This window comes from Bacteroides ovatus (assembly GCF_001314995.1).
In the GTDB taxonomy this organism is placed as follows: domain Bacteria; phylum Bacteroidota; class Bacteroidia; order Bacteroidales; family Bacteroidaceae; genus Bacteroides; species Bacteroides ovatus.
The window spans coordinates 4,148,771-4,379,456 of record NZ_CP012938.1 but is presented as its reverse complement, the minus strand read 5'-3'; the positions used below and the strand labels follow the sequence as shown (position 1 = coordinate 4,379,456).

171 protein-coding genes, 1 tRNA gene and 3 pseudogenes (2 of these 175 cut by a window edge) are annotated in these 230,686 nt (G+C 42.5%); 73 read left to right on the top strand and 102 right to left on the bottom strand.

Annotation, left to right across the window (positions count from 1 at the left end):
* Positions 1-30 carry the 5' end (the start) of a carbohydrate-binding family 9-like protein gene (locus Bovatus_RS16820; RefSeq protein WP_004298355.1) on the bottom strand. Its footprint begins 612 nt before the window's first position, so only the first 30 of its 642 coding nucleotides appear in the window; it begins with the start codon at positions 28-30; the stop codon falls past the left edge of the window.
* Between the two features lie 112 nt (positions 31-142).
* Here Bovatus_RS16820 and Bovatus_RS16815 point away from each other — a divergent pair, with 112 nt between their 5' ends.
* The 9 genes from Bovatus_RS16815 to Bovatus_RS16775 all read left to right on the top strand — a co-directional run bounded on the left by Bovatus_RS16815 (position 143) and on the right by Bovatus_RS16775 (position 16,307).
* Positions 143-4,201, top strand: coding sequence for a hybrid sensor histidine kinase/response regulator transcription factor (locus Bovatus_RS16815; protein WP_004298357.1), 4,059 nt, complete (start codon positions 143-145; stop codon positions 4,199-4,201).
* A 292-nt stretch (positions 4,202-4,493) separates the two neighbouring features.
* Complete coding sequence (locus Bovatus_RS16810; RefSeq protein WP_004298359.1) at positions 4,494-6,029, top strand: sulfatase-like hydrolase/transferase; 1,536 nt, start codon at positions 4,494-4,496, stop codon at positions 6,027-6,029.
* 159 nt (positions 6,030-6,188) lie between these two features.
* Positions 6,189-9,347 carry a SusC/RagA family TonB-linked outer membrane protein gene (locus Bovatus_RS16805; protein WP_004298361.1) on the top strand — a complete coding sequence of 1,053 codons (3,159 nt, stop codon included), beginning with the start codon at positions 6,189-6,191 and terminating at the stop codon, positions 9,345-9,347.
* 27 nt (positions 9,348-9,374) lie between these two features.
* Positions 9,375-11,147: a RagB/SusD family nutrient uptake outer membrane protein gene (locus Bovatus_RS16800; protein ID WP_004298362.1), complete on the top strand. Its 1,773-nt coding sequence runs from the start codon at positions 9,375-9,377 to the stop codon at positions 11,145-11,147.
* Positions 11,148-11,177: 30 nt separating this feature from the next.
* Entirely contained in the window at positions 11,178-12,278 is a 1,101-nt protein-coding gene (locus Bovatus_RS16795) for a DUF5017 domain-containing protein (RefSeq protein WP_004298363.1), read from the top strand.
* Between the two features lie 144 nt (positions 12,279-12,422).
* The gene (locus Bovatus_RS16790; protein ID WP_004298364.1) at positions 12,423-13,367 is read left to right on the top strand and encodes a tRNA-dihydrouridine synthase family protein; all 945 of its coding nucleotides are present in this window, start codon (positions 12,423-12,425) and stop codon (positions 13,365-13,367) included.
* Positions 13,368-13,421: 54 nt separating this feature from the next.
* A complete protein-coding gene (locus Bovatus_RS16785; protein WP_032844415.1) occupies positions 13,422-14,657 on the top strand; it encodes a DcaP family trimeric outer membrane transporter in 1,236 nt (411 codons plus the stop codon).
* Between the two features lie 313 nt (positions 14,658-14,970).
* The gene (locus Bovatus_RS16780) at positions 14,971-15,351 is read left to right on the top strand and encodes a transposase (RefSeq protein WP_004322509.1); all 381 of its coding nucleotides are present in this window, start codon (positions 14,971-14,973) and stop codon (positions 15,349-15,351) included.
* 35 nt (positions 15,352-15,386) lie between these two features.
* On the top strand, positions 15,387-16,307 hold the full coding sequence (locus Bovatus_RS16775) for an IS3 family transposase (protein WP_004322510.1): 921 nt from the start codon (positions 15,387-15,389) through the stop codon (positions 16,305-16,307).
* Here Bovatus_RS16775 and Bovatus_RS16770 read toward each other — a convergent pair.
* The 4 genes from Bovatus_RS16770 to Bovatus_RS16755 form a co-directional block, all read right to left on the bottom strand.
* Positions 16,289-17,296, bottom strand: coding sequence for an IS110 family RNA-guided transposase (locus Bovatus_RS16770; protein WP_004307071.1), 1,008 nt, complete (start codon positions 17,294-17,296; stop codon positions 16,289-16,291). The two genes, Bovatus_RS16775 and Bovatus_RS16770, sit on opposite strands and share 19 nt — an antisense overlap.
* Positions 17,297-17,899: 603 nt before the next feature.
* Positions 17,900-20,971, bottom strand: coding sequence for a chondroitinase family polysaccharide lyase (locus Bovatus_RS16765; RefSeq protein ID WP_004298144.1), 3,072 nt, complete (start codon positions 20,969-20,971; stop codon positions 17,900-17,902).
* Between the two features lie 35 nt (positions 20,972-21,006).
* A complete protein-coding gene (locus tag Bovatus_RS16760) occupies positions 21,007-21,699 on the bottom strand; it encodes a DUF6250 domain-containing protein (protein ID WP_004298143.1) in 693 nt (230 codons plus the stop codon).
* 115 nt (positions 21,700-21,814) lie between these two features.
* Positions 21,815-23,185 carry an LruC domain-containing protein gene (locus tag Bovatus_RS16755; RefSeq protein WP_004298142.1) on the bottom strand — a complete coding sequence of 457 codons (1,371 nt, stop codon included), beginning with the start codon at positions 23,183-23,185 and terminating at the stop codon, positions 21,815-21,817.
* A 325-nt stretch (positions 23,186-23,510) separates the two neighbouring features.
* On the opposite strand from Bovatus_RS16755, the gene Bovatus_RS16750 reads away from it, so the two are divergent.
* Genes Bovatus_RS16750 through Bovatus_RS16730 form a run of 5 tightly spaced genes read left to right on the top strand, consistent with a single transcriptional unit; the run spans position 23,511 to position 31,846 of the window.
* The gene (locus tag Bovatus_RS16750) at positions 23,511-24,683 is read left to right on the top strand and encodes a HEAT repeat domain-containing protein (RefSeq protein ID WP_004298140.1); all 1,173 of its coding nucleotides are present in this window, start codon (positions 23,511-23,513) and stop codon (positions 24,681-24,683) included.
* A 5-nt stretch (positions 24,684-24,688) separates the two neighbouring features.
* Positions 24,689-26,164, top strand: coding sequence for a glycosyltransferase family 2 protein (locus Bovatus_RS16745; RefSeq protein ID WP_004298138.1), 1,476 nt, complete (start codon positions 24,689-24,691; stop codon positions 26,162-26,164).
* Positions 26,165-26,194: 30 nt separating this feature from the next.
* Positions 26,195-29,164 carry a hypothetical protein gene (locus Bovatus_RS16740; RefSeq protein WP_004298137.1) on the top strand — a complete coding sequence of 990 codons (2,970 nt, stop codon included), beginning with the start codon at positions 26,195-26,197 and terminating at the stop codon, positions 29,162-29,164.
* The gene (locus Bovatus_RS16735) at positions 29,139-31,292 is read left to right on the top strand and encodes a DUF4838 domain-containing protein (RefSeq protein WP_004313845.1); all 2,154 of its coding nucleotides are present in this window, start codon (positions 29,139-29,141) and stop codon (positions 31,290-31,292) included. The genes Bovatus_RS16740 and Bovatus_RS16735 overlap by 26 nt, the downstream gene beginning before the upstream one ends.
* 38 nt (positions 31,293-31,330) lie before the next feature.
* Positions 31,331-31,846: a DUF1573 domain-containing protein gene (locus Bovatus_RS16730; RefSeq protein ID WP_004322513.1), complete on the top strand. Its 516-nt coding sequence runs from the start codon at positions 31,331-31,333 to the stop codon at positions 31,844-31,846.
* An 82-nt stretch (positions 31,847-31,928) separates the two neighbouring features.
* Here Bovatus_RS16730 and Bovatus_RS16725 read toward each other — a convergent pair whose 3' ends face one another.
* Together Bovatus_RS16725 and Bovatus_RS16720 are read right to left on the bottom strand one after the other, a co-directional pair.
* Positions 31,929-32,489: a hypothetical protein gene (locus Bovatus_RS16725; protein ID WP_004298133.1), complete on the bottom strand. Its 561-nt coding sequence runs from the start codon at positions 32,487-32,489 to the stop codon at positions 31,929-31,931.
* A 111-nt stretch (positions 32,490-32,600) separates the two neighbouring features.
* Positions 32,601-33,884 carry a DUF2851 family protein gene (locus Bovatus_RS16720; RefSeq protein WP_004298132.1) on the bottom strand — a complete coding sequence of 428 codons (1,284 nt, stop codon included), beginning with the start codon at positions 33,882-33,884 and terminating at the stop codon, positions 32,601-32,603.
* Positions 33,885-33,967: 83 nt separating this feature from the next.
* On the opposite strand from Bovatus_RS16720, the gene dapB reads away from it, so the two are divergent.
* The 4 genes from dapB to Bovatus_RS16700 all read left to right on the top strand — a co-directional run bounded on the left by dapB (position 33,968) and on the right by Bovatus_RS16700 (position 37,955).
* Complete coding sequence (dapB, locus tag Bovatus_RS16715; protein WP_004298130.1) at positions 33,968-34,732, top strand: 4-hydroxy-tetrahydrodipicolinate reductase; 765 nt, start codon at positions 33,968-33,970, stop codon at positions 34,730-34,732.
* A 35-nt stretch (positions 34,733-34,767) separates the two neighbouring features.
* Positions 34,768-36,252 carry a signal peptidase I gene (lepB, locus tag Bovatus_RS16710; protein WP_004298128.1) on the top strand — a complete coding sequence of 495 codons (1,485 nt, stop codon included), beginning with the start codon at positions 34,768-34,770 and terminating at the stop codon, positions 36,250-36,252.
* A gap of 42 nt (positions 36,253-36,294) precedes the next feature.
* Complete coding sequence (lepB, locus tag Bovatus_RS16705; protein WP_004298127.1) at positions 36,295-37,236, top strand: signal peptidase I; 942 nt, start codon at positions 36,295-36,297, stop codon at positions 37,234-37,236.
* An 80-nt stretch (positions 37,237-37,316) separates the two neighbouring features.
* The gene (locus Bovatus_RS16700; protein ID WP_004298125.1) at positions 37,317-37,955 is read left to right on the top strand and encodes a WbqC family protein; all 639 of its coding nucleotides are present in this window, start codon (positions 37,317-37,319) and stop codon (positions 37,953-37,955) included.
* Between the two features lie 92 nt (positions 37,956-38,047).
* On the opposite strand, the gene Bovatus_RS16695 is transcribed toward Bovatus_RS16700, so the two are convergent.
* The 20 genes from Bovatus_RS16695 to Bovatus_RS16595 all read right to left on the bottom strand — a co-directional run bounded on the left by Bovatus_RS16695 (position 38,048) and on the right by Bovatus_RS16595 (position 72,425).
* The gene (locus Bovatus_RS16695) at positions 38,048-39,496 is read right to left on the bottom strand and encodes an ATP-binding protein (protein WP_004298122.1); all 1,449 of its coding nucleotides are present in this window, start codon (positions 39,494-39,496) and stop codon (positions 38,048-38,050) included.
* A 233-nt stretch (positions 39,497-39,729) separates the two neighbouring features.
* A complete protein-coding gene (locus tag Bovatus_RS16690; RefSeq protein WP_004298120.1) occupies positions 39,730-40,218 on the bottom strand; it encodes a hypothetical protein in 489 nt (162 codons plus the stop codon).
* A 969-nt stretch (positions 40,219-41,187) separates the two neighbouring features.
* Positions 41,188-42,753 carry an IS66 family transposase gene (gene tnpC / locus Bovatus_RS16680; RefSeq protein ID WP_052587919.1) on the bottom strand — a complete coding sequence of 522 codons (1,566 nt, stop codon included), beginning with the start codon at positions 42,751-42,753 and terminating at the stop codon, positions 41,188-41,190.
* Between the two features lie 86 nt (positions 42,754-42,839).
* The gene (gene tnpB / locus Bovatus_RS16675) at positions 42,840-43,190 is read right to left on the bottom strand and encodes an IS66 family insertion sequence element accessory protein TnpB (protein WP_004296723.1); all 351 of its coding nucleotides are present in this window, start codon (positions 43,188-43,190) and stop codon (positions 42,840-42,842) included.
* On the bottom strand, positions 43,178-43,582 hold the full coding sequence (locus Bovatus_RS16670; protein WP_004298116.1) for a hypothetical protein: 405 nt from the start codon (positions 43,580-43,582) through the stop codon (positions 43,178-43,180). Before Bovatus_RS16670 ends, tnpB (Bovatus_RS16675) begins: the two co-directional genes overlap by 13 nt.
* A 419-nt stretch (positions 43,583-44,001) precedes the next feature.
* On the bottom strand, positions 44,002-46,254 hold the full coding sequence (locus tag Bovatus_RS16665) for a glycoside hydrolase family 3 C-terminal domain-containing protein (protein ID WP_004298111.1): 2,253 nt from the start codon (positions 46,252-46,254) through the stop codon (positions 44,002-44,004).
* Positions 46,255-46,434: 180 nt separating this feature from the next.
* A complete protein-coding gene (locus Bovatus_RS16660) occupies positions 46,435-48,432 on the bottom strand; it encodes a DUF5125 domain-containing protein (protein WP_004322519.1) in 1,998 nt (665 codons plus the stop codon).
* Between the two features lie 22 nt (positions 48,433-48,454).
* Complete coding sequence (locus tag Bovatus_RS16655; RefSeq protein ID WP_044919071.1) at positions 48,455-49,945, bottom strand: glycoside hydrolase family 30 protein; 1,491 nt, start codon at positions 49,943-49,945, stop codon at positions 48,455-48,457.
* A gap of 31 nt (positions 49,946-49,976) precedes the next feature.
* The gene (locus Bovatus_RS16650) at positions 49,977-51,512 is read right to left on the bottom strand and encodes a RagB/SusD family nutrient uptake outer membrane protein (RefSeq protein WP_004298108.1); all 1,536 of its coding nucleotides are present in this window, start codon (positions 51,510-51,512) and stop codon (positions 49,977-49,979) included.
* Positions 51,512-54,517 (bottom strand): SusC/RagA family TonB-linked outer membrane protein, encoded by a 3,006-nt coding sequence (locus Bovatus_RS16645; protein WP_004298107.1) that lies wholly within the window; start codon positions 54,515-54,517, stop codon positions 51,512-51,514. Before Bovatus_RS16645 ends, Bovatus_RS16650 begins: the two co-directional genes overlap by 1 nt.
* A 209-nt stretch (positions 54,518-54,726) precedes the next feature.
* Positions 54,727-56,370, bottom strand: coding sequence for a DUF6377 domain-containing protein (locus Bovatus_RS16640; protein ID WP_004298106.1), 1,644 nt, complete (start codon positions 56,368-56,370; stop codon positions 54,727-54,729).
* Positions 56,371-56,493: 123 nt separating this feature from the next.
* On the bottom strand, positions 56,494-59,001 hold the full coding sequence (locus tag Bovatus_RS16635) for a family 20 glycosylhydrolase (protein WP_004298104.1): 2,508 nt from the start codon (positions 58,999-59,001) through the stop codon (positions 56,494-56,496).
* Positions 59,002-59,018: 17 nt separating this feature from the next.
* Entirely contained in the window at positions 59,019-59,921 is a 903-nt protein-coding gene (locus Bovatus_RS16630) for a glycerophosphodiester phosphodiesterase family protein (RefSeq protein ID WP_004322521.1), read from the bottom strand.
* A 57-nt stretch (positions 59,922-59,978) separates the two neighbouring features.
* Positions 59,979-62,129 carry a fimbrillin family protein gene (locus tag Bovatus_RS16625; protein WP_004298101.1) on the bottom strand — a complete coding sequence of 717 codons (2,151 nt, stop codon included), beginning with the start codon at positions 62,127-62,129 and terminating at the stop codon, positions 59,979-59,981.
* 18 nt (positions 62,130-62,147) lie between these two features.
* Complete coding sequence (locus tag Bovatus_RS16620) at positions 62,148-63,041, bottom strand: fimbrillin family protein (RefSeq protein ID WP_004298099.1); 894 nt, start codon at positions 63,039-63,041, stop codon at positions 62,148-62,150.
* A gap of 19 nt (positions 63,042-63,060) precedes the next feature.
* The gene (locus Bovatus_RS16615; protein ID WP_004322524.1) at positions 63,061-64,512 is read right to left on the bottom strand and encodes a right-handed parallel beta-helix repeat-containing protein; all 1,452 of its coding nucleotides are present in this window, start codon (positions 64,510-64,512) and stop codon (positions 63,061-63,063) included.
* Between the two features lie 55 nt (positions 64,513-64,567).
* Positions 64,568-66,343, bottom strand: coding sequence for a RagB/SusD family nutrient uptake outer membrane protein (locus tag Bovatus_RS16610; RefSeq protein WP_004298096.1), 1,776 nt, complete (start codon positions 66,341-66,343; stop codon positions 64,568-64,570).
* 13 nt (positions 66,344-66,356) lie between these two features.
* On the bottom strand, positions 66,357-69,353 hold the full coding sequence (locus tag Bovatus_RS16605; RefSeq protein WP_004322525.1) for a SusC/RagA family TonB-linked outer membrane protein: 2,997 nt from the start codon (positions 69,351-69,353) through the stop codon (positions 66,357-66,359).
* A gap of 31 nt (positions 69,354-69,384) precedes the next feature.
* The gene (locus tag Bovatus_RS16600) at positions 69,385-70,557 is read right to left on the bottom strand and encodes a glycerophosphodiester phosphodiesterase family protein (RefSeq protein ID WP_004322526.1); all 1,173 of its coding nucleotides are present in this window, start codon (positions 70,555-70,557) and stop codon (positions 69,385-69,387) included.
* 218 nt (positions 70,558-70,775) lie between these two features.
* Positions 70,776-72,425 (bottom strand): DUF6377 domain-containing protein, encoded by a 1,650-nt coding sequence (locus Bovatus_RS16595; protein ID WP_004322527.1) that lies wholly within the window; start codon positions 72,423-72,425, stop codon positions 70,776-70,778.
* Positions 72,426-72,703: 278 nt separating this feature from the next.
* On the opposite strand from Bovatus_RS16595, the gene Bovatus_RS16590 reads away from it, so the two are divergent.
* Positions 72,704-73,492, top strand: coding sequence for an aspartate dehydrogenase domain-containing protein (locus tag Bovatus_RS16590; RefSeq protein WP_004298089.1), 789 nt, complete (start codon positions 72,704-72,706; stop codon positions 73,490-73,492).
* Here the strand turns inward: Bovatus_RS16590 and Bovatus_RS16585 are convergent.
* The 4 genes from Bovatus_RS16585 to Bovatus_RS16570 all read right to left on the bottom strand — a co-directional run bounded on the left by Bovatus_RS16585 (position 73,475) and on the right by Bovatus_RS16570 (position 78,726).
* Positions 73,475-74,359: a D-isomer specific 2-hydroxyacid dehydrogenase family protein gene (locus Bovatus_RS16585; RefSeq protein ID WP_004298088.1), complete on the bottom strand. Its 885-nt coding sequence runs from the start codon at positions 74,357-74,359 to the stop codon at positions 73,475-73,477. The genes Bovatus_RS16590 and Bovatus_RS16585 overlap by 18 nt on opposite strands.
* Positions 74,360-74,866: 507 nt before the next feature.
* Positions 74,867-76,540, bottom strand: coding sequence for a leucine-rich repeat domain-containing protein (locus Bovatus_RS16580; protein WP_004298086.1), 1,674 nt, complete (start codon positions 76,538-76,540; stop codon positions 74,867-74,869).
* Between the two features lie 208 nt (positions 76,541-76,748).
* A complete protein-coding gene (locus Bovatus_RS16575) occupies positions 76,749-77,846 on the bottom strand; it encodes an AraC family transcriptional regulator (protein WP_004298084.1) in 1,098 nt (365 codons plus the stop codon).
* Between the two features lie 256 nt (positions 77,847-78,102).
* Entirely contained in the window at positions 78,103-78,726 is a 624-nt protein-coding gene (locus tag Bovatus_RS16570) for an HU family DNA-binding protein (RefSeq protein WP_004298082.1), read from the bottom strand.
* 394 nt (positions 78,727-79,120) lie between these two features.
* On the opposite strand from Bovatus_RS16570, the gene Bovatus_RS16565 reads away from it, so the two are divergent.
* The 8 genes from Bovatus_RS16565 to Bovatus_RS16535 all read left to right on the top strand — a co-directional run bounded on the left by Bovatus_RS16565 (position 79,121) and on the right by Bovatus_RS16535 (position 89,425).
* On the top strand, positions 79,121-79,687 hold the full coding sequence (locus Bovatus_RS16565; protein ID WP_004298079.1) for an RNA polymerase sigma factor: 567 nt from the start codon (positions 79,121-79,123) through the stop codon (positions 79,685-79,687).
* A gap of 149 nt (positions 79,688-79,836) precedes the next feature.
* Entirely contained in the window at positions 79,837-80,037 is a 201-nt protein-coding gene (locus Bovatus_RS25715; protein WP_004298077.1) for a hypothetical protein, read from the top strand.
* 30 nt (positions 80,038-80,067) lie between these two features.
* Positions 80,068-80,778 carry a FecR family protein gene (locus Bovatus_RS16560; protein ID WP_004298075.1) on the top strand — a complete coding sequence of 237 codons (711 nt, stop codon included), beginning with the start codon at positions 80,068-80,070 and terminating at the stop codon, positions 80,776-80,778.
* Between the two features lie 294 nt (positions 80,779-81,072).
* On the top strand, positions 81,073-84,318 hold the full coding sequence (locus Bovatus_RS16555; RefSeq protein WP_004298072.1) for a TonB-dependent receptor: 3,246 nt from the start codon (positions 81,073-81,075) through the stop codon (positions 84,316-84,318).
* 10 nt (positions 84,319-84,328) lie between these two features.
* Positions 84,329-85,723 (top strand): RagB/SusD family nutrient uptake outer membrane protein, encoded by a 1,395-nt coding sequence (locus Bovatus_RS16550; protein WP_022199965.1) that lies wholly within the window; start codon positions 84,329-84,331, stop codon positions 85,721-85,723.
* A 29-nt stretch (positions 85,724-85,752) separates the two neighbouring features.
* Positions 85,753-87,423, top strand: coding sequence for a PKD domain-containing protein (locus tag Bovatus_RS16545; protein ID WP_224440830.1), 1,671 nt, complete (start codon positions 85,753-85,755; stop codon positions 87,421-87,423).
* Positions 87,424-87,493: 70 nt separating this feature from the next.
* Positions 87,494-88,459, top strand: coding sequence for a glycerophosphodiester phosphodiesterase family protein (locus tag Bovatus_RS16540; protein ID WP_004298068.1), 966 nt, complete (start codon positions 87,494-87,496; stop codon positions 88,457-88,459).
* A gap of 66 nt (positions 88,460-88,525) precedes the next feature.
* Positions 88,526-89,425, top strand: a complete 900-nt coding sequence (locus tag Bovatus_RS16535) for a glycerophosphodiester phosphodiesterase family protein (protein ID WP_004298066.1) — start codon at positions 88,526-88,528, stop codon at positions 89,423-89,425.
* A gap of 106 nt (positions 89,426-89,531) precedes the next feature.
* Here Bovatus_RS16535 and Bovatus_RS16530 read toward each other — a convergent pair whose 3' ends face one another.
* The 3 genes from Bovatus_RS16530 to Bovatus_RS16520 all read right to left on the bottom strand — a co-directional run bounded on the left by Bovatus_RS16530 (position 89,532) and on the right by Bovatus_RS16520 (position 93,517).
* Complete coding sequence (locus tag Bovatus_RS16530; protein ID WP_004298064.1) at positions 89,532-90,629, bottom strand: SGNH/GDSL hydrolase family protein; 1,098 nt, start codon at positions 90,627-90,629, stop codon at positions 89,532-89,534.
* A 13-nt stretch (positions 90,630-90,642) separates the two neighbouring features.
* Complete coding sequence (locus tag Bovatus_RS16525; protein ID WP_004298063.1) at positions 90,643-92,211, bottom strand: ATP-binding protein; 1,569 nt, start codon at positions 92,209-92,211, stop codon at positions 90,643-90,645.
* An 85-nt stretch (positions 92,212-92,296) separates the two neighbouring features.
* Positions 92,297-93,517 carry a M16 family metallopeptidase gene (locus Bovatus_RS16520; RefSeq protein ID WP_004298062.1) on the bottom strand — a complete coding sequence of 407 codons (1,221 nt, stop codon included), beginning with the start codon at positions 93,515-93,517 and terminating at the stop codon, positions 92,297-92,299.
* Between the two features lie 105 nt (positions 93,518-93,622).
* Here Bovatus_RS16520 and Bovatus_RS16515 point away from each other — a divergent pair, with 105 nt between their 5' ends.
* The 9 genes and pseudogenes from Bovatus_RS16515 to Bovatus_RS16475 form a co-directional block, all read left to right on the top strand.
* Complete coding sequence (locus tag Bovatus_RS16515; protein ID WP_004298061.1) at positions 93,623-94,156, top strand: LOG family protein; 534 nt, start codon at positions 93,623-93,625, stop codon at positions 94,154-94,156.
* A gap of 6 nt (positions 94,157-94,162) precedes the next feature.
* Positions 94,163-94,768 carry an SIS domain-containing protein gene (locus Bovatus_RS16510; protein ID WP_004298060.1) on the top strand — a complete coding sequence of 202 codons (606 nt, stop codon included), beginning with the start codon at positions 94,163-94,165 and terminating at the stop codon, positions 94,766-94,768.
* A complete protein-coding gene (locus Bovatus_RS16505) occupies positions 94,756-95,676 on the top strand; it encodes a carbohydrate kinase family protein (protein WP_004298059.1) in 921 nt (306 codons plus the stop codon). Before Bovatus_RS16510 ends, Bovatus_RS16505 begins: the two co-directional genes overlap by 13 nt.
* A 152-nt stretch (positions 95,677-95,828) precedes the next feature.
* Positions 95,829-97,445, top strand: coding sequence for a DUF6377 domain-containing protein (locus Bovatus_RS16500; RefSeq protein WP_004298058.1), 1,617 nt, complete (start codon positions 95,829-95,831; stop codon positions 97,443-97,445).
* Between the two features lie 214 nt (positions 97,446-97,659).
* Entirely contained in the window at positions 97,660-98,823 is a 1,164-nt protein-coding gene (locus Bovatus_RS16495) for a glycoside hydrolase family 76 protein (protein WP_004298056.1), read from the top strand.
* Between the two features lie 35 nt (positions 98,824-98,858).
* Positions 98,859-100,325, top strand: a complete 1,467-nt coding sequence (locus tag Bovatus_RS16490; protein WP_004298055.1) for a glycoside hydrolase family 125 protein — start codon at positions 98,859-98,861, stop codon at positions 100,323-100,325.
* 165 nt (positions 100,326-100,490) lie between these two features.
* Positions 100,491-101,558 carry a tyrosine-protein phosphatase gene (locus Bovatus_RS16485; RefSeq protein ID WP_004322548.1) on the top strand — a complete coding sequence of 356 codons (1,068 nt, stop codon included), beginning with the start codon at positions 100,491-100,493 and terminating at the stop codon, positions 101,556-101,558.
* Between the two features lie 115 nt (positions 101,559-101,673).
* Positions 101,674-103,608 (top strand): DEAD/DEAH box helicase, encoded by a 1,935-nt coding sequence (locus Bovatus_RS16480; RefSeq protein ID WP_004298052.1) that lies wholly within the window; start codon positions 101,674-101,676, stop codon positions 103,606-103,608.
* 495 nt (positions 103,609-104,103) lie between these two features.
* Positions 104,104-104,364 (top strand): annotated as a pseudogene (locus Bovatus_RS16475) (sugar-binding domain-containing protein); the annotation flags it as partial.
* Between the two features lie 2 nt (positions 104,365-104,366).
* Here Bovatus_RS16475 and Bovatus_RS16470 read toward each other — a convergent pair.
* Positions 104,367-107,024: a glycoside hydrolase family 78 protein gene (locus tag Bovatus_RS16470; RefSeq protein WP_004298048.1), complete on the bottom strand. Its 2,658-nt coding sequence runs from the start codon at positions 107,022-107,024 to the stop codon at positions 104,367-104,369.
* 143 nt (positions 107,025-107,167) lie between these two features.
* On the opposite strand from Bovatus_RS16470, the gene Bovatus_RS16465 reads away from it, so the two are divergent.
* On the top strand, positions 107,168-108,034 hold the full coding sequence (locus tag Bovatus_RS16465; RefSeq protein ID WP_004298047.1) for a DMT family transporter: 867 nt from the start codon (positions 107,168-107,170) through the stop codon (positions 108,032-108,034).
* 28 nt (positions 108,035-108,062) lie between these two features.
* On the opposite strand, the gene Bovatus_RS16460 is transcribed toward Bovatus_RS16465, so the two are convergent.
* The 5 genes from Bovatus_RS16460 to ruvB form a co-directional block, all read right to left on the bottom strand.
* Positions 108,063-110,204, bottom strand: coding sequence for a S46 family peptidase (locus Bovatus_RS16460; RefSeq protein ID WP_004298045.1), 2,142 nt, complete (start codon positions 110,202-110,204; stop codon positions 108,063-108,065).
* Between the two features lie 19 nt (positions 110,205-110,223).
* Positions 110,224-111,579, bottom strand: a complete 1,356-nt coding sequence (locus Bovatus_RS16455) for a TIGR00341 family protein (RefSeq protein ID WP_004298044.1) — start codon at positions 111,577-111,579, stop codon at positions 110,224-110,226.
* Between the two features lie 2 nt (positions 111,580-111,581).
* A complete protein-coding gene (locus Bovatus_RS16450) occupies positions 111,582-113,078 on the bottom strand; it encodes an oligosaccharide flippase family protein (RefSeq protein WP_004298043.1) in 1,497 nt (498 codons plus the stop codon).
* Positions 113,079-113,108: 30 nt separating this feature from the next.
* Positions 113,109-113,885 (bottom strand): carboxylesterase family protein, encoded by a 777-nt coding sequence (locus Bovatus_RS16445; RefSeq protein ID WP_004298042.1) that lies wholly within the window; start codon positions 113,883-113,885, stop codon positions 113,109-113,111.
* Positions 113,886-113,947: 62 nt separating this feature from the next.
* Positions 113,948-114,979 (bottom strand): Holliday junction branch migration DNA helicase RuvB, encoded by a 1,032-nt coding sequence (gene ruvB / locus Bovatus_RS16440; RefSeq protein WP_004298040.1) that lies wholly within the window; start codon positions 114,977-114,979, stop codon positions 113,948-113,950.
* A 126-nt stretch (positions 114,980-115,105) separates the two neighbouring features.
* Between ruvB and Bovatus_RS16435 the strand changes: the two genes are divergently transcribed.
* Both Bovatus_RS16435 and ybeY read left to right on the top strand, forming a co-directional pair.
* On the top strand, positions 115,106-116,338 hold the full coding sequence (locus Bovatus_RS16435; RefSeq protein WP_004298038.1) for a nucleoside recognition domain-containing protein: 1,233 nt from the start codon (positions 115,106-115,108) through the stop codon (positions 116,336-116,338).
* A 16-nt stretch (positions 116,339-116,354) separates the two neighbouring features.
* A complete protein-coding gene (gene ybeY, locus Bovatus_RS16430; protein WP_004298035.1) occupies positions 116,355-116,771 on the top strand; it encodes an rRNA maturation RNase YbeY in 417 nt (138 codons plus the stop codon).
* A 157-nt stretch (positions 116,772-116,928) separates the two neighbouring features.
* Here ybeY and Bovatus_RS16425 read toward each other — a convergent pair whose 3' ends face one another.
* The 12 genes from Bovatus_RS16425 to Bovatus_RS16370 form a co-directional block, all read right to left on the bottom strand.
* Positions 116,929-117,333, bottom strand: coding sequence for a lipocalin family protein (locus Bovatus_RS16425; RefSeq protein ID WP_004298034.1), 405 nt, complete (start codon positions 117,331-117,333; stop codon positions 116,929-116,931).
* Between the two features lie 13 nt (positions 117,334-117,346).
* Positions 117,347-120,064 (bottom strand): S9 family peptidase, encoded by a 2,718-nt coding sequence (locus tag Bovatus_RS16420; RefSeq protein ID WP_004298032.1) that lies wholly within the window; start codon positions 120,062-120,064, stop codon positions 117,347-117,349.
* Positions 120,048-122,405 (bottom strand): S9 family peptidase, encoded by a 2,358-nt coding sequence (locus tag Bovatus_RS16415; protein ID WP_004298031.1) that lies wholly within the window; start codon positions 122,403-122,405, stop codon positions 120,048-120,050. Before Bovatus_RS16415 ends, Bovatus_RS16420 begins: the two co-directional genes overlap by 17 nt.
* Before the next feature lie 18 nt (positions 122,406-122,423).
* Complete coding sequence (locus Bovatus_RS16410; RefSeq protein ID WP_004298030.1) at positions 122,424-124,748, bottom strand: S9 family peptidase; 2,325 nt, start codon at positions 124,746-124,748, stop codon at positions 122,424-122,426.
* 82 nt (positions 124,749-124,830) lie between these two features.
* Complete coding sequence (locus Bovatus_RS16405) at positions 124,831-126,504, bottom strand: PKD-like family lipoprotein (RefSeq protein WP_004298029.1); 1,674 nt, start codon at positions 126,502-126,504, stop codon at positions 124,831-124,833.
* An 18-nt stretch (positions 126,505-126,522) separates the two neighbouring features.
* Entirely contained in the window at positions 126,523-127,269 is a 747-nt protein-coding gene (locus tag Bovatus_RS16400; protein ID WP_004298027.1) for a DUF4843 domain-containing protein, read from the bottom strand.
* 21 nt (positions 127,270-127,290) lie between these two features.
* The gene (locus tag Bovatus_RS16395; protein ID WP_004302963.1) at positions 127,291-128,814 is read right to left on the bottom strand and encodes a RagB/SusD family nutrient uptake outer membrane protein; all 1,524 of its coding nucleotides are present in this window, start codon (positions 128,812-128,814) and stop codon (positions 127,291-127,293) included.
* Positions 128,815-128,828: 14 nt separating this feature from the next.
* On the bottom strand, positions 128,829-132,185 hold the full coding sequence (locus tag Bovatus_RS16390) for a SusC/RagA family TonB-linked outer membrane protein (protein ID WP_004298023.1): 3,357 nt from the start codon (positions 132,183-132,185) through the stop codon (positions 128,829-128,831).
* A 51-nt stretch (positions 132,186-132,236) separates the two neighbouring features.
* The gene (locus Bovatus_RS16385) at positions 132,237-133,451 is read right to left on the bottom strand and encodes a FecR family protein (RefSeq protein WP_004298022.1); all 1,215 of its coding nucleotides are present in this window, start codon (positions 133,449-133,451) and stop codon (positions 132,237-132,239) included.
* Between the two features lie 244 nt (positions 133,452-133,695).
* Entirely contained in the window at positions 133,696-134,265 is a 570-nt protein-coding gene (locus Bovatus_RS16380) for an RNA polymerase sigma-70 factor (protein WP_004298021.1), read from the bottom strand.
* A gap of 368 nt (positions 134,266-134,633) precedes the next feature.
* Positions 134,634-135,944, bottom strand: a complete 1,311-nt coding sequence (locus Bovatus_RS16375; RefSeq protein WP_004298019.1) for a VapE domain-containing protein — start codon at positions 135,942-135,944, stop codon at positions 134,634-134,636.
* Between the two features lie 191 nt (positions 135,945-136,135).
* Complete coding sequence (locus Bovatus_RS16370; RefSeq protein ID WP_004296414.1) at positions 136,136-137,329, bottom strand: ISAs1-like element ISBaov2 family transposase; 1,194 nt, start codon at positions 137,327-137,329, stop codon at positions 136,136-136,138.
* A 286-nt stretch (positions 137,330-137,615) separates the two neighbouring features.
* Between Bovatus_RS16370 and Bovatus_RS16365 the strand changes: the two genes are divergently transcribed.
* The 11 genes from Bovatus_RS16365 (at position 137,616) to Bovatus_RS16310 (ending at position 148,965) form a co-directional block, all read left to right on the top strand.
* Positions 137,616-138,254 (top strand): HU family DNA-binding protein, encoded by a 639-nt coding sequence (locus tag Bovatus_RS16365; RefSeq protein ID WP_004298017.1) that lies wholly within the window; start codon positions 137,616-137,618, stop codon positions 138,252-138,254.
* A gap of 85 nt (positions 138,255-138,339) precedes the next feature.
* Positions 138,340-138,744, top strand: a complete 405-nt coding sequence (locus Bovatus_RS16360; protein ID WP_004296724.1) for a hypothetical protein — start codon at positions 138,340-138,342, stop codon at positions 138,742-138,744.
* Positions 138,732-139,082: an IS66 family insertion sequence element accessory protein TnpB gene (gene tnpB, locus Bovatus_RS16355; RefSeq protein WP_004296723.1), complete on the top strand. Its 351-nt coding sequence runs from the start codon at positions 138,732-138,734 to the stop codon at positions 139,080-139,082. The genes Bovatus_RS16360 and tnpB (Bovatus_RS16355) overlap by 13 nt, the downstream gene beginning before the upstream one ends.
* An 86-nt stretch (positions 139,083-139,168) precedes the next feature.
* Positions 139,169-140,734, top strand: a complete 1,566-nt coding sequence (gene tnpC / locus Bovatus_RS16350; RefSeq protein ID WP_004296722.1) for an IS66 family transposase — start codon at positions 139,169-139,171, stop codon at positions 140,732-140,734.
* A gap of 845 nt (positions 140,735-141,579) precedes the next feature.
* Positions 141,580-143,466 carry a tRNA uridine-5-carboxymethylaminomethyl(34) synthesis enzyme MnmG gene (mnmG, locus tag Bovatus_RS16345; protein ID WP_004296719.1) on the top strand — a complete coding sequence of 629 codons (1,887 nt, stop codon included), beginning with the start codon at positions 141,580-141,582 and terminating at the stop codon, positions 143,464-143,466.
* 50 nt (positions 143,467-143,516) lie between these two features.
* Positions 143,517-144,047 carry an adenine phosphoribosyltransferase gene (locus Bovatus_RS16340; protein WP_004296718.1) on the top strand — a complete coding sequence of 177 codons (531 nt, stop codon included), beginning with the start codon at positions 143,517-143,519 and terminating at the stop codon, positions 144,045-144,047.
* 69 nt (positions 144,048-144,116) lie between these two features.
* Positions 144,117-145,952: an excinuclease ABC subunit UvrC gene (gene uvrC, locus Bovatus_RS16335; protein ID WP_004296717.1), complete on the top strand. Its 1,836-nt coding sequence runs from the start codon at positions 144,117-144,119 to the stop codon at positions 145,950-145,952.
* A gap of 238 nt (positions 145,953-146,190) precedes the next feature.
* Complete coding sequence (dtd, locus tag Bovatus_RS16330) at positions 146,191-146,643, top strand: D-aminoacyl-tRNA deacylase (protein ID WP_004296715.1); 453 nt, start codon at positions 146,191-146,193, stop codon at positions 146,641-146,643.
* 19 nt (positions 146,644-146,662) lie between these two features.
* Entirely contained in the window at positions 146,663-147,001 is a 339-nt protein-coding gene (locus Bovatus_RS16325) for a nucleotide pyrophosphohydrolase (RefSeq protein ID WP_004296714.1), read from the top strand.
* Positions 146,988-147,890: a deoxyribose-phosphate aldolase gene (deoC, locus tag Bovatus_RS16320; protein ID WP_004296713.1), complete on the top strand. Its 903-nt coding sequence runs from the start codon at positions 146,988-146,990 to the stop codon at positions 147,888-147,890. The genes Bovatus_RS16325 and deoC overlap by 14 nt, the downstream gene beginning before the upstream one ends.
* 394 nt (positions 147,891-148,284) lie before the next feature.
* Positions 148,285-148,965 carry a DUF1266 domain-containing protein gene (locus Bovatus_RS16310; protein WP_004296711.1) on the top strand — a complete coding sequence of 227 codons (681 nt, stop codon included), beginning with the start codon at positions 148,285-148,287 and terminating at the stop codon, positions 148,963-148,965.
* Here Bovatus_RS16310 and Bovatus_RS16305 read toward each other — a convergent pair whose 3' ends face one another.
* A complete protein-coding gene (locus Bovatus_RS16305) occupies positions 148,966-149,940 on the bottom strand; it encodes a polyprenyl synthetase family protein (RefSeq protein WP_004296710.1) in 975 nt (324 codons plus the stop codon). It lies immediately after the preceding gene.
* A gap of 88 nt (positions 149,941-150,028) precedes the next feature.
* On the opposite strand from Bovatus_RS16305, the gene polA reads away from it, so the two are divergent.
* Positions 150,029-152,878, top strand: a complete 2,850-nt coding sequence (gene polA / locus Bovatus_RS16300; protein ID WP_004296709.1) for a DNA polymerase I — start codon at positions 150,029-150,031, stop codon at positions 152,876-152,878.
* A 390-nt stretch (positions 152,879-153,268) separates the two neighbouring features.
* Entirely contained in the window at positions 153,269-153,664 is a 396-nt protein-coding gene (locus tag Bovatus_RS16295) for a DUF3836 domain-containing protein (RefSeq protein WP_004296707.1), read from the top strand.
* 88 nt (positions 153,665-153,752) lie between these two features.
* On the opposite strand, the gene Bovatus_RS16290 is transcribed toward Bovatus_RS16295, so the two are convergent.
* Positions 153,753-154,532, bottom strand: coding sequence for a LytR/AlgR family response regulator transcription factor (locus Bovatus_RS16290; protein ID WP_004296706.1), 780 nt, complete (start codon positions 154,530-154,532; stop codon positions 153,753-153,755).
* Positions 154,529-156,580, bottom strand: coding sequence for a tetratricopeptide repeat-containing sensor histidine kinase (locus Bovatus_RS16285; protein ID WP_004296705.1), 2,052 nt, complete (start codon positions 156,578-156,580; stop codon positions 154,529-154,531). The genes Bovatus_RS16290 and Bovatus_RS16285 overlap by 4 nt, the downstream gene beginning before the upstream one ends.
* 122 nt (positions 156,581-156,702) lie before the next feature.
* Between Bovatus_RS16285 and Bovatus_RS16280 the strand changes: the two genes are divergently transcribed.
* The 10 genes from Bovatus_RS16280 (at position 156,703) to Bovatus_RS16235 (ending at position 167,625) form a co-directional block, all read left to right on the top strand.
* The gene (locus tag Bovatus_RS16280; RefSeq protein ID WP_004296704.1) at positions 156,703-157,608 is read left to right on the top strand and encodes a serine O-acetyltransferase; all 906 of its coding nucleotides are present in this window, start codon (positions 156,703-156,705) and stop codon (positions 157,606-157,608) included.
* Between the two features lie 16 nt (positions 157,609-157,624).
* Complete coding sequence (locus Bovatus_RS16275; protein WP_004296703.1) at positions 157,625-159,067, top strand: THUMP domain-containing class I SAM-dependent RNA methyltransferase; 1,443 nt, start codon at positions 157,625-157,627, stop codon at positions 159,065-159,067.
* Between the two features lie 143 nt (positions 159,068-159,210).
* Positions 159,211-159,771 carry an ORF6N domain-containing protein gene (locus Bovatus_RS16270; protein WP_004296702.1) on the top strand — a complete coding sequence of 187 codons (561 nt, stop codon included), beginning with the start codon at positions 159,211-159,213 and terminating at the stop codon, positions 159,769-159,771.
* 14 nt (positions 159,772-159,785) lie between these two features.
* Complete coding sequence (locus Bovatus_RS16265; protein ID WP_004296701.1) at positions 159,786-161,984, top strand: S9 family peptidase; 2,199 nt, start codon at positions 159,786-159,788, stop codon at positions 161,982-161,984.
* A 68-nt stretch (positions 161,985-162,052) separates the two neighbouring features.
* Entirely contained in the window at positions 162,053-163,327 is a 1,275-nt protein-coding gene (purD, locus tag Bovatus_RS16260) for a phosphoribosylamine--glycine ligase (protein ID WP_004296700.1), read from the top strand.
* A 236-nt stretch (positions 163,328-163,563) separates the two neighbouring features.
* On the top strand, positions 163,564-164,574 hold the full coding sequence (locus Bovatus_RS16255; protein WP_004296699.1) for a hypothetical protein: 1,011 nt from the start codon (positions 163,564-163,566) through the stop codon (positions 164,572-164,574).
* Entirely contained in the window at positions 164,559-165,038 is a 480-nt protein-coding gene (locus Bovatus_RS16250) for a YqaA family protein (protein WP_004296698.1), read from the top strand. The genes Bovatus_RS16255 and Bovatus_RS16250 overlap by 16 nt, the downstream gene beginning before the upstream one ends.
* 61 nt (positions 165,039-165,099) lie before the next feature.
* Positions 165,100-165,846 (top strand): tRNA (5-methylaminomethyl-2-thiouridine)(34)-methyltransferase MnmD, encoded by a 747-nt coding sequence (mnmD, locus tag Bovatus_RS16245; RefSeq protein WP_032851885.1) that lies wholly within the window; start codon positions 165,100-165,102, stop codon positions 165,844-165,846.
* 44 nt (positions 165,847-165,890) lie between these two features.
* Entirely contained in the window at positions 165,891-166,814 is a 924-nt protein-coding gene (locus Bovatus_RS16240; RefSeq protein WP_004296696.1) for a metal ABC transporter solute-binding protein, Zn/Mn family, read from the top strand.
* Between the two features lie 37 nt (positions 166,815-166,851).
* Positions 166,852-167,625 carry a metal ABC transporter ATP-binding protein gene (locus Bovatus_RS16235; RefSeq protein WP_004296695.1) on the top strand — a complete coding sequence of 258 codons (774 nt, stop codon included), beginning with the start codon at positions 166,852-166,854 and terminating at the stop codon, positions 167,623-167,625.
* Between the two features lie 73 nt (positions 167,626-167,698).
* Here the strand turns inward: Bovatus_RS16235 and Bovatus_RS16230 are convergent, their stop codons facing one another.
* The 13 genes and pseudogenes from Bovatus_RS16230 to Bovatus_RS16175 all read right to left on the bottom strand — a co-directional run bounded on the left by Bovatus_RS16230 (position 167,699) and on the right by Bovatus_RS16175 (position 182,696).
* The gene (locus Bovatus_RS16230) at positions 167,699-168,337 is read right to left on the bottom strand and encodes a nucleotidyl transferase AbiEii/AbiGii toxin family protein (protein WP_004296694.1); all 639 of its coding nucleotides are present in this window, start codon (positions 168,335-168,337) and stop codon (positions 167,699-167,701) included.
* A complete protein-coding gene (locus Bovatus_RS16225; RefSeq protein ID WP_004296693.1) occupies positions 168,334-168,666 on the bottom strand; it encodes a hypothetical protein in 333 nt (110 codons plus the stop codon). Before Bovatus_RS16225 ends, Bovatus_RS16230 begins: the two co-directional genes overlap by 4 nt.
* Positions 168,667-168,701: 35 nt before the next feature.
* Complete coding sequence (locus Bovatus_RS16220) at positions 168,702-169,019, bottom strand: helix-turn-helix domain-containing protein (protein ID WP_032848631.1); 318 nt, start codon at positions 169,017-169,019, stop codon at positions 168,702-168,704.
* A 514-nt stretch (positions 169,020-169,533) separates the two neighbouring features.
* Positions 169,534-170,799 carry a DUF1735 and LamG domain-containing protein gene (locus tag Bovatus_RS16215; protein WP_049942672.1) on the bottom strand — a complete coding sequence of 422 codons (1,266 nt, stop codon included), beginning with the start codon at positions 170,797-170,799 and terminating at the stop codon, positions 169,534-169,536.
* A gap of 125 nt (positions 170,800-170,924) precedes the next feature.
* Positions 170,925-171,005 (bottom strand): annotated as a pseudogene (locus Bovatus_RS25910) (ORF6N domain-containing protein); the annotation flags it as partial.
* 73 nt (positions 171,006-171,078) lie between these two features.
* Entirely contained in the window at positions 171,079-172,740 is a 1,662-nt protein-coding gene (locus Bovatus_RS16210; protein WP_004296258.1) for an IS1182-like element ISBf3 family transposase, read from the bottom strand.
* A 120-nt stretch (positions 172,741-172,860) separates the two neighbouring features.
* A pseudogene (locus tag Bovatus_RS16205) lies at positions 172,861-173,043 on the bottom strand (ORF6N domain-containing protein); the annotation flags it as partial.
* 204 nt (positions 173,044-173,247) lie between these two features.
* Positions 173,248-174,888, bottom strand: a complete 1,641-nt coding sequence (locus tag Bovatus_RS16200) for a BT_3987 domain-containing protein (protein WP_052587858.1) — start codon at positions 174,886-174,888, stop codon at positions 173,248-173,250.
* Between the two features lie 53 nt (positions 174,889-174,941).
* A complete protein-coding gene (locus Bovatus_RS16195; RefSeq protein ID WP_004296890.1) occupies positions 174,942-175,895 on the bottom strand; it encodes a glycoside hydrolase family 18 in 954 nt (317 codons plus the stop codon).
* A 64-nt stretch (positions 175,896-175,959) separates the two neighbouring features.
* Entirely contained in the window at positions 175,960-177,561 is a 1,602-nt protein-coding gene (locus Bovatus_RS16190) for a RagB/SusD family nutrient uptake outer membrane protein (RefSeq protein ID WP_004296889.1), read from the bottom strand.
* Positions 177,562-177,579: 18 nt separating this feature from the next.
* Positions 177,580-180,924, bottom strand: a complete 3,345-nt coding sequence (locus Bovatus_RS16185) for a TonB-dependent receptor (RefSeq protein WP_004296888.1) — start codon at positions 180,922-180,924, stop codon at positions 177,580-177,582.
* Positions 180,925-181,094: 170 nt separating this feature from the next.
* The gene (locus tag Bovatus_RS16180; protein WP_004296887.1) at positions 181,095-182,096 is read right to left on the bottom strand and encodes a FecR family protein; all 1,002 of its coding nucleotides are present in this window, start codon (positions 182,094-182,096) and stop codon (positions 181,095-181,097) included.
* 57 nt (positions 182,097-182,153) lie between these two features.
* Complete coding sequence (locus tag Bovatus_RS16175) at positions 182,154-182,696, bottom strand: RNA polymerase sigma-70 factor (protein WP_004296886.1); 543 nt, start codon at positions 182,694-182,696, stop codon at positions 182,154-182,156.
* Between the two features lie 251 nt (positions 182,697-182,947).
* On the opposite strand from Bovatus_RS16175, the gene Bovatus_RS16170 reads away from it, so the two are divergent.
* The 7 genes from Bovatus_RS16170 to Bovatus_RS16135 all read left to right on the top strand — a co-directional run bounded on the left by Bovatus_RS16170 (position 182,948) and on the right by Bovatus_RS16135 (position 190,604).
* Positions 182,948-186,361, top strand: a complete 3,414-nt coding sequence (locus tag Bovatus_RS16170) for a DUF2723 domain-containing protein (RefSeq protein WP_004296885.1) — start codon at positions 182,948-182,950, stop codon at positions 186,359-186,361.
* Between the two features lie 108 nt (positions 186,362-186,469).
* Complete coding sequence (locus tag Bovatus_RS16165) at positions 186,470-187,084, top strand: polysaccharide deacetylase family protein (RefSeq protein ID WP_004296883.1); 615 nt, start codon at positions 186,470-186,472, stop codon at positions 187,082-187,084.
* 697 nt (positions 187,085-187,781) lie between these two features.
* Positions 187,782-188,012 (top strand): hypothetical protein, encoded by a 231-nt coding sequence (locus Bovatus_RS24945; protein ID WP_004296881.1) that lies wholly within the window; start codon positions 187,782-187,784, stop codon positions 188,010-188,012.
* A gap of 99 nt (positions 188,013-188,111) precedes the next feature.
* On the top strand, positions 188,112-188,603 hold the full coding sequence (locus tag Bovatus_RS25535) for a hypothetical protein (protein ID WP_004296879.1): 492 nt from the start codon (positions 188,112-188,114) through the stop codon (positions 188,601-188,603).
* Positions 188,604-188,623: 20 nt separating this feature from the next.
* Positions 188,624-189,259, top strand: coding sequence for an outer membrane beta-barrel protein (locus tag Bovatus_RS16145; RefSeq protein ID WP_004296878.1), 636 nt, complete (start codon positions 188,624-188,626; stop codon positions 189,257-189,259).
* Positions 189,260-189,364: 105 nt separating this feature from the next.
* Positions 189,365-190,084 carry a hypothetical protein gene (locus Bovatus_RS16140; protein WP_004302923.1) on the top strand — a complete coding sequence of 240 codons (720 nt, stop codon included), beginning with the start codon at positions 189,365-189,367 and terminating at the stop codon, positions 190,082-190,084.
* A gap of 49 nt (positions 190,085-190,133) precedes the next feature.
* Positions 190,134-190,604, top strand: coding sequence for a lipocalin-like domain-containing protein (locus Bovatus_RS16135; RefSeq protein ID WP_004307810.1), 471 nt, complete (start codon positions 190,134-190,136; stop codon positions 190,602-190,604).
* Between the two features lie 241 nt (positions 190,605-190,845).
* Here the strand turns inward: Bovatus_RS16135 and Bovatus_RS16130 are convergent, their stop codons facing one another.
* The 3 genes from Bovatus_RS16130 to kduI all read right to left on the bottom strand — a co-directional run bounded on the left by Bovatus_RS16130 (position 190,846) and on the right by kduI (position 194,032).
* Positions 190,846-192,087, bottom strand: a complete 1,242-nt coding sequence (locus Bovatus_RS16130; protein WP_004296875.1) for a DUF4861 domain-containing protein — start codon at positions 192,085-192,087, stop codon at positions 190,846-190,848.
* 258 nt (positions 192,088-192,345) lie between these two features.
* Entirely contained in the window at positions 192,346-193,149 is an 804-nt protein-coding gene (locus tag Bovatus_RS16125) for a gluconate 5-dehydrogenase (protein ID WP_004296873.1), read from the bottom strand.
* A 40-nt stretch (positions 193,150-193,189) separates the two neighbouring features.
* Positions 193,190-194,032, bottom strand: coding sequence for a 5-dehydro-4-deoxy-D-glucuronate isomerase (gene kduI, locus Bovatus_RS16120; RefSeq protein ID WP_004296872.1), 843 nt, complete (start codon positions 194,030-194,032; stop codon positions 193,190-193,192).
* A gap of 429 nt (positions 194,033-194,461) precedes the next feature.
* On the opposite strand from kduI, the gene Bovatus_RS16115 reads away from it, so the two are divergent.
* Genes Bovatus_RS16115 through Bovatus_RS16105 form a run of 3 tightly spaced genes read left to right on the top strand, consistent with a single transcriptional unit; the run spans position 194,462 to position 201,551 of the window.
* Positions 194,462-197,824 carry a SusC/RagA family TonB-linked outer membrane protein gene (locus tag Bovatus_RS16115; protein ID WP_004296870.1) on the top strand — a complete coding sequence of 1,121 codons (3,363 nt, stop codon included), beginning with the start codon at positions 194,462-194,464 and terminating at the stop codon, positions 197,822-197,824.
* Between the two features lie 4 nt (positions 197,825-197,828).
* Positions 197,829-199,418: a RagB/SusD family nutrient uptake outer membrane protein gene (locus tag Bovatus_RS16110; protein WP_004296869.1), complete on the top strand. Its 1,590-nt coding sequence runs from the start codon at positions 197,829-197,831 to the stop codon at positions 199,416-199,418.
* A 27-nt stretch (positions 199,419-199,445) separates the two neighbouring features.
* Complete coding sequence (locus Bovatus_RS16105) at positions 199,446-201,551, top strand: sensor histidine kinase (RefSeq protein WP_004296868.1); 2,106 nt, start codon at positions 199,446-199,448, stop codon at positions 201,549-201,551.
* 204 nt (positions 201,552-201,755) lie between these two features.
* Here the strand turns inward: Bovatus_RS16105 and Bovatus_RS16100 are convergent, their stop codons facing one another.
* The 12 genes from Bovatus_RS16100 to metK form a co-directional block, all read right to left on the bottom strand.
* A complete protein-coding gene (locus Bovatus_RS16100) occupies positions 201,756-203,417 on the bottom strand; it encodes an IS1182-like element ISBf3 family transposase (RefSeq protein ID WP_004296258.1) in 1,662 nt (553 codons plus the stop codon).
* A gap of 523 nt (positions 203,418-203,940) precedes the next feature.
* A tRNA-Gln gene (locus tag Bovatus_RS16095) sits at positions 203,941-204,011 on the bottom strand.
* Between the two features lie 107 nt (positions 204,012-204,118).
* Positions 204,119-205,411 (bottom strand): tyrosine--tRNA ligase, encoded by a 1,293-nt coding sequence (gene tyrS / locus Bovatus_RS16090; protein WP_004298913.1) that lies wholly within the window; start codon positions 205,409-205,411, stop codon positions 204,119-204,121.
* A gap of 86 nt (positions 205,412-205,497) precedes the next feature.
* Positions 205,498-206,190 carry a TatD family hydrolase gene (locus Bovatus_RS16085; protein WP_004298911.1) on the bottom strand — a complete coding sequence of 231 codons (693 nt, stop codon included), beginning with the start codon at positions 206,188-206,190 and terminating at the stop codon, positions 205,498-205,500.
* Between the two features lie 24 nt (positions 206,191-206,214).
* Complete coding sequence (yidD, locus tag Bovatus_RS16080) at positions 206,215-206,490, bottom strand: membrane protein insertion efficiency factor YidD (RefSeq protein ID WP_004298909.1); 276 nt, start codon at positions 206,488-206,490, stop codon at positions 206,215-206,217.
* Positions 206,487-206,816: a ribonuclease P protein component gene (locus Bovatus_RS16075; RefSeq protein WP_004302915.1), complete on the bottom strand. Its 330-nt coding sequence runs from the start codon at positions 206,814-206,816 to the stop codon at positions 206,487-206,489. Before Bovatus_RS16075 ends, yidD begins: the two co-directional genes overlap by 4 nt.
* A 65-nt stretch (positions 206,817-206,881) precedes the next feature.
* Positions 206,882-207,628, bottom strand: a complete 747-nt coding sequence (locus tag Bovatus_RS16070) for a uroporphyrinogen-III synthase (RefSeq protein ID WP_004298905.1) — start codon at positions 207,626-207,628, stop codon at positions 206,882-206,884.
* A gap of 4 nt (positions 207,629-207,632) precedes the next feature.
* Positions 207,633-208,466 (bottom strand): DUF4271 domain-containing protein, encoded by an 834-nt coding sequence (locus Bovatus_RS16065; protein ID WP_004298903.1) that lies wholly within the window; start codon positions 208,464-208,466, stop codon positions 207,633-207,635.
* Positions 208,463-209,050 (bottom strand): LOG family protein, encoded by a 588-nt coding sequence (locus Bovatus_RS16060; protein ID WP_008646994.1) that lies wholly within the window; start codon positions 209,048-209,050, stop codon positions 208,463-208,465. The genes Bovatus_RS16065 and Bovatus_RS16060 overlap by 4 nt, the downstream gene beginning before the upstream one ends.
* 503 nt (positions 209,051-209,553) lie before the next feature.
* Complete coding sequence (locus Bovatus_RS16055; protein WP_004298899.1) at positions 209,554-209,925, bottom strand: DUF3244 domain-containing protein; 372 nt, start codon at positions 209,923-209,925, stop codon at positions 209,554-209,556.
* Between the two features lie 126 nt (positions 209,926-210,051).
* Positions 210,052-211,716 carry a tetratricopeptide repeat protein gene (locus Bovatus_RS16050; protein ID WP_052587936.1) on the bottom strand — a complete coding sequence of 555 codons (1,665 nt, stop codon included), beginning with the start codon at positions 211,714-211,716 and terminating at the stop codon, positions 210,052-210,054.
* Positions 211,717-211,896: 180 nt separating this feature from the next.
* Positions 211,897-213,189, bottom strand: coding sequence for a methionine adenosyltransferase (gene metK, locus Bovatus_RS16045; protein ID WP_004298895.1), 1,293 nt, complete (start codon positions 213,187-213,189; stop codon positions 211,897-211,899).
* 230 nt (positions 213,190-213,419) lie between these two features.
* Here metK and Bovatus_RS16040 point away from each other — a divergent pair, with 230 nt between their 5' ends.
* A complete protein-coding gene (locus Bovatus_RS16040; RefSeq protein ID WP_004302899.1) occupies positions 213,420-213,608 on the top strand; it encodes a hypothetical protein in 189 nt (62 codons plus the stop codon).
* Here the strand turns inward: Bovatus_RS16040 and folK are convergent.
* The 19 genes from folK to Bovatus_RS15950 form a co-directional block, all read right to left on the bottom strand.
* The gene (gene folK / locus Bovatus_RS16035) at positions 213,583-214,068 is read right to left on the bottom strand and encodes a 2-amino-4-hydroxy-6-hydroxymethyldihydropteridine diphosphokinase (RefSeq protein ID WP_004298891.1); all 486 of its coding nucleotides are present in this window, start codon (positions 214,066-214,068) and stop codon (positions 213,583-213,585) included. The genes Bovatus_RS16040 and folK overlap by 26 nt on opposite strands.
* Positions 214,068-215,126, bottom strand: a complete 1,059-nt coding sequence (queA, locus tag Bovatus_RS16030; RefSeq protein WP_004298889.1) for a tRNA preQ1(34) S-adenosylmethionine ribosyltransferase-isomerase QueA — start codon at positions 215,124-215,126, stop codon at positions 214,068-214,070. Before queA ends, folK begins: the two co-directional genes overlap by 1 nt.
* Before the next feature lie 17 nt (positions 215,127-215,143).
* Positions 215,144-215,866 (bottom strand): tRNA pseudouridine(55) synthase TruB, encoded by a 723-nt coding sequence (truB, locus tag Bovatus_RS16025; RefSeq protein ID WP_004298886.1) that lies wholly within the window; start codon positions 215,864-215,866, stop codon positions 215,144-215,146.
* Positions 215,866-216,720, bottom strand: coding sequence for an undecaprenyl-diphosphate phosphatase (locus Bovatus_RS16020; RefSeq protein ID WP_004298884.1), 855 nt, complete (start codon positions 216,718-216,720; stop codon positions 215,866-215,868). The genes truB and Bovatus_RS16020 overlap by 1 nt, the downstream gene beginning before the upstream one ends.
* A gap of 2 nt (positions 216,721-216,722) precedes the next feature.
* On the bottom strand, positions 216,723-216,965 hold the full coding sequence (locus Bovatus_RS16015) for a DUF3098 domain-containing protein (RefSeq protein WP_004298881.1): 243 nt from the start codon (positions 216,963-216,965) through the stop codon (positions 216,723-216,725).
* A 12-nt stretch (positions 216,966-216,977) separates the two neighbouring features.
* Entirely contained in the window at positions 216,978-217,859 is an 882-nt protein-coding gene (locus tag Bovatus_RS16010) for a cell division protein FtsX (RefSeq protein ID WP_004298879.1), read from the bottom strand.
* Positions 217,860-217,862: 3 nt separating this feature from the next.
* A complete protein-coding gene (locus Bovatus_RS16005) occupies positions 217,863-218,762 on the bottom strand; it encodes a methyltransferase domain-containing protein (RefSeq protein ID WP_004298876.1) in 900 nt (299 codons plus the stop codon).
* 216 nt (positions 218,763-218,978) lie between these two features.
* Positions 218,979-219,704, bottom strand: a complete 726-nt coding sequence (locus tag Bovatus_RS16000; protein ID WP_004298874.1) for a hypothetical protein — start codon at positions 219,702-219,704, stop codon at positions 218,979-218,981.
* Positions 219,705-220,031: 327 nt separating this feature from the next.
* Complete coding sequence (locus Bovatus_RS15995; protein ID WP_004298872.1) at positions 220,032-221,192, bottom strand: Imm65 family immunity protein; 1,161 nt, start codon at positions 221,190-221,192, stop codon at positions 220,032-220,034.
* Positions 221,192-221,791, bottom strand: coding sequence for a JAB-like toxin 1 domain-containing protein (locus tag Bovatus_RS15990; RefSeq protein ID WP_004298870.1), 600 nt, complete (start codon positions 221,789-221,791; stop codon positions 221,192-221,194). The genes Bovatus_RS15995 and Bovatus_RS15990 overlap by 1 nt, the downstream gene beginning before the upstream one ends.
* A 37-nt stretch (positions 221,792-221,828) precedes the next feature.
* Positions 221,829-222,389: a hypothetical protein gene (locus tag Bovatus_RS15985; protein WP_004298868.1), complete on the bottom strand. Its 561-nt coding sequence runs from the start codon at positions 222,387-222,389 to the stop codon at positions 221,829-221,831.
* A 15-nt stretch (positions 222,390-222,404) separates the two neighbouring features.
* Positions 222,405-222,683, bottom strand: coding sequence for a JAB-like toxin 1 domain-containing protein (locus Bovatus_RS15980; protein WP_004298867.1), 279 nt, complete (start codon positions 222,681-222,683; stop codon positions 222,405-222,407).
* Positions 222,680-225,319, bottom strand: a complete 2,640-nt coding sequence (locus Bovatus_RS25710) for an RHS repeat domain-containing protein (protein WP_105096231.1) — start codon at positions 225,317-225,319, stop codon at positions 222,680-222,682. Before Bovatus_RS25710 ends, Bovatus_RS15980 begins: the two co-directional genes overlap by 4 nt.
* A complete protein-coding gene (locus Bovatus_RS15970; protein WP_138274374.1) occupies positions 225,288-226,448 on the bottom strand; it encodes a hypothetical protein in 1,161 nt (386 codons plus the stop codon). Before Bovatus_RS15970 ends, Bovatus_RS25710 begins: the two co-directional genes overlap by 32 nt.
* A gap of 13 nt (positions 226,449-226,461) precedes the next feature.
* Positions 226,462-228,420, bottom strand: a complete 1,959-nt coding sequence (locus Bovatus_RS15965; protein WP_052587932.1) for a hypothetical protein — start codon at positions 228,418-228,420, stop codon at positions 226,462-226,464.
* A gap of 123 nt (positions 228,421-228,543) precedes the next feature.
* Positions 228,544-228,639 carry a smalltalk protein gene (locus tag Bovatus_RS25525; protein WP_005681936.1) on the bottom strand — a complete coding sequence of 32 codons (96 nt, stop codon included), beginning with the start codon at positions 228,637-228,639 and terminating at the stop codon, positions 228,544-228,546.
* A gap of 144 nt (positions 228,640-228,783) precedes the next feature.
* The gene (locus Bovatus_RS15960) at positions 228,784-229,251 is read right to left on the bottom strand and encodes an N-acetylmuramoyl-L-alanine amidase (protein WP_004298857.1); all 468 of its coding nucleotides are present in this window, start codon (positions 229,249-229,251) and stop codon (positions 228,784-228,786) included.
* Positions 229,252-229,341: 90 nt separating this feature from the next.
* Positions 229,342-229,860 carry an HU family DNA-binding protein gene (locus Bovatus_RS15955; protein ID WP_004298855.1) on the bottom strand — a complete coding sequence of 173 codons (519 nt, stop codon included), beginning with the start codon at positions 229,858-229,860 and terminating at the stop codon, positions 229,342-229,344.
* 122 nt (positions 229,861-229,982) lie between these two features.
* Positions 229,983-230,686: the 3' portion of a DUF4373 domain-containing protein gene (locus Bovatus_RS15950; protein ID WP_004298853.1), read on the bottom strand. The gene runs 187 nt beyond the window's last position; 704 of the gene's 891 nt are visible here — the last part of the coding sequence; its start codon lies beyond the right edge, outside the window — the gene reads right to left on this strand; its stop codon occupies positions 229,983-229,985.

Below are 230,686 nucleotides of genomic sequence, written 5' to 3'. Positions count from 1 at the left end.
GTTAGCCGCACTAATTTTCTTTACTTTCATATATCTTTCGTTTGAATGATACAAATATAGTTACTTTCTTCTAATAAGGTTCACTGAAATCGAATAAAAACAATATATTTGCATAGATGTAAACACCTTAAAAAATAAATTAGTGAGAAAAGTAATTCTTTTATTTCTGCTATTTTTAAGCGTAGCTGGAGTCCGCACACAAGGTCAAAACATCACTTTTAGCCACTTGACCACGGACGACGGACTCTCCCAATTTTCTGTCAATAGCCTTTATATTGATGAACGGGGGATTATATGGATTGGCACGCGTGAAGGACTGAACCGGTATAACGGTAACGATATCAAAAGTTTCAAACTTAATAAAAACGATCCGAACAGTTTGTTCAGCAATACAGTGCTGCGTATCACCGGAAACAAAAACGGGAAGGTATACCTGCTCTGTACGGACGGGGTAGCAGAGTTCGATCTGACCACACAAAGATTCAAAACGTTGCTGCAAGGCAATGTGGATGCTATTTATTTCAACGAGAAATTATATATCGGGAAAAGAGAAGAAGTGTTTGTATATAATGAAAGTACCGGAAACTTCGATCTCTACTATCATCTTGCCGGAAAAGATATCACCCTCTCCTGCCTCCACCTGGACGAAAAGAAAAATCTGTGGATGGGAACTACCAGTAACGGACTTTACTGTTTATCGGGAGACAAAAAGATTTCCCAACCTGTCACAAGAGGTAATATCGCGAGTATTTACGAAGATTCGTCTAAAGAATTATGGATCTGTACCTGGGAAGAAGGACTCTACCGGATAAAAACAGATAGTACCATTGAGAACTTCCGTCATGATCCTAAAAATCCAAACAGTATTTGTGCCGACTTCGTAAGGAGTTGCTGTGAAGATAATGCAGGAAATCTGTGGATAGGAACCTTTCACGGGTTAAATCGCTATGAAAAGAGCACAGGTAAATTCCAACTTTACACTGCCAACGCGAACAAACCCGACGGACTTACCCACTCCTCCATCTGGTGCATCGTCAAAGATGAACAAGGAACAATTTGGCTGGGTACTTATTTCGGAGGTGTCAACTATTTCAATCCAGAATATGAAATCTATACCCGTTACAAAACCGGAGATACAGAGAAAGAAGGTCTAAGTAGTCCGATCGTCGGTAGAATGACTGAAGATAAGGACGGAAACCTGTGGATTTGTACCGAAGGCGGCGGCGTGAATGTGTATAACCGGAAGGATAACACCTATCGGTGGTATCGCCACGAAGAGGGCAAAAATAGCATTTCCCATAACAATGTCAAAGCAATCTACTACGACCGGACTAATGAAATCATGTGGATAGGTACACACTTGGGAGGATTGAACAAACTCGACCTGCGTACTAACCGTTTCACAGTCTACCGAATGAAAGCCGGAGACCCAACCTCACTACCTTCGGATATCGTCCGAGACATTGTACCTTATAAGGACAAGCTGGTTGTCGCCACACAAAACGGTGTTTGTCTTTTCAATCCGGCAACAGGCGCTTGCCAACAGCTCTTCAAAGAGACTAAAGAAGGAAGAGGTATTGGCATGGTAGCCAGTCTTTGCATTGATAAAGACGGTACATTGTGGATTGCGGCTACCGGGGAGGGTGTTTATTCTTACCGGTTCGACAGCGGTAAACTTACTAATTATCCACACAATCCCGCTAATCCGAACAGTCTTAGCAACAATAATATCAACAGTATCATGCAGGACAGTAACGGTAATCTGTGGTTCTGCACCTCCGGAAGCGGTCTCGACCGTTACCGTAAGGCAAGTGATGACTTTGAAAACTTCGATGTACAGACAGATGGTTTATCCAGCGACTGTATCTACGAAGTATGCGAATCGTCCATACAGAAAGGAGACTTATTGCTGATTACCAATCAGGGATTCTCACAGTTCAACTATCCAAGCAAGAAATTCTATAATTACGGTACGGAGAATGGATTCCCGTTGACTGCCGTCAATGAAAACGCACTATTTGTGACACATGACGGAGAAGTATTCCTTGGCGGTATTCAGGGAATGATTTCTTTCTGGGAGAAAAAATTACATTTCACTCCCAAATCATATAATATCATTCTTTCCCGCCTGTTTGTCAACGGAAAAGAAGTAGTTCCGGGAGATGAAAGCGGCATCCTGGAACAGTCGATCTGTCATACTCCGGAAATCAGTCTGAAAGCGAATCAATCGATGTTTAGCATCGAATATGCCACTTCCAACTTCATCCCTGCCAACAGAGATGAAATTCTCTATCGCCTGGAGGGTTTCTCAGACGAATGGAACCATACTTACCGGAAGCAAACGCTGATTACTTATACAAACCTGAATCCGGGTAAATATACCCTTGTCATCAAATCACAGAGGGAAGGAATAAAAGAGGCCAGACTGCTGATTATCGTACTCCCTTCATGGTATGAGACATGGTGGGCTTACCTGATTTATACCATTGTCACTATCAGCCTGTTATGGTATCTTATTCAGAACTATAATTCGCGCATCAAACTCCGTGAGTCTTTGAAGTACGAAAAGAAGCATATTGAAGACCTCGAAGCATTGAACCAGTCGAAACTCCGTTTCTTCACTAACATCTCGCACGAATTCCGCACACCGTTAACGCTGATCGTGGGACAAGTGGAAACTTTGTTGCAGGTGCAGACATTTACGCCTAACATATATAATAAGGTATTGGGAATCTACAAGAACAGTCTCCAATTACGGGAACTGATTACGGAACTACTTGATTTCCGTAAACAGGAACAGGGTCACATGAAGATCAAAGTTAGCCAGCACAATCTGGTTAACTTCCTGTATGAGAATTATCTGCTCTTCCTCGAATATGCGAGCAGTAAACAAATCAACTTCAAGTTCAACAAACAGAAGGATGACATTGAAGTATGGTATGACCAAAAGCAGATGCAGAAAGTAATAAACAACCTGCTGTCTAATGCAGTGAAGCATACCAAGGCCGAAGATACAATTTCGATTAATGTATCGCAGGAGAAAGACCATGTCATCATTGAAATAAAAGATACCGGGACAGGTATCGCCGCTGCCGAAATTGATAAGATATTCGACCGTTTCTATCAGACCGAACATCTCAACTCGCTGAATACCGGAGCCGGTACAGGCATCGGACTGGCACTGACAAAAGGTATTGTGGAACTTCATCACGGCACAATCCGGGTAGAAAGCGAACCGGGCAAAGGAAGCAGTTTCATTATCACCCTCAAACTAGGCAAGGAACACTTCACAGAAGAGCAAATAGCGAAAGATGATACGGAAACCATCCAGCAAACAGAGACTATTGTTCCTTCAGTAGAAATAATCCCTGATTCGGAATGGAAAGAAGAAGATAACAAGCGCATCGAAGACGCCAAAATGCTGATAGTGGAAGACAATGAATCTATCAAACAGATGTTAGTCGGTATTTTCGAAACATTCTATCAAGTCAGTACGGCTTCCGACGGAGTAGAAGCATTAGAGATGATACAGAAGGATATGCCGAGCATCATTTTAAGTGATGTCGTAATGCCACGCATGTCGGGTACGGAACTTTGCAAACAGATCAAGACGGACTTTAACACTTGCCATATTCCGGTGGTATTATTAACCGCACGTACTGCTATAGAGCACAATATCGAAGGTTTGAAGATTGGTGCGGATGATTATATCACGAAACCGTTTAATACCAATCTTCTGATTTCCCGCTGCAATAACCTGGTTAATTCCCGCCGGCTATTGCAAGAGAAGTTCAGCAAACAACCACAGGCTTTTGCCCAAATGTTGGCTACCAACCCGATGGATAAGGAGATGCTCGACCGCGCGATGGCCATTATCGAACGTCATCTGGACAATACGGATTTCAACGTTAATATCTTCGCCCGCGAAATGGGTATGGCACGTACGAACCTATTCACTAAACTGAAAGCAGTTACAGGCCAGACCCCGAATGATTTCATCCTAAGCATACGTCTCAAAAAAGGCGCTGTCATGTTAAGGAATAACCCGGAGCTGAATATCACGGAGATCTCTGACCGGATTGGGTTCTCCTCCTCCCGCTATTTCAGTAAATGTTTCAAGGAGATTTATCACGTCAGTCCGCTGGCTTATCGTAAAGGAGAAGAGAGCGAAGAAGAAGGGGACGGAGAAGAAACAGATTAGCAGGCAACTATACAAGCACTCTTGCAAAATAATCTTATATTATTAGGCACGGATCACACGGATTTCACGGATTAAAAAACGATGAGTATGAAAACAACAGCGTTAATCCGTGTAATCCGTGCCTAAATTTATGATATAAACGGTTTTTTAGTCCGGACATCTTCGCCCGAATAAAGAAGGTAACTTCTTAAGTGTACTATTTTGTACTTCACTTGTACATTCCTACTCATTCTTTTTGTTCCATTCGCTTATCTTTGTGTTCATTACATTATTTCCTAAAACATTCAGCATTATGAAAAACGTTTCGCGTCTAATTCCCCTATTGTCCGGCATCGTCACGCTGTCAGGATGCAATCATGCACCCCAAAAGAACAATGGGCAGAATAGCCAAAAGCCTAACATTATTTATATATTTGCAGATGATCTCGGCATTGGTGATTTAAGTTGTTATGGAGCAACAAAAGTGAGCACTCCCAACATCGACCGGTTGGCAGGACAAGGAGTACAATTCACCAATGCTTATGCAACTTCTGCCACCAGCACCCCTTCCCGTTTCGGACTCCTGACAGGTATGTATCCTTGGAGACAGGAAAACACAGGAATCGCTCCCGGCAACTCTGAACTCATTATCGACACTACCTGCATCACCATGGCAGATATGCTGAAAGATGCAGGATACGCAACCGGTGCAGTAGGCAAATGGCATCTGGGACTCGGTCCGAAAGGTGGAACCGACTTTAACAACCGGATTACCCCTAACGCACAAAGCATTGGTTTTGACTACGAATTTATTATTCCGGCTACCGTAGACCGTGTACCTTGTGTATTTGTAGAAAACGGACATGTCGTAGGACTTGACCCCAATGATCCTATCACCGTAAGTTACGACCACAAAGTCGGCGACTGGCCTACGGGAGAAGAGAACCCAGAGCTCGTCACTTTAAAACCCAGCCAGGGACACAACAATACAATTATCAACGGCATTCCCCGCATCGGTTGGATGACCGGAGGAAAATCCGCCCTTTGGAAAGATGAAGACATAGCCGATATCATCACTCATAAGGCTAAGAATTTCATTGCATCCCATCAGGAAGAACCTTTCTTCTTATATATGGGTACGCAAGACGTACATGTACCACGCATCCCCCACCCACGTTTCGCAGGCAAAAGCGGGCTCGGCACTCGTGGCGACGTCATCCTGCAACTGGACTGGACCATCGGTGAAATCATGCACACACTGGACAGCCTCCACATCGCAGACAACACCATCCTGATCTTTACCAGCGATAACGGTCCTGTTATCGACGACGGCTATCAAGACCAAGCTTACGAACTTCTCAACGGGCATACTCCGATGGGGATCTACCGTGGTGGGAAATACAGTGCTTACGAAGCGGGGACACGCGTTCCATTTATCGTCCGCTGGCCTGCCCGAGTAAAGCCGAACAAGCAACAAGCTCTTTTCTCTCAAATAGATGTGTATGCATCGCTCGCCTCCCTTTTGGACCAACCTTTACGTAAAGGAGCTGCTCCCGATAGTCAAGAACATCTGAACGTACTCCTCGGCAAAAATAATACAAACCGTGAGTATGTCGTTCAACAGAATCTCAATAACACACTTGCCATCATAAAAGGTCAATGGAAATACATCGAACCGAGCGACGGCCCCGCTATCGAGTATTGGACGAAAATGGAGTTAGGCAACGACAAACAGCCTCAACTTTACGATTTATCCTCCGATCCATCGGAGAAAACGAATGTATCAAAACAATATCCCGACATAGTGAAAGAATTATCTGAATTACTAGAATCCGTAAAAGAAAAATAGTTTATGAGAACAGAAAAATTGTATGATTTTGCACCAATCTTGAATAATTCTATCCATATTAGAATATTCAATCCATCTATCTTTGCAAGCGTAGATTCAATAAAATCACTTAATTTTTAATATATGAAAAAACATTTATCCACTCAAACTAGAAAAAGGATGCTCTCCTCCATCGGACTGATCCTGTTTTCTGTTTCTTTTGTACTTGCACAGGTACTTGTTAAAGGTACAGTGAAGGATAACTTAGGAGAAGGAGTGCCGGGAGCCAGTGTCCAGGTAAAAGGTACTTCGCAAGGAACAATCACTGACCTTGACGGTAAATTTGCTTTTAACGTGCCCAATAAAAATTCGATATTGGTTATTTCTTTCATTGGTTATGTCACAGTAGAAATGAAGGTGGACACTCAAAAGCCAATGGTTATCACATTAAAGGAAGACACAAAGACATTGGACGAAGTGGTAGTAGTCGGCTATCAGGAGATACGCAAGAAGGATCTGACTGGCTCTGTTGCCAAAGCCAGTATGGCGGAACTACTTAGCACTCCGACTGCTTCTTTCGGCGAGACATTGGGCGGACGTATTGCCGGTGTCAACGTAAGTTCGGGCGAAGGTATGCCGGGCGGACAGATGAACATCGTCATCCGTGGTAACAACTCTTTGACACAGGACAACTCTCCTCTTTATGTCATTGACGGTTTCCCGGTGGAAGACCCCTCCATAGCCGCAGCCATTAATCAGAACGATATCGAGTCACTCGACTTCCTGAAGGATGCCTCTGCTACCGCTATCTACGGTGCTCGTGGTGCCAACGGTGTCGTGATGATTACAACCAAGAAAGGAACAATCGGCCAACCTAAAATTAAATACGACGGAAGTTTCGGTATTCAGCATATCACCAAAACGATCCCGATGATGGATGCCTATGAATTCGTCAAACTACAGGCAGAACGTAGTCCCAAAGATATGGAAACTACCTACTTCATGAATTATGACGGCAAGAAATGGGGACTGGAAGATTATAGGAATATTCCGCAATATAATTGGCAGGATGAAATCTTCCGCAGCGCATGGATGCAAAGCCACAATGTCAGCCTGACCGGTGGTTCGGAAGGAGTTCGTTACAACGCTTCTTTATCTTATTATGACCAGGACGGTATCTTGTTGGAATCAAACTACAAGCGCGTACAAGGCCGTATGGGTACTACCATCCAAAAGAAAAAACTGAAAATCTATCTGACGACCAACTATTCCAGTACTACAACTACCGGTGGTTCTCCTTCCCAGAACTCATACAGTGGTATGAATAACCTGTTCTATAGTGTATGGGGATATCGCCCTGTGACAGAACCGGACAGACCATTAAACTCGTTGATGGACAATATTATGGACGACGCGATAAACAATACCAACGACTATCGTTTCAACCCTATCATGTCTTTGAAAAACGAATATCGCAAGACGTATGCGAACTATATCCAGTTCAACGGATTCGCAGAATATGAATTTATCAAAGGATTGAAGTTGAAAGTTTCCGGCGGTTACACGTTCGATACCCGCAAAGGGGAAACATTCAACAACTCGAAAACTCGTTATGGTAATCCGAAATCATCCGATAAGGTGAATGCAGAAATCTACCATTCTCAACGTGCAACGTGGTTGAACGAAAATATTCTAACCTATCAGACCAATATCAAACGGAAGCATTTCTTTAATAGTATGGTAGGTGTAACTCTGCAAAATTCCGACTATGAATACTATTCATACAAGACAGTGCAAATTCCAAACGAAGCACTCGGGATGGCAGGAATGAGTGAAGGAACTCCCAGTACGACCAAATCATTAAAGAGTTCCTGGTCTATGCTTTCTTTCCTGGGACGTTTGAACTACAACTATAAATCATTGTATTATGCAACGGTTTCTTTCCGTTCCGACGGTTCTTCCAAGTTCCGTGGTGATAACCGTTTCGGCTATTTCCCTTCCGGTTCATTGGCTTGGGGATTCATGGAAGAAGATTTCATGAAACCATTGAAATCTGTTGTTTCTTCCGGTAAATTAAGAGTAAGCTGGGGATTGACCGGTAACAATCGCGTAGGCGAGTATGATACGTACGCTTTATATCAGATATTAAAAGATAAAGTTGGGGATTTTATTTCGATTGGTAGCCTACCGAGTGGTGTATATCCGTTCGAGAACAGTCTGACAAGTGTAGGTACAGTGCCTACTTCCTTAAGAAACAGAAAACTGAAATGGGAGACTACTGAACAGTGGAACCTGGGTCTGGACTTGGGCTTCCTGGACGAACGTATCGGATTAACCGTAGACTGGTATCGTAAAACAACTCGTGACCTGTTGCTGAATACTGCGCTTCCCACCTCTTCCGGTTATTTCAGTGCCATGAAGAATGTAGGAAAGGTACGCAACCAAGGTATCGAGTTCACATTGAACACGACCAATATCAAGAACCGTCATTTCTCATGGACTACTAACTTTAATATTGCATTCAACAAGAACAAAGTTTTAGAATTGGCCGAAAACCAATCTTCTCTGTTGAGTGCAGCCAAATTTGACCAAAACTATAACTCCCAATACAGCTACATTGCCAAAGTGGGTTATCCGATGGGAATGATGTACGGATTCATCTATGAAGGTACATACAAATACGAAGATTTCGACAAAGTGGGTGATACATATACACTGAAACGCAATGTTCCGTATTTCTCTTCCGAAAGTAACACACAACCGGGTATGCCGAAATACGCAGACCTGAATGGTGACGGTATCATTGACGATAACGACCGTACTATGATCGGTAACGGTATGCCGAAACATACAGGCGGATTTACCAACAATTTCGAATACAAAGGATTTGACTTGAGCATCTTCTTCCAATGGTCGTATGGAAACGATGTATTGAATGCCAACCGCCTGTTCTTCGAGAACAGCAATAAAACACGTGACTTGAACCAATACGCAAGTTACGCAGACCGCTGGACACCGGAAAATCCGGAAAGTAATATTCCGAGAGCTACCGACTCCGGTTCTAACAAAGTGTTCTCTACACGTATTATCGAAGATGGTTCGTTCCTTCGTCTGAAGACCGTGTCTTTAGGATATACACTGCCGAAACAACTGACCAAGAAATGGAAGATAGACAATGCACGCGTATTCGTTGCCGGTCAGAATCTATGGACATGTACAGGGTATTCCGGTTACGACCCGGAAGTATCTATCCGTGAAGGCGCACTGACTCCGGGACTGGACTTCTCCGCTTATCCGAGAGCCTACTCTATCAGTTTTGGTATAAACTTAGGTTTCTAATCAATCATCCTTCAAACAATTACGTATATGAAAACAATAAAAATAATCATCATATCACTTCTTGTCGGACTTAACCTGACTTCCTGCGATTTCTTGGAAAAAGACCCGACATACACCACTCCTGAAAACTTCTTCAAAAATGAAGCGGACGCTACCTCTTGGCTGACAGGAACCTATGCCATTCTGGGACAAAGTTCCTTCTACGGAAATGAGTTCTTATACCTTGTAGGAGGTGACGATCTGGGACACTATGGTGGTGCCAACCGCGGACCTAACAAAAGTGGGTTGATCTGTAACAATGCCAACACAAGTGATCCGGCCGTTGCAGCATTGTGGTACACATTATACTCCGGCATCAACAGAGCCAATATTTTCCTGGAAAATATTGATGCAGTGCCCGATATGAACGACGATACCCGCAAGCAGTACAAAGCCGAAGCCCGTTTCTTACGCGCATTCTATTATTTTACTTTGGTAGAATGTTGGGGAGATGTACCTTTCAAGACTACTTCTACAGAAGATGCCTATAACCTCTCCATTCCACGTACGGACAAACAGACGATTTATGATTTTATCATCAAAGAGATGTATGGTTCTGCCGAGGATCTCAAATCTGCTCAAGATTTGAACTATTTACCGGGACGTGTTTCCAAATCGGCTGCTTGGGGAATGTTGGCGCGTGTATATATGTTCCGGGCCGGTGAACCTAAACGTGACAAGGAAGTGGGTTTGGCTAACAACACGACTAGTGCCGAGATTACAGAATATTTCAAAAAAGCAAGTTACTATGCACAGTTAGTCAAGAATGAGGGTCATTCACTAACTGCCAAATATTGGGACTTCTTTATCGACATTTGTTCTGATAAGTATAACACTGCTCTCAATAAGGATGGTGCCAAGGCTAATGAAAGTATTTGGGAAGTAGAATTTGCAGGTAACCGTTCAACGGATGTACGTGCAGAAGGTAGAATCGGTAATATCATTGGTATTCAGGGTAAAGATCTTTCTTCCAAAGCATCCATCACCGGTAAAGGTGACCCGGGTTATGCATACGCTTTTATCTGGAATACTCCTAAACTGCTCGAATTGTATGAAGCAAACGGTGACATTGACCGTTGCAACTGGAACATCGCTCCATTCACTTACACCCAGTCAGCAGGAGAAGGTACTCCGGTAGACGGTCGTGAATTTGTGAAAGGAAAAAGAGATGAAGTGGAACAACAATATTGGAATCAATCCTTCAGCTATGGCAAAACAGAGCCCGGTTCTACTTACGGTGATCGCGAATCGAAGAATGATGCCAATAAGAACCGCAATAGAGCTGCTGCCAAATATCGTAGAGAATATGAGGCAGACAAGAAGAGCAAGAACGATACTTCCATCAACTTCCCTCTTCTCCGCTACTCTGACATTCTGCTGATGATTGCAGAAGCTGAAAATGAAGTCAACCATGGTCCTAATGATCTGGCTTATGAATGTATCAATGCGGTAAGAGAACGTGCAGGAATCAACAAGCTTGCAGCAAATCTGGATGAAACCGGCTTCCGTAAGGCTATCAAAGACGAACGTGCTATGGAACTCTGCTTCGAATATACACGCCGTTTCGACCTGATCCGCTGGGGAGACTATCACAAACTGATGCAGGAACAAGTGGACAAGGCACAGGCTGACGAATCCTGGAAATTCGGAATCAATGTATATACTTACTTCAATATTCCGAAGTCTTACAATTATTTCCCGATTCCTGCCAATGAAATAGGATCAAACGGTGCTATCAAGACGAATAATCCGGGTTGGTAATTCTCTTAATAACTTTAAAAAGAAAAGGACATGAAAATAATATATAAAAGTTTGATGACTATCGCTTTTGCCGGACTATCCCTGGCTTCATGCGACAAGGAATTAAAAGAAGAAACAGCAATGGAAGTGGGTGTGGTGACAGACAGCAATGTCAGCTTCGATGGCAAAACTGTGACTGTAAAGAAAGGAAACCCTGTAACGTTCAGCTTCGATGGTGACCCTGATTTTATCAGTTTCTTCAGCGGTGAGATAGGGCACGAATACAAACACCGGAACAGAATTGAAATGCAACCGGAAGACGTAGAAAAATGTGAAATCAACTTCTCCGTAGTATATGACTATGGTAGTGCGAAAACCATCGAAGGTTCTACTCACATATTAATATCCGATCAATTCGAAGGAATTAGTGGCAACAATGTGGAAAAAGACAAAGAAGCAGTTACTAATTGCGAATGGACAGAACTTGTCAGCCAAGATGAGCTTCCTAAAGCAACCAAAGATACTAAAGACTATTCTTGTCCTTTAATATCTTACTTGGGTAAAGAAATCAGCATTGCTTTCCGCCTCAACCCTCTTGATAATAGCAGCACAATGCCTGTAATACATATTAAAGGCTTACAGCTTAATCTGGAGTTCAACAATGGAAAATCAACCACAATTAATGCAAAGAACTTCGAATTCTCGGCTTTAAATGTAACCTACAATTTAGATGATCTTTCAAAAAACAACACTCATCTTACCAAATTGAAGGAAGCATTAGGAAATAAAAACCTCACACTTGAAGAGATGAAAAGCGCAGAATATGCAGATAAAATAGCATATGCTACTGTAGACGGTAATATTCCTTATTTCTGGAGAATTAGCCAGCCAAGCGATTTCGTAACCAGTGGCGGAGCAGCAGGGTATACAAAAGGAGATACTTGGCTTATCTCCAATTCCATCCTCCTTAACGGTTCCTGCGATCCTGACGCTGGTGTAGCTATCAAGAATATCTCGCAATCGTTGGAGATATACTCACATACCTATGAAGAGGCCGGTACATATACCGCTACTTTCGTAGCCAACAATGCAAACTACGTCCATCAAGGTGGTCAAGTAGTACGTGAACTGACTATAAACGTTGTAGAATAAAAATATATCCCCCAATTTTTCTAACCTTCAATCATAGAAAACGTTTATAAAAATCAGACTTTAATCAATTTAACATCAGAAAGAGAGGGACCGCGAGGTTCCTCTCTTTTACTTTTTCTGTATCTTTGCACAAAAATAAAAATAATGCCAAAGACTCTTCCTATTCATTTTGCCCCATTACAAGGTTACACCGAAGTGTTTTACCGTAATGCTCATGCTGCCTGCTTCGGAGGTATAGATACTTATTATACCCCATTTGTACGACTCGAAAAAGGCGGATTCCGCCATAGAGATGTCCGCGGAATCGACCCCGGGAATAATCAGGTAGCCCATCTGATTCCCCAACTGATAGCCCCTTCTTTTGAAAAAGCAGAAAAAATCTTATCCCTATTCATTGAAAAGGGATATAAGGAAGTCGACATCAATATGGGATGTCCTTTTCCCATGCTAGCTAAACGCCACAATGGTTCCGGCATTCTTCCTTATCCCGAAGAAGTTCAGACGTTACTTAGCCTGATTACAGAATATCCGCAAATAAGTTTCTCCATCAAAATGAGGTTGGGCTGGGAAGATCCGGAAGAATGTCTGAAACTGGCTCCGATTATCAATGAGCTACCCTTGCGACAAGTGGTTATGCACCCCCGCTTGGGAAAACAGCAATACAAAGGAGAAGTTGACCTTAAAGCGTTTGAGGCTTTTCAGAATGCCTGCAAGCATCCGCTCATCTATAATGGAGATATCAATAGTGTAGAAGATATTCACCGCATTCAGGAACAGTTTCCCGGACTAGCCGGAATTATGATAGGACGGGGATTACTTGCCAACCCGGCATTAGCTTTGGAGTATAGACAAAACCGTGCACTCGAGTTCGATGAAATGAGAGAAAAATTGCAATCTATGCACAAATGCGTATACAATCAATATGCAGAACAGTTGGAAGGAGGAGACGAACAACTTCTGAACAAAATGAAAACTTTCTGGGAATATTTAATGCCGCAAGCAGACAGAAAATTACTGAAAGCAATTCATAAAAGCACAAGTCTCAACAAATATAATCAGGCAATCCTTGCCTTTTTTAATCAACGATGAACTGATAACCAGTAATTTTACGTAATTTTGCGCCCGTTTACAAACATGCACATTATGAAAAAATACATTCTAATCTTTCTTTGTCTGATAACCGTATCAGGCAGTTTCGCACAAATGCAGGATTTCAAGTTCAAATTCTATGGACAGATTCGTACTGACTTCTATTATAATAGTCGTGCTAACGAAGAAACCGTAGACGGATTGTTTTATATGTATCCAAAAGACAAAGTGCGTGATCCGGAGGGGAACGATTTGAACTCAACACCCAACAGTAACTTCTATACTTTATATTCGCGCCTTGGAGTAGACGTTGCCGGTCCAAAACTGGGAACAGCCAAGACATCTGCCAAAGTAGAAGTCGACTTCCGCGGCACAGGCACTTCTTATTCGGTCATTCGCCTTCGTCATGCTTATTTGAATCTGGATTGGGGAAAATCAGCTTTATTACTCGGACAGAACTGGCATCCCTTATTCGGAGATGTGTCTCCGCAGATTCTTAATCTCTCCGTAGGAGCACCGTTTCAGCCCTTCAGCCGTGCGCCACAAATTCGTTATCGCTATACAAACAAGAATTTCCAACTTACCGGAGCCGCAGTGTGGCAATCACAATATACTTCACAAGGACCGGAAGGGAAAACACATAAGTATCTGAAGCAAAGCTGTATTCCCGAATTTTATGTCGGAGCTGATTATAAGAATGGCGGTTTGCTGGCCGGCGTAGGCATTGAGTTGTTATCATTGAAACCACGTACGGAGTCTATAGTAAATACAGATAAATACAAAGTAGACGAACGCATCACAACTCTTTCATACGAAGCTCATGTGAAATACACCAACAAAGACTGGTTCATCGCTGCGAAGAGTGTATTAGGATCCAATCTGACACAAGCTTCCGGTTTGGGTGGATTCGGGATCAAGTCTGTCAACGAACAAACGGGAGAACAAGAATATACTCCGATACGTTTCTCCAGCTCTTGGTTCAACGTTGTCTACGGACAGAAATGGAAGCCGGGAATCTTCGTAGGCTATGCCAAGAATCTGGGAACAAGTGATGCACTATATGCTCCCAAAGGAAATGATGCAAAACTTTATGGAACAGGAACAGACCTTAACCAATTAGTTACGGCAGGAGCAGAACTGACCTACAATGTCCCCCACTGGAAATTCGGGTTGGAATATACATTAAGCTCTGCATGGTATGGTTCGCTCAATACGTCCAATGGGAAAATTCAAGATACCCATGCCGTATGTAACAACCGTATTGTTGCCGTTGCCATGTTTATGTTCTAACCTCTCTATACAATTATTTTAATTATATATCTGTCACTTGTCACCGATTGCTGCTTAACGGTTTGATTATTAACAATTAACACCGTGACAGCAATAGGTGACAGCAGTGTGACAACAATAATGCTGTCACCAGAAACAGATAAACTACATTTCACAACGCGGAGGTATTCACTCTGGAAGCTCCAGGCAATCCTATTTATTTCATGAATGCATTACCTTTGTTTCTCGTGGGGAAACTTTTAGTTTCAAGGCTTGAAACCAAAGGTTTTGTAGTGTACTGAATAAGTTGACACTTCTCAAATTCGAAATTCACATGGAAGAATTAAAAAAGAAGTACACTCCTTACACAGAATCTGAACGAATGTCTTATATTCGTGAGTATTTATCGACTTCCGAAACGAAGTATCAGTTTGCTAAGCGTACCGGTATTTGCCGACGTCTGCTGATTCTTTGGCTCGAAAAGTATCATATAAATGATAAAGTTATGAATACAGAACAGCCCTCTTTAAGCAAAGCCTCTGATGAGTCTCTCAATGAACTGGAAAAAGAACTCGCTGCATTGCGTGCCGAAAACCGCAAACTTCAGCGTGCCCTTCAGGAGGAAAGTCTTCGTCATGAAGCTTGTGAGGAATTGATTAATCTTGCGGAGTCCACCTATCACATCAAGGTTCGAAAAAACTCCGATGCCAAGTAATCGACACCTTGTCACAGGGGAACTCTGCCCGTCATATGCGCGGCAGTCTGCAGTTCCTCTGTGATTACTTCGGCATAACCAGACAAGGTTATTATAAGCATGTCAACAGAAAAAAGGAAATAGACATCCTCACATCAAGCATTGTGCTGTATTGTAATGAGTTACGTAAACTTATGCCTAAGGCTGGTATGCGTGAACTCTATGCATGCTGCCTCCGCAAGTTTGGTGTCAGGATGGTCATTGGGCGTGATCAATGCTATAATATTTTTCGTGCTAATGGCCTGTGTCAACGTGTCAGGCATGTGAGACCAAAGACAACAAATTCCAATCATAATTATTACATTTATCCGGACTTGCTGAATGTCACTCCTAAATTTGTAGCTGACACATTCGGTTCAATGGTTGTAGCGGACATAACCTATGTTGCCACGTGCCAGGGATGGGCTTACCTGTCTCTTCTTACCGATGCGGGCAGTCGGGCCATAGTCGGATATGCACTGTGCAAAACACTTGAAGCGGAAGGTCCCTTAAAGGCACTTAGGATGGCTATGGACTTTTACAACAGATACAATGTTGATTTGAGTAGTCTCATACACCATTCTGACCGGGGAGTGCAATACTGCTCAAAACTGTATGTGGGCATGCTCAAGAAACATCATATCAATATTAGTATGACTCAGTGTGGAGATCCGCTACATAATGCCCTGGCTGAACGGATGAATAACACGATCAAGAATGGGTGGCTGTTTGACTGCGAAGATGATAGCTTTGAACAGTTGGATAAACGTATAGCCGATGCCATATATGCATACAATTATCTTCGACCCCATCAAGGCATACAAATGAAAACACCGATGGAATATATTCGTAACGGCAGGGGAAAGGTAGTTGAAGTCCCGCTCGTCGGGACGGGTGCTCCCGCCCCTATTCTTATGGATTACGCAAGCGAATTTTGATAATTTCTCGAAAAAAAAGCATCCGTCCTAATTACAGCGAACATAATCGTAACTAATTTCGCTCTAACTGCATTCAGAACCGACATCTTATTTTTTCCCTCTTCGACCTTTCTGTCATAATATTTCTTCAATGGACTATTTTTCACTTGTGAAACAGATAGTGCCGCCATATGTAGCAAATGCTTGATGCTCTTGTCAGCCCTATTAGATACTCTATTTTTAGAACGTTGGCTACTTCCTGACACATAGACGAACGGAACAACTCCTGCATGACAGCAAAACTTCCTGGGATCAGTAAAAGAAGTGAAAGCATCTGTTTCCATGATCATCTTCAGTGCAACACGTTCCCCAACTCCATCCACAGACATGAGTAAATCCATTTGATGAGCAATGACAGGTGCCTGATTTATAAGTTCTTTTATTTCAAGGTCTATTTGTGCTATGTAATCCGTAAATGTATTGATAATCCCTTCAACTCTATTGCATTTAGCAATATATATTGAGTGTTCCATATAGTCTACCTGATCTTTTAGCTGGGATTGATATTTAGCCCTATCTGCAACAAGCATACTGCGTTCTGTTGATAAGTTTTTGAGTTTTTGTATTATAAGCTCTGATGCGGTATACGGTTGTAGGCAATCATTATATCTTTCTGCATACATTGCTATTCGGCAGGCATCTATTTTATCATTTTTGCCACGAGGTATTCCATGACAATATTTTATTTTAGCTGCATCTTCCAAACATAAGTAGACTCCTATACTTTTTGTTGCACAGACCAAAGGATAGGTATATTGCCCTGTATGTTCCGCACAGACAACCAAACTGTCCTCAGAGAGGAAAAATTTCTCAAACGTTCTTGTTAACCAAGATTTAATAGAGGATAGATCATTAGGAATAACATCATAAAGGATGTCCTTACCGTTACTCCTTAAACATAAATCCAATTTTTTCTTACTCACATCAACTCCTAAATAAAAAACTTTCATACTTTTGTTTTTGAACATTAAACAAAAAAGAAAGGACCTGAACTTGACCTAATAACCTTAAACAGGTTTACTGAAATTCTTATATGGGTTTGAGTTCAAGGAAGGAGCAAAAGGACCGAATAGGGACTTAGACTTGACTTCTATTGCCGCTGATGGTTTTCCTTTTGCTTTCCTTTCAATATCAATTCAAAGATAAATATTTTGATGCTGCAAATCTAAGGTTGCCGCTAGGGCGATCCCCAAGCGAAGAGTTTTTGTTGTTTAATGAAAGTTTACAGCCCGAAGTCTTGCACTTATAAGAGAAGATACATAATTTTGCAAAATATCTTAAATGACAACTTATACAGGAATTACAAAGGGACAAGTAAACTTATTTAGGTTTTAAAAAATATTGAGTAAACTAACTTAGGTATAACAAGCGAAGTTGTCAACTAAATCCAGTACAGTACATTTTCGTACCGGGAAACTAAAGTTTCAGCATTGGGAAACTGTAGTTTCAGCACCGAGAAACAATAGTTTCAACGGCATGGAAACTATGGTTTCTCCAAGAGAAACTAGTGTTCCCCTATCAGGAAAAGCAAATGATCTCCTATTGTCTGACTTTTATCTCCTTAACTCCACTTCAAAGCTAGCACCATCTTTACAACTGAACTGCAAAACTGTTTGCTTCTTATCAGAAGAAATCACCTTGCAAAACGGAGTTTCTTCTACATTCCATTGCCCTTTTATCGTTACAGTCACAGGTATTTCACTACTGGCATTTTCAATCCATGGTCGTGAATAGATACTACGTTCGATGCGTTTCCCATCTTTATCAAACGCTTCATCGCTTGGACCGCGATACAAAGCTAAATCCGGTTGTGCCACCGTCAACTTAATCTTATCAGCAGATCCTTTATGAATCATAACCAGACAGGAAGTATCCACACGTTGTAATAAACCACCCGGCAATGTCGTTTCAGGAGTTTCAAACAACACATAAGAAATGATCTGTTCGGAAACGGACTCTACAATATGTGCATTCCGGTCTTGCTGTAATACCTTATAAGTGGGCTTCTTTGCAAATTTCTTCATCAGAGTTTCATTCATCTGAGGCAGAACAGCGTATTCATAACTTCCGTTTTTCGGTGCCTTTCCATGATCTACAACCAAAGAAACCCAATCACCCTTTGTTTCCTTTCCTGTATTTTGCATTCGCGAGTATTGAGGAAAGTTCTTCTCAAACCGGATGGGAGTTGGAACATAATAACCCGTTCTCAAATGGTCCACCCATACTTTCTTATCTCCTTGATAATTTTTCCAATAATCATGCCCTGCTTTATCAGTAACTGCCAATTGGAAGATAGTCGTTTCTGTCGGGAACTCCGTATTTGTATTTTCAATATCCGAACCAAGACAGACAATCATTCCATCGATGAAATGGTAAGATTTACGTGCCCGATGTGATCCGTTGTACTTATCATGCTCATGTAACTTCATTCCGAAATTACCATTCATCTTCTGTTGAGACAAACCACCGGCAAAAGCCTCGTCGGAGTAAAGCATCTCTTCTATTCCAGAGTAACTATCCACATTGAGCACCTTAGCCTGCAATTGCTCCAATGGCAAATGAATAGATGTCACTCCCGGAATACGGTTCCAGTCAAAACCTTCCTGCTGCCAGCCGCTAGTGGCGGGAGTTACTGTCTGTCCCGGTGCAGCAGTCAATATTTGCAAACTGCCGTGTGCCAGGTAACGACCGTATAGATTTGCTCCCAGATAATGCTCTGCCGCCCATAGATAACGGGAATGTCCGCGTGCCACAGCCGACCAGTTACTACGACGTTGGACAGAGACGCAACCATATCCCATCGCTATATTTCCCTGCGGATCCGGTTCCGGACGGAAACCTTTCTCCACAAGACGTTTTGCCACCTTACGTTCTTCAGCATTTGAAACCTTAGGCATATATTCGGGAGAGTCATTTTCAATACTTGGGTCTGAAATCAGACGGAGGTAAGAAGAAGCCATTTCACTATCATATTCCTCCTTTCCATCGGGAGAACCAGCTAGAGCCATCATAGCAAAATGCATAGGAACCAGTTTACCTTTTCCATCCGGATGACGACCGGACATGGAAAGAGGGAAGTTCAGCTTATTGCAATAGAAACGCATGGTCAACAGTACATTTTTCACTGTTTCATGAGCTAACTCGGAAACAGCAAATTCCGTCCGGCTGAAAAGATAAATCATATTGGTTGCTCCATCGAGTCCGCCCACAGCATAAGCCGGATAGTTATTTCGATGATGGAAAGCACCTCCGTCTACTTTAAACGAACCGGATAATCCCAATGCAGGACGGCAACCAAAATCAATCCAACGGGAGAAAGACCGGAGATATTGTAGTTTTTCCGGTGTATCTTCCATCATTAAAATGCTGGCAATGCGTCCTGTGGTCTGTGTATTGAAAGAGTCCATATCAATTCCATTAACTTCCGGTTTAGGGTATACTTCGTTAGTAATCGCATACCAACGTAACGTACGTTCGGCTTCCTGAAGTTTCCCGGTTTCCCTAAGCACATCTTTCATCAGAAAATATGCCAGGTACAGACCGCGAACACTATAGCCATAATGATGGATATTTCCCCAACAACTACCATAAGCTACCCCCTGATCGGTTATGTGATCGTACATTGCTAAGAACTTCTTCTTCATTTCTTCCCGAATCACCGGATTTGCCGCATTATTATATGCAACGGCAATTCTTTTCATCAGGTCGAAATAAGCACGCATTTCCACTCCCATTTTAGTCAGCATATCTTTATCCCAGTTTGGTATGATCCGTTCATAAGCTTCTGAAGCACGTACCATGTAAATAGGTACTCCCGATACTTGGCCGTTCTTGTAAGTTATCTGATAGAAATCATATTTCTTGCGGATGGTTTCTACTTCTTTATCAGTCGTTTTTCCTTTCGTGTAGATCATATCACGAAAACGCTTTTCCAACAGTTGCATTTCTGCTCTTTGCTTATCGTCTACAGGAGTCAATTCAATATCCGGTTTCAAAAGCGAGTGTTGATAGACAACCAGCCAATGGTTGGTGGTCCCGGCATTGACAAAAGGAACTTGCAGATCGGCCGTCTGTTGACGTGCATCAACTTTAGTAGCCGTAATCAAATGATCGATGAAAAGGCTTCCTTTTGAATTTGGAGCAATAATCCGGAGTTCATTCATGCCTTCTTCCGGTGTGCCTTGCATATCACGTTCATAGCAAACCCATGCGGCACGCCAACCACTGAAATTAATACCAAAAGGGAAAGATGTGCATCGTTTGCCGTCTTTCAGAAACTGAAACTCAATGGTCGCATCTTGGGGAACTTCATTATAAACCCACACAATAAAAGCCGAAAGATATAAATCCTTGCCGGTCGGATCTTTCTTCTCAAACTTCAGGTCTTTCTTGAGTTCCAATATTCCACCCGGTTCAAATGTCCATTCCAACGAATGTTTTCCATCTTTATAATGCAGATCAGATACCGACAGGCGGGAATGGGTAGCGGTGATACAATCCGGTATTTGCGGTTCTTCAAAAGAAAACATCCGCTCATCTGTTACAACTTGCGCATGAAGGAATGCTGAGCACAAAAGAGAAAACAGAGTTGTCACTCCAAATTTAGTAAAAGGTTGTTTCATCATGGAAATATAGTCTTATTAGGTTTTCAGTATATAAGTCAAAGTATAGTCGCTCTAAAATCTGTAAAGAGTACGTGATTCTGCAAAAGACGTAAACCGAAGTGTCCGTCACCTTCACTACCCGCAAGGGTATAGCGGAACAACTCTTCATCATTCACAGAATAAGTTGTGATTCCCTTTTCCACTCGAATCCGAATCTCATACCATTGATTGGGGACGAGTAAATGAGAGGCATCGGTATATTCTTTCAATAAAGGTTTCACCTTGTCATCTGCCACTCCATAATATTCTCCTTTGTATCGACGGAAACGGGTCGTTGAGTTATCATTTCCTCCGTATCCAACGTAGAAAAGGTTTAATGTGTTATAGTTTTTAAAGATGCCGTCACGCCACTGACTACGGGCAAAAAGATCATCAGGGTATTTAGGATCATTGGCAGCCCAGAAGCAGTTCAGATCACTCAAGCGGTCATACTTTCCACCTTGCATCACCATACAAATACGATAACTTATTTCATAATCGCCCGTCAATCGTTGCCGATACCACATAGTCAGTCCGTCCGGAACTATCAATTCTAATGTATCTGCACTTTCTATTATTTGCAAAGCATGGGATGCATCTTCTATTTTCCATTGCTGCACAAAAGAAGCTTTGTGCTGTGCCAAAAGCACCACACTATTTAAGAGAAAAAAAGTAATCAAACTGTAGCCTATAAAAAATCGCTTCGTCATTACGGTATTAGTTTAAAGATTATTCTTCCGAATACAAAGAAACCCCTCTTTTCGAAAAAAGAGGGGTTCAAATTGTACAAAATAACTCAAATAACGTATTGACTGATAATTTGCATTACCAATATCTTATAGTTTTTTCATCAACAAAGTTCTCATACCATTTCTGGTTTGAAACACCCTTACTATCTACCCATTTAGTAAAATCAGGATATGCTTCTCTAAATGGTACACGTTCATAAGCATGACGTGTGCCAACCGGAAGTTTAACTCCCCAAGTGGAACCTTTGGTATTTGAATAATAAACATTTGCATCCAGTGTAGTGTCACCCGCAACCAATGCTTCATATTCTGCTTTGTAAGCAGAAGTCGGTGCATAACCCCTCATGTGTATTTCTTTACCACCGTTCACCTTAATAAAGAAATTCTGTCTATTAGTATCTAAAATCAACTCTCTAAATGCTGCAAGCTGAGCATCTCTTTCAGCTCCAGTTAATCCTTCTTTACCAATCAGTCTAACTTCAGCACGCAACATAGGTAGTCCTTCTCTTACTTTTCCTTGTGTTACCTGAAACATATCCTGATTATTATCCATCAAAGAAGTTAAACCATCCAGTGTAATAACAGTTCCTTCCGCTTGTGCTTTATCCACTGTCAATATTGCGAAACGCGGTTCTTTGCGAGTATCATTACTCCAATTCCAATTTTTATTTTCAACTTTCACTATATTTTTTGTAGAAAGTTCCTCTTTAGCTAAGTCTGTCATTGTTCCCTGACCACCTTTTAGTATAAGGCTTGCAGTAATCCGATCAACATACTCGCTTTTCAAACCATCCAGTACAACACCTAACACAGTCGGGTATATACCACCTACAGCACGAACATCCAAAGTCAACAACAATTCTTCTTTACCTCCTACAGTCTCCATCATCTGTTGACTATGACATTCAGTCACCTTCAAGTCATACTCGAATACAACATCGTTGAAATCTTCATCATACCATGAATCCAGTTGAATAGGCCAACCATCTTCGAACATCACCACACCTGTGTTATGATAGAAAAGATAGCCTTGGTCCGTTTCATTTGTCGGCTGCACTGCATCTTCAGGAAGCGCAAGAGTTACCGATGCCAGACGGTTTGTTTCAAAATTGAAACCAGTACTCTGATCTACACCACGACTAACAGGAGACAAAGCAAATTCTTTTGTAGCCTCTGTTCCCGAAACTGTATTGTATTTCATATACACTTTCTCGCAAGCAGCAGGAACATTCAACGTAAGAGTACGGGAATCTTTCACTAATACATCTCCCACAAGCAGACTCGCTTCAGAACCACTTTTATCGGAATATACATTCACAAGTGTAGAAGCATTTACCGGGTCAACAGTTCCCGAACCATCGTTACCTTTTTCCAACTCATTATCAGAGCAGGAAGTAGTAACCAACATTGTCCCCATAAGGACATACATCAAACTTTTAATTTTCATCTTAATTTAATTTTTAAATTTATTGTTTGTTTTTGTTTCGCATGAGAACCTGGCTTATCACACTTATTTTCAGGCTCCATTTGTTAACTTATCAAAAATATATTTAACGCCTAATAGCTTTTTGCTTGCCTTTATTTGTAATTTCAATCCTTTCCATCGAGAATAATCACAAGAGCTAAAATAGGGCTCAAAAAGCCTGTTCATGAACAATGGATAATATATACAAGTTATTTCGTATATTTGCATTAGACAGAACATTCAATACAACAAATATAGAACTTTTATTCCGAATATACAAGTTCTATATATAAATATATCAAGGGAAATGGATCAAGTACTGTATGGTATAGATTACATAGAATATTATTTCTATTGGATATATTACAAGTTTATTGGCTATCCTTTAATCATAAGAATATGCTCAATTGCTGTAATGTTTTGTATTATTGCGTACTTATTTCTCCTATTCCATATTATATATGGTATATTTAAAAGGCGAAAAGAGAAGCGGAAATACAATAAAGCATTTGATAAGTATTATGAAGAAATGAAATCTATCTCACTAGATTCCAACACATTGAGTGAAGAAGAGATAGCTGACAGATTAGAATATGATACGAAAAAGCGCCCGAAACCTAACGAGTTACGCATTATCACTCAACTATTAACAGAAATCAAGAGTGTGCATGAAGATGAGATCAATGAACTAAACTATCAAACGATTCAAACCGTATTCCAAATCACACGTTTCCTTGAACGCGAACTTCAATTCGGTTCCAAAAGATCAAAGATACAAGCTCTGAAACTTATTCAGTCCATCAATGGCTATGCCTCTGAAGCGGTATTGGTGCGTTTCCTCTATCATCGTGAACTAGAACTAAGAAACTCGGCACGCTATACTTATATGTGGTTAAGCCAGGGTGACCCGTTCCGCTTCTTCGACGAAGACATCGGCATGAAGTTAAGGCAATGGGACATGATGGAGTTACACGCTATCTTGGAGCACCGTAAGAAAGTGGGATATAACACACCCACCTTTATTAAATGGGTGAATACTTCAGCTGAAGAAAACGTTAAGATATTCTTTATCAACGAAATCCGGCTATATAATGAAACCGAAAGTGCCCCAATTCTCGCGAAGCAACTCAATGCCCGTTCTGTGGAAATACGAGGTGAAGCGATCAAGACTTTAGGTAAACTAAAATACAAAGAGGTTGAACCTAAGCTGATTGAAATGTATAATGTACAACCGGAAGAAGTCAAACGACAAATCATTTCGGCTATTGCGGATCTAAAGACCGATAAGGCTTTAGGATTTCTTTACAATGCTTATGATGAAGCAGATAACTGGGGAACCAAGAGAGTCATACTCAAAGCCCTCTATGAGTATAGTGCAATGGGAAGGAAAACATTCGATCAATTGGAAAGAAAAGCAGATTCCCACACAGCTATATTGTTTGCCCACACCAAGCATCCGTTAATCAACCAGTTAAACTAGAGAACATGAGAGATATAATATTTACATTCTTCAATTATTTCGTATTCTTTTATACGAGCATGCTGGCGATATTCTTCGTCACATTCGCCTTCCTCTCTTTCATTTCTCTAAAACGGAGAAAGGATTACTATGTGGAAAGCTATATGCGGAAAACAATCAAGGAATCCCCCTATACACCGGGCATTTCGGTAATTGCTCCTGCCTTCAATGAAGAAAAGACAATCATTGATAATGTGAACTCCATGCTTGCATTGGAATATCCGCTTTTCGAGGTGGTTATTGTAAATGATGGAAGTACGGACAGTACATTGGAAAAGATGACCGAATATTATGAACTGGTAGAAGTGCCCTATGCTTATATCGAGCGAATCAAAACCAGACCGTTCCGAAGACTCCTCAAATCCTCCAACCCGAAATACAGCCGACTCATCGTTGTAGACAAAGAAAATGGAGGAACTAAAGCGGATGCATCCAATGCGGGTATCAACGTTGCTTCTCATCCTTATTTTATCTGCACGGATGTGGATTGCATTTTGGAAAAGTATGCTCTTTATCGTTGTATCTCGCCCATTATATCTTCAGAAAAACAAGTAATTGCAGTCAGCGGAACGATGTTGATGGCTAACGGATGCGTCGTGAAAGACGGACAAATCATAGACGTTAGAACTCCCCGTACACCGATTCCACTTTTCCAGAATCTGGAATACATGCGTTCCTATCTGATTGGTAAGATGGGATGGTCCGCAATCAATGGTATGCCGAATGTTTCCGGTGGATTCGGTCTTTTCGACCGTTCGGTAGCGATTGCAGCCGGAGGATACGATGCCCCCTCTTTTGCCGAAGACATGGACCTCATCACCCGCATGGTAGGATATATGTGCGACTTCTCCCGTCCTTATAAGATCGTACAGATTCCTGATACTTGTTGTTGGACGGAAGGACCTCCCAACCTGGCAATGCTTTACCGGCAACGTACCCGTTGGGCACGGGGATTGTTCCAGACACTTAATATCCATCGTAAGATGATTTTCAAAAAGACGTATAAACAGATGGGACTGTTAACTCTGCCTTATATGTTCGTTTTTGAGTTTCTGGCGCCGATCATCGAGCTCGTCGGTTTGATAGTATTTATCTATCTGGCCTTTACAGGAGCAGTCAACTGGAACACGGCATGGATGATTTACCTGACGATCTATACGTTCTGCCAGTTCCTTTCCATCGTTGTTATTACCTACGACTACTATGTCGGGATGCTATATAAAAGAGGATATGAATACCTGTGGATTATCATTGCGTCCATATTAGAGCCTATCTTCTATCATCCCATCATCACTTTCTGTTCATTGAGAGGATACCTCAGTTATCTGACCAATAGAGACTTCAAGTGGAAGAACATGGAACGTAAGGGATTCAAGCAGAAAGAAGAAAGTGCAGACGGTACTGATATAACGGCAATGAAGCCCGAACCTGCTACGATTTAAACAAGAAAGAAAGATTAAAGACAAGATAGAATGAACAGAGAATTTCTCCATAAGATCACCATATTAGGTTGTCTGTTTTTACTGATAACCTCTTCCTCCGGGACCGACAACGGATTCCAGACACCGGAGCAATATGCCCAGATTGTACAGGAGCATTTTGCGAACGAGGAATGGGAAGCAGGGAAAGAGCTGTTGGAGGAGGGCCTTCAGAAATACCCGAATGTTTCTGACCTTGAATGGCTCATGGGAAAATACTGGTTCCACGAAAAGAACTATGACCAGTCGCGTTATCATCTTGTCAAAGCGATAGATGACAATTACAACAACGTCAATGCCAAACATCTGCTGGTAGATGTAGAAGATATCACCGAGAATTATTCCAGTGCTATTTGTTACGTTAATGAGTTGCTGGAAGTGAATCCGTATTGGAGAGGTTTATGGCGAAGAAAGATTGAACTGTACCGCAAGCAGAACAACGATGTGGAAGCAGATCGTCTGTTGAAACGAATCAATCAGATTTACCCGAACGATACGATTCTAAGGAAGGATTATATCTACAGCATGGAGGTAGGCTACCAGCAAATGAAAAAAGGTGGTAACCGAAAAGAGGCTATCGAAAAGCTGACGGAGCTCATCAAAGTATCTCCTCAAAACGAAGAATATTATCTGGACATCATTAACCTGCATTTACAGGAAGGAAACCGGGAAGCTGCTCTAGGCTGGTCATCCAACGGTTTGGCTGCCATACCGGGAAGCGGTGCGCTTATCGTCAAAAGGGCGAGTATCCTTAGTGAATTGGCACGTTATCCGGAAGCTCTGGTGTTTATACGCGAGCAAATGCGAAGAAACAACAGCCCTGCCATACGGCGTATGTATAACGACCTGTTAATGGAGGCTGCCCGAGCAGAGAAGCAGCGGGATCCTTATGTATTATATGGCATGGCCTACGAAGGAGGTAATAAGAACAAGGAAGCATTAGACTACCTGCTGAACACTTCCGTCACCCGGGGATATACCGATGACGCACTCTTCTATATCAGAGAAGCTAAAAAACAATATGGCAACAATGATAAAGGAATTCTTTATAAAGAATATATGCTTTATCGCCAGATGAATGAGGATGATCTTGCCTATTCAACGCTGAAAAAGATGTATGAGATGTATCCTGATGATTATGATATTACGCTTGCCATGAGCGCACAACACATGAAGAAAGCTGAAAAACTGATGGAACTTGGTCTGTACGCAGAAGCATTGCCGCACGTATTGTTCGTTTCTCAAAAACATGTAGACGACAATGAAGTGAACGGTGCCGCATGGGAAAAAGCCTTGAGTTGCTATATCAATATGAAACGTTACAATGAAGCACTTGCAACATTGGACACCATCACTCTTCACTTCCCTGATTACGAAAACGGCACGTTGAAAAGGGCATTTATTCTCGATAAAATGGATAAAACCGAAGAGGCTTTGCAACTGTATCTATCTGCCATCGAGCAGAGTGATGAAGATATGCGCATTTTCTATGTTATCGGGTACGAGGAACTAGCAGTGCCGTACATCAAGAAATGTATGGAAGCCGGAGCTACGAAGAAAGCATACGAGGAATCTGTTAAGCTAATTAGCCTGAATCCATCAAGCGATCTCGGATTACGGTATGCCATCAATTCGTCCGGTTTACTCGGAAAATACGATGAATTCGAGAAATATACAGCACAAGGAATCAATTATTATCCTGAAGAACCATTCTATCAGGCTAAAAGAGCTACCGTGCTTGAACGTGACAAGAGATACGAAGCTTCTTTGGAATTCCTGAAGCCGATACTCAACAAATACCCGAGCAACAAAGAGATTATAGGCGCATTCTCACAGAGCAGTGAATACCGTGCCCTGCAACTGACAAAGGCCAAAGAACCGGAAAAGGCTCTCGCTGTTCTTGATACAGCTTTGCTTTATGACAGTCAGAACAAATCATTGAAGTACACTAAGGGAGTGGTATATGAAGCCAACCGTCAAGCGGATTCAGCCTATTATTACCAAAAGTACTACGAGCCATCCATCATGGAATATCGCTCTTTCCAACGACATTTATCGGGCCTTAGAAGCATGATGCTCAAGAATGAGATTGCTTTGACCTATCTCCGTGCACGCTACGGAGAAGAAGATATCATTACCTCTGTTGCAACAGCCGAATATACCCGAAAAGGCCAGAAGAACAGCTATACAGGACGTCTCAACTATGCAGGGCGAAGTGGCTCGGCAAGCGACAGCATGGAAGCGGAAGAGCAGACACCGGGAGGAGTCGGCATTCAGGTACAAGGTGAGTGGACGCATCACTTCTCACCGAAGTGGAGCCTCACGGCCAATGCAGCCTTTGCGACCAAATACTTCCCGGACATAACGGCTGATGTCGCTTTACGGCATTATCTCAAGAATGATTGGGAAATAGGTGCGCATGTGGGTTATAGACGGGTAGCCGCCTACACAAAGCGTTATGAATGGAACGATGAATTCTTTGCAGGTGGCACCGGAGACAATGGCTATCTGTTTACGGGTTGGAATGAGTCAAAGACTAACCTACTCACTGTAGGCGGAGAATTAGCCAAGACCATTGAAGTGGTTCGTCTCAACACGAAGATCGATATGCACTTCTTCAACTCTAACTTCTATTACAATGCGCAGATTGGCGCCAAATACTTCCCGGCGAGCGATACAAAGACAAATATCAACGCCATGGCAAGCATCGGATCGGCACCGGAAACGGCCGTACTGGACTATGCGCTGCCCGGCTCTTTCTCTCACACCAATACCATGGTGGGATTGGGAGGTCAGTATATGGTCAGTCCCAACATTACCATAGGCTTGATGGGCACTTGGAACACCTATTATAACCAAACCAATACGGTGCGAGGGACAAGTCCGTCCAACCAGATAGAATCCATATCGACACGCTATAAAAACTTATATAACATCTATGCACAAGTTTATATTTCATTCTGATACGCTTGGCCCTGTATTGGCAGGAATGATATGTATTTGCTGCCTTTTATCCGGCTGCCGTATGCAGGCACGCACGGAGATGTTCCCATCTAAAGAAGGGTATCTCGTCACCATTGGTGAGGATCCGACCGACAGAGACACCCGGTGGGCGAAATACCTGTACGAACATCTCAAGAAGCGTGCAAACGACGATGAAATAGTAGCTTTTGGCGTTTCCGAAATGGACATGTGGCGCATCATCATACAGATAGACCCAACATTGCAGAGAGGATTCAAAGTAGCCTGCAAAGGCTCTGATATCAGACTGACCGCAAGTGACGACAAACAAATGTTATGGCTGCAATACCAACTGATAAAGAAGATCAGCAAAGAAGACCCGCGTATAGACGGTTCGGATCTTCCTCCCGCCCTTATCAATCTCAACGATACTTGCGGAGCTTTTGCATTTGACTATCAAAGTATTTATTCTCCATACGGCCTGAACGCCGATCATACAGGCGTTATCGGCCTGAACAACTTTGATGACAGCTGGGGAATATGGGGACACAACCTGCGAAAAGTCTTGGGAAAAGATGCAGAGAAAGTATATGCCACCATTCACGGGAAGACAGATGACTCACAACTGTGTTTCTCTTCCGAGGATATGTATCGCCAGATAGAAAGTTACATCGTAGATAACTTCGGTGAAAAGGGGAATTTCCGTTTTGTAATCGCACCGGATGATACTCCGTACGCCTGTACGTGTGCCACCTGCACCGCATTGGGAAATACAGAGAAGAACGCAACTCCCGCCGTTACGGAACTGATCCTCCGCCTGTCGCAGCGTTTTCCCAAACACACGTTCTTTACGACTTCCTACCTGACTACGCAACAAGTCACAGACAAGCAGCTCCCGCCTAACGTCGGGGTAATTGTCAGCGCTATCGACTACCCGCTCCGCCGGACAGACGGCAAGGACGAGCAAGACAAGAAATTTGCGGAACAACTCGACAACTGGAAGAAAGTAACGAACAACATCTATATATGGGACTATATCAACAACTTCGACGACTACCTCACTCCTTTCCCCATATTAAAGATAGCCCAGCAAAGACTCCAACTTTTCAAACAACACGGAGCCAGCGGCATATTTTTCAACGGAAGCGGTTACAGCTATTCTTCCTTCGATGAAATGAGGACTTTTGTATTATCAGCCCTTCTTATCAACCCGGAGCTTCCGGTTGATGAGTTAATTAAAAGCTATTTCAATCAGGAATACCCGGTATCCAAAAAATGGCTGTACGATTACTACACAGAGCTAGAAAACAACGCCCAATCCGGAAAGCGGCTCGGACTTTACGCCGGTATCAGAGAATCGGAAAAAGGATTCCTCTATCCGGAGAAGTTTATCAAATTCTATGATGAAATGGGAGATTTTGTATCCGAAGCAAAAGGGAAAGAGCGCAAAAAGCTGCACGAGCTCCAGACCGCCTTGTCTTTCACGCGCATGGAATTAGCACGTGACCACAGTTTCGACGCTTACGGATATGCCAAGCGGAATGGAAAGGATATTCAACCGCTTCCCCAAGCTCGTAAATGGGTCACCCAGCTCAAAGAGCATCAAGCATTTGCCGGAATGGGATATTATAATGAGTCAGCTTATGAGATTGACTATTATATAAAGGAATGGGAACAATATATACTTGCTTCCGACATAAAGAAAAGTTTGTTTCTGGGAATGCATCCTTCCGCAACCCCTAAACTAAATAAAAATGATTCAAAGAAACTGACCGATGGCACTCACGGTTTACCCGGAGACTATCATTGCGGTTGGGTTATCATTCCGGGAGAAGAATGTACCATCAACCTGCCGGTTAAAGGACTCAATGCATCAGGAACATTCTATATCAGTTTTTTGAATCTTCCCCGCCATCGCATCTATGCTCCACAGCAAGTTCAACTGTTGAAAGACGGAGTAGCCTATAAAACAATAGACTTAAAACCGGAAGACTCCCCAGAAAAAGGAGAAATGATGAAAGCCACCGTTCCGGCAGACTTGAACGGAACAGAACAATTAAGCATAAAAATCAGTTGTTTAAAGAAGCCGGGAACGCAAATGGGTATCGATGAAATTGCATTCATCCCTTAAATGCTGAAAAAGTGATATAACAAAAATAAATGGCAACAATGAATAAATCTATATTCTATATTTTACTACTGACGGCACTTCCGCTCTACTTTACAGGGTGCAGAAAGGAAGTACGTCCCACCAGCATGACGATAAAAGATTCCGTCAGACACTATTACCCTATCAAGCAAGGTCAGCAACTCGATATCATGTTTACCATCACCAACACGGGAGACGCTCCGTTAATCATTTCAGAAATGCAACCTTCCTGTGGCTGTATCATTCTGGATAAAAGTTCGCATATCATCATTCCCGAAGACGGTATCAGGCAATTCAAAGCAACCTACAACAGCATCAAGAATGTAGGCGAAGTTGTTCACCGCATCCGGATTTTCGGCAATATGCTCCCAAATGGAAAAGCAGAACTAAAATTTGATGTTAACGTAGTCCCCGACGCAGATTATACACGTGATTATGAAGAACTCTATCAGGATTTCAACACTAAAAACGGCATTGTCAGGGAAATGGTAGACGGAAAAGAATCCGAACTAGGATATTATGTAGGAGAACCCTAATAATAAGTATTAAGTATCAAGTATTAAGTATTAAATGACTGGCTAATACTTGATACTTAATACTTGATATTGATACTTATCTCTACGGATGTATTTCTTTGAATGCGGCATTTTCTTCTTTCACATTCTGAATAGTCTGTTTTAACTCCCCAATCGGCAAGTCATATCCATACCAGCCTGTATAGCAATCCACCACATACCATTTCCCGTCAGCCTGCAATTCGAACTCGACACGCAAATCCACTTCGGACTCTTCATAGCCCGCTTCAAAGATTTTGTGTTTCGGTTCATTCAGCGTAAACTTGGAGACATAGATTCCCCCTTCTTCCTGGGTGATACGTTCTTCCTTCATGGTTTCGCTATCCAGCAACGGCCATTTTTCCTTAGTGAAAGGGAACGTCTTTTCGGTTTCGCCGTCATCTGCCAATAAAGTAATCGGGGTCTTTAATGGGAACTTGACACGAGTATACTGGAAGGCTGCACTGGAAGTAAATTTATCCAGAAATGATTTGAAATCTTCACCGTCTTGCGTAGTCAGTTCACTATCGGCTTTTGCCTTGGAACTATTACCGCAGGAGATAAACGAAACACCGGCGAACAGCAGCATAGCCAGCAAGCAGCATACAAACTTTTTAGCTCTCATAACACTATACAAATTAAGAGTTTAATTGACGGCGCAAAGATAATGACAAGTTTGGCATCTTGGTTATTTTAAGAACTAAATATTTGCGTCTATATAATCAATTTCCCGAATCTATGTATGTTTCAGATATTCATAACCGAAGCGACAGTACAGACACTTTCGCTTATCACAATACTCTTTTTGCAACTGTATCAATGCCTGACTATCCGCCGCACTGACAACCGGAAGCCCGGCATCGCTCCACGAGCGGATAATATGATTACTCTCCGCCTTCAATTCTTCCAGAAAACGTCCGGCACGTTCACACATTCGTTCATCTGTCTTATGCAGACCGTATGTATAAAGAAAAGGAACCACTGTATTAATGATAATCAAATCCTTGGAACGCTCTCCCATCGTCTTCTCCTTTTGTGAAGACGGTCGCCCGAATAAATAATGATTTTCCCAATAGGGAGACGTACGGGCATCCAGCAAGGTTCTCACATCCGCCAGAGTTTCCGCTTCCAACAAACGTGAAAACAACTTATCCCCTTTCTGATAGAGATAAGCTAATTGCGCCAAGCGAATATGCGGAAAGTTTTCCGGACGAAGCCGTAGAAAACGCCATAACGTAGCGTCCATCCCCTGCCCGATTTCAAACTTCCGCTGCAAATAACGGAACTCCTTGCAAAGACGGAGACTATACTCGTCTTCCTGTTCCTTTTTCAGAAACGTTTCTTCCAACAATCCCGCCAAACCATAGAAAAAAGCCTCTATCTGAAACAAATCATTCCGGTGCTTATCCAGCGCACGAAACGGCAGTAATCCCGCCCACGTTTCGAAAGCATCCCCATTCAAGCCAAAACCGAAATTACGGGCAAGGGTGATAAAGAATGCATCTTCCCAATTACGGTTACAAAGCGCGAGACGCTGTGTGATTAATCGGGCTTTCTGCTCCAAACGTTCTGTTTGCAAAGCGGTCAGCCAGGAATGAATGGTAAGTTTGGGAAGAGAGGCAAGGATGGGATGGCAAGCCGGATACTGATCGGCTACACAAAGTTCATGGTAATGCAATCGCACATTTTCCGGGCAAGTCAGTAACAGTTGCGGTATCTGTTCACCGTTGGTACGGGTTATTTCCGTATCTGCTTCACTCACTACATGGAGAATCACAGAGTCGTATGCTTTGTCAGAATGATGTCCGTGGCGAAACCAGTCGGAAGAATGTGTATGTATTTCGATGTTTCCCACCCATAAGGCGCCGTCAATCTTTAGTTTCGCGTTGAAAAAGTCGGGACCGGCGTTGGGGTTTTGCAGACCGGGGTCAATCACTTCTACCGGTAAGCCGTTGGTGGTTTGCAGTACTTTCAGGGGAAATAATTTATGTTTCCACACGTAGTGGAGAAGATGTTCCATGTTAACAAGACGTTAATGTGCGCTGCAAATGTAATAAAAATCTTATCTTTGCGACTATTATTTTGAATATAAGTCAGAAAACAATGAAAATAGCACTGATCGGTTACGGAAAGATGGGCAAAGAGATAGAAAAGGTTGCCCGTAGTCGCGGACATGAAATCGTCTGCATCATTGACATCAATAATCAGGATGACTTCGAATCGGAAGCATTCAAATCGGCCGATGTGGCCATTGAGTTTACCAATCCGATGGTAGCTTACAGCAATTATATGAAAGCGTTCAAAGCCGGTGTGAAACTGGTATCGGGCAGTACCGGATGGATGACCGAGCACGGCGAAGAAATCAAGAAGCTCTGCACGGAAGAGGGCAAAACACTCTTCTGGTCGTCCAACTTCAGCCTGGGAGTCAGCATCTTCTCCGCTCTCAACAAGTATCTGGCTAAAATCATGAATCAGTTCCCTGCTTATGATGTCACCATGAGCGAGACACATCATATCCACAAGCTGGATGCCCCCAGCGGAACAGCCATTACACTGGCGGAAGGTATTCTGGAAAAGATAGACCGTAAAGACAAATGGGTGAAAGGAACTTTCCTTGCGCCGGACGGAACCATTAGCGGAACCAACGATTGTGCTCCTAACGAACTTCCTATCAGTTCCATCCGTGAGGGTGAAGTTTTCGGACTTCATACCATCCGTTATGAGTCCGATGTAGACACCATTTCTATCACCCACGATGCCAAGAGCCGCGGCGGGTTTGTATTGGGAGCCGTATTGGCAGCCGAATATACTGCCACACACGAAGGTTTTTTGGGTATGAGTGATTTATTCCCGTTCTTGAATGACTAAAATATCAGAAGCTAGTTCTAAACAAATATAACATTATGAGACAAGCCACACGCGCACAATGGATCAAATGTGCCACTGCTATTCTACTTTACCTCATCTTCCTTATCTGGGTACGGAGTTGGTGGGGATTGATTGTTGTTCCTTTCATTTTCGATATTTATATCACAAAGAAAATTCCCTGGTCTTTTTGGAAGAAGTCGAAGAATCCGGCTGTCCGCAGTATCATGAGCTGGGTAGACGCCATCGTGTTTGCGTTGGTTGCTGTCTACTTCGTCAATATCTACATCTTCCAGAATTATCAGATTCCTTCTTCTTCATTGGAAAAATCATTGCTGGTGGGCGACTTCCTGTATGTGAGCAAGATGAGTTACGGTCCCCGCGTACCGAACACTCCCCTTTCCATGCCGTTGGCGCAGCATACACTGCCTGTCTTCAATACTAAATCATATATCAAGTGGCCACAATGGAAGTACAAACGGGTACCAGGCTTCGGCAAAGTGAAACTGAATGACATTGTTGTCTTCAACTTCCCCGCAGGAGATACGGTAGCAGTGAACTACCAACAGACAACGGACTTCTATACGCTGGCTTACGGCGAAGGACAACGTATCTATTCCAAACAGATTGAAATGGATAGTCTGACACGCGCTCAGCAACGTGCCATCTATGATTTGTACTATGCTGCCGGACGTAAACAGATAATGAACAACCCGCGTACTTACGGAGAAGTCCTCTGGCGTCCGGTAGACCGTCGCGAGAATTATGTGAAGCGTTGTGTCGGCCTGCCCGGTGACACCCTTCAGATTGTAGACGGACAGGTGATGATTGACGGTAAAGCGATTGAGAACCCCGAAAACCTGCAATTCAACTATTTCGTACAAACCACTGGTCCGTACATTCCCGAAGATATGCTTCGTGAACTGGGTATCAGCAAGGACGACACCATGCTGATAGAAGACTCCGGCTGGGAAAGCGGACTGCTGGAAATGGGACTGGACAGCCGGAATGCACAGGGCAAACTGAATCCGGTATATCATTTCCCGCTAACCAAGAAGATGTATGAAACGCTTTTGGGCAACAAAAAGCTAATCAGCAAAATAGTAATGGAACCCGAAGATTATGCCGGACAGATGTATCCGCTCAATCTTTATACCAAATGGAACCGCAACAATTACGGTCCGATCTGGATTCCTGCCAAAGGAGCTACCATTACCCTCACAGAAGACAACCTGCCTATCTATGAGCGTTGCATCGTAGCCTACGAAGGCAATAAGCTGGAAGTGAAACCGGACGGTATCTACATCAATGGTGAAAAGACCAACGAGTATACCTTCAAAATGGATTATTACTGGATGATGGGTGACAACCGTCACAACTCCGCCGACTCCCGTTATTGGGGTTTTGTACCCGAAGATCACGTAGTGGGCAAACCGATTGTTGTATGGCTATCGCTTGACAAAGACCGTGGATGGTTCGACGGCAAGATTCGCTGGAACCGCCTCTTCAAGTGGGTAGACTGATAAGTGTACGGATAGAATAGAGTGATAAGGTGATAAAAGTTGATGAACATTCGTAAATTCAAATGGATACTAGCATTTGCCGGAGCAGTAGTCGTAGTGCTTCTGCTCCGGGGATTTGCTTTCACGTCCTGCCTTATCCCTTCCACCGGCATGGAGAATTCCATTTTTCAGGGTGAACGTATCCTCGTCAACAAATGGAGTTACGGGCTGCGGGTTCCTTTCATGTCGCTTTTCTCTTATCATCGCTGGTGTGAGAGTCCTGTACGTCGGCAAGAAATCGTAGTGTTCAATAATCCTGCCGGAATCCGGCAACCTGTCATCGACCGCCGGGAAATCTATATCAGCCGTTGTCTCGGAGTTCCGGGAGATACGTTGTTGGTCGATTCTCTTTTCTCCGTTATTTCTCCGGAGGCACAGTTTAATCCGGATAAGAAAAGACTTTATTCGTACCCCGCTTCAAAAGAAAATCTGATTACGTCACTCATGCATACTCTTTCCATCACCAACGACGGATTGATGGGAAGTAATGACAGCACCCATGTGCGCAGTTTCAGCCGTTACGAATATTATCTGTTGGAACAGGCCATGAATGGGAAAGAGAGCTTCGTTCAACCTTTGTCAAACAAAGAAGATGCCGAACCAAATCCGCTGATTGTCCCCGGAAAAGGGAAATTTATCCGGGTCTATCTCTGGAACATGACCTTGCTGCGGAATACCCTCGTGATGCACGAAGGCAAACAGGCAGAAATAAAGAACGACACTCTATACGTGGACGGAAAACCCACACAACACTGTTATTTCACCAAAGATTACTATTGGATGGGGTCTAACAATACCGTCAACTTCTCCGATTCACGGCTCTTCGGATTTGTCCCGCAAGACCATATCATCGGAAAAGCCTCCATTATTTGGTTCTCCAAAGAAAAAGAAACAGGGTTGTTTGACGGATATCGATGGAGGCGTTTCTTCAGAACAGTGAAATGATCTTCCGGATCATAAAAGAAACACCCCCTTCATAATATCTCATAATATCCTTAATAACAGAGCCTCCTAAACGAATTAAAATGAAAGAAATGAACATCGCTTATTTATCTTCAGCCTATCTCGCTCCCGTTGAATATTATACCAAACTACTGGCTTATGACAAGGTATTTGTAGAACAATACGACCACTATATAAAACAAACCTACCGCAACCGGTGCACCATTGCCGGCCCATCGGGTGAGTTAGCCCTTTCTATCCCAACCGTAAAACCCGACACATTGAAGTGTCCGATGAAAGATATCCGCATCTCCGACCACGGCAACTGGAGACATCTACATTGGAACGCCATCGAATCGGCCTACAACAATACTCCTTTCTTTGAGTACTACAAGGACGACTTCCGCCCCTTCTATGAAAAGAAATACGAGTTTTTAATCGATTTCAACGAAGAACTCTGCCGGATGGTCTGTGAGTTGATTGATATTCACCCCACCATTGAGCGCACTTCCGAATATAAGATGGAGTTTGCTCCCGGAGAATCCGATTTTCGGGAAGTAATTCATCCGAAAAAGGATTTCAGGGAAGTAGATACAGAATTTGTCCCACAACCTTACTATCAGGTTTTTGAGTCCAAACTGGGTTTCCTGCCTAATTTGAGTATCATAGACCTGTTGTTCAATATGGGACCGGAAAGTCTGTTGGTACTGGGCAAACAATGACCTCACTTTTCTATCGGAATGTAAAGTTACATAAGTCTTTATAATTACCGAATATCTCACAGTAATGCCATTACTGCATTTCTTGTCATTTGTTATCCTTTCTTTATTAAAGACTTTCCTTTTTCAGTCAGGCGATACTTCTGCTTTGGACTTCTCAGTTGCTCCGGGAAAATAGGTTCTAGCACTCCTATTTCAATAGCGGGTCTTAAGTATTCTTTTGAAAAGTAACTACGATTTTTCAAGCCTAAAAGTTCCATCATTTCCTTAACGGAATATGTGCTATACTCAATAACATTTAATAGAGTCTGAACTTGTATGGTACTTATGTGGTACTTATGTGGTACTTGTACGGTACTTATGCGGTTATCCTCCCCATATCGGAAAATAAGTTTCACAAAACCATTAGATAACTCAAATTCCGGTTCTGGCAAGTTTGCTTTTTGACATTCTTTCGTCATTAAACTTATACCACGCCCCCAACTCTCTAATAATTTACGTCTGTAAAGCACATTGGCAATTAAAGGATTCTGTGGTTCTGAACAATGTTCGGATTTCATCTTTTCCATATCCCAATCACGAGGGAATGTACCCGGATTTTCGATTTCCACACGATCATCATAGATAGCTATTCCTACAGAGCCGCCAGGAGTTCGAAGTTGTCTATGACAAAGCGAATTGACAACCCCTTCCCGTATAGCTTTATAAGGAATCGTCAAATGCTCTTCTCGTTCCAACCCTTCGGTTGTACCCGACAGAGAAAGATGCTTAAATATAAAGGCCATTGCTGCATCAAGCAATTTGAACAGATTACCTTGCACGCGCTGATTATCCATAAAGATCATTTTATCCGTTCCTTTGAAACGTGCCAATCTCAAGAGGCATTGTGGATATTCTATCAGTTCCCGATTAGCAAACAGTATGGCTGCGGCATTGTTTAATACACCATTTGCCAGCAACCCGAATCTCTCTAAAATAACGGCAACATTGTTCCCCGTGTTCTCTGGTAGACGACCACATTCTATTCCAAGCCTCACCGTTTTTAAAATCTCATTCTCATCCATATCCTGTATAGAGAGTTTGGTGTTTTCAAACAATTCCCAACGGTATTTCGCTTCGTCACGAAGCATCAGCAATCGGTTGTACACCGCTTGCGGCATAATTGACGTCACGCTTTCTACACGATAATAAGGACGACCTTTATAGCAAAACGGACGATTTAACCTTGAATCATCGACATAAAGGGCTATTATCTTTTTATTGCTATCTGAAACAGGTATATAAGAAACTTGCACTGTGGCTGTTGGTTCCAATCTGTTAATAGCTTCCGCAATACACCTTTTAGTTACATCAGCAACTTCTTGTCCGATTATTTTCCCTTTGTCAGTAACACCGAATAAAACCGTTCCACCTTCTCCATTAAGGAAAGCGCAAAGTGTTTCCATTCCTCGCTCCAACTGTCCGGTGGTTTCTTTAAATTCCAGTTGTTCATTTTCAGTCTGAACAATCAGGTTTTTTATATCTTCAAGATTATCTATTTTCATACCATATATTATTGATTCACAAAAGTACTCTTTTTTTTGTAAGATAGTAGCATAGAAACAAGTTACTTCCCTACCAAGACAGTTCACACAATAGGTATATTGAAAAATGAAACCACCTTTATCTTCTTAAAAGGTGATTAAGGTTTAGCGATAGCATCATACATCATAATACTATAATCCCGTATCATACTCTCAACTAAACCATAATCACTAAATGAGCTCTATAAAGCTGTTTATACCGCTACTTCTTCACGATTCTTCTCTTCATTAGATTCTGCCGCATCCAACCGATTCAATAAGTATCGTACATTCTGAAGATGTATATTGTTATTCCGATCCATTTTTTTAAATTGCCAACTGTTTTTAGTGGTATTCAGTATACAATTCATTAACGTTCCCACTGCATCAGCACTCTGGAAACGATTGGTATTGGAGATTTGCGTATTCATCATGTGCGCGCCGAATCCTCTAATCACCTCTTTCACACTTATCGACTTATAAGTACGGATGGCTTCAAAGGCCGCCACATTACTATAAAGCGTATTAGCTAAATCCTCCAGTCTCTTTCGGTCTGTTCGTTCCACCAGATAGCTTTCAGGATTCATAAAACGATTGAGAGTCAGATAAAAAGCCATCATTTCATCATCGGATGAAAAGATAACGTGCATGAGTTGCGTCGCGTCCCCCGGACGGGCCTGCTGATTGCTTAAAACTTCTTCCATAAGAATTTTAATTAAATGGTGAATAAATTAAGTTTAATGGGGCGATACAGAAAGGTAGTTTTAAGGAATAAAAGAAGCGGTTCCGCCTGTCCCATTGCTCTTCACCATCCACAACAGGCAGTAGGTGCATTAACATCCTACATGGGGGTGCGAAACCGCCATATAGGAAAATGGGACAAGCATAAAAAAAGCTTGCCACACTAGATACAGCAGTTTCCCTGCTGTGGATTTTGATAAAGAGCATTGCAAAGATAGAATATAAAATCAGAAAAGAGAAAAGAAAATCAGTATTAATTGAAGTTTACAGCAATAAGCTTAAGACAGAACTTTCTAAAGCCTACTTGCAACTATAAGATTCATTTTGAAGGTTCACCGGTTTCACCTTTAGCTGAATGACTATAAATCAAAATCTTATGGTGAAAGAGGATGTAAAATACAGAAAGAACCATCTTTCACCTCCTTCACAAAGATAAAAAGCCGAGGGATAAATGACAAGATAGCACTGTGGAGATGCTTACATCATATAAATGAGTGTATACATCCAATTTGTTGGGTATATATATCCAATGTATTGGGCATATATATCCTGCACGTTGGATATATATATCCTACGTCTTGGGTATATATATCCAACAACTCAAGTATTAATAACCTAGATACAAAGTATTAATAGCCTATAACTCAAATATTAATACTTAAAACAACGGCACAGTACCTTTCACATCTCTGGATGCACTACCGATGACTGCCTCAAACTCGTACACCATTGAGCAAGATTAATAAAGCTATTTCGCAATTAGTTTCAAGCCTTGAAACAAAGTGTTTCAAGCAGGGAAACGAAGTGTTTCACACCGAGAAACGGATTGTTTCAAGCCTTGAAACAATTCTTGAAACTAATCGCTACTGGTGAAGTAAGCGTCTCCGCGATTCTATATAGTGTATTAAAATAAAAAGGCTAATGATCCCTTTTTAGTCATTAGCCTTTTCCCATCTGTCAGGAAGCAGTTCCCTGTATTTTTCAATTGGTGTGTTCGGTTGCCATTCGGCTGTTCTGTTTATCACATCCGTGAGATACTCAAATAGATTCACTTTATGCATCCTACAAGTGAGTGCTATCGTATAGAGTATGGCGCCTCGTTCGGCCCCCTTATGGCTGCCGAAGAACAATGAGTTTTTTCTAGATAAGGATATGTACCGGTTCATCCGTTCAACCATATTGTTGTCCAGATAAGTGTCACCATAATTAAAGATGTCCACCACTGCATTCCACTCATTGCGAAGATAGGTAATGGCTTCCTGCAGTTCGCTCTTAGGTAATAAATCCCCCCGTTCTTCTATTTCATCAAGCACATCTTTTATTTCTCCGAGTATGTCCGGCGCATACTTTTTTCGATGCATAAGATTCTGTTCTACCGTCCATCCCTCAACCCCAACTTTATGCTTATGCTCGTTTTGATAAAGTGCGTTTATCAGCTCCACGATTCTTTTTGCATCCGGCTCCTTCTCACCGCAATCTATAAATTTCCGTTTTATATGTTGCAAGCACGGGATGCGTGTGATATTGGGATAAGCATCGCTTTCGAGCTTCCGGTAAGGTGAGTAACCATCGCTTTGTATGATACCTTTGCAACTGCCTAATTCGTTAAGAATAACTCTTTCAGACCGGGAGCCGTCATCATAGAGCAAGTATATCATCCTGGTGTTTATGCCGACAACCACCCAAAGGTATCCCTTCCTGACTCCTTTTCCCTTGCTGTTCTTTTCTGGGACGAGTATTTTGTAATAGGTTTCATCGGCTGCCTTATAAGGATCACTCAAAGCTGTCTGCCGGATGCACTTATAAAGATTTTCGAAGAGGTTTGAGGCTTTCTCTATCAACTTATGAGCCGTAGGTTTCTTCAGCGTAAAGCCATGACTCTCGAAGTAGTTGATGATTCTTTCAACAGGTAGCGATTGTATATAACGTAATTCCATCAATCCGGCAATAAATGAACCGTCATAGCTGGAATTCAAGAAGGCCGAAGCCGGTGTTTTTCCCTCAAACAGGCGACCTTCTTGCGTATAGGTGTGTATCTTGTAGACATGCTTGATGAAGCGCATGGGTACACATTCATAGCGGACGCATATTCTGGGAACAGTGGTAAACAACCGGGCCTTATTGATGTCAAAATCGGGATCATCGGGATAAACGACATGTTCTTCTTCCTCCATCTCATAATGCATGTCACGTTTGGCCCCATTGTTCTTTCTTGCTTTACGCTTATCTGCTTTTTCCGCTTCTATCTTCTGCCGCTCTTCTTCGAATATGGCAGATTGGGGAGCCTGTTGCTGTTCGGATGTGTTGGATACAAGTTTGGCGAGTCCCTTAGTAAGGCGCTGTTGCTTGCTAAGAGATTCGCCTTTTTGAAGGAGTGCCTCTTTAAGGGAAGAAACCTCCTTTATCAAAGCATCTATTTGGTCCAAGAGTCTGTTGTTGTCATCTCGTAATCCCTTGATTTGTTCCTTCAATAACTCTATGATCTCATCCTTTTTCATGGCATAAAGATATAAAAAATCAACGAATTGGCCAAATAAACCGGATGATATCTTTAGCACAAATAACTAATAATCAGAATGTTGAATTAGATCCTGAAACGTTTTCTCAACCGTACAGACTTTAATGACACTCCATTTAAGATAAAAGACAAAACCTGATAAGAGATCTCGTAATTGCCTGTATTGGGGTTAAATGTCGGTAACTCAAAACTTCCACCTTCGAGGCGCTTGTAGTACAGAAGAAAGCCATCGCCATCCCAACGCAGTATTTTTACACTTTGTCGGTTTTTACCAAAGAATAAAAAGATATCTCCGGAAACGGGAGACAAGTCCTTCATTTCCGATCGTATAATTTTGAATAAACCGTCAATGCCAAGGTTCATACGAACAAAGCCCTGGTACAGATAGTAGCGATTGGCTGATGTTAGAGAATACATGGATCTCCCTCCGTTCTTTCGTAATCGCGCAACATTTTAATAACACCACCGGGTGTGGCCCGTTTGACCGAAATGGTGGTTCCACTGTTAAAGGTGATTGTGATCCCGGCAAGACTAAACTCTTCTTCCGACAACATGGCGGGTGCTATTTGAGTGAATGAAGGAGAGGAAGTTGTCGGTTGGGAGGGTTCAACGCCGCCATAATAATCACGGACCACATCTGCCTTGGCTTGTTTAACGCTATAGCCCCGTCTGGACATCCAGGAACTCATACCACCAAAAGTGGTATGCTGATCGCGGCAAACATCGGCTAAAGAACAATTGTAGTCTACTTTCAATACTTCAAGGAAATGTTTCCAAGTTTTTCCAAATCGATTTTCTGCTAAATCCATAATGCTTCATTTTTATACATAGCAAAAATATAAGAATGAAAAAAGGGCGACAAGATAGAATCGCGGAGACGCTTACCTGGTGAAGAGATAGTGAAGTTGTTGCCCTTCACCCGTAAACTCCTTATTCATCGAGGAAACAGAGAAAAGGTGAAAGGGGAGTTGAAAAGGTGGGAAATAAATATCCAGTGGGAAAAATTATTCGATTCTGTACGGAACTGGCAAATCGTCCACAGTTTGTGGACAAATTGGATTTTATCCTTTTCTCATCAAACTTAAAGCTACTTTTTCCTATATGGGAAGATAATACAAATTAAGGGTGAATGGTAGTAAGTTCTATCCCGACTATAAACAAAGAAGGCGGCTCCTGTACCCGGAACCGCCTTCATCTCCTAAAAAAAGATCTCTAACCAAACATCTACCTATTTCAACTCAAATGGTACAATACCTTTAATATCTCTGGATGAACTACCGATGATTGCCTCAAATTTGCCCGGTTCGGCCACCCATTCGTGCTTGGCATCATCGAAGAAGCTCAATGCTTTCTTATCAATCGTCAGCGTTACCGCTTTCTCTTCGCCCGGAGCCAGTTTCACTTTTTGGAAACCTTTCAACTCTTTTACCGGACGAGGGAGAGAGGATTTCTTATCACTGATATAAAGCTGAACAACTTCCTGACCTTCACGAGTGCCTGTATTCTTCACATTGACCGTGAAAGAGATGGTATCATCTGCTGTCATTGTCTTCTTGTCGGCCGAGGGTTTTCCATAGGCGAAAGTAGTGTAGCTCAATCCGTGTCCGAACGGGAACAGCGGTTTGATTTTCTCTTTATCCGCCCAGCGATAACCTACGAAAATATCTTCCCGATAGATTTCATTAATGGTGTCCCCTCTATGTTTAGACTGTGCCAGCTCTTCTTTATTACCGGGATATTCGCCCAGTTTATGAGCACCTACATCTTCCAGTTTTGCAGGGAAGGTGAAAGGAAGTTTCCCTGAAGGGTTAGCGTCTCCCACCAATACAGAAGCAAGAGCTGTTCCGGCTTCCGAACCCAAGAACCAACCCTGAACAATAGCAGGCACTTCATTCACCCAAGGCATAGCCACTGCATTGCCGGAGATATTGACAACAATCAGGTTTTTATTCACCTTTGCCAGTTCGCTTATCACTCTATCCTGCGCGTAAGGCAAACCTAAAGAAGCACGGTCCGAATCTTCACAATCCTGATGATTACTCTTGTTCAAGCCACCGAAGAAGATAACATAGTCGGCATCTTTAGCCACTTGCAAAGCCTCAGCGAGCAGTTCATCTTCCGAACGGTTGTCTTTCAAGTCCTGACCGGTTTTCACACCGTTATACTCTCCTGTCGGATCGCCGACATATCCACGGGCATACACCACTTCCGCTTTTGAACCCACACGGCTTTTCAGTCCATCCAATGGAGAAATCTCATATTTCACTTTCAAAGAAGAACTACCACCGCCCACAGTCATCATCTTTATCGCATTTTCACCGACCACTGCGATTTTCTTCGCTTTATTCAAATCGATAGGCAATACGTTACCGTTGTTCTGCAACAGCACAATTCCTTCTTCAGCTATCTCACGTCCGGCCTGCCCGTGCTCGGGAGAACCTAAAGAGCCGAATGGTTTGTGCGGGTCCATTGAAGTACGGAAAATCAGACGAAGGACATTGCTAACCTTTTCGTCCAGTTCCTTTGTTCCTACTTTACCCTCTTTTATCAGTTTCAGGTAAGGAAAAGCAAGGTAATAATTATCATACGCATTTCTCGTTCCGGCAGACAGTCCGTTCGTCCAAGAACCAAACTCCAAGTCCATGCCGTTATGAATAGCCTGTTCGGTGTTGTGCACACCTCCCCAGTCGGACACTACGACGCCATCAAAGCCCCATTCATCGCGAAGAATATCTCGAAGCAGGCGCTTGTTGTGACAGGCGTGCTCTCCCTGATAGAGATTATAAGAGCCCATAATCGACCATGTTCCACCTTCCTGGACAGCCGCTTTAAAAGCAGGCAGGTATATTTCATAAAGAGCACGATCACTCAATTGCACATTGGTGGTATGACGGTTGAACTCCTGATTGTTCAAGGCATAATGCTTCACACAGGCAGCTACCCCGTTCTCTTGTACACCTTTGATGTAAGGCACCACCATAGTGGCGGACAGATACGGGTCTTCTCCCATATACTCGAAGTTACGTCCGTTCAAGGGAGTACGGTAGATATTCACACCGGGACCCAACAAGATGTCTTTCTTGCGGTAACGTGCCTCTTCACCGATACTTTTTCCATAAAGATGCGACATTTCGGGATTCCATGTAGCAGAAAGACACGTCAGTGCCGGATAGGCAATACAGGAATCGTTTGTCCATCCAGCCTGATCCCATTCATCCCACAACACTTCCGGACGGATACCGTGAGGACCGTCGGTAGCCCATACTTCGGGAATTCCGAGGCGGGGAACGCCTGCCGAACTAAATTTAGACTGTGCATGAATCATCTTCACCTTTTCTTCAAGGGTCATCCGGTTCAATGCATCTTTCACTCTCTCTTCAATAGGCTTACCAGTATCCAGATACACCGGCTTCTGCGCAAAGGCAGGCAGCGCAGTTATCACAGACAAGCCAAGTAACATTGCTTTGAATTTCATGTTCATTTATGATATAAGAAATAAGTTCATACTTTATTTATATAGACTCTCAAATGGGGAATATTTCCTAGTTGCGGATGAGTTTATTAATGTTTTTTACGTTATTCAGTCTAAGATGAATCCTGAAAGGGTACTATTACACCCTTTCAGGATAGTTTCAATAAAAATCCGATATCAATCTTCAGATCAATTTATTTTCTCAACCTTCAGAATAGCATTAGCATTACCATTCGTGACATCAATGGTAAATCGATAAACACCTCCTTCTTCAAATGCTTTATTATCCTGCATTTCCAAGTTTCCGGAGCCTGTAAGTTTAAGCTGTTCCACTAAAGTATTACTTGCATAATTACTGAATTCTCCTCCCCAATCATTTTGATAGAAGAACTTAAAACTAATCGCCTCCCAGTCACCACTAGTCTTCAGTGTTTCCCCGGCTTTCAAGGTTAGCTGATACTTTTTAGGAGCAACTTGTGCCAGACAGAGAGCCTTACCTGTCTCCCAGCCCACTTCGGAAGATGTAACAGAAGGTTTACCGATTCCTTTCCCGATAGCCCAAATTGCACCTGTTCCGTCATCTTGTAATTTGGCCGGTTTACCATCTTTCAAAGCTATTACAGAGAAATATTTCAAGATACCATTAGCTGTCACCCGATAATCTCCATTAATAGGAAGAAACTTCAATGTCCCATCACTTTGTTTCTCAAAGAAGTCAGGATCAATCCACCACTCATTCAAATTATCAATGCCAGTGACAGTTATCATTTGACCACGTGTAAACACCTGATCCGACTTATATATATCAGTATCTGTCACCTCCATCTTACTATTACCAAAGAAGATATCCGGTGCGGGTAAATCTACCTTCCCTACTTTCTCCACTGTCAACACAGCCTTGGTATTGCCTTTTGTTACATCAACTGTAAATCTGTAAATGCCTCCTCTTTCGAACTTCTGTCCTTCTTGCAGTCCCAGGTTACCGTCTGAAGAGATTTTAACCAATTCGCTCGTTGTAGAAATAGCATCTCCTTTAAACTCGCCATTGTCCCATTTATTGATATAGAAGAATTTAAAGTTGATATCATCCACTTTCATTGTTACTCCGGCTATGAATGTCAGTTGATACTTTTTCGCAGTAAGCTGCGGCATGCACAGACCGTTTTCCGGAGTCCATCCTACTTCAGAAAGTGCAACCGATGGCTTGCCGATTCCTGTTCCAATAGCCCAGATAGCACCTGTTCCATCTTCCTGCAACTTGGCAGCCTCACCATTCTTCAAAGCAATGACAGAGAAATATTTCAGTTTACCATTTGCCGTTATTTGGTAACTTCCATCAATCGGAAGGAATTTCAATGTTCCATCTTCCTGCTTCTCAAAATAATCCTGATCTATCCACCAATTATCATAATCAGGTACCCCTTCAAACGTTAGAATATCATTCTTCTTCAAAGCGAGTTTGATTGCATAAATATCATTCTCTACCAGCTCCATGTCTTCACCGTTCACCTTCAATTTAGCAAATGGCTCTGCTTCATAAGTCAACGTATTAAATTTAATAGCATAGCTCCCCGGTTCCGTATTAGAAAAAGAGATAGAGTTAGTTGAACCGGTTTCAATCGTCCCATTGTCCCAACCGAAAGTCAATTCGTTGCCATTCTCTCCCACTTTCGGAGTTTTGATATATGCCTTCATCTTTTGAGAAAAATCTCCTGTCACGCTATACTGGTACATGGATTGCCGTTCCATCCGGTACTCTTTTCCCTCTTCATCCACTAATGTCAGATAGGGAAAGTCCGGTCGTGCCAGAGCGAGCTCTTTCGTCATTTCTGTTGTAGTAAAGTGAATATTCTGAAGAATATATTTCAAGGTTGCCTTTCCATTAGGAATATTAGCATAATAAGGAATGAAGATTTTACCAGTATAATCGTTTCCGCTTGTCTTTGTACGGATGACCGTTTCGGACACTTGTTCTTCTCCATAAAAAAGCTGTGCTTTCAAGGTAGAAAGAGGTACATCCACGTCCGAAGCTTTAATCGTAAACGGAAGACTGTCACCAAAAAGAGCATCTGCATTCTCCGCTTTGATTTCCATACTCGGACTACCGGGCAAGAATTCGTCATCACTGCAGGAATTCATGGATAATATTCCTGCCATAGCTAATATGATATAAATATTTTTTTTCATTGTTTTGATCGTTTTAAGGTTCTTATTCCGACTTTGCCCAACGATAGGAAGTCACAGATTTGCCAGGAACATCATAAGCAAAATGGCGCTTGCCGTCACTAAAGGTTATTCTCTTGGTCTTTTCATTGTTATTCATCAGGACAAAAGCGTATGTTCCGTCCGGATTCTCGAAAGCAGAATACATGATATTGCTGTCGGCATAACCTGTGGCACCGATACGTAGGGCTCCTGGTTTCACTACACTTGAAAGATGAGCGATGATATAATAATGTGAGTTACGGATAATTGTCTTATAGTCGCTATTACTGATATCCACTGCTCCGTAGCAAGTCTGGCAACCGCCTTCACGGTTAGGAGCACGGTCATTATCAAGCATCAGGTTCCATACGATAACACCTTTACACCAGTTATTGATTGTACCCAATGCAACTTCCTTCATATCTTCCAGCAATCGTTTCGACAAGTCGCGTCCGCTGTTCCAGGTTCCGATAGAAGTCTCCGTGAAAAGAAGTTCTTTTTCAGGATAAGCTTTGTGCATATTCAAAAGTTCTTCGCGGTTGCCGCCATAGTTGTGATAAGCAGCTCCGGCCAGATATTGGGAAGCAGCCGGGTCTTCATACATCTTACCGGGGTAGTTCTTTTCTGTTTCAATATCGCTATAATCATAATTATGATCGTATGCATAAATCTTCGTAGCTAATCCGGCTGTTTTGAATTTAGGACCAAGTGCTGTTTTTACGAAGTCTCTCTGTTCTTCCCAACTCATATAAAGTGAAGCGGAATTACCACGATTCAACGGTTCGTTCTGTGGAGTTACGGCATAGATATCAATACCCTCAGCGTTGAAGGCTTGCACCCATTTTACAAAATAAGTGGCATAATCCTGATAATAGGCAGGATTGAGCTGACCGTTTGTCCATGACTCAAATGGAGTAAGGTCTGTGAGGCTTTTCACCTTCATCCATGTTGGACATGTCCAAGGTGCGGCAATAATTTTTATAGAAGGATTGATGTCCAGAATCTCTTTCAGAATAGGCAGAATATACTCTTTTTCTTCACTCTGTAGAGCAAAATTTTCAATACCTTTCTTATCACAACAAGTATATTCACTCAATGAGAAGTCCGAGCAACCAATAGAGATACGGATATAGCTAAATCCGAAGCCTTTGTCATCAGAGAACGTTTCCGTCAGGAAAGCATGGCGGTCTTCCGGTTTCATTTGCAGAAGATTAAAACAGGTAGCACCTGTGATAGCTACGCCAAAGCCGTCCATTGTCTGATATTGTTCAGTCGGGTTCAATGTAATGGAAGTAGGCGCCAAGTTATCTTTCAAACTGAAATTAACGGCATCACGAGTCAAATCGCGAGTCAGACTATTGGTGGTGGAATAAATAGTCACATCTCCGGTGGGAATGGGTGCCACAGGTTTTTCCGCATCGTCACTGTTGCTGCATGCAGCTAATATGGTGAAACATCCTAAAAAAGTCAATGCTATATTTCTCATGTCTATCATAATCTTAAGTTTTCTATGTTTTTTAGTTGAATTAATAACCCGGATTCTGATGAATCTTATCATTCGCGTCGATTACCGATTGTGGAATAGGCAAACGGTAGGAATTCTTATCATAAGTGTAAACTTGCGCTTTGCGTCCTGAATCTTTCGCATGCACAGCATTCATCACCTCTTCTACCTTGTCCAGACGGACTAAATCGAACCAGCGTTGTCCCTCAAAAGCCAGTTCCAACCGGCGTTCTTTAAGCAAAGCATTCAGCAATGCATCTTTATTTGAACGGGTAGAAGAAGAAAGTGCTCCCAATTTGGCACGATCGCGAACTTCATCTATAATATCGGCTGCTCCTTCCAAATCAGGTGTATCCTGCATGATCAGGGCTTCTGCTTTCAGCAACAGTACATCGGCATAGCGATATTTAATGATGCTGCTATTCGCCGAACGGCATTTATACATGAACGGATAATTATCAGACGGATAATAGTTGCTCCAACCACAATCATAATAAACAACAGATTCTTTGAAACGAACTTCATCCCCTTCCTGTTTGAAAGTACTAATCAAGTCACGTGATGGAGTCACCCATTTCGCCCATGTGAAATTGTTATTCCAATTTACCAAATCACGACCGAACATCCATGTGCACCAGTTACCTGCTCCGGGAGTAAATTGTGCTTCAAGAATCGATTCTTTCGTATTACGCATCTTCGCATCTGTTCCCGCAGCATTCATCCCAAACAAATCACTGAAATCATCCACCAGATCAAAACCGTCAGCTTTCACCTCATCACAATATTGGATAACTTTCGTATAATCACGTAAAGGTTTCTCGGCGTAAATCTTAGCCAATAAGGTACGGGCTACAGATTTGGTAAACAAAGTTTTATTCCCCGGTGTGTTATCCGGAGCATACTGCACAGCGTCCAATAAATCTCTTTCAATCTGCTGATAAGCTTCAAGTTCCGTATTCTGTTCTGGGAAATATTGCGGATATACATCCTCAATATTATCAGAGGTAATATCTTCTGCTACGGTGGTAATCACTGGAAAATCCCCCCACAGACGTACCATGTCGAACATTATCATGGCACGGAATATCTTTGCTTCTGCCTTGTATTGAGCACGTTCGGCAGTAGTCAACGAATTATCTGTCACTGCGTCAATATTACAAATCAAGATATTAGCGCGGGCAACGTCTTCCATATACCGGTTCCAGTCCCGTTCCAATACAGAGTTTGAACCTTCAATAGAGTTATTCTCAAACGGAACAACTTCTGCTCCTGTAGTTCCTGCATAGGCATTGTCGGCATGTGATTCTGCAATAAGAAGTAAATCCACATACCAGTGTTCCTGACGGTCACGCATTTGATTATAAAGCGTTGTCAAATGGCTTTCAACTGCCGCTTTATCCTTGAATACAATTTTCGTACCATCACTTGTCACTCCTTCCGTCACATCCGAATAGGTGTCTAATGGCTCATAATTCAGCGAACAGGAAGAAAGCCCCAATAGCAAACCAGAGGTTAATCCATAAAATATAGTTCTTAGTTTCATAATCTTTCCTTTCATTAGAATTCAACATTAATACCAAACACGTATGATCTGCAATGGGGGTAAGTACCCCAATCGATACCTTGTACCGTACCGCTGTTTCCCCATTGGTTTACTTCCGGGTCCATTCCCGAATAGCTGGTCCATGTCAGCAGGTTAGTAGCCGTGAAGTAAGGTTGTAGGCGGGTAATTCCCCATTTCTTCAACAGTTTACCTTTAAAGTTGTATGACAAGGAAACATCCTTTAATCTTAGATAACTACCATCTTCTACAAAATAGGTAGAATTGAGTAATTTGAAATTAGCCTTAGGCATGTCTGTAATTTGACCCGGAATCTTCCATCGGTTCAAGACACGGGTTGACTGATTTTTGCCATCATACATTCCTTCCGTTTCAATACGCGAAGCGTTATAAATATCGTTACCATAAGAACCTTGGATAAAGATACTTAAATTAAAGCCTTTCCATGAAAACGTATTAGTCATACCATAAGTGAAGTCTGGATTCGGATCACCGATATAAGTACGGTCAGAAGATGATATTTTGCCATCATTATTCAAATCACGATACATCAATTCACCAGTTTCAGGGTCTACCCCATCACTTATATAACCGTAGAAACCTCCTAAAGCACGTCCCGGTTCATTACGTACCACATAATCATTCACCACATCTGCTGTTTTAGCATCGTAATAAACTTTCTGTAATTCCAGTTTTGTCAATTTATTCCGGTTAAAAGAAATATTGAAGTCTGTATCCCATGTAAATGCTCCTCCACGAAGATTCTTCGAACTAATAGAAAGCTCAAAACCCTTATTTACCATTTCACCCTCGTTACGGGCAATAGACGTAGCTGCCGCGGCACCAGCAGGTAATGATACATTCATCAACATGTTTTTGGTCTTCTTATAATAATAGTCTGCATTAAACGTCAACCGTCCATTCAATATGGTCAGATCCAGACCTATATTGGTCTGTGTCGTGGTTTCCCATGTCAAATCAGATGTACGTAAATTTGCCTGACTAATGGTAGGAACAGCATTTGCGTAATCAGTCGAATCACCTTCACCGCCTTTCTTGAACCATTCGATACGACCAATATTGTAACGCTGCAAATATGCATAGTCACCAATACCCGACTGGTTACCTGTTTGTCCCCAGCCACCGCGCAACTTTAAATCGTCAATCCATGTCAGGTTCTCCATGAACTTCTCCGAAGAAATACGCCAGGCAGCAGAAAATGAGGGAAATACGCCCCAACGATGATCGGGATGTAATTTAGAAGAGCCATCGGCACGAAGATTAGCTGTTAGCAGATATTTACTATCGAAGTTATAAGCTACACGTCCGAAAAATGACATAATCCCCCATTGAGACGCACCCGTACCTGTATTATCCCAGGATATTTTATTGGCAGCATTCAATGTCTGAATCAGGTCGCTACGATAGTGAGAGCCATTGATCCAACTATTTGAATAGTCTGAATCCGTCCATGACGAACCAGCCATTACTTCCAAGCCATGTTTCTTGAAATTTTTATTATAAGTCAGCACATTATCAAATGTCAAAACTGTGTTCATATTCCGATTATCCGAGCCCTCACCATACTGATTGCGTCCCCAGGCAGTAGAAATCGGATCAAGAAAAGTGGTATTAACGGCATTGCGACGGTCAAGAGTAAGAGTAGACTTGAACTTCAGCTCCGGGAATGGAGTCAACAATATATTACCCGATGCCAGTAAGCGGTTTTCCTTATCCTTGTTATTTTTCGCACGTGCCATATTTTCCAATGGATTTGTAATATTACCGACTCCATAGAAATTATTGTAATACTGATTTGGGTTCAAAGCATCCCATACCGGTGCATAAGTTGGTGTATTGATAACAGCCAGAATAACACCACCACGATTCGCACCTGTTCCCATTGCTCCACCTCCATTACTTGTATAGTCTGAGTAAGAGATATTGGCACTAATCGTTAACCATTTACGGACCTGATTTTCAAGGTTTACACGGAAGTTGTAACGCTTGTAATAAGAGATGTCCAACACTCCCTGTTCTTTCAGATAGCCTGCAGAAAGATAGTATTTCATCTTCTCGTTACCATTGGATACAGCTACCTGATAATTCTGAGTCTTTCCGGTCGTATACGTTTCGTCAAACCAGTCGGTGCGGTCAGGCAATCCATCCGGCAAAGATACCAGTCCGATTTCATCCTGCAGTTCTTTATATTGTGCCGAATTCAAGGACTCCACTTTATCAGCCACTTTGTTCAATCCGAATTGGGCTGTCAGAGAAACTTTTGCATTTCCGGAAGCACCGGCTTTCGTAGTAATAAGAATGACTCCGTTGGCAGCACGCGAACCGTAAATAGATGCTGAAGAAGCATCTTTCAAAATCTGCATACTTTCAATATCGTTCGGAGAAAGGAATTTGATATTGTCTACAGGCACTCCGTCCACCACATACAGCGGATCATTACTACCATTCATAGAGGTAGTACCACGTACGCGGATAGACATTTCACCTCCCGGCGTACCGTTAGGCTGAATCACCGAAACACCGGCTGCCTTACCTTGAATGGCCTGTCCTGCCGACACAATAGGTCGCATATCCAAATCTTTGGTAGATACGGAAGAGATAGCGGTAGTCACATCTTTCCGCTTCACCGAACCATAACCGATCACCACTACTTCATCGAGCACTTCATTATCTTCTTGAAGTGTGATCTTCATCTGGCGGGCTGCCTTTATCTCCTGTGATTTGTAGCCCACGTAAGAGAATATCAAAATGGCATTTTGTTTAACGTTTAATGTGAAGTTACCATCCAAATCGGTAATTGCCCCGTTAGATGTACCTTTTTCTTGTACACTAACACCAATTAGTGGTTCTTTTTGAGCATCCAGGACCTGACCGGACGCGGTAAATTGCTGTGCAGATGCACTCAAAGATAAAAACATTGCCAAGATAGCAAAGAAAATCTTGCGACTCCCCGAAAGGATTTTTCGCTTGTTCTTTTTCATGCGTACTAAAATTTTAAAGTTAATAATAGATGCTCGTCCGTAATAGCTGTTCTCATTACCTTCGAAGCACAGATCAAAAGTATAAAGAAATTAAAGTGAGCTAACAGGGAGGGGTCAATAAGTGGATGACACAAAACATCATCAAAATGATTATCAACCATTTACACACATATAACATATCCAAAAAAGTGGTTAGTTTACAGTCTTAATCAGCGAATTTTTCGTACTAAAATCTCAAAATCGTCTCTCGATCCACGGGCCTTATTCCTTACTTTCGCCCGGTAATTATAGATTGTATTCACTGAATAACGAAGAAATTCCGCAATTTGCGAACTGTCTTCAATACCCAGACGTATTAAAGCGAAGATTCGTAGTTCAGTGTTCAATAACTCATCTTTTTTCGGCAGGATATGTTCATTGTCCTGCAATAAATCATTGAATTTCCCCACAAAATTAGGGAAGAGATGCAAAAAAGCTGTATCAAAGTTAGCATATAATTCTTCCAGTTCTTCATCAAGAGCATCCTGCGAACGCGTTATCTTTAATAATTCCGCAATCTGTCCGGCAGATACTTTCTTATTCACCATCCTCCGGTAAGCGTCCAAACGGTTGATATAAGTAGAACACAGCTTGATGAAACGGGCAATATACTCTTCCTTGATCTGATTGGACTCCGAAAGTTCAATATTGGTGGAAGACAGGCAACTATTCATTTGCCTCAACTCCTCATTCAATCCGTTTAACTGTCCATTGGCTACCTGAAGATGATTTCTTGCATCCGCCAGCTTTTTCATCTGACGGTAGATATATCCTAAGGCTACAATCAACAACACCAACAGTGCAGTGATAAGCAGCAGGTTCTGTTGAAGACGGTCGTTCTGCTTTTCAATCATTGCCTGATAGGTTTTATCAATCAATGAAAGCACGTCAGCACTCTGCCAGCTACGCAAACGGGCATTATAGAACTTTGTCGCATTCCAGGAAAAGCGCATATATTGGTACGCACGTTCCATATCACCATCTTCATAAAGTAGTTGGGCAAGCATCCACAACGAAGCATGATCTTTAATAGCAGAACGGATATCCGATATAGCAGAAAGACATAGATTTCGTTTCTCTCCCAGACTATCATTACTGTATTTGTAAATCAAAGAGCGATGGTAAGTGACCAATGCATACTGTGGAGTATTTACTTCTATTTCTGCCAGCCGGAGATCATTCACTTTTAAGGCTTCCTCATACTGGTGTTGATCGCGAAGTGATGCTTCACGCATCATCAGGTACTCTTCCGATTCTGGGGGCAATATAGCATATAAAGAATCTCTATATGCCTGCGAGATACTCCAGTAACGTCCCGAAAGGGTTTTATCCTGGGTATAAACGCTCAATTCACCATACACATGGTCAAAGCAAGTATAATAATCAGCAATTAAACGGGAGACAACTTTCTGTCGGTCTACTGATTCTAAAACATCAATAGACTCCGTGTACATTCCCGTTGAAGATAATAATAATGAAAGCTGCAACTGACTTTCTATCTTCCGGTCTGTATCATGCAAGCGCTCTGCAATCCGGATATTTTCATTCAAATAGTGGATTGCAGAGTCGCAGATAAAGGCTTTATATTCTTTGTATATCTGACTGTTCAGATTGTAATGCTCCGCAGAACTTGCTTCTATCTCGTGTGTCAACTCTTTAAGGTGTCTGATACGTGATTCACGTTGAGCTACATAAGTCTCATGTTCCTGAATTGTCAAATCAAGCACATTCAACAGTGAGTCCAGAGTCTTATCAGCCCAGGTATATAGTGGAAAAGAGAGAAGCAAAAGAAATATCAGGTACTTTTTTTTCATCGGAGTATTAAACTTTAATAGAAGATTACAAGACTAATAAAGACAAATGTAGAGAAAATCTTCGTATTTTAAAGAATAAAACGGCTAGAAATTAAAAGTAAATCTATTATACTATTCCACTAATTACTGCCAATAACAGCTAGTCACACTTTGCTTATCCCTATAAAACAGTTTTGCTTTTACAACCGCAGACTGACAGGCTACAGGAGTCTCCCATAATTCCGAATCAACCGTCGGTTCAGTCCCATCCGTCGTATAGCGTATCTGTGCTCCTTCGATAGAAGTATTCGCGTACAGAAGTCCATCCTGAATGGAGAGTCCGGGATGAGGCAAACGGAAGTTTATCCCCATCCGGCTCCAGCAAGGCATTTCCTTTACACTGATTTTTTCATAGAACAGTGCCAGATCGCGGTCAAAGGCTTGCTGCTCCATTGCACCGGAAAGGGTTTCCCATTCCGGATGCGCATTCCAGCCACGTTCTACCAATCCCATCACTTTAGGGAATGTATAATATTCTACCCATTGAAATCCTCGAATTGTTTCGGCAAACAATTGTGCCTGTACCCCTTTTATTTGTTTCCTGCCGGATGCGGTCAATGTCGTTTTTCCTTTTCCCACGGAACTGATTTCCACCGGATTGCCTGCCATATCCGTACGTGAGGAACGATAGACATCGAACGGAAGCATGGAGAATGCTTTGGATTCATCCACATATCCTCCCCAGAAATGTCCCGGTTCATCGGGATGAGCATCATAAGCCAAATCCAGATAGAAATTATTCACATTGCAGAGAATGACCGGATAACCGTTATTGGCTATCTGATAAGGAATCTCATCCTCTTTCCATTCCGGAACAGTCTTCCATGAATTGATACCGGCTGCCCGTTGGGATAAATAAGCATGAGTGTCTTTCTGATGCCCCAAAGCTACTTCCTGCCAGCCATTAAAAGACAAATGATGCTGTTGCAGGCAATCAACTACCCGGGTAATGAAATATTCGGCCAGGTCATGCGCCTTTTCCATGCCTTGCTCTTCCATTAACGCCCTGCATAAAGGAGATCCCATCCATGCACCCTTAGCCACTTCATCACCTCCCAAATGAATGGTAGTCAACGGTGCACCGGCTTCCTTATACATAGCCACTATTTCCTGAATCACCTTTTCCATAAAACGATAAGTGGAGGGCAAGGCTACATTCATAACGTTATCCGTATAGGCTTGTGCCGAAACATATCGGGAAGTATCCTGCAAGTCACTCAAAAGATATTCTTTCGCTTTCTCCGGATCGGTATCGATGTATTTCTTATAACGTACATTCATTGCCACAATCGCCGCACGTGCATGACCGGGGGATTCTATTTCCGGGATTACCTGCACATGTCTTTCCGCCGCATATCGTAATAAATCAATAAATTCCTCCCGGGTATAATAACCATTTCCTGATGTTGCGGCATACGGATCATATCCACCATCATAAGCCGGATACAGCCAGTCTTTTTCATCGGTTGTATGTCCCCGCCGCGATCCGATTGCAGTCAACTCCTCCAATCCCGGAATTTCCAACCGCCAGCCTTCATCATCTGAGAAATGGAACTGGAGCACATTCAGTTTGTAAGAAGAGAGCATATCAATCAGCTTCTTTAAGTTATCCACCGTTGTATAATTTCGGGCAATATCGAGCATCTGTCCCCGATATAATAAGTCCGGATAATCCTGTATAGACATTGCTTCCAACCGGAACGGGCTTTCCTGCCCTTTCAGCAATCCTAACAAAGTCTGTGTACCATTAAAAACTCCATGTGGAGTAGCGGCACTAATCCTGATCTGCTGACCGTCAATGCACAGTTCATAATATTCCTCATTGACTGCCTTTTTCCTGTCAGAGAGATAATCCATGACAATGGTAACCGGTGCTTCCGACACAACTTCCAATCCATACCATGCGGTGAGCTTCTCTTTCAACAGTTTTCCTTCATTGGCAAAATCTTCATGGAAAGTCAAAGATAGTTGTTTCTCCAACACCGTTTCTCCTCCGGTAGCAAGCACCTTCTTTACGGAAGGTATGATATCCGTCGTCCGGAACTCCGGAGTTTCCACATTCAGTAAACGAAGGTTGGTTTCGTACGTCTTCCGTGCGGCCGTCTTTTGCCATTCCGTAACAGGCAATGGAATGGTATGCAACGTCACAGGCAGCGGCTTACCTTTCAACGCCCCCGACTGACTGACCCAATAACTCCCTTCGGGTGCATGTGAATTCTTCGGCACTTCTCCGTCACACTGGAATATCACTTTCAATGAATCTCCCGGAGCCAGTGAAATAAATCCTTCTCCCGGATATATTTTAAAAAGGGTCGCATTTACTTCCTCTACCCTAACCGGTGACGAAGCATCCTGCCGGATCGAACGGGGAAACTGCGAATAATAAATCTCCCAATCCTTTCCTATAGGAGCATCCGAAACATTCTTCAATACAAAAGAATTCTCATAATATTTACCATTCCCATCGTAGCTTCCCATTTCCCAGGTTAAAGCAACCGGAGCTCTCGATTCATTTGCTGACTTACAACTGCCTGCAAGGAGCAGGATGAGCAACCATCCCGCTGCCCATAAAGAAAACTTTATATCGTTCATAAATTTAGTCTTAGTGATTAGTCATGCCATCCTTTACTTCTCAAATAATCGAGCATAAAAGCCGGACTATCTGTTTGGAGGATTCTTGCTCCCAACTTGTTTATCAGATACCCATAGCTTGCATCCGGGTCTTTCCTGGCAGCCTCATCATCATGCCCTCCTGCCAGAGAAGCCCACAAAGTGTTATACCAGATCAGGCTTTTCCCTGCCAGCCTGCGTTCCATCCGGGCAGGTACCGGACTTGATACATTCCGGTAACACAACTCAAAAGCAACCGGATGCAACTGTTCCATATAGTCCTCGACTACCTTCATCGATTTCTCCTCATCAATCGTTACGACGGGCATATAGATTACCTTATCCAGATAAGAGCCGAACTCCCGCTTCACGGTCTCCACCGGTTGAGCACCTTTCATTATCACTAAATCGGCAGTATCGGTTTTCTTCAATATAACATACACATCATCAAAAATACTGTAAGCCTTATCCAGGTTAACCATTATCTGGCCTTTGGCAGCCAGCAAAGCTTCTTCCAAAGTAGGAACCGTATGTTCCGTCAGACGGCCGTCTTTATCTTTCAACCGAAGTTGCTTTATTTCAGCCAATGTCTTATCTTTCACTTTTCCTGTACCATTGGTGGTGCGATCTACCGTATCATCATGCATCAGCACCAGCTGACCGTCTTTCGTCTTACGGATATCAATCTCTACAATGTCCACTTTCATCCGAATAGCACTATCAATAGCCGCCAGGGAGTTTTCGGGGGCAATACTCCAATTTCCACGGTGCGCCACCACCAATACTTTATCCAGGTGCGGATTCAATACATCCTTGCGGATGGCCTCCGCCCGTTGTGCAGCCAGGAAACCTGGCTGCAAACAGAAAAGTAACAAAAGCACTATAAACTTGCTTTTCTTCATATCTATCATTATTTAATCTTTCTACTCAATTTTGTTCAACGACCTATTACTTTATTGCTACAACCCGGCATCATAAGCACCAGCCTGCATCTTGTTGACATTACGGGCAACTCCTCGTTGGTCTACTCCAAAGCCGTTCTCGCCCACCCAATTGATAAATTGCTGTCCCACAGTTGCATCGAAAGATTTCACCGCATCAATCACAGCCTGCTTCGTCGCAAATTCATCAATAGTACCGGTTACCGTCCATTGGTAAACACCATCGGTCAAAGTTGCAGCGGGAAGAGTTTGGGATGAATAGTCTGTGTCTGTAGCAACAGCTCCCCAACCTGCATCCGCCGCCTGATAGACATTGTATCCTCCGGAAGTGATATTACCTGCATAAATCGTCCTGTTTCCGGCTCCTTTGGCAAATAAAGAGTTGACCACCAGGGAAGCATTCTTCCCTGCACGGAAGACACCGTTCGGATTACCTGAATTTCCAACAATGGTAGTATTGGCAAGCATAAAATAGGCATCTCCATTGACTGTGATACTATTTCCTCCGGTAGCGGTGGTACCAAGTACGGTTACATTATTCATACAGACATATCCATTTCCGGCATGAATGGCAGTTCCCCAAGCGGTCGGTGCATAATTCTCATGTAACAAGCAATTATTCATAAACAGGAAGCTGTTTGCTGCGGTGGTAGTGATGGCTCCTCCCCGCCCTGTCGCCTTGTTATTCACCATCTCTACATCATTTAGCAGGACTCTTCCCTTTGATACTTTAACGGCTGCTCCACCATCTGTTCCACCATCGCTTCCGCGATTGAAGTTCTTGATGACACAATTATTCAGTTGCAGGGTTGCATCACCTCCACCTGCCGCAACAAATACGGCACGGACACTTCCTGCATCGCTCAATCCATATTGTCCGTTGAAAGTACAACCGTCGAAAATAATATTTGTCTGATTACCCAGCACTAATAAAGAGTTGGATGTTGCTGACGCTCCACTGCCGCTATTTCTGACAAAAGCAGTCGTATATTTACGAACGTCACGCTTAGTCAAGTCCGTTCCCGTACTTGAAGGATCATATCCGCCTTCAATCGTTATTTCCACTTGCTTGCTATAACCGCTATATTCTATCTTCACGCCGGAATTTTCTTTCGCCATCTCATAAGAGCCTGCAGCTACATAAATCTTCTTGCCATCCAGTTTGACTGCATTAGCGTTGGAAATGTCGCTGTTACCATTCGTCTGTAATAAGTTGCGCAGCGCATCCACTCCCATTGCATTATCCCAATCCATACCGGTTGCGTTTCCGGCAGGCTGTTCTTTTACGTAGTAAGCCGCAAGCTGCAATTCTTCCGCATCTCCTCCCGGCAAAGTACCGCTATCCCACGGAGAAACAATGGGTTCACTAATGGTTATAATCGAACCTTCCACTTTCAGCGTGAATTCATAACACTTTGCGGGCTTCAATTCCGGGATACCGGGTAATACCAAATCTTCTCCCAAATAATTCAAGGAGACAAACGTATCGGTTGTCCCGGCTTTTCCGGGGGCTACGATGGCAGTATAAGTGCAACCGTTCTGTCCTGCCTTACCACCTTCGGGAACTGTAATGAACGGCGATATCAAAGAAGTACCCGATACCACTTCGCCATTCGTATATCCCTGATAAGAACCGATCTTTACCCCCTGCACCTTACCTTGTCCGCCTACATCTGCAAGCGTCATGATTACTTTTGCCATTTTCCGGTTCATGCCCAAACGAAGAATACGGGAACCATCGTCTGTTGCATTCTCCACAGTACACGTCATATAATCTGCTTTAGCCAGATTTTCGAGACGTTGCTGATTCGTGGGAAGCGTAAAATTAGTCGTACTGGCTCCACTTACCACTGGATAGAAAGCCGAATAAGTCACCGGCTCTGCACCCCATCTCAAATAATAGTTATCGGTCGGCACCCATTTTCCTCCGGCAAGTACATAATTCAGATACCCATCCTCACAACTTAACTGAATTTCATCACCCTCATTAAATTGTTTCTGCTGATCTCCCGCCGCACCGGGATTACTGCGGGTAAAGGCAGTATTAATAGCGGCTTCAATCTGAATAGCACCGGAATCTTCACCGTATACAGCTATATTTTTATCCGTATCACAAGCCGCCATACTCATTAGTAGATACGCAGCCAATATCAGTTTTGTAATCTTCATAGTTTATCTCCTCCTTCTTTAATTCCGGTCGATAAGTTGCCCGGTTGCCCAATTTCTGGCCACCTTAGCAGCCAGTCGGACTGTTGTGTTTACATTGAGAGTTAAGGTATGTTCCACGCCCTTCTCCAGTTCAATGGCCTCTTTTGCAGTCCAGATATACAGTTTCCCGTCATAGCTGAAATTGACAGAGAAACCCTCTGCTATTTTTTGCGGAGGCAGGATACATTCGCAGGATTCCGTCCCTTTATAGGGAGCCACAGTTGCCACTACCGCATCCGCAGCAGGAACAACTACCGGAGCCGCTGCCGACAAATCACAAGTGGCATTGACAACAGCCCCATTGATGGCCATATCTCCTAACTTACTCATGGAAGCATCCGTCGTACCATTGACCGTGATTTTTATAATCAGCTTGCTCATGGCATGATTCAAAGAGATTTTCAGTTTCCCATCCGCCGTCAAATCCTGCTCCGGGTCAACTGTTGCTTTCATCAACAGGAAATCGGAGGATTTCACATTTTCTTCGGTAGACTGGTTGGTTAACGCATTGACCGTCAACGAAGCATCCGGAGTAGCTTCACTCATAAATGGCGCATACGCTATCATCGTCACAGGTGTTCTTTCTGCATCCCAAAGCATCTGTTGACCGTCGGATGTACTCCAGGAACTGCCGGAACCAATCATTTGTTTATGATAGTTATAAGCAGCATTTTCGCTGTTACGGATCATTAATCCGAAACGTTCCAGATTCATGGCGTCATACCCTGCACGTGACAGAGGTTCATTCACTTCGGTAATGACGCGGATGACATGATCTTCGGGGAAACTGCCCATTGATAGTAACTCATCCTCGTTGTTTGAGCATCCGGCTAGTCCGATACCCAAAGCTATCATATAAAATATCTTCTTCATGTTACAGTCGTTTTAGAATTTAATTTGTCAGAACCGCATCATAAGCACCGGCTTGCATCTTGTTCGCATTACGAGTCACTTCGCGTTGGTCTATACCGAAAGCATCTTCACCGACCCATTCCACAAACACTTCTCCCAAATTAGCAATAGGCGAAGCCACCGGATTAAAACTTTTCGCAACTTCTATCACCGCCTGTTTGGTAGCATATCCTTTTACCGAACCAATCTGATTAAGATCCCACACATACACTCCCTTTTCATCCAGCGTACCATTCACCGGATTGGGATAAGCCGTATCGGACGCACTCATCGTTATTCCCGTCACGCGCTGATACACATTATATCCCTTCGAAAAGGCTTCAAAATTGCTGCCGTTCAGATTAAAGCTCGGAGCCGAAGGATTTTCAGAGAGCAATAGGTTATTAATAAACTTCGTATCACCGCCGACACCTGTCTCACAACGTACTGCTCCATGACTATCGCTCGTATTTCCAATGATTGTATTATTGGTCAGCAGGATACTTCCTCCTCCGTTCAAAGCGGCACCTGTCCCCATATTATCTATCAACGTGGTATTGTTAATACAGATATGTCCTTCCGACATCTGAATACCATTTCCCCACGAACCGTTATGAGAATTACCTTTCAGCAGACAACCATTCATAAACACCACCGCTGTCTTGCTATTACAACGAACAGCTCCTCCACGACCGACAGCCGTGTTATCCAGCAAGTTCACATTATTCAGCCGTACCTGTCCCGACAAGACAAAGACTGCCGGACCACCCTGCTTGGCAGAAGTCGTTACTCCTGATGTACAATCTCTAATCACGCAGTCGGTCAACTCGATGGAAGTATCACCGGCACCGCCGCTCACATAAATTCCACTACCACATTCGGTTGTACTGGCATCCGCTTCAGAAACATATCCATATTGGAAAGTAACTCCCTCAATGGTAATATGCCCTTTCTTCACCAATAACAAACCACAATCACCGGCATCCGCCTGTTTATTTCCGTTCACATCGCCGCTGATAACAGTCACATATGTATCTATATCACGTGCCGAAACATCGGTCCCTTCGCTAAACTGACTATATCCGCCCTTAATCGCCTTTACATTCTTACGAACGATTACACCAAGTCCACTTTCTTCGGACATGACATATTTCCCCTGACTCATGTAAATCGTACTCTTGGACAGATCGACAGAACCGCTCAACAGCTTACGGAAACCAGCCACATCCAACGCCTGTTCCCAGGAACTACCATCCATCTCACCTTCACCGAATTGAGTCACAAAGTAACTCTCCAGCCCTTTCTGCATAATCACTTCTTCGTCCAGATCATCGTCGTAGTCGGTCATCAGCGGCGGGTCTATCATCTCATAGTCTTCCTGGCATCCCTGTGCCAACAGGAGAATGAAAGCCAGCATACATAGCTTCGATATTATGAATAAACTATTTTTCATTTTCTTTCTTTTTTAACTTGTACATTAGATAAGAATAATCGCAAATTCACCGATTTCACCGGGCAATATCCGGATAACCGGGATTCTGTTTCAGGTATTCATTCTGTTCCAGTTGTGTCTGCGACAAGGGGAACAGCTCATAATGATTGTCCGCATCCCGTGGTTTGTCCCACCATGCTTCCTGATACCTGCCGAAACGAATCAAGTCTGTACGACGACGGCTTTCCGCCAGAAATTCCCGTCCCCACTCATCCAGCATTTCTTTCCGATCGAGTACCACGTTGCCTTCCGGCTGGTAAGCGATATTTGCTGTAAAGTTTTCGTAGTTACGCTTACGCACGCTGTTCAACAATTTACCAGCCTCACCCGCCTGTCCGAGACGGAGAAGAGCTTCAGCTTGAGAATAAATAATCTCTGCCAAACGAATCTCTGTATAGTCGGACTCAATATAATAACCTCCGGTAAACGGATAGAAAGGATACTTCACACAGTAAAGTCCGGAGTTGAAGTCACCATTACCCAATTTAGATTCCTTATAAGCCGGATTGGAGATATAGCCTGACTCTGCATTCCCTTCGAATCGTCCGACCTGGTCACGCAAATAAATCACATATTGATTGTCCGGATTCTTAGCATATCCTCCGCTGACAGCGGAGTTGGCAATCTTACCTTCGAGAAAGAACATACCTTCACGGGTATTGTTACCAGTGTTTACATATTGCTTATAACGTATGTCTCCCTGATACTTAGCAAACTTCCGGGTAACCATTCCCAATCCATAGTCGAACAGTTCTCGTGGCTGCTGATTGTCATAGCTCGGTGAAAGCGCGTATTTCGGATTCCGTTCGCCATTTCCCTCTATTTTCAGATAATACGCACTACCATAAGGCAAACCACGTCCGTAAACCGTTCTTCTGTCATTTTGCAGATGCCAGCTGGTCAGCCCGTAAGAACCGGGAAAACCGAAGATCACCTCATTGCACATTTCATTGTTCCAGTCGAAAGGTTCATACCAGTTATCCGCAATCGCATAATATCCGAACTCTCCTCCCGTGATACGTTTACACATATCGATACATTCCTGCCATTTCGCCTGACCGATCCATACCTCCGCATTCAGATAGAGACGCACCAATAAGGATGCCGCAGCAGCTTTCGTAAACTGTCCCTGTTGGCTACCGTTTCCGGATTGTCCACTCTTGGAGGGCAAAGCTGCCAGACAGTAGTCTTTCAATTCACTCTCGATGAAATCGAACATTACTTGCGGAGAGACTTGTTTCCGGTTTTCCGGCAATTCGTTCACAGCCTGGTCTGATGTAGTAGTCAGAATACAGTTGCGATGGGTATTCAACAGACGGAGATAGCCCCAGGCACGCATACAGCGCAACTGCGCTTTAAAACTTTCAAATTCACTGTCACTCAAACCAAAATTGGACGGATTCAATTGGTTCAAGTCATCCAATACCATATTGCATTGGCCGATACCTACATAAAAGTTTTCCCATTCGCTCAACCAGTCGCCTTGATTGATATCATCATATTGATGACGGTGATACATTTCCCACAAACCTCCATCGTACCACCAAGTGCCACGAGTGGGAGTAATCAACTGATCTGCCGGAAGTTCCTCGTTCTCATGGCGTATCCAGATACAGCAATACATGTGCTCAAAGGGACGGAAAACAGCGTTGATAACATCCTGTTTCGTGTTATAATAGTTTTTGGACATCACCTGGTCATACACCGTTTCCGACAGATCCGTACAAGACGGTAAGCCTAACACTGTGCCCGCCATCATACTCAATCCTATGATATATTTTGTTATTTTCATAATGGTTCTTTTTTTAAAAACTAACTTGTAAACCTAAAATAAACTGGAAGGCAGACGGATAATAGTTGTATCCTCCTCCGAAAGTACCCGGTGTCAGTCCATTCACTTCGTATGTAGAAGGATCTACACCTGTGAACTTCGTGAATGTATAAAGATTGTTGGCCGTACCGAACAAACGTATCTTCTCAATATACTTCTTATTCAGGTTCATGGTATATCCTAAAGTGATGTTGTCTATCTTCAGGTAATCACCCGATTCAATGAAATAGTCGGTAATCACATTCTTACCCGTCGTGATATGCGAATTCTTCGAATAGGCAGTCGTTAGCTGGTTGGTACTCATACTCTGCAAGCCGAAATAAAAGTCGTGCACATTGAATATATCAAACCCGGCAGCACCGCGGAGGGCAACAGTCAAGTCGAAGTTCTTGTAAGTGAAGTTATGCGTCATAGAACCGGTGAATTTCGGCAAACCGTTTCCGGTCACCGCCTTGTCTTCTTCCGTACCCTGCGCTACAGGAATCACATTTCCTTTCTTGTCATAAATCAGCCAGTCACCCTTTTTATCGACTCCTGCATAACGGTAGGTGAAGTAGTTACCGATACGTTCTCCCTCTTCAATCCGTTGCAAATATCCCGGATTGTTAGGATTCGCCATGTTACAGGTGGAGTAATATTTCTGCCCTTTGTATACATCATTAGAGAAGCTGACAAACTTATTGTTATTAGTGGCTCCCACTAAAGTAAAACTATAAGTGAAATCCTTTGTCCGGACAGCATTTACAGTTATATCAAGCTCGAAACCGGTATTGCGCAATGTACCCACATTGGCATAGATGGTAGAGAACAAATTGGGCGGAACCGATACGGAATAGCTACCGAGCAAATCGCTTTGTTTACGGTGGAAATAGTTAAATGAACCGGTCACTTTGTGTTTGAAGAGCGAGAAGTCCAAACCGATATTCTGATTGTGTCCCTTCTCCCAACGAAGTTCCGAATTGACATTCTTACTCGGTCCCCATACATGGAAGTTGTTGCCGCCATACTGATACCAGCCATAAGCTTTATAAGTAGCCAAAGACTGGTAATTACCTATTTCCTGATTACCTGTCACCCCATAGTCATAACGTATCTTCAAATCGTCAATCCATGAGAGTCCTTTCATAAACTTCTCATCCGAGATACGCCAGCCGACAGATACAGCCGGAAAATTACCCCATTTATGATTCTCACCGAAACGGGAGGAACCTTCGTGACGTAAAGAGAAAGTGAACAAATAGCGCTCTTTCCAATCATAATTGACACGTCCGAAGAAGCTGATTAATTTATGGTCATTTTTATAAGAACTCATCATGGTTTTTCCTTCTTTGGCTGCTTCCAGACCGGAACCCAGATTATTATACGTCAATCCGTCGGAAGAGAAGTCCCAGTTTTCGGCTCCCATACCCGAACTTACCCCATAATTATAGCTATACCCCACCATTGCACGGATTTGATGATCCTTGATGCGTGTAGAGAAGTTGGTCACCCATTCAAGATTGTTGTTGGTGTTTTTATCAAAGTCACGGCTCGCTTTTCCGGCAACCCCCGAATTGACATTAGGACCATAGGTAGACGGGATGAACCATCCATTGAACTTATCTACCTGATACTGTGAAACAGTAACCTGTGATTTCAAGACCATGTTCGGATTATTAGGATTGAACAACGGCAGCAAATTAACGGCAGCAGTAGCATTCCATTCCAGCAATTTAATCTCTGTGCCATTCTCTTCCTCATTCAATTGTTCGACAATATTCGAGCTGTCACCTCCGGACGGAAAACGATAGTATCCGTTAGCTGATTCAGGATCATAAACCGGCATTGTCGGATTATTCTTGATGACACTGCCATAGACACTGGCTGACTTGTTCCGGTCGATGACACGGGGAGTCATGTTAGCCGCAAAGGTAAACAGGCCGTCTTTCGTTGTGTGGCTGATGGTAGCACGCGCACCATATTCCCTACGGTCGGAACGCAAGTCAATTCCCTGCGCTTTACGATAATCGGCTGTTACACGATAATTGGTTCTCGCATTACCTCCGGAAAAGGTCAACGTGTGCATGTGTGTCACTCCCAAACGGGTAACGGCATCAAACCAGTCCGTACTTGCTCCCATATCGGAAAGTGGATTGGAAACCGTGCGGTAAGCACGATATTCTTCCGCATTCATAATGTCCAGCTCTTTCTTTGCTTTATTGAAGGTGACGGCAGCACTATAAGTAGTATGCACTTCCCCGTCACGGGTTCCTTTTTTCAGATTCACAAGGATTACACCATTGCTACCGCGTGTACCATAAATAGCGGAAGCGGCACCGTCTTTCAACACATCGATCGATTCAATATCGGCAGGATTGATATTTGTCATATCCCCTCCCGGCACTCCGTCTACAACAATCAACGGACCTAGCCCGGCATTACGCGAAGATATACCACGAATCTGGATACTTCCCGTACTGTTCGGATCGGCCAAAGCCGTATTGGAAACAGACACACTGGATACTTTTCCCTGCAACAGCATGGAAGCATCGAGACTGGAGATTTGATTCAGGTCTTTCGCACCGACATGCGAAATAGCCGAGGTCATTTCTTTCCGTTTCATCGTACCATAACCCACCACTACCACTTCATTCAAAGCAGTGGATTCTTCTTTCAACACGATTTTCAGTAATTGCCGGTCTTTGACAGCCACTTCTTGTGTTTCATAACCGATATAAGAGACTTTTAAATGTCCGTTCTGCGGGGTATTCACCTGGAATTTACCATCGATATTGGTAATGGTACCTTGTTTTGTCTCTATAACTACCACCGAAGCTCCGATGACAGGTTCACCCTTTTCATCGACCACCGTACCGGATATCTTGCGTTCCTGCTGCACTTCTAAAGAAGCTCCTCTTGCCTGGATGCCGGAAAACAGCATCAGCAATATACCTAACAGACAGGTACACGTTTTGAAATGAATATTTCTCATAAATAGATGATTTTTATATTAGATGATAAAGTTAACGAAGCCCTCTTGCCTGTAAGGCCGGAATCAACAAGTCCGGTAAATCGGTCTGTATCATACATACCATCGGATAGATTTGCAAGAGTTCATCCAGATAGCCCTCGTTCAGTGTCCATTCTGATACGTTACTGCCACTTGCCGGAAGCATATTTACCGTAGCCAACATTCCGTCATTGATTGAACTTCCCAAAGGAGTACTTTTCCCGTTTGTCAGGTAGCTGTATTGCACAAAGTAATTGCCCGGTAGCCCCATCATCGGTTTATGACTTCCTGTCCATGTATATACATGCGCTTTAGGAGTAATGCCCAATACTTCTTCCGCTTTCTGCGCACTGTTACAGTAGAAGAATACCGATTCCATCATATCCAGTTTCATTACAATATCCACCACTTGCTGCGAGGTCGCCGTGCGCGGAGAGTAGTCAAGATTGTAATAGATTCTACCTCGGCCTGCTTTCAGAAACTCTTCCAGAGTAGGCATTTTTTCATCAGTCACCCGGCCATTCCGGTCTTTCAGGTTGTACTTCTGTAATTCCGCATAGGTCATTTTCGTGATGTCGCCTGTGCCATTCGTAGTGGCATTGATGGTCTGGTCATGGCATACCACTACCACTCCGTCGCTTGTCACGTGAGTATCACACTCGATCACTTCAGCGCCCGAATCAATGGCATCTTCTACGGAAGAGACTGAATTTTCGGGAACAGTCCTGTCCGACGTGTGCGCACGGTGCGTCATGACCCACACTTTTTTGTTGTCCGGCTCTCTGAATTGCTTCATTGCCTCCGTCAACGCCAACAGATTATAGATGCGGATTCTCTTCTGCACCTCATACTGACCTGCCGTAACATGCAGTGTGTAGTCACCACTTTGGGTATAGGCATAAGTGATGGGATTAGCAGCCTTTCCCTCCTTGACCGTCCCGTCACCAAAATCGACAGTAATATCGGTATTTCCATCAATGTTGTTGAATTTGACCTCCACCACTTCTTTCAGCAGGGCACGGGTACTTACTTGCAGGTAAGGATTCTTTTTCACAGGATCATCGTCAGAGCAAGCGTTGCAAACTATTCCCAATAGAATAGCCCAACAGCATAACCAGCTTATCGGCTGGCGTTTTGTTCTTCTTCCTTTTTCCGGAACAAAAAAATGCAGTAATTCATTTTTCATTTGTATTTCTATAAAGGTTAATAAAAAAGGAACTCCCGAAGGCGGAACCTGTTCGTTCCGTTCGGTTATGACAAAAATAGAGGGAAATGCCCCGATAAAAAATAGCAAAGGGAATATAAGTGGAAATCTACAATTCTCTCAAAGAAATAACCACCTGATTATTAATATTTTATTTCTAAACAAGCTCACATTAAAAGGTAGATTGGGCACAGATTTTATTAACGGATTTTTGCCACCAAATCTTCAAAATCGTCTCGTGAAACACGTGCTTTTGTTTTTACTCTCGAACGATAATTATAGATTGTATTCACCGAATAATGCAGAAGTTCCGCAATCTGCGAACTGTCTTTTATTCCCAACCGTATCAAAGCAAAAATACGCAGTTCGGTATTCAGTAATTCATCCGGTTTCAAAACGATTTGTTCGTCAGGTAATAATAAGGCATTGAGAGATTCCACAAAATTAGGAAAGAGATGCAGGAAAGCGGAATCAAAGTTCGCATATAATTCTTGCACCTCAACGGTTACAATGTCATTGCTAAGGTGTGTCATTTTGAGCAATTCTGCCACTTGTCCGCGTTGCAGTTTCTTGTTTACCAGCTTTCTGTACGCTTGCAAACGGTCTACATATACAGAGCACAGTTTGAAGAAACGGGCAATATAGGCTTCTTTAATAAGATTGGACTCGGAAAGTTCCAGATTGGTGGAACGAAGATGACGGTTCACTTCTTCGAGTTCTTCATTTAACGAGAAGAGCCGTTCGTTTACTTCCTGCAATCCTTTTTTGGCGATGGAAAGGGCTTTCATCTGTCGGTAGATATAGATTAATGCAATCACCAACAGTAATGCCAACAAGGCTACGCACACAATATAGATCAGTAATTCCCGGTTTTGTTGCTTGATAATATCCTGATAATTCCCGTTTATCATAGAAAGCGGGGTGATATTCATCCAGCTCCGCAACCGCGTTTTATAGAATTGTGATATTTCCCATGAGAAATTGATATAGTCATAGGCACGTTTCAAATCTCCTTTACTATTCAGTTCCTGTGCCAATACCATCAAAGAAGATTGCTCCTTAATGGCGGAACGAACATCTGATATGGCTGAAAGTACCAGATAATACAAATGCTCGTCTTTCTTGCCCATGCTCTCAAAAAGACGGAAACGCTGATAGGCTACCAGTGCATATTGAGGTGTTCCGAAAGAAGATTCTGCGAGCCGGCGGTCACTGAATTCAAGAGCCTCATCGTATTTTCCGGCTTCTCTTAGTTGAGTCTCACGCAACCACAGGTATGTAGCCGAGGACGGATCTAAAGTGATCTGCATGGAATCACGGTATGCATGGCTCAATTTCACATAGCGGGAAGCAAACATCTTATATCGGGGTTGTGCCGCTCCTGCTTCGAAATATACATGCTCGTAACAAGTATAGTAATGTCCCAAAAGAGACGATGGCAATGTCTGACGATCAATCGAGTTAAGTATATCCGCTGCTTCCATATACATTCCGATGGAGGATAACAGATAGGATAGCTCCAATTGAATTTTAAGTTCCCGCTCTTTGTCATTCAACTGGCGTGCCAACAGCATATTTTCATTCAGATAGTGGAGTGCAGAATCGGAACTGTATGCTTTATATTCAAGATAAATATCGTTATTCAGATTATAGCGTTCGACAGAAAAGGGAGGTGTCTTTCGTGCTTCTTTTTTCAGTTCATGGAGTTTATTCTCTTTAATTTGCACATAAGTATCGGCTTCCTTAATCGTTTTATCAAGCACATTTAACAATGAGTCCAAGCTTTCACCAGCTAAAGCTGAATGGCAGGAAAAGAAGAGCAAAAAGCAGAGTAGACAGTTCTTTTTCATTGGGCGGATAGACTTTAGTGAGTATGAGATGATAGAGATTAACCGGACAAATGTATAGAAAATCTTCGTAACCTAACTATAAATGGCTCATAAATTAAAGGAACAAGTAATCTATTATAAAGAAAAAACAGGAGCCAAACAGAGTATATGTTACATTATCATTAATAAAAATGAGTCTTACTCTATCAGACAAATCCATTCCCGGATACATACCTGATGAAAATAAATACCATATTACCAACCGAAGCTCTTACCAATAAAAGTATTATCTTTGTTGCATGAAAAAGTTAGTCATTGTAGGATGTGGACGACTTGCAGAAATCGTTGCGGATGCAGTTGTCAAAGGCTCATTACCAGATTATGATCTGGTAGGTGTCTATTCGCGTACGGCATCAAAAGCAGCGCACATCGTAAATAAAATGCAGCAACATGGCAAACCTTGCATTGCTTGTGCCAAATTGGAAGAGTTATTGGCATTAAAACCAGATTATCTGGTAGAATCGGCCTCTCCTGCCGCTATGCGGGAATTGGCTTTGCCGGCATTGAAAAACGGAACGTCTGTCATTACCTTGTCTATCGGTGCTTTGGCAGATGAAGTTTTCTATCGAGAAGTGACAGAAACCGCCAGAGCAAATGGTACACGGGTCTATATCGCATCCGGAGCTACCGGTGGATTCGACGTTTTAAGAACTGCCTCTCTGATGGGAAATACGACGGCCCGCTTCTTCAATGAAAAAGGTCCTAATGGACTCAAAGGAACTCCCGTTTATGATGATTCTTTGCAAACGGAACAACGTACTGTTTTCTCCGGTAGTGCTGCGGAAGCTATTCGCCTCTTTCCAACCAAAGTGAATGTTACAGTTGCCGCCTCACGGGCTTCTGTCGGTCCGGAGAACATGCAGGTATCCATACAGTCTACTCCCGGATTTGTGGGAGATACGCAAAGAGTAGAAATCAAGAACGACCAGGTGCATGCCGTAGTAGACATTTATAGTGCCACATCGGATATTGCAGGGTGGTCAGTAGTGAGCACCCTGATTAATATCGCTTCACCCATTGTATTCTGACAGATTGGCCAGTACTTTTGCGCTCAGGCGGTCAAACGCCTGACGCGTGCGGCCAGTAGACACCTGCATACAACGTACATGCGGATGATTGAGAAGTTGCTCACCCCCCAATGCGCCTATCGTGTCACAAAAGCAAAGGTTATCACCTTCCAGCCATTCAGTAAAAGCAGCCTCATCCCATGCCGGCGACAAACCGGTATTGAATAAGATCTTCCGGTTACCCATCTGCTTAAATTCCTCTTCGTGCAACAGAATCGTATTTTTATTCAGGCAACAACAAATGACTTCACTCTCTGCCAGGAGTTCCCTCAATGGCAAAAAGCGATATCCTTTGGCAGTAGCCGCTTCTTTCTCACTGCGGGCATAATATGAAATTTCAGCACCAAAGAATTTCAAGGCATCCGCTATCATGCCGCCAGACTTACCCAGTCCGACTATTCCGACTTTCAATCCGGTAATCTCACGAGGCAACTGCTCCCACGATTCCTGTCCAAAGCCGTGCAAACAGCGCACCAACTCACTGACTACATATTCCACTACTCCCTCGTCACCATAATCCCGGATACCTGTCACCGTGATACCCCGTTCATTAGCATAGCGAATATCGACATTGGCACTTTCGGGAGAATAGAGTGAGCAACACATTCCAATGTATTTCACATTCGGACAACACTCGAGTACATACCGGTTGATACGGGAGGTATAACTCAAAAGCACCGCATCAGCATCTCCGATACGGGCAATGATTTCATCATCATTCGCGGGTATATCAGGATACATCACCACCTGACCGGCAAATGAATACAACGCTTTTTCGGCCGACGGAACCAGACTGACCGGCTCTATAGCTACAAGTTTCTGAAACATCGTTTTTTTATTTTAGATTATTCGCGGTTAAGATAACCAATTGAAGAATAAACACTTTGCATAATTTGGGGAATTGAGAGATAACAATTTGGTAACTGTGCGCATTTTAGCGATTTGCAGAGTTGTATCTTCAAGTAACTCTTTCGAATACAAAAGTAACAAAATTCTCTCAGGAAACAAACTCACGACCGGTTTTTATACAATTCGACAATAAAAAAACTCCGTTATTCGATGATCTTCCTTTTGACAGAGGACAGCTTTCCTAAGTCATGCGGAGTAAATTGTATAAAGCAAAAGGATCCCTGCAATTTGACAGTGGGGACCCTTTTTGTAAGTTGGGCGGAGATCTATTTTGTAATCTGCCGATGACAGAGCGTTTTTAATCGACTACTAATTAAGATATAATCTTTTTACGACAACATATGTCGTCAACCGCATCAGGCATAAAATTGGATTTCAAAAAATAAATCAGACCGCCTTGAAGTTCAACTTCAGGAAAGGCGCGGATTACGGTGGCGTGATACTCTTCCATCTCATGAGGCCGCCGTACTGCGCCACAGTCCATTCATTGTTGGCGGAGACTGTGGGGACGGCCCCGCCACCCTCTTGCTTGTCGGCGTTCAGCACGAGGTCGCACTTGGCGGGATTGAATACGTTATCTCCGGAATGAGCGGTTCTGTTGTGAAAAACGGCGGTGCGCTCTATGCTGCTACCATCACTTATGTGAACGAAATCTCCGGCTGCGATGGCTTCTATCCGGGTGAGAGCTTTGCAGCCCGTTACGATATAATTGCCGAACCGAGTACACTTCGGTATTTTGAGCGTTTCGAGGCCCGTGCATCCGTAGAAAGCATCCAGGCCTATCGCTGCCACATTATCCAAAGTGAGCGTCTTCAATGAAGTGCATCCCCGAAATGCGCTTTCATCAATCTGGGTGACCTGCGAAAGATTCACCGTAGTCAACGCGGCGCAACGGATAAAGGCATACTCTCCAATTACCTGCACGCCATCGGGCAGCGTCACCTCCTGCAAGGCGGTGCAATCCTTAAAGGCGAGTTCGGGCAAAGTTGGCGTTGCACCCCAGCCCGTCACTTCGGTGAGGTCGCATTTCGTGATTTGCGTATTATCGGCAAATACACCCCACTGCCCGCCCATTCCTATCTTGGAAAGTTCGCCCTTCAGCTCGATTTCGGTGTGGCCTGCTTCGAGGGCTGCACAGATGGTTGCCCGCGCCACGACGTCGGTCATGCCGGTCACGTCGATAGTGCCGGAGGTAGGGGGTGTGAAATTTTTCAGGCGCAGCTTGATTTGATAATCCGCCGCAGGGTCGAGGTGAAGTTCAAAGTTGCCGTCGTACTTCCCACCCCATCCCGCATAGACGCCGACCGTTGACTCCGGATTCACTATCAGGCGGTCGCAGTCCGCCTGCGTCAGTTGGTAATTGCCAATGCCTTGGGCGACGGGGGTTGTACCGATCATTTTGAGAAGGAGGTGCACATCACCCGTGAGGGCTTTCGGAACGGAGATAAGGGGATAGGAGACGGCCGGGTAAAAATTGCAGTCCAGGCCTATGTAAGCCCCGGCAGCGGTCTTTCCCCCGTTCAGCACGAGGGTGGCACCATACCAGACGCTTACACAGCACGGACTGCTGCCTGTCTCGTAAGACAATTCGCAGCCGTCACCCAGTTCCAATTCCGCTTTCTCGCCGTTAGCCAGAATCATGTTGTCATCTTGCCCACTCAATGCCACGTCTTTGCCCAGCGTAATCTTGCCGTTGTAAACACATACTGCGGCGTTCATATCTTGTCGGTCCAGATTGATATTGGTGAGTTCGATATAAACGGCACCGGCGTCGGGGCTGAAATTGCCGAGGAGGTGGCGGTTGCTGGCGGTGTTATCCCAAGTGAGGGTGTGGTGCCCGCCGTCTATCTTGAAGTGGCCGCTGCCGTTCATGGGAGGGGTGTCGTAGTCACCTCCCGCAGGTATCGTGATGTTGCCGCCCAGCGTAATGAGTGTCGGGGCATCGGCCGAGGTGCCGCCCGTCTGCAGGGCGTTGAGCAGGGCGTCGTAGGTGGTGACGACGATACCTTCCGGCACGGGATCCGTTACCGGATCGTCCTTGCTGCACGAAGCAAAGACTACTGTTGCACATAGCACTAACAAAGAAAAAATCTTTTTCATGTTGTTTTATATTTGATTAATATTCATGGGAAAACAAAAAAGCGCAGAGCGGTTTATGCCCTACGCAGCAAAAATATAATGAAAATTTTGGATGATTGGTGCACGTTTACGCATATCTGACGTCGAAACGTGCAACACAAGTGTTTTTTGTGGATTTATTGTATGTTGGAACAAGCTGTATCGCCAAATATACAACAGCTTGGAGGTATTATCTATTTTTGTACTCGGTAAAAGATCCCCCCGTTATCTCCCGGAAAATTTTACAGAAATGGCTTTTGTGGGCAAAACCCGAAAGCTCGGCAATTCTCTCCATTGTATAATCCGGATGTTTCGCCATTTGCTCTGTGGCGTATTCTACCCGTTTATTGTTCACCCAACGTTTGAAACTCACCCCGTAAGTCGAATTGATGAATACAGATAGTTTCCGTTCCGGAATATGCAGAGCCTCGGCATAGTCGCCCAGCACAACACCCTGCTGGAGATACAATAATAGTTTTGCCATTTCATCTTCCAGTTCCCTGTCTCCTTCACTCTCCTTTGTCGGCTGCGATTCTTCCTTCTCCTCTATCGCGGGCAAAGCCTCATAGTAAAGTTTGTATTGGTAGTTGATATACCTCACTCCAAAGTTAAAGTAGTACACTGTAACCACCACCGTAATTATTCCGTCGAATAACGGGGCAGGGAATATACTGAACACCAGAACGGCGCCGATACAGGCAGCCTCGTAGAACAGTCTCGAAGCCCACCGGAATTCATATTTGTCGGTGTCGGAGAAATAGTTCTCAATCTTGGCCATATAATTCCGTTGCTCACGCCGGAATAAACGGACGTAAATCACGATCTGCGTCAGATAAGTAGCCGCAAATACAGTTCTTAACAAAAGAACCGGATTCGTGATATTCGCTATATACTCATCCACCGAATAGATCCTCACATCAGGAAATAGAAGTATCGTTAATAGATAGAGTCCCACAAAAAACAATGTCGGGCAGAGGTGTCGCAAAATATTTCGCCGGCAAACGTATGGTGAATGAAAAAGTATCAGTACGATAAAAGTAAAAAGCGCCGCCTGCAACTGTGCCGCAACGAGCACAGGCATTGCAAATATTTCGGCAACGCTCTCCTGTACCCTGTTGTAAAGGATAAGCGCATTGCACAGAGCCACGATAATCGATGCAATACCCAGGAATCGTTTGGCATTGCGGTAGTGCGGGTTTATCAGCTGTGGGGCTGTTTGAATCAACAGCAGAGCCATCCCCATCGTCAGACAACCGAAGATATTGAAGTAGTATATGATATCCAACATATTATAGTCTGTGTTATCGGTCAAACAACATTCGGACGAGAAATCCACTGTAAGGCTGTTTCATAGACACCTCATCACCGTTTTACCTGTATTCACAGCCAAAGGTACTGTATTTTTTTAGCCATACATCATACTTATACCACATTTTGCACTGATTCAATCCATTCGGGTAGATACTACCTCTTCATTTCTCTGTTCTGTTCCCAATCTCCAATCTTGTACGACAAGGTTTCCATCGATATTCCGTTAGATTTCACTACTCGCCATCCGGTTCCTTTCGTGGCGGTGCAATGAAATGCATCTGATTACCCCGTCCCTCTCGCTTGATAATGCCTTCGGCTGCAAAAGATTTAAGATCGTCCAATGCAGTATTCTTCAGGCGTCCTGTAAGTTGCGTATAAGTGGCTCTTGTGATGAAGCCATGCTCTCCGATATATTGCAGGACGAGTTTCTCCAGATTGTTTCTGTCCCACTTACGCGAAGTGTTGAAATCGACACACTTTCTACGCTCCAAATCTCCGCGAATACCCACACGCATACTCTTGGAAGCACGGAAATTCACCCCGTTGAAAGCTACGGATTCAGAACGAATATCATTCTTATTTGCTACCAATCGGGAAGCTTTCACTTTGGCTGAAAAGAAGCCGAACTCTCCCAATTCGACGCGGTATCCTTCACCTAGATATTGCAATACATCGTCTTTCAGTTCCATCAGGATACCTTCTATCACTCCTTCCTTAAATCCGGTTCTCTTAGCAACACCACGGATCAATCGTTCTGCCGGAATCGTTCCACTGTAGACAATGTCGGCATACATTGTTTCCGTTTCTCCTTCCTTAGTAGTCAAGGCAGGCTTCTTCTTTAAATTGTAAAAGGCCATAATCTTATTGTTATATTTAAGATTTTTCAGTGCAGAGAATAAAGATTTTCAGTGCAGAGATTTATCATTGTTTATGCACTCGGATAGTTGTCCGATTGTAACGGGACAATAGTCACTTTGTAAACAGCCTAATGTCACCTTATAAGGTGATATTTATCACTGCATAAGGTGACCACCTGTCTTTACAAGGGTAAAAAACAGTAAAGATACAAAATTAATTAGCGGAAAGCAAGAGACGGCACAATAAAGCTCAATATATGATTGTAATATGATTGCAAAATAAAATTCATCTGCCAACTACCGGACATCGGTTTCTCTTTATTTATTCACATAGATTTGTTGATTTCTAAATTATTTCAGTACATTTGCCCGACCTACTTCTATTGCAGAAAGGATGAAAATAGACGAAATACAGTGCATAAAAGAACTACGCAACGGCTCCTACCAGGCTTTTACACAGATTTATGAAGCCTATGCCGACCGACTTTACAGCTTTGTTCTTAAACAACTAAAAAATCGTTCCCTGACACAGGATATTGTTCAGGATACCTTTTTACGCCTATGGGACAACCGTAACCAGTTGAATAGCTTCGGCAATCTGCAAGCCTTTATTTTCACTATTGCCAAACATCAGGTAATCGATTATTTCCGCAAACAAGTCAACGAACTGCAATTCGAAGACTTTATGGAGTATTGCGAGAACCAGGCAACTGACGTATCGCCGGAAGATATCTTATTGTACGACGAATTCCTGCAACAACTTCAACAATCGAAGAAAGTTCTGTCACAACGGGAACACGAGATTTATGAATTAAGCAGGGAGAAACATATCCCCATCAAGCAAATAGCCGAACAACTGGATCTCTCCGAACAAACGGTGAAAAACTATCTGACTTCCGCCCTGAAGATTCTTCGCAGCGAAATGATGAAATATAATATTCTCTTTATTTTCTTCCTGTAACAAGAATAACACTTTCAGTAGGAATAATTAAAACTCCACAAAACTCTACAAACACCTACTATTCCTAACTTTTTCTATGCTCTACAACATAAAAAAAGTCTAGTACTCCCTTTATGTATTTACGTATAACCTATAGAAACACCAATAATATGAGTCCACAATTTAAAAAGTTATATTGCCAGTACATCGAAAAAGGAATCACCTCTTCCGATATTGGAAAGTTCAGAAATGAACTCAACAACATACCTGACGAAGAGTTATGGAATACCATGATAGATATGGAAAACGACACAGTAGAGATAAAGATGCCTCCTATGATGAAAAAGCAAATTCGAAAGGAACTACAATAAATCATTTGGAGACGCCGTTGGCTGCAATATATGAAATATGCTGCCATTATCGCTATCATCCTATCATCCTCTTTTGGACTTTATACATGGATGAATAACCCGGAAAGTCAAATGGTTGCTGTAACAGTTAGAGCTGGCAGTAAAGCAGAAATGGCTCTCCCTGATGGTACATTTGTACATCTAAATGCGGCTACAAACCTGGAATATGATGTAAACAACTCCAAGCAACGCCTCGTCAAACTATCAGGAGAAGCCTTTTTCGATGTTGCCAAGAATCCCGATTGCCCATTCAAGGTAATAATCAACGATCTGCAAATTGAAGTAGTAGGAACTTCATTCAATGTAAAGACCTATAAAAAAGACATTGTAGAAACGTCTTTACTTAGCGGACGAATCAGAATATCAGGTGGTTCACTTCCCCATGAATATACGCTTTCACCTGGACAAAAGGCAACCTATTCCGCTATGGACAGAACACTACGAATAAGCAAAGCGGATGCCCATGTTGAAGCCGGATGGAGAGATAATTACCTCATCTTTGAATCCACACCATTAATTGATGTAATAGCCCAGATAGAACGATGGTATGGGGTGGAAATCAGATTGCATCATAAGCAAATCGCACAAGATTTACTATCGGGATCTTTCCGAAACGAAAGTATACAGAATGTCATAAGATCCTTAAGCATACAATACGGATTTAAGTACGAGATACATAAAGATATAATAACTATTTACTAATTTAAAAGAAAGGAGCTTATGGAAAACACATAGTAGTTAAAATCAAAAAAGAACAACCAAAGAATCGCCCAATCCTTTGGTTGTATGGAAGTCGATAAAATTTTATACATCAAAACATTATCAACTATGAATATCACAAAGTTAACATTTTTATTGAGAAGGAAACTGCGGAACAGCCTTATTTTTAGAAACTTTACCATTTTATCCGCTGCTATAATTTTATTCCCTTCGGGAGTGTTTGCCCAAGAAGGAAATGTGTCCATTCATATCAAAAATGGCACGGTAAAAACTTTCATGAAACAAGTAGAACAGCAAACGAGATATACTTTTGTATACCGGAATCATGTTCTTAACGATCAGACTAAAGTGACAATTAGCTGCACAAAGAAACCTATCAGCGAAGCGCTCTCACAGGTATTTACTCCTTTGAATATATCTTATTCATTTACCAACAACACCATCGTATTGGTAAAGCAGGAGACAGAACAAAGAAGTAATGAAAAGAGAGCGATTAAAGGAACCGTACTAGATGAAAGTGGAATTCCTATTATTGGCGCCAATGTCATGCAAGGAAAAGGAACCGGAGTCATTACAGATATTAACGGAAACTTTACCATTGTAGCAGATCCTAACCAACCACTAACAGTATCTTATATTGGATTTGACTCACAACAAGTGAAAGCCGGCAATAAAAACAATCTGAAAATATATTTGAAAGAAAGTAGCATTGCATTAAATGAGATAGTTGTAGTCGGCTATGGCTCCCAGTCCGAAAAACTAGTAACTACTTCTATCAGTAGCCTGAAAGTGGATGATCTGGACCAAGGCAGTGACTACAATGTAGCTAAAATGCTGCAAGGTCGTACTCCTGGTGTAAATGTAGCCTCTGCCAGCGGTACCCCCGGTGAACAACCGAGTGTACGGGTACGCGGTATTGCATCCATCACAGGTAACAGCACCCCATTGTATGTGGTCGATGGAGTTCCCAGTGAATCAATGCCTATGCTAAACCCCAACGACATCGAACGCATGGACGTATTGAAAGATGCTTCAGCTGCTGCCATCTATGGTTCGCGAGCTAACAACGGTGTTGTCATCATCACCACAAAATCGGGAAACACCAACAGTAAAACACGCGTAAATGCCAGTGTACGCCACAGCCTTGGATGGATTGCCAACGATATACCAATGGCAAATGTAGCAGAATATACTCGTACTATGCAAGCAGCCGTAGATAATTGGAATGTGCAGAAGAAGGACACAAAATCATTCTTTATCCCCGACCGGATTACCGAAACAGACTGGCTCGGACTCATTCAACGTGATATAGCACACTCTACTATGGCATCTATCAATCTCTCGGGAGGTAATGAGAAAACTACCTTTTTCACCTCTGTGGGATTTAACGACCAACAAGGTATCATCCGTACCAGCGGATTCCAGCAAACCAACCTAAGGGCAAAATTTACTCATCAGCTGAACAAATGGTTTAAACTGAATCTGAATCTCACAGGATCTTACAGCCGTTTCGATAAAGTGGAAGAGTCATCTACCAGTTTGAAAGTGATTCGTACTGCCCGTGAAGAACAACCATGGATTGGAGCTTATCGGGAAGATGGAGGCTATACAGTGATGTCAACAGAATTATGTCGTCATAATCCCGTTATGCTGATTAATGAAGAAGACTGGACTGTACATAAGAAACAAGGAGTAGCTGCCCTTAGTTTTGATATTACTCCTATCAAAGGACTCAAATACACTCCCTCATTCAGCATATACGGTATTCTTGATGAAGAAAAGAAAACAATTTCAGAGAAACATGACGCACGTTCCAAAAATGCAGGATGGGGTGCACTTAGCGAACAGAAAAATGTAAGTTACCGATATGTTATAGACAACGTAATTTCGTATGAAAATAGTTGGGATAAACTGACTTATTCAGCCATGCTTGGTCACTCATACGAAGAGTATAACTATGAAACTTTTGGAGCTTACAGTGATAATTACGCAAACGGTGCTTATCCTTCTTCCAGCTTCGGTCTGATAAATTCCGGTTCTAACATCTACGCAGGTAGTATCGGATATAATGCATATGCACTCGAATCTTATTTCGGACGTGCCGCCCTGAATTGGGATAATCGCTATATCTTAAATGTAACGATGCGTCGTGACGGTTCTTCACGTTTCTCAAAAGATAAACGTTATGGAACATTTCCTTCTGCTTCTTTCGCGTGGCGGATTATCAACGAACCTTTTTTCCCTAAAGGCACGCCACTGAATGACTTAAAGCTACGAGCCAGTTGGGGTAAGACTGGCAGTATGGATGGTATCAGTAACTGGGCAGCTATGTCATTAGTAACTTCGGGAGGAAATTCCTATAATGGTTCATCCGGTTTTAAAATCGGAGCAGATGCTGCGGATCTTATCTGGGAGAAAGCTAATCAGGTGAATGTCGGAATCAACGCAGAGCTATTCAACGGACGACTGGCGCTATCTGTAGACGGATACTATCAAAAGACAAGCGGATTACTTTATAATATCAGTACTCTTGCTACAACAGGATATACTACCCGGACAGCCAATATCGGCTCGCTGGAGAACAAAGGATTGGAAGTGATGGTGAGCGGTAAAATATTCGATGGTCCTTTTAAATGGGAGCTTGCTACTAACCTCTCCTATACAAAAAACAAACTGTTGTCATTGGATGGAGTACTTGATATGAAAATCAACGGTGGTGGTGCCAATACCGGTAAAGTAATGCATGCTTTAATGGTAGGTAAACCGGTTAGTGCTTTCTATATGTTGCGTCAGGATGGTATTTATCAAACCGACCAGGAAGTACCAAGCAAACTCTACGCAAAAGGAGTACGTGCTGGTGATTGTAAGTACTTTGACTACAACAATGACGGAGACATCACAGACGATGACCGCATGTATGTAGGAAAGGTTACACCTGACATTTATGGTGGTATCACTTCGACTATGAACTGGAAAAACTTCGACTTATCCATTTTCTGCCAATTTGCAGCCGGAGGTAAAATCCTGTCAGCATGGAAAGGCTGCGGGGGAACAGAAGGTACGGAACATCTCGGCTTGGCGTCCAGCAGTATCAAAGGTTACAAAAATGGCACACTGGTCGATTCGGAACAATTCTATAACATATCAAAATATGCCGCCAACCATTACTGGAGGGGAGAAGGAACTAGCAACACTGTTCCACGCCCTACTTTGGCAGGCACGTTCACCGGCGGTTTCGGAAACAATCTTGTTTCTACCCGTTATCTGGAAGATGCTTCTTATTTCAAATTCAAAACCATCACATTGGGATATAGCCTTCCTCATTCTCTGTTGTCAAAAATACATGTAACGGGAGCTCGCATCTTTGTTTCTCTCGACAACTTTTTTACACTGACCAAATATTCCGGATATGATCCGGAATTCTCATACGAAAGTAATCCGACAGGCAACAGCTACGGAGCAGATTTCGGAGAACAAGCCACATTAAAGAGTTTTATCATAGGTGCAAGCATTAACTTCTAAAACTAACGATATGAAAAATATAAAACTATTATTCACTCTGGTTTTAATGACCATAACTATACTCGGCACGAGCTGTTCTGACTGGCTGGACGACATCAGCCCCCGACATGCAATTCCTCAATCAGCCTTGACGGATGATGATCTCGAAAAGCTATTAAATGGAGTATACGCCACTATGGAAAATTATACATTCACTTTCTGGTGGTTGGATGATATACAAGGGGAAAATTTCAAAGCAGGTCCCGGAGGAGGTCAAATTACAGACCCATGCGAAATGTCTCCCTCGTATACCAATCAGGCAATTAACATTCTCTCCTTTTGGAGAAACTCATTTACAACATTGCATCAGGTCAATTTTCTCGTAGAAACTTATGAAGCTTCCGAAAATAAAGAAAGTGCTCTTATGAAAAAAGTAGGTGGTGTCTCTTACTATTTCCGTGCATTTATTTATTATCGTCTGGCCTCTCATTATGGAAATGTCCCCATCCTGCGTAAACGTTCAAAAGAGGTGGTTCCTATCTCTCCGGAAGCTGAAGTATGGACATTCATCGAAGAAGATTTGGGTAAAGCTATCCGCTTACTGTCAAAAGCAGATTCCAAATGGTACGTATCTTCTGACGCAGCAAATGCACTTGCTGCACGTGTAGCTCTTTTCCAGAACAAGATGACGGATGCTGCAAACTATGCAGAAGCAGTATTAGCTAATTCCAGTTTCTCGCTCGCATCCACCGCTATGGATTTCTCTAAAAATTGGGTTGCAGGAAGTTCAAGTCCGGAAATTATATTTGCCTATGTTAATAATTCAAGAGCATCCAGTCCTCTAAACTTCACATTATACGTTAATGACACGGACGGTTCATGGAATTATGCTCCATCTGATTGGTGTTATAGTAGTCTTTTTGCTGATGATAATACTCTTTCACGCAAAGGAGACGTACGGTTAAAAGCCACATTCACCAGCCAAGATGCCAACCGCGTAATCAAATATCCGAATGGGACTTATCAATTGGCGGAAACGTCAGATTATACCTGCACACCGGTAGTAATCTCCCGTATTTCAGAAATGTATCTGGTAAAAGCCGAAGCTCTCGGAAAAACGAACGGAGCCGCCGCATTAGTGGAATATATGAAAAAAAGATATACTACCGCTCCAAGTGAAGCAGCAATCAAAGCTCTATCGGACAAAGAATATCAGACATTGATCTTGGACGAACGCCGTCGTGAATTTTATGCTGAAGGTATGCGCTGGCAGGACATCAAACGTACAAATCGCTTAGAATTGCTAGAAACACTTGATGGTCGTACTTATCTGATGTATTATCCGATCCCTCAAGATGAGATTGACATGGCCGGTACGGTAGCCTACCCACAAAATCCCGGATATGCGGGATATACAGGAAATTAATAACAAAACCTTAAATGATTATTATGTGTATGACAACTATTAAAAATAAAGTACGGATATGTCCGTTCATATATATTGTTTGTCTTTTATTATTTGCCGCATGCAGCAACGAAGACAATGCCGGGAAAGATATTCCTTCCGCAACTTTCTCAATCGCTCCCGAAAGAGGGCAAATAGAAGGTGAAATACAATTCACTAACGCATCTTATGGAGGTAGTGGCAACTTTACTTATGTATGGGATTTCGGGGACGGAACGACTTCTACCGAAGAAAGCCCGAAGCACGTGTACAATGAGAAAGGTATATTTGTTGTTAGTTTGACCATAACCGACAGCAGTGGAAGATCGAACCTCTACCGGAAAACAATTGAAATTACCGATAAAGTAGTAGAAAAAGGAGACCTCACATTACTATGGACCTCCTCCACTCATTTAGCCAAGTTAGTTTCCAATTCCGCCGCTCTTTCTCCTGATGAAAAAACGGTTTACATCAATAGTAATGACCACATATTACATAGTTATGATGTAACTTCAGGTATTGAAAAATGGTCATTCGACATGACTGATCCATCTTGGGGAGCGCAGGCAACAGGAGGCTCAAACATGACACCGTCTGTAGATACGGATGGTACAATCTACATTGGCACAGGTGACGGAAGCAATGGTAAACTATTTGCTATCAATCCTGATGGAAATAAGAAATGGATTACTTTCAATGATCCGACTACCGGTTTTTGGAATAAAGGTAACGCCGCCAATGCCAAAATGCGTAGTGTGTCACCAGCATTTGATGATAAATATGTATACTGTGGTAATGGGGGAAGCACCGGTTCAATGATTGCGGTAGACAAAACAACAGGAAACCGTGTTAGCTATTTAACTAACGCAGATGGTACCAGCGGTCCTGCCGGAGGTGTTTATGCAGGTCCTGTTATCTCCAAACAAGGAATGATGTATATCATGTGTACCAACTACGGAATGTTTGGTGTAGCAAAAGCTACTATGGCTAAAGATGACAATACTTTCAGCCCATGGGCATGGAGAGCATTTGACAGTGGTTTGAACAGCGGCTGTCATGCATCAATGGCCATAGACAATGAAGGAAATGTATATGGCATGATTTATACATCTGATCTGACTACTACCATCTATTCCGTTGCCAGTGACGGTAGTGTACGTTGGACTACCCCTATTGAGAATACCGGCAAACAAGATCAGGGAGGAGTCGTTATCGGCACAGATGGCACTGTATATGCCTCATTGAAAAGTCAGGGAGATATGCCTGGCGGAATTGTTGCATTGTCAGCAGGTGGAACTATCAAATGGCAATATGAGATATCAGAAAGTGTTAGCAGTACTCCTGTTATTGATAAGGATGGACATATCTTGTTCGGTACGGAACGTGGTAATTTCTATATCCTTGACGCAAATGGTACTGACGCTATTGCCGTACTTGATGTGGCCGGAGCAATTGCTAACAGTGAAAGTGCTTATGCATCCGAATGGGCTGCAACACAAGGCAAATTCTGGAGTTCACCGGTAGTGGATGCAGACGGGACTATCTATGTGGCCATTACTAACACCCAAGATGAATCGAAAAGTTTATTAGTGGCCCTGTCATCCAAATATGTGAAAGGATTACCAACAACAGGCTGGCCGATGCGTGCAAAAGACGCTCAACACACTGCTACAGTAAAATAATTCAAATCAAACAGGATAGGTTATTTCGATAGCCTATCCTACATTATCTAATAAATAAAATAAAAAGACTATGAAGAAAGTATTTTTTCTTTTGGCAATCATCTTACTTGTATCCGGGCAAGTAATGTGTACCAGTTGCGGCTCTTCCAATGATGAATATGAAAACAAAAATCAGCCGACTCCTCCGGATGATAATGAAGACCCGGAGGACCCAGGTGAAGAACCTGACACTAAAAGTTTAACAACCGACTTAAAGAATCTTTCCAGCAACACAAGTCTGAAAATGTGGACTTGCGCTCATCGTAGCAACACCTATAAGGGAATACGTGACGGAATTCCTGAAAATTCTATTCCCGCTATCCAATATGCAATAGAAGTCGGTGCCGATATGATTGAAATAGACCCTAGAGCAACTTCTGACGGAGTAATCGTAAATATGCACAATACAACCATTAATGCTACAACAAACGGAACTGGTGCTGTAGCCAATATGACTTATCAAACTCTTTATCAATATTTTTTAAAAGGTTCTAAAGGTATCACTGAATACAAAGTGCCTACACTTGAGGAAGTATTGGATGCTGCGAAAGGCAAAATCTATGTTTGTGTCGATGTAAAAGAGAAGGGTCTTTTAGGTAAAATCATTAAAACGGTTGCAGAAAAAGGGATGATCGACCAGGTTTGCTATTATACTGGTTCCAGTACATCATATATTGAAGAAATGAATACTATTAACCCTGGAGCCATTCCTTTTCCATGGGTATCCACTGCGGCAGAAGTAAAAGTCCTCGCCAAATATTACAGTAAAGTACAAATGGTACAATTCGGAATAGACAATGCATCTCTCACTGAACTAATGGGAGCTATTAAAGATGCCAAGTTAGTAGGTTATGCCAATCATTTAGATTGGGATAGCGATCTACTGAATAGTAAATATTCGCACCTTCAAACTTTTATAGATAACAAAATAGAAGTTGTGCAAACTGATTACTCTGATCTTGTCAACTCTTATTTAAAAGAAAAAGGATTAAGATAACTTTATAGGATAGTTTTTCATAGGTACCCAATATAGATCAAAACATTTTATTTAAGAAAAGCACGTATGACAAGGAAAATTATATTTCTATTATCAGTTCTTCTGGTTTCATTATCTGCTGAAGCAGAATCCAGAATTGATAAACTATTGAGGAATCTTCACGACAAGAATTCTCAATATGTATTTGTTATAGCTCACCGTGGCGACTGGAGGAATGCTCCGGAGAACTCCATACAATGTATAGAGAATGCCATCGCTATGGGAGCAGACATGGTTGAACTTGACATTCAGCAAACCAAAGACAACAACTTTATTTGTATGCATGACGCAACGCTAGACCGCACTTCAACAGGAAAAGGCGCCATTAAAAACTATACGACAACAGAACTAAAACAATTTGTGCTGAAAAGTGGAAACGGTATAAAGACCCGCCGATCCATACCCACTTTAGAAGAAGCGTTAATGACATGTAAAGATCGTATTCTGGTCAATATAGATAAAGGCGGAACATATATAAAGGAGATTCTTCCCATCATTCGAAAATGTGGAATGGAAAAACAAGTGATTATAAAAGGAAGGTATCCTGTCGAGAAAGTTCAAGAGGAATATGGAACCAATACCAGTATGCTCTATATGCCTATCATTCATTTATGGAAAGAAGAAGATATAAAAGCGACCGAAAGTTTTATTAAAGACTTTACGCCAATAGCCTATGAACTCTGCTTCAAAGACGAACAGACTTCAAATTTAAAGGTTATTGATAAAATTGTACAATCTGGTAGCCGGGTATGGATGAATACTCTATGGGATAGTCTATGCGGTGGACATGATGACGAAAACGCCCTATTAGAAGGTAAAGATAAGCATTGGGGATGGATACTGGAACATAAGGCAACTATGATACAAACTGATCGTCCCCAAGAATTAATCAAATACTTAGAAGATAAAGGTTTAAGGAAACTATAAAATACCAACAGCAACTTAACACATTTGCAAAAGAAAAAGGCCAATTCACCCCCATGAATTGACCTTTATTTTTTCTATCTGTCTCTGTTATAATCTTTCATTCCTGTTATTCAGCCTTGAATTTGATCTTCAGAATCTTACTGATAGCCGGTTTATATTTCTTCAACATTCGGTCGAATCCCAAGTCATTCGGATGGGTCCCATCTACAGTCCCCTCATGGTCTGTTCCCAAGAATTGATCTTCTTTTATGAAATACAGGTTCTTGACATTCTTCTTTCGCAATACTTCTACCTGTTCAGCGATGGCCTCGTTCTGTCGTTTTACATTCTCACGAGCTTTCTGGTTGAAATTACCTGTTTCACGTATCAATGTCTGTATCACAATAATAGGCGTATCCGGATGCTTCTGGCGCAACGTCATTACAAAATCAACAGTCCGGTCGGTTATCTCTTTGGGAGAAGGATTAGGAATACAATCGAGAATGAAAGCATCCGCATCAATATCCGCCAACATCTCGGCAACTTCTTTCTCCATCTTGCCGTTTCCGCTCAATCCTAAATTGATAAAATTATATCCGCTGCTACGGGACAAACGAGCCGGATAAGCCATCCCGGGACGACTGGCAGATGCTCCCTGCAAAATACTGGACCCGTATACCACTATCTTTTCTTTGAACGGATTTTCTCCTTTACGTATGTGTGCATCAGAAGAAACACCTATTTCCAGACTTTTCAGTTCATCATATAAAGGCAGATATAACAAACATTCTTTCTCTTCCGTACCCATATTATCAACAAGCACTTTTTCCGTAGTCACACCACCCGGTATCCCTACTCCGGCAAATTGCCATTTTCCATCCCGTTTGATATATAAATCCAGACCTTTCTGAGCAACTCTGGTCAGATTGGGTAACTGGTAATTATCAGGAACCATCCATTTGGCTTTTATGACGGGGCTATTCGTTGTAAAAGAGATAGCCAGACCGGCAGAGTTTGTGAATAGTTTCTTCACTGTGGGAGGCATTGTACGATACTTGGCTGTATCTACCCGATGGAAGTATTCGCCTTCGGTAGTTGCTTTGCCTACCAGTAAAAGCTCTTGAGCCGGCACATAGGTAATGTTATCCTTTTGTTGTCCGGAGGCTGTGAAGGGAAGCACCATCAGCCCCAAGCAAACCCAGACATTTCGTATTAAGTTTTTCATAATCAATTTTATATTAAATTTCTTTCGCTACCATCCAGCGCTCTACATTTCGTTTCTCTGCGCTAAACTCTACACCAACTTTTATCACTTGTTGATCCTCTGCCGTATAAGGAAAAGCATAACCTTTTTCTTCAATCTGCTCCATGGCCTGCTCAACAGTCCCATTCAGCTTGAATTCGAAAATATAGATGAACTTCGGGGTTCGTACAACCGCATCTGCACGTCCCCGTGAGCTATGTACTTCTGCCTGCGTGAATTGTCCCATCAGTTTGAATATTAAATATATGATGACTTGATAATGACGTTCAGTCTGGTCATTCAACTCGTAAGGAAAATCTGCAAAGAAAGCTTCAAAGCGGTGCATGAAAGCGTCAACATTGCCTGTACGTAGTTCTTGAACAAACTTACCTATATAAAAGCTTCGTTCTTCATCCGTGACTGCCGTATAAAATGGGAGTAAAAAGTTAAGAAAGCCATAACGTACTTCGTCGTTAGGAAAGCCTAAACGATAAAGTCTAAACTCTCTGTCATAATCTTTAATAGTCAGATAACCACTCTGATAAATCAATGGAATAGGATTTTTCCTATCAGCACGATATTCAGTGAAAGCGGAAGCAGCTGTCTCTATACCATCCATCAGCAAGCGAAGATCATAATCGCTCTCTTTCAATAACTTCACAAGGAAAGTAGGAGTTCCGGTCTGAAACCAGTAATTGCCGAACTCTTTACTAAAAAACGCATTCAGCACACTGAACGGATTGAACACTCCTTCTCCATTAGGATGAAAATGATAGCCGTCATACTGTCGGGTCATTGTTTCTACAACTTCTTCCGTACTCATATCATTCGCTTGTGATAAAGCCGCAATCTCCGGTTCAAAATTAGCAAGAAGTTCTTCGCGGGTGATTCCACAAAGAGTAGAGAAGTCATAATTCAGACTGATGTCATTCAATTGGTTCAGATCACTAAACACACTTACTTGCGAGAATTTGGTGACACCTGTCAGAAAAGCAAAACGAAGATAGCGGTCTGCACTCTTCAACACACCGTAGAAAGCTTTCAAAGTAGAACGGTAAGAATCGAGAAGCGGTTCATTCTGAATAGCCTGTAGTAAGGGCTTATCATACTCATCCACCAGGACTACAACACCCCTGCCTGCTTGTTCGGAGGCACGACGAATGACACCCAAGAAGCGGGAAGACAAAGTGGTTTCATCTTCTCCCCTGCCATATATAGCTTCCCATTGAGTTAACTGGTTACTTAAAATAGCATCCAATCTGTCCGGTGAATCATATTTCTCGGCATTCAAATCCAGATGCAGTACGGGATATTCTTCCCACTTCTTTTCTAATTGTTCCACGGCAAGTCCCGTGAAAAGGTCACGCCGTCCCTTGAAATAGGCTTCAAACGTAGAAATTAACAAACTCTTTCCGAATCGGCGCGGACGGCTTAAAAAAAAAGGTTTACCGATGTTTGCTATAGTCCACATCAATGCGGTCTTATCTACATACAAGTATCCGTCATTGCGGATATCTTCGAAAGTCTGAATCCCGATAGGGAGTTTTCTGCCCGTCACCAACATACAATTTCTACTATTAGATTGTTATCACATACGTATCTGCTACAAAAATACGAATTCTGGCAATGAAAGCAAATCTGTCAATCAATTATTTGTAAATCAACGTAGATAAGTATTCCTCTGCAAACATCTCATTGGCAACTTCCAACAACATCTCTGCTGTTAGCTCTTCTATACGCTTAAAAACAAGCTCGGATGATTCATACTTATGATAATGAAGGAATGTTTTCGCCATCCCTAACGCATTATTCTCAAAGTTATCGGACGCTACTCCGATTTGCCCGATCAACTGCTTTTTCGCTGCCGCCAACTGGGAAGAAGTCATCTTTGTATCGCGCATCCGCTTCAATTCCTTATAGGTCAATTTCAGGCAAGTATCCATGTCATCCACATCCGTCCCGAAATAAATACAGAAAGCTCCCGTATCCGTATAGGAAGTCAGATTGGATTCGACATTATAGACCAGTCCTCTGCGTTCGCGAAGGGACACATTCAGTTTACTATTCATTCCGGGACCTCCAAGGACATTATTCAGCAGATAGAGTGCAGTACGCTTGTCATCATACGCATTATAGCCACGGCTACCGATCATGACATGTGCCTGGTGCGTATCTCTAGCCACCGTCAAATGTTCCGGCACATACAGAGGCGGAGGTGTACGCCGATTCTCTACCTTCACATCAGGAATATCCAACAGGTATTTTTCTACCAGGCGGATGATTCTCTTGAACTCGTACTGCCCCTGAACAAAAAACACCATATTTCCCGGTTGGTAAAAACGGCGGGTAAACGATAGAACATCTTCCGTGCGAAAACTTCGCAGAAGTTCCGGCTTACCAAGAATGTTTCTTCCCAATGGATGATTGCGGAAGATCATGTCTTCAAAATCGTCAAATATCAGTTCCGACGGAGTATCTTCATACGACTGGATTTCATCGATAATGACCTCTGTTTCTTTTTCTATCTCATGCTGCGGAAAGGTTGAATGAAATACAATATCCCCCAACAACTCAAGCGCACGTTCCAGATGTTCTTTCAGGAAAGCGGCATAGACGACAGTTTCTTCCTTATTTGTATAAGCATTCAGGTCACCACCTACATTCTCCATCCGGTTGAGGATATGCCAGGCTTTCCGCTTCTCCGTTCCCTTAAAAATCAGATGTTCTACAAAATGGGCCATTCCCTGCTCATTCTCTGCCTCATCACGGGTTCCGGCATCAATCGCAAAACCACAATAAGCTACTTTTGAGAGGGTTGGTTCATGGATAATACGCAGGCCATTTGGCAATGTATATTCGTTACCTTGCATCGTTTTATACTTCCTTATTGAATTAATGCCACAAAAATACAATAAAACTTATTGCTGTTTATAGAAAATTGCAGATATTTGTGGACTATAACAGCAACAACGTATATGGAAAAGATAGGAATATTCTGTTCCGCCTCCGATAACATTGACAAAATGTACTTCGAAAGCGCCAGCCAAATAGGCAAATGGATGGGGCAGACAGGCAAAACCTTGATATATGGAGGAGCCAGCCTCGGATTAATGGAATGCATAGCTCGTGCCGTGAAAGAAAATGGCGGTAAGGTCATTGGAGTAGTTCCTGCCAAACTGGAAGAGAATGGCAAGGTAAGCAGTCTGTTAGATGAAGAAATTCATACCCGTAACTTGAGTGACCGCAAAGATATCATAACGGAGAAGTCGGAGGTATTGGTTGCACTCCCCGGAGGCGTCGGTACTCTTGATGAGATTTTCCACGTAATAGCCGCTGCCTCTATCGGATATCACCGGAAGAAGGTCATTTTCTACAATGAATATGGTTTTTACGACGAGCTATTAAAAGCACTCCACACCCTGGAGAACAAAGGTTTTGCACGACAGCCTTTCTCAACCTATTACGAAGTAGCAAACACATTAAATGAATTAAAAGAAAAAATAAACTGATCCTATATGATAGACTCCATCAAACAACTTTTGCAACAGGAAGCACAAGCTGTGCTCAACATCCCCGTAACAGACGCTTATGAAAAAGCGGTGAAACTGATTGTAGAACAAATACATCAGAAAAAGGGAAAACTGGTAACTTCCGGTATGGGAAAAGCCGGGCAGATTGCTATGAACATTGCTACGACTTTCTGTTCCACCGGTATTCCATCCGTCTTTCTGCATCCCAGCGAGGCGCAACACGGGGATTTGGGTATCTTACAAAAAAACGATCTACTCCTGCTGATCTCTAACTCTGGCAAGACACGTGAGATTGTGGAATTAACCCGCTTAGCCCATAATCTGGACCCGGATCTGAAGTTTATCGTTATCACCGGAAATCCGGATAGTCCGCTGGCAAAAGAATCGGATGTCTGTCTAAGTACCGGCAAGCCTGCAGAAGTCTGTGTGTTAGGGATGACTCCTACTACATCCACTACTGCCATGACAGTGATCGGAGATATATTGGTAGTACAAACCATGAAGGAAACAGGATTTACTATCGCTGAATATTCAAAACGTCACCATGGCGGTTATCTGGGAGAAAAATCAAGATCACTATGCGAAAAGTAATCGGTATCGGAGAGACCATCCTCGATATCATCTTTCGAGGTGACCAGCCTTCCGCAGCCGTACCGGGAGGTTCTGTATTCAACGGTATTGTCTCATTGGGACGAATGGGAATAAACGTCGGCTTCATCAGTGAAACCGGAAATGATCGTGTAGGCAATATTATCCTGCAGTTCATGCGTGAGAATCATATTCCAACCGATCATGTAAATGTATTCCCGGATGGAAAATCACCCGTATCTTTAGCCTTCCTGAACGAGCAGAGTGATGCCGAATATATCTTCTACAAAGACTACCCGAAGCAACGTCTGGATGTTTTGTTTCCGAAACTAGAGGAAGACGACATTGTCATGGTGGGTTCTTATTACGCACTGAATCCGGTTCTGAGGGAGAAGATTCTCGAATTACTAGATCAGGCACGTGAAAAGAAAGCCATCATCTATTATGACCCGAATTTCCGTTCTTCACACAAGAATGAAGCCATGAAACTGGCTCCGACCATTATTGAAAATCTGGAATATGCGGATATTGTACGCGGTTCTTTAGAGGATTTTCTATATATGTATAACATGCAGGATATAGACAAGATTTACAAGGATAAAATCAAATTCTACTGTCCCCGGTTCATCTGTACTGCAGGTGCGGAAAAGGTAGCGTTACGCACTAATCTGGTCAATAAAGATTATCCGATAGAACCATTACAAGCAGTCAGTACTATTGGAGCTGGTGATAACTTCAATGCAGGGCTGATCTACGGATTACTCAAATACGATGTCCGATACCGCGATCTAAATAACTTGAATGAAGAGATCTGGGATAAAATAATCCAATGCGGGAAAGACTTCGCAGCTGAAGTTTGCCGAAGTTTCTGCAATTCGGTTTCGGTGGAGTTTGCACAAAAATACAAGTGATATTACAAATAAGGATTTGGATATAAGTAATTCATCCAGCGAAATCCCTATTTTCATAAAATCCATATTAAGTTAATCTGTCAACCTTAACTTAATATGGATTTCCTTATCTTTGCAAACAACCATATTCAATAAGCAATCTTACTTAATATATGAAAAGATTTATTTTACCTCTATTGATAATCTTTATCTTCATCAGTTTACCAGCAAAAGCAAACGATGAAGTAAAAACATTGTTAAAAGTATTAGATAAATCTCTACAAAACAAAGCTAGTTATACCCAACAAAAGCAAAGACAGATAGACAGCCTGAAAATAATATTAAGACAATCCAGGGATATTCGAAAGAAAGTTGGGACAGCACAGTCTCTTTGTTTTGAGTATTCATCTTTCCAAAAAGATTCCGCTTTAGCCTATGCCATCCACATGAACAGGTTCGCTCAAGAAAGTAATGACAAAGAACTTTTAATTGAAGCTAAACTGGATTATTCAAGAATATTATCTTCGATGGGCTTTTTCAAAGAAGCTTTGGCAATTACCAATTCGATGCAACAAAAGCAACTATCTCCTAAACTCAAAGCTGAATATTTTCTCGGACAAGTCACGATCTACAATCACCAGAAAGCTTTTGCTTCCAACGAGGACGATTCACAAGAAAATGATCTGATAGCACAAATATATCGCGATTCGCTGCTCCAATGCAAAGAAGTCCCATCAAACGTACGAGCTTTTATAACCGCACCAACTCTTCTTTTCCATAAAAAGTATGATGATGCTATTCATATACTGGACAGCACTTATCAAAGTTATACACCCTATTCAAGAAATGCCGGAATCATAGCATATTCTCTGGCATCTGCCTATCAAGGTAAAAATGATCATGAGAATACGATTAAGTATTTCGCAATATCCGCCATTTCTGATGTATTAAATGGAGCTAGAGAAAACCTCTCTTTAAAAATATTAGCCAAACTAATCTTTGAGAGTGGGGACATAGACCGGGCATCTAAATATATGAAAAATGCAATGGAGGACGCTATCCTATGTAATGCGAGAATTAACACCATCGAAGCCTCAGATATGTATCTTTTCATAGATAAGGCATTTCAAGAAAAGGAGAAACATAAATTTATCATCATAACGGCATTGCTCATTGCATTATGCATTGTCTGCATTCTGCTATTCATCCTGTCCGTACAACTGAAAAAACAAAAAGGTAAAGTGGAACAAGCTAATGAGAGTTTGTCTTATCATCTTTACGAAATACAACAAATGAACTCAATATTGGCAGATAACAATAAAATCAAAGAAGAATATGTAGGGCTGTATATGGAACAATATACCAGTTATATCAGTAAAATTGCCAATTTTAAGAAAAGAGCACTCAAAATAGCCAAAAGTGAAGATATAAAGAAAGTAACCTCTTTCCTCCACTCCTCTCTCAATACAGAAGAAGATCTGGCTGAATTTTATAATAACTTCGACAAAGCAATCCTGAATCTCTTTCCGAATTTCGTCGAAGATTTTAACGCATTGCTTTTACCGGAAAATGCAATCATTCCAGGACCCGGCAAACTCTTAACACCCGAATTACGGATCTTCGCACTTATCCGACTGGGAATTACAGACAGTGTGAAAATAGCTCATTTCTTACAGTACTCATTATCGACCATCTATAATTACCGCTCAAAAATGCGGATCAAAGCAAATGGAGACCGGAATGAATTTGAAGAAAAAGTAGCTCGAATCGGACAACAAATCCGGGAATAACAGTGCATTAATCATACAGCATCATTTACATTTATCAGAGATTCCCTGACCAAATATTCCCTGATTATCAACAACATACCCTAAACAATCATTTACAATCTGCTCACTCCCCTCTTAAAAAGTAACCGAAATAAGGTATTTTTGTAGGGTCACAATAAAACCTGCGAACTAATTCAAATTACTATTTATATAAACACCACTTAAATAAAAAATTATGAACGGCCTATTACTTAATGTTATTTGTGCTTTCACCATTGCAAACACAAATCCTAACATAGAAAAAGCACAGCAAACTTTGGATGCTCTTTACCAAAACTATGCAGCACCCAACACCTGTCTTTTACGTGAGAATTATCCTTTTGACCAAGACAGTAAGGCAACTTATCTAGCATCAGAAGAACAAGCAAAAAGACGCAATGAATATTCCTACCTTTGGCCGTATTCGGGTACATTCTCTGCAGTAAATGCATTACTGGAGAGCACTGGAAATAAGAAGTATAAAAAGCTTCTGGAAAACAAAGTACTACCAGGATTGGAAGAATACTTCGACACACGAAGAGAACCATTCGCTTACTCATCTTATATCAGCAGCCAACCTCTCTCCGATCGTTTTTATGATGATAACGTCTGGTTAGGTATCGATTTTACCGATTTTTATCGAATGACAGGAAAACAAGCTTATCTGGAGAAAGCTAAACTAATATGGAAGTTTATCCTTAGTGGTAAAGATGACGTACTCGGCGGAGGAGTCTACTGGTGCGAACAAAAGAAGGAATCTAAAAATACTTGTTCTAATGCACCGGGAGCCGTATTCGCTCTCAAACTATTTCAAGCTACTCAAGATGATGCCTATTTAAAAGAAGGAAAAGAGTTATACGAATGGACTAAAAAGAACCTGGAAGACTCAAAAGATCATCTATACTTTGACAACATCTCACTCAACAAGAAAACCGGTCGTGCCAAATTTGCCTATAACAGTGGACAAATGATGCAGGCAGCTGCCCTACTCTATCAAATTACCAAACAGAAAAGTTATCTGGAAGATGCACAAAATATAGCAGAAGCGTGTCACAAGCACTTCTTCACTCAGTTCACCTCTCCAGACGGACAAACATTCCAATTACTGAAAAAAGGAAATATTTGGTTCACAGCCGTTATGCTTAGAGGCTTTATTGAACTTTATCAGATAGACCATAACAAGACTTATCTAACCGATTTCCAGAGAAGTCTTGATTACGCATGGCATCATGCCAGAGATGAACGAGGCTTGTTCCAGACAGATTGGAGCGGCACAGATAAAAACGAGAAAAAATGGCTCTTGACACAAGCTGCTTTCATAGAAATGTATGGAAGACTAGGCGGAATCGATTTACAATAATCACTTTTAATAACCCTCTTAAAAACAATAGAGATATGAAGAAAAGAAATATCGGAATATGTATCATCACGACCACCCTATTAATGGGAGGTCCTGCCAAAGCTACAGAACTTATCCTGGCTAAGGATCATACCAATGTGGTCAATCAAGCAGCTGAAATTGCCGCTTATAAAAGTAATCGTCCACCCGTAAACAAGCGGCTTTTTAAATCAAAAGCCGTGGAAGCAGAAATCATCAGGGTGAAAAAGCTACTTACTAATCAAAAATTGGCATGGATGTTCGAGAATTGTTTTCCAAATACCCTTGAGACAACAGTTCATTACCGTACAACAGACGGTAAGCCTGATACTTTCGTCTACACAGGAGATATCCATGCCATGTGGTTACGTGACTCAGGAGCACAGGTTTGGCCTTATATACAATTAGCGAATAAAGACCCGGAATTGAAGAAAATGCTCGAAGGAGTGATACGCAGACAATTTAAATGTATAAATATCGATCCATACGCCAATGCTTTCAATGATGGGGCTGTGGGAGGAGATTGGATGTCCGACCTGACCGATATGAAACCGGAATTACATGAAAGAAAATGGGAAATAGATTCTCTATGTTACCCACTACGTCTGGCCTACCAATATTGGAAAGAGACCGGTGATGCCAGTATTTTTGATAGTGAATGGATACAAGCCATCACCAACATCCTGTCTACTTTTAAGGAGCAACAACGTAAGGAGGGAGTAGGACCTTATAAATTTCAACGCAAAACGGAACGTGCACTCGATACATTAAACAACAACGGTTTAGGTGCTCCTGTGAATCCTGTCGGACTAATTGTTTCAGCCTTCCGTCCATCTGACGATGCTACAACCTTGCAATTTCTCGTGCCGTCTAATTTCTTTGCTGTTTCTTCGTTAAAGAAAGCTGCTGAAATTCTGAATACTGTAAATCAAAATGCAGAAATGGCAAAACAATGTACAGATCTGGCAAAAGAAGTAGAGACTGCACTAAAAAAATATGCAACTTACAATCACCCTAAATATGGTACAATTTATACTTTTGAGGTAGATGGTTTCGGAAATCATTTTTTAATGGATGATGCTAATGTACCAAGTTTATTGGCAATGCCTTATCTTGGCGATGTAGATATTAACGATCCTATCTATCAGAATACACGCCGTTTTGTATGGAGCAAGGATAATCCTTATTTCTTCAAAGGAAAAGCAGGAGAAGGAATTGGTGGTCCTCACATCGGCTATGACATGGTATGGCCTATGAGTATCATGATGAAAGCATTTACCAGTCAGGACGACCAGGAGATCAAGGAGTGTGTAAAAATGCTAATCAACACAGACGCAGGGACAGGCTTTATGCATGAATCTTTTCACAAAGATGATCCCAATAACTTCACCCGTGCTTGGTTTGCATGGCAAAATACCTTGTTCGGCGAACTAATTTTAAAGTTAATAAATGAAGGAAAAACTGATTTATTGAACAGCATCTAATAAAGCTGATTTATACAATTTTTCATTCAGGGCACTCTTCCATCAGAAGATGTGCCCTTTTTTAACACGTAAATTACTATTAACTTTGGCTAATTATCGCAAAGGAATTACCACATCTTCGGGTAATTCTTATCTTTGCAGTATACGATTCAAGGCAAAGAAACTATGTATAAAAACCTGTTAAGCTGGCTTACTGTTTTATTAGTGCTCCCATCATGTTCCGGCACATCACCTGCTATATCTGTGGTATGTGAAGAAAACAACGTAGGAAACTGTATTATCAAATGGGAAACAGCACCAATATTAAAAGGGCAGGTAAAAGTATACACTTCCACTTCTCCTGAAACTATTCCGGAAAATTCTCCCATTGCAATAACCAACATTTCCAGTGGTAAAATGACCATCGTAACCAATGATCCGTCCCAACGCTATTACTACTTGATGGTATTTAATAACAAATACCGAATCAAAGTGGCTACCCGCAACATTAATATCCCCGGCATACAGAATTTCCGTGATTTAGGAGGATATGAATCTGCCGGTACTGGCAAATCTCTTCGCTGGGGAATGATATACCGTTCCGCACAAATAGACAGCATTCCTCCCTGCTCACGCCAGGAACTTAAGAATATGGGGATACGGACAATCATAGACTTACGTTCTGAAAATGAACGCCACAACTACCCGCAATTGCATGATGATGAATTTAATATCATACATATCCCTATTCTCACAGGGAACATGGAAGAAATTCTGCAAGGAATTCAGGAAGAGAAGATAAAAAGTGACACTATTTATCGTTTGGTAGAACAAATGAATCGGGAATTAGTTATAAACTACCAAAAGGAATTCAAAAAGCTGTTCACCGTCCTTCTCGACCGTACTCATTATCCGGTTGTGATTCATTGTACATCCGGGAAAGGGCGTACAGGGGTCGTTTCCGCCTTATTGCTTGCCGCTCTTGGAGTCAACGAAGACGTCATTATGGAAGACTATCGTTTGAGTAATGACTATTTTAATATTCCCAAAGCTTCTCAATATGCATATAAGTTATCGGTCAATTCGCAAGAAGCCATTACAACCATCTACTCTGCAAAAGAAGATTTCCTGAACGCTGCCAAAGAACAGATTGAGGCTGAATACGGGAGCGTACAGACCTATCTGAAAAAGGGAATCGGACTTTCTGCAGAAGAAATTGAACAGTTACGCAGCATCTTATTAACTGATAATTAATAGTTGATAAGTGATAAAATAGGGTGGCGTCTATAATAATTATCTACTATCAATCATTCATTATCAACTAAATTAACTATCTTTGCAGCCGAAATAAAAGATATACAGAGATTTAATGAAGACATTTGAAGAGCTTGGCGTTTCTCCGGAGATACGTAGAGCAATTGAAGAAATGGGATACGAGAATCCCATGCCGGTACAAGAAGAAGTGATTCCGTACCTTTTAGGAGAAAATAATGATGTAGTAGCTCTTGCACAGACAGGAACAGGTAAAACAGCCGCATTCGGTTTGCCCTTGCTCCAACAGATTGACGTAAAAAACAGAATTCCACAATCGCTTATCCTCTGCCCTACCCGCGAGCTTTGTCTCCAGATAGCAGGAGATTTGAATGACTATTCCAAATACATTGACGGACTAAAAGTATTACCTGTATATGGTGGTTCTTCCATTGACAGCCAGATACGCAGCCTCAAACGAGGGGTACACATCATTGTAGCTACCCCCGGACGCCTGCTGGACCTGATGGAGCGCAAAACCGTATCTCTATCTACCATCCACAATGTGGTAATGGATGAAGCCGACGAAATGCTTAATATGGGATTCACAGAAAGCATCAACGCCATTCTGGCTGATGTACCGCAGGAGCGCAACACCCTATTGTTTTCCGCAACAATGAGTCCGGAAATCGCACGCATTTCCAAAAATTACCTACGCAATGCGAAAGAAATCACTATTGGCCGCAAGAATGAAAGCACCAACAACGTTAAACACGTTGTTTATACCGTACAGGCTAAGGACAAATACGAAGCTTTAAAGCGTATCGTCGATTACTACCCACAAATATACGGTATTATTTTCTGCCGTACCCGTAAAGAAACTCAAGAAATTGCCGACAAATTAATGCAAGAAGGCTACAATGCCGATTCTTTGCATGGTGAACTTTCTCAAGCACAACGGGATGCTGTTATGCAGAAATTCCGCATCCGCAATTTGCAACTGCTCGTGGCAACTGACGTGGCTGCCCGCGGACTTGATGTAGACGATCTGACACATGTTATCAATTACGGATTACCAGACGATACAGAGAGTTATACACATCGCAGCGGACGTACAGGACGTGCCGGAAAGACAGGAACTTCCATAGCCATCATCAATCTTCGTGAAAAAGGAAAGATGAGAGATATCGAACGGATTATCAGCAAAAAATTCATTGTCGGAGAAATGCCAACAGCAGCAGGAATCTGTCAGAAGCAGCTGATTAAGGTTATTGATGATCTCGAAAAAGTAAAAGTAAACGAGGAAGAGATTGCTGACTTTATGCCGGAAATCTACCGTAAACTGGAATGGTTGAGCAAAGAGGACCTGATTAAACGAATGGTTTCTCACGAATTCAACCGTTTCGCCGAGTATTATCGCAACCGTGCAGAAATAGAAGTACCGACTGACATCAGAGGAGAACGTACCGGACGGGGTGACCGCAAAGAAGGTGGTTTCGAAAAAAGAAGCCGCCAAGCTGCACCGGGCTTTAACCGCCTGTTTATCAATTTGGGTAAAACAGACAGTTTCTTCCCCAGCGACCTTATCGGCTTATTGAACAGCAACACACGGGGACGTATCGAGTTGGGACGCATTGACCTAATGCAGAACTATTCTTTCTTTGAGGTACCGGAAAAGGAAGCGACAAATGTAATCAAGGCGCTGAATAGGGCTAAATGGAACGGACGCAAGGTAGTTGTTGAGATTGCCGGCGCCGGTGAAGAAAGCGGAAAAGGACGTGGAAACGGTTCAAATGAGCGCAAGGGAAATAAACGATTCGGCGGCAAAAGCGACGAACGTGCACCGCGCTATGAGAATAAGGATAGAAAACCGAAAGATGCTTCTGCAAAAGACTCAAAGTCAACAAAAAAAGATAAACCTAGTCGTGCTGATCGGGGATACTCTGATGCTCGCGGTCCGAAGAAGAAAGATGACTGGCAAGAGTTTTTTAAAGATAAAGAACCTGACTTCAGCGAAGAAGGATGGGCACGTAGAAAACCTAAGAAGAAATAAATATGAAGCAAGCATAATCCGTAGATTTGTACATTATTAGTCAGAGATCTTTATGTTACAACTAATTACCATCTTGACATTCTAATGAGAAGGAACAACATTATCCCTATTCTATCTTATTGAAAAAAGACAACTGTTCATACAGAATCTACTTTTGTGTTTCTAATAAACTTTCTTATCGTTTTTAATAAACGATATTCCTATTTATTAAAAACGATAAGAAGTCTATCTACTGCAAACAATTCAATTTTATACAACAAAAAAGGTTGCAAACTCATCAAAAGTCTGCAACCTTTAGTATATAATAAATTTCCTCTTCTTCTAAAGAGAGGTAAATCGTCGGCAACTCTGTTCTAATATTATACTATTCATACACATAATTTCCAATCAATAAGTTTCTTTTCTGATCACAAAGATACAAAATAAAAAGTCGTTTGTCAAGTTCTTATTTCAAAACACTCCATCTATTAGTTATAAAGCAGCTATACAAAAGCACGAAATTGGGACAAACCTCTCTATTGTAACGTGATCTATCCATTCTGAGATTATAGCAAAGGAGTGCAGTGGCCCAATGTCATCCAGCCTCGTCCGGCAGATTACACTTTCGCTTCCATGCCCAATCCGGTAGGTAGCTATCGGAGGGATTTCACTCTGCCCGATTCATGGAAGGGGAGAGATATATTCATCCGTTTCAATGGTGTAGAAGCTGTTTTTTACATCTGGATAAACAGCAACCGGGATTACCAATCGAAAGACATTCAATAAACAGCTCTCTTTATAGGTAATTCCAAGATATGTTTTCCTGCTTCCAATTTTACTGCACGCTCTCCTTTCACATTGTCGGGTGCATAAAAGGTAGCAGTGCTATTTGCCGGAACAGTTACATGATAGACAATACGGTTCTTTTTACGTTCCCATTTAGAGCAGATTTCCCCATAAGGTGATTGATATCTGGCTTCGAGCTCATTTAATCCACTGGGGAAATTAGGCCGAAGGAGAATATGTTTGAATCCGGGATTTTCGGGGTCAGGGAAGATTCCACCCAATCCTTTATAAAACCACCCTCCAATTTCTCCGAACATCATGTGATTGTCTGATATGTCACGTGTGGCATTCAAATCCCAGTTCTCCAGTAATGTGGTAGCACCATTGGCAATCCAGCAACCCCATGATGGATAAGTGTCTTGTGCAGCTAATTTATAAGCCGTTTCGGCTTCACCGTTCTCACTTAACGCATTCAATATAGCTTTTGCTCCCAACACACCTACATCCAAATGAAAGCCGGCTGCTTCCACCTGTTTTGCCAGATTCCGGGCTACTTTTCTCTTCAACTCTTCGGGAACAATGCCCCATTGCAAAGGAACGCTCTGTTCCGTCTGAACGCCGCTACCATAAATGCCCGTTTCTCTATTCAGAAACTTGTCATTAATCGCGTTCTTTATCTTATTGGCAAGAGCAGAATAATATTTATAGTCTTCCGTTTTATTAAACATCTTTGCGGCATTGGCAAGTATTTTGGTGTCCACATAGAAATAGACAGAAGAGGTCAGTTCCTTGGAAGAATGTGATTTAACAGGCACCCAGTCTCCTCTTCCCCATGAGGTCAATCCGGTCGGACTGGTGCGATCCACATAGTCTACATATCGCTTTATATTTTCATAACAGTCTGCCAACAGTTTATGATCGCCATAAAACATATAAATATTCCATGGAATAAGGGCAATAGTGCTTGTCCAATCCAGTCCATTATCCGTACCATATCCCCAGCCTCCTGTAGGAATAATATCGGGAAGTACACCATTAGGCTGTTGCTCATCTCTATGGTCGGCAAGCCATTTCTCATAAACAGTGATACCGTCATAATTGTATAATGCCGTTTCAATAGCAAAATGACCGTCGCCTGTCCATCCGTTCTTCTCACGCTGGGGACAGTCGGTGGGATACCCCATCAAGTTGGACAAATAGGCATTATTTGTAGCCCACCAAAGACGGTTGATAAGTGCGTTCGAAGTATGAATCATCCCTTTCTGCGGAACATCACTATGCACAAAGTAAGCTGTCAGATTATTCTCATTCAATACAAGGGGGTTAGTGCTTGTTACTTCCACGTATCTGAAACCTTTATAATTGAATCGTGCCATAAATTCATCCTCTCCCTTTCCACTCAAAACGAGGATGTCCGTTTGAAAAGGATCGGAGTTGTCTACCGGGCGGTGATACACATCAATATTTGACGTATTCACTCGTCCGTTGTCATACAACCGCTCACCATGTTTCAGTCTCACTACAGTTCCCTCTTCCCCGGACACTTTAATGCGGGTGACTCCTGCCATATTGCGGGCAAAATCGAATACATACGTTGTATCATTAAGTTTCTTCCAGATTTTTACGGGGATTGTTTCTACTGCACGAATCGGCTGCACTTGTTGTGACACCACATTCTGTGAAGGAACAGCCCTATATCCTACTCCATTCCATTTAGAATCGTCAAAGTTCACGGTATTCCAGCCTTTCTGTTCCAAACGAGCGTCGTAATGCTCGGCTGTATAAATGCTATTAAAGATCAATGCGCCGGATGAAGTTTTCCAGTCCCGCTCCGTAGAAACGACTTCAACGGAACCATCCTCATAAGTAATCCGCACATCCATACAAAAAGCAGGACGGTTACGCCAAGGTGCACGATGAAAGTCCCACACGGCCATTGACTGATGATTATACCATCCATTGCCCAGCAACACACCAATCGCATTTTTCCCTTTCTGTATTTGGGAAGTAATATCATAAGTGACGTAGAAATTACGCCTGTCAAACCGGGTATATAGCGGGTCCAGCCGGTGGTTTCCAATCTTCTCACCATTGATATACAGTTCATACAAACCTGCTACGGCAATATATGCCCTTGCCGACCGTATCTTCTTTCGTGCATCAAACACTTTCCGGAAATAGGGAGCAGGACGGTAATTAATATCTTTGTTATCGCTAATCCAAGCCCCTTGCCAGTGTTCCATCCCCATCATGCCCGTTTCGAAACTATTAATAGCCGAAGAAGATTTCACTCCATCCTTATCCCATACATTCACTCTCCAATAATACTTGGTAAAAGGACGAAGTTCCTGTCCGGAATAGGTAATCAGAATCTGTTCGGAGTCCTTTTTGCCCGAATCCCAGATAGTTCCTTTCCCTGCAATCAATTCAAGAGAGTCTTTGTCTACGATGACTTGACAGGCTGTTTGCCGTGCTCCTTTTCGAGCATCATTCAGCATCCATGATAACCGGGGAGCAGGATTATCTATTCCCAAGGGATTCACCAAATAATCACAAACCAGATTCACTGGTTTACAGCTGCCTGACTCTTGTGAAAATGCTGCTTGCAGCATTAAAAATAGTAATCCCGGTAATAGTGTCAATCGTTTCATTTTATCCAAAAATTAGTTTGTATTTTCTTTCAATCGGATGCCATATTTACATCGCGTGCTAATTTACGAAAAATATTGTATGGACGCTTTATCTACTTGCCTCAAAAAAGCTATATCTTTGCGGCCCGAATATATACTTGACTATGAATAAAGTTAATGGTTTACTATATGGGCTGCTTTCATCGGCTTCTTTTGGACTTATCCCTCTATTTACCATTCCTGCCATGCAAGCAGGGATGCAATTTGAATCTATACTTTTCTATCGTTTCCTGTTTGCCTGTCTGGCGTTAGGCGGAATCTTATTGGTGAATGGTCAATCATTTCGCATCAAGAGGCAGGACATTCCTTCCCTGTTTCTTCTTGCGCTTCTTTATTTAATGTCTGCCGTATTCCTGTTCTGGGGATATAAGTTTATGGCTAGCGGAGTTGCCACCACTATTCATTTCATGTATCCGGTGCTTACCACGTTAATCATGATGCTCTTCTTTAAAGAAAAGAAGTCCGGCTGGCGGATCGCTGCCATTGCATCCGCAGTGGCAGGAGTTTATTTCTTATCCGGCGGAGATACAAAAACGGGAAGCTTTTCTTTCCTGGGACTTTTCATTGTTCTTCTGTCGGCACTCGGATATGCGCTTTATCTCGTCACAATGAGCCAACTAAAAATTGGACAGATGAAGGGGCTACTGCTTACTTTCTACGTATTCCTTTTCGGAGGTATTCTCCTTTTTATCGGAACGGAAACCATCAGCCAGCTTCAACCCATCAGCAAATGGCATACTGCCGGCAACTTGATTCTATTAGCTTTAATCCCTACCGTAGTTTCTAATCTTGCTCTAGTAAGAGCCGTAAAAAGCATCGGCTCCACACTCACCTCTGTGTTGGGAGCTATGGAGCCGGTAACTGCTGTATGTGTAGGTATCTTTCTTTTCGGGGAAGCCTTCACCACAAGCATTGGTGTAGGTATTGCACTGATTATCGCTGCCGTAATCGTTATTATATTAAAACGATAAAAAATGCGGTTTCATCGGAATATTTACTTCATCGACCCATTTTTAATTCCTGAATAAGATGGGCTGCCTTACCGTATTTCTCTATGATAAAGAGCATATACCGCACATCTACCCCGATGCAACGCTGCAAATCTGGTTCGAATACGATATCACTGCTCATTGCTTCCCAGTTGCCATCAAAAGCCAAGCCTAGTAATTCTCCTTTGGCATTAAACATGGCACTGCCGGAATTACCGCCTGTAATGTCATTGTTGGAGATAAAACAAACATTCATATCTCCCTGCGCATTGGCATATCTTCCGAAATCACCGGAAGAAAGCAAACTCAACAACTCCGGCTGAACGGCAAAGTCAATATCACCCGCATGTTCCTTCACTTTCTCAAAAATGCCTTTCACGGTTGTGTAGTAATCATAAGTGGCTCCATCAAAAGGAGTATATCCTCCAACCGTTCCGAAACTAAGCCGCATGGTAGAGTTGGCATCCGGATAAAAATTACGATCAGCATACATCCGGCGCATGGCTGCATTGAACAAACGCTCCCCCTCCTCTATCTGCTCGGAAGCCTCGGAAATGCTTTGATTCATCTCATAATACTTCACAATCAAATCCAGACTTAAGGAAACAGCCGGATCCTCTATGAGATTATAAGTAGTATCTCGCTCCAGAAAGCGTTTTAAGCCTTTAGGAGACGTTATATTGGAAGTTGCATACAAAGAGTCTACATAGGTCTGAATATTCCCGTTGTAGAGCGTATCTATCTTCTCATACATAGCAGGCAGAAACTTTTTATCCACTTTCGACTGATACTCTTTGAGCATGGCAGCAAAAACCTCCTTATCAATGGAAAGATCGAGATTATCATACTTCTCCAGTAACTTTTTCATGCGGGTTATCACCAACTTCTCTTCCGCCTCAAAGTCGAAATTGAGAATTTCAAGAGCGAGCTGCACTAACTCGGGACCATTTATAAACGATTCACCGAAATAAGCCAACGCACGATTGGTTTCACGGCGATTACTATAACTCAACTCTAAAGAAGAAAATAAACGAATCAGTTTCTCTCTCTCTTCCGGATGAGACTGAATCCAGTTACGAAGCTCTGCTTCAGCCACCCGCTTCTTTTCCAACACTTTCAAATGCTTGATGGCTTTATTCGTTCCGATGCTATTCTTCCAATAATTGGAGCTTTCATCGTATTTTGAAGCATACTTAATGCGAATATCCGGACGACGGTCCATCTCCCGTTTCCAGATGGTTTGTTTCACTCCCCGTACATCAATCATTGCCTGATTGATTCCATTCATCATCTCTTCGATACCATACGAGGAAAGGTAACGTTCCGTACTGCCCGGATAGCCAAGCGTCATGCAGAAAGAACCTTCTTTGTATCCATCCAAAGAAATGGGTGCTACATATTCGGGATGATAAGGGACGTTTTCAGGAGAATAATCCGCCGGACCATTCTTGGTATTAGCATAGATACGAAATACGCTGAAATCGCCCGTATGACGCGGCCACATCCAATTATCCGTATCCCATCCGAACTTCCCGACAGAAGAAGGAGGTGCAAAAACCAGGCGGACATCATTATAATCACGATAAACAGATAGCCAGAATTCATTCCCTGCATAATAAGCATCTACAATACCAGTCAATGTAGAATCCTTTTCGGAGACTTCCATACTGATTACATTCATAATCGAATCAACAGCCACACGGCGTTCTGTTTCCGTTTTAGCATGCCGGGCGGCAGACAATACGCGTTTAGTAACATCTTCCGTACGAAGCAGGAAACGAACATACAATTCCGGATTCGGCAGTTCTTCCTCAAGACTACGTGCAAAGAAGCCATCTTTCAGATAATCATGTTCCACTGAAGAATGTTGCTGAATACTGCTAAAGCCACAATGATGATTAGTAAACACCAGACCGTCTTCAGAAACCACCACTCCTGAACAGAAGCCTCCAAAACTGACAACAGCATCTGCCAGACATGGTTTCTTCGGATCATATATTTTATTCACAGGCATCTGCAAACCAAGTTCTTTCATTACCCGGTCAGTCTGTTTATTCTTTCGGAGATTTCCCAACAACCACATTCCCTCATCGGCAAATACATTCGACAGACAGAGAGAAAAGACTATCAAGACGGTTAGTCTGAACTTCATATTATTATTTTTAGATTCATTATTCTGTAATCAGCCTCAACTTCTTCGTTCCTACGCGGGCTTTCAGCCATTCGCTGATTTTCTCTTTTTCAGCAACAGACGGATGTCTGGCGAATTTAAGGACAGCCAATGTTACCGTATCCGTCTTCATCGAATCGACCCGCACTTCGAGCGAGTGAGCGATGGAAAGAGTTGTGATGGAAGGATAAAGTACCTTCAATTCGGGTACTAATGTACGACTCATAGCATCGTACGTTCTGTATTGCTCCAGTGTTGTCTCCAGTTGGGAAATTTTCACCGCCTGTTGTTGAAGCCGTTGCTCACTGTTTTTATAGAAGTCTTCCATGACCATGGCACGGATAGAAGATACATCTACCGCCTCATTGTTCATCCCCTGTAATACAATCAGTTTCGTATCTTCCAGCTTATACTCTTTCAACTTGCTACGAGCAATAGATATCGAAGCGTCAGGCACTTCAGGACCAATCAAAACAACCCGTACTTCTTTATGGTCATAGCTAATTTTCTTATCAAGTACCTGCGTATTCTCAAAGCTCAACTGATCGTTTATAAAACGATTGGCTGCTGCTTCATAGAAAGTGCTCTTTATAATTCCAAATGTCAGATAAACTGCAGGGCACATGGTAAGCACTACAATCAGAACGATGTATTTACGTACGGTCTTCTCACGGGTTTTATCCACAAACTCTTTCCGTTGGAAATGCATCACACGAACACCGAGGAAAGTAGCCAGGCTGATAAAAACAGAGTTGATAAAGTAAAGATAAAAAGCACCCAGGAAATAAATGAGATTACCGGAAGCCAGCCCGTAACCTGCCGTACAAAGCGGCGGCATCAATGCAGTAGCAATGGCAACACCCGGAATCACATTCCCTTTTTCCTTGGTAGAGAGAGCCACGACACCTGCCAAACCACCAAAAAGCGCGATGAATACATCATAAATAGTGGGCGATGTACGTGCCAGCAACTCTGACTGTGAACCGGCAATAGGGGCAAGAAGGAAAAAGATTGTTGCCGTAGTCACACTGAAAGCAGTCGTTATGAGAAAGCTCTTCAAAGAGCGTTTCATTAATTCAAAGTCATTCAGTCCGACAGACAGTCCTACTCCCATAATAGGTCCCATCAATGGAGAAATCAACATGGCACCGATAATAACGGCAGTGGAGTTCACATTCAATCCGAGTGATGCCATGAATATGGCAAAGATCAGAATCCATAAATTGGCACCTTTGAACTCTACCCCCTTACGGATAGAATCCACTGTGGCCAGTTCGTTATCCTTATCTTTCCTCAAGTCCAGATATTCTCCCAGAAAGGACTTGATAGCAAACTTATTACGTTCATCTGTCTTCATAGTTATTTCTTCTTTATAAATCGATTAATAACAGGAATCTGACTCAATGGTAAATCCTTCTTGATAATATAAGCTATAAATAGCAATAAGAGTACGGTACGGAAAGCGAGACGGAGCACTATATTAGGGATAGGAACCTGCTCTCCAATAACGTAAAGTACCGCTGCCAGCAGAACATAAAGTCCCAGGCTCTTCAAGTCATAATGAATCGGGTATTCTTTCTGTCCTATCCAGTAGGATAGCAGCAAGATGACTGCATAGCCTGCAACAGAAGCCCATGCCGAAGCAAGATAACCGTAAACCGGCACAAACAGGATGTTCAATACGACAATAATAACACAACCAATCACCGAGAAGTAGGCTCCCCAATAGGTCTTATCCGTCAGTTTATACCAAAAGGAAAGGTTGAAATAGATCCCTTTACAGATCTCTGCAAGCATTACAATAGCTACTACCCCCAGGCCTTCCCAGTAACCCCTTGCCACCAGATAACGCAGCAAGTCGAGGTAGAACATGACAGCAAGGAAAGCCAGCAAGGAAAATATAAGAAAATACTTCATCGCAGCGGCATACATCTTCCGGTTGTCTCCTTCTCGGTCTTTGCCAAAAACAAACGGTTCGTAAGCATAACGGAAAGCTTGCGTAAACATTGCCATCACCATCGCAATCTTACTGGTTGCTGCATAGATACCCAATTGCACCAACCCTTCCTGCCGGTCTTCAAAAAGAAACGGATAGATCATCTTATCCACAGTCTGATTTAGAATACCTACCAAACCTAAGATTAATACCGGGAAAGAATATACGACCATTCGTTTCAGCAATACCCGGTCCAACTTATAAGCAAACCCCGTCAGTTCCGGGATAAAAAAGAACATCTGAACAACCGAGATAATCAGGTTGCTAATAAAAATATATCCCACTAAATAATCCGGATCATAAAACCAGGAGATAGTTGACGGACAATGTACATTCAGCCACGGGCACACCAGTAGGAAAAATAGATTCAAACCGATGCCACCAACGATAGAGAGCAGTTTGATAGCAGCAAACTTAATAGGCCGCTTTTTATACCGTAAATAGGCAAAAGGAATGCATTGGAAAGAGTCTAAAGCTACCACAACAGCCATCATCGCTATAAACTCCGGATGATCGCCATAATCCAGTAAATTGGAAATGGGTTGCAGGAATAACAGGCAAAGGAAAACAAAAATCAAAGATACCCCTCCTACCGATAACAAGGAGTTGGCATATACTTTCATCGGGTCTTCTCCCGATTTGTTGGCAAAACGGAAGAATCCCGTTTCCATACCGAACGTAAGCAGTACAAGCATCAGGGCTGTAAACGCATATACGTTTGAAACAACTCCATAACCTCCGGTGGAAGCTGGCAATACCGCTGTGTACAAAGGCACCAGCATGTAGTTAAGGAATCGTCCGACAATACTACTCAACCCATAAATTGCCGTATCTTTAGCTAATGATTTTAGTCCAGCCATGTTTTATTAGTGATTATCATTCAGATTGGTTCAACGTTTCTTCTTTTGTTTGAACAACCAATCCATAAATCCGGGATAATTGAAAGCCGGATTCCAGCTCCCATGATTACAACCGGGGAATTCAATATATTCCACATCTGCACCGGCAGCTTTCAGTGCTTTATACGCTTCGCGAGAACCTTTCACCGGAACTACATCGTCCGCATCTCCGTGAAAGATACGAAATTTCACATCCTTGGCAACCGATAGCCGACTTGGATTGACTGTACCGCAAATAGGAACTGCAGCTGCAAAAATCTCCGGATAACGCACGACTAAATCATACGTTCCCATCGCTCCCATTGAAAGACCGATAATATAAACCCGTTGTGTGTCCACTTCGGGCATTACCAGATAAGAGTCGAGCAACTGTTTAAGCGTTTGCAATATAGGACTGATCTCTTGTCCCACTGGCATTTCTGTAGGGATAAGCGACTTCGGACGTCCTGTATAAGCCCAGTAACCGTCTGTCGGACACTGTGGAATTAGAACGAAAGCGGGATACTTCTCTTGATTGACCGGATTAAGAAACATCTGTCCACCATGAGTCAACTGTTTCTCATTATCATTTCCCCGTTCGCCGGCTCCATGCAGAAACAGTACGAGCGGATACTTTTCACCTGGCTTCACCGATTCGGGATGAATCATCCGATAAGGTAAAGAGTCTCCTTTAGAAGAGACAAAAATATCCCTCCCATATTCCTGTTGAGCCGATAAAGACAAGCTCAAAAAGAGAAAAACAAGTAAAGTAGTCCATTGCTTCATCATCCAACTATGCTTTATAAAGTTCTTTTATACCGTTAATACCACTTGTCACATGACGCTTTATGTTAGTCATTAAACAGCGTTTTTTGACTGTTATAAAGACTTCTTCCCAAATGTTTATAGGCAAGTTCGGTCACCTCACGTCCACGGGGAGTACGCTTCATAAATCCTTCTTTTATCAGGAAAGGTTCGTAAACTTCCTCAATGGTTCCCGCATCTTCTCCCAAAGCCGTGGCAATGGTAGTGATACCTACCGGACCACCTTTAAATTTGTCTATAATGGTGCAAAGTATCTTGTTGTCTATCTCATCCAGGCCGTACTTATCAATATTCAGTGCTTCCAATGCAAACTGGGCGATCTCCGTATCGATAGAACCGGAGCCTTTCACCTGCGCAAAATCACGTACCCGACGGAGCAAGGCATTGGCAATACGGGGCGTTCCGCGGCTACGGGAAGCGATCTCCGATGCTGCACGTACCGAACAAGGCACATCCAGTATGGACGCAGAACGACGAATGATATTGCTCAAAATATCATCATCATAGTACTCCAAATGAAGATTAATACCGAAACGTGCACGAAGCGGGGCCGTCAGCAGACCGCTACGTGTGGTTGCACCAACCAGCGTGAAAGGATTCAAATCTATCTGGATGCTGCGTGCCGAAGGTCCCTTATCGATCATAATATCGATGCGGTAATCTTCCATCGCCGAATAAAGATATTCCTCCACCACAGGCGACAGCCGATGAATTTCATCAATAAAAAGCACGTCGTTCGGTTCGAGGCTGGTCAATACACCTGCCAGGTCACCCGGTTTATCAAGTACCGGACCGGAAGTTACTTTAAAGCCAACTCCTAATTCGTTAGCGATAATATTCGAAAGAGTTGTTTTTCCTAATCCGGGAGGGCCGTGCAACAGCACATGGTCGAGTGCTTCGCCACGCAGACGTGCCGCCTTCACAAAAATGCGAAGGTTTTCCACCACCTTGTCCTGCCCGCTAAAGTCTTCAAAGCTTAACGGACGGAGTGCATTCTCGAAATCCCGTTCTTTTGAAGTAAGCTGATGTTCGCGTATGTTAAAATCTTCCTGTTCCATTTATTTCTTGAAAGTAGGAGACAAAGATAGAGATTTACATTCATTTTCAGTATAAGAAAGACGAAGATTTAGTTTATTTGAAACGTAATAACTACTTTTGCACTATCTATATACACGTTATCAACTATGGTTCTAAATTACATTTGGATAGGATTTTTCGTCATAGCCTTTATCATCGCTCTTATAAAAGTGATTGTTTTGGGAGATACGGGGATATTTACGGCTATCATGAACTCTACATTCGACTCCTCCAAAACGGCATTCGAGATATCGCTAGGACTTACGGGTGTACTGGCCCTTTGGTTGGGCATCATGAAAATCGGCGAGAACAGCGGATTGATTAATGCGCTGGCCCACTTTCTTAGTCCGGTGCTTTGCCGCCTGTTTCCGGACATTCCTAAAGGGCATCCGGTGTTAGGCTCCATCTTTATGAATATGTCTGCCAACATGCTCGGTTTGGACAATGCCGCCACCCCGCTGGGACTGAAAGCGATGAAAGAACTGCAAGAACTGAATCCGAATAAGGATACGGCTTCCAATCCGATGATTATGTTTTTGGTGATTAATACATCCGGCCTTATCATCATTCCAATCAGTATCATGGTGTATCGTGCACAAATGGGGGCTGCACAGCCTACGGATGTATTTATCCCTATCCTGCTAAGTACTTTCATTTCAACTTTAGTAGGAGTCATAGCAGTCAGTATCGCTCAAAAGATAAACTTAATCAATAAGCCTATTCTCATTTTAATGGGTGTTATCTGTCTTTTCTTTTCGGGATTGATTTATCTGTTTCTAAGCGTTTCACGAGAGGATATGGGTACTTATTCTACATTGATAGCGAATATTCTGCTGTTCAGTGTCATTATCCTGTTTATTCTGACGGGAGTCAGGAAAAAAATCAATGTATACGATTCGTTTGTAGAGGGAGCTAAAGAAGGATTTACGACAGCTGTACGTATCATACCCTATCTGGTTGCTTTCCTTGTAGGAATCGCCGTGTTCCGCACTTCGGGAGCTATGGATTTTCTAGTGGGAGGCATTGGCTACATAGTAGGCTCATGCGGAGTTGATACAAGCTTTGTAGGGGCACTGCCTACTGCATTGATGAAATCGCTTAGCGGTAGCGGTGCCAACGGATTGATGATTGATACGATGAAAGAACTGGGACCGGATTCGTTTGTAGGGCGTATGAGTTGCGTAGTACGCGGAGCTTCAGATACCACATTCTACATTCTGGCCGTTTATTTCGGCAGTGTAGGAATTACCAAAACTCGTAATGCAGTGACTTGCGGTCTGATAGCTGACTTTTCGGGTATCATAGCCGCTATCTTAATCAGTTATTTATTTTTCTTTTAAATCATAACATTCAACTATGGCTGTAACTTATCAAACAGAAGGCGTAAAAATGCCTGATATCAAGAAACGTGAGACTACGGAATGGATAAAGACCGTAGCTGCTTCTTACGGAAAAAGACTCGGTGAAATCGCTTATATCTTCTGCTCGGACGAAAAAATTCTGGAGGTAAACCGTCAGTATCTGCAACATGACTACTACACGGACATTATTACTTTCGATTATTGTGAAGGCGATCGTCTATCAGGTGACTTATTCATCAGCCTGGATACGATACGCACCAATGCGGAACAGTTTGGTGCTTCATACGAAGACGAACTACATCGTGTGATTATCCACGGAATTCTTCATTTGTGCGGCATTAATGATAAAGGTCCCGGAGAACGGGAAGTTATGGAAGCAGCTGAGAATAAGGCATTGGGGATGTTGCGATAAGCGCTCATTGCTTTCAATTCGTACACTGCTTTTCAATTCGCCTTTCATAAAAAAGAAACCCCGGCGTAATCACTACGCCGAGGCACTCCATTAGCTTATGCTAATTAACACTAAATTATTAAGAGAGAGATTTAGTCAATTTATTAATAGTTTGGAGTTACTTCACTTCAGGAGTAACCAGTTCCTTAATTGATTTTGTATTTAGGTACAGGAAAGCCAAACGAGGAGTTCCTTCGTTCACTATCAACTGCAATGAATCCGATGTCAGGTAGCCGATACGCTCACGAGTTTTGTACACCTCAACCTTTCCATCATCTTCCTTGCTGAATCCTTCCACAATCAGATAACCATTATCCACTTTCCACGTTTTCAAATCTAAAGACGGAATATTGATAGCAGAACACTTACCACCTTTCTTGAACTCAAATCCTTTCAACTCACCCGTAGACTTGTATGTATAAGGATTGCACCATTTTCCGATAATCTGTTTTTCTACTTTCTTCTGTCCGTAGCTTAAAGCGAAACAAGACAGAGCCATAGCCGTAATCAATAATTTTTTCATCTTAAATCAATATTTATTTTTTTAGTAAATCGTATTTCTGATCAATTCCACGCTCTCGCAGATGAATACCTTCCTTCATCCAACGTGGTTCTTTTGTTCCTTTCAGGTAATAGTCAAAGAACTGCATCATCCGGATTGTCCAGTCTTTCTGTGCACCTCTTCCCAGTACGAAATGTCCTTCACCTTTGTAATTCAACAACCATGCAGGACGTTGTAAGCGACGCATAGCCAAATAAAGAGCACGTCCTTGTTCATATGCAACAGCCTCATCCTCATCATTATGTAATATCAACAAAGGTGTATGTATCTTATCAGCCTCCAAAATTGCTGAACTTGCCAGATACTTATCTTTTGCCTCCCATAAAGTCTTTCCCATACGACTTTGTGTTTCCTCGTACATAAAATATCGTGGCAGACCGCTTCCATTACGAATTCCCAAATATCCGGTCACCATATCCGTAATTGGAGCCGCTATATTGGCACAAGTGAAAAGATCTGTCTTTGTCACCAAATATGATGTTTGATAGCCAGACCAGCTATGTCCCTGTAAGCCTATTTTCCCGGGATGTGCTATCCCCTGCTCTATCAGATACTTCGTTCCACTCACAACAGCATCATAACAACTCTGACCGGGAGTCCCAACCGTGAAATGCACATCCGGCATAAACACAATATAACCATTGCTGGCAAAATACATAGGATCCCCTAACGCACTACTCAACAAAGGTGCATGATAAATATTCAACTCACCGGAATGAGTTTCATAAAACTGCACCAACGCCGGATATTCTTTTTGAGGATCATAATCTTCCGGAAGATAAAGCAACCCCTTATTTTCCTTATTCTCATAATTAGTCCACTTTATCAGTTTAACTGTACCCCATTTATAATCTGCTTGTTGAGGATTCGCATTCGTCACTTTAACGGGATTGGAGAAATCGGACTTACTCCACCACAAATCCCTAAATTCCGATACATTCTGACGATTCCAAACGCAATACTCATGATTGTCAGAAAAACGATGTATAGTATATACATAATTCCCCTCCATCAATTTTCTCAGACGGCCTTTCATATCAAGCTGATAGACACCCTCATCCATCGTGTCTTTATCCCAAAGGCTAACTATGACTTTTTCGTCTTTCTGAAAAACATCCTTATCTATATTACTCGTCATTTTACGAATAGATTTGCCATGCTTGCGACCATATCCTTTAGTCAGGCACTCCGGCTGACGTTCTCCTGTCAAATCAATCTTCCACCAGTCATATGCATCGTACAGAAACACATTATTCCCGTCAGCCGTCCACCCTGCTATTCCATAAGCGGGAGCAGGAGCCGGTTTATCATAACTTTCCATGAACATTGGATAACCGATAGCATCAGATATATTAACAACCTTACCGGTAGCACCATCAAACTTATTCCAGACTTGAGCAATCGGATCATACATTACTGCCCACTTGCCATTTACCGACCATTTGGGAGCTGTACGATAACTACGTCCGATCAACCGTTTTGCACCTGTATGCACATTCACTGAATATATATCGAACGGCAACCGATCCAACCACTCACGCTGCATCTTATAAGGAGATTCATCTGTGTAAAGCACATAGTTCAAATTCTCTGCTCCCGATGGTAAGAGTAAATCTACGGTAAATGGAGCAACTTCTGTGAGCTTCTTAGAAAAAATATCATAAATATACGTCACCGACTTATCCTGCCTATAACGTCCGCCCCTTTGTAAAGTCGGAACTTCCATTTCGTTCCACGTCCACAACTCTAATTCAAAACTCTTGTCCGGTTTCTTCTCCGATTCTTCCCTTCTACGGGAAATCTGCTGTGAGTCCCGAAGTTCAAGTATCAAAAAATTATGGCTTTTAGACAAGTCAATACGTCCGACAGACATACCATCAGGCAAAACAATTTCTTTCCGGTCAAAAAGCAAGTTACAACCCGGCTTCTTTAATGAAAAAGCATACCACAAAGAATCATTTACGCTAAACTCCCCGATCATCTCTTTTTCATTAAAACTATAAGAAGAGGGTTCACTCTTTACAGAACTCTGATAAAGAGTCTTATATGGACCAGCTAAAGGGCCATAGCATAGCTCGTTCCTGTCTGACTTTTTACGAATGAAAAGAATAGAACGTCCTCCGTCATATAATGTATGATAGCCGATACTGTCAATATGAAAAGCAACTTCTGTCTTCAGATGACGTACCACCAGCCTGTTAAAAGCCGGAACATGATTTACCGTATCTTTCGACACATTAGTTACAGAGATTGAGTAAGGGGTCCCTTCCACAGGACGAAAAGCCTCTTTATGTTTCCATTCGGTCTTTACTCCCGAAGGCAATGACAACAAAAATGTTTTCATTACTCCTGCCGAGTCTGCCAACCGATAAAAAGCTCCCTGGTCGTTATTATAAAACTCCAGACGCTCTATATCGCCATTCAGCAATATTTCCTTCCGCGTACGGGAATCGAATAAATGCAGTTTTTTTTCTTCCTTGCTAGCCGGATTATATTCCATCAACGATATACGGTAAGTCACCCATCTGCCTGTCGGTGAAATATCCGGTGCATCAATACGTTTCCAAGATGTACATGCTTCTATATCCAACGGTTTCTTTTGAGCCTCAACAGACAAGCTTCCCCCCAGCAACAATCCTGCTATAATCCCTATATATACAAATATCCGGTTCATCTTATCTTCTCCTGTCATCTTTAATCATATCCTTATTCAAATCGACATCAGAATCAGCCGAGTTGTCATGCAATAACAAGCGGGCAAAGTGACGCCACATCTTATGCTCGAAGAAATCCTCAGACTCACCGAAGAATCCATGTGTACATTTCGGCAATACAAACATTTCGAAATCCTTATCAGCCTTAATCAATGCATCCACCAGACGCAATGTGTTAGCAGGATTCACAGTTTTATCCATCGCACCGGTAAACAGCAACAAGCCGTGCTTGTAATTCTTTACCAACTCTTGATTCGGACGTACACGGACACTATAATCATACATCGTACTTTCTACTCCCAAACTATCTTTAGTCGTTTTCACCTTCTCATCTACACCGAAATGAATCTCAACAAAGCCTTTATTATAAATACGATTGTCATGATTACCTGCCGATGAAACAGCAGCCGAATAGAAATCAGGATAAGTACAAATGGCAGCCGCCGACATAAACCCTCCACCGGAATGGCCGTAAATACCGACTTTGGTGGCATCAATAAACGGATAACGGGCAGCCAGTTGCTCAATAGCATATTTATCATCCGCCAACGGATAATCACGCATATTGTTGTATCCATAGGTATGATAAGCCTTTCCGCGCATCGGAGTGCCACCTCTGTGCCCCACAGTGATTACAATGAACCCCAGTTGAGCCAAACGAGTATTATAAACATCATTAATCGTGAAACGTGTCGGCACATATTCGAAGAACGATCCCGGATAAACATTCGAAATGATAGGATAAACCTTTGTCGAGTCAAAGTCGGCAGGCTTCCACATCACGCCATACAAATCGGTCACTCCATCGGCAGCTTTTACCTTAAAGCGTTCCGGTGCTTTCCATCCCATCTCATAGACAGGCTGCAAATCGGGCTTTTCCAACGTCATAATCACCTTTCCATTCCGGTTACGAACCACATTCACCGGTTCCTGCGAAACAGTAGAATAAGAATCTACCATATATCGGTAAGACGGAGAGATACTGACATCATGTGACGCATTCTCCGGAGTTAACAGACGAACAGCATTCGGACGATCCAGTTGAGCTTCATAAAGAATGTAATAATAAGGGTCAATGCCTTTCTCACGACCATAACCATAGAAATACATCTTACGCCCGATAGTATCAATCTTGGTAACCGGACCAGCTACCCATATTCCATCGGTCAGTTGGTTCTTTAAGTTTCCCGTTGCTGTGTCATACAGGTAATAGTGTCCCCAACCATTACGTTCGGAACGGAAAAGGATTTCTTTCCCGTCATTCAGGAAAGAAACATTACGCATCTGATAATCGAGATATGGTTTGTTTTCTTCATGAATCACTACGCGCACTTTTCCGGTTTCTACGTCTACCTCGCAAATATCCGACTGGTTCCATGGACGGTTATAACGTTGGAAATACAAACGCTTCCCGTCCTTTGAAATATACAATATGTCAATATACTGATCAGGCCAGCGATTAATATCGATTTTCTTCACTTCACGGGTATCGACATCTCCAATCAACAATTCATATTGGGTGACATGTTTATCGCCTGCCAGTTCGGCTTTATAAGTTTTCAGTGTCGGATATGGAGTAGACAACGAATTGATTAACCATAAATCACGCACTTTCCTGTTATCCTCACGAACAGCATAAAAACGATGGCTACCTGGAATCCAATGAGTAGATTCGGCTCCGAAGCGTCCTTCCAGCTTACCCTCATCTTCACGGTTAAATGTATAATTCGGCTCACCGTCCGTTGTCAGTTGTACAGGAATGGTATCTTGCCCTTTCTTTTGATTCCCAACAAAATACAAATTATCCTTGCTGGCATAAAGAAAATAAAGACTATCTGGAGAATACTTCATCCAATACGGATCACTATTTCCATAAGATGGTTTCTCATTAAGCTGCTTCAGTGCTTTCGTATGAATATTGTACGTATAAAGTCCACGGTCAAAATCAATACGAATCGTTTCGTTATCCTTCATGAAAGTGAAAGACAAATATGGATCTGCCGAAGAATAGGCTTTCTTGGTATATACTGCAATTTTACTCAATAATTCAGCCGTATCAAACAGAAGACGTTTTTCCTTTTTCTTCGGATTTACATAATAATACTTCTTTCCTTCACGTGTAGTAAACGAATAATAAAAACAGTCCGTACCATTAATAAACGTTGGCTTGACTTCTGTTGAATACTTTATTATAGGATTCTGTTCTAACAGACGGAACTTTTCCGCTAACTTATAATTCGCTTTCTGCTGTGCATCGGCAAAGCTACATATCAACAATGCAACCACCAGGCACACATATCTAAAGAGAGAGTTTTTCATAAAATCTTATCTATTGTCTTATTTGTTACGGTTAATATCTCCCCAATAGTCTGCACGAGTATCACCCAGCAAATGCTTGGCAAAGAAACGGTACATCTTCTTCTCAAAATACTTATCAGCAGAACCATATCCATGGCCGGCACCCGGAATCACCAGCATATCAAAATCCTTGCCGGCTTCAATCAATGCCTGCGCCATGCGATAAGTATGAGCAGGGTTCACGTTCTTGTCCATATCACCGGTGACGAGCATTAAATGTCCTTTCAAATTCTTGGCAATCTCCGTATTCGGCTTCACATTGAACTTGTATCCATACTCTTTTGTCTCATTACCCAAACTATCTTTTACTACTTTTTCCACTTCCTTCACACCGTTATAGCATTCTCCCCACCCACGATTATAGATATTGTTATCATGATTTCCGGAACAGGAGACAGCAGCTTTATAAAAGTCCGGATAAGTACAGATGGCTGCAGCAGCCATAAATCCTCCACCGGAATGACCGTAGATACCGACTTTTTTACCATTAATAAATGAATACCTCCGAGCTAACTGCTCAATAGCATATTTGTCATCAGCTAATGGATAATCACGCATATTACCATAACCAAACCGATGGTATGCCTTTCCACGCATAGGAGTATCTCCTCTGTGAGACACAGCAATTACGATAAAACCTAACTGCGCCAAACGGGTACAACATCTGTCTTCTAAGGTAAATGAAGTAGGAACTTGACCAAAGTAAGGCCCCGGATATACCACAGAAATAATCGGATATACCTTAGTAGAATCAAAGTCTGCCGGTTTCCACATTACTCCATGTAAATCGGTTATATTATCAGCAGCCTTCACAACAAAACGTTCCGGTTTTTTCCATCCGGCTTTGTAGGCTAATTCAATATCCGGCTTTGCCAATTCAAGAATCCCTTGTCCCTTGTTATCTTTCAACATGATTTTAGGTTCCATATCCACTCTTGAATAAGTGTCAATATAGTATCTATTAGACTTCAGGAATTTAACCTGATGCTGACCGTCTTCCGTACTTAATGGAGTTACTCCTTCCCTATCAATATGCACTTTATAGAGCATGTAATAAGATGGGTCAATATCTTTTTCCCTGCCATATCCATATAGATATACTGTTCGCCCCAAAGTATCAATAGAAGCTATCTGACCTGCCACCCACTCACCGGAAGTCATCACATTCTTCAACTTTCCATTACCATCATAATGATAGTAATGCCCCCATCCCGTACGCTCCGAACGAAAAAGAATATCTTTACCATCATTCAAAATAGCGACACTACGAGCATGCGGATCACGATACGGTTTGTCAACTTCATGAATTATTTCTTTCACCTCCATTGTAGAGAGGTTGACAGAACACAAATCCACTTCGTCCCATGTACGTTTCGTACGTTCAAAAAAGAGGTATTTACTATCCTTTGTCACACACAAAGGATTTATGTATTGATCCGGCCACTTACTTATGTCTGTTTTTTTTACGGTACGCCCAATCACGTCAACTATAACCAGTTCATTTTGGGTTACATTCTTATCACCAGGGAATTCATAACGATAAGTAGTCAGGGAAGGCCTGTCATCCAACGAATTTATCACCCAAAAATCTCTAAGCAGACGTTCATCTTCGCGTACTAAATAAAGATGCCTTGAATCGGGGCACCAACAGATATCAGACATGACTTCTCCTTCTTCGTCCGTTCCTCCATCATGCGCATAAGAATAATACCGAACTCCATCAGTGGTCAACTGCACTTCCGTCGTATCCATTCCCATCTCCCCATTACCTTTCACATACAGATTGTGTTTCTTCACATACACAAGATATTTTCTGTCTGGCGAATATTTCATCCATGAGTAACGATCAAATAATGACCGACTCTTTTCTTTCTTTTTCTCTACAATCTGGTGTGTCAGGCGATTATATTCATAGTTCCTACCTTTATAAGAAAAAGAAAAAGAAGCCAGGTTTTCAGAAAATTTGATATCACTCAACTCCAGTTTATTCCTGTCCACTACACCCCTAGTAATCTGTGCAATTCCCGATGCCAGTTTCCCTTTATCAAACAATGGTTCTTTTAACCGACGTTCAGGATCTACAAAATAGTAATCCTTCCCGACAGTCGTATGAAATTCAAACCAAAACTTATCTGTTCCATTAATTTCATTCGGCCAGAGATTTAGACTATTAGCAGTAAAATTACCCCCTAAACCGAAAGCCTGAAATTCATTTGCCAATTCATAGTTGGCCTGCTGTTGGGAAAAAGCATGCAGAATGCCTGACCAAGCAAATAAAACTATAAATAATATTCTTTTTCTCATATTCAAATAAACAAAGGAGAATCACATAAAGTATTCAAGACTCAATGCGATTCCCCGCATAATCTATATAGATCAAGTTATTTTAAAGGTCATACTGAACAATCTGGTTAGCATTTCCTATTTTATATAGTACATCCACTATTTTTCCAAAATTATTATCTCCCTCCTTCTCACTTTCCTCATTCGGGTATAATTGTTTTATTTTTACATCATTAACCAATTCTGATTCTTGCTTGTCCTTCTCTTCCACCCCATATATAAAGAAACTTCCGTCTTCCAAGGCAACCCCTAACTGACCGTTGTAAACTCCATATTTTGGATACAAATATATATCATTAGATGAAAGAGCAATCACCTTCTTGTCAAATGTATGAATCAATTTTGGAGCAGATGCCATACCTTTCACATATTGGCAATACCACAATTCATTCCCCATTGCAATAACAACATACTGCTTTTGTTCAAATACAGCCATATCTGTATACTCTTTATTTTTCAATGACGTCAAGTCATTTTCATAATAATCATATATATCCCATTTTTTATTCTTCATTCTGAAATAGCGCAATTGATAAGACATATCGTTACCCTTCATCAAGGCAACCCATGCTTGCATCATGTCGCCATTCACATTAACTGACGCAGTTTTCATTGTTACAATACTTTCATCACGCATATTCTGAAAGTTCTTAGCATCCTCTCCTTCAAATTCAACTATTTCTCCGGTATCCTTCACCGTATTATCATAAAATGTCGGATCATTGGAACTATTCTTCACCCCACCTCCATTTCGAATAATTACCAATGAGTTATCCTCTTCACGGAGAGCCAGAACCGCATCCATATTTCTGTCCTTAAACTTCTGTACAGGATATAAAGCACTGAATCTAGTATAATTCCACAGTGGAATAGACATATAGGCTCCAGCATGAAAATCATTTGCAACCGGCTTCGTGTGCATATAAATATATCCATTTTCATCACGAATAAATTTTGCAGAGTAAGACATGGCAGCTTCTACAGGTTTGAAGCCCCCCACCGGCAAATCCCCATAGAACTCATCCTCTGTATATACTTCACGCTCCAAAGTATTACCGTTCAGCTCCACCCAACGATCTTGCATCACTACCAGTTCATCATATACAGTCTCTACCTGTCCGAAAGTACTAGGATAACCCAAATGTTCAAAAACACCTTTGGGGTTGGTTCCTAAATCTTTGACTAAATACTTTTCGACAGAATGATATGCGATAGAATCACGTACCACTTTCTCACCCCAGATATTCACAGTTTCTGACACACCATACAAGGTCTTAATCTTGATAAATGAAAGTGTTGACTTTCCATCTACGTCAGACAAAACCACCCATCCTCTCTGATAAGGAGAACGAACCAAAATGTCTGTTGAAGCAGAGTACTTAACCCCTGTTTTATTGTCGATGACGGAAAATGTGAGTTCAAACAATCCGATCTTATGAGAATTGAAAGTATACGAAGGTGCTTTTACATTCAACAATTCTCCGTCTAGTCTCCATTCGTAACTCACATCCGGATCTGTTTTATCAATTGTAAACTCAAACGTAGGTGTTATAACTAAGTCTTCATCTATCCCAACACTATAGTTTTTTTCAATATTACTAATAGTGCCTTTCAGTTCATTAATCGGTGTATAATCATAATTGTTTTTATCATCCAGGCAACTGCAAATGCTACTCAATAAAAGTAGTAATAAAATATAAACTGTTATCTTTTTCATACTTCTTCCGTTTTTTAATTATCCGGCAACAGGAATTTCCATTTTACCATACTCATCACTCATGGGTTCATCCGGATGTTGAGTATTATAATCTTTAATTCTATTTTTCAGACGCAGTGCATATTTACGCAATATAAACATATCTTTTCCGTCAAATACCACCCCGTCTTTTTTCAATTCTTCCAAAAACATTAAATATTTCTTTTCCGAATACCTCCCCAAATACCATTCTTCAACAATGTTGTAGGGATTATTCACATCACCGTCGTTTCTAGTCCACCACTCAGGTGCAAACAACAAATTAGATACGGAAATAATAGCACGTGAATAGACACTCGGACCTTGACGAACCTCACCACCGTCATTCACTTGCAACGTCAGCAGTTCAGCTTTCGTATCCAATTTTTCGTAATACTTCAGAACCACCAATATTTCTCCGGTTAGTTCTCCTGCTTTAATTACGCACTTCTCTGGCAATTCATATTGGGTAGCAGGCAAAGTCGTTCGTTCCGGATCTACACTGACCGTAAACTCCAAATCCTTATCCTGTACTTTTCCAGAAATGGTAACTCCTAATAATATCTTAGCATTTTCACCTTCATTGTAAAACTTAAAAGATACACCTGTTGTATCTGTTGTCATATTTTTCTCAAATGCAATATATGACACATCATTTGTATGGGTCAGTAATCCTTGCTCCTCACAAGAAGTAAAGAAGGAGACTCCCAACAATACAATGACTATATAAAAACTTATTCTTTTCATATATCTTCAATCTTTCAAAATTTAAATATTGCTTTCCGAATCAGGCAATGGCATCACCAAATTATCTTCAATCGCCGGATATTCTACGGACTGCTTTTCATCCGACCCTTCCAAGTTCCGTTTCAAACGCTTGTATAAAAAGAAAGTCTGTCCTTCGCCAATAAACTCGCGACGGGCGTCATCAACAATCAGATTAATAAAGTCTTGCTTCGTACCCGATTTGCTAAGGTCAGGAGAACTAATACCTCTCCCTTGTTTCACAGTTTTAAGATATGTCTTGGCCAATTCCTTATCTGTATCATAAATAGCCTCTGCAGCTATATAATATACTTCAGACATACGAATCATAGGCACCATTGTACTATTCACTTTACCAAAACCAGAACCTTCATCTTGTTTTTTATACTTCAATGAACGATAAAAAGAAGAAGTATTCGGTCCTAACTGATACTTAAGACGCCAGTCTTTATCGCTTTCGGTACCGAAGAATTTCGTTATCACAGCATCACTCAAAGCCAGATACTTTTCATCATCCGGTTTGGTAGCATTATCACTTGCATGATTAATCTCCAAATCCCAATCAGTCTGATCTGTAGAATATAATGCAAATATAATGTCTTCATACATCTTTATATTCCCATTCTCTATATTCATAGGTCCACTATAACTACTTGTTACTGCCTTATAATAACCTTTATCAGCATTAATATCTATTAGTAACTTCGCTGTTTCATAGGCCTTTTCCGATTGTCCTGCATATAAGTAAACACGAGCCAACTCCGCAGTTACGGCATGATAATTAAGATGGAATCCTCTGTACCACACAAAACGTTCTTCTCCGGAAGGAGACTTAGTAAAACGATTACCCGAAGTAAACTCTGATGACTTATCCACATCCTTCAAAATCTTTTGCGCTTCTACTAAATCAGCGATGATGCGTTCCAAACAGTAACCGACTGTTTGTCGATCGGATAAATAAGATGGATATTTGTCCACATAAGGAATAAAAAGCCTATCTCCCGGATTCATAGCCAAAGACGGCGCATATATACGTAACAAATCAAAATGCATATACGCCCGTAAGGCAATAGCTTCTCCTAAAATCATATTTTTCTCCTGCGTACGTTTGTAGAACAGCATTGTATCTTCCTCTGCCACCTGCTGTGCAAGGTTATTACAATTGGCTATGATATTCCACGCTGCGCTCCACATAGCATCTGTTGTAGGAGTAAGTTCAGAGTTCTTATACAAAAACTTCGATAATTTCTTCATAGCTTTACCACCACCGCTGTCGGGGGCTTTGTCCAAGTCATATACCTGTCCCCAGCCATCTATCAACCCCCAGCTCAGATTACTACCGTACAAATCGAAAGTCGCCAACTTCCGGTATATACCGTTCAGAGCTGTACGATAACCATTTCCTGTCTCAAACAAATATTCTTCCTTTATCTCATCCGCAGGTCTCACGTCCAGCCAGTCACTACAAGAACTGAACGAGATAGCTGCTAGACATGACACAAATATTATTGTATATATCTTTTTCATTTTTTCTTCTTTTTTTAGAACTGTGCTTTTAATGAGAATTCCACTTTCCAAGATCTCGGATAGCTCAATCCGCGTTCCTGTTTAATAGAGGACCAGTTTATCAAGTCACTCGTAGAAGCTTCCAGACGAAGCAGATTCATGCGGAGATGTTTTTTTATCCAGTCACGGTTAAAATCATAGCTGACATTCAATGAATTCAATCGAACCAATGCTTTATCCTGCACGAAACGTGATGTTGGCAAAGTAGTCATCCCCCGGTCTTTAATATCTTTAAACTGAGCTATGTCACCCGGTTTTTTCCATCTGTCCGTCAATACGCGTAAATCGACATTCTTGTTCACTAAGTCCGCATTTTCCACATTGTTGACCAATGTTTGATTGTATTCCTGTCCACCCCACTCATAAAGAAATGAAGCAAACAGAGTCCAATTCTTATACGACAGGTTCAACCCGAAAGCACCACTACATTTAGGTTCTGTATTTCCAACTACAACCTCCTGCGCAGCATTCCACTTATCAGCTATAGAGCCATCACGGTTCAAAAAGATCTCTTTACCCGTAGTAGGATCAATGCCCAATGAACGTACAGCCCAAATTGAAGTCAGAGAAGCTCCTTCCTCATACTGTGGCAGTGGTACCGAATATTCCGCACCATGAGACAGCCCTAATGTTTCTTGATAAAGTGCTTCATTTTTATAATAAGCGGCCACTCTCTCATTATATGCTTTCTGAGAGTCGGAAATCTTCAGAATCTCATTCTTATTGTGCGCCATATTTCCCCATAACGCCACATTCCAGTTTCTGTCACGATAAATATCCGCACGAAGTTTTAATTCTACGCCTTTGTTGGCAACTTGTCCCATATTATCTTTGTAAGTAGAGAAACCGGAAGTTTGGGAAAGAGTGACATCATTCACCAAGTCAATTGTCTTATTATAGTAATACTCGAAATCAACAGTCAGGCGATCATGGAACGTTTTTGTTTCGATACCAACACTCAGCTTATCCGTCTTTTCCCAAGTCAAATCTTTATTACCTAAAGCTTTCAATACAGCCCCATAACCTGTTATATACCATTCATCAAATAAAGTTTCATACATCGTCGTTGCAGCATAAGCCGGGAAATTAACTTTACCGGTACGCCCATAAGAAGCACGTAATTTTAACTTATTGATATATCCGTTACTTTTGAAGAAATCATAGTTATGAATATTAACACCCAAACCTCCAGAGAAGAAAGGAGCCCACTTCTGATTCGCCCCAAACTCTGACGAACCGTCGAAACGTACAGAAGCGTCTACCAAATAAATATCATTCCACGTATAATTGGCAGAAGCTAATACGCTAACCCTTCGTGTGGTATTCTCAGTACGAGTAGGTTTCTTATATACTTCCGCCGCATAATTCAGAGAGTGAAACTCACCCGACGGAAATCCACGATAATGAGCATTGGTACTCTCAGTGGTACCTGAAGCTGCTTCCCAACCTGCTGAAACATTCAAATTGTGCTGCTTGTTAAAGCTACGTGTATAGTATAAAAAAGCATTGGAATTCCAATCCAAACTTTCTCCATTCGTCGTATACAAATCACCGGCAAGATTATTATCTTTTGAACCTGTAACACTAGTCTTACTTGAAAGCGGATCAATAAACTTTTCTGATTTGGAATATTTCTTCGTTACACTGAACTGCCCTTTAACCGTCCAGTAATCATTCAGGTACCAGTTAAAGCTCAAATTATCAATAACCTCATCATAAGAGTTCCAATTATAATTACCCAAAGTTGCTTCATATAGCGGATTATTATTGTCACGTCCGCTAATTTTCGAATATGTGAGTTTCTCCCGGAGTGTTCCATCATCTTTATAAGGAGAGTCATAAGGCTGTAGTCCGCTAAAATCACTAAACGAACCATACGGAGATTCTTTCGATTTCGTATGCCCGAAAGATACATAGTTTCTTACTTGCAAATTCTTGATGCGATAATCCAAAGAGAAGCCTGCACTATAGCGATTACGTTCTGTACCCTTCATCACACCATCTGCTATATTAAATGAACCGTCCACACCATAACGCAAATTAGGTGTTCCTCCCTCTAAGTAAATACTGTGCTTATGATTGAAAGAATTTTGAAGTGGAATAGACATCCAATCCGTATCTACTCCTTTTTGAATTAAAGCGTATTTCTTATAATAGTTGTTCATCCCTACCGCAGTCGATGGAATGTTAGCTTGTCCTTTATCAAATAATCCTGCGAGACGCTCTATTTCCAGCTTCTCCGATGCATTTGCCAAATTATAATCCCGTAAATCGGGCATTTCCAACGTTCCTGTAAAGTTATAAGAGACACGAACCTCTCCTGCTTTCGGAGCAACAGTAGTAATTACCACCACTCCATTAGCAGCACGTGAACCATACATAGCAGTAGCAGCAGCATCTTTCAAAACCGTCAAACTCTCAATACGGGTAGGATCCAAGTCATATACCTTCTCAATGCTTACTTCAAAACCGTCCATGATAAAAGTTGGTAAATTAGGATTATTCTCCAAATTTGATTTTGAAAGCTGATCTTTATCCAGTTCTTTAACGCCAAAACCGGAACGTCCACGAATATACATTTCTGGTAAAGCATTCGGGTCAGAACCAAATTGTACGTTATCTACCAAACGGAAAGAGGGATCGAATGACTGGATCGCCCCAATTATATTTGTCTGTGACACCTTACGCAAGTCATCACCCGAAATCTGAGTCGAACTACCCGTAAAACTGGATTTACGTACATTGCTATATCCGGTCACAACCACATCTTCCAATGTTTTGACATCATCCACCAATGTAATTTCAACCGTTTTCCGACGAGTAGCATCCACTTGGACAGTTTGCTTCTTCATACCTATAAAAGAAACTTCCAACACCACCTTATCACTTTTTACGTCCAAAGTAAATTCACCTTCAATATTGGTAGAAGTACCTGTACGAGTACCTTTAACAATAATACTAGCTCCGGGAATCGGCTCTCCATGTGAGTCTGTCACCATACCACGGACACGGTTTTCACGCTTTTGTTTTCGAATGACAACAATACCGTCTTTCATCACATAGTCAAACCCTTGAGGATTCAACACTAATTTAAGAGTTGTATCCCATCTCTCGTTCTTCACATCAAGTGATACCGAAGGAACACCCTTGAACATTTGTGAATTATATAACATATTCACACCTGTCTGTTTTTTCACTGCATCCAGGACAGTCTCTATAGAGACATTGTGCAGTTTCAAAGTCACCGTCTTGTCTTGTGACGGTAATGCCCATGCACTAAACGTACAGCACATTGCCACTAGAAAACATAGCAGCCATCGTTTTTCTCTCATAAATTAATAATTAAACTTTTGTGTACCTAATATTCTAACTATTCTAATATTCTATCTTTTCCATTCCTGTTCTTCCACTTTGTCATATATCAATATATTCCTGCCACTGATTTTATAAGTAAGGTCTCCTGTCAGTTCCAGTGCATCCAGGAATGAATTTATTGTTCCGTAGCGTTTCAAGTTACCACTATAGGTAATGTCGCGCAGGTTAGGGGTTTCGTAATAAACCTGTATGTCGTACCAGCGTTCGAATGTCTTCATTATATCGCCCAAGGGACGGTCATTAAAGATGTACATACCATCTACCCAACCAACATATTCTTCCAAATCCACCTTGCGTTTCGTTGAACTATTGGCAAATACAACAGCTTGTTCACCCGGTGAGAGAGTAACCGTTTCCGCATTTAATGTAGAGAATTTCACTTTTCCATGTACTAGGGTTGTATAACAAACAGGGGTATCGGCATAAGCATTCACGTTGAATTCAGTACCAAGTACAGTTATTTCCCCGAGATGAGTTTGTACCACAAATGGATGATTCTCATCTCCTGCTACATCAAAATAAGCTTCACCCTCCAAACGCACAATTCGACGTTTACCGGCAAAACGTACCGGATAGGTCAATTTAGAACCGGCATTCAAATGTACTGTCGTTCCATCTGCAAGGATTACAGTATTTTCACCTCCACGCGGTATTACCAGTTCATTTGATTTGCCAGATTGTTCTTCAATGTTTTTCTCCTCATGTTGTGTCGTGACGGTAGGCTGATAAGACAGCACTCCTTTCTTATATTTTACTTGAACGCCATCTACTACTACGCTTACTTCTTTTCTATGCACATCAATCACGCTGCCATCGGACAAAGTCAATTGTGCCTGCTGCGTTCCCGGCTGAATCAAAGTTTTCCCTTCTTTTTCCGATGAGATATAATTCGACATATAGAAAGAAAGAGCAACGGCTAAAGTAACGACAGCCGCAGCAGCGTACCACCCCACCCGACGAGAACGACTCTTCCGGCCTTTCGATTCCATCTGCCCGATACTCTGAAGAAAAGACTGATAAGCTTTCTTTGACGAATATTTTTGATATTCTCCAAAGGCGACTTTCAAAGTCTCCCCGCTCTGTAACTGCTCGTATACATTTCGTAAGTCCGGACATTCTGCCAACCGTTTCTCAAGATCTTTTTGTTCCACTTCATCAGCCTCCCCCAAAAGAACCTTTCTCATTAAAGCAGCGTCTTGATATACATTTTCGAACTTCTTCATCTTATTGCGTTTTTTTAATTAAACAATTGTTTAATTCATCTTTATTATAGATATACACAACTCATAAAAACGGGTGACAAAAAGATGACATTTTTTTGAGATAAAAGAATAATGAATCAGAATTTAGAGGTAGAAATATATCATAATGTCATTATATAGAAGAAAAAGATTTGATTTTAACAAATAGAATAAATTTTAATCAATCAATAAAAAGACAAAGAAGTATCAGAATGTTTTTTTATTTTTAGAAAAATAAAAAAAGAATTATGGAATGAATGGAATCCCCCAACCTTTCACGGAGGAATTTATAGCTGCGAGTCTTTTGGGTTTTGACAGTATTGATACTTATCTCCAGACGTTCCGCTATCTCTTCCCATGTATGTCCCTCAATTCTCATTAAAATAATCCGACGTTGTTCGGCAGGAAGTTCTTCGATATAGCAATAGAGTTGCCGGATAATTTCTTCTTTTACTGTCAGTGCATAAATCGTATCTTCGTCCACCATACTTTCTTCTTCCGCCAAAGAACTTAAAATAGTATCATGAATTTGATTATTACGTATATATAATAAGGCATTATTATAGCAGGCACGATAAAGATAATTGGTAAGTTCTTTAATATCAGAAAAGGTACGCTTCCCCTCCCATACAGAAATAAAAACTTCCTGTACCAAATCTTCCACCGCATCGGGGACTGGCAATATCTTGGAAACATAAACACATAAAGCAGTATAAAAACGATCGTAGAAATCGCCCCACATCTTTTTATCCTTCCGGTTTACTCCCGCTACTATGATGTCAATTTTATCGTTCATACTGTCACTTTTCCTGCGAAAAAAGAGAACAAAATTTATAAAAATCACCGTAACTACTTACTTTTGCGATATTTATGAATGCAAATATATTGTTTTTTTCAGAAACGCAGACCTTGCCGACTTACAAAATAAAAAATAAAATGCAACAGGGCACAAAAGGCGCAAGCTTTAAAGAGGAATATAAAAATAAGAAATACTTCGATTAGTAATAACATTATTTGCAATAAAATCATTACCAATCAAAATATGTTCGGGACTTGATTGTTTACTACTTTCTGATTGCTATGATATATGCTGTCATTCACAGTCGTCACAGAGGCGTAACCATCTTATTCACAGATATCTTATGTGAACAGGTAGTATCATTCTCACTCTTCACAGCCCTTCACTTTCTTCACCAAATACACATTGCCCAATCTCGTATGCTGTCGACTGATACCCGTTGCAGTCAGAATCTGCGCCAATTGGATAGGAGTACAATTACGAAGTACAGCCGGAAACCTCTTTTTCAATTCTTGATGAATGATAGCGGCGGAGAGTGACAGACAATCCGGTTCATCCAACATGGCAGGCGCGTATATGTTGCACACAATGTCTTCTATGGGGTTGACATGATAGTATGCGCTATTATGACGTTGCAAAGCATGTTCTTCCTCCTTGTTGAACCAGTGACGGGCACCTGCAAGCAATTCCTCTTTCAGTTGGGCGTAGATTTGTGAATGTTCAATTCCGGTACAGTCAATATCATGCTCCGCTTCAATGCAGATGAATCTGCGGCTGCCTGTCGGATCGCACAGTAAGTCAGTCCGGTTACTTGTTCCGATGAAAGAGGCGATACGAGGCAGCGACCGGAAATTTTTCTGATAGGCTTTGCAGATGTTGAGGCTGGACATTTGCATCAGATTTTTAAGTAACGGCATCTTTTGTGCTCCGAATTTATCAAATTCATCCATGTTTAGTAACCCCATCTCGGCTAGGAGACGTTCGGGATTGCCTTGTGCGGTTAGTTTCAGATTATCCGAATAATAACGGGCTAGTTGTGGCGGCATCAGCATACGGCAGAAAGTGGATTTATGGCGTCCCTGTTCTTCGCTGATAAGTATCGGGGCTACGCTGTTTGCTTGTGTTTGATTCACTCCCAGCCATTGGGCGGCAAGTCCGAGCATCCAGGTGTGAAAGCTTTTTATCCATATAGGAGTGTCGGATACTCGCTTCGCCAAGGGCTTCAACCGATCCGTTCCGTCCCAGGCAGGTAGTTCGTTCATATAAAGCCGGAAAGGGTGGTAGCTTTCCACTAGGGTAGAGTAAATGTATCTTTGAAGGTCCTTGTCCCAGCAGTTGATTCCTTCTTTGTGGGCTTCCAGGCAGAAAGTATTCAGTTCTCGCTTGTCTATGCGGCAGAAAGGAATTTCTCGTTGCCCGGAGGGGCGAAATTCGGTTTCTTCGGTGAGTAAGTTGTAGCGGAAGTCATATCGTACTTTCAAAAAGTCAATCACTTGTCGTGTTAGAAGGACGGGGTGTTTATGTACTTCTTGTTTATATGCTTCCTGTTCATCTATTTCTTGCATTTTCGGTACGTTCTTTGAAGTGTTCGGTGAAACGATGACGTTTGACGATTCTTTCATCAATGCTTGTATTCTTTTTGCCAAACGTTTCGAGTTATATTCTAATGTCTTCATATTTTTCTTGTTTTTTAAATGAATAAATGTTGTTTTTTCGACCGGTTGATGCCGCTAAGGTATAACATGAAATATGGGGTTTGCAAGTATTTAACTAAGAAAATATTTATTTTCTTCTGAAACGAAAAACAAGCTTTTCTATGCTGATATATCGTTACTTTGTCGTATCTTTAGTGCTCAGGGAAAACGCATTATAAATCATGTAAAATAAGTTCCCATAAGAATTCATTATCCCACCCTGCTATTAATCTTTTTCTATTGATTGGTATCTCTCTTTTGTTGTTTCTTAATGTAGCCAATGCAATTTTCGCCAGTACGGAGAAGTTTAATGCTGATATATTTCTTCTTCTGGTATTATCTTCATGGAAATTGACATCTAGCTGCCAATGTAGATTATTCTCAATTTCCCAGTGTTCTCTACTATTTTTAAGTATCTTCTGCGCATCAGGTTCCAAGGAAGATATAAAACATCTTTTTTCCACTGTAGTGCCTTTGTTTGTATTTCTGGTATTCTCTATATATCCGAAAGACTGTATATTTTTCCACTTCTTTCTAATATCTGCTCCCAGAAAACCAGGATCGTTGCAGCAATAGCAGATTCTCGACTCATTCCTGCCATGTCCTTCTTCATGCGTCTCATATTTGTCAAATCGTACTGTTGTACCTTTTGATACAATACTTTCTGTTACTGACAGTACTATTTCCTTTAATTTCGGTTGATTATCTTTCACTATAAAAATGTAGTCACCTTCTCCCTTTATGACTTTCTCTGCAATTGTACGCTGGCATCCTAAAGCGTCAATTGTAATAATACAATCTTTTATACACAACATATCTAATAATTCAGGAATGACAACTATCTCATTTTCCTTTTCTTGTGTACATAACTGTCCAAGGGAGATTCCCAGTTCTGTTGCAAATGCACTGATGACATGCAATTTGTACTTTCCCGTATTCGAATCAGGAAGCACTCCTTGTTTACGATGACGCTTGTCCTGTTCGGATTCATAGGCTCCTCGTATGGTTTTACCATCAATGGCTATATGCCCCGAATAACATTTGAGAATGCTTTGGACCCATTGCCTATAAGATTCTTCAAATTTTAAAGGATCTAATGCCGAGAAAAAGCGATTAAATGTATCATGGGAAGGGATACCATTAAAATTGGAAAGCTTGGCTGCAAAAAAAGATTCTTTACTTTTACCAAAGTCTTCTATTGAATTCCAAGTATCAGCGCCACATATAACAGCAGAAATTGCAATAAGAACAATGGTACTGGCCTGATGTTTTTTACAACGGTCTATCCGGTTATCTATCAATATTAATGAATCAGCAAATTCATGTAGGTTGCTGATCTCAATCTTTCTTTTAGTTTCTTGCTTCATTTTAATTGTGATTTATAATCACGTAAATGTACTCAAATAATATTGTAAATGAAAGATAAATATCTTATTAATAAGATGAAAAGACAATATTGGTGTAAGATAAATGTATAAAAGATTAAGGAAAGAGTATAATGCGTTTTCCCTGCTTTAGTGCTTGTTTAGGAAAAGCCGACTGGAGTTGTCCGGTTGGCTGACAATAGTTGACTGAACAGCCGATTCCAATCGTCCGAATAGCCGATTAAAGTTGTCCTATGATGAAGTTACACATTTAAATTGATAAGAAGTAATGGCTATTGTGTTTGATTGGTATGAAAATCCTAATGCTTCTTCGGAAGAAGAAGCGGCGTTGCATCCGCGTATCTTTATGAATGGAAAAGTGGATACGGATACTCTTTGTTACAAGATTCATGACTACAGTTCGTTGACTGTGGGCGATGTAAAGAATGTGCTTGATAACTTATCGAAGATTCTCGGCGAGTCGTTGCGAGAGGGAAAAGAAGTACATATCGAGGGGATCGGCTATTTTTATCCCACTTTGGCTGCTACGGGGAAAGTGACTCGTAGCACTCCGCATAAGACTAATAAGGTGGCTTTCAAAACTGTCCGATTTCGCCCTGACAGTAATCTGAAAGGACATTTTGTGGGTGTCCGCGCCAATCAGTCCAAGTATGTCCGTCATTCGGAGAAGGTGTCAGAGGTGGAGATTGATATGCTGTTGAAAGAATATTTTGCCGAACATCAGATGATGACCCGCCGTGATTTTCAGGAAGTGTGTGGTTTGGCACGTACTACGGCCAAAACGCATTTGGTACGTTTGCGTGGAGAAGGAAAGCTGGTGAATATCGGTTTGCGCAATCAGCCGATGTATGTGCCTGCTCCCGGTTATTATGGCGTATCCAGAGATGCGGCACATCCTTCACGGTAGTGACTGTGAGTAAGCGTCTCCGCGATTCTATCTTGTCGCCCTTTTTTCATTCTTATATTTTTGCTATGTATAAAAATGAAGCATTATGGATTTAGCAGAAAATCGATTTGGAAAAACTTGGAAACATTTCCTTGAAGCATTGAAAGTAGACTACAATTGTTCTTTAGCCGATGTTTGCCGCGATCAGCATACCACTTTTGGTGGTATGAGTTCCTGGATGTCCAGACGGGGCTATAGCGTTAAACAAGCCAAGGCAGATGTGGTCCGTGATTATTATGGCGGCGTTGAACCCTCCCAACCGACAACTTCCTCTCCTTCATTCACTCAAATAGCACCCGCCATGTTGTCGGAAGAAGAGTTTAGTCTTGCCGGGATCACAATCACCTTTAACAGTGGAACCACCATTTCGGTCAAACGGGCCACACCCGGTGGTGTTATTAAAATGTTGCGCGATTACGAAAGAAAGGAGGGAGATCCATGTATTCTCTAACATCAGCCAATCGATACTATCTGTACCAGGGCTTTGTTCGTATGAACCTTGGCATTGACGGTTTATTCAAAATTATACGATCGGAAATGAAGGACTTGTCTCCCGTTTCCGGAGATATCTTTTTATTCTTTGGTAAAAACCGACAAAGTGTAAAAATACTGCGTTGGGATGGCGATGGCTTTCTTCTGTACTACAAGCGCCTCGAAGGTGGAAGTTTTGAGTTACCGACATTTAACCCCAATACAGGTAATTACGAGATTTCTTATCAGGTTTTGTCTTTTATCTTAAATGGAGTGTCATTAAAGTCTGTACGGTTGAGAAAGCGTTTTAGGATCTAATTCAACATTCTGATTATTAGATATTTGCGCTAAAGATATCATCCGGTTTATTTGGCCAATTCGTTGATTTTTTATATCTTTATGCCATGAAAAAGGATGAGATCATAGAGTTATTGAAGGAACAAATCAAGGGATTACGAGATGACAACAACAGACTCTTGGACCAAATAGATGCTTTGATAAAGGAGGTTTCTTCCCTTAAAGAGGCACTCCTTCAAAAAGGCGAATCTCTTAGCAAGCAACAGCGCCTTACTAAGGGACTCGCCAAACTTGTATCCAACACATCCGAACAGCAACAGGCTCCCCAATCTGCCATATCCGAAGAGGAGCGACAGAAGATAGAAGCGGAAAAAGCAGATAAGCGTAAAGCAAGAAAGAACAATGGGGCCAAACGTGACATGCATTATGAGATGGAGGAAGAAGAACATGTCGTTTATCCCGATGATCCCGATTTTGACATCAATAAGGCCCGGTTGTTTACCACTGTTCCCAGAATATGCGTCCGCTATGAATGTGTACCCATGCGCTTCATCAAGCATGTCTACAAGATACACACCTATACGCAAGAAGGTCGCCTGTTTGAGGGAAAAACACCGGCTTCGGCCTTCTTGAATTCCAGCTATGACGGTTCATTTATTGCCGGATTGATGGAATTACGTTATATACAATCGCTACCTGTTGAAAGAATCATCAACTACTTCGAGAGTCATGGCTTTACGCTGAAGAAACCTACGGCTCATAAGTTGATAGAGAAAGCCTCAAACCTCTTCGAAAATCTTTATAAGTGCATCCGGCAGACAGCTTTGAGTGATCCTTATAAGGCAGCCGATGAAACCTATTACAAAATACTCGTCCCAGAAAAGAACAGCAAGGGAAAAGGAGTCAGGAAGGGATACCTTTGGGTGGTTGTCGGCATAAACACCAGGATGATATACTTGCTCTATGATGACGGCTCCCGGTCTGAAAGAGTTATTCTTAACGAATTAGGCAGTTGCAAAGGTATCATACAAAGCGATGGTTACTCACCTTACCGGAAGCTCGAAAGCGATGCTTATCCCAATATCACACGCATCCCGTGCTTGCAACATATAAAACGGAAATTTATAGATTGCGGTGAGAAGGAGCCGGATGCAAAAAGAATCGTGGAGCTGATAAACGCACTTTATCAAAACGAGCATAAGCATAAAGTTGGGGTTGAGGGATGGACGGTAGAACAGAATCTTATGCATCGAAAAAAGTATGCGCCGGACATACTCGGAGAAATAAAAGATGTGCTTGATGAAATAGAAGAACGGGGGGATTTATTACCTAAGAGCGAACTGCAGGAAGCCATTACCTATCTTCGCAATGAGTGGAATGCAGTGGTGGACATCTTTAATTATGGTGACACTTATCTGGACAACAATATGGTTGAACGGATGAACCGGTACATATCCTTATCTAGAAAAAACTCATTGTTCTTCGGCAGCCATAAGGGGGCCGAACGAGGCGCCATACTCTATACGATAGCACTCACTTGTAGGATGCATAAAGTGAATCTATTTGAGTATCTCACGGATGTGATAAACAGAACAGCCGAATGGCAACCGAACACACCAATTGAAAAATACAGGGAACTGCTTCCTGACAGATGGGAAAAGGCTAATGACTAAAAAGGGATCATTAGCCTTTTTATTTTAATACACTATATAGAATCGCGGAGACGCTTACGACTGTGAAGGATGTGAAAGAGGTATTTTCACTCAACGAATCACGTAAAAAGACTGATAAATTGAGACTTATCTCAATGTGAAGAGAATGAACAAAGGGCACAAAAAAAGAGCGAATCATTCCGCCCCACCTTTAAAGAATCCCCATAAATGGGATTCTTCTTTTTCTTCATCTTTCATTTACTCTTTACCTGAAAACGTCTTTTTCCTAATACCTAATCAAAACAATCTTTTTCCTAAAAACTAATCTTAAAATCTAATACCTTAGTTTTATAAACTAATACCTTTTAATTATTACCTTTTTCTAATACCTAAAATATAAGTAGTTTCACAACTACACTGCAAAGGTATAGCTGTTTGCGAAAACAGCAAAAGCCATCATACAAAAAATTACATTCAGACTTATTTTTTTGACTTATGTCAAGACGTAGGGTAGATTTTGAGTGTAAACCTCACGTTTATTTTCACAACAATCCGCATTTTCAACAAATCTTTCCTTTTACTCTCTAGTTGCACTCATAATTGAGCAAGCACACAACTAACAAAAAGAAAGCAAAACAAGGGATTGAAAAGACAAACTATTGCCATTCCATCCCAAAATATACAATCACAAAAGCCAATAAGCGGTCTATTTTCGAACAATCTGCATATTTCTAACCCGAAATTACGACGTTTTTTTCAGTTAAGCCGGATTCCTCCTCGGATTTTCAGAAGCAAAAACAGCTTGAAGATACAAGTCTCACAACTTTTCTGTAACTTTGCAGCGTTTGATAATAAATAAGATAGGAATGGATTTTAAGTACGACGTAATTGTAATTGGTGCCGGACATGCTGGTTGTGAAGCAGCGGCAGCCGCTGCTAATTTAGGTTCCAAAACTTGTCTCATCACTATGGACATGAACAAGATTGGACAGATGAGTTGCAATCCGGCTGTAGGAGGAATCGCCAAAGGACAAATTGTACGTGAAATAGATGCATTGGGTGGACAGATGGGATTAGTGACAGATGAGACTGCCATTCAATTCCGGATTCTAAACCGCTCGAAAGGTCCAGCCATGTGGAGCCCCCGCGCCCAATGCGACCGGGCTAAGTTCATTTGGTCCTGGCGAGAGAAACTGGAAAATACACCCAACCTTCATATCTGGCAAGATACCGTATGTGAACTGCTCGTAGAAAACGGTGAGGTCACTGGATTGGTCACCGCATGGGGCGTCACCTTCAAAGCGAAATGCATTGTGCTCACCGCAGGAACTTTCCTCAACGGACTGATGCATGTAGGACGTCATAAATTACCGGGAGGAAGAATGGCCGAACCGGCTTCCTATCAGTTGACCGAATCCATCGCCCGCCACGGTATCACCTACGGAAGAATGAAAACCGGTACTCCGGTACGAATTGACGCACGTAGTGTTCATTTTGACCAGATGGAAACACAAGACGGCGAATCGGACTTCCACAAGTTCTCATTCATGAATACTAGCACGCGCCACTTAAAGCAACTTCAATGCTGGACATGCTACACTAATGAAGAAGTACACCGGATTCTGCGTGAAGGTTTGCCGGATTCTCCCCTGTTCAACGGACAGATTCAAAGTATCGGGCCACGCTATTGTCCGAGCATCGAAACCAAGATTGTCACTTTCCCGGATAAAGATCAGCACCAGTTATTTCTCGAACCGGAAGGAGAAACGACACAAGAGTTATATCTTAACGGATTCTCTTCTTCGCTTCCGATGGAAATACAAATTGCAGCATTAAAACAAATCCCGGCTTTCAAAGATCTGGTTATCTACCGCCCGGGATACGCTATCGAATATGACTATTTCGATCCGACTCAATTAAAACATACGTTGGAATCGAAGATTATCAAAAATTTGTTCTTTGCCGGACAAGTAAACGGAACCACCGGATACGAGGAAGCAGGAGGACAAGGATTGATAGCCGGTATCAATGCACACATTAACTGCCACGGCGGAGAAGCATTTACTTTGGCTCGCGATGAAGCATATATTGGCGTATTAATCGACGATTTGGTTACCAAAGGTGTGGATGAACCTTACCGTATGTTTACCTCGCGTGCGGAATACCGCATTCTGCTTCGCATGGATGATGCCGATATGCGCTTAACAGAGAAAGCATTTAAGCTTGGGTTGGCAAAAGAAGATCGATATCAGTTAGTAAGAGGCAAGAAAGAAGCCGTGGAACAAATCATTTCTTTCGCGCGCAACTATTCGATGAAACCGGCACTAATCAACGATGCTCTCGAAAGGATAGGGACAACGCCCCTACGTCAAGGTTGTAAGTTGATAGAGATTCTGAACCGCCCGCAAGTGACAATAGAAAATATAGCAGAATATGTTCCGGCGTTTCAACGCGAACTGGAAAAAGCGACGAGTTCGGATCAAGACCGGAAAGAAGAGATTCTCGAAGCTGCCGAAATCCTAATCAAGTATCAAGGATATATTGATAGAGAGAGAATGATAGCTGAAAAACTAGCACGATTGGAGAGTATCAAGATTAAAGGAAAATTTGACTATTCTACCATTCAGTCCCTTTCCACCGAAGCTCGGCAAAAGTTGGTAAAGATAGATCCGGAAACAATCGCGCAAGCGAGCAGAATCCCGGGAGTCTCTCCTAGCGACATCAACGTGCTGCTGGTGCTTTCGGGACGATAAGCGGCAACGTTTCACGTGAAACAAAGCATTTAAAGAAACGATATAATTCAATGATTATGAGCAAAGAAACACTAATCAAAAGCATTCGGGAAGTACCCGATTTTCCGATTCCCGGAATCCTGTTCTACGACGTCACTACTCTATTCAAAGATCCATGGTGCTTGCAGGAATTATCCAATATCATGTTCGATATGTATAAGGATAAAGGAATCACCAAAGTGGTGGGTATAGAATCAAGAGGCTTTATTATGGGACCGATTCTGGCAACCCGTCTGAACGCCGGTTTCATTCCTATCCGCAAGCCCGGCAAGCTCCCTGCAGAAACGATTGAAGAAAGCTACGATAAGGAGTATGGCAAAGACACGGTGCAAATTCACAAAGATGCACTGGACGAAAACGACGTAATTCTACTACATGATGATTTGCTGGCAACAGGAGGCACCATGAAAGCAGCTTGCGAATTGGTGAAAAGACTAAAGCCTAAAAAGGTATATGTAAACTTCATCATCGAATTGAAAGAACTGAATGGAAAATCTTTGTTCGGAGATGACGTAGAAGTAGAATCGGTATTGTCTTTATAAAGGACTTGCCTCTATTTGCAGAGAATGTGTCAAAAGTAAGCAGCTAGCGATCTTTCGTACCTAACAATTATGAATACAGAACCAGAAAGCAGAGCCAATGAATATTTGAAAGGGATTGTAGCCAACCTTCCCGAGAAACCGGGTATTTACCAATACTTGAACACGGAGGGCACAATTATATACGTTGGAAAGGCTAAAAATCTAAAGAAAAGAGTCTACTCCTACTTCAGCAAAGAGCATGAACCGGGAAAGACACGAGTGCTGGTCAGCAAAATCGCCGATATTCGTTATATTGTAGTCAACACGGAAGAAGATGCGTTATTGCTGGAGAATAATCTGATAAAGAAATATAAGCCGCGCTACAACGTTCTATTAAAGGATGACAAGACATACCCTTCTATTTGCGTACAAAACGAGTATTTTCCCAGAGTTTTCAGAACAAGGAAGATTATCAGGAACGGTTCTTCGTATTATGGACCGTATAGTCACATACCATCCATGTATGCGGTACTGGATCTGATAAAGCATTTATATCCTTTGCGAACTTGCAGTTTAAACCTAACTCCGGAGAATATACGGGCTGGTAAGTTTAACGTATGCCTGGAATATCATATAAAGAACTGCGCAGGACCATGCATCGGGCTACAATCACAGGAGGATTATCTCAAAAACATTGATGAAATCAAAGAGATCCTGAAAGGAAATACACAAGAAATCAGCCGTATGCTACTGGAAAGGATGCAGACATTAGCCGGTGAGATGAAGTTTGAAGAAGCACAGAAGGTGAAAGAGAAATATCTTCTGATAGAAAACTACCGTTCCAAATCGGAGGTAGTAAGCGCTGTATTGCACAACATAGATGTATTTTCTATTGAAGAGGACGAGTCCAATTCCGCTTTCATCAACTATCTGCATATTACAAACGGCGCCATTAACCAGGCGTTTACATTCGAATATAAAAAGAAGCTGAATGAATCAAAAGAAGAACTTTTGACACTGGGTATTATCGAAATGCGGGAACGCTATAAGAGTCAATCCAGAGAGATTATAGTGCCTTTTGAACTTGATTTGGAGCTAAACAACATCGTATTTACCGTTCCACAGCGGGGAGATAAAAAGAAATTGCTGGATCTTTCGATTCTAAACGTGAAGCAATACAAAGCCGACCGTCTAAAACAGGCGGAAAAGCTGAATCCGGAGCAAAGAAGTATGCGATTAATGAAAGAGATACAGCAAGAGTTGCATCTGGACAGACCGCCTTTGCAAATTGAATGCTTTGACAACTCAAACATACAGGGTTCTGATGCCGTGGCCGCTTGCGTTGTCTTTAAAAAGGCTAAACCCTCAAAGAAGGATTATCGGAAATACAATATAAAGACGGTTGTAGGACCTGACGACTATGCATCCATGAAAGAGGTCGTCAGAAGACGTTATCAGCGCGCTATTGAAGAGAACACCCCTCTGCCCGACCTGATTATCACCGATGGTGGAAAAGGCCAAATGGAGGTCGTTAGAGAGGTGATTGAAGATGAGCTGAACTTAACAATCCCGATTGCCGGACTGGCAAAGGACAATCGCCATCGCACATCGGAACTGCTTTTTGGATTTCCTCCGCAGACTATCGGTATCAAACAGCAAAGCCCGTTATTCCGTTTGCTGACACAGATTCAGGATGAGGTGCACCGCTTTGCCATCAGTTTCCATCGTGATAAACGCAGCAAACGGCAGGTAGCATCGGCATTAGACAATATCAAAGGGATTGGAGAAAAGACAAAAACAGCGCTTCTGAAAGAATTTAAGAGCGTAAAACGGATCAAAGAAGCCTCTTTTGAGGAGATTTCCGCTGTGATTGGAGAAGCGAAAGCCAAGACTGTAAAAGAAGGTTTAGGTAACGAACAACAATAAGGAAATACGTCAGCCAAGGCGGCACTGTTCGAAAGTTCGAGCAGTGCCGCTCTAAATTTCAAACCATAACAATCAATAAGTTGATTATCACTATCAAGATAGCGAATTGACAACAAACAATAACGAATGGTCCTATTGACTACGGAGCGAATTCACAATATTTTCCCACCAACACACCGTTTTCTCTTCTGAATTTTGTAAATTTGCCTTTCCTAATCATGAAATAGAATAAATAATAATGAGAATAGTCATACAACGGGTAAGCCATGCGTCAGTAACCATTGAAGGACACTGTAAGTCGTCCATTAGGAAAGGGATGCTGATATTAGTCGGTATTGAAGAAGCAGACGGGCAGGAAGATATCGACTGGCTCTGCAAGAAGATTGTAAATCTACGTATCTTTGATGATGAGAATGGTGTAATGAACAAATCTATCTTAGAAGATGGAGGTGAGATTCTGGTTATCAGCCAGTTCACGTTACACGCTTCTACCAAGAAAGGAAATCGCCCCTCCTATATCAAAGCTGCCAAGCCGGATGTCTCTATCCCACTCTACGAACAATTCTGCAAAGATTTAAGCGGTGCATTGGGAAAAGAAATAGGTACAGGCATCTTTGGAGCGGACATGAAAGTTGAACTTTTAAACGACGGTCCCGTTACTATATGCATGGATACAAAAAACAAAGAATAATAACTAACCATCAACAATTATGACTCTGGAAGAAGCACAGAAACAAGTGGACCAATGGGTGAAAACATACGGTGTCCGCTACTTCAGCGAGTTGACCAATATGGCAGTTCTCACGGAAGAGGTAGGAGAACTGGCGCGTGTCATGGCCCGCAAATATGGAGATCAATCCTTTAAAGAGGGAGAGAAAGATAATATAGATGAAGAGATAGCAGACGTTTTATGGGTGCTTCTCTGCATTGCCAACCAGACAGGTGTAGACATAACCACTGCTTTCCAGAAAAGCATGGATAAGAAAACGAAACGAGATAATAAAAGACATATCAACAACCCAAAACTGAAAGATCATGGAAGAGAATAACTCACAGCCCAACAAGTACAATGCCGCATTGGCAAAGTATAATACCAATCTGAGCGATGCAGATATTCAAGCTCGCGTAGCTGAATTGATTGAGAAAAAAGTGCCGGAAAACAACACGGAAGACGTTAAGAAGTTCCTGTTCAACTGTATTGATCTAACTACTTTGAATAGTACAGACAGTGACAAAAGTGTGATGCACTTTACCGAAAAAGTCAATCAGTTTGACGACGAATATCCTGATCTTAAAAATGTTGCAGCAATCTGTGTATACCCCAATTTTGCAGCCATCGTTAAGAATACGCTGGAGGTAGACGGAGTCAATATAGCCTGTGTATCAGGAGGTTTTCCCTCTTCACAGACATTCATTGAAGTAAAAGTGGCAGAAACAGCATTAGCAATCGCAGAAGGTGCAGATGAAATAGATATTGTCATTTCCATCGGCAAATTCCTAAGCGGAGACTACGAAGGAATGTGTGAAGAAATACAGGAATTAAAGGAAGTTTGCAAGGAACGCCACCTCAAAGTGATCCTCGAAACTGGTGCACTAAAGAGCGCTTCCAACATCAAGAAAGCCTCTATCCTATCCATGTATTCGGGCGCAGATTTCATCAAGACTTCCACTGGTAAGCAACAGCCTGCCGCTACTCCGGAAGCCGCTTACGTGATGTGTGAAGCCATCAAAGAATACCACCAGAAGACCGGAATCAAGATTGGATTCAAACCGGCAGGTGGCATCAATACCGTTAATGATGCGATTATTTACTACACAATTGTAAAAGAGCTATTGGGTGAAGAATGGCTGGATAATCAACTGTTCCGCCTGGGAACCAGCCGCTTAGCCAACCTCCTTCTTTCTGACATCAAAGGGGAAGAAATCAAGTTCTTCTAAGCTAAAGGCTACATTAGCAATCAAATACGCCTTACCGCGCGATTCCCGTACTCCGGGAACCGACGCGGTATTTTTTATTTAAGAAAATCTAAAGATAGTTACAGGAGAATTCAGAAAAATACTTATCTTTGTAAAAGGTTTAGCGATGAAAATATAGCTAATTAGTTATATTAGAGAACGTTTCATTTATTACCAATTCCTGGAATTCGGCAAAATTCAAAGTTATGAATGGTAATAAGCAAACGGGTCTCACGCACCTTCATGTATATACTTTTGTTATATATCGAATGGAGCGTGGGACTGTTGCTTGTATACTCATAACGGCTTGCCGAAGCCTCAGGAAAATACATGGCAACAGTTCTCACGCTTTTCATGAACCTTTGGAGGTATTAGGATGGACGCATATACAAGAACCTTAAGATTCAATCACAACCCTCTGAACCTCATCCTCGGAGCAGAGAAAAAGAAGGGGCTACGCATCGGTTATATGGAAGCCGGACTGCAAGGCTTCTATCTCAACTCCATAGAGACCGGAATCCATCCGCAAAAGCTATCCAAACTGTTAACAGAGGAGTTTCACTGCACCGATAATGAGTCCGCCACCGGACTATTCCAGTTCCTTATCAACGAAGGCGACAGAGTCTCCTACCAGATTATGCTCCCCTATTTACTCTCTACAGAGAACATCAACGAGTTCGAAAACATCATTCAAAAGCGTTTTTTCGGAGTGGAACGCTTTATCCGTCAAGGAAAGAATCTATACAAATTTGTGAAATATACAGAGGAAAGAAGGGACCCTATTATATGGATAAATGACTTGGAAAAAGGCATTATCGGATGGGATATGGGACTGCTTGTGAGCCTGGCGCGCGCCTCCCAAGCATGTGGTCACATCACCAAAGAGAAAGCCTGGGACTACATAGAGCAAGCCGCCAAATTATGCTCTTTAGATCTTCATACAGCGGAAGAAATAGACAAGAGTTTCCTTTTAGGAAAAGCGATGAAATCGGAAAAGATAGAAGATTGGGACCGGTTATTATTGTGCTATTCACTTCTGGCAAAATACCGGAAGTAACTATTTTTCGCGGTCTACTACGTAATCCAGATAAGCCCGGAGAGCTGCACAGATATCAGAATCCGGCAAAGAAGCCAATAGATTAAAAGCTTTTTGCTTATAGACATTCATAGTCTGAACCGCATATTCAATACCTCCGTTTTCTTTAATAAACGAAATCAAATGAGCTATTTCATCAAGAGTAGCCGTACCCTCCTTTACTTTGATTGCAATTTCTTGCGCTTCCTCGTTTTTCGTCGTATTCAGCACATACAAAGCAGGTAATGTCAGTTTACCTTCAAGCATATCATTACCCGTAGGTTTACCAATCTCCTTATTATCAAAGTAATCGAAAATATCATCCTTTATCTGGAAACAGATCCCAATATATTCGCCCAGCAAACGGGCAAGTTCAGCTTCCCCCTCACCCACACCTACCGAGAAAGCGGCAGCCTTTGTGCAGGCAGCAAAAAGAGCAGCAGTTTTCTTGCGGATTACATCAAAATAGACTTCCTCGGAAAAACTGTGATTACTTACATTTGAAAGCTGAAGCAACTCACCGTCAGCAAGATCCTGTCCAAGAGTGGACACCAGCTGAATAATACGATGACTGTTTGTCAGTTCGGCGTGTACGAGGCTGGTTGCCAATAAATAGTCACCCGTCAGCACCGCTACTTTATTATTAAAGATAGCATTTACCGAGAGCTGTCCACGACGTTCGGAACTTTCATCCACTACGTCATCATGTACCAGGCTGGCCGTATGAAGGAGTTCCAGTGAAACAGCCGCATGAAGAGTGGAAGGACATATAGCTCCATAAAGACGTGCCACGAGTAAAACAAGAATAGGCCGCATCATCTTACCATTCCTCTGCCGTATGTGAGATACGACGCTATCGAGCAATGCATTTGAACTGGAGAGAGAACTATCAAAAAGTTCTTTGAAGTCGCCCAGTTCCGCTTCAATCGGAGTTCTGATAAGTGAGATACTGTCCATTTATTACACAATTTGAGCACAAAAGTAATAATAAAACGCTTAATACCGTATTTTTTTGTACTTTTACCATGAAAAATTAATTAAATCTATGGATTCAGGTAATAAATTATTTCTTTTAGACGCTTATGCATTGATATATCGGGCGTATTACGCCTTTATTAAGAACCCAAGAATCAATTCCAAAGGATTCAACACTTCAGCCATACTGGGTTTTGTGAACACCCTCGAAGAAGTATTGAAAAAAGAGAATCCCACTCATATAGGAGTAGCCTTCGACCCCGCAGGTCCCACCTTCCGCCACGAGGCTTTTGAACAATATAAAGCACAACGCGAAGAAACTCCAGAAGCAATTCGTCTTTCCGTACCTATTATAAAGGATATTATACGCGCCTACCGCATCCCCATTCTGGAAGTGGCAGGCTACGAAGCCGATGATGTGATAGGTACGCTCGCTACCGAAGCCGGTCGCCAGGGTATCACTACCTATATGATGACTCCCGACAAAGATTACGGGCAGCTGGTAAGTGACAAAGTATTTATGTATCGCCCCAAACACACAGGAGGTTTCGAAGTGATGGGAGTGGAGGAAGTGAAAGCCAAGTTTGACATTCAGTCTCCAACACAGGTGATCGATATGCTCGGACTGATGGGCGACTCTTCAGATAACATTCCCGGATGTCCGGGAGTAGGAGAAAAGACTGCTCAAAAACTGGTCTCCGAATTCGGAAGCATCGAGAACCTATTGGAACATACCGACCAACTGAAAGGAGCATTGAAAACAAAAGTGGAAACCAATCGGGAAATGATTACGTTCTCGAAATTTCTCGCCACCATTAAAATCGATGTCCCTATCCAACTTGAGATGGATGCTCTTGTCCGCGAAGAAGCAGACGAGAATTCACTCCGCAGCATTTTCGAGGAATTGGAATTTAGAACACTCATCGACCGGGTGCTCAAAAAAGATATTTCCGGAAACGGAATAACCTCTGCCACCGGAAGCAAAGTTGCTACTGGAAAAAGTGCCCCCTCTCCTCTTCCACTTTTTCCCGAAGAAGGAGGCGGAATGCAAGGCGATTTATTTGCGAATTTCACGCCCGATGAACCGGGTGAAGCAAAAAAATCGAACCTAGAGACGTTAGAATCGCTCACTTACAACTATCAACTCATTGATACAGAAGAGAAAAGGCGGAAAATTATTCAAAAGTTACTTACATCGAAAATTCTCTCGTTAGATACGGAAACCACCGGAACCGAACCAATGGATGCCGAATTAGTCGGAATGAGCTTTTCGATTGCAGAGAATGAAGCTTTTTATGTTCCCGTACCATCGGACCAAGACAAAGCGTTAAAAATCGTAAATGAGTTCCGTCCGGTCTTCGAAAATGAGAATTCGTTAAAAGTCGGACAAAATATCAAGTACGACATGATTGTTCTTCAAAATTATGGCGCAACAGTAAAAGGTCCACTTTTCGATACGATGATCGCTCATTATGTTCTTCAACCGGAACTTCGTCATGGCATGGATTATCTTGCGGAAATTTACCTGCACTATCAGACTATCCACATTGACGAACTGATAGGTCCCAAAGGAAAGAATCAGAAGAACATGCGCGATCTCGACCCGAAAGATGTATATCTATATGCCTGCGAAGATGCAGACGTAACTCTGAAACTGAAAAATGTATTGGAGAAAGAACTGAAAGAAAATGACGCAGAACGTTTGTTCTATGATATAGAAATGCCGCTAGTTCCCGTATTGGTTAATATAGAACGGAACGGGGTATTGCTGGATACGGAAGCATTGAAGCAGTCGTCCGCCCATTTCACCGCCCAGATGGAGCAAATCGAAAAAGAGATTTACGAATTGGCCGGTGAGACTTTCAATATCGCTTCGCCCAAACAAGTCGGTGAGGTACTGTTTGACAAACTGAAAATCGTAGAGAAGGCAAAAAAGACTAAGACCGGCCAGTACGTCACCTCAGAAGAAGTGCTCGAAAGCCTCCGGCACAAACATCCGGTAGTAGAAAAGATTCTGGAACATCGCGGACTGAAAAAGCTATTGGGCACGTATATCGACGCACTCCCTCAGCTTATCAATCCACGTACAGGAAGGGTGCACACCTCTTTCAACCAGACTGTAACCGCTACGGGACGCCTTAGTTCAAGCAATCCGAACTTACAAAATATCCCTATCCGCGACGAGAATGGAAAAGAAATCCGCAAGGCTTTCATCCCCGATGAAGGCTGCCTCTTCTTCTCTGCCGACTATTCGCAAATTGAATTGCGCATCATGGCACACCTTAGCGAGGATAAGAATATGATTGATGCTTTCCTTAGCAATCACGATATTCATGCGGCCACTGCTGCCAAAGTTTATAAGATCGACCTGAAAGACGTAGGTTCCGACATGCGCCGTAAAGCCAAGACTGCCAATTTCGGTATCATCTATGGCATATCCGTATTTGGTCTTGCCGAACGAATGAATGTAGATCGTAAAGAAGCCAAAGAGTTAATCGACGGTTACTTTGAAACTTATCCGGGAGTGAAAGCATATATGGATAAAAGCATTCAGGTGGCCCAGGAAAAAGGCTATGTGGAAACAATCTTCCATCGGAAGCGCTTCTTACCGGACATCAATTCGCGGAATGCCGTTGTACGCGGATATGCGGAACGAAATGCCATCAACGCCCCTATCCAGGGAAGTGCGGCAGATATTATAAAAGTAGCAATGGCACGTATCTATCAACGGTTCCAGACCGAAGGAATACAAGCCAAAATGATCCTGCAAGTACATGACGAATTAAATTTCAGCGTTCCTGTCAATGAAAAAGAGCGTGTAGAAGAAATCGTCATCGAAGAAATGGAGAAAGCATACCGCATGCACGTCCCCTTGAAAGCAGATTGCGGATGGGGCAAAAACTGGCTTGAGGCACATTAAACCATCAAGTGAATAAAGGCCACCTCAATAAGGAATTGCTATCTTTTAGACACTAATTACACAAGGAGACTCCACCTTATCAGGGACCTCCGCTTACAAAATGGAGGCAAGTCTGGGTAATAACATTATTTAACTCTGTATCCAGAAAGCTAGAAAAAAGATTCCTTTTTCGACGAAGTGATTCATTCTATATCCGGCAGATTGACTGCCGGATATTTTTTTGTCACCAATATTGGCAAAAAGCTAGTTAGCACCCACCTCCACTCTTGACATTTTGACAATCTTTTATCTTCAAAAATACATAAATACCAAATTAATATGTAGATTTGCAGCATAAAACCAATGTATTTGGTAGACAAATGAAAGTATAACCCAAAAACTTAAATAGCCATGAAAGCAAAAGTATCTTTAAAAATGTTCGTTTTATCTGCAGCTCTTCTTGTTGTATCGCTTGCTACTTCTGCACGTAGCTACGATAATCAATTGATTTATAATCCAATCGAAGAGAATGGCATGACAGTGGGACAAACCGTTTACAAAATGGACGGAAATACACTTGCCAACTACATGAAGTACAACTACAAGTACGATGACAACAAACGTATGATTGAAAGCGAGGCCTTGAAATGGAACAATAGCAAAGACGCATGGGAAAAAGACCTACGCATCAATTACACTTATGAAGGCAAGACCGTTACTACGAATTATTATAAATGGAACGCTAAAAAACAAGCCTACGTACTGGTACCCGAAATGACCGTTACGATGGATAATACAAATATGTAACATAAACTCTCTCTCATTCTAATATTCTAACAAAAGGATACGCCGCTTCTGCTGAAGAAGTGGCGTATTTCATAATATGAGGTCTACATTACAAAACAAAGAAACGCTCTTGCAGTTCTTTTAGATAACTTCGGGAAATAATCAAATCGTTCTTATCGTGAAAAGGCGGATAAAGTTGACAGCATTTACCATCAATCATTGCCAGATAATTAACATTTACAATAGCAGATTGGCTAATCTGTACAAAAGCTTGTGAATAACTGATAATATCTTCTGCTTTTGTATTTCGCTTCAAATTCAGACAAGTTTGATTAAACAAGACCACCTGCCATTGACGTTTATCTTTCAGATATTCAAAAAAGCCGATTTCTTCCAGTCGCAAGAGTTTGAAGCCTGTCACTGTACTAATCATAAACATGCCTTGCTGGGGCATCAATGCACTAATAGAAGAAGCAAAAGAAGGCAAAAGAGGAAGCGAAGTAGAGGTCATAGCCTTCCGGTAACGGTCCATAATTACTTTCAGGTCTTCTGCTTCAAAAGGCTTCAGCAGGAAGTCGAAAGCCGACTCACGCAACGCCTGAAGCAAGTATTTGTCATAAGAGGTGTAAAACACAACCTTCATATCCCACAAAATATCCTCCCTGATTTCACTTAATAGATTGAGTCCCAACGTATCCGGAAGTTCCACATCAAGAAACAATAAGTCCGGATGCAACTCCATAATCATCTTTTTACCTTTTGCACCATTCCCTGCGATTCCTTTTACTTCAAATTCACGATAGGGCTCCAACTCTCGGCGCAAAGCATCAATCGCTGTACGTTCATCGTCAACGATGACTACCTTATACTTTTCTTCTGTCTCCATCATAAATCATAAGAAAAACGAAACGGGATATATACCGACACTTCCGTACCGGTTTGTCCATCGCTTCTGTTGGTTATATTAAAACGTATTTTATCACTCTTGTTCTTTGTATTCAGTAATTGAATGGTCTGATACAACACTTTCAATCCTGTACCAGTACCCCGTGTGGCGGAAACTACCTGCGGGAGATACCCGCGTCCGTTGTCGGTAACCGTTATGCGAATCCCATTTGTTTCACGGGAAACATATACCATTAGCTCCTTTTTTCCGTCCTTTCCCGCCAGTCCATGTTTAATAGCATTCTCCACCGGAATTTGCACAATCATAGATGGAATCATGATGCGGGTTGCATCTAAACCGTCCTCCACCGTGATTGTTGCGACAAAATTTTCTCCGACACGTCCACGTTCCAGTTCGATGTATGTACGGACGAAATCCAGTTCGTCTTGCAAAGATACGCTCAATTTCTCGGTAAGTTCGAGGCTACGACGGAGATATTTCACCAGTTCCATCAGATTATGTTTCACCTCTTCCGAGCCGTTAAACTGATTGATCTCACGTCCCAGTACATTAAAAGTAAAATGAGGAGAAATCCGGCTTCTCAAATTCTCCATGCGGACACGGTTGATTTGCTGGAAGAAACGCTGGCGAAGAAACTCCCTCTTTTTACGCATATACCAGACAACTACCACTACCCCTGCCACAAGCAACACGCAGACAAGTACCCAGATAGATACGCTCAACTTGAGCACTCTCATCTCTGCCGCCTGTCGCTGAATCTTCATTTCCTTACGAAGCACTATCGTATCCTGCCGGTAACGCATATCCAATTCGGCAACACGCATCTGTATCCGTTCGCTCCGGATGGAATCGTCCAGATGGCAATCACGTTTCAGGTATTCATAGGCACGGCGATAATCACCGGTATGCTCAAAATAATGTTGCAGATACTGATTGCGTATAGTCAACATATTGGCGTCAAGATGCCCCACAGGAGCAGTCCGGGCGATCATAGTCTTCGCTTGGGCTATATTACCTTTCTTCAATGCCAGTTCAATCATCTGGGTTTCAATGTAATGAACAGCCGAGTTATGCTGTATATCGGAGAAGAAACGATAACTTTCGTCCAGGCAGATCTGTGCGGAGTCCAGTTTGTCAGTCAGCAAGTACAATTCTCCCAGGTTTACTTTGATAAAGTTCTGTTCAAACACCATCTGCGGATAAGAAGATACGAGTGCATTGGCTCTGCGCATATATTTCAAAGCCTCCTGATAGTTTTTCCGGTAATAATAATGGTTGCCGCGATTGTTGAGATAGGTCCATTGCTCGCTCACGTTCATTTCATCGAAGAACTGCCCGGCCAATTCATAGTAATGATTGGATAAATCGAAATCGCGCAGTTCCATATAAGTCTGCCCCAATCCGTAGTAGACAGGAAATTTCGTGTGCTCGGACAAGTTCAAAGAATCACAGAGAAACAGGGCGCGCCGGTAATACGAAGCAGTGTGCGCCAAGTCACTGCGATGCAGGTAGGCATCAGCTATATTGATACAAATATCCGGAAGCAGGTGTAGTTTTTTTCCTTCCAGGCGATATCCATAGGCTTTCTTATAGTCGATAATTGCAGAATCAGGGCGGTTCAGTTGCATCCATACGTTGCCTTCGATATTATAGACATCGGACAATACATCATTCCATCGTGGAGACTGGAGAGATTCAGAAGATTGGGAAGCATTGCGGGAAAATTCTTTTACCCGGCGGTTGTAATAGAGTATAGAATCAAAATCGGAAGAGACAAAAAATGTTTTCCCGTAAAGGGCGAGCAGACGATAATAAACCAGGGAATCTTGCGTCTGCGTCAGTGCCTCAAGCAGTTGTGAGCGGGAATAATGCACATTGGAAAACAAAGAATCCTGTACACGAACTTCCAGAGAATCAACCAACGCCTGTTCGCATAAAGAGCTATTGCGGTGTCTATCAGCATATCCGCAACTCAACAACATCAACAACCCCAACAGTCCAAATAGTTTCATAGCAGTCTTCTGATTCATCAGTCCCCTTATTCATGTCATGTTTTGAATGTGACAAAAATACATTATTTATCCTGAATCCCAGCGAATTTTATTATTTTTTTAATACCTTTGTGCCCATATAAATATGAGCAACTGACCTAATGAGTCCACTGAACTTCACCCACATTTTGACACAGGCAGTCGATGAGCTATCGGAAAGCGAATCTTATAAAGGACTGTTTCATCAGCACAAAGATGGCGAGCCACTGCCCTCTGCAAAAGTCTTGTATGAAATTATTGAGCTTTCACGCTCCATTCTTTTCCCCGGATATTACGGAAATTCTACTATTAACAGCCGGACTATCAATTATCACATCGGTGTCAACATTGAAAAATTGTTTGATTTACTTTGTGAGCAAATCTTGGCCGGATTATGTTTTAGCACTTCCATAGAGGGGAAATGCAACGTCTGCTCCGACTCCAAACGAGAAGAAGCTGCACGTCTTGCTGCTAAATTCATCAGTAAGTTACCCGCCATGAGGAGGATACTGGCAACGGATGTGGAAGCCGCCTACAACGGTGACCCGGCTGCCGAAAGCTATGGAGAGGTCATATTCTGTTATCCGGCCATTAAAGCGATCAGCAATTACCGTATCGCGCATGAATTGCTGGAACTGGGTGTTCCTCTGATTCCCCGTATCATCACGGAGATGGCGCATAGCGAAACGGGAATTGATATCCATCCGGCCGCAAAGATTGGCACTCACTTCACCATCGACCATGGTACGGGTGTCGTAATCGGCGCCACGAGTATCATCGGAAACAACGTCAAACTATATCAGGGTGTCACGCTGGGAGCCAAGAGTTTCCCGCTGGATGCCGACGGAAAACCTATCAAGGGAATCCCCCGCCATCCGATCCTGGAAGACAATGTAATTGTTTATTCCAACGCCACTATTCTGGGAAGAATCACCATCGGGCGTGATGCAACCGTAGGCGGTAATATCTGGGTAACGGAAAACGTGCCCGCAGGAGCAAGAATCGTACAAACTAAAGCAAAAAAATAAAATCAAAAGAATCTATATGAGCGAACAATTCGAGATGATAGCCAAGACTTTCCAGGGACTGGAAGAGATACTTGCAGAAGAACTGACAGCATTAGGAGCCAACGACATTCAAATAGGACGTCGTATGGTTTCATTTACAGGAGATAAACGTATGATGTACAAGGCTAATTTCTGTCTACGTACCGCCATCCGTATCCTGAAACCCATCAAGAACTTTACGGCCAAAGATGCTGACGAGGTTTACAATCAAATACAGGCTATTCCATGGGAAGAATATCTCGATGTGAACAAGACATTTGCTATCGATGCAGTAGTATTCAGTGAGGAGTTCCGCCATTCGAAATTCGTTTCGTACAAGGTGAAAGATGCGATTGTGGACTACTTCCGCGAGAAAACGGGTAAACGTCCGTCGGTACGCATCAACAACCCGGATGTACTTCTGAACATTCATATTGCACAGACTACCTGTACCTTGTCGTTGGACTCGTCCGGAGAATCACTTCACCGTCGCGGTTATCGCCAGGAAGCGGTAGAAGCTCCGTTGAATGAGGTATTGGCTGCCGGCATGATTTTAATGACCGGATGGCGTGGAGAATGTGATCTGATCGATCCGATGTGTGGTTCGGGTACTATCCCTGTAGAAGCCGCACTGATTGCTAAGAATATCGCTCCAGGAGTATTCCGTAAAGGGTTTGCTTTTGAAAAATGGGTAGATTTCGATGCGGATATGTTCGATGAGATCTACAATGACGACAGTCAGGAGCGCGAATTTGCTCATAAGATTTACGGATACGACAACAATCCAAAAGCGAATGAGATTGCGACTCACAATATAAAAGCTGCCGGTGTATCGAAAGATATCGTGCTGAAATTGCAACCGTTCCAGCAGTTCGAACAGCCGAAAGAGAAATCAATCATCATCACCAATCCTCCTTATGGGGAACGTATCTCTACGAATGATTTGCTCGGTCTTTACCAGATGATCGGCGAACGTCTGAAACATGCATTTGTAGGAAACGAAGCATGGGTGCTTTCTTATCGGGAAGAGTGTTTCGACCAGATTGGCTTGAAGGCAAGCCAGAAGGTTCCTTTGTTCAATGGACCGTTGGAGTGTGAATTCCGCAAATATGAGATTTTTGACGGAAAATATAAAGAGTTCAAGAGCCAGGAAGAGGGCGAAGAGAAGAAAGAGGGTGAAGGAGAACAAGCTCCAAGATTCAGAGAAAGAAAAGAATTTAAGCCACGCCGCGAAGGTGAGTTCAAGCCGCGTCGGGACGGCGAATCCAGACCTCGCAGAGAGGGAGAATACAAGCCACGCAGAGAAGGTGGCGACTTCAAAGGTGGCGATGAAAAAGATAGAAAACCACGGGGAGAATTCCGCGGAGGAAGAGATTCAAGAGGGCCAAGAGAATTTAGGGGAAACCGGGAGCCGAGGATTCCGAAGAAGGAAGAGGAATAAACGGTTATAATCCCAACAACTTATTCACCCTGTAATTCACTAGTTAATAATTAATTAAAAACTTGAAGTTCCAAATTGGAACTTCAAGTTTACATCATAGTTCTAATGTTCAGTCACAAATTGGAACCTGTCTAAACAAAAAAATGGATGATATAGCTATTATAGAAAACAAAATATACGAAATCAGAGGGCAAAAAGTTATGCTTGACTTTGATTTGGCAGAAATGTATGGAGTTGAAACTAAACGCCTCAAGGAACAAGTACGTCGTAATATTGAACGCTTTCCTGCTGAATTCATGTTCGAGCTAACAAAAGAAGAAGTTGCAATTTCAAGGTCGCAAATTGCGACCTTGAAAACAGGACAAGGATATAACATCAAATATCTTCCGTTTGCATTTACTGAATATGGTATAGTTATGTTATCCAGCGTCCTCAAGTCCAAGACCGCTGTGGAAGTAAATATCAATATTATCCGTGCTTTTGTACGTATGCGCCAATATCTTCTATCCAATATACCTAAAAAGGAGTTGGAAGAATTAAAACAACGCATCGAATATCTCGAAGAAGATATTACTTCTGATAGGGAAAGTTACGAAAAACAATTTGACGACCTATTTAATGCCTTTGCTAAAATAAGTGCAATTATCCAATCAAGACAGACTCCTTTGGACAGAGTAAAAATAGAAGGATTTAAAAACAAATAATAAAGAAAAGAGCAATGAGTAAAATTGGAAAAAGAGCCATTCTGTTATTGTTGGCACTACCAATCGGATTCAATGTTATGGCACAAGAAACCAAAAAACCGACGCTGGAAGAACTGATTCCGGGCGGCGAGAGTTACCTCTATGCAGAAAACCTGTACGGGCTGCAATGGTGGGGCGACGAATGTATCAAGCCAGGAGTAGATACCCTTTATTCAATTCAACCCAAAACCGGGAAAGAAACAATGGTTATCACTCGCGAGCAAATCAACAAAGTGCTTGAAGAAAACAAGGCAGGAAAATTATCACACCTGTATTCCGTCCGTTTTCCATGGACAGACAAGGCACAAATGCTATTCACGATAGCAGGAAAGTTCATTGTATATAATTTCAAGAACAATCAGGTTGTCAGCACTTTCAAACCAAAGGACGGGGCAAATAATGAAGACTATTGCGCAGCCAGTGGAAATGTGGCTTACACGATAGATAACAATCTATATGTGAATGAGAAAGCAGTAACCAATGAACCCGAAGGCATCGTTTGCGGACAAACAGTGCACCGCAATGAATTCGGTATCAACAAAGGAACTTTCTGGAGTCCGAAAGGCAACCTGCTCGCTTTCTACCGTATGGATGAAAGCATGGTGACACAATACCCGCTTGTAGACATCACTGCACGTGTAGGCGAAGTAAATAACGTACGCTATCCGATGGCAGGAATGACGAGCCATCAGGTAAAAGTAGGCATTTACAACCCTGCTACCGGTAAAAGCATTTATCTGAATGCAGGCGATCCGACAGACCGTTATTTCACTAACATCAGCTGGGCACCGGATGAAAAGAGCCTCTACCTGATCGAAGTAAACCGCGACCAGAATCATGCCAAACTCTGCCAGTACAACGCAGAGACAGGAGAACCCATGGGAGTTCTCTATGAAGAAATGCACCCTAAATACGTTGAACCGCAAAACCCCATCGTATTTTTGCCGTGGGACCCTACCAAGTTCATCTATCAAAGTCAGCGTGACGGCTACAATCACCTTTATCTCTTTGAGACAAATGCAGCAAACATGAAAGGTGAAACCTATAATAGTGCCAACGGCGGTAGTTATTTCCAGGCCGGTAAAGTAAAACAGCTAACCAAAGGCAACTGGCTGGTCAGCGAAATCCTAGGATTCAACACAAAGCGTAAAGAGGTCATCTTCACTGCCGTAGAAGGCTTGAGAAGCGGCCATTTTGCAGTAAACGTAAGTAATGGAAAGATAAGCCAGCCGTTTGAGAACTGCAAGGAAAGCGAACATAGCGGAACACTTAGCGCCTCTGGCACATACCTTATCGACCGTTATTCCACCAAAGACCAACCCCGCGTCATCAACCTGGTAGACACCAAAAACTTCAAAGAAACAGCCAACTTGCTGACAGCCGAAAATCCTTACGACGGATACCAGATGCCAAGCATCGAAACCGGAACAATCAAAGCGGCAGACGGCACTACCGACCTGCATTACCGCCTGATGAAGCCGGCAAACTTCGATCCGGCTAAGAAATATCCCGTAATCGTATATGTCTACGGAGGCCCTCACGCGCAATGCGTCACCGGAGGATGGCAGAACGGCGCACGCGGATGGGACACATACATGGCAAGCAAAGGCTATATCATGTTCACCATCGACAATCGCGGTAGCAGCAACCGCGGACTAACATTTGAAAATGCCACCTTCCGCCGTCTCGGCATCGAAGAAGGCAAAGACCAGGTAAAAGGCGTTGAATTCCTGAAATCCCTCCCCTACGTAGACAGCGAGCGCATCGGCGTACACGGATGGAGTTTTGGAGGTCACATGACTACCGCCCTGATGCTCCGTTACCCGGAGATATTCAAAGTAGGCGTTGCCGGAGGTCCGGTAATCGACTGGGGTTACTATGAAATAATGTACGGCGAACGCTATATGGACACACCGGAAAGCAATCCGGAAGGCTACAAAGAATGTAATCTGAAAAACCTTGCCGACCAACTGAAAGGTCACCTATTGATTATTCACGACGACCACGACGACACCTGCGTGCCACAACACACCCTGTCGTTCATGAAAGCCTGTGTAGATGCCCGCACTTATCCCGACCTGTTTATCTACCCGTGCCACAAGCACAACGTAGCAGGACGCGACCGTGTACATCTGCATGAGAAAATCACCCGGTACTTTGAGCAGAACTTATAAAACTGACAAAGACACCACCGTATCCATACGAATCATAGATAACAGTATAAATCCATAACAATACAAAGATGAAGATATTATTACTTGGCTCGGGCGGCCGCGAACATGCACTGGCATGGAAAATTGCCCAAAGTCCGAAAGTTGAAAAACTGTACATTGCTCCGGGAAATGCCGGAACAACTGCCGTAGGCGAGAATGTCAACATCAAAGCAACCGATTTTGAAGCCATCAGCGCTTTCGCTCTGAAAGAGAACATTCAAATGGTAGTAGTAGGCCCCGAAGATCCGTTGGTAGAAGGAATCTACGACTACTTCCAGAACCGTCCGGAGCTAAAGCATATTGCCGTTATCGGTCCTTCGGCTCAAGGAGCAGAACTGGAAGGAAGCAAGGAGTTTGCCAAAGGCTTCATGATGCGCCACAACATCCCGACAGCCCGCTACAAAAGCATCACTTCGGCAAACCTCGAAGAAGGTCTCGCTTTCCTCGAAACGCTGGAAGCTCCATACGTATTGAAGGCTGATGGTCTTTGTGCCGGAAAAGGAGTACTTATCCTCCCTACACTGGACGAAGCTAAAGTAGAACTGAAAGAAATGCTGGGTGGCATGTTCGGCTCTGCATCGGCAACCGTTGTAATCGAAGAGTTCCTAAGCGGTATCGAGTGCTCTGTATTCGTACTGACAGACGGAGAACACTATAAAGTCCTCCCCGTAGCCAAAGACTACAAACGCATCGGTGAAGGCGATAAAGGACTAAATACAGGCGGTATGGGTAGCGTAACCCCCGTTCCGTTTGCCGATGAAGTATTTATGGAGAAAGTACGCACACGCATCATCGAACCGACCATCAACGGCCTGAAAGAAGAAAACATCACTTACAAAGGCTTCATCTTCCTCGGCCTTATCAAGGTGAAAGGTGAACCGATGGTGATCGAATACAACGTCCGCATGGGCGACCCGGAAACAGAAAGCGTGATGCTCCGTATCCAGAGCGACTTCGTAGAACTGCTTGAAGGTACTGCCGCAGGCAACCTGAACGAAAAAACACTGGTGATGGACCCACGTTCAGCCGGCTGTGTCATCCTTGTCAGCGGCGGTTATCCCGAAGCCTACGAAAAAGGATTCCCTATCAGCGGACTGGAACAGGCTGCCGCTACCGACAGTATCATTTTCCATGCCGGAACAGCCATGAAAGACGGACAAGTAGTGACGAACGGAGGACGTGTGATTGCCGTTTGCTCTTACGGTGCAACGAAAGAAGAGGCACTGGCACAGAGCTACAAAGTGGCAGACATGATCGACTTCGACAAGAAGTATTTCCGCCGCGATATCGGATTCGATTTGTAATTCAAGTTTCGCACGCAAGTAGCCCTATTCCGCATAGCGTTGAACATCATTGACTTGTCAAGCATTAATAGTTGAGTTATCAAGTATTAATAGTTTAGACGACAATTGTTAATACTTAAGGAATCAGGTATTAACAGCTGACAGGATGGTTGTTAACATCAAGCATGCAGGATATTAATATCCGGAATATCAACCGAATGTACCTATAGTATCAAGAGATAACAAGTAATAAACTCATGAGAAATAAAAGACTACAAAGTCAAGTGACGGCAGGACGGTGGACCCTGCCTGCCGTTATCTTTATCTGCGCCCTATGCTGGGTGTTGACTTACTTTTTATTTCCCGGTTCCATAGCCTCAACCGTACTCGAAGGCAGCCCTTCTGCCTGGCAACCCGCCCGCGATTTTCTGCTTCCGGGGTGGGCAGACCGGATTGTCAGCTTCCTGATTTATGCAACCATCGGTTACTTTCTGATAGAGCTGAACAATCAGTTCAGCATTATCCGTATGAGGGCTTCCATGCAGACGGCTATCTATTTCCTGCTGGTCACCGTCTGCCCGAAAATGCATTACCTATATACAGGAGATATTGTTGCCCTGGGCTTTCTCATTTCCATTTATTTTCTGTTTAAAAGCTATCAGCAAACACAAGCTGCGGGTTATTTATTCTACTCCTTCTTCTTTATCGGAGCGGGAAGTATTCTGTTCCCACAGTTCACCATCCTCTCGGTGCTTTGGTTGCTCGAAGCCTACCGTTTCCAGTCGCTCACTCCGCGTAGTTTCTGCGGTGCGCTGCTCGGATGGATGCTGCCATACTGGATGCTGTTCGGACACGCCTTCTTCTACAATGAGATGGAGTTGTTCTATCGCCCTTTCAATCAGCTACTGACTATCGGGGAATTCTTCAACCTGCAAATCCTCCAGCCTTGGGAACTGGCAATACTCGGCTATCTGTTGGTGATGTTCATCGTCAGTGCCGTCCATTGCATCGCCGCCGGATTTGAGGATAAGATACGCACACGCGCCTATCTCCAATTCCTGATAGACCTGACGATTTTCCTGTTCCTGCTGATTGCCCTGCAACCGATATATTGCAGTGCCCTATTGCCTTTGCTTATCATAAGCAACAGCATCCTGATCGGACATTTCTTTGTACTGACCAATAGTAAAAGTTCGAATGTGTTTTTCATCATTTCATTGGTCGGTCTCATCCTCTTATTCGCTTTTAATATATGGACGCTTTTATAGATTCAACGATACAACTCCTCATAGAATGGGGACTCCCGGGATTATTCATCTCGGCTTTACTGGCTGGGAGCATCGTGCCTTTCAGTTCCGAACTGGTACTGGTGGCACTGGTGAAACTCGGTCTGCCCCCGATAGCCTGTCTGATCTCCGCCACTCTGGGCAACACAGTAGGCGGAATGACTTGCTACTACATGGGACGTCTGGGCAAAATCAGTTGGATCGAGAAATATTTCAAGGTAAAGAAAGAGAAAGTAGACAAAATGGTGAAATTCCTGCAAGGGAAAGGAGCATTGATGGCCTTCTTCACCTTTCTTCCCGCCATTGGGGAAGTGATAGCCATTGCACTGGGATTTATGCGAAGCAACACATGGCTCACCATAGTTTCCATGTTTGTCGGCAAACTGATACGTTATATTCTTCTCCTGTATGCACTCGAAAGTGCCTGGGACGCTATAGCAGGATAAGGATTTTAAATATCAGGTAAAAAGTATTAGACGTTAGACAGTAAGCATTAGAGATTGTATGATGGAAAGGATTATTGAGAAAACCGACGACGGGAGCGCTACCCTGTTTGTTCCGGAATTGAATGAACATTATCATTCAACGAAAGGGGCACGCACGGAGTCTCAACATATTTTCATCGATATGGGACTTAAAGCCTCTTCCGCCACTACTCCACATATTCTTGAGATCGGCTTCGGGACAGGGCTAAACGCCTGGCTCACCCTTGAAGAAGCAGAAAGAAGCAGACGGAATATACACTATACAGGATTGGAACTCTATCCACTGGAATGGCAGACGATAGAGCAATTAGGATATATCTCCAATGATGAACAATTAACGACGACCGCCCGGCAGCAACCGGCTATCGAATTGTTTAAGCAACTTCATACATCACCTTGGGAGAAAGACGTGCAACTCACTCCACACTTCACCCTACGGAAAGTAGAGACAGACGTAAACAAATGGGTTGAGAACAGAGAACGAACAATGAGCAATATCAATGATAGCGTAACCAACGCCGAATCACCTGCCCTGAATCTTTCATTTAACCTCATTTACTTCGATGCCTTTGCACCGGAAAAGCAACCGGAAATGTGGTCGCAAGAACTATTCAACCGCCTCTACGTTTTATTAGATAGAGACGGCATCCTGACCACTTACTGCGCCAAAGGTGTCGTCCGCCGGATGTTACAGACAGCCGGATTCACAGTAGAACGTCTGCCCGGACCTCCGGGTGGTAAACGGGAAATATTACGGGCCCGAAAATAAGAATAGAAACAAGATAAAAAAGAACCCCCGAAATAGAAGAAGTCATGAAAAAACAACTAAAAGATATGAGAACCCTTTTCCTCCTTAGTGCCTGCCTCCTAATGGCAGCCTGCACAGGACGCTCTTCCCAAGCAAGCAACGATGACGAAGCAAAACCGGTGATTACCGTCACCCTGGAACCGCAACGTTATTTCACGGAAGCTATTGCCGGAGATAAATTTAAAGTAGTCAGCATGGTCCCCAAAGGTTCCAGCCCGGAAACCTATGATCCTGTCCCCCAACAACTTGTTTCTCTGGGAGACAGCAAAGCCTATTTCCGCATCGGATACATCGGATTCGAACAGACCTGGATGGATCGTTTGATGAACAATACCCCCCATATTCAAGTGTTCGACACCTCCAAAGGGATTGACCTCATACTCAACAATGATGACCACGACCACGGACATAACAGTAACGACGGGCATATCCACGCCGTAGAACCGCACGTATGGAATTCCACCGGTAATGCTTTAATCATTGCAGGAAACACCTACAAAGCCCTTAGCCAACTGGATAAGACAAATGAGGTATACTATAGAAACCGCTACGATTCGCTCTGCCAGCGTATCCAGCACACCGACAGCCTGATTCGCCGTCAACTCTCCGTTCCCGAAGCAGCCAAAGCCTTCATGATTTATCATCCGGCTCTCTCCTACTTCGCCCGCGACTACGGATTGCATCAGATTTCCATCGAAGAAGGAGGCAAAGAACCTTCTCCCGCCCATCTGAAAGCCTTGATAGACCTGTGTCAGGCAGAAGATGTACGTGTAATCTTTGTTCAACCGGAATTTGACAAACGCAATGCGGAAACCATCGCGCAGCAAACCGAAACGAAAGTGATCCCTATCAATCCGCTAAGTTACGACTGGGAAGAAGAAATGCTGAATGTAGCCAAAGCCCTCGCGCCACAGGCTGCAACAAAATAAATGTATAAAGAAAGAACCCATCAAGCCATTTCCAACGATGAAACCAATAATCGAAATAAAGAATCTTTCCGCCGGATATGACGGTCGCACTGTTCTCCACGATGTTAATCTAAGCATCTACGAACGGGATTTTCTAGGTATTATAGGTCCGAACGGAGGCGGCAAAACGACGCTTATAAAGTGCATCCTCGGTCTGTTGAAGCCAACCGGAGGGGAAATTATATTCCATACTCCTGAAAAAGCATCTACTAAAACCACTTCTACTTTCCTGGGTTATCTGCCTCAATACAACAGTATAGACCGGAAGTTCCCTATTTCCGTGGAAGAAGTGATCCTATCCGGATTAAGCATACAAAAATCGCTCACTTCACGATTTACTCCCGAACAGAAAGAGAAAGGTAAACAGATTATTTCCCGCATGGGGCTTGAAGGACTCGAACACCGTTCTATCGGGCAATTAAGCGGCGGGCAGCTGCAACGTGCCCTGTTGGGACGTGCCATCATCTCCGACCCTGCGGTATTGATTCTCGATGAACCCAGCACGTATATCGACAAGCGTTTCGAAGCACGCCTTTATGAGTTATTGGCTGAAATCAATAAAGAATGTGCCATTATCCTTGTCAGTCACGACATCGGCACTGTATTGCAACAGGTAAAATCTATCGCTTGCGTCAACGAAACGCTGGATTACCATCCGGATACAGGCGTTACTACCGAATGGCTGGAAAGGAACTTCAACTGCCCTATCGAGCTATTGGGACACGGTACATTGCCTCACCGGGTTTTAGGAGAGCATCATCACCATCATTAAAGATATCTGCAAAAGACGACCTACATGAATCTATTTGTGCAAAAAAGTTCATTGGTAGATTCGTGCAAACAAATTAGAGCAAACAATTCTTTATATAGCCCTCTATTTCTTGTGCAGTCACATCATAAACAGGTTCAAGCTGCTCAAAATGGGAATCCCTCGTAAAGCGGTTGCTATTAGTAAGCATTGCCAAAAGGTTCTTAGACTTCAGCCTGTGTCCGGAGTAGCTTAAAGCCAAAGATATTAAATCATTGACAGGCACACCGGATTTTAAAATGGAGTAAATATCGTAGTAATCACGAAAGTTGCTTCTACGCAACAACACTTCCATCTTCATTGCTCCGATAGATTTCACATCAGCCAGTTTCAGATTATTCAGGTAGCTTACCGGCTCACTTACCGGAGAATATTTAGGGCAAGCATAAAACGAAAATTTCACTCCTGACACAAGATATTCCACATGATCTATATCCAGAATATCTTTATGCTGAATCTCTCCAATCGTAGCTAGTTCTTTCTCTATCTGATACCAAGCTACCTCCATCTTCTCTATCTTGGAAGTGCGCCACTTCATAAAATCCAAATCCTCACTCTGACGAGTTCCGATTTGTAAAGACAAGGCAGTTCCACCGACCAGAAGATAAGGTTTTATGCAATCCAATTGGGAAACCGCTTCAAAAATCTGCAGTGTGTGTGGAGCTAATCCTTTCATAGAAGTATTTTGTTTAGGCGACGAGTAGCCATAGATTTTATATAAGCGTCCGGTTTCTTTGCTTTAAAATAGTACCATGCAAAAAAACGGTTCAACGTATAGAGATATTCCTCTTGTGGAATGAGATAATCCAGCCATACCTGCTTGATTTTCTTGAAAGGATAAACCAAAAAAAGCTGATTAATTTCCTCTAAATCAAGATGCAACAACGTTTTTTCAATCAGCATATCATCCGGAATATCTTTGATTGAATCTTCATTGTACGACCAAAAACAATGTTCCTGCTTCAATTTCGACAATAGTTCCTGCTTTATAACATCAACAGACATAGGTTACTGTTTATTAGGTAAGACAAAAATAGTATTTACCAAAGAGCCACTTTGCCCAAAGAACCAAGTTCCAAGCTTGCCGTTTTCACGCCCATTGCCTTGAATGCTCTTACAATAGTAGAAAAGGATATACTTTTCCCACTTTCTATTTTCGAGATTTGTGCCCTTTTAACCCCCATAAGCTCACCTAATTGTTCTTGGGTAAGATTCTTGGCCTCTCTCGCCCGTTTAATAGCCTCACCTATAAGAAAGTTATTAATATCAGTCTCATATTTTTCGCGTGCTGGAGTACCTTTTGTACCTATCACTCTATCCAGCATTTCTTCATGAGTATAAAGTTTCATTTCCTCCATATATTTTACATTAAACCTTGCTTTCTCTTCCATGACTTTGTGTTTACATAGCAAAGATACAAAAAACGTTCCTATTTTGGAAACAAGAACCCATGTATTTTAGTTCATTCCCTATCTAATACCAAGCAATCTCTAACTTCAGCTGATGTCTCAAGTGTTAACACCTAACGGCCAAGCTATTAATAGCAAACTTCCGCTTCTCCAATAGCAAAGTTATGCTTGACTAAGGATAATCTATAAACGCAAGTTACGTTTATAAAATTGCAAGCTTTGTTTTTATAATTGCAAGTTGCGTTTATAAAAACAAAACTTGCAATTATAGTTTATGACTAATGAAAAGGAAGTTTGCTATTAAGGCAAAAGAAGTTCACTAACAGGATAAAGGAAGTTTATCTCTAATACATCAGGGCTTATTTATTAAGGTCCGAAAAGAAATGCCCCGTCAAGTCATAGAAATGCAATTCACATTTCTGCTTGACGGGGCATTTTATCATTCTATTCTCTTATTCCAAAACTATTCTTTGTTCTTCTGCGTCACCTCAATGCCTTGCGGCCATACAGCAGGCGATGTATGTACATGAGCATCATTTCCATGTCCGGTATAATCCTCGGCAATGTCACCATGCCCTTCGTTAAATTTCCAATAAGCACAAAGTCCGGTAGTAGCAGGATCTACGTTATACATATTATCGAAAATCTCCTGCTGGGTTCGCATCACGTTCCAAACACGTACTTCACAGATTTCACCATCGAGTTGGCGGGAGAAATCGGTAGGTTCGCCATAGGAATGGCCGATTTTGAACATGAAATCCTTACCACGATTCTGCATACCCAGATTAATAGGTTCTCCTTTACCATAATCCTCAATACGGCTCTGTTCACGACCGTCTACGTAGATAACCGCCACTTTCTTTTCTGTATCAAACGTCACCGCTACATGATACCATTCGCCTTCTTGCAAAAGCTTGCTGTTATCAGCGTTCGGAAATTTAATCTCATTGCACGAGAATTGCAACTGTTGCGCCGGAAAACCTGCATCACCCAAGCGGAACAAGCAATATTGCTCGATACCCATAATCGTAGATATTTCTCTTGCAGTTACACCATTCTTAAAGTTATTCACACGTATAATAGCCTCGTAGGTGAGTTGCTTCATGTTATTCACCACATCAGCCGTGGAACTTCCTTTATCAAAGCCCGGCACTTCAAAGAAATTATTTTTCAAACTGACAGCCGTAGTGATGGCACTGGAACGACGTACCACATAACAAATAGTCTTTGAACCGCCTAGTGTACCCATACCACCCGACACCTGGTCGATAGTGATGGGGAGCAAATAGCCTGCATCAATTTCAAGGTCAGTAAGACCGGAGAAGTCGATAGTGACAGGTTTGGAGCTGACTTCACCTTGCGGGATAACAGTCTGACCTGCCGACAGTTTGTAATGCTTGGCATCAAGCATGGTATAGTTAGCACCAAGACGGGCGTTATAAGTATTCACCAGCGAGGCGTCTACTTTAATACCGACATTGATATCCTCGCCTGCAGGACGTGCCAACAAAGCGGAAATTTCCTTTTGTCCCGTCTCTATGGTACGGTTAAAAGTAAAGTTGGACACGTCCTTTAGCTTGGCTGCATCCAAATAGACGACATTATCGAAAGGGGAGGCATTGCTATAGTCTTTATTATCACAGCCGATGGCACATAACAACAGGGCCGTAGTTATGATAGCCGGTGAAATGATAGTAAGCATACCTCGAAGTATTTTTTTTGTTTTCATACCAGTTCGTATATTAAGTTTAATCAAAAACATAAATCACTTATGTGCCCTATTTATATAGCCGTCCGAACACAAAAAAGACGGCAAATTTACATATCGAAATTACCGTCTGATACACCATTAAAGCTTTTACTATACAATACACTGCTAAGCATGGCTACACCCAACTCTGTGAATACATACGGATTAGGTCTTACTCCATTTTTATAGCATGAGGTTGTGTCAAAACGTTGGCACAACCTCTTTTATATTTTACAGTTCTGCTATATTTTCTTTTGGCTATGCTGCTTTTTCCTCATGCATTTGGCAACAAGTTGCTATATTCCAATTATATCGGGTTATAAATAGTCCCATAAACATATATTTGGCAACTGTAATGAGCCCCTTTCCTTCTTTTATCAGTTTAGCACACATTTTTTTGATATTAAAGGCTATAGCAAAGAAAGCAAAGTCCATTGTAACCTTGTCTTCTCCCACATGCCGGAATCTTCTGTATGCCATGTTGTATTTCATTTGTCCAAACACAGCCTCTGGTTCTATACACCTCCTGCCTCTATGCTTGATACCTTCTTCTGAGAGCAACCTTTCCCGTGCCTGCCGTTTGTATTGATTTAATCGGTGGTTGACTTCTATAATACGGTTCCCCCGAGCTTTAAAACAACTGCCACGCAAAGGGCAACCTTCGCATCTTTTTGCTTTATACCGGGCACTTTCGATGATGTATCCGCTCGCTGTCTTGTCACGTTTGGTTCCTATACGGTTCATGTGCTGTCCCATAGGACAAACGTAATAATCCTCTTGGGCATTGTAATGGAGACTTTCGGCATGGAATGGGTTGGGAGTATAACGAGGACGCTGTTCTTTATGGAAGTAATTATACTTGATGAAGGCTTCTATCCCATTCTCCTGCATGAACCGGTAATTTTCTTCCGAACCGTAACCGGAGTCTGCCACACAGATATTCGGTAAACGGTTATAGCGGTACTGGAAAGAGTGGAAAAAAGGTATGAGGGTCAGTGTATCGGTAGGGTTGGGAAACAGACGGAAGTCTGTGATGAATTGGTTTTCAGTACCTATTTGCAGATTATATCCGGGTTTGGTCTGCCCGTTCTTCATGGCATCTTCTTTCATGCGCATGAATGTGGCACCAGGATCGGTCTTGGAATAGGAGTTACGTTCTCCAAGGGTATCAAGGTGATTGTCGTATTCTATCAGCTTGTCACGATACCCTTCAAGTTCCATGACCTGCTTCTTCTTTTTGCGCAGGGCTTTCTTTTCTTCCTTATCCTTTGTTGCAGGCTGGCGTTCCAGGGCTTCTTTAAGTTCATCCACTATGTCAGAGAGCCTGCAGGGAGTAAACTCCACGGATGTGTCTTTTATAGAGTTCTCCTGTGCAATGGCTTCATCCACCTGTTCCAAGAGAATACGGATTTTATCCATTAGTCTCGTACGGTTCCGTTCGACTGTCTTGCGCCAGACAAAAGTATATTTGTTGGCTTTGGATTCAATCTTGGTGCCGTCGATATACTCCACATCAAGGCTGATGAAACCTTTATCGGCAAGGACAAGAACCAACTGGGTAAATACATTATTTATTTCCTCCTTTACACGGTTACGAAAACGGTTGATCGTGATAAAATCCGGATGCTCATTACCGGCAAGCCAAATATAATGAATGTCACGAAGGAGGTGCTTCTCTATTTTACGGCAAGAATAGATATTATTCATGTAGGCGTAGATTATCACCTTAAGCATCATTTTAGGATGATAAGGACAACGGCCCGTTTCCTTATAAAGCTTCTTGAAACTCTCAAGATTGAGATTGTCAATAACAGCATTCACGATGCGGACCGGGTCGGTCGCAGCTATGTTTTCATCAATTCTTTGTGGAAAAAGAACGGTTTGGTTGGGAATGTAAGGACGAAAATGTAACTTTGCCATAACGAAAAACTTTATACCTAAAGATACGAAAACTTTGGGTAATAACAAAGCCCGGGCTTGAGAAAGTCTGGGCTTTGCGCATAAAAAAAGGCTGTGTCAGCGTTTTGACACAACCTCATCTTGGGTTTCTTCACTCGAAATCTGAAACATAACGTCAGAAGGAAAACGTTCTATATTTCGTTTGACAGCCTGATTAAGCACTTTTGTCTGAACTCCATACATCTCTGCCAAATCATGGTCAAGCATCACTTTCTGACCTCTAAACTCATATATTCTATTTTGAATTATCTGCAATTGATCCATCTTGTATGTCTGTTATAAATAGCCTCGAACTATTCATATTATATATCGGGGTCAAAAGTAATCAATAAGTTTAGATTGCGGTTACATTTTTACGAAAAGAATCCACTGCAAATGACAACTATCAACGGTAATTTCAATATGTCAAAGAACGAATTTTTCCTTTATCTATGGAAAAGTATTTATTGATAATATTCAAAGGAAGATTTACCAGTCTTTTCTATATGGATTCTTATCAGGACCAAGCTTTAATTGATAGTCCAGAAAATTTGCCCCATAAAGAGCATCTCCCCATAGAAGCTCATTATTTACAAAATCCCAGCTATCACCCTCATCCATAAATGACTGAAAACTATACTCAGCCAACATAACCTTAACAGCTTGTTCATAGCCCCCATATTCAGTACCGATAAGGTCACCTCCATAAACAATGATGTTGCTCTTTTTATATCCTGCAGCCTTCCATTTTGCTATATTCTCTGCAGCAAGCGGTCTTATAGTGGGATTATTGTCAGAATAACAAGGTATATTTACACTTCCATAACAAGCAGGATCCAGTCCGGCAATAGGTTTACGCGAATATTTGCTATAAACTTGGGTACCCTCCGGATTAGGGGTAATGGCTTCTACCACTTCTGTTGGCGAAAAGTAACCATGCCATGCATAATCAAGATATCTACCAGCTTCGATTCCCCCACATTTGTTTACATCGTAGAAATATTCCGTAGCCTCTCCTTTATCAACCAACGTTAACAACTTGTCCGGTAAAGCCTCGCGAAGAGCTTTTATCAGTTTGGGGTATGAAGTAGTATTCATTGCAGGCATCCCTGCCTTACCATATTTACTATCATCATCCCATAAATTTACGCCGTCCAAATAGTAACGTTCTATTATACTTTTCACTTGATAGACAAAATCTGCTATCTGCACATCATTCATATTACAGAAGCCGACACCTTTACCACCATTCTCAATACAAATACAAACTTTGCTGCCAATTTCCTGAAGGTGCCGAATGTATTTATCTCTATGCTCCAATACGTAAGACAGGTCATTTCCTGGCGCAAGCAAAGCACGCTGGCTAACAGCATCGTAACCTATCGTTGCTCTTTTCAGATTTACTATATGGCCCAAGCGACTATAGGGAGGAAAAGGGGGTACTCCCTCATCTCTAATTGCCAATACGCCAGCTATTAAAGGACTATACGTTTCTGTATTCACATAAAACACTGTAGTTACACCAGACATTAGTGGCGGGATTTCTTGTGTTTGCCCCTCTCCATCAGGCTCACACATAGTAGTCCTCTCCCTGAAATTCACTCTGTAATAAATTACTTGTTTATTCCCTTGTGCATCTACTCCTACAGGATTTTGTGTCAAAGCAATCGCTAACAAATAAAGTGTTTCAGGCTTCAATCCATCAGGAGAAAGAGTTATGCTGATAGTTCCGGATTCTTTCTTTCCAGCAGCCACAGTAAGCGAACCGCCATTTCCCAAAGTTACGTTAGCAACAGGAAATTCCTTCATATCAGTTTCGTTATCACTGTTATATTGAGCCACAAGCTCCGGAGACGGAATGGCTTTTACCGTAACAGCCGTTATAGCAGGCTTTGTCAGTGCATAACATATCTCTTCGGTTACAGCTCCATCACCTTCGTACATACTGACAGTAATCTTATTAGAAAAAGTTTTTCCACTGCATAACTGCCCTCCGACGCTATTCATCGGCGTTTCGTCCGGCAACTGCCCGGCAGGCATGGAAATATCATCTTCAGTACACCCCGTCGTTGCTACCATCAGCAGTGACAGCATCAGAAAGACGAAGTATTTAAATGGGTTATTTTTCATATCATTATAGTGTTTTACAGGTTTCACAATAAATAATCTCTTAGTTATGCCCCTTATTTGGACGGGTTCATTATTTGGATAGCTAGCCGACTAGTCTCATAATTCATCTTCGTATGATAGTAATCATCACCCAAAGCATAGATAGCAAGTCCGCCTACAGGACCCAAAGAAACAACACGGTTTGTCATCTCGGTAACAGCGTCCAGTTTTTCACCTTCTTCATCCACTAGCTTTTCATTAATCTTGGCGGAGAGCAATAGTTTCTCTTTAGGGATTGAGAAGTTTTCTATCACGCCTGCCACATAGAGTTTCAAATCTACGGCAGAGGTAATCGTAGCAGTGTTCAAGACTACATAATCCAGCTTATTCAGATCTGCGGCATCCATAAAGGCAGGATCACCTTCAAATACCAACAGTTTGCCATCTCCTACAGCAGTAGAAAGCTTGGAAACGATTAATTTGGCCGCTTCACGACGGGCAGTCTGTTCAGCCTCCGTTCCTCCATAAAGAGGAGTACCTTTAATGGCAAACCCATTCATACCCAACTGGGAAGCGGCAGCAACGACCTTATCCAACCAAGCACCCAGTTTGCCAGCATCGGTCAAGGTAGGCATTTGAGCGGTATAATCCACAAAATAGAGTACCTTAATACTCTTTTCCTGTAACAGGAGAATATCCTCACAGTCATAAGAGGTCAGGCTTTCGGGATGCGTCGGAGTTACGATGTCCAATGAGTCGGGCAATGAACGGAGGTAATCACCTTCATTCTTCGACTTTTCGGCACTATTGTCGAAACTACCGTAAGTGACAAAGTGTTTGCTTTGCCTATACGTACGCAGTGCCTCCATGTAACGAGCCCAAAGTTCAGGATTCTGTTCTTTGGCATGCTGCGGATCAATATCAACAGTTTTCTGATCCGTCCAGTCGCTGCACGAAGCGGTAGCAAGCAATGCCAGCAACAGGAACAGATGAGTGAAGATGTTAGCAATGGAAATTCTCATATTCATATCTTCTTGTTTTAGTTTCTATATCTTCTTGTTTTCTAGTTCTCACATTTCCAGTTTCATGTCCCTACGGTCTCGGTTTCTTGTCCCACCAAAGAGAAGTAGCGCCATTATCAGGGCCACCCAACATACCGACGGCCTCCAGAATATACTGCCGGTTACCGGAATATTCGCTGGGCGGATACCACAGGCGACGTATTTTAGCTTTCGTATCGTCAATAGTACCACCGCTATTGTTCACTACCACAGGCAATAAATGAGGATAATCCGTGCGACGATATTCGCTCCATGCCTCTACCGTAGAAGGAAACATAGCAATCCATTTCTGGGTAATGATACGCTCCAGATTCTTCTCGGCATATTCATCACCCTCTTGCCAGGCAACAGTAAGGTTGCTAACGGCTCCGGCTGAATAAGTTCCATCCACAGGGTCAGTGTAAGCCTGCGGTGTGTTGGAAGCATTGGCAGCATAAGAAAGAGCATCCGTGGCAGGAAGTCCGTACTGTTCAAAAGAAAGAGCAATTGCTTCTTCATATAGGCTCTTGGCATCGCCTCCCATCGCCCAGCCACGCAATGCACCTTCGGCACGCAGGAAAGTGACTTCTGCCGCATTCATCCACGGATAAGGACTGGCAGTAGATATAATCGGTTTGCTATAACGGTCTATCACGCTTTCCTTGTTCACCACATCAATACCGATACGAATACCGGCAAAGCCGGACACTTTCGTCGGCTTACCACCAACTGTTTCCGTGATTTCCACTTGAGTGAACATCTTCTCCCGTCGAGGGTCCTGATACCCGTTCATGTAACAAAGCAAGTCGGCACCCATCCGATGGTCGGACCAGCCGTTGAAAACCATAGCGGCACGGTTTTCCTCCACCTTCATTTCGGCATTATCGGCATTGTCCGTGATAACCCCTGCATCTACGGCATCCTGTGCCACTTGTTGTGCCGTAGTAGGATCAACATACACCATGCGGATAGCCATACGCAACTTCAGGGAATTGGCAAATTTATACCACTTGCTGACGTCACCGTAATAAACATCGTCAAACTTACGGAATGCTTCAGAACCTATCGTAAGATTTTCCTTCAACACGGAACTCACTTCATCAAGTTCCTTCAGCATTTGTTTGTAAACAGCTTCCTGCGAATCATAGGGCACATTAAGCGAAACACTACCCTGCTCGTCTATCACCTTGCTATAAGGAATGGGACCATACATATCCGTCATACGGTGCATAATAGCTACCCGCAGCAATTTGGCAAGAGCCAGTGCCACAGGATCATCACTCTGATCCTGCAAATCGCGGTAAAGCGGATAAGATTCGGTAAAAATATCACCATACGTCTTATCCTGCCAGTCAACAGACGGGTTATAAGTTTCAAATTTATCGGTACGCACGAGCGTAGTCCCATAATACCCGGCAAACGGACCTGCCGCCAAAGCCTCGATAAACTGATAAAGATGCTCTTTAGTAGGTACCACCAACCCTTGCAAACCTCGCAGGGTAGAGCCTATATTGTAGTTTTCGCGTCCCTGCTCATCCTTGGTCACTTCGTACTCCTTGCGGTTGATTTCATCGAAGTTGCCCGTACAGGCTGCTCCGCCCACCAGCAGAAGTCCCAGGGAGAATATCTTTAAGAAAGATTTCACTTGTTTCATACGATCTGATTTAACGGGTTAAAAGTTTATTTTCACATTCACGCCGATATTACGGGTACTCGGCAACATGAAGTTATCAATGCCTTGATAATAATTACCGGTATTCGCCACCGCTTCAGGATCGAAAGGTGCACGACAGTAAATCATCCAAAGGTTACGACCTACCACAGAGACATTGATGTCACACACACCTCCCAGCCATTTGCGGGGAATGGTATAACCCACACTGGCTTCTTGCAGACGCACGTTCGTAGCACTGTAAGTGTAATACTGCGGCAATCCGCTACTGTTTCCGATGAGGCTATAATACGTTTGCGCATCCACAAGAGTACGTCCGTTGAGCAACACACCACCGTTGTCACGGGCTTGAGCCGAACGTTCGGACACTCCATACTGATCCATTGCCGCCTGTGTGGCAGAATAAGCAATACCTCCGATACGTGCTGTAAAGAGTGCGCTTAGACTGATACCACGCCATTCGAAGCGGTTATTCCATGCCAGATTAGCTTTCGGGAATACACTACCCAGCTTAATGTCCGGCAGGTTATCTTCCGTAGTCAGCGCACCGGAAGGATCGATCTCTACCATGCCACTATTGTCCCGTTTCAAGTCACTCTGTGTGTAAAGATCACCCAACGTACCCCCTTTCTTCAGGATGAATCGTGCTTTACCCAGTCCGCCTACATCCAAGCGATTCTGTGTGATAGGCAATCCCGTTTCGGGATGAATATAGCTGGTCACCAAGTCTTTTATCGTATTCTTGTTGTGAGAGAGAGTGAAATTACTTTCCCAGTGCAAATGGTTGTTCCAGGTATGTCCATAACCCAATGAGAGTTCCACACCGGAATTACGCACATATCCTGTCTGCAAATAAATCTTGCTATAACCGGAAGATACGGAAACTTTCGGGTCGAAGGTTTGGTTGAAAGTATTTGCCAAGTACCATGAAAAGCCGAGGCTGAAATCCTTGAAAAGACGCATATCCAGTCCCAATTCCCACGAGTTGGTACGCTCGGGCTTCAAGTCCTTGATAGGATAGTGTGTCTTGGGCTTCCATTGCTGGTTAGCCTCATCGTATTCGTAAGTGGGCGATGTCAGATTACGGGGATAAGGCATACCAACGGAACTGAAAGAGCCACGGACCTTCATATAGTCGATAAATTCCGGCAAAGTCAGCATTTCGGAGATAACCCCCGAAAGTCCTACGGACGGGTAGAAGAAACAAGGTGTAGAAGAATTGGCAAGTTGCGAAGCCCAGTCGTTTCGCCCGGTCAGTGTAAGATAGAGCATACTCTTCCATCCCACTTCCACACTGGCGAAGACTGATTGCGTCTGTTCCTGCCATTCGTCCTGACGGGCTTTCTTCTTTGTGTTGTCGAGGTCGAACACATTGAACACGTTCGGTATTCCCTTTTCACGAATCGGGCCACGATAACTCAAATCTTCGTATCTGTTGTTCACAATGCTGGCACCCACGTTTGCCACCAGTGAGAAGTCATTAAAACGCTTGTTGATGTTGGCAAGCACGTCGGCATACGTTTGTGTTTCGTCGGGCTTGGAGATGGTATAGTGTCCCTGCGTACTCTCTTCCGTAATTGTAAGGTTGGAGCTGGCATAGAGCTTCTGTTCATACTTGGTGTGCGTGTTGTCCACACGTACACGTCCTGATATATTCAACCAGTCGGTAATGTCATAACTCAATTGAGCAGACAGCATATAACGCTTCTTCTGATTCAGACGCAGATTACGGTAAGCAATCCAATAAGGATTCTGCATACGGTAGTCACCTTCTCCTTGCGGCCAGAACATCGTATTGATTTTGCGTGCCGGATCCCAACGTTCGAACACCTTGACAAGTCCGAAGTCATCGCCACGCGGGAACAGATAAACGGGCACAATGGGATTGGAATAAATCCCCTGATTCGTCATGTTGCGGTCGTTCTGAATGATGTAGCTGGCTCCTATGTCAAGTTTCATCCGATCGTTCAGGAAATTCGTCGTATTACGGAAAGTAAAATTAAAACGGTTATAACGATTGTTGGGAACAATGCCCTCGGAGTTGACCGACGCCACCGAAAAGAAGGTCTGGTTCTTCTCCGTACCGGTAGAAAGGGTGACAGAATTGGTGAAGATCAGTCCTGTATCAAAGAAATCTTTCGGTTCATAATTGGTGCGGGAGGCGTCATTCAACTTCGCTCCCCAGCTAAGGATGGTAGAACCTCCGTCTTTCCCACGGCTTCCCGTCCCGTAGCGGTTTTGGAATTCAGGAAGCACGAAAGGACGGGCAAACTCGGTATTGCTGTTCACCGTCACTTGCAACTTGCCTACTTGTCCGCGCTTGGTAGTAATAACAATCGCACCATTGGCAGCATTACTACCGTAGAGTGCAGCTGCTGCGGCACCCGTCAATACGGAGATACTTTCGATGTCGTCCGGATTAATGTCGGCAATGCTCTCCGTAGCACCCCGTGAGTCGAATTCCATTCCACCACCGCCACCGAAGTTATACATCGGTATACCGTCGATGACGTAAAGCGCATTACTGCTTTGTTCGATAGATTTCGCACCACGCATCACTACCTTGCTGGCTCCACCTACACCGGAAGAACTGCTGTTGATAGTAACACCTGCCACCTTGCCATTCAGGCTGTTGATGAAATTAGCATCTTTAATGCCGGAGATTTCGTCCGCTTTCACCTGTTGCACGTTGTAGCTCAATGCTTTCTGTTCACGCTTGATACCAAGGGCAGTCACGACTACTTCGTTGAGTTGCTCCACGGCAGTGGCAAGCGTCACATTATACACGCTCCGATCTGTGACTTTCACATTTTGAGGAGTATAGCCTATATAGGTAAAATTGAGCGTGCTACCCACCGGAGCTTCGATAGAATAACGTCCTTCAATGTCCGTAATAACTCCACTGGCAGAACCCTGCACCTGAATATTGACACCGATAAGCGGCTCACCCGTTTCGTCTGTCACTTTTCCTTTGATTTGTTTATCGGAAGATGGCTTTTCCTGTGCCGGTTGAGGAATAATCTTGATGTATTTACCTTTCAATTCGTAGGTGCAGCCTGTACCTTTCAAAATGGTAGAGAGAGAATAATCCAATCCGGCTTTATCCAGATTGAGATTGAGGGCAGGTTTGTCACGCAGCAGCGAGTTATTGTACCCAATGGATAATCCCGACTGCTTTTCCACTTTCTTCAATGCTTCAATGACGGTAATATTGTTCTCACGGATGGTAATCCGCACGTCATTTTGAGCAAAAGCTGTTACTTGTAGCAAAAATAAACTGAAAAAGAGTAGAAAACTTCTTCTTACGCCTCGCTTATCCGCTATAAATGTGTAATTTTGTAGCATTAACTTTTAAGTATTAGTTTGTTAACTAGGTTGTTATTCACGTAGATCAGATCAACAGAGTATAACACTCTGATGCAGAAAAGTTGATTATTTCATATCCGGGATGGAGTGGCGCTCTGTTCCGGATACTTTTTTCTCATGGGCAGTAATTGTGTTTTTAAGTTATTGATTTATTTCCGTGTAATATAGCACTTATCTCCTTCTATCTTGAATTTCAAATTGCCCGCCACATCGACAATGATATCCATGACTTCTGCTAAAGGTGCCTTATCCTTGAACCGGAAACTCAAACGATCTTTCTTCAGCTGGTTCAAGCTGTAGACAAACGTATAATTGTATTTTCGTTCCAGTACACGTATAATATCTTCTACGGTCATTTCATTGAAAACCAGTTCGCCCCGCTGCCAAGCGGTGACATCTGCCATATCGGGATGCACTACCCGAAACTGACGGTTCTCTTTGTCATACGTCAACTGTTCGTCAGGCTGCAATACGGTCCGCTGGGTCAGATTTCCCCACTCTACCAATACACTGCCCGACAGCAATGCTGTACTGATTTCCTGATTCTCCGGATAGGCACTGACATTGAATTCCGTTCCCAAAGCAGTTACCTGAAAATCATCCGACTTTACAATGAAAGGATGCTTCTTGTCAGGCTTCACTTTAAAATTGGCTTCACCAACCAAGTAAACACACCGCTCTTTCCCAGTAAACTGTTTCGGATATAACAAAGTACTTTTTGAATTCAACTGAACCTGGCTGCCATCCGGAAGAGAAAGATGCCGCATCCCCGCCACTGGAATGAATTCCTGTATAAGGTCATTCTGCGTTCTCTCCGCCTGCATCACCAGATAACCAAGAGATACGGCTACCACCAGTAACACAGCCGCAACGGATTGCCAAAGACGCAATATACGAATTTTGCGATTAGGGGTTACAGGGACTGAAGAAGCCGTGTGAAGACCGTTGTTCCGTTTCCACCGTTCGAGTTCCTTCTCCACATGGGGCACTTCGCCCATAGCGCGGGCTGTCGTCCAGATTTCTTTTAGAGCTTTGTCTTTTTCTACGGCATGTTCCTTATCCGTCAGCCATCCGTAGAAATTCTGCCGGATCATTTCCGAATAATGATTCTTAGTGAACGAGGTCAGTATCTGCCGAAAATAATTCTTCATATAGTTGTGCTATTAGTGGTGAATACATATATAGCACGACACAAATGCGAAGACTACTCAAATGAAATGAAGAAAAAATAAAATAAATACGATTTTTTTTAATTCAACTAGGGAAAGATAGATTTGACGCTCTACGGTACGCACTGAAATATCAAGCTTTTCCGCTATTTCCAGATGACTCATTCCCTGGATGCGGCTCATTTCAAAAATCAATCGGCGACGCTCGGGGAACTGTTCGACAGCCATTTGCAGAGCTAATTGTATTTCTTTATAATAGATAGCGTCCAGTGTATCACCCGACGGAGACAAATCCTTGAAAAGACTTTCTTCCATCTGTGCCTGTTGGTAAGACCGTTCTATGCGCTTATGCTTGAGAAAATCAAAAATGGCATGTTTGGTCATAGCATAGATATATTTATCTATCCCGGGGTTATCCTGCCAAATCTGCGGTTTGGCCCATAGTCGCGTGAAAACGTCCTGTGCTATATCATCCGCGTCCTGCCCCGATTTAAGGAGCATCAATGCGAAATTCTTCACCAGCGAATAATGTGCCTTGAAGACCAGATCGAATTCTTGTTCCAGTGTTATGTCTTTGTCCATTACTTCACAAGCATTTGTTGTCAGTAAGCAAAAGTAGAAAAATAAATCTATACTTTAGGTCAGTCTGACAGAAGAAAAAACAAATTCCTTACTTGCCAACACACAAGTTCCCGCCTTCCGGAAGAGTGAAAGAGATAGTAAATCACCCCTCCGTTACTTAATATTTCTTACTTTCTTCCTCATTATCCTTACAAATCACTATCTTTGCGACCTCATAATTTGTTTTTAACGAATAAACTACGATAGTGCTAATGAAACAGTACAGAACCGTAAACAACCTTATGGGTTGGCTTACATTCATCATTGCGGCAACCGTCTACTGCCTGACAATAGAACCGACCGCAAGTTTCTGGGATTGCCCGGAGTTCATAACCACCGGCTATAAACTGGAAGTCGGTCACCCGCCCGGCGCACCTTTCTTCATGCTAGTGGCAAATCTGTTTTCTCAATTTGCTTCCGACGTAACAACTGTTGCTAAAATGGTGAATTACATGAGTGCCCTCATGAGTGGCGCCTGTATCCTGTTCCTTTTCTGGAGCATCACCCACCTGGTACGCAAACTGATTATCACTGACGAAAACAATATCACCAAAGGACAGCTTATCACAGTGATGGGTAGCGGACTGATCGGTGCACTGGTTTATACATTCAGTGACACATTCTGGTTCTCGGCCGTGGAAGGTGAAGTATATGCCTTCTCCTCCCTCTTTACCGCTGTTGTTTTCTGGTTGATTCTGAAATGGGAAGACGTAGCCGACCAGCCGCACAGCGACCGTTGGATTATCCTCATCGCCTATCTGACGGGATTGAGTATCGGTGTTCACTTGCTGAACTTGCTTTGTCTGCCCGCCATCGTACTGGTATACTATTACAAGAAAACTCCAAACGCTACCGCCAAAGGTTCGTTAATTGCGCTATTAGGTTCAATGGTACTCGTTGCAGCCGTGCTTTACGGCATCGTACCGGGTATCGTGAAAGTAGGCGGCTGGTTTGAACTGTTGTTCGTCAACGGACTCGGAATGTCATTCAATTCGGGCGTAGTGGTTTATATCATTCTGCTTGCAGCCGCTCTGATCTGGGGTGTATACGAAAGTTACACCGAAAAGAACAAAGCGCGCATGGCTATCTCCTTTATCCTGACGATCGCTTTGCTGGGTATCCCATTCTACGGACACGGAGCCAGCAGTATCATCATCGGTATTTTGGTTATTGCCGCACTGGGACTTTATCTTGCTCCGAGTGTACAGGCTAAAATCAAAGAGAGATGGCGTATCACCGCCCGCACCATGAACACAGCATTACTGTGCACCATGATGATCGTAATCGGGTATTCTTCTTACGCACTGATCGTTATCCGTTCTACTGCCAACACTCCGATGGATCAAAACTCACCGGAGGATATATTCACCCTGGGCGAATACCTCGGTCGTGAACAATACGGAACCCGTCCGCTCTTCTACGGCCCTGCTTTCTCTTCGAAAGTGGCACTTGACGTAAAAGACGGCTATTGTATTCCGCGCCAATCGGAAGCAGGAAGTAAGTTTGTCCGCAAGGAAAAGACTTCGCCCGACGAAAAAGACTCTTATATCGAACTTCCCGGACGTGTGGAATACGAATATGCACAGAATATGCTTTTCCCGCGTATGTACAGTTCGTCACACGCACCGCTCTACAAACAATGGGTAGACATCAAGGGATATGACGTTCCTTACGACCAGTGTGGAGAGATGGTGATGGTAAACATGCCTACCCAATGGGAAAATATCAAATTCTTCTTCTCCTACCAGCTAAACTTCATGTACTGGCGTTACTTCATGTGGAACTTTGCCGGACGGCAGAATGACATACAGGGTAGCGGAGAAATTGAGCACGGCAACTGGATCACCGGTATTCCGTTTATCGACAACCTACTGGTAGGTAACCAGGAATTGCTTCCGCAAGATCTCAAAAACAATAAAGGTCATAATGTATTCTACTGTCTGCCGCTGATTCTCGGCTTAATCGGACTCTTCTGGCAGGCTTACCATAGCCAGCGAGGTATCCAGCAATTCTGGGTGGTATTCTTCCTGTTCTTTATGACAGGTATCGCTATCGTGCTCTACCTCAACCAAACTCCTGCACAACCCCGTGAACGAGACTATGCGTATGCCGGTTCGTTCTATGCCTTTGCCATCTGGGTAGGTATGGGAGTGGCAGGTATCATCCGCATGTTGCGAGATTATGCCAAGATGCAGGAACTTCCGGCAGCCGTTCTGGCTTCAGTGCTCTGTTTGTTCGTCCCCATCCAGATGGCGGGACAGACATGGGATGACCACGACCGCAGCGGACGCTTCGTTGCCCGCGACTTCGGACAGAACTACCTGATGACTTTGCAGGAAGAAGGCAACCCGATTATCTACACCAATGGTGATAACGATACCTTCCCATTGTGGTACAATCAGGAAACGGAAGGTTTCCGTACGGATGCCCGCACCTGTAACTTAAGTTACCTGCAAACAGACTGGTATATAGACCAGATGAAACGTCCGGCCTACGATTCTCCGTCACTCCCTATCACTTGGGACCGTGTGGAATACGTGGAAGGACAAAACGAATATATCTCTATCCGTCCGGAAATGAAAGCTCTTATCGACAGCTATTTCAAACAGGCAAACGAACTGGCTGCACAGGGAGACACTACCATATTGTCGCTCGTTCACTCCATCTTCGGTGAGAATCCTTATGAACTGAAGGAAATCATCAACCGCTGGATGCTTGGCAAGAACGACCAATTGAAAGAACTTCTCAAGAAGACAGGAAAAGAGATACAACTTCCGCTCATCCCTACGGACAGCATCGTCATGAAGATAGATAAGGAAGCCGTACGCCGCTCCGGCATGAAAATACCGGAAGCTCTGGGCGACTCTATCCCCGAATACATGACAATCACCCTTAGAGACGCCAACGGCAACCCGAAACGCGCCCTCTACAAGAGTGAGCTGATGATGCTCGAAATGCTTGCCAACGCTAACTGGGAACGTCCTATCTATATGGCAATCACCGTAGGAAGCGAAAACCATCTGGGCATGGGCAACCACTTCACACAGGAGGGTCTCGCCTACCGCTTCACTCCGTTCGATACGGACAAACTGGACAGCAAGATCGACAGTGAAAAGATGTACGACAACCTGATGAACAAGTTCAAGTTCGGCGGTATCGACAAGCCGGGTATCTACATCGACGAGAACGTGATGCGTATGTGCTACACGCACCGCCGTATCTTCACGCAGCTCGTAGGACAGCTTATCAAAGAAGGTAAGAAGGACAAGGCACTCGCTGCACTCGATTACGCCGAAAAGATGATTCCGACAATCAACGTACCGTATGACTGGGCAAATGGCGCCTTCCAAATGGCAGAGTCTTATTATCAACTGGGACAGAACGAGAAAGCCAACAAGATTATCGACGAGCTTGCCAACAAGTCGCTCGAATACATGATCTGGTATCTTAGCCTGAACGATAACCAGCTTGCCATTGCCAGCGAAAACTTCGTGTACAACGCCAGTTTGCTTGACGCCGAAGTCCGCCTAATGGAAAAATACAAATCAGAAGAACTCGCAAAACATTACTCTACGCAACTCGATCAGCTATACAACGAGTACGTGACGAGAATGAAAGGGAAATAATTTAGGTATGAAGTAATAAGTATTAAGTATTAACGTAGCTTCCGGCATGTTTTCCGTAAGGTATAATACTTAATACTTATTTCCTAATACTTCAAAACACAGACTCTCATGTTTATAGAACAACCACCTTGGCTTTTCCGGGCGTTGTATCCACAAGCTATCTTCCGGATGGACCCGAATGAGCGGGCAGTCTATCTGACTTTCGACGACGGCCCCATCCCCGAAGTAACTCCCTGGGTACTGGAAATACTGGAAAAGCATCATATTAAAGCTACCTTTTTCATGGTAGGCGACAATATACGCAAACACCCGGATGAATACCGGATGGTGGTAGAGCACGGACACCGCATCGGTAACCATACTTTCAACCACATCCGTGGATTTGAATATTCCAATCCGGATTACCTGGCAAATGCCAGAAAGGTAGATGATATTATTCATTCCGATCTCTTCCGTCCACCACACGGACACATGGGATTCAGGCAGTACTATACGTTGCGCTATCATTACCGCATCATTATGTGGGATCTCGTGACCCGCGATTACAGTAAGCGGATGCGCCCGGAACAAGTGCTGAACAACGTGAAACGCTATGCGCGAAACGGTTCTATCATCACTTTCCACGATTCGCTGAAGTCATGGAACAACGGTAACCTGCAATACGCACTTCCCCGTGCCATCGAGTTCCTGAAAGAGGAAGGTTATGAATTCAAGGTGTTATAATCTTTGAAAAAACAGAAACTTCGAAAAGAGCAGAGCTTCCTGATAAGAAAGAAAAGGTTTCTGATGAATAAAAAAGCTCCCTGACAAGAAGAAAAAATATAAGCCGAGGTATTATGCCCCGGCTTTTGTAGTTTAAAGCCCGTTTCGTGCCCAAAATTGAAAGATCCCTCCTCTTTCTTACAAGATGCCAGTGCAACCGCATTTCGCCTGGTAAAGGGCAAAAAAAGGGCAAAAAGAGGGCAAAACAACCTGCATTCAAAAAGTTTCTGATTTACATTACCATTTCCAACCGTATTTTTTTATACATTTGCAACGGTCTCTTCCGCAGAAAGCCTCCGGGTGGCGAGGGAGAGACGTTTATATTGAGAAGACGTTTACAAGCGTTTGTCATTTGTGTTCAGAACTTCGCAAACTTTGACCTATCGGAATGACTAACAGCAACAAAGACGTCCTCCTGATGTGTATTTATATACATCCGTGCCTCACTTTGGAAAACAAAGGGAGGCTACGGGTGTTGTACATATCGGCGTGGGCTTTCTGCGTTGTTCGTTCCCGATAGTTGGCATTGCGAAGGCCTTGAACACGGAACGGACGAAAGTGAGAGATTCCCACGCCTTTTCTATATATTCCTGTCAACAATAGATTGAATTGTCCGCCCAACGGGAGTCTGGGGGACACACATAAGCAGAATAGGCACATGATTCATGCGGGACAACTTATTGAACGCACGCTTCACGAACAGGGACGCACCGTCACCTGGTTCGCTACCCAATTATGCTGCACACGCCCCAATGTTTACAAGATATTCCGGAAAGAGAATATCGACATCCACCTGCTCTGGCGCATCTCCTGCATCCTCGGCCATGATTTTTTCCGCGATCTTTCCGACAGCATCAATACCGGAAACTTCCCCAGTGTATCCAAATAGGATACAATTCCGTATCGTTCTTGGAACTATGCTTTCACCCGGTAGTATACTCCTTTCGCATACCTTTGCAGGCATATTAACATATAATCACAAAAGGACATGAAAACGAAAAAACTATTTCTGATTATTGCTCTGGTTGTCAGTTGTGCCGTCGGAGCCCATGCGCAAAAGACGGTCTTCAAGTTTCGTGATGCACAGGCACGTGCAGGCGATGCAGTTACTGAAGTTTGTGTCAAACCCACAGTTGTCGAGGTGAAAATACTGGAAGATAAGGGACGAATCAAGGATGAATGGACACTAAGCAAAGAGGAAGTGGAGATCGCCATGAAAGGAGAACTTGACAACATCCGTGCATGGGGGACGTATCTGTCCACCATCAAATACAACTGCGATGTCATCATGGGAGCCACTTTCAAAGTGGAAGATAATGAAAAAACAGGGGGATACACGGTTACAGTAGTAGGTTATCCCGGCATCTTTGTCAACTGGCATCCTGCCACCCAGGACGATTATGAATGGATACGTCTGCAGAAGTTATCACCCACGGATGGAAAAAGCCAGATAGCACCTGTCGTTAAGAATAAGAATTAATCACTAAAACATAAATAACAATGAAAAAAGTACTATCAATGATTGCCGCACTCTTATTGTGCGTAGGAACTCAAGCGCAAATCGTATCATCCAGAAGTGCAATCGTCAAAACAGAGAAGCAAGCCAGCAGCACACAATGGTTCTTGCGTGCAGGTTTGAATATCATGAACTTCTCCGGTGACGGAGCCGAAGGAGCTGACTCAAACATCGGATATAACGCAACATTTGGCTACCAGAAGCCTTTAGGCAGCACAGGAGGATACTGGGGAATGGAATTTGGACTCGGCTCCCGTGGTTTCAAAGTGGAAGACACGAAGTGCATGGCTCATAATATACAATACTCTCCGTTCACATTCGGATGGAAATTTGCAGTGGCGGACAATGTTCATATCGACCCGCATGTAGGAGTCTTTGCCAGCTACGATTACACGAGCAAAATGAAAGCAGACGGAGAGAGCATCAGTTGGGGAGATTACGCAGATTACATGGAAGTTGACTACAATCATTTCGATGCCGGTATGAATATCGGTGTAGGAGTCTGGTACGACCGTTTCAACCTGGATCTCACCTATCAGCGCGGATTCATAGATACATTCAGCGATGCCGACGGATTCAAGACCAGTAACTTTATGATTCGTCTAGGTATTGCCTTCTAAGGACAACCAAACCTCAATAAACCATATTATTTATTCAGCGTCCACGATCTTTTCTCTTCGCAAAAAGGGCCGTGGATGCTGTTTTCTTAAAAATAACGGAATATGATGACCAAACGACAATTTCTGGCAATCATGTATCTGCTGACGGGAGTTATCCCGCTGATAGCACAGACTTTCACCGAACAGAAAAAGAGCTATCCCGTCAGTGCAGACGGCAATAAATATGTGGTCAGCGGATTTACCCCTTTCAGCAGCATGCATGACGAGAACATCTACGCTAATGCACTGTTATGGACCGTCAAAAATGTCTGTCCGCAGCTACGGGAAGGGATCACAGAGGTAAACGTACCGGCTAAAAACTTCAGTTGCGATCTGATACTTGCCTCGCAAGCAGATTCAAATCAGAAGAATACTTACTATTGCAAAGCCCTGTTTCAAGTAAAAGACGGCAAGCTGGTCTACTATCTTTCCAATATACGGATAGAATCATCAGCAGTGATAATGAAAAAAATAACTCCCATGGAGAAGCTGCAACCGGACAAGAAAGCATCTCACAAAGAAATCATGGATGACTTCGTACAGGTGGAATCGCAAGTATTGAATAAAATGTTCGACTTCATCGTAACGAACCAACTTTCACCAATCACTCACTGGAATGAAATCAGTATCAACAAGCCGGTGAAAGGCATGACGGAAGATGAATGTCTGCTGGCCTTCGGCAAACCGCAGACTATTCAAGAATCAAATGGAGAAGTGCAATGGATGTATTCCAGCTCGTTCTACCTATTCTTCAAGAATGGACATGTGGAAACGATTATCAAATAATCCCATAAAAACAAATCATCTCAAAATCAAACAATTAAAACAATTTATTATGAAAACAATCTGGAAAGCAACCGTTTGCATAGTTGCAGTATTACTGTCGTTCAGCATTTATTCCTGTGGCGATGACGACGATGACGCTGTCGGTTCACGCGATTTATTGTTAGGAACATGGAATGGAGTGTATTATCTTTCACAAGAATGGGAAGATGGTGAAAAGGTAAGTGACTCTAAAGAAGATTTTGTAAATGGAACCAACCGTTATTCCATAGAGTTCAAGGAAGATGGTACGTATGTAGAAAAAGATGTCTACAACTCCTCCGGAAGTACTAATTATTATCACGGTACATGGAGCTACTCCGGTAATAAGCTGACTCTCATCGACACTGAAGAGGATAATTACACAGAAGTGTGGACAGTGACCACAATGACAGAGAATGAATTAGTCTATGAACTTCGTGAGAAAGAGAAAGAAGACGGAACGACATACGAATATTACGAACAACACGCTTTTACAAGATAGCTCAAGGACATTATCTTTCTTTTCCAGAAAGACACATTCTTAATTCTCTTTCTTTTTCAGAAAGATAAAAATAAGCAAAGGTTCCTTTGATAAAAAGAAACCTTTGCTTCATCTATTAGAAAAGACGCATGATATTCAATAATGAATCGCGTATTCAGTGAGCAAAAGAAATTAAAGAGGGCGTTTCGTCACACCCCGACAATCCTTCTTTTTTGACTGTATAAGCAATTCAGCACATTAATTAATATGCCACCGCCAACGGAGTACGCAATTTCTGCGCATATTCAGCCATATATTTATTCCACGCATCCTGAGTCTTGATAGCCGCCTTATCCCAGGCAGATCCCCAGTAATAAGTATATTCAGAACCAGGCTCATATTCGCTGATAGCCAGCACATGACCGTCGGCTCCACCACGATCTTTCTTTTCCTTTTCGGAAAGAAGAACCACTTTCGCCTCTTTTACCTGTGCAGGGAATGCAGCACCCACAAATATCTTACCGTTTGCACCGCTACGGTCAGTTGTAGGATCTACGTAAGTGATATAGCCATTTGCAGCATCTGCCACAACCGCACCGTCCGGTTCACGCAATACAAGTCCTGTAGTTACCGGCATTGCTTCTTTCAAATTGGTATATGAAACAACTGTTTTATTTAGATAAGAACCTGCATCCAAGGAGATGACGCGTGTTTCCACCACGTTAGAATCTCCACGGACCACCAGCGGATAAAACTCCAGCTTCACCGTGAAACGCAGCGGACCATTATCAAGGATTTCCTGTGTGCGATAGCAGTAAGGATAGATAATAGTGTCACCTGCCATCAAAGCGGCAACGCCGGCGCCCAACGTGGGACCTACGGCATAGCAATCCATACCGTATCCATGATCGATATGGTAAGAGATGGCATTCTGCAATTCGGAAGCGGCTTTCGGATCTGTCTTTTTCAGTTCGGCTATCTTGGCACGCTTTTCAGGATTAAGTTCTTCAGCATACAGAGATTCCAAAATCGGCTCCGTAGTATTATACTTCGTAAAAAGATCATAGCCAAAACCACGTTCTCCACGAGCCTGCAAAGCAGGACCATAAGCACGGAATCCGCCAAGATCATTCTCCCAGGCTACGTCGTCCAGACGTTCGGGGTAGTATTTACCGCAAGCAATGACATCAAAAGGTGCCGGTGTGCCCGGTTGAATGGTATAAGTAACCGCACTGTTTGCCCCTACCGTAACGGGGAAGACCACCTTCTCATCATACGTCACCTGATAAGGCACTTGCTGACCGTCGACGTCAAGCACCACAATCTGTGCCGTATCCGCCAGTTTCAATTTAGCGACCACATCGCTCATCGGCACTTCAACCATCTCCCCTGCCCGTTCAAGAGCCAAAGAATTGGTCACTGTGACTGTCATTGACTGCTTGCTGTCGGCACAAGAAGCAAAACCAATCAAGGCTACAACAAACAGAATTAATATCTTTCTCATAATTAGTCTACATTGAATGAATAACATATACTTTGCAAATCAGAGGCTATTATATCCGGCATGTTGGATGTATAGCTCCAACGCGTCAGCTATATATATCCAACGTGTTGGAGCTATATGTTCAACACGTTGGGCATATATGTCCAATAAATCGGCCATATAGCTCCTGCAAAGGGAATAATAAAAAATAAGGTGACAGATGAAAAGAGGATGCTCTTTGCCATTCTATCACCTTACCGGAATTTCTTCTATCAGCTATTATTTCGGTTGTTTTCCGATATAAGCAAGAATACCACCATCTACGTAGAGAATGTGACCGTTAACAGCGTTAGAAGCTTCAGAAGCAAGGAACACGGCAGGACCTGTCAGTTCTTCCGGATCCAACCAACGACCGGCAGGAGTCTTAGCGCAGATGAATGAATCGAATGGGTGACGGCTTCCGTCTGCCTGCGGCTCACGAAGAGGAGCAGTTTGCGGAGTAGCGATGTAACCCGGGCCGATACCATTACACTGGATGTTGTATTCACCATATTCAGAACAGATATTGCGAGTCAGCATCTTCAAACCACCCTTAGCGGCAGCGTAAGCAGATACAGTTTCACGACCCAATTCAGACATCATAGAACAGATGTTGATGATCTTACCTGCACGTTTTTCCATCATAGCCGGCAAAACAGCCTTAGCAACGATGAATGGAGCATTCAAGTCGATGTCAATTACACGACGGAAATCAGCAGCATCCATCTCGTGCATAGGAACACGACGGATAATACCTGCGTTATTTACAAGGATATCAATTGTACCTACTTCTTTTGCAATCGTAGCAACCATCGCCTGAACAGCCGGTTCGTCTGTCACGTCGCATACATAACCGTGAGCTTTGATACCTTTTGCAGCATAAGCAGCCATACCTTTGTCTACCAACTCTTGATTGATGTCGTTAAAACAAACTTTAGCGCCTTGTTCTGCAAATGCAGAAGCAATAGCAAATCCGATACCATAAGAAGCACCTGTAACGAGAGCTACTTTACCTTCCAAAGAAAAATTCAAAAACTGATTCATAATTCTTTTTGTTATTAAATTAGGAAAACTATTGTAGTTGTTATTTCAAATCTGTAATCAACGAGAAGTCCTGATCGCCGTAGTCGAGGTTCTCGCCACCCATTCCCCAGATAAAGGTATAGTTGTGGGTAGCAGCAGCCGAGTGGATTGACCATTCGGGTGAAAGAACGGCCTGATCGCCTTTCATCCATACGTGACGCGTCTCGCCTACCTCACCCATGAAGTGGCAGATAGCATGATCTTCGGGAATTTCGAAATAGAAGTAGGCTTCCATACGACGGCTGTGTACGTGTGCCGGCATCGTGTTCCACACACTTCCCGGAGCGAGTTCCGTCATACCCATCTGCAACTGGCAGGTAGGCAACACCTGATTCACCAGCATCTTATTGATGTTGCGGTGATTGGAACCTTCCAAAGAACCCATTTCAGCTACTACGGCATCGGCTTTCGTCACCTTACGGTCGGGATAATTGCGATGTGCAGTCAGTGAGTTGAAGTAGAATTTAGCAGGATGAGCAGCGTCTTTGCTTTCGAAAGTCACTACGCGGTCGCCCGAACCCAGATAAAGAGCTTCTTTATAGTCCAGTTCGAACTCTGCGTCGCCTGCTTTCACAATACCGGGACCGCCAACATTGTAGATACCCATTTCGCGACGGGTGAGGAAGAACGGAGCTTTCAGCGGATCAATCGCTTCGAGCGTCAGCACCTCTCCTACCGGAAGCGCACCACCTACCACCATACGGTCGTACATGGAATATACCATATTTACTTCATTGGGGACAAATATCTTTTCGATTAAGAAATCTCTGCGAATTCTTGTTGTATCATAACTTTTTGCATCTTCCGGATGCGCAGCATAGCGAATTTCATAGTTCGTTTTCATACCTTATTTATTTATAGTTATTGAATAAGTTCTCTATTCTACGTGCACTTCGTTTACGTACACGATGCAAAAATAGCAAAAGAAAACGGGTTTACCTTGCAATTTTGTTCCAATTATCCACCAAAAATGTCCAGAATCCGTGCAATGTATACTTTTTTAACGAACTATAATACGTTTTGGGAGAGATTTCTACTTAATGCAATGAAAAAAAGAAAGAAGCCTCTATCTCTCGAGCCGCAAGAACAAATAATATAAAATATAGAACAAGAAAAAGTATCTAATTTGCCAATTCAGCTAATAATTAGCAGTCTACACCGTTAAAATTGCATAAATAGGAGGCAATGTATTATAACACTAATTATAATATATTAGTTTTGTAAATGTTTAAATAGCAAGCAAAATCAACAAATACGTCAAGATATACAACTTATGACAATTATTAAAAGACGGACAGAAGATACTTTAATAAAGATAGGAGTGATATGCATTTACATGCTTCTATCCATTAACCTAACTTATGCCCAAATAAAAAATATAACAGGAATCATCATTGATGAGGAAAGCCGGGAACCATTGACAGGTGCTTCTGTCACAGTGAAAGGCAGTCGGCAAGGCTGTATTTCAGATCTGGATGGAAAGTTTAGTCTTCAACCAACCCTCCCCGGACAGCAAATGCTGGTTATTTCTTACATAGGATACCAAACTATCGAAGTGCCTGCCCGGCATAATATGATGGAAATCCGGTTGCGTCCGAACGTGAACGAACTGGATGAAGTAGTAGTGCAGGTAGCGTATGGCACTGTCCTCAAAAGATCAATTACCGGGGCTGTTTCCGTAGTGGACAGTAAGCAAATCGAAATGCGTCCGGTCAGTTCTGTTATCTCCGTGCTCAACGGAGCAGTACCGGGGCTACAGACAATTGACGGAGTGGGGCAGCCTGGTATCGAAGCGGAAGTCCGGATCCGGGGATACAGTTCGGTGAACGGAAGCAATAAGCCGCTTTACGTGGTAGACGGTATGCCCTATACGGGATGGATCACCGATCTTAATCCGGCAGACATAGAAAGCGTCAGCGTACTGAAAGATGCTGCTTCATGCGCATTGTACGGTAGCCGGGCTTCGAATGGTGTGATTTTAATTACCACCAAAAAGGCGAAGAAACAGGGAGTTTCTCTTCAACTGGACATTCGCCACGGCTTCAGCGCGCGTGGACAGGGTGATTACGAACGTATGAATGCCAATCAATTCATGGAAACGATGTGGCAGGGGTATCGCAACCAGCTTATCAGCAACGGCAGTAGTCCCGAAGAAGCGACCATCGCCACCAACAATGACATTATCAGCAAAGTAGGAATCAACATCTATAACAAAGCCGATAATGCCCTTTTCGATGCAAACGGTCATCTGGCATCCGACGCCCGGATACTGGACGGATATAAGGACGATCTCGACTGGTATTCTCCCTACACACGTAACGGTCACCGCCAGGAATACAACCTAAGCGGAGAATCCGGCAATGAAAAGAACCGGATCCGTTTCTCGCTAGGCTATCTTAATGAAGACGGATATACCAGGAAAAGTGATTTCAATCGTCTTAGCGGCTCACTCAACGCTGACTTCACCCCACGCCCATGGCTAAAAACGGGCTTGTCGCTCGGAGGCACTCACCAGAAAACGAACTGGGATATAGGAGCCGCCGGAAGTGCGCAATCCAATAACCTGTCGAATGCATTTTACTTTGCACGGAGAATAGCACCTATCTATCCGGTGCACCTCCACTATACAGAGGATGTATTTGCCAGCGACGGCTCATTGCTTCATTCCAAAGGAGATTATATCCTGAACGAAGAAGGCGGAAAACAATATGATGACGGTTCGGAAAGCCGTTCGGAATCGGATGCCGCCAGCAATGGACGCCATCTACTGTGGGAAAGCGAAAAGAACAAGTTGTGGAACGCTGCCAATACCTTGCAAGGAAATGCCTATGTGGACGTTTCTTTCCTACGCGATTTTACATTCTCATTGAAAGGCAATATCAGCCTGCGCAATATCGAGGACAGCCAATACGGAAATGCGGAAATAGGCGCTTACAAGGACACTGGTTTTATCAGCAAGATCGATCAGGAATATAAGGAATACACCCTGCAACAGCTACTGGCATGGAAACACCAGTTCGGCAGGCATTTCGTAGAATGGATGGTGGGGCACGAGAACTATGATTACAAGCTTAATTTCGACGCCATACAGAAAAAGAATGAGAGCTTTCCCGGAATAGACGAACTTTCAAATTTCACCACCACAACTTACAGTGAGGGATATAAAGACACCTATCGTACAGAGGGTCACTTCACACGGGCCCGGTATGACTACAACGAAACTTATTTTGCCGAAGCTTCTTTCCGGCGCGACGGTTCCTCCATCTTCCATACAGACCATCGCTGGGGTAACTTTTGGAGCGTAGGTATCGGCTGGATGCTTTCCAACGAAGCGTTCCTGAAAAACGTGTCGTGGCTGAACCGCCTCAAGTTACGGGTTTCTTACGGGCAAGTGGGAAACGATAACTTCGGAAGCAGTAATGGCCTGTACCAGTGGATGTCTCTCTACGGCTCTGCCGTCAACGGTGGAGAAGCCGCTTACTACAAAGTGCAGAACGAAAACCCGGAACTAAAATGGGAAACGAATTCTTCGCTGAATATCGGTCTGGAAACTCGTCTTTTCAACCGTGTGAACCTAAGTTTCGAATACTATAACAAGCATTCGGACGACTTGCTGTTCAAGTTTATCCAACCACTATCTGCCGGTGCCACTGACTCATCGACAGGCCTTTCCACCGTCTGGCGAAACATTGGAGACGTTTCCAATAAAGGATGGGAATTCTCTGCCGACGGGGATATCATCCGCAACCGGGAATGGGAATGGAATGTAGGTTTGAACCTTTCCAAAGTGAAAAACAAGATCGGAAAACTGCCGGATAAAGATCGGGAAGAGGGAATTACGAACGGAGATTTCCAGAAGTTCAAAGAGGGACACAGCATTTATGAATTCTGGCTGTACCAGTATGCTGGCGTAGACCAGATGACAGGTCGCAGTGTATATCTGCCGGACTTCAACGCTTATTACATTGCCGGAGAGGATGGAAAAACACCCGTAAACGGAGAAGAGAGCACCGAAGGTAAAAATCCGATTCCGACAGACAGTTGGGTAGACATCAACGGACAATATTATACAGGCGACCCGAGATATGCACGCAAAGACTGGTCGGGCAGTTCATTACCGAAGATAAACGGCTCGGTCACCACCTCTCTCCGCTGGAAAGACCTGACTCTGTCCGCCCTGATGATTTTCAGTTGCGGTTCCAAAGTCTTCGACCAGCCTTATCAGACTCTGACATCGGTAGGCGTACATTCATTGACTCCCGATTTACTGAATGCATGGACAGCAATCCCCGAAGGCATGACGCCCACATCGCCCAACCGTCTCGATCCATCGGGTATTCCGCAAGTGAATCTGGATGCAACGATCAATGGATATAACAGCCAGAAAGCATCTACACGCTATATTGTAAGCGGTGACTATCTAAGCATCAAGAACATCACCCTCTCCTATCGCCTGCCCGCCACATGGAGCAAACGATTGACACTCGGCGGCATCCGTTTGCATGCTGCCATAGAGAATGTCGCCCTGTTCAGCAAACGCAAAGGGCTGAACCCGGTACAGACTTTTGACGGAATCGTCAACAATTATACGAGTATCGCCCGTGTTTTCTCGTTCGGAGTCAACATTAACTTATAGCCTTATGAAGAAAAAAGCCATACACATGAAATTCCTGAATCACTCCATAGGATTCTGCCTGCTCCTGACGCTGTTGTGTTACTCCTGCGCCAGCGACTATCTGGATACCGCCCCTACCAATCAGGTATCTCCTGCCGATTTATTCAAGGATGAAGCGTACGCTGCCTATGCTGTCAGCGGATTGGAGAAGTTGATGAAAACCACTTACCCCACTAATAAACTCGATGGCGTGTCATTCAACGGTGAAGGATCTGTCAAACTGATGTATGCCGAGTATCAGGGGGCTGACATGTATTGTCCCCGCAACAATTTCTATACGATATTCAACGGGGCTTCTCATGCCATACCTACCAGTAGTTACACGGAGTATATGTGGCATTATTACTACAAAGTAATCAGTAATGCCAACGCTATTATAAATTATGTCGACCCCGAAGGTAGTCATAAATTCAAATATATTTATGCGCAGGCACTAACCTACCGTGCCTATTGTTACCTGCAACTGCTGCAGTTCTACTCGCCACGCTGGTGCGATTCGCAAAACGGCAGTGCTGAAGGGGTGGTTCTCCGGCTCAATACATCTTCTACCGGCGACTGTCCTCTTTCTTCTATGCTGGCCTGTTACGAACAGATTTACAACGACCTTAACCAGGCCATCACCTATTATCAGGCATCCGGAATTGCCCGCAAAGAAGACGAGAATCACAAAATCAATGTGAATGCCGCTTACGCCACCTATGCCCGTGCCGCACTCACCCGTGAGGATTGGAGTACTGCCGCCCATTACGCTGCACTAGCACGTGCCGGTTATCCGCTTATGAATGCCGATGAATATTTCGACGGATTCAGTACCGTCAACCGCGAATGGATATGGAGTATCTATGACAGTGAAGAAGAATCGCTGGGAAACTCATCCCTCGCCGCACGCCTTGCATACAACTCCTCCTCTACTCTTGTATGCACTTATCCGGCCTGTATCAACCGTGAACTGTACGATGCATTACCGGAAAGTGATATCCGCAGGGGACTTTTTCTCGATCCGCTCGAATATACTTATAACACGGGTGGTATAACAAACAATGGTCTGGGCGGAAGTGCACTCACCAGTTACGCCCAAGGGTTGCATCCCGACCTGAATACTTCGGCAAAAATATACGCTTATATGTCGTTCAAATTTAAGTGTATCGACAAAGTAGGTGCCATGCCTTTCAATCTTTTCCGCAGTTCGGAGATGTATCTCATCGAAGCAGAAGCCAACTGCCACCTGACGCCTTCAAAAGAAGCGGAAGCAAGGCAATTACTGAAAGAACTGATCCGCGACAGCGGACGCGACCCTCAATATACTTGCGACAAGAGCGGTCAGGCACTGCTCGACGAAATAAAGTTCTACCGCCGCATCGAACTATGGGGCGAAGGATTCAGCTGGTTTGACTTCAAACGGCGCAAAGACACCATCGTACGCCACACCTTCGAAGACGGAGGAAACTACATGACCAACGCAGCCGTAACTATCAACCCGGAAGACGCCAACAACTGGATGTGGGTGATTCCCGCCAAAGAATACGAATATAACAATGCCATAAATAAACAATAAGAACACTGTAAATCCATAGTAATCAAGATGAAAATAGTCAGGTATATCAGTATATGTTTGTTGTTCACCTTTATCGGATCTCTCCTTCCAACCAAGGCGCAGGACAATCCGTACAAGATAGACCACTCTCTTTATCTACTTTATGAGGAGGCAACTAAACACCGTAACAACGCAACCGGACTGGAAATAGCTGATACTATCTATACCAAAGCCATCCGGATCAACGATAAAAAGGCACAATGCCTCGCTCTTACCATTCCGGTAATCTACTATTTCAATAATGGGAAAACGGAATTACTGGAGAAAGCAATCAGCAGGCTTCAGGAGATATCCCGAAAGAACAACTACCTGCAATATTACTACTTTGGCAGCATCTACAAAGTTAATTACCTGATGAACACAGGTAATACCCTGCGTGCGCTCCAGGAGGCTGAATTGACTAAAGAACAGGCATTTGCCGACGACTATCCCTACGGTATCTCCACTTGCCTGCGAATGATGGGAAACATTTACTTTGCGCGCAGGGAAAACCGGACGGCACTGGATTACTACCAACAATCGCTGGTATACACACAGGAGAAGCTCCCTGAGCAGGATATATCTTATATATACTGGAACATATCCATGCTCCAACAAAACCTGAAACAATATGAAGCAGCCTACGAAAATGCCGAGAAAGGAATCAAGTGTGCCAAGACTTCAACCAACAAATATGCCTGTATGCTGCGTAAATGCACACTTTTATACGCGCTCGACAGGGAGGAGGAATTCAAAAGCTATTATCAGGAATGTTTAAAAGCGACCGAAAAACATGGTGAAACCAGAAGGAATGAACTGAATAAGTTGAAGATATACAATTATATACTCAACCAACAATATGATAAAGCGCATGCTCTCGCCGACTCCACCTCTATCTTACATGAGAGAATAGCTTTTCAGGCAAATATTTACGCAAAAGAGCAGAAGTACAAAGACGCTTACCAAGCGCTTCAGAAGCTCCAGAGTTTACAGGATTCTCTGAACCAACTCATACAGACTGCCGACCTGTCGGAACTGAATGTGCGTATCGGCAACGAACAACTGAAAAGAAAAGCGCAAGCCTTGCAGCTGGAAAACACACAATTAAACCTGCAAAAGACAACGCTCGAACTGCAGCAAACGAAATCGCAAGTGGAAATCGAGAAGATGAACGCCGAAAATAACGAGCTACTACTAAAAAACCGTAACCTGGAGCTCGCACAATTCAAAGCGGAAACCGAACGTACACAGAGTCTTATGGTAGCTAAACAGGCAGAATCCGAACGCCAGCTGATGATATTGAAATTCATCCTGATATTCTTCTGTTTCTTTGCCATAGCCCTCACGCTCTACCTTTATCTACGCAGAAAATCAATCAGACAACTGCAAGAGAAGAACGAAGAACTGACGATTGCCCGCGACCGTGCCGAACAGGCAGACAAGATGAAGACTCATTTCATGCAGAACATGAGCCACGAAATCCGTACCCCGCTCAATGCCATCGTAGGATTCTCACAATTATTATCCAACCCGGATCTGCCATTGGAAGATGAGGAAAAGCTAGAATTCAGCTCGCTCGTCCAACACAACTCCGAACTGCTCACCACGCTTGTCAACGATATTCTTGACCTTTCCGCACTGGAAAGCGGCAAATACACCATGAACCTGACTTCCTGCCATTGCAACGAAATGTGCAGGCTCATACTCTCTACCGTAATGGATCGAAAAGCGGAAGGAGTGAAGCTTTATTATACCTCCGAAGTGGCAGACGATTTCCAGATCACCACAGATGAACAACGCCTGCAACAAGTGCTTATCAACTTCCTTACCAACGCAGAGAAGCACACAGAAAAAGGGGAAATCCATCTGCATTGTTCACTGACCGAGTATCCCGACAGAATCACGTTCTCTGTCAGCGACACCGGGCCGGGCATCCCTGCCGACAAGATGGATAGTGTATTCGAACGCTTCAAGAAGTTGGATGAGTTCAAACAGGGATCAGGACTGGGACTGAATATATGCCGCACCATAGCCGAACGATTACATGGAGAAGTCAAAGTAGACAAGAGCTACACCAATGGCGCACGTTTTCTGCTTATACTTCCATTAAAATAAGATTAGCTATTGACTTTCCTCTTTTTATTTTGTATCTTTGAGGAACAGAAAAAGAAAAAAGCAATATGAGTTATATAAAAATCAAGACATAATAACACATTATCAAAACATATATTTCCATATATGGAAGAACCGAATGAGGTTGTGTCAAAACGTTGGCACAACCTCTTTTATATTTTACAGTTCTGCTATATTTTCTTTTGGCTATGCTGCTTTTTCCTCATGCATTTGGCAACAAGTTGCTATATTCCAATTATATCGGGTTATAAATAGTCCCATAAACATATATTTGGCAACTGTAATGAGCCCCTTTCCTTCTTTTATCAGTTTAGCACACATTTTTTTGATATTAAAGGCTATAGCAAAGAAAGCAAAGTCCATTGTAACCTTGTCTTCTCCCACATGCCGGAATCTTCTGTATGCCATGTTGTATTTCATTTGTCCAAACACAGCCTCTGGTTCTATACACCTCCTGCCTCTATGCTTGATACCTTCTTCTGAGAGCAACCTTTCCCGTGCCTGCCGTTTGTATTGATTTAATCGGTGGTTGACTTCTATAATACGGTTCCCCCGAGCTTTAAAACAACTGCCACGCAAAGGGCAACCTTCGCATCTTTTTGCTTTATACCGGGCACTTTCGATGATGTATCCGCTCGCTGTCTTGTCACGTTTGGTTCCTATACGGTTCATGTGCTGTCCCATAGGACAAACGTAATAATCCTCTTGGGCATTGTAATGGAGACTTTCGGCATGGAACGGGTTGGGAGTATAACGAGGACGCTGTTCTTTATGGAAGTAATTGTACTTGATGAAGGCTTCTATCCCATTCTCCTGCATGAACCGGTAATTTTCTTCCGAACCGTAACCGGAGTCTGCCACACAGATATTCGGTAAACGGTTATAGCGGTACTGGAAAGAGTGGAAAAAAGGTATGAGGGTCAGTGTATCGGTAGGGTTGGGAAACAGACGGAAGTCTGTGATGAATTGGTTTTCAGTACCTATTTGCAGATTATATCCGGGTTTGGTCTGCCCGTTCTTCATGGCATCTTCTTTCATGCGCATGAATGTGGCACCAGGATCGGTCTTGGAATAGGAGTTACGTTCTCCAAGGGTATCAAGGTGATTGTCGTATTCTATCAGCTTGTCACGATACCCTTCAAGTTCCATGACCTGCTTCTTCTTTTTGCGCAGGGCTTTCTTTTCTTCCTTATCCTTTGTTGCAGGCTGGCGTTCCAGGGCTTCTTTAAGTTCATCCACTATGTCAGAGAGCCTGCAGGGAGTAAACTCCACGGATGTGTCTTTTATAGAGTTCTCCTGTGCAATGGCTTCATCCACCTGTTCCAAGAGAATACGGATTTTATCCATTAGTCTCGTACGGTTCCGTTCGACTGTCTTGCGCCAGACAAAAGTATATTTGTTGGCTTTGGATTCAATCTTGGTGCCGTCGATATACTCCACATCAAGGCTGATGAAACCTTTATCGGCAAGGACAAGAACCAACTGGGTAAATACATTATTTATTTCCTCCTTTACACGGTTACGAAAACGGTTGATCGTGATAAAATCCGGATGCTCATTACCGGCAAGCCAAATATAATGAATGTCACGAAGGAGGTGCTTCTCTATTTTACGGCAAGAATAGATATTATTCATGTAGGCGTAGATTATCACCTTAAGCATCATTTTAGGATGATAAGGACAACGGCCCGTTTCCTTATAAAGCTTCTTGAAACTCTCAAGATTGAGATTGTCAATAACAGCATTCACGATGCGGACCGGGTCGGTCGCAGCTATGTTTTCATCAATTCTTTGTGGAAAAAGAACGGTTTGGTTGGGAATGTAAGGACGAAAATGTAACTTTGCCATAACGAAAAACTTTATACCTAAAGATACGAAAACTTTGGGTAATAACAAAGCCCGGGCTTGAGAAAGTCTGGGCTTTGCGCATAAAAAAAGGCTGTGTCAGCGTTTTGACACAACCTCATTTTGTATATATAAATCCCACATATTCCAATAATTCTCTGAAAATAGTTTCTAATAAACTCAGATACCGTTCTTAATAAACTCTCTCACTATTTATTAAAAACGGTATTTGGATTTATTATAGAAATGTAAATATATTGTTGCTAACAATATAGAAGTCTATTCAAAGATGAGTAGGGCAAACATCGAAACAGTCAATATTACGTACAAATAAGCTATAACAAATTTCTTACATCCTAATAGAGAGATACTTCTTCAAGGCATCTTCCTCCGCTTTTGCAACCAAACTATAGAAATCATCATGTTGTTGTTCCGTATGTGAACGTTCTAATGACTTAAGAAGTGACTTTGCATCCACAAAAAAAGAAAAAGCCCCGAAAGATATCTCTTTCAGGGCTTTTCTTCGTTGGACTACCAAGATTCGAACTTGGACAAACAGAACCAAAACCTGTTGTGCTACCATTACACCATAGTCCAAACTTATGTGCTTTCTCTTAAAAAGCGGTGCAAAGATAGAGGTTTGCAAGCAAACCTCCAAATATTTCGTTCACTTTTTTATATTCTATCGAATGAATCATGCATTATTACTTTGCAATCAGCAGATAATAGTTCTTTTTGCCGCGCTGAACAAGCAGATATTTCTCGTCGAGCAGGTCAGCAGTCGTAACTACCTGATCAAAGGCTGCCAGCTTCTCCTTATTCAGCGAAACGCCACCGCCCTGAACCAATTTACGCATTTCACCTTTCGACGCAAATACGGCCGCATTATCAACGAATAGATCAACAGCCTTTACTCCTTCTGCCAATACATCACGGGAAATCTCAAATTGAGGCACTCCTTCGAATACAGCAAGCAGCGTATCTTCATCCAGTTTGCGCAAAGCTTCCGAAGTCGCATTACCGAATAAAATGTTCGATGCGTCTACTGCTGCGTTATAATCATCTTCAGAATGAACCATCACAGTCACTTCCTTAGCCAGACGTTTCTGGAGAAGACGCAAATGCGGAGCTTTCTGATGTTCGGCAATCAATGCTTCAATTTCTTCTTTCTCGATGGAGGTGAAGATTTTAATATAACGTTCGGCATCGGAGTCGCTTACGTTCAACCAGAACTGATAGAACTTGTATGGTGAAGTATAGCGAGGGTCCAGCCAGATATTTCCGGATTCTGTTTTACCAAACTTACCACCATCAGCCTTTGTAATCAGCGGGCAAGTCAATGCGAACACCTCTCCCCCATTGGTACGGCGGATCAATTCGGCACCGGTAGTGATGTTTCCCCACTGGTCAGAACCACCCATTTGGAGCTTACACCCCTTTGTTTCATACAAATGAAGAAAATCATATCCTTGAAGCAATTGGTAAGTGAACTCAGTAAATGACAATCCATCACGTGCTTCACCATTCAGACGACGTTTCACAGAGTCTTTCGCCATCATATAGTTTACAGTGATGTGCTTACCTACTTCGCGAACAAAATCGAGGAAAGTGAAGTCTTTCATCCAGTCGTAATTGTTCACCAGCTCGGCACGGTTAGGTACATCCGACTCGAAGTCGAGGAACTTGGCAAGCTGATTCTTGATACATGCCTGATTGTGACGCAATGTTTCTTCGTCCAGCAGGTTACGTTCTGCCGATTTACCGGAAGGGTCACCAATCATACCTGTAGCGCCACCGATCAGTGCCAACGGCTTATGACCGCAGCGTTGGAAATGACGAAGGATCATCACTCCACAAAGGTGACCAATGTGTAGCGAATCGGCAGTCGGGTCGATACCCAAGTAGGCAGTCACCTGCTCTTTGCTTAACAACTCTTCTGTTCCCGGCATGATGTCCTGCAACATGCCACGCCATCTCAATTCTTCTACAAAATTCATCGTATTACTCTTTAATTATTTGGTTTTTATTGTATTTCAATTCCATGTGCGACAAAAGTACGACTCTTTCTCGGAAGATACAACTCTTACGCCTTAAAAAAGACATTTTGGATATTCCGGCGAATCACCTCACACAACGCTTCCACTTCTACCCCACGCACCCTGGCTGCCTGACACAGGATATCTTCAATATCAAGCAAGCTGTCATCCGTTTCCAAAAATAGGCGTTCATCGGGGACTATCTGCATCGTTTCATCGGGATAATATTCCCCAAAAGAAAGATAAAACCCTTTCTTCAACAACTGTACCGCCTGCTCCGGTTTTCCACGAAAGCCATGCCATATCCAAGGTTGTTGGGGGCGAGATTCTTTTTTCACACCCAGCAGTTCTTCCATTGCTTTCACGCAGTGAATAATCAACGGCAAACCGAGCTTTTCCGACAACTTTACCTGTTCCTTAAACACCGCTAACTGAAGCTCCATCGGAGCTTTTGCCAATTTATCCAGCCCCGCCTCTCCTACAGCTACAAACTGCTTTCTCTGTAGCTGCTGTTGAAGAAAGCTCAATTGCTGACTGACATTACTCTCTCTCACCTCCCAAGGATGAATACCAATAGAATAATAAGATCCTCTACCCACAGCCACTTCCACATTCTCTGCCAGAGGCATATACAATGGAGGGTCTGCCAATAACGGATAATTGATGATGGATTTTCCTTGGGTATCAATTTCCTGTTTATGAGTATGGATATCTAAAATATCAGTCACATTCTTTTTCATTTTCTATTTCTCGTTTCAGTTGTCTCAAGGCACGGGATCATAACCGGAACCACCCCAGGGATGGCATCGCAGAATACGCCGCACAGCAAGATAAAGCCCCTTTATAGGACCATGTTTCTTAATTGCTTCGAGCGCATACGCTGAACAAGTAGGCGTGAACCGACAAGAGGGAGGAGTAAGGGGTGAAATACAAATCCGGTAAAAATAGATGGGAACAAGCAGGAAGAAGGAAAATACCTTTCTCAAAATTCCCGTAACGAATACCCACGCGGTAGATATCCGGGAGTTATGAGGTTTCATGAGAATAGTTTTTCGGAGATGCGCGCAAGCGCTATTTTCATTTTCTCTTCCAGCTCGGCAGTAGCAACAAGCTCGTCCGACAGATAGATAAAGGCAACGGCTAACCGTTGCTCCCGGCGTTGCAGTTCATCCACCAGAAGAGACTTGTTCTTCCGGTAGGCTTCACGTATCTGGCGTTTCACCCGGTTGCGTTTCACCGCCCGTTTAAAACGACGTTTCGATACACTGATTAATATGGAAGCAGGAGCCTCGCCCTGCTCGACAGGCATATATACAACGCGTATCGGAAAGATGGAAAACGATTTAGAAACACCGCCTTCAAACATCTTTCCGATCAAAATTTTACTATTCAGCCTTTCGGCTTTACACAAAGTATATATACCCACTCTGTTTATTTATTGTTTTCCTTGATAAACATGTCAAGTGCGGCAGTCATTGACGGAGCCTGCACCGTAGGAGCCTCAAGGTCCAGACGGAGACCTGCGTCACGTACAGCCTGTGCGGTAGTAGATCCGAACGTTCCGATCTTAATCTCTTTCTGATTAAAATCCGGGAAGTTCTTCTTCAAAGAAGTCACTCCGGCAGGGCTGAAGAACACTAACATATCATAATCAAACTCCTCGTCCGGTGTAAAGTCGTTGCTCACCGTGCGATACATCACAGCTTCCGTATGCTGAATGCTGTTCTTGTCGAGCAGGTTTTTCACATCGTCATTATGTACGTCTGACATCGGAACGAGATACTTCTCCGTTTTATGCTTTACGATGGAAGGAATCAGGTCTTCAATCTTTCCAGTAGCTCCAAAGAAGATCTTACGCTTACGATATTGCACATATTTTTGAATATACAATGCAACAGCTTCCGTCACACAGAAATACTTCATAGTTTCGGGAATTGTCACGCGCAATTCAGTACACAAAGTGAAAAAATGGTCAATAGCATGGCGCGAAGTGAATATTACGGCAGTGTGGTCGAGAATCGAAATTTTCTGTTGCCGAAATTCTTTCGCCGAAAGACTTTCAACCTTAATAAAGGGCCGGAAATCTATTTTAACGCCATACTTTTCAGCTATGTCGTAATAGGGAGATTTCTCTGACGCAGGCTTAGGCTGCGACACTAGTACTTTTCTAATTTTCAACGTCCTAAAATTTTATTAGCAAAATATTGTTCATTTGAATCATACCCTGATACAGTAAAAGACAAGGTACTATTTCAAGAGCGCAAAAGTACAAAATTAATAGGAAAAGCCCGCTAAATTGATGAAAAAAAAGCTTTATCCACTTATAAAACATCAATATTTTAGTGAAAATTAAAATAATAGACCCAATTATAACCAAATTCGTTAGACTCAAATCAAAATAAACCAGGAAAAGAACGAACGGAAAAAGGGCAAATCCGACATAATATATGAGCGCAGAATACGATTCCAGCCATATATTTGTCTTATTTTTATCAAAAAACGTCCACCCCAGAAACATATAAAGCAACCATTTTAGTAAGAAATAAGCGAGGCAAAAACCAACGTAAATACCCAGCAAAAGGAGAGAGGATACATGGTCCATCAGAGCGGGACATGTATCATGAAAATAATTGAGAAATGTGATGCCCGACAAGACACAGGTCTGCAATACAAGCACAAGGAGATAACGCACATCAGCCGCCGTAGAGCTATCAAAAATGCTCGTCCGTTCGCGATGCAATACAAAGTCTTTCACCTGTTGGGAGAGAAATTTCTTTCCACGTGCCAAGGCAATGGAGGAGAGAAAGAAGCAAGCCAGCAATGTCAGCGCAATAGCATCATCCGTACGGGGAGAGTAGGAGATAGGGGTTCCTTCAAAGCCAGAATCAACCTCTTGTACAGCATGAAGATCGGCCAACTGCAGGCTATCACTGTCTGCCTTTGCCGGACTAATCTGTTTCTGCTGGAGAAGAGACAAGGTATCCGTGTTCTGGGAACTTAGTGTATCACCTATCATATCGCTGCAAATTTACGAATGGAAATATCCCATACAGGAGTCTCATAAAGCAGCTGAACAGCTTCTTCCGGTGTCTGCGCCACTTTCCATATATCACCGTGTTGGCGTCGCATAAAGTTTTCATCGATTGCTTTTTCAAGCATTTCGAGCAATGGATCGAAAAATCTGTTTGTATTGAGAATTATAATCGGATTGAGATACAACCCCAATTGTTTCCAAGTGATAATTTCCAGCAATTCTTCAAGGGTACCGCATCCACCCGGCAAAGCGATGATACCATCACTCAAATTGGCCATCTTCTGTTTGCGTTCGTGCATGGATTCTACCTCGATCAGCTCTGTCAGTCCAGTATGATGCCAGTTTTGTTCCACCATGAAGCGGGGAATCACTCCGGTCACTTCACCGCCATTTTTCAACACAGCATCTGCCACAGAGCACATCAGACCGATACTTCCAGCTCCGTTTATCAAACGGATATGGTGTTCGGCAAGCAGACGGCCGAGAGTCTCGGCTGCTTGAAAGTAAACAGCATCTATCTTGGTACTGGAAGCGCTATATACGCATACGGAATTTATCTGGTTCATCTTCATCACTATCCATTATTATATCGAGAAGGCAAAATTACGAAAAAATTCCGTTATTCATATTCAACTTAATCAGAGATCATTTTTATCTCCGCATTTATCTATCTTCATAAAAAAATCTTGGACTTCTTACTTTTTAGAAGTCCAAGAGCTTTTCTCACAGAGAATACATCTATCACAGATTTCTCATCTACTAACAGGTGTATCACATTGTTGCTGAATAAACTTCATTATCTGAACCATAAAATTGTTCAAATACCCTACCAGTAGTAATCCAGCACACAATTAAAAAGTGATTTTAATTTTACGTTTCAATATACCTTAATGAGCCTTTCACAAGGCTTATTAAGCCCACGAATAAAAGTTAACCGACTCTTTCCCCTTTCGGTCATCTAAATCGTCATTTCAGCAATGCGCCATATATTTCAGCAGCGGGGCTTCAACAGTTAATGATTTAGGTATATCATCTTATGTTAGTTGCAAATAATATATATTCCAAAGATTTAATCTAATTCAAAATCTCCGATAAAGGCTTCCTTCGGAAGTTGTATCTCCAAAGTATATTTACCTTTTTCCTCACCTGCAAGATCAATATAAACCTTATCTACATTTAAATCAGTAGATGTATAAACCACTTCTCCCGTCTCTGCATCCTTGATGGTAACAGTTACAGTGGGAACAGTAGAAAGAAGGTCAATAGATAACAATGAGTTTTCAATAAAAGCATCAGGAGTAACAGGGATAGACCGATGTTGTACCTCAGTTTTATTCTTTAGCCTGATTTGACGTGCAGATATCATTTCATGTGCAAAAGAAAACATACTTACTTGAAGTAAGACAGTCAACAACAAAAAAGGTAAAAATTTAGCTTTCATAATAAATGGGTTTAAAATTTCGCTCCAAAAATACACAGATGAAGCAAAAGAAACGATTTTTATGCGGTAACAATGGTAACAGCCTTTCATTTAGAAGCAAAACAAGCCTAGAGAAATCAGCATATCTCACTGAATATCAACACCAAACACGCGATCGAAAATTTGAGCATCCATTTTGTTCTTTATACGATTTTTACGGGTTTTAAGAGCATCTGATGTAGCATCCATCAACTCCATCATGACAGTTTTCGAGCAACAAAGCAATGAAAGAACACAATAAAATATATCATCACCAGTTAAAGCCGGATAACGCTCCTTCAAATTCATCATCACATCAACAAATGCACTAGAAATTTCAGAACGTATCTCTTTTCTCAAACTACGCATCACCAATAGTTGTTTAGGAGTCGCTTTCTCTAATGCTTCCAATTGATCGTAACAATTAGTTGTTTTAAGTACAGATATACATAATTGAATTTGCTGCTCTGTTAACTTCGACCTTTTCTTATCTAGATCTTCTTTATTAGTTTCCGAAATCTCTTCCTCTTTGAGCAGCATAGTATCTACCCGATTTTGGGTCAATTCACGTTGTAATGCTATATAACGCTTTTTCCTTTTCCTATCATTCCACATAAAACAAAAGACACAAATAATCATTAAGAAAAAGAATACAGAAACCAAAGTAAAAACCAGCATTTTAGTATGTTCTGACAATAGCCTCTTATGTTCTTCTAATTGATGTTTATCCATAAGTCGATTGAGTTCTTCATTGTCATTCATAATCTGCATAGAATCATAAAGCACTCTATATGCATCCATATTTTCTGTCGCAATCTTCCATTCACCTCTTTTCTTTGCTATTTGATGCATTCCATCATAGCAAACAGCCTTTCCATAAATATTAAGTTGGTCTATATTCTTACTAAAGAAATAACTGGCAGAATCAAGTTTATTCAAATTCAACATAATTTGAGCTTTTGACAAACAGACATTAACAGCATCATCCCCTTGCATAATCATTGCTTTCGATACATATTTATCGGCTTGAACATAATCTTTTTTTTCATTGTAAACCATAGCGAGGTCATGATAAAGAGCTCCTATCAAACTAGAGTCTTGCTCTGCTAATGCATAATCAAGAGCTTTTTGATAATACAACAATGCGCTATCCTTTTTATTTTGTAATAAACAGATACGTGCAATACCTCTCAATGGATATGTCTGCTGACTTCCCCCCTCTAATATCTGATAAGCTTGGCGATAAGCCTCAATCGCTATATCATACAAATCATCTTTTTCATAACAGTCCGCAAGATTATCATATATCATTGCCAAGAACTCATCCCTAACAGGCATCAACCGAATTGCCGTCAAATACTCGTCTACAGCAAATGAAGTATACCCTTTCTCTAAATAAGTAGCTCCCCAATAATAATGAGCTTTTGCAGCACGTACACTTTTCTTCTTATCACCATAGTATTCAACAGCCATTTTTATCAGCGAGTCATCTCCTAAAGCAATATAATTTTTATGCCTTGCTTGCGTAAGCAATAGCGCATAAAGTGCTCTGTCAGCACGTGGTAATTTCTGTGGGGAGGAAATTGATTCCAAAATGGATAATGCACTATCAGGATATATTTCCATCAATGAGTCAGCAGATAGTAGCAATGGACTCTTCACCGAAGAAGAGCAGGAAGATAGAGAGACAGACATCAGAATGCTACCTACGCTGACAAGTAAACTAAAGAACAACAATAAATAGCGTTTAGGATAACAACATCTTGTTTTCATTAGGCAGTCCGTTTATTTACAGGTCAAAAGTAGCAAATTCCGGCAAAAGAAGTTTAATATCCAAAAGATATTTATTTAAATATAACTTATTTAAAATCAAGAGCCACAACCTCATATCCTACTAGAAGGAGTTGAGATTGTGGCTCTTATCGAATGAGCTAAGCTCGCTTTCAGACTGTTTTACAGACCAAAAGCAGCTTTAATTTTATCTACGTAGTCGAGTTTCTCCCATGTAAAGAGTTCCACTTCCACTGTTTTATCTCCTTCGTAACGAGAAGAAAACTTCTTCGTTATCACTTGCGGTTCACGTCCCATGTGACCATAAGCGGCTGTTTCCTGATAAATAGGATTACGAAGTTTCAGACGTTCTTCGATTGCTTTCGGGCGAAGATCGAACAACTGATCGATAACGCGGGCAATCTCACCATCCGTCATGTTAACGTGGGAACGGCCATAAGTATCTACAAAAATATTGATCGGACGAGCCACACCGATAGCATAGCTCACCTGTACAAGCATTTCATCTGCTACACCTGCCGCAACCATATTCTTTGCGATATGGCGTGCTGCATAAGCTGCACTACGGTCTACCTTGCTAGGATCTTTTCCGGAGAAAGCACCACCACCGTGAGCACCTTTACCACCATAAGTATCAACGATAATCTTACGACCTGTCAAACCGGTATCTCCGTGAGGACCACCAATTACGAACTTGCCCGTAGGATTCACATGATAAATGATTTTATCATTAAACAGTGCCAACACTTTATCGTGATGGATAGAAGCAATGACACGAGGCATCAGAATTTCAATCACATCACGGCGGATGATAGACAGCATTTCTTCGTCAGCTTTCAGCTGGGCGGCTTGAGAATCATCTTCCGGTTGGATAAAGTCATCATGTTGCGTAGAAACAACGATTGTATCGATGCGAACAGGAGTTCCGTTGTCATCATATTCGATAGTAACCTGGCTTTTGGCATCGGGGCGGAGGTAAGTCATCACCTTTCCTTCACGACGAATGTCGGCCAGCACTTGCAGAATGCGGTGTGCCAGATCAAGAGAAAGCGGCATATAGTTTTCCGTTTCATTGGTAGCGTAGCCAAACATCATACCCTGGTCGCCTGCACCCTGTTCCATCGGGTCCTGACGCTCTACACCACGGTTGATATCGGGACTTTGCTCATGAATAGCGGAAAGTACGCCACAAGAGTTACTTTCGAACATGTACTCTCCTTTGGTATAACCGATTTTCTTAATCACTTCGCGCGCGATGAGCTGGAGGTCAACGTACGCTTTTGTTTTCACTTCACCCGCTAGCACCACTTGTCCGGTAGTCACTAGTGTTTCGCAAGCTACTTTCGAACTGGGGTCGTAAGCCAACAGTTTGTCAAGCACAGCATCCGATATTTGATCGGCTACCTTGTCGGGGTGTCCTTCTGACACCGATTCGGATGTAAATAAGTATCCCATCTTTTTAAATTAAGAATTAAAAATTGAAAATTAAAAAATGAGAGAGAGTAGGAGAGGCGAGTGCTGCAAAGGATAAACCGAAAGGCGTCAATCAGACGTGTTTTAGCATTTTTTTCCGTGGTTGCAAGCTACTCAAATCTGTCCACACTTTCATTTCGGTTGCAAAGATAAAGAGATTTCGGAGATAATGAGTATCTTTGCCCTGTATTTAACACATAAATAGATTTATAATGATTCTAAATAAGAAATTAAAAACGCTTTTGGTGCTGGCTCTTTATATAGGCTTCACGATTGCTATCTACGCCATTGTTTGCCATTTCATCGACAAGCCGTTTCAGGAGATTCATTTGCTGTATGCAGTATTGATAGGATGCATTGCCTATTTACCGGTCTTTATTGCGGAGAAAAAGAAGAAGTAAGCTCCTTTATCGTTTTTCCAAGTACCGGATGCACTAATCCGGGAGCAATTTCCGCCAGTGGTTTCATGACGAAGTCACGTTCTGCCATCAACGGATGTGGGAGGATCAACTTTGCTCCTGAAGGAGAAGTGGTGGAAAGTATCAAATCATCATAAAGCAACAAGTCAATATCAATCAGGCGGTCGCTATATATGCCGTTAACGGATTTCTTCGTACGTCCCAATTTCTGTTCAATCGCCTGCGTTCTCTGTAAAACGTCTATGGGAGCCAATTCGGTATCTACACAAACCGCTGCATTCAGGAAACTGTTATCGGAAGAAAATCCCCAAGGGGCAGTTATGTAAAAAGCAGACAGGGAAACGATTTTCCCTACCTGCTCTTCTATTTTCTGCACGGCATCCCGAAGATTTTGTTCTTTATCCCCAAGGTTAGTGCCGAGTCCCAGATAAACTTTTGCCATTATTTGTCCAAAATCAGCATTGCATCTCCATACGTGCCGAAACGGTAACCTTCTTTCAATGCTACATGATAAGCATCCATCACCTGGTCATAACCACCAAAAGCAGCTACAATCATCAGTAAGGTAGAAAGCGGCATGTGGAAATTGGAAATCATTGAATTGGCTACGGTAAATTCATACGGAGGGAAGATAAACTTGTTAGTCCATCCTTCAAATTCCTTGAGATGTCCGTCAGTGCTGACTGCGCTTTCAATAGCACGCATCACTGTCGTACCTACCGCACATACATTTCTACCGTTATCTTTGGCACGATTCACGGTTTTCACCGCCATTTCGTTTACAAACATTTGTTCCGAATCCATCTTATGCTTCGTCAAGTCCTCTACGTCGATGTCGCGGAAGTTACCCAGACCAGCGTGCAAAGTGATATATGCAAAGTCCACACCTTTGATTTCCAGACGTTTCATCAACTCACGGCTGAAGTGCAAACTAGCAGTCGGAGCAGTCACCGCACCCTCGTTCTTTGCAAAAATAGACTGGAAGCGTTCAGCATCTTCCGGTTCTACGGGACGGTTGATAATAGAATGGGGGAGTGGAGTTTCACCCAGAGAATACAGTGCCTTTTTGAACTCGTCATGAGGTCCGTCATAAAGAAAACGGAGCGTACGTCCGCGAGAAGTGGTGTTATCAATCACTTCAGCCACCATTGAATCGTCCGGCCCGAAATACAGCTTGTTACCGATACGTATCTTACGTGCCGGATCGACCAATACGTCCCACAAACGAAGCTCTTCATTCAACTCACGCAACAAGAATACTTCGATACGAGCACCTGTCTTTTCCTTGTTACCATACAAGCGGGCAGGGAATACCTTTGTATCGTTGAATATAAACACATCTTTATCATCAAAGTAGTCCAACACATCTTTGAACATCTTGTGCTCAATCTTACCTGTATTACGATGCAATACCATCAAACGAGACTCATCCCTATATTTCATAGGATGTAGAGCGATCTTATCCTCGGGTAACTTAAATTTGAATTGTGATAATTTCATATCTATTCCTTATTACGTTAATTATTTTCTTCCTCATTTTCTATCTCCTGTCCGTCGATCCACTCTTTAAAGTGTTCGGGATTCAGACAGTCTTCCAACCGGACATCACCTACACGGGTACGGATCAATCCTGTCAGGTGAGCTCCGCTATGGAGTGCTTCGCCGATGTCGCGGGCCAAGGCGCGGATATAAGTCCCTTTGCTGCATACGACACGGATTTGAATCATCGGTTCCGGATCATCCAGGCGACATTCCAGCAATTCAATCTCGTCGATAACAAGCTGTTTTGCTTTTAGTTCGACTTCTTCTCCTTTCCGGGCCAGTTCATAAGCACGCTTGCCGTCTACCATACAGGCAGAGAAAGCAGGAGGCACCTGATCGATAGCACCAATAAAATGCGTCAGTACTTCTTCCACCAGTTCCCTTGTGATATGTTCAGTAGGGTAGGTGGCATCTATCTCATGTTCCAAATCATAGGAGGGGGTAGTAGCGCCCAAACGCAACGTTGCGACGTACTCCTTCGTATGATATTGAAACTCTTCTATCCGTTTTGTTGCCTTGCCTGTGCATACAATCATCACCCCCGTTGCAAGAGGGTCCAGTGTTCCGGCATGGCCGACTTTTAGTTTTTTCACTCCGATCCGACGGCAAATATGATAGCGGGCGTGCCCTACTACTTTAAATGAGGTCCATCCGAAAGGTTTATTGAAAAACAGTACTTCTCCTTTTTTAAAATTCATCAGCCAATTTCTAAGTTGTATCCAAGCAGCAGCATTACCAAAATGGTTCCGCCAACAATAATTCTGTACCAGCCAAATGCCTTAAAGCCATATTTCGTAACGAAGCTAATAAAGAACTTGATAGCCAGCAAAGCGACGATAAAAGCTACTACATTACCTATAATAAGTGCCGGCATATTGTTGACAAGAATCTCCGTACCGCCATCCAGAAAGAGTTTCAACACCTTGTAACCGGTTGCCGCAAACATGGTTGGCACGGCAAGGAAGAATGAAAACTCGGCAGCATCCTTGCGAGTCAGCTTCTGGGCCATACCTCCGACGATGGTAGCCATCGAACGGGATACTCCCGGTATCATGGCAATGCACTGAAACAAACCGATATTGAATGCCTTTCTTTCTGTCAGCACCGTATCTTCGCTTCCTTTCGAAAAGATCTTATCGCAGAACAACATGAATATACCACCGATCACCAACATCACTGCCACTATTGCTACACTCTCCAGCATCTCGTCTATCTTATCGCTGAACAGGAATCCCAAAATGGCGGCAGGAATAAAAGCTACCAGTAATTTCCAGTAGAAATCAAATTTATGCAGAAAACACTTCAATGCGGAAGCACCCGCAGGAGCCGGTGTATGGTTCAACCGGAAAAAACGCTTCCAATAAAGACAAACCACTGAAAGAATCGCGCCAAACTGGATAATAACAGTAAACGCTTTTACAAATTCAGTACTTTCTACTCCTAAAATGTTTTGCGTAATAATCATGTGTCCCGTAGAAGAAACCGGAAGAAACTCTGTCAATCCTTCTACAATAGCAATAATAATCGTCTCAAATGTCGTTAAATCCCCCATCTTTATTCTTCTGTTTTTTGTGTTTTAGGTTTGCGTAATACAGCGTAAATCATAGACAAGAAGCCAAACAGGCAAACAACCGGCGCTACCTTGATTCTGCGTACACTGAAAATATCGGGTTCAAAAGAGGTTTCGGACGATGTAGGTCCCGTCATCAATAGAAAGCCGATAATAACAATCGCCATCCCTATCGCGAGCAAGATAAAGTTCACTTTATCAAAGGCAAATTTCTGCTTGTCAGACATAGTTTATTAATTTTAAATATAGTACAGGCTGTTGGCTTTCATTCTCAAATATTTATTCATGGAGAAATAGGCACATAGCCACGTTATTACAATTCCAAATACCAATACGCTTGCACAGACAATCAACATGACTTCGGGCGTGATGACCTGAAGTAATTCTTGTTCATACGTCACGGCCCAATAGGCGGTTCCCATCAATACGGAATCGGCAACGATGGCTGCCAGTATTCCGCTCCATACATTCTTTCGAAGGAATGGCCCTCGGATGAATCCCCAACTCGCCCCTACCAGTTTCATCGTATGAATGAGGAAGCGTTTCGAGTAGATAGCCAGTCTTATCGTATTGTTTATCAGAGCAAAAGAAATAAAAGTGAGCACCACTGCCAGAGCGAGCAGCACCAGGCTGATATTTCGTATGTTATCATTCACAGCGTCAATCAGTTCCTTTCGATAGAGCACGTCTTGAATATTGGTGTTCTTTTTAATCATTTTCTCTATCTTTGCGATGCTGTCGGAATTGGCATAGTCGGAATGAAGCTTGATTTCGATGGAAGCGGTAAAGGGGTTATAGCCCAGGAATTCTTCCGGGTCAGTTCCCATTGCCTCCGTCTGCTCTTTCAATGCTTGTTTTTTAGAGATGTATTCGGATTGTTTCACGAAAGGTTCCTGATTCAGTTTTTTCTGAAGTTTCAGTATATCCGCTTCTTTCATATCGTCACTGATAAGAACGGAGAAACTGATATTCTCGCGGACATATACGGAAAGATTGTGCGCCGTCAATACGAAAAAGACAACCAGTCCTAACAACAGCAACACCAGTGTCGTACTGATACTCGACGTGATGAACTGCATGTCGAAGATTGAACCTGACTTATATTTGTTTTGATTTCCCATGCGTTATCTCTTTTTTCGGAATACATAAATCATGGAACTACTGCGTTCTTTCCGTCCTAAAGCATTAAACCACGCTAACGTTCCGGCAAACATCCCTTTCAGGAAACTGCATGAACTGCCACGATGTTTTTCGCTCAACATGGATACGTAGAACGCATCGAACGGCATCGGATGACGCGCCGCCATAATAAAGCCATGACGGGAAGCCAATTGTTGTATAGTGCCCGGAGTAAAATGCCAGAGATGACGGGGAACGTCGTATGCCGCCCAATACTCGCCATAACGTTGAGCATCATAAGAAGAGCAGTTGGGTACGGCTACAATCAATACTCCTTTTTCTGTCAGCAACTCATGAAGTCGCTGCCACACTTCACCAAGGTGTTCCAGATGTTCCATCACATGCCAAAGGGTGATGACATCAAAACTGCCGGGAGCAAACTCTTTCAGAGCCGATTCGGGCTTTACGTCCAAATCGAAATGCAGCTTCGCAAACTCACGTGCCTGCGGACTTTTCTCCACCGCCTCCACTTTCCAGCCCCGGCGAACCATCGTATCGGAAAAGTAACCGGTTCCCGTACCTATATCAAGCAAACGCCCTGTTTTACGATGCGCTTCCTTGGCTACCAGGCGCGCTTTGCGGCCCAGCATATAGGAACGTACATAATGGTAGATATTATTCATCGCGCCTTTGCGCGTATCAGTGTGAGAGATATAGTCGGGAGTCTCATAATACTTGCCTATCTCTGCTTCCACGGGGACTCCTTGTGTGAATGTAAATCCACAGTCCTCACACGAATACAGTTCAAACTGTTCGCCCGAAGCATAAAAATCCGTACAAGTCATGACGCGTTTCAAGTGCGCACCGCCACACACCGGACAAGCATTTATACTGAGTTTCTCCATTAACTATCTAAGCAAAATTAAGTGCTGCCTCGAATGACAAGACAACACTATACCCGAATTTGGTGCAAAGAAACAAATAAAAAGTGATGGATTGGGGTTTTGTTAAGGACTTTTAATAGAAGAGTTGTCCCGGTATGAAGTGGGAGTAGTTTTTACAGCTCATATCGGGACAAGATATCTTTTTGAAGAAAGATCAAAAAGTCAGGTTAACAGAAACTATTTAAATTCTATATTAATACGATAACCAGCTAAATCTACAATTTTTTCCTTTTCCTGAAACGAAAGCGAATCATAGTCCTTATCCCATATTTTCAACGATATTTTATTTCTTTCATCTTCGAATAACTTTATTAAGTCATACAAGCAATTATAAAAGACCCGCCAATCAGAAATCGAGAAACCATTATTATCTTCTATATGTACTTTCATATACACTCCGGCACCTGATATTTCTAATTCTTCTTCCTGATTGATATTACGCCTAGTAAAAATACATCTTCTACTTGCACTATCAAGATAAAAAATATAATCTACAGCTAAACCGCGGATATCAGATAATTGAGTAGGGGTGTTTTGTACTTTTATATGTCCCCCTTCATACAGATCAATATTAAAAAAACACCTATCAGTTGCTCTTAACAGTTCAGTTTCATCGTTATAGCACGACAAACACCAGTCGATTGTACTATCTGACAAATTAATATTAGTAAATACCGCCATTTTCACGCCACCTTTTTTAAGCAACAAAGAATCATTTAATAATGTACATAATTTAGGGAAAGCATGACTGTCGTCCACAAAATCATAGCCAGTACGAATTAGTCCAGGTAAATCAGTAAAAACTATTTTAGGATGAGATTTTGCATCAACTATTAGTTTAATTCCATATATAATTGAAAAAAACAACAGGATTAATAAACAAGCTACTTTTCTATTTCGCATAACTATTTAAATTTATCCATTGGTTACCAGACTTCCAAGGTGCATATATATAAACTTTAGCATTTGGTGACGCCATTATTAAACTTCTTGCAGCATTAATATCAGGTGTTGATGGAACAAAGTCCACATTAGGATTCGTACCTGTATGGCTATGAGCATCGTATACTTGATTTTCAAGTTTGTAATCTTCCCTAAAACAGAGAAACTAGGTGCTTGGCTATTCTGGTGAAGAGTACCGACAACAGAGAATACATAATACCCTGATACAAATTGAATATTTTCTAGTCAGCTTATGCCAGGGTAAGACACATAGGCAAGTAGATTCGTTTACTTACTATTATCCTTTACTAGATTCACGTTTCTTTGAAATCTCTCATCTGCATCATCTGATAGTCTCTGCTTGTCAGTATTACTCATAGCATCCCATTTATCAGACCAAAATCTGAATCTCGACATTTCCCCATCCTTCTTATCATATATACCGTGGTTTAATATCTGAAATTGAATACTAGGAGACGTCATAGAAACATTAAATCCATAATTATCAATATCATGAAACATCACTTTTGTTTGAGAATCTTTCCCATTTACATTTATAAGGCTGTATGTTGATCTGCAAAATAGATTATAGAAATACTCCCAAGGATCTTCTTTCAACGTCAGATTTCTAAAGAACTCATCTTGATGAGGCAGGCTTTTATATTCTAAAATTTTTTTTTCATTCGGTCCCAAAATAATGGACAAAGAATCACCAAGTGACAAATAAAGGCTATCCTGACCATCTACAACAGCATAATGTTTTTTAGTACTTGACGACAAGTAAACAATGGAATCTGTATTGTTTTTCAGATACATTTGTCCATATACGTTCTTTATCATTGTAGTATTCTGGTTTTCATTCCAAAGCAAATTCCGTTTTATACTATCCACATTACAACTTAAATAGGAATCGCTCAACTCAACATCATGAGACATAATCCCCATCTGTACTGGGCATCCTTTCACATATCCCGAAAAATAGGGCCACAATTCCGTAATATTAAAATATGTGTCCCATTCCCTAAGCAATGAAGTATCTATTAATATTTTCTTCTCTCCAAGTTTGGAAACAACCAAAAGCCAACTCTTTCCCCCGCCTCCTTCTACCACAAAATTGCCCGAATAACCAGACGCCTCTATCATTTCCTTTACAGACATTGGTGCCTCATCCAATTCTATAAAACAGAGATACTTATCCTTGTACTTAATGATCTTTGAAGGATATTCAAATTTTAAATCTGCCGGACAATCAGCTGCTTGAATACTGTATATATGATTGGAATCATTAATAGCCAACTCATATAATACTACATATTCATTAGCAATCAAGCCACTATCCACAAGCAATTTGGTTTGCGCTTCCACCGCTTGCTGAACTTTGTTTATAGTAGGCTGTTTACAGCCTACTATAACAAATAATAATATCAAATTTAGAAACGTAGTTCTCATTACTTCATAAATTTATCATTTAACTTATCTAACAACGTTTTACCCGTATCTATTTTATATGCATTATTACCAATACGTGAATCTTCACTATTGTAGAAGAATAATACTTTACTATCCCTGTGATAGACAGCACCTGTCTTTATTTTCAAATTTTTCATGTCTTGGTCAGAAGCTTGGGCATTATATGGATGTGAATGCATATCTATCACTTTATCTCCTTTTACATTCAATTCACTCTGTTTATCAGAGAATACACTATCTTCTCTACCCGAAGTTCCGATAATAGCCGTTTTATCTCCCTTATCATTATATATATCCAACTTCCATTCAACAGAAGTGTTATCAGCTCCAAATTTGAAAACTTCGGCTGCATCCTCAAGGCTTGATGTTGAATTATAAGTTTCAAGACCTCCTGATTTACCATCTTGCATATTATACATTCCAGAAAGTATTTTTTTATCATTCACAGTTATCGATTCAACACCTGATCTAGTGCTCATCAATCTATCATCAGTAGAACCCTCTACAACAGTTTTGAAAAGCCTACCTGCACTGTTTACTGTATAATCAGTTTTTCCATCAATATCTACTCTCAACACTGGATTATTCTTACAGTAGCTATACGGATAAGATTTTTTATTTATTAAGTATTAACCCTCCAGGCTCTTCACTACAATATCCATATGTCGTATTAATTATTTGCCCATTAATATAGTTATACCACCAAAACATATCCATATCACCCCTAAAATGCATCTCAAACTGAAACTTTTTAGAATCAATGCAATTGATGAATATAGTTCGATCCGTCTTCTTAAAAAAATAGTCAAGAAAAGTCTCTCCGCAATAGAAATCATATCCTTTGTAATAGAATATAGCATCCGTGTACCTTGCATGATTTTTAAACCTAGGCAAATATTCAACTCCAATTGAGAATTCTGTCGAATCGGACAATATGTCAAAAGAAAAAGCTATTTTATTTTTTAATCCTTGATACATAGGACAGCCTTCTGTTTTCGTTATAATAGAATCTAATATTGGATATAAACATTCCTTTACTTCATACACTTTTATTTCCTTAGTTATATAATCTTTTGCTTTGTAAGGTTTAAACTTAACAATTTCTTCGCTAGACCTGCATCTAACAAATAGCAGAATTAACAACATGACAAATGAGAAATAAACTAATACTTTCATAACTTTTTTATTTCATTATTTACGTACTTTATTTGTATAGTCATAATATTTTCCATTGTTTAATATTCTAAAAACAGCTTTAGGAGAATCTTCTAATATATTTTTAGCGTTTCCTATGTCAGCATTATCTTTTGATGGCGTAGTACGTCCAATTCCTGGATGAATATGATCCGCTCTGATAACTTGAAAACCTAACCGAGTATATTTCCCAATCTGGTAACTTCCTAATCCTATTGTACTATTTTCATGACTTGTAGTTATCAGGTTAACACTATTCCCCTGATTATCATTCATAAAGTATTACTCCATTCCACGTCAGTATTTTTATCTAAAAAGTTCATGATACTCAATGATTCATTATCACTTTTCACTTCATACGCGTGGCTTTTTATTGTTTTTCCAGTAGCTCTTCCCTCTTGACTCTGCATAACACCTGTAATTTGTTTAGAACTCATATTCTTCATTTCTGTACCCGAAAGTATTCCTTTACTTATCTGTATCCCTGTCTTATTGCCAGTTTTATCATAGTCTTTTACAGTATTAGATGAATACTTTTCTTTACTATACAATACATCATAACTATTGCCCCCTTCATTATTTACTTTTGAAATATATCCATTCGTATCAACTGCATAACCCGTATAAAGCATACCTGTTGGATCAATATATCTTATAGGATTGTTATTGCAATACCCATAAGAACTTAATGAATAATACTTCTCCGCCATAGGATCCACCACATGCCATCTACCTAACGCAGCATTATAGTGCCTTGCCCCGTAATCGTACCAATCCAAACCATTCTTCCTATCCAACTCCTTACCATTATACTTATAAGCCTGAACAGAGGAAGAAGACGAAGCAAACGTACCACCGAAAGGATAATAATGATTCACCTCCTCTATGTTTCCATTTTCATCAGCAACCACACGATTATTTCCTTGATGGTCCTGAATATAATAATGATACTTGTTGTCCGAAAAAGAAACATAGCCGCCTTCCACAAGCAACGTTTTAGCTATACCATTTTCATAGATCACATTGCCGCAATAGTCAGTGGTAGTATTCGTATCACCTGCCTGATGAACTGTCCGAAGTTTTTTCCCTGTTGCATCATAACTATATGAAATATTACTACCATCACCAAAAGTTATCCGGCGAGGTAAATTTAAGAAATTATATTGAATATCAAGAATATTCTTATTCAAATCTTTCGTCAAATTACCATTCGCGTCATAAAAGTACTCAACTTCACTGGAAACACCATTTCTAAACTCAAAACCGTTATTGTAAACTGATGCAGTAGCCATATCTTCAACAGCCTCCAATTGATTGCCATTGTAAACCATATACAGACTATCAATAATTTCATAAGTATCAATCCCTGTCTGTCCATAACGTCCTAAAAAAGTTATATTCCCGTGTTTGTCATAACGATAAGAAGTATCAAAACAGTTCATTTTTCTATTATTACTCTCCAGATAATTTGCCGTCTTCAACCGCGACAAGGCATCATACGTAAAATCATACCCTCTTTGGATATTGTCTGAAGTCACTTTCCAATCCATACCGGAAATATTACCACTATAACAAACACTGTTAGTCCCGTTCGAACGTTTGTCATTATAATACAACTTCTGGCTAAACAGGGGACCGTTAATGGCTGTTATCCAAGAACGTACATTATAATCATACCAGCTTTCAAGACGTCCACAGTTGCCATGGCGGCATACATCCGACAAGCGCCCGAGAGCATCGTAATATTTATCCGTTAAAATAACAGGGTTTCCTCCATTCAAACTGTGCTTCGCAAGTAGCTGGCGTCCTGCATGATCGTACGTATAAGTATATTCTTCTGTCTGTGTACCTTTTCCTGCGGCGGAATGGACATGCTTCCGCTTCAAAGGATTACTGGTAAAGTCATAAGCTATATATTCTTTTTCAAAGCCTTCAGTTAAATGATTACCACTTTTACTCTGTATCATCCGTCCACGATAATCATAGTACATTACTGATGGAATATATCCAAGAATATTCAGATTAGCACTGTCACGATAGGCTGTTAGTGTTCCGGTCAACAAAGATTGAGCACTATCTTCAGATCGTTCTCCATAACCGGAAAGCGGCGTGTATTCGTAGTCCGAATTCGCGAAGGAAAGAAAGCCATTCATTCCCATGAAAGCATAGTTATCGTAATAGTTCACGGTTAGTATTTCCGCATCTATCAACGATGTTCCGGATAAAGAATAACCTTTGTAAAGCCCCGTATAATCATTGCAGACAACATTCACCACTGTATCAAGGGCACTTTGAGAAAGCTCAAAAGTATTCTTACAAACTCCTGTAAGACACACTCTTCCCAAACCGTCAGTAATGGAAAAACTCCACTCACCCCGTTTACGCTGTTCTCCATCCTGGGTAAATACAGGATAATCTGCTTTGTCATACACATAACGTATCCAATCCTGTCCCGGAAGTCGTTTTGCTGTTATTCGGAAGCGCTTGTCATACTTATAGAGATAGGCGTAATCGCGAAGAATGAACGAAGAGGCATTGTTCCACAGATTTCCAGATTTTATATAATCCGATGCTCTAGGTGGCAATACTACATGTAAATTTCCCCATTCATCATAGATGTAGTTTGTATCATAGAACTCATGATAGGGAGCACGGACTATTTGTCTGTTTAAAACTATTTGCCCAAAACGGTTTTTGAACTCAAGAACAGCGTTTCCTTCTTCATCCGTCCGACGGGTTACGTGAAGACTACCTGTCGGATAATTACCTGCCGGAGAGATGGCGACTAAAGTATCAGCATTTTCCGTCACATCCTTTATTTGATAACGGATACAATTAAGCGAATCATTTCCCACCACATTCGTCAACTGATATATTGTTTCAACGGCTTTTCCTTTTAGTTCCGGCCGCAAGTGAAGGCATCTCTAAATGAGCACTTAGGAAATCGCAAGCATTAGTTCCTGAATAATTATCGTTATAAGCCAATCGATTTCCATTTTTATCTAACAAGTACACTTCAGTATCCTCCACTTCCGAACCGCAATGGAAAATTTCCGCATCCATTACGCGAGGAAGTGTGAAACGGTAGCAAACTCCACTTCTGTAGTCATCATATCCCTGATATCCGACTTCAGGATTATTGGTGTCTTTTGTGTTCTCATAGATAAAAAGAGGGTCATAAAGACCAATATTTCCAATGCTTTCCGCAAATTCTGTGACAAAAGGTATTTCTACCGTTTTTGTCCCCATGATACGGGTTGTAATTCTTCCATTTCTTGTTGCTCCTTTGGACACCACATAATACATACCGGGTGGCATATTCAGTCTTTTCGAGTATGCTTGACCCAGATTGTCACACGCTCCTTCTACCGCAACTCCTACCGTACTGCGTATATCGTTACCGTTTTCATCCAACAGATAAAGAGAAGTCTCATCCATTTCCGAACCACAATGCGAAACGGTAATATCCATATTGCACAACAAATAGAAACCATAACAGACGCTATTTCTATAAATATCATCACTTCGATAGCCGATATATGGGTCGCTGGTGTCTTTAGTGTCTATGTAATTGAAATAACTGTTGTACTCGCCAATGTTTTTAGCAGATCTGATAACATTAGGTGACAAGCCTTGCAATTGAGTGTATACACTTCCCCTTACATTAGGACTCCAGTCCATTTCTATCATATAGGTTCCGGGAAGAAGGCAAGGAGCGACAACATAAGCATGTCCATCTACACAATGCTCATAATCACCAACGTTCGCAGCAAGTACCATATAATCTTTATCTAGCAAAAAGATACCAGTACCACCCTCCAATGTAGATTCACAATGTGAGACGACTATGTCCAGCGGACGAGTCAGCGTAAAGGAGTAACGAGTAGAAATATCTGTATAGTTCGGCGGATAAAGTCCCCACTTGGTAGAGAAGGGAGCTGAAAAGCTACCCAGATTTTCAATATCATCCGATGTCTGCCCAAATGTATTACCGATGGTCATAAAACAAAGAGCAAATAAAAGTAATATCCTTTTTTTCATATTTATTCTGCATTTATTGGTTCGCATAATTGTATTCACTTCTCTCAATTAATTCATGCCTGTTACCATTTATGATATACGTCTTAATTAATCGTCCCAAATCATCATACTCATAACAGGTGGTCAACCCCATAGGATTGGTTACTGACGCCACGCCTACCAACGGCTTGTATGCATAAGTCGTCACATGCGCTGAAGGCAGGGACTGACGTAATTTATCAATATTGTACATTGACGGTGACTTAGCAGCAGCAATATTTTTCACAACCTCTTTTCCACCCAATTTCGCGACAACTTCTTCATAAGTCGCATTTTCAATTAAAGCAATGACGTACTGATTACTATATCCATATAGATAGACCACATTTTCTTTACCACCCTTTGTCTCCTGACATTTACGTCCGTAGTCATCATAGATGTAAGTAAAGCGAGTGTCACCTTTTTCTGAAGCAGAACGACGAATAACCACGTTCTCCGGTTTATAGACATTGATGAAAGGGACGGAATAGGGTGTCTCAACTTCCAAATATTGTCCATTACGGATATGCTCCTTTTTCACAACAGGGCTTAAGATATTACGTTCGACCATTTCCGTATATGGGAATATATCACCATAATCTTGAGGATATGACAGGTTAGTAATGGGGCGTGTCGGATTGCTGAAGAAAGTACGATGCCTGGCAGTACCGTATTCATTAGCAATAGGAGCATAGCGTCCGCCTTGTTCGTTAAATAGTTCACAAAGGTACACCCCTTGAACCAGCCGAAAATAATCCAAAACAGAAGCAGTCAATGGTGTCCCACACCCGTCTTCTCTCCAGCTATAAGTAAATGTTCGTACTTTTGTATTTCTGCCTTCTGCACTCCTAGTTTGGATTTGCTTAATACGTAAACCACCGGCTTGTTTTATATTTCCTTCTTCATCTCTATAACGATGTGCTTCATAAATGAACTCATCAGTAGAACCGGCCGGATAGGTGATACTACTCAATGTTCCATATTTCATATATTCTTCATCAGGCTCCCGAGAAAGTTCGGAGCCAAAAGTCACATTCAGACCACCAGCAGATTCAATACCAAGAGGATATATATAACCGTTCACATACCTATATTTCCAACGTGTCACTTCAATCGTTTGACGTGGTACCAAAGTCACACTGTCCGGGCGGTATACCCCATTGAAGTACCCCCAATAGTCAATAGAACGATTTCCCGGATCAGGCAAACGATTAGGATGTTCATACCCGAAAAGATACGTTTCCTTCACTTCTCCATTCTTGTCTACCATGACAAGACTTTCTAGAAAATAACGCTGAATAACACGATCATTGGGTGTGTAATAGTTGAAGCGGATGTCTTTGACGAAATTTCCATTACAGTCGTAAACTGTAATCTTTTGAATTCTCGGAAACTTAGAATCTTTTGTGAATATCACTTTCCCCTGATCAAAACAGATCTCGCTCAATAATTGGCTTTGAGTGCTTATGTGACGACCGGAAGTAGATCTGTCGGGTTCTGTCCCATCTGAAAATAGTTCCCCATCAGCGTTACTTTGGAAACCGTATGTCACATTATTTTGCCTACTAATTATAATCGGGTCTTGCATACATTCATCAGGCGTATAATCCATCAGTTGCAGCATGGCTTTTCGATTCGTATAAATCTCTTTTTTTATACTAAACCCATCTCTCACTATAATATAGTCATCGTGCACATTCACTCGATAAGCTACTTTCCTATTATCATATACAAATGAAATAGAGTCTCTTTTATTGGACGCAACAATAGCCGATGCTTTCCAGCCAATAGGGTTTGAATTTCCCTCTCCTGTTTCTCTACCTCCAGCGAATTTATAAACTGCGCCATCGTCATCCGTAATCTGAAAATAATCCCCCGTCCAATCAATACGAATATTTTCGTAAGGTATAGGCAAAAAATTCCGGCTTTTGTCAACCGGCTCCATAGCATACATAAACATGCCCTGTTTATCAGGCAAACGATAATAGTATTCATCCGGTTCTTCTATAGAAACCGAAGTTAAATTCTAACCCTCACGAGATTGTCGACACATCGCGCGAGGGTATTTAATGCTCTCTTACAGATTCATCGCATTAGCGCCCAAAACGCCAGCCAAAGCCGAAGCCACTGCGATAACCACTTTCAGGATCATATCCCATACTGATTTCTTCATTGCCATAATTTACCTCCTTTCCGTTTCTTTAATTTCACCACAGAGGATGCAGAGGGCATAAGAGAAAGGATCTTCTTCCTCTTATATCTACTCTCTCAAAAGCTTATTTCTAAATACTCTATGGTTATTTATGTACTAATTATCTTATAAATTCCCAGTGTCCTCACTGATGAAATTTTCAGCCCTCACCTCAAAACACGGGCACTGTTTAATCCACTCTTCCGGTTCTATCTCACCGTTTCCATTGAGATCGGGCGAAAGATCCCGATGTCCGCATACCCGACAGCCGGGGAATTTCTCTTGTAGCTGCCCGACGAGTTGTCGAAGTGTAGCTCGCTGTGCCGGAGTCCGGGTATCTGCCGGGCGTCCCCGGCAGTCCAGACCACCTTCATAGCAGATACCTATTGAGTGAGCGTTGAAACCTTTTGCATGTGCTCCGATGCGTTCGATGGAGCGGGTGAGGTGCACTGTTCCATCCTTGCGGATGTAGTAGTGATAACCTGTTCCGTTGAATCCACGTCGTCGGTGCAACCGGTCCAAATCTTCCGGAGAGAGTGTACAATCCCCCCGCGTGGCACTGCAGTGCACCACGATTAAGTTAATAATTCGCATGTTAGTGGATAATTAGTTTTAGTTTACTAGTCTAGTTAAAAAACTCCGTTTAGTCAGCCATTTGTGTTTGTGTTGCGACCTACGTGCAGGCTATGCTGCCGGATCCGGTGCTTCTCCACCGCCATCGCCGGAACCACCGCTGCCGGAGCCACCACCATCAGGTTTACCACTATCTCCGCCACCGGAAGCCGAAGTATCGGCAAGGTCGAAACGGACACACTTGGCGCCTGTCACCAAAGAACGGGTGGCGGTGGTACGGTCGGGATTCTTGGTGTAGTTGGGCAGGAAGCGGACGGTAAGGGAAGCCTGGGCAGCCGATACTTTCTCCGGCAGTTCCACACCTTTACCGTTGGACTTCATCACCATGCGGAAAGTACCGAAGCCGTCGAGCGTTACACTTTCCGATGCTTGCAGATGCTGGGCAGCCACTGTCACCAGGTTATCAAGCGTGTTCTTTACGTCACCCGTGGAGAGAGACGAGTAAGCGGCTATCTCTTTGGCGAGTTGGGTGGTTGACACATTGGCCGTGTAAATCACACGGGGATGAAATAATTTCTTTTTGTTTTTGTCTTCCAGAATGGACTGGAAGGGTTTGTACAATACTGGCATAATTGTAATAGTTTTTACGTGTTAATAAATTAGTTTAGTTTTGTCCTTAAGCTTAATGACACTGTAAAGATACGGGTATTATTCAGACTGACCCAACCATTTTTTCAAAGTGCGTTCATCAATTAATTAATTACGCTCAAAAGATAATGTCCCGGCAATTTGATCTTCCCATTGCTCCCGCGGATGCTGCTGAATCCCTTCCACACCGGGTGTCCGATAGCTCCGAAGTTGCTTTTCAGGATAATGGCGTATTGCTCGGAAGGCGGAATCTTGTAAGAGTGAAGGTTCTCCAGCAACCCTTCGAAGTTACGCTGCATGCCGTCGGGCGGTGGTTGCAGATTGTTGATATCCTCCTGTGTCATCACCTTCCTGCTTTTCAAAATTTTTCCTCCTCCGTTCTCTCCTTGAGGAGAGTCAGAGAGGTGGTTTATTTTGTTTTGGTTTGTTTTAATTTGTTTTTCTTTGTTTTGTGTACCCAATGTCGACATTCCGGCTTCCGATGTTGCAGAATCGGTGGTTGATGTTACAGTATCAGCAGTTGGTGTTACATCACAGCCTGTTTTGTTATCAGCATCCTCCGCACTGTTTTTGCTGTTTGGAGAAGTGTGGTACGATGCAAGCTCTTCCGCTTCCAACAGGCAGTAGGCGGGGTCTATCAACGAGCTGCTGCGCCGCTTGGTGATAAAAAGATACTGCCGTTGGATATCGGCGGAAGTCAAGATGCCGTATTGCCGGAAAAGTCCGGCATCAAACAGTCCACACTCCACGGCCAGGGCGATGATACGTTTCACGTCATCAAGATCCGTATTGTAAAGGCTGTCCGTCA

Bases quoted from the DNA above. Each gene is read 5' to 3' on its own strand.
- Bovatus_RS16700 (WP_004298125.1), top strand. From the start codon at position 37,317: ATGAAAGAAATGAACATCGCTTATTTATCTTCAGCCTATCTCGCTCCC.
- Bovatus_RS16575 (WP_004298084.1), bottom strand. From the start codon at position 77,846: ATGTTGGATATCATATACTACTTCAATATCTTCGGTTGTCTGACGATG.
- Bovatus_RS16750 (WP_004298140.1), top strand. From the start codon at position 23,511: ATGGATCAAGTACTGTATGGTATAGATTACATAGAATATTATTTCTAT.
- Bovatus_RS16780 (WP_004322509.1), top strand. From the start codon at position 14,971: ATGGAAGAATTAAAAAAGAAGTACACTCCTTACACAGAATCTGAACGA.
- Bovatus_RS16530 (WP_004298064.1), bottom strand. From the start codon at position 90,629: ATGAAAAACTTAATACGAAATGTCTGGGTTTGCTTGGGGCTGATGGTG.
- Bovatus_RS15960 (WP_004298857.1), bottom strand. From the start codon at position 229,251: ATGCGAATTATTAACTTAATCGTGGTGCACTGCAGTGCCACGCGGGGG.
- uvrC (WP_004296717.1), top strand. From the start codon at position 144,117: ATGAATACAGAACCAGAAAGCAGAGCCAATGAATATTTGAAAGGGATT.
- Bovatus_RS16655 (WP_044919071.1), bottom strand. From the start codon at position 49,945: ATGATAGACATGAGAAATATAGCATTGACTTTTTTAGGATGTTTCACC.
- Bovatus_RS16595 (WP_004322527.1), bottom strand. From the start codon at position 72,425: ATGAAAAAGAACTGTCTACTCTGCTTTTTGCTCTTCTTTTCCTGCCAT.
- Bovatus_RS16040 (WP_004302899.1), top strand. From the start codon at position 213,420: ATGATTCTAAATAAGAAATTAAAAACGCTTTTGGTGCTGGCTCTTTAT.
- Bovatus_RS16725 (WP_004298133.1), bottom strand. From the start codon at position 32,489: ATGAGAGCTAAAAAGTTTGTATGCTGCTTGCTGGCTATGCTGCTGTTC.
- Bovatus_RS16755 (WP_004298142.1), bottom strand. From the start codon at position 23,185: ATGAAAATTAAAAGTTTGATGTATGTCCTTATGGGGACAATGTTGGTT.
- Bovatus_RS16610 (WP_004298096.1), bottom strand. From the start codon at position 66,343: ATGAAAATAACAAAATATATCATAGGATTGAGTATGATGGCGGGCACA.
- Bovatus_RS16445 (WP_004298042.1), bottom strand. From the start codon at position 113,885: ATGATGAAGCAATGGACTACTTTACTTGTTTTTCTCTTTTTGAGCTTG.
- polA (WP_004296709.1), top strand. From the start codon at position 150,029: ATGGATTCAGGTAATAAATTATTTCTTTTAGACGCTTATGCATTGATA.
- Bovatus_RS16195 (WP_004296890.1), bottom strand. From the start codon at position 175,895: ATGAATATGAGAATTTCCATTGCTAACATCTTCACTCATCTGTTCCTG.
- Bovatus_RS16105 (WP_004296868.1), top strand. From the start codon at position 199,446: ATGAAAATAGTCAGGTATATCAGTATATGTTTGTTGTTCACCTTTATC.
- Bovatus_RS16210 (WP_004296258.1), bottom strand. From the start codon at position 172,740: ATGGCAAAGTTACATTTTCGTCCTTACATTCCCAACCAAACCGTTCTT.
- Bovatus_RS16360 (WP_004296724.1), top strand. From the start codon at position 138,340: ATGGATTTAGCAGAAAATCGATTTGGAAAAACTTGGAAACATTTCCTT.
- Bovatus_RS16110 (WP_004296869.1), top strand. From the start codon at position 197,829: ATGAAGAAAAAAGCCATACACATGAAATTCCTGAATCACTCCATAGGA.
- Bovatus_RS16065 (WP_004298903.1), bottom strand. From the start codon at position 208,466: ATGATAGGTGATACACTAAGTTCCCAGAACACGGATACCTTGTCTCTT.
- Bovatus_RS16805 (WP_004298361.1), top strand. From the start codon at position 6,189: ATGCTCTCCTCCATCGGACTGATCCTGTTTTCTGTTTCTTTTGTACTT.
- Bovatus_RS16000 (WP_004298874.1), bottom strand. From the start codon at position 219,704: ATGCGAAATAGAAAAGTAGCTTGTTTATTAATCCTGTTGTTTTTTTCA.
- Bovatus_RS16175 (WP_004296886.1), bottom strand. From the start codon at position 182,696: ATGGACAAAGACATAACACTGGAACAAGAATTCGATCTGGTCTTCAAG.
- Bovatus_RS15970 (WP_138274374.1), bottom strand. From the start codon at position 226,448: ATGAAAAAAAGGATATTACTTTTATTTGCTCTTTGTTTTATGACCATC.
- metK (WP_004298895.1), bottom strand. From the start codon at position 213,189: ATGGGATACTTATTTACATCCGAATCGGTGTCAGAAGGACACCCCGAC.
- Bovatus_RS16630 (WP_004322521.1), bottom strand. From the start codon at position 59,921: ATGAAGAAAAGCAAGTTTATAGTGCTTTTGTTACTTTTCTGTTTGCAG.
- tnpB (WP_004296723.1), top strand. From the start codon at position 138,732: ATGTATTCTCTAACATCAGCCAATCGATACTATCTGTACCAGGGCTTT.
- Bovatus_RS16735 (WP_004313845.1), top strand. From the start codon at position 29,139: ATGCACAAGTTTATATTTCATTCTGATACGCTTGGCCCTGTATTGGCA.
- yidD (WP_004298909.1), bottom strand. From the start codon at position 206,490: ATGAAACCTCATAACTCCCGGATATCTACCGCGTGGGTATTCGTTACG.
- Bovatus_RS25715 (WP_004298077.1), top strand. From the start codon at position 79,837: ATGAGTCCACAATTTAAAAAGTTATATTGCCAGTACATCGAAAAAGGA.
- Bovatus_RS16135 (WP_004307810.1), top strand. From the start codon at position 190,134: ATGAAAACAATCTGGAAAGCAACCGTTTGCATAGTTGCAGTATTACTG.
- dapB (WP_004298130.1), top strand. From the start codon at position 33,968: ATGAAAATAGCACTGATCGGTTACGGAAAGATGGGCAAAGAGATAGAA.
- queA (WP_004298889.1), bottom strand. From the start codon at position 215,126: ATGAAATTATCACAATTCAAATTTAAGTTACCCGAGGATAAGATCGCT.
- Bovatus_RS16050 (WP_052587936.1), bottom strand. From the start codon at position 211,716: ATGAAAACAAGATGTTGTTATCCTAAACGCTATTTATTGTTGTTCTTT.
- Bovatus_RS16180 (WP_004296887.1), bottom strand. From the start codon at position 182,096: ATGAAGAATTATTTTCGGCAGATACTGACCTCGTTCACTAAGAATCAT.
- Bovatus_RS16515 (WP_004298061.1), top strand. From the start codon at position 93,623: ATGGAAAAGATAGGAATATTCTGTTCCGCCTCCGATAACATTGACAAA.
- Bovatus_RS16760 (WP_004298143.1), bottom strand. From the start codon at position 21,699: ATGACGAAGCGATTTTTTATAGGCTACAGTTTGATTACTTTTTTTCTC.
- Bovatus_RS16470 (WP_004298048.1), bottom strand. From the start codon at position 107,024: ATGAAACGATTGACACTATTACCGGGATTACTATTTTTAATGCTGCAA.
- Bovatus_RS16640 (WP_004298106.1), bottom strand. From the start codon at position 56,370: ATGAAAAAAAAGTACCTGATATTTCTTTTGCTTCTCTCTTTTCCACTA.
- Bovatus_RS16545 (WP_224440830.1), top strand. From the start codon at position 85,753: ATGACAACTATTAAAAATAAAGTACGGATATGTCCGTTCATATATATT.
- Bovatus_RS16145 (WP_004296878.1), top strand. From the start codon at position 188,624: ATGAAAAAAGTACTATCAATGATTGCCGCACTCTTATTGTGCGTAGGA.
- Bovatus_RS16635 (WP_004298104.1), bottom strand. From the start codon at position 59,001: ATGAACGATATAAAGTTTTCTTTATGGGCAGCGGGATGGTTGCTCATC.
- Bovatus_RS16275 (WP_004296703.1), top strand. From the start codon at position 157,625: ATGAGCGAACAATTCGAGATGATAGCCAAGACTTTCCAGGGACTGGAA.
- Bovatus_RS16625 (WP_004298101.1), bottom strand. From the start codon at position 62,129: ATGAAGATTACAAAACTGATATTGGCTGCGTATCTACTAATGAGTATG.
- Bovatus_RS16480 (WP_004298052.1), top strand. From the start codon at position 101,674: ATGAAGACATTTGAAGAGCTTGGCGTTTCTCCGGAGATACGTAGAGCA.
- Bovatus_RS16265 (WP_004296701.1), top strand. From the start codon at position 159,786: ATGAGTAAAATTGGAAAAAGAGCCATTCTGTTATTGTTGGCACTACCA.
- Bovatus_RS16765 (WP_004298144.1), bottom strand. From the start codon at position 20,971: ATGATGAAACAACCTTTTACTAAATTTGGAGTGACAACTCTGTTTTCT.
- Bovatus_RS16455 (WP_004298044.1), bottom strand. From the start codon at position 111,579: ATGAAGACAGATGAACGTAATAAGTTTGCTATCAAGTCCTTTCTGGGA.
- Bovatus_RS16075 (WP_004302915.1), bottom strand. From the start codon at position 206,816: ATGTTTGAAGGCGGTGTTTCTAAATCGTTTTCCATCTTTCCGATACGC.
- kduI (WP_004296872.1), bottom strand. From the start codon at position 194,032: ATGAAAACGAACTATGAAATTCGCTATGCTGCGCATCCGGAAGATGCA.
- Bovatus_RS16425 (WP_004298034.1), bottom strand. From the start codon at position 117,333: ATGAAAAAATTATTGATTACGGCTATGGCTCTGTCTTGTTTCGCTTTA.
- Bovatus_RS16785 (WP_032844415.1), top strand. From the start codon at position 13,422: ATGAAAAAATACATTCTAATCTTTCTTTGTCTGATAACCGTATCAGGC.
- Bovatus_RS25535 (WP_004296879.1), top strand. From the start codon at position 188,112: ATGAAAACGAAAAAACTATTTCTGATTATTGCTCTGGTTGTCAGTTGT.
- tyrS (WP_004298913.1), bottom strand. From the start codon at position 205,411: ATGAATTTTGTAGAAGAATTGAGATGGCGTGGCATGTTGCAGGACATC.
- Bovatus_RS15955 (WP_004298855.1), bottom strand. From the start codon at position 229,860: ATGCCAGTATTGTACAAACCCTTCCAGTCCATTCTGGAAGACAAAAAC.
- Bovatus_RS16085 (WP_004298911.1), bottom strand. From the start codon at position 206,190: ATGAAAAAGAATGTGACTGATATTTTAGATATCCATACTCATAAACAG.
- tnpC (WP_052587919.1), bottom strand. From the start codon at position 42,753: ATGAAAAAGGATGAGATCATAGAGTTATTGAAGGAACAAATCAAGGGA.
- purD (WP_004296700.1), top strand. From the start codon at position 162,053: ATGAAGATATTATTACTTGGCTCGGGCGGCCGCGAACATGCACTGGCA.
- Bovatus_RS16310 (WP_004296711.1), top strand. From the start codon at position 148,285: ATGGACGCATATACAAGAACCTTAAGATTCAATCACAACCCTCTGAAC.
- Bovatus_RS16185 (WP_004296888.1), bottom strand. From the start codon at position 180,924: ATGCTACAAAATTACACATTTATAGCGGATAAGCGAGGCGTAAGAAGA.
- Bovatus_RS16405 (WP_004298029.1), bottom strand. From the start codon at position 126,504: ATGAAAAAGATAACAGTTTATATTTTATTACTACTTTTATTGAGTAGC.
- Bovatus_RS16720 (WP_004298132.1), bottom strand. From the start codon at position 33,884: ATGGAACATCTTCTCCACTACGTGTGGAAACATAAATTATTTCCCCTG.
- Bovatus_RS16415 (WP_004298031.1), bottom strand. From the start codon at position 122,405: ATGAAAAACTCTCTCTTTAGATATGTGTGCCTGGTGGTTGCATTGTTG.
- Bovatus_RS15985 (WP_004298868.1), bottom strand. From the start codon at position 222,389: ATGAAAGTATTAGTTTATTTCTCATTTGTCATGTTGTTAATTCTGCTA.
- Bovatus_RS16130 (WP_004296875.1), bottom strand. From the start codon at position 192,087: ATGAGAAAGATATTAATTCTGTTTGTTGTAGCCTTGATTGGTTTTGCT.
- Bovatus_RS16570 (WP_004298082.1), bottom strand. From the start codon at position 78,726: ATGGCCTTTTACAATTTAAAGAAGAAGCCTGCCTTGACTACTAAGGAA.
- Bovatus_RS16285 (WP_004296705.1), bottom strand. From the start codon at position 156,580: ATGAATCAGAAGACTGCTATGAAACTATTTGGACTGTTGGGGTTGTTG.
- ruvB (WP_004298040.1), bottom strand. From the start codon at position 114,979: ATGGAACAGGAAGATTTTAACATACGCGAACATCAGCTTACTTCAAAA.
- Bovatus_RS16380 (WP_004298021.1), bottom strand. From the start codon at position 134,265: ATGAACGATAAAATTGACATCATAGTAGCGGGAGTAAACCGGAAGGAT.
- lepB (WP_004298128.1), top strand. From the start codon at position 34,768: ATGAGACAAGCCACACGCGCACAATGGATCAAATGTGCCACTGCTATT.
- deoC (WP_004296713.1), top strand. From the start codon at position 146,988: ATGGAAGAGAATAACTCACAGCCCAACAAGTACAATGCCGCATTGGCA.
- Bovatus_RS16740 (WP_004298137.1), top strand. From the start codon at position 26,195: ATGAACAGAGAATTTCTCCATAAGATCACCATATTAGGTTGTCTGTTT.
- Bovatus_RS16240 (WP_004296696.1), top strand. From the start codon at position 165,891: ATGAAAAAACAACTAAAAGATATGAGAACCCTTTTCCTCCTTAGTGCC.
- Bovatus_RS16660 (WP_004322519.1), bottom strand. From the start codon at position 48,432: ATGAAAAAAAATATTTATATCATATTAGCTATGGCAGGAATATTATCC.
- Bovatus_RS16200 (WP_052587858.1), bottom strand. From the start codon at position 174,888: ATGAAAAATAACCCATTTAAATACTTCGTCTTTCTGATGCTGTCACTG.
- Bovatus_RS16225 (WP_004296693.1), bottom strand. From the start codon at position 168,666: ATGTCTGTTGATGTTATAAAGCAGGAACTATTGTCGAAATTGAAGCAG.
- Bovatus_RS16485 (WP_004322548.1), top strand. From the start codon at position 100,491: ATGTATAAAAACCTGTTAAGCTGGCTTACTGTTTTATTAGTGCTCCCA.
- Bovatus_RS16775 (WP_004322510.1), top strand. From the start codon at position 15,387: ATGCGCGGCAGTCTGCAGTTCCTCTGTGATTACTTCGGCATAACCAGA.
- Bovatus_RS16465 (WP_004298047.1), top strand. From the start codon at position 107,168: ATGAATAAAGTTAATGGTTTACTATATGGGCTGCTTTCATCGGCTTCT.
- Bovatus_RS16215 (WP_049942672.1), bottom strand. From the start codon at position 170,799: ATGAAAACAAAAAAAATACTTCGAGGTATGCTTACTATCATTTCACCG.
- Bovatus_RS16295 (WP_004296707.1), top strand. From the start codon at position 153,269: ATGAAAGCAAAAGTATCTTTAAAAATGTTCGTTTTATCTGCAGCTCTT.
- Bovatus_RS16790 (WP_004298364.1), top strand. From the start codon at position 12,423: ATGCCAAAGACTCTTCCTATTCATTTTGCCCCATTACAAGGTTACACC.
- Bovatus_RS15995 (WP_004298872.1), bottom strand. From the start codon at position 221,192: ATGAGAACTACGTTTCTAAATTTGATATTATTATTTGTTATAGTAGGC.
- Bovatus_RS16055 (WP_004298899.1), bottom strand. From the start codon at position 209,925: ATGAAAGCTAAATTTTTACCTTTTTTGTTGTTGACTGTCTTACTTCAA.
- Bovatus_RS15965 (WP_052587932.1), bottom strand. From the start codon at position 228,420: ATGTATGCTATGGAGCCGGTTGACAAAAGCCGGAATTTTTTGCCTATA.
- Bovatus_RS16605 (WP_004322525.1), bottom strand. From the start codon at position 69,353: ATGAGAAATATTCATTTCAAAACGTGTACCTGTCTGTTAGGTATATTG.
- Bovatus_RS16410 (WP_004298030.1), bottom strand. From the start codon at position 124,748: ATGAGAAAAAGAATATTATTTATAGTTTTATTTGCTTGGTCAGGCATT.
- ybeY (WP_004298035.1), top strand. From the start codon at position 116,355: ATGGCTGTAACTTATCAAACAGAAGGCGTAAAAATGCCTGATATCAAG.
- Bovatus_RS16525 (WP_004298063.1), bottom strand. From the start codon at position 92,211: ATGTTGGTGACGGGCAGAAAACTCCCTATCGGGATTCAGACTTTCGAA.
- Bovatus_RS16490 (WP_004298055.1), top strand. From the start codon at position 98,859: ATGAAGAAAAGAAATATCGGAATATGTATCATCACGACCACCCTATTA.
- Bovatus_RS16665 (WP_004298111.1), bottom strand. From the start codon at position 46,254: ATGAACATGAAATTCAAAGCAATGTTACTTGGCTTGTCTGTGATAACT.
- dtd (WP_004296715.1), top strand. From the start codon at position 146,191: ATGAGAATAGTCATACAACGGGTAAGCCATGCGTCAGTAACCATTGAA.
- Bovatus_RS16615 (WP_004322524.1), bottom strand. From the start codon at position 64,512: ATGAAAAATAGTTTATTCATAATATCGAAGCTATGTATGCTGGCTTTC.
- Bovatus_RS16585 (WP_004298088.1), bottom strand. From the start codon at position 74,359: ATGTTTCAGAAACTTGTAGCTATAGAGCCGGTCAGTCTGGTTCCGTCG.
- Bovatus_RS16550 (WP_022199965.1), top strand. From the start codon at position 84,329: ATGAAAAATATAAAACTATTATTCACTCTGGTTTTAATGACCATAACT.
- Bovatus_RS16580 (WP_004298086.1), bottom strand. From the start codon at position 76,540: ATGAAAAAGATTTTTTCTTTGTTAGTGCTATGTGCAACAGTAGTCTTT.
- Bovatus_RS16620 (WP_004298099.1), bottom strand. From the start codon at position 63,041: ATGAAGAAGATATTTTATATGATAGCTTTGGGTATCGGACTAGCCGGA.
- Bovatus_RS16650 (WP_004298108.1), bottom strand. From the start codon at position 51,512: ATGAAAGGAAAGATTATGAAACTAAGAACTATATTTTATGGATTAACC.
- Bovatus_RS16670 (WP_004298116.1), bottom strand. From the start codon at position 43,582: ATGGATTTAGCAGAAAATCGATTTGGAAAAACTTGGAAACATTTCCTT.
- Bovatus_RS16495 (WP_004298056.1), top strand. From the start codon at position 97,660: ATGAACGGCCTATTACTTAATGTTATTTGTGCTTTCACCATTGCAAAC.
- Bovatus_RS16460 (WP_004298045.1), bottom strand. From the start codon at position 110,204: ATGAAGTTCAGACTAACCGTCTTGATAGTCTTTTCTCTCTGTCTGTCG.
- Bovatus_RS16165 (WP_004296883.1), top strand. From the start codon at position 186,470: ATGTTTATAGAACAACCACCTTGGCTTTTCCGGGCGTTGTATCCACAA.
- Bovatus_RS16520 (WP_004298062.1), bottom strand. From the start codon at position 93,517: ATGCAAGGTAACGAATATACATTGCCAAATGGCCTGCGTATTATCCAT.
- tnpB (WP_004296723.1), bottom strand. From the start codon at position 43,190: ATGTATTCTCTAACATCAGCCAATCGCTACTATCTGTACCAGGGCTTT.
- Bovatus_RS16230 (WP_004296694.1), bottom strand. From the start codon at position 168,337: ATGAAAGGATTAGCTCCACACACACTGCAGATTTTTGAAGCGGTTTCC.
- Bovatus_RS16540 (WP_004298068.1), top strand. From the start codon at position 87,494: ATGAAGAAAGTATTTTTTCTTTTGGCAATCATCTTACTTGTATCCGGG.
- Bovatus_RS15980 (WP_004298867.1), bottom strand. From the start codon at position 222,683: ATGAATGATAATCAGGGGAATAGTGTTAACCTGATAACTACAAGTCAT.
- Bovatus_RS16375 (WP_004298019.1), bottom strand. From the start codon at position 135,944: ATGAAGACATTAGAATATAACTCGAAACGTTTGGCAAAAAGAATACAA.
- Bovatus_RS16270 (WP_004296702.1), top strand. From the start codon at position 159,211: ATGGATGATATAGCTATTATAGAAAACAAAATATACGAAATCAGAGGG.
- Bovatus_RS16535 (WP_004298066.1), top strand. From the start codon at position 88,526: ATGACAAGGAAAATTATATTTCTATTATCAGTTCTTCTGGTTTCATTA.
- Bovatus_RS16510 (WP_004298060.1), top strand. From the start codon at position 94,163: ATGATAGACTCCATCAAACAACTTTTGCAACAGGAAGCACAAGCTGTG.
- Bovatus_RS16645 (WP_004298107.1), bottom strand. From the start codon at position 54,517: ATGAAAAAGAACAAGCGAAAAATCCTTTCGGGGAGTCGCAAGATTTTC.
- Bovatus_RS16100 (WP_004296258.1), bottom strand. From the start codon at position 203,417: ATGGCAAAGTTACATTTTCGTCCTTACATTCCCAACCAAACCGTTCTT.
- Bovatus_RS16115 (WP_004296870.1), top strand. From the start codon at position 194,462: ATGACAATTATTAAAAGACGGACAGAAGATACTTTAATAAAGATAGGA.
- Bovatus_RS16190 (WP_004296889.1), bottom strand. From the start codon at position 177,561: ATGAAACAAGTGAAATCTTTCTTAAAGATATTCTCCCTGGGACTTCTG.
- Bovatus_RS16450 (WP_004298043.1), bottom strand. From the start codon at position 113,078: ATGGCTGGACTAAAATCATTAGCTAAAGATACGGCAATTTATGGGTTG.
- Bovatus_RS16810 (WP_004298359.1), top strand. From the start codon at position 4,494: ATGAAAAACGTTTCGCGTCTAATTCCCCTATTGTCCGGCATCGTCACG.
- Bovatus_RS16370 (WP_004296414.1), bottom strand. From the start codon at position 137,329: ATGAAGCAAGAAACTAAAAGAAAGATTGAGATCAGCAACCTACATGAA.
- truB (WP_004298886.1), bottom strand. From the start codon at position 215,866: ATGAATTTTAAAAAAGGAGAAGTACTGTTTTTCAATAAACCTTTCGGA.
- Bovatus_RS16305 (WP_004296710.1), bottom strand. From the start codon at position 149,940: ATGGACAGTATCTCACTTATCAGAACTCCGATTGAAGCGGAACTGGGC.
- Bovatus_RS16795 (WP_004298363.1), top strand. From the start codon at position 11,178: ATGAAAATAATATATAAAAGTTTGATGACTATCGCTTTTGCCGGACTA.
- Bovatus_RS16010 (WP_004298879.1), bottom strand. From the start codon at position 217,859: ATGGGAAATCAAAACAAATATAAGTCAGGTTCAATCTTCGACATGCAG.
- Bovatus_RS16690 (WP_004298120.1), bottom strand. From the start codon at position 40,218: ATGGAAGAAGTTTTAAGCAATCAGCAGGCCCGTCCGGGGGACGCGACG.
- Bovatus_RS16170 (WP_004296885.1), top strand. From the start codon at position 182,948: ATGAAACAGTACAGAACCGTAAACAACCTTATGGGTTGGCTTACATTC.
- Bovatus_RS16505 (WP_004298059.1), top strand. From the start codon at position 94,756: ATGCGAAAAGTAATCGGTATCGGAGAGACCATCCTCGATATCATCTTT.
- Bovatus_RS16730 (WP_004322513.1), top strand. From the start codon at position 31,331: ATGAATAAATCTATATTCTATATTTTACTACTGACGGCACTTCCGCTC.
- Bovatus_RS16400 (WP_004298027.1), bottom strand. From the start codon at position 127,269: ATGAAAAGAATAAGTTTTTATATAGTCATTGTATTGTTGGGAGTCTCC.
- Bovatus_RS16555 (WP_004298072.1), top strand. From the start codon at position 81,073: ATGAAACAAGTAGAACAGCAAACGAGATATACTTTTGTATACCGGAAT.
- Bovatus_RS16420 (WP_004298032.1), bottom strand. From the start codon at position 120,064: ATGACAGGAGAAGATAAGATGAACCGGATATTTGTATATATAGGGATT.
- tnpC (WP_004296722.1), top strand. From the start codon at position 139,169: ATGAAAAAGGATGAGATCATAGAGTTATTGAAGGAACAAATCAAGGGA.
- Bovatus_RS16255 (WP_004296699.1), top strand. From the start codon at position 163,564: ATGAGAAATAAAAGACTACAAAGTCAAGTGACGGCAGGACGGTGGACC.
- Bovatus_RS24945 (WP_004296881.1), top strand. From the start codon at position 187,782: ATGATTCATGCGGGACAACTTATTGAACGCACGCTTCACGAACAGGGA.
- mnmG (WP_004296719.1), top strand. From the start codon at position 141,580: ATGGATTTTAAGTACGACGTAATTGTAATTGGTGCCGGACATGCTGGT.
- Bovatus_RS16695 (WP_004298122.1), bottom strand. From the start codon at position 39,496: ATGAAAATAGATAATCTTGAAGATATAAAAAACCTGATTGTTCAGACT.
- lepB (WP_004298127.1), top strand. From the start codon at position 36,295: ATGAACATTCGTAAATTCAAATGGATACTAGCATTTGCCGGAGCAGTA.
- Bovatus_RS16125 (WP_004296873.1), bottom strand. From the start codon at position 193,149: ATGAATCAGTTTTTGAATTTTTCTTTGGAAGGTAAAGTAGCTCTCGTT.
- Bovatus_RS16060 (WP_008646994.1), bottom strand. From the start codon at position 209,050: ATGAACCAGATAAATTCCGTATGCGTATATAGCGCTTCCAGTACCAAG.
- Bovatus_RS16280 (WP_004296704.1), top strand. From the start codon at position 156,703: ATGAGTCCACTGAACTTCACCCACATTTTGACACAGGCAGTCGATGAG.
- Bovatus_RS16435 (WP_004298038.1), top strand. From the start codon at position 115,106: ATGGTTCTAAATTACATTTGGATAGGATTTTTCGTCATAGCCTTTATC.
- Bovatus_RS16340 (WP_004296718.1), top strand. From the start codon at position 143,517: ATGATTATGAGCAAAGAAACACTAATCAAAAGCATTCGGGAAGTACCC.
- Bovatus_RS16590 (WP_004298089.1), top strand. From the start codon at position 72,704: ATGAAAAAGTTAGTCATTGTAGGATGTGGACGACTTGCAGAAATCGTT.
- Bovatus_RS16395 (WP_004302963.1), bottom strand. From the start codon at position 128,814: ATGAAAAAGATATATACAATAATATTTGTGTCATGTCTAGCAGCTATC.
- folK (WP_004298891.1), bottom strand. From the start codon at position 214,068: ATGGCAAAAGTTTATCTGGGACTCGGCACTAACCTTGGGGATAAAGAA.
- Bovatus_RS16565 (WP_004298079.1), top strand. From the start codon at position 79,121: ATGAAAATAGACGAAATACAGTGCATAAAAGAACTACGCAACGGCTCC.
- Bovatus_RS16385 (WP_004298022.1), bottom strand. From the start codon at position 133,451: ATGAAGAAGTTCGAAAATGTATATCAAGACGCTGCTTTAATGAGAAAG.
- Bovatus_RS16140 (WP_004302923.1), top strand. From the start codon at position 189,365: ATGACCAAACGACAATTTCTGGCAATCATGTATCTGCTGACGGGAGTT.
- Bovatus_RS16390 (WP_004298023.1), bottom strand. From the start codon at position 132,185: ATGAGAGAAAAACGATGGCTGCTATGTTTTCTAGTGGCAATGTGCTGT.
- Bovatus_RS16500 (WP_004298058.1), top strand. From the start codon at position 95,829: ATGAAAAGATTTATTTTACCTCTATTGATAATCTTTATCTTCATCAGT.
- Bovatus_RS16220 (WP_032848631.1), bottom strand. From the start codon at position 169,019: ATGGAGGAAATGAAACTTTATACTCATGAAGAAATGCTGGATAGAGTG.
- Bovatus_RS16020 (WP_004298884.1), bottom strand. From the start codon at position 216,720: ATGGGGGATTTAACGACATTTGAGACGATTATTATTGCTATTGTAGAA.
- Bovatus_RS16365 (WP_004298017.1), top strand. From the start codon at position 137,616: ATGGCTATTGTGTTTGATTGGTATGAAAATCCTAATGCTTCTTCGGAA.
- Bovatus_RS16600 (WP_004322526.1), bottom strand. From the start codon at position 70,557: ATGAAAAATGAATTACTGCATTTTTTTGTTCCGGAAAAAGGAAGAAGA.
- mnmD (WP_032851885.1), top strand. From the start codon at position 165,100: ATGGAAAGGATTATTGAGAAAACCGACGACGGGAGCGCTACCCTGTTT.
- Bovatus_RS25525 (WP_005681936.1), bottom strand. From the start codon at position 228,639: ATGAAGAAATCAGTATGGGATATGATCCTGAAAGTGGTTATCGCAGTG.
- Bovatus_RS16745 (WP_004298138.1), top strand. From the start codon at position 24,689: ATGAGAGATATAATATTTACATTCTTCAATTATTTCGTATTCTTTTAT.
- Bovatus_RS16290 (WP_004296706.1), bottom strand. From the start codon at position 154,532: ATGATGGAGACAGAAGAAAAGTATAAGGTAGTCATCGTTGACGATGAA.
- Bovatus_RS16250 (WP_004296698.1), top strand. From the start codon at position 164,559: ATGGACGCTTTTATAGATTCAACGATACAACTCCTCATAGAATGGGGA.
- Bovatus_RS16235 (WP_004296695.1), top strand. From the start codon at position 166,852: ATGAAACCAATAATCGAAATAAAGAATCTTTCCGCCGGATATGACGGT.
- Bovatus_RS16005 (WP_004298876.1), bottom strand. From the start codon at position 218,762: ATGGAGAAACTCAGTATAAATGCTTGTCCGGTGTGTGGCGGTGCGCAC.
- Bovatus_RS16560 (WP_004298075.1), top strand. From the start codon at position 80,068: ATGAAATATGCTGCCATTATCGCTATCATCCTATCATCCTCTTTTGGA.
- Bovatus_RS16325 (WP_004296714.1), top strand. From the start codon at position 146,663: ATGACTCTGGAAGAAGCACAGAAACAAGTGGACCAATGGGTGAAAACA.
- Bovatus_RS16015 (WP_004298881.1), bottom strand. From the start codon at position 216,965: ATGTCTGACAAGCAGAAATTTGCCTTTGATAAAGTGAACTTTATCTTG.
- Bovatus_RS16800 (WP_004298362.1), top strand. From the start codon at position 9,375: ATGAAAACAATAAAAATAATCATCATATCACTTCTTGTCGGACTTAAC.
- Bovatus_RS16770 (WP_004307071.1), bottom strand. From the start codon at position 17,296: ATGAAAGTTTTTTATTTAGGAGTTGATGTGAGTAAGAAAAAATTGGAT.